The organism is Pirellulaceae bacterium (assembly GCA_029243025.1).
In the GTDB taxonomy this organism is placed as follows: Bacteria; Planctomycetota; Planctomycetia; order Pirellulales; family Pirellulaceae.
This window is the reverse complement of record JAQWSU010000034.1, coordinates 1-230,686: the sequence shown is the minus strand read 5'-3', so window position 1 is coordinate 230,686 and position 230,686 is coordinate 1. Positions and strand designations below refer to the sequence as shown.

The 230,686-nt window shown below is 52.3% G+C and carries 154 protein-coding genes and 1 pseudogene; 76 read left to right on the top strand and 79 right to left on the bottom strand.

Annotated elements, in window-relative coordinates:
* Positions 1-15 precede the first annotated feature (15 nt).
* On the bottom strand, positions 16-693 hold the full coding sequence (locus tag P8N76_17050; GenBank protein MDG2383381.1) for a hypothetical protein: 678 nt from the start codon (positions 691-693) through the stop codon (positions 16-18).
* A 23-nt stretch (positions 694-716) separates the two neighbouring features.
* The gene (locus P8N76_17045) at positions 717-1,244 is read right to left on the bottom strand and encodes an RNA polymerase sigma factor (GenBank protein ID MDG2383380.1); all 528 of its coding nucleotides are present in this window, start codon (positions 1,242-1,244) and stop codon (positions 717-719) included.
* Between the two features lie 463 nt (positions 1,245-1,707).
* On the opposite strand from P8N76_17045, the gene P8N76_17040 reads away from it, so the two are divergent.
* The 8 genes from P8N76_17040 to P8N76_17005 all read left to right on the top strand — a co-directional run bounded on the left by P8N76_17040 (position 1,708) and on the right by P8N76_17005 (position 9,542).
* Positions 1,708-3,492, top strand: coding sequence for a sugar porter family MFS transporter (locus P8N76_17040; protein ID MDG2383379.1), 1,785 nt, complete (start codon positions 1,708-1,710; stop codon positions 3,490-3,492).
* Between the two features lie 11 nt (positions 3,493-3,503).
* Positions 3,504-4,394 carry a hypothetical protein gene (locus P8N76_17035; protein MDG2383378.1) on the top strand — a complete coding sequence of 297 codons (891 nt, stop codon included), beginning with the start codon at positions 3,504-3,506 and terminating at the stop codon, positions 4,392-4,394.
* Positions 4,333-4,758 (top strand): glycoside hydrolase family 16 protein, encoded by a 426-nt coding sequence (locus tag P8N76_17030; protein MDG2383377.1) that lies wholly within the window; start codon positions 4,333-4,335, stop codon positions 4,756-4,758. The genes P8N76_17035 and P8N76_17030 overlap by 62 nt, the downstream gene beginning before the upstream one ends.
* A complete protein-coding gene (locus P8N76_17025; GenBank protein MDG2383376.1) occupies positions 4,745-5,644 on the top strand; it encodes a hypothetical protein in 900 nt (299 codons plus the stop codon). Before P8N76_17030 ends, P8N76_17025 begins: the two co-directional genes overlap by 14 nt.
* A 45-nt stretch (positions 5,645-5,689) precedes the next feature.
* Positions 5,690-6,100, top strand: a complete 411-nt coding sequence (locus tag P8N76_17020) for a hypothetical protein (protein MDG2383375.1) — start codon at positions 5,690-5,692, stop codon at positions 6,098-6,100.
* A gap of 51 nt (positions 6,101-6,151) precedes the next feature.
* Complete coding sequence (locus P8N76_17015) at positions 6,152-7,051, top strand: hypothetical protein (protein ID MDG2383374.1); 900 nt, start codon at positions 6,152-6,154, stop codon at positions 7,049-7,051.
* The gene (locus tag P8N76_17010; GenBank protein MDG2383373.1) at positions 7,029-8,177 is read left to right on the top strand and encodes a hypothetical protein; all 1,149 of its coding nucleotides are present in this window, start codon (positions 7,029-7,031) and stop codon (positions 8,175-8,177) included. The genes P8N76_17015 and P8N76_17010 overlap by 23 nt, the downstream gene beginning before the upstream one ends.
* A gap of 666 nt (positions 8,178-8,843) precedes the next feature.
* Positions 8,844-9,542 (top strand): endonuclease/exonuclease/phosphatase family protein, encoded by a 699-nt coding sequence (locus tag P8N76_17005; GenBank protein MDG2383372.1) that lies wholly within the window; start codon positions 8,844-8,846, stop codon positions 9,540-9,542.
* Positions 9,543-9,569: 27 nt separating this feature from the next.
* On the opposite strand, the gene P8N76_17000 is transcribed toward P8N76_17005, so the two are convergent.
* Positions 9,570-10,316, bottom strand: coding sequence for a thioesterase domain-containing protein (locus P8N76_17000; protein MDG2383371.1), 747 nt, complete (start codon positions 10,314-10,316; stop codon positions 9,570-9,572).
* Entirely contained in the window at positions 10,289-16,738 is a 6,450-nt protein-coding gene (locus P8N76_16995; protein MDG2383370.1) for an SDR family NAD(P)-dependent oxidoreductase, read from the bottom strand. The genes P8N76_17000 and P8N76_16995 overlap by 28 nt, the downstream gene beginning before the upstream one ends.
* 934 nt (positions 16,739-17,672) lie before the next feature.
* Here P8N76_16995 and P8N76_16990 point away from each other — a divergent pair.
* On the top strand, positions 17,673-18,077 hold the full coding sequence (locus P8N76_16990) for a hypothetical protein (protein ID MDG2383369.1): 405 nt from the start codon (positions 17,673-17,675) through the stop codon (positions 18,075-18,077).
* A gap of 342 nt (positions 18,078-18,419) precedes the next feature.
* On the opposite strand, the gene P8N76_16985 is transcribed toward P8N76_16990, so the two are convergent.
* The 6 genes from P8N76_16985 to P8N76_16960 form a co-directional block, all read right to left on the bottom strand.
* Positions 18,420-19,256, bottom strand: coding sequence for a hypothetical protein (locus tag P8N76_16985; GenBank protein ID MDG2383368.1), 837 nt, complete (start codon positions 19,254-19,256; stop codon positions 18,420-18,422).
* Positions 19,253-20,179: an ABC transporter ATP-binding protein gene (locus P8N76_16980; GenBank protein ID MDG2383367.1), complete on the bottom strand. Its 927-nt coding sequence runs from the start codon at positions 20,177-20,179 to the stop codon at positions 19,253-19,255. Before P8N76_16980 ends, P8N76_16985 begins: the two co-directional genes overlap by 4 nt.
* A gap of 2 nt (positions 20,180-20,181) precedes the next feature.
* Complete coding sequence (locus tag P8N76_16975) at positions 20,182-21,162, bottom strand: ABC transporter permease subunit (GenBank protein ID MDG2383366.1); 981 nt, start codon at positions 21,160-21,162, stop codon at positions 20,182-20,184.
* A complete protein-coding gene (locus P8N76_16970) occupies positions 21,152-22,081 on the bottom strand; it encodes an ABC transporter ATP-binding protein (GenBank protein MDG2383365.1) in 930 nt (309 codons plus the stop codon). The genes P8N76_16975 and P8N76_16970 overlap by 11 nt, the downstream gene beginning before the upstream one ends.
* Before the next feature lie 269 nt (positions 22,082-22,350).
* Positions 22,351-22,998 carry a CehA/McbA family metallohydrolase gene (locus P8N76_16965; GenBank protein MDG2383364.1) on the bottom strand — a complete coding sequence of 216 codons (648 nt, stop codon included), beginning with the start codon at positions 22,996-22,998 and terminating at the stop codon, positions 22,351-22,353.
* Between the two features lie 41 nt (positions 22,999-23,039).
* Positions 23,040-23,255, bottom strand: a complete 216-nt coding sequence (locus P8N76_16960) for a tyrosine-type recombinase/integrase (GenBank protein MDG2383363.1) — start codon at positions 23,253-23,255, stop codon at positions 23,040-23,042.
* An 83-nt stretch (positions 23,256-23,338) separates the two neighbouring features.
* Between P8N76_16960 and P8N76_16955 the strand changes: the two genes are divergently transcribed.
* Complete coding sequence (locus tag P8N76_16955; GenBank protein MDG2383362.1) at positions 23,339-23,734, top strand: hypothetical protein; 396 nt, start codon at positions 23,339-23,341, stop codon at positions 23,732-23,734.
* Here the strand turns inward: P8N76_16955 and P8N76_16950 are convergent.
* From P8N76_16950 to P8N76_16940, 3 genes are all read right to left on the bottom strand, one after another.
* The gene (locus P8N76_16950; protein MDG2383361.1) at positions 23,727-24,173 is read right to left on the bottom strand and encodes a PEP-CTERM sorting domain-containing protein; all 447 of its coding nucleotides are present in this window, start codon (positions 24,171-24,173) and stop codon (positions 23,727-23,729) included. The two genes, P8N76_16955 and P8N76_16950, sit on opposite strands and share 8 nt — an antisense overlap.
* A 191-nt stretch (positions 24,174-24,364) precedes the next feature.
* On the bottom strand, positions 24,365-25,267 hold the full coding sequence (locus P8N76_16945) for a hypothetical protein (protein MDG2383360.1): 903 nt from the start codon (positions 25,265-25,267) through the stop codon (positions 24,365-24,367).
* A gap of 286 nt (positions 25,268-25,553) precedes the next feature.
* Positions 25,554-28,892 (bottom strand): ankyrin repeat domain-containing protein, encoded by a 3,339-nt coding sequence (locus P8N76_16940; protein MDG2383359.1) that lies wholly within the window; start codon positions 28,890-28,892, stop codon positions 25,554-25,556.
* A 391-nt stretch (positions 28,893-29,283) separates the two neighbouring features.
* Between P8N76_16940 and P8N76_16935 the strand changes: the two genes are divergently transcribed.
* The gene (locus tag P8N76_16935) at positions 29,284-30,948 is read left to right on the top strand and encodes a hypothetical protein (GenBank protein ID MDG2383358.1); all 1,665 of its coding nucleotides are present in this window, start codon (positions 29,284-29,286) and stop codon (positions 30,946-30,948) included.
* Between the two features lie 17 nt (positions 30,949-30,965).
* Here the strand turns inward: P8N76_16935 and P8N76_16930 are convergent, their stop codons facing one another.
* A complete protein-coding gene (locus tag P8N76_16930) occupies positions 30,966-31,871 on the bottom strand; it encodes a hypothetical protein (GenBank protein ID MDG2383357.1) in 906 nt (301 codons plus the stop codon).
* Positions 31,872-32,574: 703 nt separating this feature from the next.
* Between P8N76_16930 and P8N76_16925 the strand changes: the two genes are divergently transcribed.
* Entirely contained in the window at positions 32,575-33,879 is a 1,305-nt protein-coding gene (locus P8N76_16925) for a DEAD/DEAH box helicase (GenBank protein ID MDG2383356.1), read from the top strand.
* 356 nt (positions 33,880-34,235) lie between these two features.
* On the top strand, positions 34,236-36,035 hold the full coding sequence (gene lepA / locus P8N76_16920) for a translation elongation factor 4 (protein ID MDG2383355.1): 1,800 nt from the start codon (positions 34,236-34,238) through the stop codon (positions 36,033-36,035).
* Between the two features lie 66 nt (positions 36,036-36,101).
* Here the strand turns inward: lepA and P8N76_16915 are convergent, their stop codons facing one another.
* The 5 genes from P8N76_16915 to P8N76_16895 form a co-directional block, all read right to left on the bottom strand.
* Positions 36,102-36,563: a TfoX/Sxy family DNA transformation protein gene (locus P8N76_16915; GenBank protein ID MDG2383354.1), complete on the bottom strand. Its 462-nt coding sequence runs from the start codon at positions 36,561-36,563 to the stop codon at positions 36,102-36,104.
* Positions 36,564-36,634: 71 nt separating this feature from the next.
* Positions 36,635-38,077, bottom strand: a complete 1,443-nt coding sequence (locus P8N76_16910) for a DUF1501 domain-containing protein (protein ID MDG2383353.1) — start codon at positions 38,075-38,077, stop codon at positions 36,635-36,637.
* A gap of 100 nt (positions 38,078-38,177) precedes the next feature.
* Positions 38,178-40,490: a PSD1 and planctomycete cytochrome C domain-containing protein gene (locus tag P8N76_16905; GenBank protein ID MDG2383352.1), complete on the bottom strand. Its 2,313-nt coding sequence runs from the start codon at positions 40,488-40,490 to the stop codon at positions 38,178-38,180.
* A 120-nt stretch (positions 40,491-40,610) separates the two neighbouring features.
* Positions 40,611-42,044 carry a DUF1501 domain-containing protein gene (locus P8N76_16900; protein ID MDG2383351.1) on the bottom strand — a complete coding sequence of 478 codons (1,434 nt, stop codon included), beginning with the start codon at positions 42,042-42,044 and terminating at the stop codon, positions 40,611-40,613.
* 12 nt (positions 42,045-42,056) lie between these two features.
* Positions 42,057-45,041: a DUF1549 and DUF1553 domain-containing protein gene (locus P8N76_16895; GenBank protein ID MDG2383350.1), complete on the bottom strand. Its 2,985-nt coding sequence runs from the start codon at positions 45,039-45,041 to the stop codon at positions 42,057-42,059.
* A 521-nt stretch (positions 45,042-45,562) separates the two neighbouring features.
* On the opposite strand from P8N76_16895, the gene P8N76_16890 reads away from it, so the two are divergent.
* From P8N76_16890 to P8N76_16865, 6 genes are all read left to right on the top strand, one after another.
* Positions 45,563-47,989 (top strand): DUF1549 and DUF1553 domain-containing protein, encoded by a 2,427-nt coding sequence (locus P8N76_16890; protein MDG2383349.1) that lies wholly within the window; start codon positions 45,563-45,565, stop codon positions 47,987-47,989.
* A 69-nt stretch (positions 47,990-48,058) separates the two neighbouring features.
* Positions 48,059-49,387 (top strand): DUF1501 domain-containing protein, encoded by a 1,329-nt coding sequence (locus P8N76_16885; GenBank protein ID MDG2383348.1) that lies wholly within the window; start codon positions 48,059-48,061, stop codon positions 49,385-49,387.
* A 12-nt stretch (positions 49,388-49,399) separates the two neighbouring features.
* Positions 49,400-51,811 (top strand): PPC domain-containing protein, encoded by a 2,412-nt coding sequence (locus P8N76_16880; protein MDG2383347.1) that lies wholly within the window; start codon positions 49,400-49,402, stop codon positions 51,809-51,811.
* Between the two features lie 20 nt (positions 51,812-51,831).
* Positions 51,832-55,167, top strand: coding sequence for a DUF1592 domain-containing protein (locus tag P8N76_16875; GenBank protein MDG2383346.1), 3,336 nt, complete (start codon positions 51,832-51,834; stop codon positions 55,165-55,167).
* A complete protein-coding gene (locus tag P8N76_16870) occupies positions 55,151-56,518 on the top strand; it encodes a DUF1552 domain-containing protein (protein ID MDG2383345.1) in 1,368 nt (455 codons plus the stop codon). The genes P8N76_16875 and P8N76_16870 overlap by 17 nt, the downstream gene beginning before the upstream one ends.
* Before the next feature lie 169 nt (positions 56,519-56,687).
* The gene (locus P8N76_16865; protein ID MDG2383344.1) at positions 56,688-57,965 is read left to right on the top strand and encodes a lactonase family protein; all 1,278 of its coding nucleotides are present in this window, start codon (positions 56,688-56,690) and stop codon (positions 57,963-57,965) included.
* 81 nt (positions 57,966-58,046) lie between these two features.
* Here P8N76_16865 and P8N76_16860 read toward each other — a convergent pair whose 3' ends face one another.
* Together P8N76_16860 and P8N76_16855 are read right to left on the bottom strand one after the other, a co-directional pair.
* Positions 58,047-59,660: a PQQ-binding-like beta-propeller repeat protein gene (locus P8N76_16860; GenBank protein MDG2383343.1), complete on the bottom strand. Its 1,614-nt coding sequence runs from the start codon at positions 59,658-59,660 to the stop codon at positions 58,047-58,049.
* Positions 59,661-60,409: 749 nt separating this feature from the next.
* The gene (locus P8N76_16855) at positions 60,410-61,030 is read right to left on the bottom strand and encodes a hypothetical protein (GenBank protein MDG2383342.1); all 621 of its coding nucleotides are present in this window, start codon (positions 61,028-61,030) and stop codon (positions 60,410-60,412) included.
* A 560-nt stretch (positions 61,031-61,590) separates the two neighbouring features.
* On the opposite strand from P8N76_16855, the gene P8N76_16850 reads away from it, so the two are divergent.
* The gene (locus P8N76_16850; protein ID MDG2383341.1) at positions 61,591-61,821 is read left to right on the top strand and encodes a hypothetical protein; all 231 of its coding nucleotides are present in this window, start codon (positions 61,591-61,593) and stop codon (positions 61,819-61,821) included.
* Positions 61,822-61,995: 174 nt separating this feature from the next.
* On the opposite strand, the gene P8N76_16845 is transcribed toward P8N76_16850, so the two are convergent.
* Together P8N76_16845 and P8N76_16840 are read right to left on the bottom strand one after the other, a co-directional pair.
* On the bottom strand, positions 61,996-63,012 hold the full coding sequence (locus P8N76_16845; protein MDG2383340.1) for a methyltransferase: 1,017 nt from the start codon (positions 63,010-63,012) through the stop codon (positions 61,996-61,998).
* A 214-nt stretch (positions 63,013-63,226) separates the two neighbouring features.
* The gene (locus P8N76_16840; GenBank protein MDG2383339.1) at positions 63,227-65,125 is read right to left on the bottom strand and encodes a sulfatase-like hydrolase/transferase; all 1,899 of its coding nucleotides are present in this window, start codon (positions 65,123-65,125) and stop codon (positions 63,227-63,229) included.
* Between the two features lie 702 nt (positions 65,126-65,827).
* Here P8N76_16840 and P8N76_16835 point away from each other — a divergent pair.
* The 3 genes from P8N76_16835 to P8N76_16825 all read left to right on the top strand — a co-directional run bounded on the left by P8N76_16835 (position 65,828) and on the right by P8N76_16825 (position 69,164).
* Complete coding sequence (locus P8N76_16835; protein MDG2383338.1) at positions 65,828-66,718, top strand: DUF1207 domain-containing protein; 891 nt, start codon at positions 65,828-65,830, stop codon at positions 66,716-66,718.
* A gap of 677 nt (positions 66,719-67,395) precedes the next feature.
* Positions 67,396-68,094 carry a hypothetical protein gene (locus P8N76_16830; GenBank protein ID MDG2383337.1) on the top strand — a complete coding sequence of 233 codons (699 nt, stop codon included), beginning with the start codon at positions 67,396-67,398 and terminating at the stop codon, positions 68,092-68,094.
* Between the two features lie 269 nt (positions 68,095-68,363).
* On the top strand, positions 68,364-69,164 hold the full coding sequence (locus P8N76_16825; GenBank protein ID MDG2383336.1) for a hypothetical protein: 801 nt from the start codon (positions 68,364-68,366) through the stop codon (positions 69,162-69,164).
* A 74-nt stretch (positions 69,165-69,238) separates the two neighbouring features.
* Here the strand turns inward: P8N76_16825 and P8N76_16820 are convergent, their stop codons facing one another.
* Entirely contained in the window at positions 69,239-71,008 is a 1,770-nt protein-coding gene (locus P8N76_16820; GenBank protein ID MDG2383335.1) for an arylsulfatase, read from the bottom strand.
* A gap of 180 nt (positions 71,009-71,188) precedes the next feature.
* Here P8N76_16820 and P8N76_16815 point away from each other — a divergent pair, with 180 nt between their 5' ends.
* On the top strand, positions 71,189-72,718 hold the full coding sequence (locus tag P8N76_16815) for a sulfatase-like hydrolase/transferase (GenBank protein MDG2383334.1): 1,530 nt from the start codon (positions 71,189-71,191) through the stop codon (positions 72,716-72,718).
* A gap of 24 nt (positions 72,719-72,742) precedes the next feature.
* On the opposite strand, the gene P8N76_16810 is transcribed toward P8N76_16815, so the two are convergent.
* The 6 genes from P8N76_16810 to P8N76_16785 all read right to left on the bottom strand — a co-directional run bounded on the left by P8N76_16810 (position 72,743) and on the right by P8N76_16785 (position 80,264).
* Positions 72,743-74,083, bottom strand: a complete 1,341-nt coding sequence (locus P8N76_16810; GenBank protein ID MDG2383333.1) for a PQQ-like beta-propeller repeat protein — start codon at positions 74,081-74,083, stop codon at positions 72,743-72,745.
* On the bottom strand, positions 74,076-74,519 hold the full coding sequence (locus tag P8N76_16805) for a hypothetical protein (GenBank protein ID MDG2383332.1): 444 nt from the start codon (positions 74,517-74,519) through the stop codon (positions 74,076-74,078). The genes P8N76_16810 and P8N76_16805 overlap by 8 nt, the downstream gene beginning before the upstream one ends.
* Positions 74,520-74,549: 30 nt before the next feature.
* A complete protein-coding gene (locus P8N76_16800; protein ID MDG2383331.1) occupies positions 74,550-75,662 on the bottom strand; it encodes a sulfatase-like hydrolase/transferase in 1,113 nt (370 codons plus the stop codon).
* A gap of 302 nt (positions 75,663-75,964) precedes the next feature.
* Positions 75,965-77,308 (bottom strand): DUF1552 domain-containing protein, encoded by a 1,344-nt coding sequence (locus P8N76_16795; GenBank protein MDG2383330.1) that lies wholly within the window; start codon positions 77,306-77,308, stop codon positions 75,965-75,967.
* Positions 77,305-79,704 (bottom strand): DUF1592 domain-containing protein, encoded by a 2,400-nt coding sequence (locus P8N76_16790; protein MDG2383329.1) that lies wholly within the window; start codon positions 79,702-79,704, stop codon positions 77,305-77,307. Before P8N76_16790 ends, P8N76_16795 begins: the two co-directional genes overlap by 4 nt.
* 293 nt (positions 79,705-79,997) lie before the next feature.
* Complete coding sequence (locus tag P8N76_16785) at positions 79,998-80,264, bottom strand: TIGR03643 family protein (GenBank protein MDG2383328.1); 267 nt, start codon at positions 80,262-80,264, stop codon at positions 79,998-80,000.
* 139 nt (positions 80,265-80,403) lie between these two features.
* On the opposite strand from P8N76_16785, the gene P8N76_16780 reads away from it, so the two are divergent.
* On the top strand, positions 80,404-80,814 hold the full coding sequence (locus P8N76_16780; protein ID MDG2383327.1) for a hypothetical protein: 411 nt from the start codon (positions 80,404-80,406) through the stop codon (positions 80,812-80,814).
* A 562-nt stretch (positions 80,815-81,376) separates the two neighbouring features.
* Here P8N76_16780 and P8N76_16775 read toward each other — a convergent pair.
* The 3 genes from P8N76_16775 to P8N76_16765 all read right to left on the bottom strand — a co-directional run bounded on the left by P8N76_16775 (position 81,377) and on the right by P8N76_16765 (position 83,545).
* Positions 81,377-81,727 (bottom strand): hypothetical protein, encoded by a 351-nt coding sequence (locus P8N76_16775; protein MDG2383326.1) that lies wholly within the window; start codon positions 81,725-81,727, stop codon positions 81,377-81,379.
* Between the two features lie 11 nt (positions 81,728-81,738).
* On the bottom strand, positions 81,739-81,945 hold the full coding sequence (locus P8N76_16770; protein ID MDG2383325.1) for a hypothetical protein: 207 nt from the start codon (positions 81,943-81,945) through the stop codon (positions 81,739-81,741).
* A gap of 109 nt (positions 81,946-82,054) precedes the next feature.
* Complete coding sequence (locus P8N76_16765) at positions 82,055-83,545, bottom strand: deoxyribodipyrimidine photo-lyase/cryptochrome family protein (GenBank protein ID MDG2383324.1); 1,491 nt, start codon at positions 83,543-83,545, stop codon at positions 82,055-82,057.
* 490 nt (positions 83,546-84,035) lie between these two features.
* Between P8N76_16765 and P8N76_16760 the strand changes: the two genes are divergently transcribed.
* The gene (locus P8N76_16760; GenBank protein MDG2383323.1) at positions 84,036-84,557 is read left to right on the top strand and encodes a heme-binding protein; all 522 of its coding nucleotides are present in this window, start codon (positions 84,036-84,038) and stop codon (positions 84,555-84,557) included.
* Between the two features lie 95 nt (positions 84,558-84,652).
* Positions 84,653-85,207 carry a DUF2878 domain-containing protein gene (locus tag P8N76_16755; GenBank protein MDG2383322.1) on the top strand — a complete coding sequence of 185 codons (555 nt, stop codon included), beginning with the start codon at positions 84,653-84,655 and terminating at the stop codon, positions 85,205-85,207.
* Between the two features lie 99 nt (positions 85,208-85,306).
* Here the strand turns inward: P8N76_16755 and P8N76_16750 are convergent, their stop codons facing one another.
* Positions 85,307-86,731 (bottom strand): Gfo/Idh/MocA family oxidoreductase, encoded by a 1,425-nt coding sequence (locus tag P8N76_16750; GenBank protein ID MDG2383321.1) that lies wholly within the window; start codon positions 86,729-86,731, stop codon positions 85,307-85,309.
* 245 nt (positions 86,732-86,976) lie between these two features.
* Between P8N76_16750 and P8N76_16745 the strand changes: the two genes are divergently transcribed.
* The 4 genes from P8N76_16745 (at position 86,977) to P8N76_16730 (ending at position 93,288) form a co-directional block, all read left to right on the top strand.
* Complete coding sequence (locus P8N76_16745) at positions 86,977-87,564, top strand: glutathione peroxidase (protein MDG2383320.1); 588 nt, start codon at positions 86,977-86,979, stop codon at positions 87,562-87,564.
* Positions 87,565-88,006: 442 nt separating this feature from the next.
* Complete coding sequence (locus P8N76_16740) at positions 88,007-90,865, top strand: DUF1553 domain-containing protein (protein ID MDG2383319.1); 2,859 nt, start codon at positions 88,007-88,009, stop codon at positions 90,863-90,865.
* 96 nt (positions 90,866-90,961) lie between these two features.
* Positions 90,962-92,245: a DUF1501 domain-containing protein gene (locus P8N76_16735; protein MDG2383318.1), complete on the top strand. Its 1,284-nt coding sequence runs from the start codon at positions 90,962-90,964 to the stop codon at positions 92,243-92,245.
* A complete protein-coding gene (locus tag P8N76_16730) occupies positions 92,242-93,288 on the top strand; it encodes a WD40 repeat domain-containing protein (GenBank protein MDG2383317.1) in 1,047 nt (348 codons plus the stop codon). Before P8N76_16735 ends, P8N76_16730 begins: the two co-directional genes overlap by 4 nt.
* Before the next feature lie 17 nt (positions 93,289-93,305).
* Here the strand turns inward: P8N76_16730 and P8N76_16725 are convergent, their stop codons facing one another.
* Both P8N76_16725 and P8N76_16720 read right to left on the bottom strand, forming a co-directional pair.
* Positions 93,306-95,243, bottom strand: coding sequence for a hypothetical protein (locus tag P8N76_16725; protein MDG2383316.1), 1,938 nt, complete (start codon positions 95,241-95,243; stop codon positions 93,306-93,308).
* A gap of 91 nt (positions 95,244-95,334) precedes the next feature.
* The gene (locus P8N76_16720; protein ID MDG2383315.1) at positions 95,335-96,441 is read right to left on the bottom strand and encodes a Gfo/Idh/MocA family oxidoreductase; all 1,107 of its coding nucleotides are present in this window, start codon (positions 96,439-96,441) and stop codon (positions 95,335-95,337) included.
* A 355-nt stretch (positions 96,442-96,796) separates the two neighbouring features.
* Between P8N76_16720 and P8N76_16715 the strand changes: the two genes are divergently transcribed.
* From P8N76_16715 to P8N76_16700, 4 genes and pseudogenes are all read left to right on the top strand, one after another.
* Entirely contained in the window at positions 96,797-99,541 is a 2,745-nt protein-coding gene (locus P8N76_16715; protein MDG2383314.1) for a DUF1592 domain-containing protein, read from the top strand.
* Positions 99,542-99,548: 7 nt separating this feature from the next.
* Positions 99,549-100,847, top strand: coding sequence for a DUF1552 domain-containing protein (locus tag P8N76_16710; protein ID MDG2383313.1), 1,299 nt, complete (start codon positions 99,549-99,551; stop codon positions 100,845-100,847).
* Between the two features lie 700 nt (positions 100,848-101,547).
* Positions 101,548-102,153: pseudogene (locus P8N76_16705) on the top strand (Dyp-type peroxidase).
* A gap of 178 nt (positions 102,154-102,331) precedes the next feature.
* Entirely contained in the window at positions 102,332-103,810 is a 1,479-nt protein-coding gene (locus P8N76_16700) for a PQQ-binding-like beta-propeller repeat protein (protein ID MDG2383312.1), read from the top strand.
* Between the two features lie 804 nt (positions 103,811-104,614).
* On the opposite strand, the gene P8N76_16695 is transcribed toward P8N76_16700, so the two are convergent.
* The 5 genes from P8N76_16695 to P8N76_16675 are packed head-to-tail and all read right to left on the bottom strand — an operon-like array spanning position 104,615 to position 108,810.
* Positions 104,615-105,832 carry a nucleotidyltransferase family protein gene (locus tag P8N76_16695; protein MDG2383311.1) on the bottom strand — a complete coding sequence of 406 codons (1,218 nt, stop codon included), beginning with the start codon at positions 105,830-105,832 and terminating at the stop codon, positions 104,615-104,617.
* Positions 105,829-106,533 carry a glycosyltransferase gene (locus tag P8N76_16690; GenBank protein MDG2383310.1) on the bottom strand — a complete coding sequence of 235 codons (705 nt, stop codon included), beginning with the start codon at positions 106,531-106,533 and terminating at the stop codon, positions 105,829-105,831. The genes P8N76_16695 and P8N76_16690 overlap by 4 nt, the downstream gene beginning before the upstream one ends.
* Positions 106,526-107,290: a glycosyltransferase family A protein gene (locus P8N76_16685; GenBank protein MDG2383309.1), complete on the bottom strand. Its 765-nt coding sequence runs from the start codon at positions 107,288-107,290 to the stop codon at positions 106,526-106,528. Before P8N76_16685 ends, P8N76_16690 begins: the two co-directional genes overlap by 8 nt.
* The gene (locus tag P8N76_16680) at positions 107,287-108,336 is read right to left on the bottom strand and encodes a hypothetical protein (protein MDG2383308.1); all 1,050 of its coding nucleotides are present in this window, start codon (positions 108,334-108,336) and stop codon (positions 107,287-107,289) included. Before P8N76_16680 ends, P8N76_16685 begins: the two co-directional genes overlap by 4 nt.
* A 30-nt stretch (positions 108,337-108,366) precedes the next feature.
* A complete protein-coding gene (locus P8N76_16675; protein MDG2383307.1) occupies positions 108,367-108,810 on the bottom strand; it encodes a hypothetical protein in 444 nt (147 codons plus the stop codon).
* A gap of 823 nt (positions 108,811-109,633) precedes the next feature.
* Here P8N76_16675 and P8N76_16670 point away from each other — a divergent pair.
* The 6 genes from P8N76_16670 to P8N76_16645 all read left to right on the top strand — a co-directional run bounded on the left by P8N76_16670 (position 109,634) and on the right by P8N76_16645 (position 116,686).
* Complete coding sequence (locus P8N76_16670) at positions 109,634-110,947, top strand: serine hydrolase (GenBank protein MDG2383306.1); 1,314 nt, start codon at positions 109,634-109,636, stop codon at positions 110,945-110,947.
* Positions 110,948-110,955: 8 nt separating this feature from the next.
* Positions 110,956-112,395 (top strand): sulfatase-like hydrolase/transferase, encoded by a 1,440-nt coding sequence (locus P8N76_16665; GenBank protein MDG2383305.1) that lies wholly within the window; start codon positions 110,956-110,958, stop codon positions 112,393-112,395.
* Positions 112,396-113,057: 662 nt separating this feature from the next.
* A complete protein-coding gene (locus tag P8N76_16660) occupies positions 113,058-113,459 on the top strand; it encodes a DUF3859 domain-containing protein (protein ID MDG2383304.1) in 402 nt (133 codons plus the stop codon).
* Positions 113,460-113,868: 409 nt separating this feature from the next.
* On the top strand, positions 113,869-114,606 hold the full coding sequence (locus P8N76_16655) for a prolyl oligopeptidase family serine peptidase (protein MDG2383303.1): 738 nt from the start codon (positions 113,869-113,871) through the stop codon (positions 114,604-114,606).
* A gap of 66 nt (positions 114,607-114,672) precedes the next feature.
* Positions 114,673-116,073 carry a Gfo/Idh/MocA family oxidoreductase gene (locus tag P8N76_16650; GenBank protein ID MDG2383302.1) on the top strand — a complete coding sequence of 467 codons (1,401 nt, stop codon included), beginning with the start codon at positions 114,673-114,675 and terminating at the stop codon, positions 116,071-116,073.
* A 109-nt stretch (positions 116,074-116,182) separates the two neighbouring features.
* Positions 116,183-116,686, top strand: coding sequence for a SprT-like domain-containing protein (locus P8N76_16645; GenBank protein ID MDG2383301.1), 504 nt, complete (start codon positions 116,183-116,185; stop codon positions 116,684-116,686).
* 16 nt (positions 116,687-116,702) lie between these two features.
* Here P8N76_16645 and P8N76_16640 read toward each other — a convergent pair whose 3' ends face one another.
* Together P8N76_16640 and P8N76_16635 are read right to left on the bottom strand one after the other, a co-directional pair.
* On the bottom strand, positions 116,703-117,623 hold the full coding sequence (locus P8N76_16640) for a hypothetical protein (protein MDG2383300.1): 921 nt from the start codon (positions 117,621-117,623) through the stop codon (positions 116,703-116,705).
* A gap of 208 nt (positions 117,624-117,831) precedes the next feature.
* Positions 117,832-119,133: a molybdopterin-dependent oxidoreductase gene (locus tag P8N76_16635; protein MDG2383299.1), complete on the bottom strand. Its 1,302-nt coding sequence runs from the start codon at positions 119,131-119,133 to the stop codon at positions 117,832-117,834.
* Positions 119,134-119,435: 302 nt separating this feature from the next.
* Here P8N76_16635 and P8N76_16630 point away from each other — a divergent pair, with 302 nt between their 5' ends.
* Complete coding sequence (locus P8N76_16630) at positions 119,436-121,016, top strand: hypothetical protein (protein ID MDG2383298.1); 1,581 nt, start codon at positions 119,436-119,438, stop codon at positions 121,014-121,016.
* Positions 121,017-121,108: 92 nt separating this feature from the next.
* Positions 121,109-122,476, top strand: coding sequence for a Gfo/Idh/MocA family oxidoreductase (locus P8N76_16625; GenBank protein ID MDG2383297.1), 1,368 nt, complete (start codon positions 121,109-121,111; stop codon positions 122,474-122,476).
* Between the two features lie 63 nt (positions 122,477-122,539).
* Here P8N76_16625 and P8N76_16620 read toward each other — a convergent pair whose 3' ends face one another.
* From P8N76_16620 to P8N76_16605, 4 genes are all read right to left on the bottom strand, one after another.
* Positions 122,540-123,403 (bottom strand): hypothetical protein, encoded by an 864-nt coding sequence (locus tag P8N76_16620; protein ID MDG2383296.1) that lies wholly within the window; start codon positions 123,401-123,403, stop codon positions 122,540-122,542.
* 80 nt (positions 123,404-123,483) lie between these two features.
* Positions 123,484-125,040 (bottom strand): mercuric reductase, encoded by a 1,557-nt coding sequence (locus tag P8N76_16615; protein ID MDG2383295.1) that lies wholly within the window; start codon positions 125,038-125,040, stop codon positions 123,484-123,486.
* Positions 125,041-125,474: 434 nt separating this feature from the next.
* A complete protein-coding gene (locus tag P8N76_16610; GenBank protein ID MDG2383294.1) occupies positions 125,475-126,257 on the bottom strand; it encodes a hypothetical protein in 783 nt (260 codons plus the stop codon).
* Positions 126,258-126,307: 50 nt separating this feature from the next.
* On the bottom strand, positions 126,308-129,787 hold the full coding sequence (locus tag P8N76_16605) for a hypothetical protein (protein ID MDG2383293.1): 3,480 nt from the start codon (positions 129,785-129,787) through the stop codon (positions 126,308-126,310).
* 747 nt (positions 129,788-130,534) lie between these two features.
* Between P8N76_16605 and P8N76_16600 the strand changes: the two genes are divergently transcribed.
* Positions 130,535-131,872 (top strand): Mur ligase family protein, encoded by a 1,338-nt coding sequence (locus P8N76_16600; GenBank protein ID MDG2383292.1) that lies wholly within the window; start codon positions 130,535-130,537, stop codon positions 131,870-131,872.
* Positions 131,873-132,013: 141 nt separating this feature from the next.
* Here P8N76_16600 and P8N76_16595 read toward each other — a convergent pair whose 3' ends face one another.
* The 8 genes from P8N76_16595 to P8N76_16560 all read right to left on the bottom strand — a co-directional run bounded on the left by P8N76_16595 (position 132,014) and on the right by P8N76_16560 (position 143,432).
* Positions 132,014-133,093, bottom strand: coding sequence for a fatty acid desaturase (locus P8N76_16595; protein MDG2383291.1), 1,080 nt, complete (start codon positions 133,091-133,093; stop codon positions 132,014-132,016).
* Between the two features lie 599 nt (positions 133,094-133,692).
* The gene (locus tag P8N76_16590) at positions 133,693-135,159 is read right to left on the bottom strand and encodes a DUF1501 domain-containing protein (protein ID MDG2383290.1); all 1,467 of its coding nucleotides are present in this window, start codon (positions 135,157-135,159) and stop codon (positions 133,693-133,695) included.
* A gap of 24 nt (positions 135,160-135,183) precedes the next feature.
* Positions 135,184-137,511, bottom strand: coding sequence for a PSD1 and planctomycete cytochrome C domain-containing protein (locus P8N76_16585; protein ID MDG2383289.1), 2,328 nt, complete (start codon positions 137,509-137,511; stop codon positions 135,184-135,186).
* Between the two features lie 189 nt (positions 137,512-137,700).
* Entirely contained in the window at positions 137,701-138,600 is a 900-nt protein-coding gene (locus P8N76_16580) for a carbohydrate kinase (protein MDG2383288.1), read from the bottom strand.
* 137 nt (positions 138,601-138,737) lie between these two features.
* A complete protein-coding gene (locus P8N76_16575; protein MDG2383287.1) occupies positions 138,738-139,559 on the bottom strand; it encodes a hypothetical protein in 822 nt (273 codons plus the stop codon).
* A 592-nt stretch (positions 139,560-140,151) separates the two neighbouring features.
* Positions 140,152-141,720 carry a cryptochrome/photolyase family protein gene (locus P8N76_16570; GenBank protein MDG2383286.1) on the bottom strand — a complete coding sequence of 523 codons (1,569 nt, stop codon included), beginning with the start codon at positions 141,718-141,720 and terminating at the stop codon, positions 140,152-140,154.
* 8 nt (positions 141,721-141,728) lie between these two features.
* Positions 141,729-142,985 (bottom strand): NAD(P)/FAD-dependent oxidoreductase, encoded by a 1,257-nt coding sequence (locus P8N76_16565; GenBank protein ID MDG2383285.1) that lies wholly within the window; start codon positions 142,983-142,985, stop codon positions 141,729-141,731.
* Between the two features lie 3 nt (positions 142,986-142,988).
* Positions 142,989-143,432, bottom strand: a complete 444-nt coding sequence (locus tag P8N76_16560) for a nucleoside deaminase (GenBank protein ID MDG2383284.1) — start codon at positions 143,430-143,432, stop codon at positions 142,989-142,991.
* 470 nt (positions 143,433-143,902) lie between these two features.
* Between P8N76_16560 and P8N76_16555 the strand changes: the two genes are divergently transcribed.
* Both P8N76_16555 and P8N76_16550 read left to right on the top strand, forming a co-directional pair.
* The gene (locus P8N76_16555; GenBank protein MDG2383283.1) at positions 143,903-146,251 is read left to right on the top strand and encodes an FAD-dependent oxidoreductase; all 2,349 of its coding nucleotides are present in this window, start codon (positions 143,903-143,905) and stop codon (positions 146,249-146,251) included.
* 74 nt (positions 146,252-146,325) lie between these two features.
* Positions 146,326-146,706 (top strand): hypothetical protein, encoded by a 381-nt coding sequence (locus P8N76_16550; protein MDG2383282.1) that lies wholly within the window; start codon positions 146,326-146,328, stop codon positions 146,704-146,706.
* Here the strand turns inward: P8N76_16550 and P8N76_16545 are convergent.
* Positions 146,703-147,467, bottom strand: a complete 765-nt coding sequence (locus tag P8N76_16545) for an SDR family oxidoreductase (GenBank protein ID MDG2383281.1) — start codon at positions 147,465-147,467, stop codon at positions 146,703-146,705. The genes P8N76_16550 and P8N76_16545 overlap by 4 nt on opposite strands.
* A 443-nt stretch (positions 147,468-147,910) precedes the next feature.
* Between P8N76_16545 and P8N76_16540 the strand changes: the two genes are divergently transcribed.
* Positions 147,911-148,702 carry a DNA-formamidopyrimidine glycosylase family protein gene (locus P8N76_16540; GenBank protein ID MDG2383280.1) on the top strand — a complete coding sequence of 264 codons (792 nt, stop codon included), beginning with the start codon at positions 147,911-147,913 and terminating at the stop codon, positions 148,700-148,702.
* A gap of 21 nt (positions 148,703-148,723) precedes the next feature.
* Here P8N76_16540 and P8N76_16535 read toward each other — a convergent pair whose 3' ends face one another.
* Positions 148,724-149,161 (bottom strand): DUF393 domain-containing protein, encoded by a 438-nt coding sequence (locus P8N76_16535; GenBank protein MDG2383279.1) that lies wholly within the window; start codon positions 149,159-149,161, stop codon positions 148,724-148,726.
* A 308-nt stretch (positions 149,162-149,469) separates the two neighbouring features.
* On the opposite strand from P8N76_16535, the gene P8N76_16530 reads away from it, so the two are divergent.
* From P8N76_16530 to P8N76_16515, 4 genes are all read left to right on the top strand, one after another.
* A complete protein-coding gene (locus P8N76_16530; protein MDG2383278.1) occupies positions 149,470-149,955 on the top strand; it encodes a hypothetical protein in 486 nt (161 codons plus the stop codon).
* Complete coding sequence (locus tag P8N76_16525) at positions 149,952-151,430, top strand: SDR family oxidoreductase (protein ID MDG2383277.1); 1,479 nt, start codon at positions 149,952-149,954, stop codon at positions 151,428-151,430. Before P8N76_16530 ends, P8N76_16525 begins: the two co-directional genes overlap by 4 nt.
* A gap of 240 nt (positions 151,431-151,670) precedes the next feature.
* The gene (locus P8N76_16520) at positions 151,671-153,002 is read left to right on the top strand and encodes a PQQ-binding-like beta-propeller repeat protein (GenBank protein MDG2383276.1); all 1,332 of its coding nucleotides are present in this window, start codon (positions 151,671-151,673) and stop codon (positions 153,000-153,002) included.
* Between the two features lie 522 nt (positions 153,003-153,524).
* Complete coding sequence (locus P8N76_16515; protein ID MDG2383275.1) at positions 153,525-154,436, top strand: hypothetical protein; 912 nt, start codon at positions 153,525-153,527, stop codon at positions 154,434-154,436.
* Positions 154,437-154,676: 240 nt separating this feature from the next.
* Here P8N76_16515 and P8N76_16510 read toward each other — a convergent pair whose 3' ends face one another.
* Positions 154,677-155,606 carry a hypothetical protein gene (locus tag P8N76_16510; protein MDG2383274.1) on the bottom strand — a complete coding sequence of 310 codons (930 nt, stop codon included), beginning with the start codon at positions 155,604-155,606 and terminating at the stop codon, positions 154,677-154,679.
* A 344-nt stretch (positions 155,607-155,950) separates the two neighbouring features.
* On the opposite strand from P8N76_16510, the gene pdxA reads away from it, so the two are divergent.
* Complete coding sequence (gene pdxA / locus P8N76_16505; GenBank protein MDG2383273.1) at positions 155,951-156,952, top strand: 4-hydroxythreonine-4-phosphate dehydrogenase PdxA; 1,002 nt, start codon at positions 155,951-155,953, stop codon at positions 156,950-156,952.
* 308 nt (positions 156,953-157,260) lie between these two features.
* On the top strand, positions 157,261-158,013 hold the full coding sequence (locus tag P8N76_16500) for a hypothetical protein (protein MDG2383272.1): 753 nt from the start codon (positions 157,261-157,263) through the stop codon (positions 158,011-158,013).
* A gap of 161 nt (positions 158,014-158,174) precedes the next feature.
* Here the strand turns inward: P8N76_16500 and P8N76_16495 are convergent, their stop codons facing one another.
* The gene (locus tag P8N76_16495; GenBank protein ID MDG2383271.1) at positions 158,175-159,080 is read right to left on the bottom strand and encodes a selenium metabolism-associated LysR family transcriptional regulator; all 906 of its coding nucleotides are present in this window, start codon (positions 159,078-159,080) and stop codon (positions 158,175-158,177) included.
* Between the two features lie 154 nt (positions 159,081-159,234).
* On the opposite strand from P8N76_16495, the gene P8N76_16490 reads away from it, so the two are divergent.
* The 12 genes from P8N76_16490 to P8N76_16435 all read left to right on the top strand — a co-directional run bounded on the left by P8N76_16490 (position 159,235) and on the right by P8N76_16435 (position 180,847).
* Positions 159,235-160,239: a transglutaminase domain-containing protein gene (locus P8N76_16490; protein ID MDG2383270.1), complete on the top strand. Its 1,005-nt coding sequence runs from the start codon at positions 159,235-159,237 to the stop codon at positions 160,237-160,239.
* A gap of 649 nt (positions 160,240-160,888) precedes the next feature.
* Positions 160,889-161,776 carry a PEP-CTERM sorting domain-containing protein gene (locus P8N76_16485; GenBank protein ID MDG2383269.1) on the top strand — a complete coding sequence of 296 codons (888 nt, stop codon included), beginning with the start codon at positions 160,889-160,891 and terminating at the stop codon, positions 161,774-161,776.
* Between the two features lie 553 nt (positions 161,777-162,329).
* A complete protein-coding gene (locus P8N76_16480; GenBank protein ID MDG2383268.1) occupies positions 162,330-164,309 on the top strand; it encodes a VCBS repeat-containing protein in 1,980 nt (659 codons plus the stop codon).
* Between the two features lie 21 nt (positions 164,310-164,330).
* Positions 164,331-166,364, top strand: a complete 2,034-nt coding sequence (locus P8N76_16475; protein ID MDG2383267.1) for a tetratricopeptide repeat protein — start codon at positions 164,331-164,333, stop codon at positions 166,362-166,364.
* A 38-nt stretch (positions 166,365-166,402) separates the two neighbouring features.
* Positions 166,403-168,355, top strand: a complete 1,953-nt coding sequence (locus P8N76_16470) for a VCBS repeat-containing protein (protein MDG2383266.1) — start codon at positions 166,403-166,405, stop codon at positions 168,353-168,355.
* A gap of 21 nt (positions 168,356-168,376) precedes the next feature.
* Positions 168,377-170,407, top strand: a complete 2,031-nt coding sequence (locus P8N76_16465) for an ASPIC/UnbV domain-containing protein (GenBank protein MDG2383265.1) — start codon at positions 168,377-168,379, stop codon at positions 170,405-170,407.
* A gap of 31 nt (positions 170,408-170,438) precedes the next feature.
* Positions 170,439-172,694, top strand: a complete 2,256-nt coding sequence (locus P8N76_16460; GenBank protein ID MDG2383264.1) for a CRTAC1 family protein — start codon at positions 170,439-170,441, stop codon at positions 172,692-172,694.
* 20 nt (positions 172,695-172,714) lie between these two features.
* A complete protein-coding gene (locus P8N76_16455; GenBank protein MDG2383263.1) occupies positions 172,715-176,506 on the top strand; it encodes an FG-GAP-like repeat-containing protein in 3,792 nt (1,263 codons plus the stop codon).
* Between the two features lie 297 nt (positions 176,507-176,803).
* Positions 176,804-179,200 carry a PDZ domain-containing protein gene (locus tag P8N76_16450; protein ID MDG2383262.1) on the top strand — a complete coding sequence of 799 codons (2,397 nt, stop codon included), beginning with the start codon at positions 176,804-176,806 and terminating at the stop codon, positions 179,198-179,200.
* A 133-nt stretch (positions 179,201-179,333) separates the two neighbouring features.
* A complete protein-coding gene (locus P8N76_16445) occupies positions 179,334-179,909 on the top strand; it encodes a DUF6159 family protein (GenBank protein ID MDG2383261.1) in 576 nt (191 codons plus the stop codon).
* 20 nt (positions 179,910-179,929) lie between these two features.
* Positions 179,930-180,205, top strand: a complete 276-nt coding sequence (locus P8N76_16440; protein ID MDG2383260.1) for a hypothetical protein — start codon at positions 179,930-179,932, stop codon at positions 180,203-180,205.
* A 255-nt stretch (positions 180,206-180,460) separates the two neighbouring features.
* Positions 180,461-180,847: an STAS domain-containing protein gene (locus tag P8N76_16435; GenBank protein ID MDG2383259.1), complete on the top strand. Its 387-nt coding sequence runs from the start codon at positions 180,461-180,463 to the stop codon at positions 180,845-180,847.
* A 68-nt stretch (positions 180,848-180,915) separates the two neighbouring features.
* Here P8N76_16435 and P8N76_16430 read toward each other — a convergent pair whose 3' ends face one another.
* Both P8N76_16430 and P8N76_16425 read right to left on the bottom strand, forming a co-directional pair.
* Entirely contained in the window at positions 180,916-182,220 is a 1,305-nt protein-coding gene (locus P8N76_16430; GenBank protein ID MDG2383258.1) for a DUF1552 domain-containing protein, read from the bottom strand.
* Between the two features lie 55 nt (positions 182,221-182,275).
* The gene (locus tag P8N76_16425; GenBank protein MDG2383257.1) at positions 182,276-186,379 is read right to left on the bottom strand and encodes a DUF1592 domain-containing protein; all 4,104 of its coding nucleotides are present in this window, start codon (positions 186,377-186,379) and stop codon (positions 182,276-182,278) included.
* A gap of 227 nt (positions 186,380-186,606) precedes the next feature.
* Here P8N76_16425 and P8N76_16420 point away from each other — a divergent pair, with 227 nt between their 5' ends.
* A complete protein-coding gene (locus P8N76_16420; GenBank protein ID MDG2383256.1) occupies positions 186,607-187,443 on the top strand; it encodes an enoyl-CoA hydratase in 837 nt (278 codons plus the stop codon).
* A gap of 850 nt (positions 187,444-188,293) precedes the next feature.
* Here the strand turns inward: P8N76_16420 and P8N76_16415 are convergent.
* From P8N76_16415 to P8N76_16405, 3 genes are all read right to left on the bottom strand, one after another.
* Complete coding sequence (locus P8N76_16415; GenBank protein ID MDG2383255.1) at positions 188,294-191,902, bottom strand: PQQ-binding-like beta-propeller repeat protein; 3,609 nt, start codon at positions 191,900-191,902, stop codon at positions 188,294-188,296.
* A gap of 203 nt (positions 191,903-192,105) precedes the next feature.
* A complete protein-coding gene (locus P8N76_16410) occupies positions 192,106-193,635 on the bottom strand; it encodes an arylsulfatase (GenBank protein ID MDG2383254.1) in 1,530 nt (509 codons plus the stop codon).
* A gap of 193 nt (positions 193,636-193,828) precedes the next feature.
* The gene (locus P8N76_16405) at positions 193,829-195,322 is read right to left on the bottom strand and encodes a sulfatase-like hydrolase/transferase (GenBank protein MDG2383253.1); all 1,494 of its coding nucleotides are present in this window, start codon (positions 195,320-195,322) and stop codon (positions 193,829-193,831) included.
* A 414-nt stretch (positions 195,323-195,736) separates the two neighbouring features.
* Between P8N76_16405 and P8N76_16400 the strand changes: the two genes are divergently transcribed.
* Positions 195,737-196,762, top strand: coding sequence for an aldo/keto reductase (locus tag P8N76_16400; protein MDG2383252.1), 1,026 nt, complete (start codon positions 195,737-195,739; stop codon positions 196,760-196,762).
* A 278-nt stretch (positions 196,763-197,040) separates the two neighbouring features.
* On the top strand, positions 197,041-197,727 hold the full coding sequence (locus P8N76_16395) for a DUF1080 domain-containing protein (protein MDG2383251.1): 687 nt from the start codon (positions 197,041-197,043) through the stop codon (positions 197,725-197,727).
* 246 nt (positions 197,728-197,973) lie between these two features.
* On the opposite strand, the gene P8N76_16390 is transcribed toward P8N76_16395, so the two are convergent.
* From P8N76_16390 to P8N76_16380, 3 genes are all read right to left on the bottom strand, one after another.
* Positions 197,974-198,843 carry an SPFH domain-containing protein gene (locus tag P8N76_16390; protein MDG2383250.1) on the bottom strand — a complete coding sequence of 290 codons (870 nt, stop codon included), beginning with the start codon at positions 198,841-198,843 and terminating at the stop codon, positions 197,974-197,976.
* A 12-nt stretch (positions 198,844-198,855) separates the two neighbouring features.
* Positions 198,856-199,854 carry an SPFH domain-containing protein gene (locus tag P8N76_16385; protein MDG2383249.1) on the bottom strand — a complete coding sequence of 333 codons (999 nt, stop codon included), beginning with the start codon at positions 199,852-199,854 and terminating at the stop codon, positions 198,856-198,858.
* 312 nt (positions 199,855-200,166) lie between these two features.
* Positions 200,167-201,498: a DUF5722 domain-containing protein gene (locus tag P8N76_16380; GenBank protein ID MDG2383248.1), complete on the bottom strand. Its 1,332-nt coding sequence runs from the start codon at positions 201,496-201,498 to the stop codon at positions 200,167-200,169.
* A gap of 110 nt (positions 201,499-201,608) precedes the next feature.
* Here P8N76_16380 and P8N76_16375 point away from each other — a divergent pair, with 110 nt between their 5' ends.
* Positions 201,609-202,508 (top strand): SMP-30/gluconolactonase/LRE family protein, encoded by a 900-nt coding sequence (locus tag P8N76_16375; protein MDG2383247.1) that lies wholly within the window; start codon positions 201,609-201,611, stop codon positions 202,506-202,508.
* Here P8N76_16375 and P8N76_16370 read toward each other — a convergent pair.
* From P8N76_16370 to P8N76_16340, 7 genes are all read right to left on the bottom strand, one after another.
* Entirely contained in the window at positions 202,505-203,644 is a 1,140-nt protein-coding gene (locus P8N76_16370; GenBank protein MDG2383246.1) for a mandelate racemase/muconate lactonizing enzyme family protein, read from the bottom strand. The two genes, P8N76_16375 and P8N76_16370, sit on opposite strands and share 4 nt — an antisense overlap.
* Positions 203,645-203,673: 29 nt before the next feature.
* Positions 203,674-205,134 carry a DUF1501 domain-containing protein gene (locus P8N76_16365; GenBank protein ID MDG2383245.1) on the bottom strand — a complete coding sequence of 487 codons (1,461 nt, stop codon included), beginning with the start codon at positions 205,132-205,134 and terminating at the stop codon, positions 203,674-203,676.
* 46 nt (positions 205,135-205,180) lie between these two features.
* Positions 205,181-208,090: a PSD1 and planctomycete cytochrome C domain-containing protein gene (locus P8N76_16360; GenBank protein MDG2383244.1), complete on the bottom strand. Its 2,910-nt coding sequence runs from the start codon at positions 208,088-208,090 to the stop codon at positions 205,181-205,183.
* Between the two features lie 618 nt (positions 208,091-208,708).
* On the bottom strand, positions 208,709-208,927 hold the full coding sequence (locus P8N76_16355) for a hypothetical protein (GenBank protein MDG2383243.1): 219 nt from the start codon (positions 208,925-208,927) through the stop codon (positions 208,709-208,711).
* Between the two features lie 173 nt (positions 208,928-209,100).
* Entirely contained in the window at positions 209,101-210,564 is a 1,464-nt protein-coding gene (locus tag P8N76_16350) for a DUF1501 domain-containing protein (GenBank protein MDG2383242.1), read from the bottom strand.
* 42 nt (positions 210,565-210,606) lie between these two features.
* Positions 210,607-213,210 carry a PSD1 and planctomycete cytochrome C domain-containing protein gene (locus P8N76_16345; protein MDG2383241.1) on the bottom strand — a complete coding sequence of 868 codons (2,604 nt, stop codon included), beginning with the start codon at positions 213,208-213,210 and terminating at the stop codon, positions 210,607-210,609.
* A gap of 214 nt (positions 213,211-213,424) precedes the next feature.
* Complete coding sequence (locus P8N76_16340; GenBank protein MDG2383240.1) at positions 213,425-214,984, bottom strand: class I adenylate-forming enzyme family protein; 1,560 nt, start codon at positions 214,982-214,984, stop codon at positions 213,425-213,427.
* Between the two features lie 533 nt (positions 214,985-215,517).
* Here P8N76_16340 and P8N76_16335 point away from each other — a divergent pair.
* The 5 genes from P8N76_16335 (at position 215,518) to P8N76_16315 (ending at position 221,570) form a co-directional block, all read left to right on the top strand.
* On the top strand, positions 215,518-215,982 hold the full coding sequence (locus tag P8N76_16335; protein MDG2383239.1) for a hypothetical protein: 465 nt from the start codon (positions 215,518-215,520) through the stop codon (positions 215,980-215,982).
* A 211-nt stretch (positions 215,983-216,193) separates the two neighbouring features.
* Positions 216,194-217,834: an adenine deaminase gene (ade, locus tag P8N76_16330; GenBank protein MDG2383238.1), complete on the top strand. Its 1,641-nt coding sequence runs from the start codon at positions 216,194-216,196 to the stop codon at positions 217,832-217,834.
* Positions 217,835-218,061: 227 nt separating this feature from the next.
* Positions 218,062-219,003 carry a fatty acid desaturase gene (locus P8N76_16325; protein ID MDG2383237.1) on the top strand — a complete coding sequence of 314 codons (942 nt, stop codon included), beginning with the start codon at positions 218,062-218,064 and terminating at the stop codon, positions 219,001-219,003.
* 114 nt (positions 219,004-219,117) lie between these two features.
* Positions 219,118-220,893 (top strand): carbamoyltransferase C-terminal domain-containing protein, encoded by a 1,776-nt coding sequence (locus P8N76_16320; GenBank protein ID MDG2383236.1) that lies wholly within the window; start codon positions 219,118-219,120, stop codon positions 220,891-220,893.
* Positions 220,890-221,570, top strand: a complete 681-nt coding sequence (locus P8N76_16315; GenBank protein MDG2383235.1) for a PIG-L family deacetylase — start codon at positions 220,890-220,892, stop codon at positions 221,568-221,570. The genes P8N76_16320 and P8N76_16315 overlap by 4 nt, the downstream gene beginning before the upstream one ends.
* Positions 221,571-221,636: 66 nt before the next feature.
* On the opposite strand, the gene P8N76_16310 is transcribed toward P8N76_16315, so the two are convergent.
* The 5 genes from P8N76_16310 to P8N76_16290 all read right to left on the bottom strand — a co-directional run bounded on the left by P8N76_16310 (position 221,637) and on the right by P8N76_16290 (position 228,993).
* Positions 221,637-222,884 (bottom strand): Glu/Leu/Phe/Val dehydrogenase dimerization domain-containing protein, encoded by a 1,248-nt coding sequence (locus P8N76_16310; protein ID MDG2383234.1) that lies wholly within the window; start codon positions 222,882-222,884, stop codon positions 221,637-221,639.
* 172 nt (positions 222,885-223,056) lie between these two features.
* The gene (locus P8N76_16305; GenBank protein ID MDG2383233.1) at positions 223,057-223,365 is read right to left on the bottom strand and encodes a hypothetical protein; all 309 of its coding nucleotides are present in this window, start codon (positions 223,363-223,365) and stop codon (positions 223,057-223,059) included.
* Between the two features lie 269 nt (positions 223,366-223,634).
* Entirely contained in the window at positions 223,635-224,711 is a 1,077-nt protein-coding gene (locus P8N76_16300; GenBank protein ID MDG2383232.1) for a hypothetical protein, read from the bottom strand.
* 233 nt (positions 224,712-224,944) lie between these two features.
* A complete protein-coding gene (locus P8N76_16295; GenBank protein MDG2383231.1) occupies positions 224,945-226,444 on the bottom strand; it encodes a DUF1501 domain-containing protein in 1,500 nt (499 codons plus the stop codon).
* Positions 226,445-226,500: 56 nt separating this feature from the next.
* Positions 226,501-228,993, bottom strand: a complete 2,493-nt coding sequence (locus P8N76_16290) for a PSD1 and planctomycete cytochrome C domain-containing protein (GenBank protein MDG2383230.1) — start codon at positions 228,991-228,993, stop codon at positions 226,501-226,503.
* A 1,131-nt stretch (positions 228,994-230,124) separates the two neighbouring features.
* Here P8N76_16290 and P8N76_16285 point away from each other — a divergent pair.
* Positions 230,125-230,271 (top strand): hypothetical protein, encoded by a 147-nt coding sequence (locus tag P8N76_16285; protein MDG2383229.1) that lies wholly within the window; start codon positions 230,125-230,127, stop codon positions 230,269-230,271.
* Between the two features lie 57 nt (positions 230,272-230,328).
* Positions 230,329-230,686 (top strand): SUMF1/EgtB/PvdO family nonheme iron enzyme (locus P8N76_16280; GenBank protein MDG2383228.1); only part of this gene is annotated, 358 nt, incomplete at its 3' end.

Here is a 230,686-nt window from a genome sequence, read left to right as displayed (position 1 = left end):
GGTCTCAAAAGCCGTCTAATTCGCCAAGTCTTGCCAAGCTTGCAATTCTTGTTGGGTCAGTTGAAGATGGATTCCCGACACGTTGTCCAGTAAACATCGGAACCAATCGCGCGATTGGTATCTCCGTGCGGCGAAGCGGCTTGCCAGATAACCCAAGGGAATAAATGCCAGGCCGAATGTGTAGTTGGTGACTACCCAGATCGGATCAAGTGCCTCGAAGGGAAGCAATGGATCGACCTGCCGATGGTTAACCCACTGGAGGCCGGCGAGGAATGCCGAAAAACCAACCAAAGGAGAGAGCAGAATGATCCATTTGAATTGTCGGATCTTCATCATTCGGAGTGAAGTCAACGAGCATTGAATTGTTTTCACGGTGTGAGACCAATTGATCGATGCAAGCTGCACCAGCTGCCAGATGCTGCTGATCAGCAGTAGGATCGCAGCCGCTAAGACGAGGAATGCGGGTCCAGCAATGGATGTTTCTTGCCAATGATCGCCAAGGATTCCGCCAAAGACAAGAGCAACCAAAAGGCAGAATACTAGATCAAGAGATGGCCAGATTGCTAAGCGAGCCACGCGGTTCTGAGCGGGCTTCTTCGCAACTTCTTCCAGAATTCGGCGCTCAATACGGAGCAGTTGGTCGAATTTGTTGTCGAGTTGTTTCCATTGTTGTTCTAGCTCTTCAAATTGCATGATAGATTTTCCCTGTTGATCGTTTAGCGTGATTCAGTCGACTCTTTGAGTGAACGTTTCAATCGATTGATCCGTGTGCCAACATTCGATTCTGTTATGCCTATGATGCCGCCAATCTCTCGGTAAGACTGCCCTTCGAGGTAAAGCAAAAGAATGGCGCGGTCCGATTCGTTTTGGCGATCTAAAAGTTCATGAAGGTGCAAGAGTTGTTCTTGGTGGGGTTCATCTTGAGGAGACGCAAATTCTGGCATCTCTTCGATCCCCGTCTGCTCTCGCCGGCGTGCCTTGCGACGCACTGAATCAATGGCGACGTTCAGCGCGACGCGATACATCCATGTTGAAAATGGACGTGCGCCATCGTAGTTCTCAAAACTAGCCCAAAGTTGACTCAAGATATCTTGGAGCAAATCATCGCGATCATCCGCTGTTGAGCTGTAGACCCAGCAAACTTTCATAATGAGGCGACGATGTGCGTCGATGAGCGTGATAAAGGTTGATTGATCCACCGTGTGGCACGCGGAACGCTCATCGTTTTGTTGTGGGCCGTTCATCGATGAATCTGACTCGTTGGGGGCGATTGTGTTGTGCTCTGGGTTGTGATTCGTTGGATAGGCCGTTTTGTCACAGCAAAACGAAAAGTTTTTTTGGAAGAGTGACTTATCACTCCCTGAATCCACCTTTCCATGAGGGGTTACGGGTTCCAGATGCTTTCGGGATCAAAAGAGCAGGCAAAATAGGGGATCAGCCGTTCGTTGTGCTTCGAATAGCTTAAACAGCTACCCGTCATGGAGCGGTTAATTGAAGCGGAGAAAGAGTCAGCGACGAAGGTTTGACCAGATTGACGATGGATCGGGGTGTCAGGGTTAATTTGCGTTGGGTTCACTGGTAATTCAACGCTCAGTATCAGTTCCTTGTGAAAGCCTGGCAAGTTGAATCTTGCTCGGGTCGCTTTACCAGTTGATCGGTCGTTGGTAAATTCAGCAATCCATGAAACAGAAACTCATCTAGACCGGTCTGGTCTCCCTCGTAGTCGCTCTCGGCGGGTTTTTAATGGGGTTTGATGCTGGGGTCGTGTCCGGCGCAAACCCTTTCTACAAGGATTTCTTTTTCCTTAGTGATTGGGCGCTTGGATGGTCCGTGGGCTGTTTGACGTTTGGTGCCATGCTTGGCAATGCTGTGGCGGGACCTCTAGCGGATCGGTTTGGTCGCAAACCTGTTTTGATGGTTGCCGCCCTATTCTATTCGCTCTCAGCGGTTAGCTCGGCTCTCGCCACTGATTTTAGTCTCTTTATTGTGGCCCGAATGTTGGGTGGCGTAGCCGTTGGATTAGCGTTACTGATTGCCCCGGTTTACATTGCCGAAATATCGGCCGCGAAATTGCGTGGGCGTTTTGTCTCATTTAACCAACTCAATATTGTCATCGGTTTTTCGGCAGTATTCTTTTCGAATTACTACATCTTGAAGGCCGCTGATTCAGGGGGGACCGATTGGATCGACAAACTGAATTGTTGGCGTTGGATGTTGGGCGCTGAGACGTTGCCAGCAGTTCTTTATTTTGTCTTTCTCTTTTTTGTGCCTCGCAGTCCTCGGTGGTTAGCCAAACGGGGCCGCTACGATGAAGCGTTAGTGGTACTGAAAAAGTTTGTCAGCTTGGAAGAGGCCACTGAGTCGCTGGAGGAAATTAAGCAGCATCTCGCAGCCGAAATCGACACAAAGCCATCGCTTGCTGAACTGTTTTCGAGACGCATGAGCTTCATTATGTTCATTGCGCTCGGATTAGGATTCTTTCAGCAAATTACGGGTATCAATGCAATCTTTTTCTACGCTCCAACAATCTTCGAAAAGACCGGCATTCGGCAAGAGAATGCTTTCTTGCAGACGATCATCATCGGTTTGGTGAATCTCGGTTTTACCGTTCTAGCGATTTATTTCATCGATCGATTTGGGCGTCGCCCTTTGTTACTGGTGGGCACTGCGGTAATGGCGATCTGCTTATTGACAACAGCCTGGGCTTTTCAAACGGCTACTTATCAGCTGACCAAGGAATCATTGAAAAAACTAAGCTCGGAGATGCCAGTCGAAGTGGTGGATGCGTTAGCTCCCATGGTTGGTAAATCGTTCGGATCGGAGGCAGCTTTTGTCTCGGAAGCGACGAAAATGGCGGGGCCGAAGGTCTTGGGGACGACTGACTTTGAGACCCAGATTCCAGCTAACCTGAATTCAGTGGTAAATGAATTGGATCCGGCTGCATTCGCGAATTCGGCCAGCTTCGAAGCCGAAATCACACGTAAGGTAGGTCAGCAGCCATTTGTGGAAACATTTCCAGTTTCGGGTAAGAATGCGCTGCGGGCGCTGAAGAAACAATCATTCGGGTCACGTGCCGAATTGATGCAGGCGGTAAATAATCATCTCGATCATGTTGCGTTGGACGGATATACGTCGACGCTGACAAGTAAGGGACTCATCATTCGAGCCGAACTCGTACTGGCTGCAATTATTGGCTACATCGCTGCGTTCGCAATCTCGCTGGGTCCGGTGATGTGGGCCATGTTCTCGGAGATTTTTCCCAATCGACTTCGTGGCCTTGCGATTTCAGTGGCCGGGTTTTTTAACTCGCTGGTCAGCTACGGAGTCCAACAGGTGTTTCCATGGGAACTTTCTTCGCTCGGCCCGGCAGGTACCTTCTTGATTTTTGGCCTGTTTGCCGCACTTGCCTTCTTCTTTACCGCGAAGTTTATTCCGGAAACAAAAGGTCGATCTTTGGAGCAGCTTGAGGAAGATTTTACCGTCAAAATATGAAAGTGATCGAGATGCCCATTGTACCGCTGTTGAAGCTGGTGATCGTCGCGACAACCTTCTTTTCGGTCAGTGAAGTTTTGGCCACAGACAGACCACAAGTCATCGTCAAGGCGACGGATTACATGGCAGCCTCGGACGGCGTGTCGAAGGCGAACGGATACGTGGCGATAGCTCCCGGCGAGAATTGGATCTCCCTTGATGTCAAAATTCCTGAGACGGGGCGCTATCGGGTGGATGTTGCCTCAAAAGCTGCGGCGGATGATTCCGTAACGCTGTACGTAGAGGACTACATTGAGAACACGGATGGCAGGAACTACAACATTACTGCCGCGATGGTGCCGCCGGCAGAGGAGGCGTTTCAAATCGTCGGGAAAGACGGTTCGCCACTGAAGGCAGGACAGCACCGGATGAAGCTTCATGCGGACGGAGGGGCGTCATCGATTCAATCGATTACTTTTACTTCGATCAAACCTCACGAGTTGACGCCGTACACTCTGAAGCAGAATCTCGTTGGAAAGGATTGGGTGTTAGTTTGGTCGGATGAGTTTGAGAGCGAAGGGCTGCCCGACCCGAAGATTTGGGCCTACGACATCGGAAATTGGGGATGGGGCAACCATGAGCCTCAGTATTACACAGCGGAACGACTTGAAAATGCCCGCTGCGAAGATGGTCGTTTGATCGTTGAGGCACGCAAAGACAGAAAAAACGGTGGCTGGAGCTCCGCCCGATTAACGACGCGCGGTCCAATGAGCCTTTTGTACGGTCGAATTGAACTCAGTGGCAGAGTGGCAGAGTGGCAGAGTGGCTGCACGGGATGGAGCTTGGGCCGCCGTCTGGTTGTTGGGAGACGATTTTCGAGACGAACTCTCATGGCCCTATTGTGGGGAAATCGATATTCTTGAAAACGTAGGGCGTGAGATCGATGATAAAACGGGTGACGGTCTCAATCACTTCTCCTGTCACACGGGGGCCTATTACTTTAAGAAGGGAAATCACATTTCAACCACCGTTCCCGTCAAAGATATGACCAATCAGTTTCACACCTACGCGATTGAATGGACACCCAAAGCGATCACAATGTTTCTTGATGGCGAGCATTACTACACCTACGATAAAACGAAAGACGATTTAGCATTTCCATTCAATCGTCCCCAAAACCTGATTGTTAACATGGCAATGGGCGGGGGTATGGGAGGAAAGATTGATCCAAAGTTGAGATCTCAAAAAATGGAACTCGAATACATTCGAGTTGATGGTCGCCAATAAGATGGGGCGAAAGAAAAACATACGAGTCGCCGATTGTTCGCTTCATACGCTCGATCGTACTGTCGAAGGTCGCTACGTTCTGCTGGACGGCGAACGGTTTTACCGCATCGCCCATTACGATCAACTTGCTCCCTTTTTTATGAGCGTTGTCAGCGATTCCGACCATTGGATGTTTATTTCGAGCAATGGTGCGCTGACCGCAGGCCGACGGAATCCCGAACATGCGTTGTTCCCATGCGAGACCGATGACAAAATTCACGACGCCTGGGATCGTACGGGTAGTAAGACGATTCTGCGATTAAACAAGACGGATGGTGATCGATTGTGGGAACCCTTTTCGGCACGTTATCAAAACTTGTACGAGACGGAACGACACCTCTATAAAAACATACCTGGCAACAAGTTGATCTTTGAAGAGATTAACCGGTCGCTTGGCTTGTCGTTTCAATATGCTTGGCTCGTGAGTGAGCGGTTTGGTTTTGTGAGGCATGCCAAACTAGCGAATCTGTCTACGGAGGTGATTCAGCTTAGCGTCGTTGATGGTTTGCAAAATCTGCTACCCGCGAATATTGATCGTGGTATGCAAAATGCTTTTAGCACCTTGCTCGATGCCTACAAAAAGTCTGGATTAATCGCTGGAAATGGAATCGGAATCTATGCGCTCAGCTCGATTCCCGTTGATCGAGCCGAGCCGAGTGAATCTTTAATGGCAAATACCGTGTGGTCGACTGGGATTTCTGAGCCAAAATATCTTCTTTCCGATCGGCAACTGGACGCGTTCCGCCACGGGCGTGCCGTTAGTTCGGAGCAACTGATACGGGGTCAGAGGGGAAGTTATTTTTTGCAGTCGGGTTGCGAGTTGGTTCCAAATCAACAAACGGCTTAGTTTTTCGTTGCGGAAGTTGATCAATCGCAAAACGATATCGTCGAGTTGCAACAGCATATGGAGGGGGATACGTCACTAGGCGCGCAGTTGTTGGCCGACGTTGATCGGGGCACTCAGCGCCTTCAGGAAATTGTTTCTGATGCGGACGGTCTTCAGGCCAGTGGAGATCGATTGCAAGCGAGCCGCCATTTTTCAAATACCCTTTGCAACGTGATGCGGGGAGGGATCTTCGAGAACGGTTACCAGATTTCAGGAGAAGATCTCCTGCGTTTTGTGCGAGCTGCAAATCGTCCGGTGGCCCAACGGCATGCCGAGTTTTTATCCTCGCTACCCACGGAGTTTGAGCATTTAGCGGGCCTCGCTTTATTTAAGAACTATGATGATGCGGATTTACTGCGTCTTTATTTTGAATACCTTCCACTTACCTTCAGTCGCCGCCATGGCGATCCCAGTTGACCCTGGAATCAGTTTTCGATCGATACGCAACGGCCAGATTGTTCGAGGATTTTGAATTATCAAGGGAATTGGCGCGATATTTTTCAGAACTGGGAGGCGTTGGGCCTTTCCTATCCGGAATTCTTAGAGAGTGTTGTTTTTAAGTTTGTGAATGCGTCGACGGTTGATGGATACAACCCCTACCGAATCACTCGTGACGGCATTGATTGGGAGGTGCACGATCCGAGTGACCCTTGGTCAAACATTGGTTATTGGGGGGATCATCAAATTGTCTATTTGCTCAAGTTGATTGAGCATTCGGAGGCGTATCATCCGGGTCGCCTCGGAGAATATTTGGACGACGATATCTTCGTCTATGCACACGTGCCCTATCAGATTAAGTCGCTCGATGACTTGTTCAAGAATCCACGAGACAGCATTGAATTTGATCATGTGGCCCACGATTTGTTGATGAAACGTACTCAACAAATCGGTTCGGATGGCAAGCTCTTGCATCATGACGATAGCCACCCGATTCGTGTGAATCTGGCCGAAAAACTATTAGTACCCGTTTTGGCGAAAATGGCGAATTTCATTCCGGATGCTGGTATCTGGATGAATACTCAACGCCCGGAATGGAACGACGCGAACAACGCATTGGTTGGCTACGGTGTTTCCATGGTGACGCTCTATTATCTGCGGCGTTATCTAGATTTCTGTGGAAGGCTGTTCGCTCAGTGCCAGGTTACCCAATACGAAGTTTCTGCTGAAATTTGCATGCTTCTTCGCTCCACCGAGGCCGTATTGATGGAGCATCACCAGAAGATGGCCGGGGGGTTTGACTCTCGGGAACGGCGACAATTTGTTAATGAGATTGGGGCTGCCGGGAGTTGTTATCGAGAATTAATCTACGACGACGGTCTGTCGGGTGAGAAGGTTTCCCTGTCGGTTGAAAGTATCACGCGTTCTTGACTTGGCAAAGCAATATCTAGAGCGAACCGTCGTTGCGAATCGCCGTGCCGACGGGCTTTATTACGCGTACTACCTGATGCAGGTAGATCCCGACGGTGGCATCTCAATCCGACAGCTGGCCGAGATGCTTGAGGGACAGGTCGCCGTTCTGTCTTCGGGTTGCCTTGATGCTCGAGAGAGCATCGATCTGTTGGAATCTTTGCGGGCAAGTTCGCTTTATCGGCCGGACCAGCACAGGTATTTACTCTATCCGGACCGAATTTTGACGGGCTTTATGGAGAAAAATGTTTTGCCGGAGCGCTTCGTCGACGAATCGCTGTTACTGAAAAAAATGTTGGAGATGAAAGACAAACGTCTCGTGTCCCGTGATGCTGCGGGACAGGTGCGTTTCCATCCGGAATTTCGCAACAGTGCTGATTTGTGCGCGGCAATGGATGGGGTCGAAGAATGCGATTCATTAGAACGCGATCGATTACTTGCAGCTTATGAAGCGGTATTTGACCACCAATCGTTTACGGGCCGATCGGGAACGTTTTTTAAGTATGAAGGGCTGGGCTGTATCTATTGGCACATGGTGTCCAAGCTGTTGCTTGCCGTCCAGGAAATTCTCATTGAGGCGCGATCGCAGAATGAAACCCCCGAAGTGGTGGCACGTCTGCTCGAACGATATGGTGAAATTCAGGCAGGGGTTGGCGCAAAGAAATCGGTGATTGAACAAGGAGCTTTTCCAACTGATCCGTATTCACATACTCCATCGATGCTCGGGGCTCAACAACCTGGTTTGACCGGACAGGTCAAAGAGGACTTTATCGTGCGACTGCGAGAGTTGGGAGTACGGATCGAAGAGGGTTGCTTGAAATTTGATCCCTTCCTGCTCGCCGACACGGAATTTTTAGAAGAGTCGGCGGAATTTGCGGGAATGACGCTGGCTGCTGGTAGTTTTGGATTTACCTTCTGCAAGGTTCCCATCGTGATCGGGCGAGCGAATCGTATGGCGATTTGTGTTCGGTATCATGATGGCAACAACGTGCGGAGCGACGAACTCTGTTTGGACGCCGCTACTAGCCGAGATATCTTCTGTCGTCGCGGTGTGGTTGAACTTATTGAAGTGTCAATGCTTTGCTAAGCTTCGGGCAACGGTGGCTCACCCAAACTTTGCGCTTCGTGAGGATCGCTTACACAGAACGGGAAATTAAAGAAAGGCTTGGATTGGCCTATTGGTGAATTTCAAACGCGATTAGATAGGAGCGGTCAAAATAGCAACATGCTAACAACAATCTTGAGGAAAAAACAATGGGTGTTGTGGAGCTGCTGGTTGACATGTTTGTTGGTCGCAGTGACGACCAGCGACGGTGCTGAGGATACGAATCGATGGACGTCGAAGCACCAAGCAAAGGTGCCACGGATCTGCAGGGAAATCCAGTGGAAGTCATTATCCCCAGAGAGCTCGGAAGCGATCCTCGCATCACGGATTGCGTTGCCGAAGGTGTCCCAACAGACCGCGGGGCCGAGCGAGTTCGGCGGAATAGATTCTGATCATCGATTGAAATGCGGCATGAATGGGAATCATCAGCCCTGCGTCGGATCCTTCTCGACGTCCCCCCAGAACCCGGCCGTTAGGATGCTTGGTGGATCACGTGCATTGGGTATGCGAGGGCCTAAAACGCTAAGTGGTTTTTACCGAGGGCAAATTCCGACGACCCACCTCGCCTGGCAAGAGAAGACGGGACTGTCAAGTACGTTCCCTCAAGAGGTGAATCAGAGGCCGAAAAAACTTCCTGCGACATCAACGATGATTCGGCTGCTCGCTTATAACATCAAACATGGGCGAGGTAACGACGGTCGAGTTGACTTGCAGCGAACCGCAGACGTGATTCGTCGCGTTCGAGCGGATGTGGTGGCCTTGCAGGAGGTTGATAAAAAGGTGGAAAGAAGTGGCCAGCTCAATGAGGCAAAACGTTTAGCAGAACTGACGGGTCTTCCTTATCATGCGTTTGGGAGCTTTTTCGATTACCAGGGAGGGGAATACGGGATGGCGATCATTTCTCGTTATCCGCTTCGGGACATCAAAAGGCTTCGTCTGCCTGATGGAGCTGAACCAAGGGCCTCTCTGATCGTTACCGTGGCTGCTCAAAAATCTTTTCGCCTCGCGAACGTGCATTTCTATCGGGACGAAAGGGAAAGGTTGGCACAAGCTCAGGCGTTACTGAAATATCTCCAGAATGAAAAATTGCCGAGCGTTATTGCAGGCGATTTTAATTCACGGCCGAAATCTGCTGTGCTGAAACTTTTTGCGGACTGGAATATTCCTGATAAGGGAGAGGATCATTTCACGTTCCCTTCCGATCGACCTCGTGTCGAAATTGATTTTCTCATGTTTCGACCTGAAAATGCCTTCGTCGTAAACGAGGTTGACGTCGTGAAGGAATCGCTTGCCTCCGATCATCGACCGGTTCTGATGGAAGTCAGTTTTGGCGAAACTAACAAATGAGACTTGAGTCTTAACGCACTCAAGGGATTAGGACGATTCGGCATTGATTTCTAGGATTTTCGATACCACATTGGCAACGGTTGCAACCTGGTCGCTATCCAAAACTGAAGATGCGTCGGCAGGTAATCTTATCTTTTCCAGGTTGTTTCTTGCCAGCGATTGCCAGTTCTGGAAAATAGCTTCGTCATACTGTTGGGTGATTAGCAGATAGATGTCGGTCTCGGTGGGGGTGCCTCGGTAGCTGTTTCCAAAATCTAATTGGCGAGAAAGGGTGCGCTCGAAGGGCTGTCTGATTTCATCAGGAAAGTGCGCAAAATGGGCCCGCGCTTGATCGCAGATGGCAGTTACGGCTTGTTGCGTCAAATGCCTGATATTTTGCTCTTCGTCGATGTCGATCGTCGATTCGATGTTCGATGCAAGGAGCGGCGGTATAGTGTCCAGCAGGATCAACCTGTCGACGGTGAATCCGCGATCGCTCAATTGCTTAGCCATTTCGAAAGCGACGGTACCACCGAAGCATTGCCCACCCAGGCAGATGCTCGTTTGGGGGGCCATTGCAGTGATTTGTTCTGCAAAGCCGGCGGCTGTTTCTTCGAGTGACCTATCGGGGCTTTCTATGCCGTCCAGGCCACGATACTCAAAAGAATAAAAGCCCCTCGTTGGATCCAGATTTCTCGCAAAAGTTACCAATGAAAGGGGGGTTTTTGCTGCTGAGGGGATGAATACGAAGGGGATTTTCCCTTCCTTCATCGTCTGTTTGTTGAGGCATCGCACTGTGGGGTTCCGATTAGCTCTGCTAGTTTCGCAACGGTAGGGTATTCGAAAAGTACGGTCATCGGAACATTGTATTGCAACGAATTTTTAATGGAGTGCTGCGTCTGAATGGCAGTGATCGAATCTCCACCTAATTCGAAAAAATCATCGTCGATTCCAACCGGTGAGATGTCCAAGCTCTTTTCGATGATCTTAACCAGTTGTTCTTCCGTTTGATTTCTTGGCGCCACATATTCTATTTCAAGGCTCGGACGACCGCGAGTCGATTCCGAAATTTTATCGATGCGGACCGACCTTTCATCTAGGGGGGTGTTCAACGCGAGGATACAATCCGTTTGTCGGTTTTTTCTGAGGGCGACGTCGAGTGTTCGAAGGCATGCGTCGATTGTGCTTAAATTCGTGTAACGTTCAGAGAAACGGTGTTGATTGCGTAACCAAAGATCTGACGCCGTTTGCAGCTTAAACACGTTCTTGCCGACATGTTCGGCTCTCGCCATACGCTGGAAACCTTCTGAAATGTCTTTGGCAGGGATCACTGTGGTGGGAGGCGGAGATAGTCGACCTTTTTCAAGTTGCCACATTAGGGAATCGAGCATCCTGGGGATTAATGGGTCACGTTCTTTCATCATGAGCCCTAGATCAAAAGCAAAATAGGAAAGGTTTTTGCTGAACGGCTGTAGGCCGATCATGGTGTTTGCTTGAATATCGCGTTTGCCAATTTCGATGAACCGTCCACCGTAACGTAATACCTCAAAATTTGCCGGGATGAATTCGGCGGCCAGTGAATTCAACACGACATCGATTCCTTCTCCCTCCGTCAGGTCACCGATTTCTTCCACAAAATCCAAGTCGCGTGAATTCATGATGTGAGTGATGTCGAGTTTTTCAAGGAACTTTCGTTTTGCCGCGCTGCCGACTGTGGCGAAAACCTCGGCACCAATGTTTTTCGCAATTTGAATGGCGGCAAGTCCTACACCACCCGCGGCTGCATGAATGAGTATCCGCTCACCGGCCTTTAGCTTGGCTAACTGATTCAAAGCGTATTCAGCAGTCAGGAAGACGATCGGAATTCCCGCGCCTTCTTCGAGGCTGATTGTGCTCGGTAATGGCGCCACAAACTCTGCGGAGGTTGTCATGGACGTTGAGAACGCATTGGATCCCATGGCAATCACTGGATCACCTGGTTGCAAATCGGTTTGCCCCGCACCTACGGCAGTGACAATGCCGGAACATTCGATGCCCATCCCCGAGGAATTGGTGGGCTGATTAATCGATACCATATTCAGTGTTTCCAGCAAATTTCGGAAATTTAGTCCGGCGGCAACGATATCAATCTGCACCTCACCCGGATTCGGTAATCGAGGTTCGAACGGCTCGGTATCAAAAGAATCCAAGTCGCCTTGTTCTCTGATAATAATTCGATGGTTGGGTGGCAGCAGGCCGTCGGCGGTAAAGGTTGAATCCTTCTCCTTGGCGATTGGTTCTGAGAAATCATCTGAAACCGGGCGCCTGATGAATCCATCCAATTCAAGTAATACGTTCCCCTGATCATCAACAAAACACATATTGGTTGAACCGCTGTTCGCCGTCGGTATGTGTTTCGTAAAGACAAAGAATTCCTGCGGCAGATCTCTGTAGATTCGTAACGAGGAAACGGAGAAGGGGATGGAATTCGGACCATCAATCCCAAATGGATCGGAAAACCCACGATCCAACATCGCGGGGTGCAGACGAAAGTCCGCAAGATCCCCTGCGAATTTCTGGGGAAGTCGAAACTTACGCCAGCAGGAATCCTCATTTTTTCGCGAGCCTTGTAGGCATTTCCAGTCCCAACGTTCACCGTAAGTGATGAAAGGTGAATCTTGGCTATTGTGGGATACGGGTGGCAGGTCAGTGGGAGGGGAGAGCCGTGCGGGAATGTCTTGTGAAGCCAAGCTATCCGAAATGACGCCTTGCACGTGGACGGTCCATTCAGCTTTTTCGTCCAACGATTTGGAACGAACTTCGAAAATTTGGTCATCGTTCACAGATTTGAATTCAATCTCAAGCTGAGAATCAGATCCTTTCACGAACAGAGGGCGTAAGAAGGCAATATCGGTTAGAACACGAGCCGCTGAATCGCCAACATGATCGATGAGGGCTGCCTGGACACATTCTATAAACGCTACCGCCGGAAGGAGGGCGGTGCCCTTGACGGAGTGCTCAAGCACCCAGCTCCCCTCCGCTTTTATGAGTCCCCTGTAAACACGAGTATTGTCATTGTAAGACTGTCCGGTTTTAATCAATGGGTGGTCCAAGGCGAAGGACTTGTCCAAGTCTCCGGTGGTGGTACCCGTCTTGGCGTTTGCGAGACTTTCCTGTTGATCCGCGTCCACGAAATTGGCGGCCATACCAACTTCTTCGACTGCGCCGAAGCCAATGGCGCAGCGGTTTATTCCGTCGTCCTGTTGGTTTTTGGGCGACGCCAGCATGTTCAGGACTTCATTGGAGCTGCTGTAGACGGATTGTCCTTTTGTGGCTCGAAGTGATGAATAGGACGACAGAAAAATCATGTTTTCGAGATTTCGCTCAGAAAAAACCTGTTCTAGGTTAAAGGCTCCGTGGACCTTTGCGCGGAAAATACGTTCGGCCGTGGCCTTATCCGTGGATACTAACATCTCACGAATGTTACTCGCTGCGCAGTGAATCACAGTGCTGATGGGGCCCATTTCGTTCTCGACGTTTTGGATTGCAGTTTCCAAACTTTCAAGATCGCTTACGTCGGTTGGAACGATGGATACCTTTGCCCCGCGGGACTCCAATGCCATGATCTGTTTGATCGCTTTGCCAATTTTGTCACCTATTGCCACGTGATGTTTCCATTGACTCCGTGGCGGCGGCGTCCATCGAGCTGTTAACGCAAGGTTGACTCGGTAGTGATCGAACAGATGTTTGGCAAACTCAAGCCCTAATGCGCCCGTTCCGCCGGTTATTAGGACGGTGGAATTAACTTGGAGACGCAAATTGCCAGTGGCAGGTTCGTCGATCTTGTACAATTCCTCCTGATAAGAACCGTGGGACCGTAAGGCGATGACACCTGAGTAAGGGACGGTTCGACATTCTCTTTCGATTGCGTCGACCAGCCATCCAGGAATCTGATTACTCTGGAATTCACCAATATCTGCTAGACGCAAGGCGATTCCCAAACCCTCATAGGGGACATTTATCACAGGTCCCTGTAAGTTTCCTTTTTCAGCGTAAATCGGCACTGATTCGGAGTCCGGTTGGCGTAATCCGTCAGCGGCGACAATGGTCTTCACAAGGTTGTATCCGCCCCTCGAAGTAATGGCCTGACACAGTGCTGTTAGGGTGTGAAAGCCGGTCTTGATCGAAGTCTGAAACGCATCGGTCGAATTGTGCGGTCCCGCTTTCCCCGTTACGGACCAAAGATGGAGGATACCGATGTTTGGGTTGTCAGTGCGACTCTGCAAGTCAGCGAGAATTTGCTCGAAGTCTTCTCGGCAGTCAGGCCGTACTTGATAGGAATTCTCGTTGACTTTGACGAACTCCGCACCAGGCGATACTTCAAGCACGTGATCGCTGTTCGATTTGATCCGGTGGCGAACCGCGTCGCCAAGTCCAAATTCATCTTTGAGGATGAGCCAAGACCGTTTGAGTGTCTCTTGTTCGGCAGCCTCGGCATCCAGGCGATAGGTGTTTCGTTCATAATAGACTGGCTGCTGAGACTCACTTGTTTCGGATTCACCGCGATTTAGCCAATGTCGACGACGATCGAATGAATAGGTTGGAAGTTCGACCATGGGAGGTGCGGGTTTGTCTTTGGGCCAGGTAATCGATGCACCGTGGCACCAGAGATTGGCGATCGCTCGGGTGACGGAATCGGTAGGGAGCGTCTTGACTTTGCGGTGGTTATCGAGCGAGGTGACAAGGCATTGGTCCGCATCATGTTGCCGAATTAGATCAGTCAAGGTTCTCCCGGGTCCGACTTCGAGATAAACGGCATCGCCCTGCGCCAGCAGATGGTTCGCGCTCGCGGAAAAAAGTACGGTGTGTCGCACGTGGTCCGACCAATACAAAGGGTCTCGCGCTTCCTCGTCTTTTAATGGCTTTCCGCTGCTATTCGAAATGAGCGGGATTTCAGGTGCATGAAGCTCGATGCTTGTCAGCAGTTCCCTGAAGTCGGGCAGTGCAGGGTCCATCATCCAGCTGTGAAAAGCGTGTGACGTATGGAGTGCGCGGGTTCCCACCCCCTTTTCTGAAATGCGATCGGCAAAGCTGGACGTGAGTTCAGTTGGGCCAGCTACGATGCTGACTCCGGGTGCGTTCAGGGCAGCAATATCAAGACCGTCTGGTAGTTCGGATTCAATCTTCTCAGGAGGCGACATCACGGCTAACATGCTTCCTGGTTTGCACGCTTGCATGAGTTTCGCGCGATGAGCGACCAGTTTCAGCGCGTCCGGTAGTGAGAACACATTCGCGATGCAGGCGGCGACAATCTCGCCAATGGAATGACCGAGTAGAACCGAGGGCTTAACCCCGGATTGCATGAACAGACTCGCCAAAGCGTATTCGACGACAAACAGCGCCGGTTGGGCGTTCGCCGTTTGTTGTAACTTATCCGCGCACCCATTCGCATCGTCGGTCAGATTCGGATGGAGGATGGTCCGAATGTCATATCCGAGTTCTGGCAACAAGAGTTCAGCGCATTGATCAATTGTCTCCCGATAACCGCTTTGCTGATGGTAGAGCTCCGCTCCCATGCCTGGATATTGTGATCCTTGGCCCGGGAACAGAAACACGACCGAGCGGTCTGAGTTTTTCGCGACGGCTTTTGCAATCGGCTCGTGTTGGTTGAAGGTCGATAAATCATCGAGGGATTTGTCGAGATTGTAGCAAACACGATGTTCCATGTTCTTGCGCCCATGGATCAGTGTACGTGCCACCGCATCACCACTTGTTTCAGGCGACCGTGCCAGGAAAGATGCCGTATCGGAAACACGTCTCTGTAGAGTTGCTGGTGTTTTTGCCGAAAACAGAAATAGTTTGTCGGTGCGTTCTGTTGGCTTTTGTGGTTCCTGCCGGTATTCCTCTAAGATAACATGCGCGTTGGTGCCTCCAAAACCGAACGATGACACGGCCGCGCGGCGCGGCGATTCCTGAGACTTCCATGACATCGCTTCTGTGTTAATGAAGAAAGGTGTTGCTGCGAGATCAATCTTGGGATTCGGTTGACGATAGTTTGCCAATGGGGGTAGCACTCGATGCTGCAATGCCATACATGCTTTGATCGTGCTAATTACGCCAGCAGCGGTCCGCAGATGACCGACGTTTGCTTTGACAGAACCTAGTGCACAAGAATTCGATCGGCTCGTGGTGCCTTGATAGACATCGGATATCGTACTGATTTCCACGGGGTCTCCAAGCAGCGTGGCAGTGCCGTGGGCTTCGAGATATCCAATGCTGCCGCCGTCGATACCTGAGTCAGTAAGTGCGCGTTCCACCGCGGAACGCTGTCCCGCCGGGCTTGGTGCAATGAAGCTTTCTTTTCCGGGAGGAGAGCCATCATTGCTAACGCCAGAACCCCGAATTACGGCGATAATCGGATTCCCTGCGGCCAATGCATCCTCGAGCGGGCGGAGGACGATCGTCCCCACACCCGAGCCAAATACCGTACCATCCGCATCAGCAGAGAAGGGGCGAACAACACCCGTTGGCGACAGCATGCCCTCGATCGATCCCATGTAGCCACAAACCTGTGGTGAAGTGATCGAAGCGCCACCCGCAATGGCGATGTCACACTCACCGTTTCGCAATGCTTTTACCGATAGATGAATGGCAATCAGAGAGGTGGCACAGGCTGCCATCACGGTGAAGGATGGTCCTTGTAGATTGAGTTTGTGTGACACTCGCACACAAGGAAAGTCCAAAGCGTTTCCAAGTCGAATCGGAATCAAAACGCTTGGATCGTCAACCGTGAGTTGGCCGTCTTCCGCTTCTACACTGTCGGGTTCGATGGTTCGAATATAACCTGATTCAACACCTCCAAATACGGAAGTTCGAACCCCATTGTCGCCCGGTACGATGCAGGCGCGTTCGAGCGCTTCCCAGGTGCACTCCAAAAAAAGTCGGTGGGTAGGATCGGTTCGTTCTGCCTCAAAACTCGGCATGTCAAAAAAAGATGCGTCGAAACGGTCGACATGATCCAACCAGGGAAATGAACGCACAAAATCTGGGTTGGCGATTTGGTGGCGCGATAGGCCCGAACGTCGTAATTCAGATCGAGTCGGTCGGGTTAAGCAATCGCGACGATTGATTAAATTTTTCCATAAATCAGCCGGTGTGCTCGCACCAGGCACTTTCAGAGCCATGCCAACAACGGCGATCGGTTGGGAGTCTGGAGACTTCTTCGGGCTTCGGGTCATAGCGTCGTTGTGTTTCGGTTTTACGAATGTTGCATGGAATAGCGTGCTGTGTTTCGAAATTCCAATGGACGGATTCCTGACAGGAAGTTCACTTCCGTTACCAACGGGCACGCTCTTGGAACTTAGCTTTTTTACGGTTAGCCGAAAAAATCGTGTGGGTTCGCGGCGGATCCGACCGGTTTTCCCGACTTGTTAGGCGGTTGAGACGATTAAGAGCGAAGTTCCAAAAGTGTCGGATGTTGTGGTAAGGCAATGCTCCAGCCGAAAGAAGGAAAGCTTGCATCAGCCCGTGTTGGAATCGGGTGGCTGGAACGTTCCATTTGCTTCGCCCGTTGGCAAAGGTCAAACCTGAACGCGGCACTTTTTTGCAGATTATTTCGCCCGTGACTGTCATGAGGATTGGATAGCCCTCCTACCGAGCGCTCTTAAGCCACGATGTACCGGCTGATGTGGCGCAGGCTCAAGCTACAGAGACGATTTGAGAGGACTCAAGGCGGAAGCGGAGCCTTGCCAAGATCTCGGAGATCAATCGTGGACTTTAGAGATTTCCCTTTGGCCCTCATGCGTTACTTGTGTCTGCGAATACTGTCCGTGGCTTCCGACGACTGTGATGAATCAGGTACGGTTTGTCTATCAATCTCGGTGATGCGCTGGCGTGCCCTAAAGCGATGAACTGTCTACGGGGCGCGAACTTGATTGTGTCGTGCACTGGGTGCGAGTCGTGGACGTCCGGCGTGGACCCTCAACGATATGACCCGACATGATTGCTTAAAGGTCGCAGGAAAGGTGAGCTCCCGGCCGTGGAACTCGAAATGTGAAAACGGGTTCACTCGAATGCACTTCTCTCGATACGGCCATCTTTATTCAAGGAGGAAATTTAGATAGCCTTGAGGTTTGATTGTCAAAGAAAATCTGGATCTAGGAGGTTGGTGGCATGCTTGGTGAAAAAATTGGAGAGATTAAATCGACAGCTGTGACAAAGGTATTGCCTGCGAATGGTTCGAAACCTCGGTTTGAAACCACGACGGAAGGCCAGGGTACGGTCTTGGGTGTCGAAGTTAGCGCGATGACGACATATTGGTCTGAAATGGATGCAGACGGCACGCTCTATGGAGAATGTCCTAATCAGGGTGTGCTGATGAGCAAAGATGGGCCCGTCACGGTCGTTGCAAATGGCGCTGGACGAATGCATGAGGACGGCGGCGCAAGTTTCAGAGGTTCGGCGTTCTTTAAGACCACAGTGGAATCCTTGTCTCGCTTGAATGGGATGTGTCTGGTGCATGAGTGGGATGTTGATGCCGACGGGAACGGAGTATGGAAGCTGTGGGAGTGGAAGTAGTCTGATTCCCATCGATTGGAACCCGTTGGTGATAGGCGTGTAATACCGGTGATTGAAATGGGCGATTTACTTGGCCGCCCTTTTTGTTCCGAACGGGAAGCGGTTGAAGCTGGGCGCGACCACTGCCTAAGGTGGTTGTGCTTCGTTGACCTGCGAGTGCTGTACTCGCCCCTGCTGATGGTGTGGGTGTTGCTTCCAACCGGTTAGCGCTGATGATTCGTAAGCGGTTCGGTTTCGTACAAATAGGAATTGATTTGATCGCGGATTACGCTTTGACGATCACGTCGTGCGCTGGCCAGGATCTGACGTGATGGTTTGCGGTCGAAACGCAGCGGAGTCGATTTAAGAGATATCAGCGGACGAGGTGACGAGATACTCTCGTTTTCGAACTAAGCAGCAGGCGAAGAGGACTAAAACCGCCACGTACGAAATCAAGGCCATCAGGTGAATCCAGGCGGGTTCTTCGCCCACGATATCCATCCAGCCAAATTCGTTGTTGGTCGCCGAGAGTTCGATGCCTGTCCACTGAATAAATAATGCCCGTAAACGATATTGAATCGTGAATTTATTGATTAATGCGGGGACGAAGCTGACAAGGACCTCAAAGATAAGCGTGTAGGCAACAACAATCACCATTGATCTCTTTGTGAAAATTGTACCGAGTGTGAGGTAGAGGGCAGCATAGGCGGGAACTGATAAGCAACAGAGTCTTGCGATCGCGAACCAGGTGCGCCAGATTTCGCCTGAATTCGAAAGGGTTGTATTCGCGATCCAGGTCACGAAGACAGCGAGCGTGATACCGATCAGTGTGGCTGTCAGTGTCCAACTTACGGCGGCCAAATATTTGCCCAGTGAAACGGCGACTCGCCCGTTGGGCCGAACTGCAAGGTATACCCAGCTTTGCCCTTCCAGTTCGGTTGAGATAGCGGATGCAGTCCATTTGAAGGTGCCGAGCATACTAATTAGAAATGGCACCAGAACGAAGAAAAATACTTGCCATGCGGTTGTGGGGACGTTGCGTCTTGCGTTAGGGCTCAGGAGCACCAACGATACGATTGCGACTGGGAAGAATGTTAGGATGCACCACCAGGCGATTCCTGCTGCCGTCAAGGCTTGTCGTATTTCAAACTCAAAGACAGCAGACACTCCCGTCCACCATCGCGATCGGCCCTGATTCATATCTCGCCTCGGTGAATTTTTAGCAGGGAATTGAACAGTTCTTGCAATGATTCGTCGGCAGATCGAATCTCGTAGATTTCGATCTGGTTGTGGGTGACCCAAGTTGGCAATTCTGCCAAGATACGGCTGGGGTGACGAGTGGAAGCGATTAACTGATCCGCCTCTATCTTCAGGGATTCAGCCATGTCGCGAGCTACAATGGCTTCCGCCAAACGTTTGGGCGCGCTGCAACGTATCGTTAGGTCGTTCGGTAAATCGACGAGCAATTGATTGACCTCATGAGCATGTCCCGAGGCGAGCAGGCGCCCGCCGCAAATCAATAGGAAAGATTGGGTGACCGACTCAACCTCATGTAACACATGGCTGGCGAGCAGCAGACTTTTTCCACTTTCAATCCAGTTCTGTAAGGCGATCGTCATTTCATGGCGGCCAATCGGATCGAGACCGTTAAACGGTTCGTCCAGGATAAGCAGTTTCGGATCGTGTGAAATCGCCTGAGCCATCTTTGTGCGTTGACGCATGCCGCGAGAATATCCAGAAATAAGGCGATCCATCGCGTTGGTCATGCCAACCAACTCGAGGGCCTGTTTGGCTGCGTCTGTCGCATGGCGGCGTTTCATGCCTTGGAGACGTAATAGATAGCGCACCCATTCGAACCCCGTTACACTAGCATACATTCCCTCGCTGCTTGGGCAGTATCCCATTTGCTGGTAGAGATCGTCATTACTTGTTGGGCATTCTCCAAACACATGGACCGAACCAATGGTCGGCTTGAGTTGGCCCATAATGAGATTGATTAAGGTTGATTTGCCTGATCCATTTGGCCCCAGGAGACCATAAGCCCCAGGTTGCAACGAAAGCGTGACGTCGTTCACGCCGATTACCTTGCCATAAAGTTTCGTTACATTTTGAAAGTCGATCACGGTTATTCTCGCATGGGGGCCATGACGCGCCGAAACAAAATGGTCAACGAGACAACGGTCAGCATCACAAGGGCGATCGTCGAGGGCATGACTTCTTTGTACGTGGCAAAACCGAAAACCCAGCTCTGCACACGCCCAACCGTGTGGTAAAGCGACAGTAGCGACCACATGCTGTCCGTGCGAAATGGCCGAAAACTTTCTGGCGACTGTTGATTTAGGGTTTCGACTGTTGACAAGATTCCGAAGGTGACCCAGCCCAAAATGAAGATTGCGAACCATGCAAATGCCGCGGTGCGACTTTCACGGGTGAGCGATGAGATGCACAACGCGAGTGATGCGGTTGGCAGAGACAGCACCACCGTCGCCGCGATCGTGCGCAGTGGTAGATCCCAGGTGGAAGAGACAACACCCACTTCGGGCGACAGCAAAACAGCCGCGATGTAGAGCACGAGAGCCGGGCACATGGAAATTAACGCGAGGTAGCAGCCAACAATCGATAATTTGCCCACCACGTACTCGCTGCGTCCGATCGGACGGGAAAAGTATAGCAAGAATGCACGGGAGCGGATGTCTTGTGAGATCAACGGGGGGGCGATTAAACCGATGACCAGCACCATCACAATTCCTTGAGGTCTGCGAAAAAATGATTGTAATAGCCAAGCCCAAATTTCATGACGTGCTTCTTGTAAGTCGCCGGATGCCATGAGTTGGACGGCGTCCTGCATTTGGGGATTGTCCCGTACGCTGTTCATGATGAACGGTACGAGTACCCGCATCAATTCCGGGTACTCAACCGATTTTTCATAGAGGAAAAATCCAGCAGCGAACCAAATCGCCGGCGTCCATGACAATAGGAACAGGCGACGCATCCAAGGATTCTGCCAAGCACGTCGGATTCCCGCCCAGGCAATCACGATCACACGATTCCAACTGGCCGCTCGTTTGCCTGTCCAATTGCGGTACCCTAAAGAATTAATCGCCATGCGGGTGCTCCTGGACTGCTTGCAGGAAAATGTCTTCCAGAGAATTGCGGGATGGTGCCATCGATCGGATGGTTGAACCCGTTGCTGCCGCAATCTGCCACAAGCGAGTTGAGACCTCTTTGACCGGACCGTGAATTACAAACGTCCCATCACTGGTGCGCTCGTGTTTGAGTCCTTGCTGAGGCAACGAAGCAGCGAAAGCCGTGGTGTCGCCCAGAAGGCGGACGGATACCGCGGGCACATTAGGGCGACTTAAATTTTGTAGTTGATCTGCGACGCGAACCGTCCCGTTTGCCAGAATCACGACTGCGTCACTGACCGCTCGTACGTCAGGGAGTATATGCGTGCAGAGTAAAACGGTTTTGCCGTGATCGGTAGCGAGCCGTTTGATGCGGCGAAGCAAAATTTCTCGTTCCTCCGGATCCAGCCCGGAGGTGGGTTCGTCGAATATCAGTAAAGGCGGATCGTGAACAATGGCCTGAGCGAAACGTAGTTTTTGTCGCATACCTGTCGAGTAGGTGTCGACGGGTCGGTAACGCTCTTGAGTCAATCCGCAGTAATCGAGAATCTCATGGGCACGTCGAAGCGCTTCCGTCGAATGCATCCCGGAAAGCTGCGCCGAAAATTGAACCGCTTCCACACCCGAAAGACCGAAGAGAAAACAATCATCCTCTGGCATGAATCCAACGTTCGCGCGGATTTCGCGATTTTGGCGACCAATTTCAAAATCTAGCAGCTTGCCGGTGCCACTGGACGGCCGAAGAAGACCTAAAAGAATTTTGATGAGAGTGCTTTTGCCAGCGCCGTTTGGGCCCAATAGACCTGTTACTCCGGGGTGGATTGACAAGGTCACATCTTGTAACGCCGTGAAGGAGCCGAAACGTTTGCAGATCTGGTCGAGCTCAATGAGTGAAGGCACAGCATCTCCATGAAATTGTTAGCGTCACTATCTTAACAAACTGCATGGAATTCGTCAGTGTCCACCGACGCAGCTCCAGATCTTTCGGGAAGAAGGGCGTGACTTTCTTCCAATCCTGGAAGCGGCAGTCGGGCAAGGGGGCGCAGTTTAAGAGTTGAGCAATCGTTTAAAGTTTAGTTGGCAGTCGTACCAATGACCGAACGATCGTAGAAATGTTCTGCTGGCATAACACGTATTCCTTGTGCTGTTGACAATGCATCCTGTTGGGATCAATGGCCAGGCGAACTTTGGCTTACACGTTGCTGCCAAAATCGTCTCGCCTCACGATGAGGCGCCAGTATTGATTGGCGTTGTTGGGGATTTCTGACGTTTTTTTCGATCCGCGAGATTCGTTCGTCCACCCAATTCAGGAAGAATTTGGCTGACGCTTCGTTAATGACAGGCTGTTGAGATTCGGCATCGATGTACCAGGGAGCGGTGGATGCAAAACGGAATGTGTCCTGCCTGTTGGTAATGGCACGCACCAAGATCCAGCCCGGTTTCGCGAGGGGAAGGGTGAGCGAGTGCTTCTGAGTTAGTTGCGTCGTGCCCGAAATGGATTCGAGCAACTGGCCGTTGTGAATGATTTCGATTTGATCAATGGGATCGCGTGAGGTAAGGTCGATCGAAAGATTCATCGACTGATTTCTATGGTTTGTGTACTGGAACGTCGTCCCGGGCAATTGACCGTTGACTGTCGCGATGAGAAGGGGGCCATTTGTTACAAAGCAACGGCCGTCGGCCAGCCCTTCAAACCACCTATCACGCGTGAAGGGGAGATCGAGATGCACGTAAACGCGGTTGTAACCGACTGGGTTTGGAAGCACTCCCGAAGCGCTTCCAGCCGATGGCGGTAGGCGGATTCCGCAGTTCAGCATGTGATAATAGATTACACGGTTGGGACTGTATACGTAGTGTTTTAGCTACCACTGTACCCAGACTGTACCTGACGTACTCGGTCACCGATGATGGTGGCATTGTTTGAGATATAGTATTTCTGCGTGGTTGCGATGTTCTCGTGGCGAGCTAAGAATTGGAGATCCGCCAAGCTCACACCCGCGTTAGCCCACTCCTGTAATGCCGTGCGGCGGAGATCGTGGCCATCAGTGAAGAGACAGCGGCAATCAGAGGGCAAGGCACTCCGACAGATACGAGCCGTATGGCCGTTCGGATGCCGAAACAGATTGAAGATCAAGATCGGAAGGACGGTCGAATTCAATGAAAGCGGAGCTAGAATATTACATCCGCCTGGATGAGTATGCTGAACCGATCATCGTCGAAGACAAAGCATTCCAACTGCTCGCCCTCCTGCTTACATCTGCTGGATTTGGCCCACTCCGGATCCAGTACGACCAATCGACCCACCGGAGAGATATGGTTTTGATTCAGACGGAAACCGCGGAACAGGGAACCGAGCTTTTGGAGATGATCGTCAGCGCGGGATATGACGGCCCGACATTGCAAACTAAAGGGAAGCAGAATTCAGTAGCCATCAATAATCTAGAGCTACTCAAGGAACTCGCTTACGAACGCCACCAGAATCGCATCACGTGCTATTACAGGTTCGACGTCGCCGAAATCCAGCTCCCACGCCGACCTCGGTACGTCAAATAACCCGCCTGAGTCCGAGCAAGAACATCCCCGCTAATGCCATCAACGTCATGCTGGCGGGCTCCGGGACTGAGAACGTAACGCTCTGCCAATCAATGGTGGTTGTGCCGATATTCCCCTCGCTGTCCATGTGTATTTGAATATCTGGGTTAGCTGGGTCTGTCCGCGAGCACATCTTGTAAGGATCGTGGAATCCTATCTCCAGGTAGAACTTACCAGTAAGTGGATTTACCCAACCGTTTGCGTCATCAAACTTGCACGTTCGGAAATAGTGATCGTAGAACATCCGAGCCCCGACTACTTCTCCGGTGTCCGGCTCGTAGATGACTTTGCCGCCGACCCAGTCGCTCAAATGGATTTTACCACCCAACGACATTATGTCAGCGTTGGCAGTGGCTGTGACAGCGAAGAGCATGGCAGTCGTTAGCAGTAGCGTTTTCATCGTTCACCTGTCGTTTGGAGTTGTGTAGCACACCCACCAGTACAGCAGGATTCCGTAACGCTGTCCAGCAGAATCGCCTCCAGGTACACCGTCTGAAATGTGTACCTGAAACGTCCATTTCAGCCCTATCGCGTTAGGTGGCCGATTTGAGCCTTCTATACTAGTATAGAAGTATCCTGCGAGGTATGTTGCTAGCTGTTCCAGTGCATATGATAATAGATTTCTTGCGTCCAGAATCCGTTCCCCCTTGGCGCAGGCAGCCGGTTGGAATCACGAGGCCGACCCCAGGCTTCGCTTTCATACATTTGGTTGCGACACATGTGATTGTTGGCAATGCCAATGGAGTTCATTTGTTCGCTGGCGAGCCAAGTTGGTACATCCCACCAAAATGGCTTTTCGATGTCGATCCAGACGTCAGGGGTTTCAGTCCGAGCTTGGTTCACGAAATGCATTGGGGACGGGAATTCGCGTGACTCTACGCTCAAGTCGAGTGGTCGCTGAAGTCCGAAATAGAGCAGCGCGCCACCCTCTCGCTCATCTTCCCCGGCAAGCACTTCCATGATTCGATGGCCATCGAAGCGTGATTGTGTCCGCGGAACGAACTCTCGGGTTGAGGCCGGTGAATTCCACCAGGTGATGACGGGTGCGAAATCGAGATCTTCCGCCTTGATAAGTGCTGGAACGTCCTTGATTGCGCGATGAATGTGCAAGTCGCCGCTGTACCATCCCCCTTGCCTGAGGTGAGCGATTCGTTTGAGCGTCACATTGACCGTTGACACTTGATTGGCTTTTATTTGGAGTTCGCCCGTCACTTGCTCGTATTCCGGACCTTTCTCAATGGTCCAACGATAAACTCCTGGCGGCACCTCGACCGTGACTCGTCCTGGACAGGTGAAATGGTCTTTCCAAAAAGGTTGGCCATTGGCCTTGATTGGTTGGTTGTTTTCATTGGCCAAGTGAATCCGGCAGGCAATCGATTCGGCTATGGGGGACTGAATGCTAAAGTCGATTCGAGCCGTTTCACGAGCCGCGGAGACTGCATGAATGGTTGACATAAGAATTGTGATCAACAAGAGTCGGCTGAGCATTTTCATTCTTTCACCTGCTTTCGAGCAACACGAAGAATACCTGATCAGTTCAAGTCATGGAACGGTTTGAGGTCGGGAATGGTACCGCGTCCGGATGTCGAATGGGAACGCGAGTTCACTTCTGACGTTTAGGCGGCCCATCTTGCAAACGCCAGCTGAAGCAAAGCAGCCGCCCGAGAATTGTCCTTGGAATCCGGTAGTTTAGCAAACGCGAATTCATGATGCATGAGAGCCGTCCTGGTTGTGGTACGGACATGCTCGATTCGGGCGACTTAAGGCAGATCTTGTGTCCTTAGGGTTCGCGGTCGGAGTCGCTATCGGAAGCCGTGTGGGCCGCATGTTGCCGCAGGGTTTTGGCAATGAGCGGTCGAATTTTCTCGATTCGTGTTAAATCGATCTCGATGCGTACAGCTCCTGCGATTGCCCGATAGAATCCCGCTAGCTCGTCGCTCCAGCGTGTCGAAACGGTATCGACAGCCGTTTCTCCACGATTGTTTTTTTGCTCGATTGACGCGCCCCGGTCAAGCAATAACTCAACGATGTCAGCATGGCAGAGGAAGGCGGCTACATGCAAAGGCGCATTGCCGTCGTTGTTTGTCGCGTTAGGGTCAGCTCCCCGCTCAAGTAAGAGGTTGGCTATTTCAAGCTGTCCATGCAAGGCGGCAGTGCTGAGTGCCGTGGACCCTTCATCAGGATGGCGTGCGTTCAGATCGACACCCGCGTTGAGTAGTTGACGTACTTGGCGATCATCGCCCCGTGAGACCGCAGTATTGATCGCTGTCTGGACTTGATTCAGTTTGCGATTTGCCTGCGCCGCGTCTTTTTGATTGTCCGCCACATGAAAAATAAAGTCGTTGCTGAACATTCCATTCGGGTTTTGGACTTGGAGTAGATGCATTCCGCTTGTCGGCAACTGGGCAGTTTCTATTTTGAGAGTTTCTGCTTCGACTTCCAACTTGGCGGGAACGCGTCTTCCATCAACGATCAAATGGGCTCCCTCACGCACGTGACGGGCGCTGACGATCATTTGACGATGCCCTGGATAGAGAATTGGAAATTGCTGCCTCCCGCTTTGTTGTTCAATTGGGCCCAGGGTCCAGATAGCGGGCTGGGGATGATCGAGATCCGCATTGGCTCCGTGACGCGCTGTAAAGGTACCGACGAATTGTCCCGTGGAGGCGAGCTGCAACAAATCCTCACGAGTTAAAGGTTCGCCCTGCTCATTGCTTTCTACGTAACCCGGTTTGAGTGAGCTGGGGTCAAAACGTAGGTTAGCCTGCCGAGGTTCGATTTCGTTTAGGAACATCCCCTCAACGGTAAGCACGACGGCTCCTTCGACAGCGGACCGTTCCAATGCTTTCAGGAGATCCGTTGTTAGTTCTTGGTGATGGCTGTTACGATCGACGGTGACTTGACGAGCGAAGGCACCCGAGAATCCCGTACTCCCTTCCAACACCATGTCCCAAACGGGGTCGAAACGACGGCGACCTGCCCAAGAGAATTGCCACATGTTTCGTTCCGGAATACCCCGTTCGGCGATATTGCGGTAGAAGTCGAAGTCAATGATGTTTAGACGACCTTGGGGAAGAATTAGAAAGCGATCATAAGCGCCTCTCCAAGTGGGCGCATCCATTCCAGTTCCCGGCGTGTTGGTGCTCACCCAAAATGGCATGCGGTGGCAATCGCCACATACGTTGGCTTCCGGTTGACCTTGGTGATCGCCTTCGATGTGAAATAGTCGAAATCCCTGTTTTGCTCGGGGAGATAAGACGTTCGTGTAGGCACGGCGTTGGGCAGGTGGGTAGGGTACGTTCAATAGGAAGATTGCCATGGCATCACGTTCGGACGCTGTCAATGCGCCGGGTTTTCCTTCGTCATTGACGGTGGCGTCGCCAACGAGGCTCATGGTTGCAGCGATTCCCCCATCGATCAAATGACGGGTGCTGCTTTCCGGGATATCTAAGTTGCTATTGGGTTCGACCGAAGTGTGAATGTTGGCACTATTGTTGCCACCGTATGGATCGCCTGGTATTCCATCCCAATGAAAGGGAGCTGTGTCTCTCAATCCGCGAACCGGCATCGTTGATCGTGGCATAATCTGATTTCCACCGCTCACGACGGGCGTTTTCAATACCCACAGAAGCTGATCCGTATGCCCGTCGGGATGGCAGCTGGCGCAAGAAAAAGTGCCCGTGGTCGATGCGGAAGCGGTGTTGAATGCGATGCGACCTTGCTTCACTGTTGGATGGGTCGGGTCTTGGAGGGAAATGGTATCGAGCACTTTGGGTTGGGTTCGATTCGACAAGTCAACCAGCGAGACTGTGTTGGCTACCGCGTTGAGTACCCAGGCCTTCACGGGTTTTCCTTGGGGCGAATTTTCTAAGGCGATGCCACGTGGGACAGCGCCCACGTCAGTACGACCGAGTAGCTGTCCGGTGGCTGTATCGACCGTGAAAAGTTTGTCAGAGCCCGCTGCAGATACGATCAAGGTAGAATCATCCGCACTGACTTCGATTGCGAAGGGGGTTGCCAATGCCTCGCCCGGGGCCGGCTGATTGGGGGGTAACGGTTCAAGGTTGATGAACTTCGCAGGTTTGGCAACACCCTCCTTGAATGCAACGCTGGTAATCTGGTTGAGGAAAGCCCTGTTTTCGAGTTCGGATAAGCCGTGTCCTTGGGTGCCAGAACGGCCGTTCACTTCATTACGAGCATCGGTCTGTGCGATGTAAACATTTCCCGTCGAATCGACTGCCAGTCCGTACAGTAAGGTGCCGAGCGTATCGACCACTTCGACAAGTTCGTCGGTCTCGGTATCGAATATATAGAGATCGCGATCAGGTACTTCTGGATGTTTAACGATGTCAACAACGTGGCCAAGAGAAAGAACATTGTTGACCGCGATCGAGTGTTGATGCGCGTTGAATGTTACGAGATCACCGTCCAAGTCTCCAGTGCCACCCGAGAGTTGGGTTTGGTTGTTCGATTCGAATGGGGTGACATAGAGCCGATTACCCTGGACCCGGATAGCACGCGGGTCTTGAGCAGTGATGTTAAGTCGTTTTTTTATCCTTCGTGTTTCGGTGTCAATAACGGCAATTACATTTTCCGAGGAGAGCGCAACGTAGGCTTTTGAATTGTTCGCAAACGCTATTCCCACGGGCTCGTCAAACCGTGTTGCTTTTGTTTTGGAATCCAGTTTTTGGACCGTGGCAACCACTTGGAGATAGGTTGGATTTCCCGGATCGTTGTCGATTACGCTGATGGAATCCGATACATGGTTGGATACCCAAACTTCTTTTCCGTCCGGGCGAATTGCGATACTGACGGGATCAATCCCAACCTTTACGCGAGCCACGATGGCACGCGTTGATGCGTTGATCACATCGACCGTGTCGGCGGGTGTATTCACCACAAATACATGATCGTCACGTTGTGCGATTGGCGACGCGTGTGGGCTTACAAACGTGGGATGACCGACCAAGGTCCCAAGCGGCGCGGTTGGTTTCACCTTGTCCGTGCCGCCTGCCTGCGCGGTTGATTGTCCTTCGGTTGCGGTGGGGATCACATTTGCGCCGATCAAAACGCAAAAAGCGGAGTTGACTGCAACGAAGGCAATGGCCGTTTTGAACATAGTGACTGTTCTCGTGATTTCATGAGGCAGTGTTGACATGAGTGTCGGTAGCCGAACCATTATTGTCGCCAACGGGCTGAGGATCGCAACCTGATTATTTAAATCGATACGGATGGTTACACATGAGAGGAACTGGATTAAATGAAGCACCATTATCGCAGCGGTTGCAGATGGACTCTGCGGAAATGAAATGCGAGGCGATACCCTAGAACGGACGTGCAAGTCGATTGCCGTGCTCGCTTGTTAGAATTTCTTTGCTGACTGGCCTGTGCGACGTGATCCCGATCGGTTGTGTTGTTACCCGCAGCAAGCGTTTATAATCGCTTTCCTGTCAAGCAACTCAAGATCGTTGCTTAACGCATCCTCATGACAGCCTGGAGAAGACGGAGCAATGTATACGAGTATCAGAGCGTTGACTGTAGGGCTGTTTAGCATTGGATGCTTGGCTGCTGTTGCGGAGGAAACTCCACCGATTGACGTGATGAAGGTGAGGAACGGGGCGTTATCGGTGACGTTGCGGGGGAATTCTCAATCGCCACGAATACTCAGCGGTTTGGACTCATTGTTCCACCTCGACAAAACCCCAGACTTTGACGCATTTGATCCGGATACACCGGGTGCTTCAGCTGGGCTGAATTTCGAACACATCATCTCAGGATGCAAGAATTCGAACAATAAATTTACTCCTAGGTCTGGAAACTACCGGTTGGTTCGCGATTCGGATGGCAAATCGGGGACGCTGGTTCGGCGGTCCAAGGACAGCCCGTGGAAAATGGATAGCACCCTTACTTATCACGTTGTCGATCCACATTACATCGACTTTGAATTTTCTTGCACACCTCGCGATGCGTCTCTGTTTGGAAAGCATGGATACGCCTTATTGTTTTTTGCCAATTACATGAATGATGTTTCTAATGTGGCGCTCCATTTTCGTGGGCGAACTGCGAAAGATACGACGGATCGTTGGGTGGAAGCGGCGGCACCACCAGGGCATGTCGATTGGAATCAGGGCGGCACGTATCGAAGTTTCTTGGCAGATGAACTTGCGATTGATGATAATGTGGAATTCAGACTTAATACCTGGAGCTATGATTGGCCTCGAATCTCGAAACCGTTCTATTTCGGCCGCAGTGAGCGAGGGATGGCATTTGTCTTGATGTTCGACCGACTTTATTCAGCTCGTGATCAAATTCGATTTAGTTTGTTCAAATTTAAGGTGCCAAAACATCCGCGGCCCGCCTGGGATTTTCAGTATGTAATTAATCAGGTGCAAACCGATCAAACGTATGGATTTCGTGGTCGAATGGTATGGAAGCCTTTTGTCAGTGCTGAAGACTGCGAAGATGAATACAAGCAATGGCGGCAAGTGACTCGAGAGGAACGAATTCGGGAACTGCGGAAGCGAGGCGCCAGCGTTTTTTCGCGTGGGAAGAAGGTCGTCGAAGTCAACGCAAATGGTACGAATCTGACCGACTATGAATTGGGGTGGCTCGCCGATTATGAGGAAATGACCGATCTATCGTTGGAAGGCGTGGCGATCAGCGATGTGGGGATCGCGCAACTGGTCAGTTTAAAGAAGCTCGAATGGCTCAACCTCTATCAGTGCCCGGTTGGCAATGCGACCTTGCGACATTTGAAGTCGCTGCCTCAGCTTCAGCATTTGCCGATTGGAAATAGTCGAGTCACGGATGCTGGACTCGTGCATGTGGCGGCGATGCCGCAGCTTGTTTATCTGGGACTGCGGGGCAATCGGATTTCAGATGACGGGCTTCATCAGATTGCCAATCTAAAAGAACTGAAAGGACTCCATCTAGGAGAAACGGACGTGACTGATTCAGGGCTTCGGAATCTGGTTGGGCTTCAGAAGCTGGAAAGCTTATGGCTCGATCATACCGAAGTCTCAGATAAGGGACTCGATACTTTGGTGGAGTTAAAAGGCTTGCGAGAATTGCATCTGAAGAACACTGAAGTGAGCAAGCAAGGCATCCAGCGGCTCAAGAAAAAGATTCCTCGCTGCGTGATCAATCAGGACAATGCATCGTCGCTTAGAAACTGATCCCGAGTCGAGCGTGTTTATGACCAAACCATCACGTCGGGCTCGTCATCGCTGTAGCCGATGAAAGTTGCTAATACAACGCGCGGCAGGGATCCATCTACGCCCGGCACTTCGTGAATCATGCCCGTGTTAAAGAAGTAAAGGTCACCGGGTTCCAATTCGACCAAACAACGCGGAATGTCGTTCTGTTTGACAAAGTCGTGGAAGCGATTGTTTTTTAAGTAGGGATCGAGGCGGGGTTCCCATGCTTGCTGGTAAACCACGCCTTGTGCGACCTGGCCGTCACGGACGGTATTTTGTAGGCAGAGCACTCCGGCAAGCTGATGGTCAAATCGATAAATCGAGTAATCGGTTCTTGCTTCGCGATTTCGAACGCTGTCGAAATGTGGTGGGTAGGTGTATCCGCCATAATGCACGCGGAAAATGGCTGGACCATATTGGCGGCCATCGGATTCAATCGCCGTGATTACGCGTTTATTGGGAGTCAGACGTTGTAGCCATTGGTAAACGAGTTGAATCGGGTTAGGTGGAGCCGAGAACAATTCGTCGAAAAGTTGGTGTGTCTCTGCGGCGCGACGAAAAAATTCCTCCCGATCATCGCCGTGGTTGCCCAGGCTCGTGCCAATATCAATTCGGCGGTGAGAACTCGCTGTGGGATTGGAGCCAGTCCGAGTCCATCGATCAGACTGCGAGGAGGAAAGTGCCGTTTGCTGGATTCGCTCGTCTTGCGATTCGAACATCAGTTGATGGGCGATCAAACGCTGGATCAGATGCTGGCAATCGGACTGGGGAAAAGCATGTCGAACCACAATGGCTGGAATGTCGCCTGAGATGAGTGCCGCGAGGGGGGCGATGGCAGCGTCACGGGTTTCGCTCGCGTTGCGGTCGGCGTCGAGCTCGATGGCTTGCCATGGACGGGGCACAATGCGATCCTCGCTTGATGGGTTGAGGTGTTTATTGTTGATCACTGGCTTTTGTTTCACAAGTTGGTGGCAGCCGCTGCGGTCGGATTGGCGAAAGTGTCCGAGGTCGACTAGCGCCCCGAATTGCCCCCATGTCGGGAAAATTGGCAGAAAAAGCGATTTGCCCTTTGCGATCAACAAGGGCGCGTGTAGGCTTTGCCTAGACGAATAAGTCAGTGGAAGATTGACCTATTCGAGTGGACTTGGTCAGGATAAAGCAAGAAACGTGGCGTTCGACTGCAAGATTTCGATCGCTGGCGTAGTCCTGACCTTCGAGATAAATGCCGAGTTCCTCTCGGCGACTCGCCAGGTGAAAAGAGGTTTTTCACCGTCTACTGCTGCTGACTAACGGTCGCTGAGACCGCTCTGGAAGGTTGCTCGCGTCGTTAAGACGCATCGAATTTCGGGACTTTCTTGTTAGCCCGGATTCTGGAACAGCTGCGTTCGAGGCTCTCTGTCCCATAAACGGTCCAGACGCTGAGCATTTCAACGCCTTCCAAATTACAGATGAAATCGCACGGGTCAGGTTGTCCTTGATCTGGTTCGCGATTGAACGCCAAGCCCGGCTGCCGTTCCAGCGGATGTTGAATGGTGAAGAGACCAGGATATTTGCCGAGGCCAGACAAACAGAAGATGAGAGAAACAATTGAAGAATTTTCAATCGATGGATTTGTTCGCTCCAATTAAGCGTGCCTTGGCCGAACAAAAGTACGAGACGCCGACACCCATCCAAGCGAAAACCATTCCGCCAGCAATTGAAGGGCAGGATATTTTGGGTTGTGCACAGACGGGGACTGGCAAAACGGCAGCCTTTGCGCTGCCAATTCTCGATTACTTGGGTCATAACGAGCCCAAGACCGTAGCCCATCGCCCCATCGCGCTGATCATGGCACCAACTCGTGAGTTGGCGATCCAGATTGACGAAAGTTTTCGTGTTTACGGCAAGTACATGCGGGTGCGAAGAGCACTTGTGTACGGCGGCGTGGGGCAAGGTTCGCAAGTCGAGTCACTCAAAAGACGGGCCGATGTGTTGGTCGCTACGCCGGGGCGCCTTTTGGATTTGATGGAGCAGGGCCACGTTGATTTACGCGATGTCGAAATCTTTGTGCTCGATGAAGCCGACAGAATGCTCGATATGGGCTTCTTGCCGGCGCTCAAAAAAATTATTGCAAAACTGCCTAAAGAGCGCCAATCTCTCTTCTTTTCTGCCACGATGCCACCGAATATTCGTGATCTGTCGGAACGACTCCTGTTTAATCCCGTCTCCGTTAATGTCACTCCGAAAAAATCTGTGAGTGTCGCACAAATCAAGCAATCAGTGAGAATGGTTGATCGCGGTAATAAACTTGCTTTACTCCGAAACTTGCTTGCGGACGCGGCGGTCGAGCGGGCAATCGTTTTTACACGGACCAAACGCGGTGCGAATAATTTGGCCAGGAAACTTGAAAAAGCCGGCATGTTTTCAGCAGCAATTCATGGCAATAAATCCCAGTCCGCAAGACAGAAAGCGCTTGAGGCATTTCGACGTAAACAGGTCTCCGTGCTTGTGGCGACTGACGTTGCCGCTCGAGGTATCGATATTGATGGCGTGACCCACGTGATTAATTTCGATATGCCCGTTGAGGCGGAAAGCTATGTCCATCGAATCGGTCGTACGGGCCGCGCTGGAGCCGAGGGAGTTGCAATTTCATTTTGTACAGATGATGAACGAGGCGAGTTGCATTCGATCGAACGCCTGATTGGCCAGAAAATTGTGCGAACGGAAAAAAAACAATCCGAAGTAGGTTCCCAATCGGCTCGGAGTGGTTCCCAGGAAAGCCGAGGTTTGCCCACGGTGGAGAAGCAAGGTCGGCAGGGAAATTCAAAATCCCCCGCACGGGCGAAGCGACGTTTTGTCCCAGGAAAGAAACGCAAACGGAAGACAGGCGACACGGCACAACGATCTGTATCGAGTTGCGCAGTCAGTTGAAATATGCGAGAGGGGGTAAGTCATCAACCGCTGAGCCCTTTGGTCCTGTTGGGGCCCCGGTCGGTCCAAGCAGGATCCGTTCCAAAAGGACGCCACTGTTGTGATGGGCAGAAACGTTGGGAGACGTATCCTGTCGTCATCCAACTGTCGAAGCCGTGCTGAGAGCAGGTATCATTGAAACGGCGCGGTAGGCTGCCGAATAGGGAGCGACGTCGATCGAGTCAGCCCGATTGGGTGGAAAGGTCCGTCCTGAAATTCTTGTCAGTCCGGCGGCAAGCCCCTCACAGTTTCCAGCCTCTTTGACTAAAATCGATGGAAAAGTCGAAGTATGTCACTTTTGCAAAAGAATCGGTCGAATGAAGCACATCAGGAATTTTTGCATCATTGCTCACATTGATCATGGGAAGTCCACCTTGGCGGATCGTCTGATTCAGGCCTGTGGTGCCGTCACCCAGCGGGAATTCCGAGATCAGTTACTCGATGCCATGGATATCGAGCGAGAGCGCGGAATCACGATCAAAAGTAACACGATCACGCTTTCTTATCGTGCTCCGGATGGCAAAGATTATCTGCTGAACCTGATCGACACGCCGGGGCACGTCGATTTTTCCCACGAGGTAAGACGCTCCTTGATGGCGTGCGAGGGAGCTTTGATCATTGTCGATGCTTCGCAAGGTGTTGAGGCTCAGACAGTGGCGAATCTCTATTTAGCGATGGATCATGATTTGGAGTTGTTGCCGGTCATCAATAAAATTGATCTGCCGGCAGCAGATGTGGATCGAGTCCGCGAAGAAATTGACGCGGATTTGGGGCTGGATCCGTTTGAGGCGATTCCGGTGTCCGCGAAGACGGGTGAAGGGATCGAGGATATTCTTGCGGGTGTGGTGGAAAAGTTGCCGGCTCCGACGGGCGATCCGGAAGCACCGTTGAAGGCGCTGGTCTTCGACGCTCATTTCGATTCTTATCGAGGCGTGATCTTGCAATGTCGCGTGATGGATGGCTGCTTAAAGCCTCGTGATACGATTCACTTTATGCACTCCGATCGCGATTTTAACGTCGAAGAACTAGGCTTCAATCAGTTAAAGCTCAATAAGAAAGAGCAATTGACTGCCGGGGAGGTGGGTTACATCGTCGCCGGAATCAAGAGCGTTCAGGAGATTGAGATTGGTGACACCATCACGTTGTTGGAGCGACCGGCGGCGGAGCCGATTCCCGGTTATCAGGAAGCCAAGCAGGTTGTCTTTTCCTCGATCTATCCGATGAATTCAGACGAATACAAGGATTTGACAAAAGCCTTAGACAAGCTGGCGATTAACGATGCAGCGCTCACCTATGAGAAAGATAGCTCGGCAGCACTGGGCTTTGGTTTTCGCTGTGGTTTTCTCGGCTTGTTACATCTGGATGTGATTCAAGAACGCTTGCAGAGAGAATTTGACATCGGTCTGGTGATTTCGGCGCCGTCCGTGCAGTACGAATTAACATTGAAGGATGGTCGGACGATCGAGGTGGATAACCCCAGTAATTGGCCAGATCCTATGCAGATCGAATCGGCGACGGAGCCCTATATCAAGGCTTCCATCCTGACGCCGGAAGAATATGTAGGACCCGTGATGGAGCTATGCCGAGAACACCGCTCGGAAAGCCAAACGATGAATTATTTGTTTGCGGGACGAGTGGAGGTGGTGAGTGAGATGCCGCTTGGAGAAGTGTTGTTCGACTTTTACGGAAAGCTTAAAACGATTACGCGTGGTTACGGTTCGTTTGATTACACGCCGACTGATTACCGTAAAACCGATGTGGTCAAGGTTGATATCCTCGTCAATAAGGAGCCTGTCGATACACTCTCGTATCTCGTGCACCGTGAAAAGGCTCGAACTCGCGCTCTTCATTACTGCGAGCAATTGGCCGAGGCGATTCCACGCCACCAATTCAAAATTCCGATTCAGGGAGTTATTGGCGGTAAAGTGATTGCCCGATCGACAATTCAGCCCTATCGAAAAGATGTGACTGCCAAGTTGTATGGTGGCGATGTGACCCGGAAAAATAAGCTGCTCGATAAACAGAAGAAGGGCAAGGCAAAGATGAAGCAGTTCGGTCAGGTTAACATACCGCAAAAAGCTTTTGTGTCGGTACTCGGCGCTAAAAACAAAGACTGATCGGCGCTCACCCATTCGGGCTAATACGGCTGCGCAAAAATGAGAGTGGAAGACACTCTTGTAAATTCAGGGAGTGGTCTGAAGTTCCGCCTGAAGGGCTGCTTTCTCGGACTCAGATAGATCACGCCAGTCTCGATCCGTCAACGCGGCGGCGAGCGCCCAAAGTAACGCGATGTTTGTTTCAGGATCTTGCCGCTTCCAACGTCGAAAGGCGCCGATGACGCCAAGGCTTTCAAGGTCCGATTGGGTGTGGACGTTTATCTCGCCCAGGCGTGCGGCCGTTGTGGCACCGACGTTTCTTAAGTTCATCACAGGGGTGTCAGTGTCTCTCTTGGACGTGGAAGATAGGACGTCTGGAAATAGTGCTTTGAGCTCTTCCAGATGCTGGCCCGTTGCCGTATGGACGACGACGGATTGATTGCGTCCTGTCGCCTGGACCTTTCGCACACCGAACCCATATCCCTTGATGCGTTTACGAGTTTGAGATGCACTGAGATTCACGTATAGCTTGTCTGCGGCGGGCTTCATGATCGACTTTGTCAGGCTGGGATCAACGAAAAGGAATCTGCCGACGGAGGGTGCTACATCAGAGAATTTCCCTAGGTCAAGATGTTCTGGATGATCTCGCCGTGCACGTCGGTCAATCGGTATTGTCGCCCCTGATACTTGTAGGTCAATTTTTCGTGGTCGATCCCGAGTAAATGCAGGATGGTGGCGTTTAGGTCGTGGACGTGAACTGGATCACGAATAATGTTGTAGCCAAAGTCATCGGTAGCGCCATGGATGTGGCCCGGCTTCACACCGGCACCTGACAAAAGAGTCGTAAAACAATAGGGATGGTGGTCCCGCCCGGCATTTGCACCTTGGTCTTGCGCATAGATCGTCCGCCCAAATTCGCCTCCCCAAACAATCAGCGTGTCTTGTAGTAGGCCTCGTTGTTTCAAGTCAATCATTAAGCCGGCGGTGGCCTGGTCGACTGTTTTGCAAGAGTGAGGAAGTTTTTGCGCTAGTTTGGTATGGTGATCCCATCCCATGTGGAATAGCTGGATGAAACGAACGTCTCGTTCAGCAAGTCGCCGTGCCAAGAGGCAGTTTTTAGCGAAGCTACCCGGTTTGCTTACTTCTGGTCCATAAAGTGCCAGAGTCGCCTCTGTTTCTCCTGAGATGTCTGTCAGTTCGGGCACGCTCGTTTGCATGCGAGCTGCCATTTCGTATTGCCCTATGCGGGACTTGATCTCCGGATCGCCAATCCGCTTGTGTCGAGAGTCGTTTAACGTGGCGAGGTCATCGAGCATATCACGTCGAATGGCTTGATCAATTCCGGGAGGATTTTCTAAATAAAAAACAGGGGATCCCGTGTTGCGGAATTTTACGCCCGCGTGGACCGTTGGCAAAAAACCTGATCCCCAGAGTCGACTGTAAAGGGGTTGGGAGCCAGATCCTCCTTGTGAAGTGAGCGCGACGTAACATGGGAGGTTGTTGTTAATGGCGCCTAAACCGTAAGAAATCCATGAACCGATACTGGGGCGACCGGCGAGTTGAAATCCGGTTTGAAAGAAGGTAATGGCAGGATCGTGATTAATGGCCTCGGTTTTCATCGAGCGAATCATGCAGAGATCGTCAGCCTGCGCGGCAAGGTGCGGCAGTAACTGGCTGATTTCCATTCCACTTTGACCTCGCCGCTCGAATCGGTATTGCGTGGGCGAAACCAGCAGGGAAGACTGTTTGGAAGTCATCGTCGTGATTCGTTTGTTGCCTCGGATGCTGTCGGGCAGCGGTTTGCCGCGGTGCGGTTCCAGTTCGGGTTTTGGGTCAAAGAGATCGCTTTGACTCGGGCCGCCGGATTGGAAGAGATAGATGACTCGTTTAGCGCGAGGTGGGTGGTGATAACCGGTCGACGAAATATCTTCTCCAAGACTCGAGTTTGAGAGAATCGCTGCAGCGAAGGCCGTGCCCAGGCCCGCGGCGGATTGATGAAGGAAAGTGCGGCGATTCGATCGATCGTGATGCCTTAAAGGATGAATGGATTGAGAGCGTATCATGATGATTGGCTGCTTGGTTTCTTGAGTGAATCGAGGGAAATCCTCAGCGGCAAATGCGCGGGAATGGTGTTAGCGTCGCTTCGTTACTGATTGATCAGAGTTATTTATTGATCAACTCATCAAGGTTCAGGATGATACTTGCAACGGTTGTCATGGCTGCCAGATCGATGGGATCAAGGTGCGTCATGAGTGGCGACTCGCCTTGAGCCAACACAGCCTTAGCTTGTTGAGGTGTTTGTTGATAAGCGTCGTGGCGACGCTGGTAGCCCCGAGCAAGTACCTGCTGTTCCTGGAGAGTGGGTTCACGACTGCTTGCCAAGCGGAACCCCCAACGAATGCTTTCTGAGGGCGACGTTCCGTGGTCCAACATTCTCTCGGCAAACTTTCGGGCTGCTTCGACGAAAGTGACATTGTTCATCAGATTCAAGGCTTGCAAGGGAGTATTTGACGGTAGTCGTTTCACCGTGCACAGTTCACGACTTGGTAAGTCGAACAAGACCATTTCGGGTGGGGCAACCGTCTTGCGAATTGCCGTATAGACACTTCGGCGATAAAGACTTTGACCGTGATCTTGCTGATAGGTGCCTCGTTTTTCCACTTCTTCCCAGAGCCCTGCAGGTTGGTAAGGACGGACGCTGGCACCGCCGATTTCTTCGTGTAGGAGTCCTGCCAGGACTAAAGCCTGATCGCGGATCATCTCGGCCGGTAGGCGTACACGAGGTCCGCGGCTGATTAGCCGATTGCGTGGATCCCGTTGCAGGCGTTCGGAGTCAACCGCATGGCTTTGCCGATAAGTCTCGCTGAGCATGATCATCCTCAGCATTTCTTTTACATCCCAGTCGCTGGCTACCAATTCTACCGCGAGCCAGTCGAGTAGATCGGGGTGGCTGGGCCAGTCCGCCTGAACACCAAGGTTCTCCGAACTTTCAACAATGGCGGTACCAAATAGTTGTTCCCAGAGTCGGTTAAGGATGACTCGTGCGGTCAACGGGTGCCGACCCTCCACGAGCCAACGAGCGAAGGTGAGTCGAGTGACTGGATAGCCTGTTGCGGGCGCGGGAAGTGCCTGAGGGAAATCCGCGAAGACCCGTTCACCCATAGCGTCGTAGTGGCCTCGCTTCAGAATATAAGCCGGTCTCGGTTCGGACATCTCACGCATTATCATCACCCAAGGGTAGCGAGCCTCGAGTGTATGGATTGCTGTATGACGGTCGGTTGGTTCCGCAGTTTGCCTCTGCAACTCGGTAAGCTCTCGCTGGAATCGTTCGCTCTGATAACGAATTCGTGGCTCGGCACTTCCGCGCAGATTGTTGACGAACCCCTTTTCGTCCAAGTTGTTGAAGAGCGCAAAGAGTTGGTAGAATTCTCGCTGTGTAATCGGGTCAAACTTGTGATCATGGCAGCGGCAGCAGCCTAAAGAGAGTCCCATCCAGACTGTCCCCATCGTTTCCACGCGATCGATGACGTATTCAGTTCTCCATTCCTCGTCGATGGCTCCGTCTTCTGTTTGAATTCGATGATTGCGATTGAAAGCAGTCGCTAATATCTGTTGTTCGCTCGCATTTGGAAGCAGGTCGCCCGCAAGCTGTTCGATCGTGAACTCATCGAAGGGTTGGTTTCGATTAAACGATGCAATGACCCAGTTTCGCCACGGCCACTGACTGTTTTCTAAGTCATTGTCATATCCATGACTGTCCCCATAGTGGGCACCGTCAAGCCACCACATGGCCATCCGTTCGCCGTATCGGGGAGAGCTGAGCAGTCGGTCGATCACGCGTTCCCACGCATTGGGGGAACGGTCCGCCAGAAAATCGCCTAATTCGTCGAGAGTTGGTGGCAGGCCGGTCAAGTCGAACGAGCCACGTCGCAGCAGTTGTTCTTTGGTAGCAGGATTCTGCGGGGTAAGATTGGCCACTTTTAATCTTCGGTAAACAAAGCGATCAATCGGATTGCGGCCCCAGACGCCACGGGGCACCGACGTTTTACGAGCTGCTTGGAACGCCCAGTGAGTCTCGTAAGCCGCACCCTCATTGATCCAATGTTTGAGCGTGTTCTTTTCTTGGAGACTGAGTTGTTCCACCAGGTGGGGAGGAGGCATCGACAGGTCATCATCGTTGGAAAAAATCCGATGAATCAACTCGCTTTGATCGGCCTTGCCGGGCACAATGGCGCGCCTTCCTTGGCGATCGCGAGTGACCGAATCGTGTTGGTCGAGTCTTAAATCGGCCTGGCGTTTCGCGCTGTCTGCACCGTGACAGGCAAAGCATTTTGCAGACAAAATGGGTAGCACGTCCCGGTTATAGCTCAGCTTCTTTTGCACGGTGGCGGCTTGACAAAATGACAAGGCCAGCAGGGTGAGGATGGCAGCCATGGTCGTCGCCCGAGAAATTGCTGCTAGGAAATAATGAATCATCGGTTTTCTCTCAAATTCATATTTCCGCAACCCGCTACTGGAGACGCTGTTTTATTCCGATCAACGACGCGGAATCCGCCAAGGGTATTCCGAGTCGTTGCGCATGCAAATCGAGGGCGGCTAGACGATAATTTGATCGAGCACTTGACCGCCGATGTCGGTAAGCTGTCGAAAGCGGCCAGCATGGAGGTAACGCAATTGTTCATCGTCCAATCCCATCAGGTCGAGAATCGTGGCATGGACGTCACGAATGGGAATGGGTTCGTCGAGAGCTCGAAGGCTGAATTCATCGGTTTCGCCTGCCGTCGCACCGCCTTTGACATCCCCGCCAGCCATCCACATGGTGAGGGCGTGGGAATTATGTTCACGACCGGGCGTTTTTCCGAGGCTGCCGTTCTTGAAGGGGGTTCTGCCCATCTCCGATGCCCAGACGACCAACGTTTCTTCCAAAAGACCTCGATTTTTGAGATCCGTCAATAGACCGGCGATTGGTTTGTCGACCTCTCGACAGTGTTTCTTCATGCCGCCCTCGACGTTTCCATGATCGTCCCAACTGTCCCTGCCGATTTGGACACCATGAACCAAGAGGCTGTAGCGGACACCTGCTTCGACAAAACGCCGAGCCAACAAACATTGGCGTCCAAAACCTGCCGTGCCGGAATCGTTCAATCCATAGAGCTCTCGGATGTGCTCAGGCTCATTGCGTAGGTCAACTAAGTCAGGGGCCGCCGTCTGCATGCGGAAGGCAAGTTCATACGCCTTGATGCGGGCCTCGAGTTCGTTGGCGCCAGGGCGACCGTCGAGGTGTTGTTGGTTTAACCGTTTTAGCACGTCAAACTCCCTGCGTTGCTCTGCAGAGCTGATGTGAGCCGGTCGATTCAAGTTCAGAATCGGGCTGCCGCTGGGACGCAATAACGTGCCCTGGTGGGCTGCCGGTAGATAGCCGTTGGCCCAGACGGCAGCGCCATTGACGGGGGCTCCGCGTGGATCCTGAATGACGATGTATCCAGGCATGTCCTGGCTCTCCGTGCCGAGACCGTAATGGACCCATGAACCGACGGACGGGCTTCCCGGAAACTGACTTCCTGTTGTTACATGCAACGTTGAGGGACCGTGGTTTTGGTTGTCGGTTTCGATTCCGTGAATAAACGCCATTTTGTCGACGTGTTGGGACAAGTGGGGTAGCAGGTCCGAAACGTATCTTCCTGACTGTCCGTGTTGGGCAAATTTGAACGGACTGCCGACGCACGCATGCGGAAATGAGAGCCGTCCTTGTAACTCGCCCGATATACTGGGGATGCGCGACAGTGGTTTGCCGTGCAGCTTGTTCAATACCGGTTTGTATTCGAAAGAATCGACTTGGCTAACGCCTCCCTGCATGAAGAGGAAAATGCAGTGTTTTGCCTTCCGATTGAGATGAGGAAGCTGCTGATCTGCCGCTCCCGTGTCTGACCGAACCTGATTCGCCATCAGGCCGCCAAGGGCCAAGGCCCCGACTCCGTTAAAGGTTGTCGAAAGTAGTGACCGCCGCGATACTTGGGTGGAATCGTTCATGCGTAATCGTTTTCAGTCGATAAAGACGAATTCATTCATGTTGTACAGGACGCGACAAACGGCCTGCAGGCCAAGCTGAGGGGATTCGGTGGTTGTGAATAATTGTTGCAGCTGCGCAAACTCGGTTGGCGTCGGTGCGCGCCCCAACGCCGTTTCGAACGCGAACTTGATTTGATCATTGATGTCACTGCCTGCGGATTCCATCACCCGTTGTGCAAAGTATTCTGTTTCTTCATTGACCAGATCGCCGTTGTACATGGCGAGGGCTTGAAGGGGGGTGACAGAGGTGCGACGGCGCGGAAGTGACTCGCTGCAGACCAAGGCGTCAAACGTCTGCAGAAATGGCATCGAGAGTGTACGTTGTTGGTAGATGTAGAGGCTGCGCTTGCGCCCCTCAGGACCATGTTGTGTGTCCCATTTACTCTCGCTGTACTTGACGGCATCGGCGACATCGCCGGGCAAGGGCGGAAAGATCGGCAGGCCGAATTGCTCCGGGTTAAGTCGTCCGCTCACGAACAAGACGTTGTCCCGGATCTCTTCCGCACGTAGCCGCCGTCGGTTGAAACGCCATAAGAGCCGATTGTCAGGATCGATCAGTTCCGCCTGCTTGTTCCGTTGGGTCGATTCTTGTCGATAGGTACTCGAATTGACGATCAAACGATGGATGGCCTTGATGCTCCATTTATTCTCTACGAAACGCAGGGCGAGCCAGTCGAGCAGTTCTTCATGGGACGCACCGTCACTCAAGTAGCCGAAGTCACTTGGCGTTCGCACAATGCCTTGTCCAAAATGGGAATGCCACAGTCGATTGACCATCACACGGTGAGTCATCGGGTTTTGGGGATTCGCAATCCAAGCTGCAAGTGCCATGCGCCGACTTCGAGTTGGCCAACGTTTGAAGGGATCCAAGCGAATGGGCGCTGAATCCTGATTTTCGGTGATCACGCTTAGAAAGCCCGCTTCGACAACTTCGCCCGGATTGTCGTATTCACCTCGGACCATCACTCGCGAAGTGGGAACTCCCGGTTCATAGGGGGGGCCGTAGGAATGTCGCAGCGACATCGCGACAGGTTGCAGACGCTTCAGGTGGTGCTTGACGAAGCGATCCCGCGATTTCCAAAATTCATATTGGCGACGCTCGTCTTTGCTGACGCGTGGGTCATCGCTCTGGATCAGAGCGTCGACCGGATCACCATCGGTGGAGGCGGCTGGATTGATGAAAGTGGTGAGGAATTGGTCGTTTCCCCCGACTTCAAAGCCATAGCCTTCCTTTGTGTGGCTGGCTGAATAAACGATGACAATAGCACCCTGTTGATCTCGCAAAAACGTCGCCTTCTCAACGTTGCCGACCAAAAAGCCGTTGTCGAATTGGACGGCGGCTGCTCCGTGCGGTCCCAGTTCGGTAAGCGTCGGTTGGAGGTTCGCTTGGGCCTGCTTGATTTGAATTCCAGACACGCGATCGACCCAGGCGGATACAACGCTTTCCGCAGGCGGGTTCATCGTGTCCGCTTTTCCATCAAGGTCGCTGGCGTCGAGCCAAAAACGTAGACCTGATTGGGGAGGTTGGTCGGTCGCCGCCGCGTCGGCTGACGTTTCGGAGCTTATTCCATATTTGCGGTTGGCATAAGCACTGAGCTGTTGGACGGCTGCTTGATCCAAAGGGTGGTCGTAGATCAAGATCTCAGCGAAACTGCCCTGATGGCCGCTGCCTTGAGGCTCTCCCTTTCCCTGTGCATGCTGGCCCAAACTGATGTGCTGGGGTGCTGCGATGGATTCAAACCACTTGCCGCGGTTCATGCCCGACATGCTGCCTAGTGTTGCCTGTTGACCATCCGTGTAGATTGACCAGTTGCTGCCGTCAGAATTGACGATGCTCAGATGGGGCTCGCCCTCATGGACGGCCTGCTCAGCAAAGTTGTAGTCGTTGCCAGCGCTCGAGATCGTTTGGATTCCGAAGCCGCTGCTGCCTTCGAAGTCGAGTTTCACTCGATCCCTAATTGCGGCTTGTAGCTTTTTAACCTCTGCGCCTGCATCGCTGGCTTGCTTCTTCAATTTTTGCCGAAGGGAAGCCGCCCAGTCTTTTTCGCCGTCGCGATAAAATGAGGCGTTGATGGATCCGCCGATCTGATAGATGTCACCCGGTTCGGGGCGCGGAATTTGCACCGTTGAAAAAAATGCTTTCATGCGGTAAAAGTCGACGGTTGATATCTCGTCATGTTTGTGATCGTGGCATTTGGCGCAACCGACGGTCAGGCCAAGGAACACGGAGCCTACTGTCGAGGTTATTTCGCTCAGCATCTCGTGACGAGTTTCATCGCCACGGGGTTCTGTAAAAGGTGCCAACCGCAAGAAGGTCATGGCGACCACCCGTTCGGCAGGAGTCCCAGGTAAATCACCAGCCCCCATGATCTCGTCAAATTCGTCACCCGCAAGCTGTTCGCGAATGAAGAGATCGTAAGGTTTGTCGTTGTTGAAGGCGTCAATCACGTAGTCGCGATAACGCCAAGCATGGGGCAGATCGGGATCGCCTTCATAGCCGGCTGTGTCGGCGTAGCGTGCAAGGTCAAGCCAAAGACGCGCCCAGTGTTCGCCATATCGTTTGTCGTTCAGCAGTTGATCAACTAGTTTTTCGTAAGCCTGTTTGTCGGGGTCATTAACGAAGGAAGTAACCGCCTTCGAACTCGGCGGAAGGCCGATCAAATCGAAATACAGACGGCGAATTAGCGTCTGCCGATTGGCGGCTTTTGACGGTCGAAGCTGCTTTTGCTCTAACTTGTGGAGTACGAATCGATCAATCTCATTACGCGGCCAACTCTCATTCTCAACCGAGGGTACGGAAACTTCGGTCGGGGCGTAAAAGGGCCATTCTCGCGTTTCATCCGTTTCGGCGATGAGTTGAGTTGCGGCACCGATCTGCAAGATGAGAGCAACACCGCAGTTGACGAGAATCCATCGGGGTGCGGAAACCGTTCTTTTTCGATCCCGAAAAAACAGCATGGCCTACCTCTGCAACAAAAGGGTTATTTCCGTCCGATGATATCGGATGTGTCGGCACGAAGACTTAAATTATCACGGCAGACGTGGCAATGTTCAACCATTCTCGCCCCGATCTTGACCACTGGTTTAACGCTTTTCCTTGATTTAACAGCGAAAGTTCAGAAAGCTTAGCCTGATACGGGTGACGCAAAAATATCCTGAGGTGTCGCGAAGGGTTATGGGAGTGACGCTCTTTTTTGCCTGGTGTACCCATTTTGGTGCAATTTGAGGTTTAATCAGGGGTGCGTCGTCGCCTTTTCTTTCCGTGAACCTCGCTGTGACGATTGAGTGCGGGGAGCCCCATTCGCCCTTCCGGTCGCTTTCGATGAAGTATGCGGCTTTCAAGGATCAGCGCGTTGATTTTGAAGGAAACGGAATTAGAGCAAAAATGATTGCCGATCCCGAGCAGGTTGCTTTTGATTGCGCCAGCAAAAACTGTAAAATGATTCGGTCCCCCCCCATCGTTGCCTGCCAGGATTCGCATGATGCAAACCTTGCCCCGGATCACCTTACTGTGGTTGACCTTTCAGAGCCCGCTGCTTGCTGCCGGCGAAAGTCTCGAGGTGTTTCCCAAGACAGTGGTCCTTGAAGGCAAGGCTGCGACCCAAGGACTTTTGGTGTGGGAATTGAATCAAAGTGGGCCGGGTAAGGATCTGACTCATCAAGCAAGATACCGGACGTGCAATGACGCGGTGTGTGTCGTGGACAGCAAAGGCCGTGTCGTCGCTCGTGGCGATGGTGAGACCGAAGTGGAGATTACCTTCGATGGAATGTCGGAGCGAGTGCCAGTTGAGGTTGTCAATTCCGCGCAGCTACCGAGGCGATATTTTCAGACGGATGTGGTGCCTATTCTGAGTCGACATGGGTGTAATTCGTCCGGTTGCCACGGCAAAGCCGAGGGGCAGAATGGCTTCAAGCTGTCGGTGTTTGGTTTTGATTCGTTCGCTGATTTTCATGCGATTGTGCGAGAGGGGCGGGGACGTCGCATCTTCGCAGCTTCACCGTCGCGAAGTTTGCTGCTCACCAAGGCGTCTGGCGCGGTGCCGCATGGTGGTGGAGTACGGCTTAGCCCGGGCACGGCCGAATATGAAGTAATCCATGATTGGATTTCCGCCGGGGCTCAAATGGATGAAGAATTTCCGCAACTCGACAGGCTCGAATTGCATCCCAACGAGCGGGTTGTTGATTTTGAAGCAACTCAACAGCTGCGTGTAATTGCGTTTTTCGATAATGGAGCTTCGCGTGATGTCACGGGGCTGACAAGATTTCGAAGTAACCATGAGGGCTTGGCCCAAGTCGACGAGCAGGGTCTGATTCGCGTTGGAAGTGCACCGGGGCAGGTGACCGTGATGGCCACCTTCCTGAAAAAAATGGCTACCGTGCAGTTGTTAATTGCAAACCCCGTGTCAGTGGCAGCTGACTCGCCGGTCGAGAAATCTTTGAAGGAGCCGAAGACCCACGTGGTTGATCGCTGGGTTAACCATCGTCTCAGCCAGTTGAATCTCACCGCTTCGAGGCGAGCCGATGATTCGACGTTTTTGCGGCGTGTCTATCTTGACGTGATTGGAACATTGCCGACAAAGTCCGAAACCGTTGCATTTCTTAAGGATCAATCCAAACAGAAACGCATGAAGCTTGTTGAGCAACTTTTGGTGCGTGATGAGTATACGAGTTATTGGTCCTTAAAGTGGTCGGACACGTTGAGAGTTGATCGACAAAAACTGGGTTACAAAGATGCGTTTGCGTACTACAAATGGATACGTGATTGTTTTGCGGAGAACATGCCTTTGGATGAATTTGCCAGCGCAATTGTGGCCGCGCAGGGGAAACTGGTTGAACAGCCACAGGGCACGTTTTACAAGGCCGTCACGGAGAGTGGCGAGCGGTCAAGTGTGCTGGCGCAGGTCTTTCTCGGAGTGCGACTTGAATGTGCTCAGTGCCACCATCATCCATTTGATCGGATTAGTCAGACCGACTACCACGGGATGCGAGCCTTTTTTGAGCCGGTCAAATTAGTCGCCTCCTCACGGGGTGAGTTGATTCAGTCAGCTGGCAAAGCGGTTGTGCAGCATCCTCGCACGGGTGTTGATGTTCCGGCGCGTGCGCTCTACGAAGCTCCTGTTTCTGAAAGTGAATCGGTAAGAAGTCAGTTTGCCGAATGGATGACTTCGCCGCAGAATCCCTGGTTCGCGAGGAATATTGCAAATCGGGTTTGGGCCCATTTTATGGCACGTGGCCTGGTAGAACCGGTCGATGACCTGCGACCGACCAATCCACCCAGCAATCCTGAATTGCTGGATGCACTCGCTGAACACCTAATCGAGTGCGACTTTGACGTGAAGGAGCTGATTCGGCTGATTGTGTCATCGGACGCCTATCAACGCGGAACGTCACCGAATCAAAGTAATGAGCGGGACGAGCAAAATTATTCGCGAGCTGTGTTCAAACGATTGGATGCAGAGGTGCTCTTGGATGCGATTTGCCAGGTGACCGATCGACCGGAAAAGTTTGCCGGTAATCCGATGGGGATTCGGGCGATTGAACTTTGGGATAGTGGTTCAAAACACTACTTCCTTAATCTGTTCGGGCGTCCACTCCGAAAAAGCGCCTGTCAATGTGAGCGTAATGTGGAAGCGAATGTGTCGCAAATCTTGCACGTGCTGAACTCGAAGGAAATGCAGAAAAAAATTACGCATCCCAGCGGGGCCGTTTCACGTTGGGCGACTGCTGTCGCTCAAAATGGTGCGGTGATTGAAGAAATGTATCTCGCTTTTTATAGTCGTTATCCGACCGACGAAGAGCTCGACAAGGCTGTCGTTTACTGTCGCAAGGCGGAATCGCGAAAAGAGGCATTGGAAGATCTCGCTTGGAGCTTGATGAACTCGTACGAGTTCTTGTTTAACCACTAAACGGATAGGAGGGGCGAAGTGGACTGGTACTCGGTCGACGGTTGCCCCCCCCAGGGAAAGTGAAACTTCATGATGAAGCATCGGACCTTTTGCGACGGAATCAGCCGCCGATCGTTTTTGCGCGTGGGTAGTGCGGGTTTTCTGGGTGCTCATTGGTCGTTAGCCCAAATGCAGCAGGCTTCTGCCGACGCGCCGGACGAGAAAGATCGTCGGTCGATGATTATCATCTTCCTGCAGGGCGGCCTGAGCACGATTGACACTTTCGACATGAAACCCAATGCGCCGGCTGAGATTCGTGGTGAGTTTGATCCGATTTCAACAAACATTCCCGGTCTGGTTGTCTGCGAACATTTGCCCCAAGTATCTCAGCAAATGGATAAGTTTTCCCTGTTGCGGTCGATGACGAATACTTCATCCGATCATCAGAAGGCGGATCACCATTTGTTGACCGGTTATAAACCCTCGGCTGCCTTTCAGGGAGGTTTGCGACCCAACAATGAATATCCATCCATCGGATCGATCGTGTCGAGGAAACTCGGTCCGCGAGGATCGGTGCCGGCCTACGTCGCGCTGCCTGAGATGCACAATGCGGGCGGATCTGCTTATCTAGGTCCGGCAGCTGCTCCTCTGAGTATCAACGCTGATCCGAATGATCCGAGTTTTGCCGTGCGGGATATTGTGCCACCCCTTGATCTGGATGCTCGTCGGCTTGGTAATCGAAGCCAGTTGCTGGCGTCTGTCGATCGCTATCAGCGATCAACTGAGGTGCGGGCCAATAGTTCGTTGCAAGCGGTGAACGCGTTCCGTGAACAAGCCTTTTCTTTGATGACTTCACCCAAGGCAAAGAAGGCTTTCGACATTCACGCGGAATCGGCCGCAGTTCGTGATGCGTACGGTCGAAATACACTCGGTCAATCGTGTTTGATGGCCCGGCGACTCGTGGAGTCCGGTGTGCGCTGTGTGCTGGCGACCCATGTTGATTGGGACACGCATTCGGGGAATTTTCGCATTCTTAAGGATCCGTTGTTGCCTCAGCTCGACCGGGCGATGTCAACTCTGTATCGGGATCTGGACGATCGAGGTCTGTTGGAGTCAACCATTGTGATGGTTACAGGTGAATTTGGCCGAACCCCACGCATCAATAATGAGGCAGGACGAGATCATTGGGGACCGGCCTTCACCGTCATGTTGGGCGGGGGAGGCATTCAGGGTGGGCGCGTCATCGGAAGTACGGACGCTCATGCTGTCAAGCCTGTCGACGATCCACTGCGCCCCGAAGATCTGGCCGCTACGATCCATCATCAACTGGGAATCAATCCACAAGATGAATTTCATACGCCCGAGGGTCGGCCGATCAAAATAGTTAATGAGGGACGCGTCATCCAAAACTTACTTTAGCGGTGCTCATCGATGCAAATGTACAAGCAAATCAGCGACCGACTCGCTCCGATAGTATCGGCGTTTCTGCTGCTTGGCGCTGTTGGTAACGCTTCAGACCTCCCGTCCTCTTCCTACATCTTTCCTGCGGGAGGCCAGCGAGGAACTAACGTTTCTGTCCGAATCGGAGCCCATTACTTGCACGGCGGGAGTCCATTGCGAGTCGTGGGAAGTGGGGTCACCGCGAGTCCAGCGATTGAGCAAATTGAAAAAATCTGGTTTGAAGGTCCGATGGTCGTCAAGCCCTTGTCCAAACGGGCGGAGGATTATCCCAAAGACCATGCGGCTGAATTTTTTATTGATTCGAATGCGCCGTTGGGAAACGCCTATTGGCAATTGTGGACCTCGCAGGGCGCTACCCAAGGGCGTCGCTTTGTGGTCGGCGATCTGCCGGAGATCATTGAAGAGGAGATCGATGGGGCGCCCGTTCCTATTCAGGTTAAATTACCAATTACCATCAATGGACGGATTTTTCCCAGAGAAGATGTCGACGTCTGGCGATTCGCTGTGGTGGCTGGGCAATGCATCACCTGTGAGGTTAACGCAGCTCGATTGGGCTCCGAACTTGACGCTCGCCTGGAAGTCTTGGATCCCGATGGCAATCGCATCGCGGAAAACGATGATTTTCTGGGCCCCGATCCACGCGTGCGGTTTGTTGCTCCAGTCGACGGAGTCTACGGCCTGCGAATTCACGACATCTCGTTTCGCGGGTTCCAGAACTATGTCTATCGGCTCACGGTTACAAGCGGTCCTGTTGTGGATCATGTATTTCCCTTGGGTGGAAAACTCGGAGCGAAGACCGAATTTCGACTTTTTGGTGTGGGAGTAGATGGCCCGTCGTGCTGGCTCGATTTGAACGGCTCGCCTGAAACTCAGCTTCAGAAATTTGCTCTGCCTGAGGGGCGTTCGAATTCGATCCCGATTGCCGTGGGGAATTTCCGCGAAATTGTCGAGGCGACGTCAGCCAAGAAACAGCCGATTGTCGTCAGTGAGTCGGTTGTCGTGAATGGCTGGATCGACGCTGCTGGTGAGATTGACAGCTGGCCACTCAAAGGAGTCGCCGGTTCAAGGATCCTGATTCGCCTGGATGCGGCATCCTTAGGTTCGAAGTTGGACGCCGTCGTTCGCGCCACTTCGATGAACGGCGAAACCCTGATCGAATTCGGGAGTACCCCTGCCAATTTTGTCGAACCGCGCGGCGAGGTTCAAATGCCAGAAGAGGGGCAGTGCATGATTCAGGTGCGTCACGTCGACAGCCAAGCGAGCGGTACCGATTTCGCTTATCGAATGACGGTTCTTCCCCAACCTGCACCTGATTTTTCGCTTAAACTTCCAACCGACGCTTTAACCTTGTTTCGTGGTGATACGGCAAAACTGAAGGTGGCGGTCGCTCGAGTTGGTGGCTTTCAGGACGCGGTGCAATTAGAGGTCGAGGGATTGCCTGATGGAGTATCACTGGAGGAATCGACTATCGCCAAAGACAAGAGCGAGGGCGAATTAAGCCTGAAGGCTGCAATGGACGCTCGAATCGATGGAAAAGCAATTCGAATTTTTGGTCGCCCAGTCAGAGAAACGTCAGGGGGAAAAGGTCAGCTCGGACAAGGTGATCTGGCAGCGGCCGACGACGGTTCCATGGTAAGACTTGCTATGCTTCCGCAGTTGCCGGGAGATCCATCGCGAGATTCCGTTTTTCTCGCCGTCTCAATCCAAACGCCGTTTAAGATTTTTGGTGATCAATACCGCAGCGACTATGCTGCATGCGGTACGGTTCATTATCGACCGTACCGACTTGAACGAAATGGCTTTGAGGGGCCGGTGACAATCTCCTTGACCGATCGTCAGGCTCGCCACCTGCAGGGAGTAAAAGGTGACGCGTTAATTGTACCCCCAGGCGAAACCGTTTTCCGGTATCCGATTCACATACCAATGCGATTAGAAAGGAATCGCATTGGGCGGGTGGTTGTGATGGGGGTCGGCGAGGTCATCGACGAAGAAGGCCAAGTGCACAAGGTCAGTTACAGTTCCAGCAATGTCAATGATCAGATTATTATTCTCTCGTCGCCCTCTCCAACCGCGGTGCAAGTCTCCCCTTCATACATCCACGCCTTGTCGGGCCATGAGACCGTGCTGAACGTGTCTGTGAAGCGCGGGCAACTTGCAGCGAAGCCGGTGACCGTGGAACTCCTCGTGCCCCGACACTTTCAAGGGATTTCAGCCCGCCCGATCACGATTGACGCTAATCGTGATACGGGATCGCTCAAGGTGCGTATTTCTTCACCGAGAGGGCCCTTCAATATGCCCGTCACCATTCGTGCAACAACGATCGATGAGCGAGGGAATCCCGTGGTAGCCGAATGTGCTGTTGAAGTGGTCGCAAGCAAATGATCTGTCGGGAGGCGCAAGGTGTGGCGATTCGAAAAACCGGGCAAAGAACGATCGCAGCGATTTGTTCACTCCTTGTTTGCTTGACGGCCTCCTCGTTGTTGGGAGCAGACAGTCCGTTTGTCGCTACCATGACGCCCTTCTTGCGTGACTACTGTTTTGATTGTCATTCGGATTCGCATGCGGAAGCAAACGTCAATCTCAAGAAACTTGTGTCTTCGAATCGGTTTCTGACGCAATTTCGCACTTGGGAAAGGGTGGTTGAACTTGTCGAAAATCGACAAATGCCGCCCGCAGTGATATCTCAACCAAACGACTCCCAGCGGCGCCTTGTCCTGAAGGCTATCCGTTCAAAACTCGAGGAGGTTGCCGAGCAAAAGGCAGGTGATCCCGGGCCTGTTGCGATCCGAAGGCTAACCAGTGCCGAGTACGCCTATGTGATGACTGATCTGACTGGAATGGAGCTGAATTTAAACTCTGTCTTGAGCGGTGATGCGGTCGGTGGCGAAGGGTTTTCGAATGTTGGTGATGTCCAGTTTGTACAAGATTCAACACTGGAACGCTATCTGGAAGCAGCCAAGTTGGTCGCAGGGCGAGCGGTGATTGGCGCCGGTCCATTGGGCTTCTTTGATGCGCCGGGTAAGACGGGGCTTGAGTTATCAGCGATCACTCGTATTCAGGCCATTTATCGTCAATACGGATTCCGCTCAGCGGCAGGAGAAGGGGGCGAACCGTTTGGGCTTGAACTCTATCCGCGTGCCTTTTTTGTCGCCTGGCAGTTTCAGCATCGAAATCAGCTTGGAAATGCTCAACAGACACTGCATGATTTGGCTCAACAAGAGGACGTGAGTGCTCGTTTTGTGGATCACATCTGGCAACTGCTCAATCGGTCGGATGTGGCGTTTCCCCTCTCGGAGATTAGTGCCGCTTATCGTTCGTTGCCAGTTCCAAATCACTTTTCTGATGCGGCCGCCAAAATCGAAATTCGAAATCAAGCTCGACGTGATTGCCAGAAAATGGCCGAGCTTTTGAGAAGCTGGCAAACAAGATTGGCGAGCAGGGTGTCGGATAACGAAGATGCCCTCTTGTTGAGTGTTGATTCCATTCAGCTCGATTCCGAAGCCCTTTTTGACATTCGTCTGATGTGGCAGGAAGATGCAGAGCGAGCGTCCGTCCAGTTTATTACGCGGCCAGCGACCGAGCAGCCAATTGAAAATAGTTTAATTGTATGGAGTTCGCCTACCGTCCAATTTCGTGATCAGCAAGGTGAAATGATGCCGGCGGTGCCGTTGAATTCCTTGTTGCCAAATGGGGATGAAACAAAAGCCTTGTTCGGCAGCGAACGTGTTGCCAATCAGCAGCCGATTGGCAACCAAGAGGCGCGAGTCAATCTGGCAGAACATGATTTGTTAATGACCGGAAATTCAGATCTTGAGATCGAATTGGTGATTCCGCCAGGGGCTGTCAGCGCAAATTTGTCTGTGAAGGCGATGTTGAAAACCGAGATATCCCCGCAGGCGGTCGTGCGTTGCACTGTTCGAGATGGCTCAGCGCTGGGAGTGACTGCGGCGGATCAAGGACAGCTGTCGGCAATTTTGGGTCGTTCTGAGGGAGCAGGCTTTACGATGTGGAAGGCCGGCCTTCGTGAATTTGCGACGACACTTCCCGACATCTCGCACCGAGAACCCGCTCCCTCCGATCGTGACCCCATTCCGGCACCCTACGAGAACGATTACAACCACCCTGAACGCAATGATTTTCATTACTCGATTAAATATCATCGTGATGATCAATTTCTTGTCGATAAGATGCTTGATGACGCAATTAAAGAGCGGTTGGATCAGGCTTGGTGCGATCTGTTGTTGTCCTTCGATTACCATGACCGATATTTCGCTTTTCTCATTCGGAAAAATGGGTTAGGAGAAAACCTGGATTCCGTCGACGAAAAGAAGATCGGTGAGATCACACCCGAATGGATTTCGAAGCTCCCCGTAGCGTCACGCTCCATTGCGCGGCGACTGGTCGATAGTTATCAGGAAGCATCTCGTGTGACGCAAGATGCTTCTCCAAGCCATGTTGATCAGGCCGTCTTGTTTGCGCAGTTAGCTTGGCGACGACAATTGGATGAAACCGACAGGAAGTTGCTGCATGAATTTTATCGCGAAATGCGACAGTCTGAGATGATGAGCCATTCAGAAGCCGTACGTTCCCTGCTCGTGCGGATTTTAATGGCACCCGAATTCTTGTATCGAATTGAACGCGCTTCGGCCGATCCTGATTTGATTACGCTCGACGCGTGGGAATTGGCGAGCCGGCTTAGTTTCTTCCTTTGGTCCTCGTCACCGGATGAAGAATTGCGGCGTCTGGCGAAACAAGATCGGTTGGATCAACAGGAATTGACGCGGCAGGTGAGACGTATGTTGGGTGATCCGAAAGCAAGGCGTTTTGCGACTGAGTTTTTTGGCCAATGGTTTGGCTTTTATCGATTCGATGATTTTAGAGGCATCGATCTCAAACGGTTTCCGGAATTTGATGAACGGCTGAAGAGATCGTTGTACGAAGAAGCCGTCGCGTTTTTCGAGTATTTGGTGCGGGAAGAACGTCCATGTGATGAGATTCTATTTGCGGATTACGCTCATTGGAATCAGTCTTTGGCTCTGCATTATGGGGCAGCCTCGAAACGAACGAGTCAACTTGGCGACGAGCTAGAGCGAATTTCTGATCTGGGAATGCTTCGTCGGGGAGGACTGTTAGGGCTTGGCGCGATTCATGCCACGACCTCCGCTCCGTTGCGAACGAGCGCTGTCAAGCGGGGAGACTGGATTCTGAGGCGAGTGCTAGGTACCCCGGTGCCGCCACCACCTGATGATGTGGGGTCCATTCCTGCTGATGATGTGTTGGGCGATGGGCGAACAGTTCGTGAGCGATTAGAAATGCATCGGCAAGAGGCATCGTGTATGAGTTGTCACGCGCGAATTGATCCACTTGGGTTCGCGTTGGAAAACTTTGATCCCATCGGCCGATGGCGCGATCAATATCGGGACGGACAACCAATTGATGAGGTGGGACGAATGGGCGATGGAAGCAGAATTGACGGTTTGATTGGTCTGAAGAGCTATTTGCGGTCAGAGTTGCCAAAGTTTCATCGAACACTTGCTTCAAAATTGGTAGGCTATGGCTTGGGGCGAGCCGAAATTCTTTCCGATCGGCGATTGATTCAGCGGCTCATGGAGGATCTTGCGGCCGAAGCAACCGTGGCCGATTTGGCGACGCGCATTGTGACCAGCAAGCAGTTTCGTACGAAACGTGCTGCGGTAGTGCCAGTAGCGGTGGGAGCAAAGCATGGGATTAGTAAATAGCCAACATTCAGGGAAGCCTTGCCGCCGCGCCTTCTTGCGAAGCGCTGGCCTGACGCTGGCCTTGCCCTGGTTTGAATCACTCCCGGTGCGGGGCGAAGAATCAGGCAAACGTGCTCCCTCGGAAGCAGCTTATCAGCCTCCCGTTCGATTCGCCTGTGTCTTTTTTTCTAACGGAGTGGAGCCGGCTCATTGGTGGGCGAAAGGTCAGGGTGCTGAAATGCAGCTTGGGCCCGGTCTACAATCGCTGCAACCGCACACCGAGGAGCTGATTTTTTTACGCGGCCTGTTCAACGAACAGGCGAGGAATCATAAGAGCGCCCATCTAGGTCGTATTCCCAATCTGCTCTCAGGCGGATGGGTCAGTACCGAACAAAACGATATTCGTTGTGGTCGCACAATGGACCAGGTAATGGCGGACGAAATCGGACGCCAGACACCCGTAAAGAGCCTCGTGTTGGGTGTTGAACCCACGGAATTGCGGCTTGAGGACGGTTTGTCAATGCTTTATGGATCGTCGATCTCATGGACGTCGGAAACCAAACCGACGACAAAGGAAATCTATCCAGCTCGCGTGTTTGATTTGCTCGTCGGTGATGTGGAAGGAAGACGAACGGACAGAAGCGTGCTTGACCACGTCTTGGCAGATGCAAAGGCGCTAAATAACGAGCTGACTTCTACAGATCGACATAAATTTGGGGAATTTCTCGAATCGATTCGTGATATCGAAATGCGTCTCGGACGCGCTCAGCAGGATCGGCGACTGGAAGGCTGGCGACCCTCTTTGGCGGAACCGAATATGAAGCGGCCAGCCGATACGCTCCCGCAGGATGTACCCACTCATATGAAGCTGATGCTCGATTTAATCGTGCTCGCCTTTCAGATGGATAAGACGCGGATCGCAACGTGCATGCTGAACAACGATCTGTCGCAAATGAATTTTGGCTTTTTGGACGGAGTGGAAGGAAGCTTGCATTTGGATCTGACTCATAATGGTCAGGATCCAAAAAAGGAAGCGATGTACTTAAAAACCAACCAATTTCATGTCCAGCAATTTGCTTATTTATTGGAGCGTCTTCAAGGGGTGGAGGAAGGTGGAAGATCGATGTTAGATAATAGCCTCTTATTATGTTGCTCCAACTTGTTTGATGGCGACAAGCATGAAGCAGACCAAATGCCAATGTTGCTTGCTGGTAAGGGCGGGGGCAGTTTGAAAACAGGACGCGTGTTGGACTTTCTGGAGTCCGGTGATGAACATCGTCGCGCTTGCAGTCTCTATCTTTCGTTGATGAAAAAAATGGGAGTCCGTCGTGAACAGTTTGGGGATGCCCGAAAACCATTAGCTGAGATTTAGCTTGTGGGCGATTCTGTCCGACCCTGATTGATTACGGGCGAATGCCCGAAATTAAGAAATGGATAAACAAAAAGTCGCATCTCGGATCGCTACCTACTAAGCTATAGCTCGCGATCTCTGATGAGACTTCACCCTTTTGATCCCATTCCCGAATTGATATTTTCTGACTATGACTTTTCATGACCTTACCCGGCGGACCTTTCTTCAGGTCTCCGCCGCCTCGGTAGCGACGGCTTTATTTGCCAATGCGCTTTTTGCACAGGATCAGACCAAAGATCGACCGCTGTTGGCCTATGTGGGGACCTTTAGTTCACCGTTGGGAGATGTCTTGCCCACCCAGGTGGATTTGCCGCCTGGAAATGGACGCGGAATTCATCTTTTTGAGGTGAATCGAAAGACGGGCGCTATGAAAGCCGTGGGTACTTTTGATTTAGGGACGAGCCCGAGTAGTCTGGTTGTGAATGCGGCTGGCACCCGTTTGTATTCGGCGAACGAGACAGACCGGGTGGGCAAGGGCAAGGAAGGAACCGTCAGCGCTTTTGCAATCAATCCTGCCAATGGACAGTTGAGGCAGCTTAATACGGTGCCTTCGGGCGGAGCTGGCCCAACTTATGTGAGTATTCATCCATCGGGCCGGTACTTATTGGTTGCCAATTATTTTGGCGGTTCTGTTGCGGTGTTGCCAATTCGTTCTGATGGTCGATTGGGTGATGCGACGGATGTCAAAACCGATGCCGGGGAAATCGGTCCTACCCGCGCTACCCACGCCCCTCAGGGAAGCTTTGCGTTTAGTGGACATGATCGGACTCACGCCCATATGATCGAATCTGATCCGGCTGGGCGTTTCGTTCTGCACGTTGACTTGGGGCTGGATCGCATCTTTGTCTGGAAGTTTGATGACAAACAGGGAACGCTAGTCCCGAATGATCCATCGTCCGTTTCGTTGCCACCGGGGGATGGGCCGAGACATTTTTATTTCCATCCGAACCGCCGCTGGTTTTATTCGATTCAAGAGGAAGGGTCGACCGTGGTCTTGTTTGACTATGATGCCGCGAAGGGGAAACTGACGCCACGGCAGACAATTTCGACTCTTCCACCCGAATTTGTTGGAAGCAATTTTTGCTCTGAAATCCTCGTGTCAGCAGATGGACGTTTCGTCTATGTCGGGAATCGACTTCACGACAGTATTGGTATTTTTTCCATTGGAGAGAATGGCGAATTGAGTTATGTCGGAGAAGAGTGGACCCGAGGGGATTATCCTCGTAGCTTCAATTTTGACCCGACAGGAAGGTTTCTCTACAGTTGCAACCAGCGGGCCGATAACGTTGCTGTATTTCGGGTGAACCGTGAAACGGGAAAGCTAAGGTTCACTGGCCAATATGGCGCTGTGGGCAATCCATCTTGCATTGTTTTTCTGGATCTGGCCAAGTTGGGAACAGCTCGCTAGACGGTTCGTGCCAGTATTTCCGTGTTTGAAGCCCAGCTCGACTTGGTCTGGCTAGATTTTGGGGCGTCTCTGGCCGACTGCTCATTCGTTGCCACTGCCCATTTGTGAAATCTCATCATCCCCCGGTAAGCCAAAGCTGTAAAGTGTGCCTTTTAATTCGGTGCCGAGAAAAAGAATGCTGCCGGTGCCGACGTAGACTCGCCCACGCGATATGGAGGGGCCGCTCCACACCGTTCCGATGGAGATTTGTTTGAGCACCTTTCCCGTTCCTGCGTTGAGGAACACGAGCGATTTCGAGATCGTCGTCGTGAAGCAAGCAACTCCCCCACCGAGAGCGACTCCTGATCCGACGGGGTCACCGCCCTTGTAAAAGAATGAACGGATTTTAGGGCGATTGTGACGCCAGTTTTCCTCGGCAAGATCCGCTGTGAGGCTCACGACACGGCCTCCCTCAGGCGAATCGGGCCGATTGGTATTCATCATTAGCCAGTCGATACCATTGGTTACCACCATTTGGCCGTCGGTAGCGCAGCCCGTTTGGATGCCACCGATTGGGCTTGGCAAGGCAATCATGCGTGGATCAGGTTTTGGATCAAGTGGATACTTCGGCTTACCTTGAAACACTGGCGTGTTTGCGAGTCGTTTGCCGTCGCTTGCTCGCAAAGTGTAAAAGCCGCCATTTTTGCAACCCACCCCAACAACCTTGACGTTTTTTCCTTGCGACTTAATCGAATAGATTTTGGGGGTGTCACCGATCGAACAATCTTTGTAACGGCCCGTTTCCGGATCGTAGCCGGACATGGCGGAGTTGTAGATATCGCCTTTGTTGATTTGGGTTACCCATTTTTCTTTGCCTGTCTTTGCGTCGACTGCGATTACCGCTGCGGAATACTTGGTATACAAGCGCGGATTGTCCTTGGTCGGCCGCCGCGGTGAATTATGGACGTCCGTTCCAAAGAAAATGGTTTCGGTTGCTTGGTCGTAAGATGGGGTGGACCAGACAGAACTGGTCGAGGGACCGTACTGATAAATGTGCTTTCCCTTCGAATCCACAATCGCAATCGGTTCTGGGAATTTCTCGGGCTGTTCGCCTACCTCATATTTCCAAACGACGTCGCCCGTATCAGGATCAAAAGCCACAACAAAGCCGCGCCCGGTGCAGCACGGGTAGTTGGGGTCAAGCGGATACGGGTGCTCATATCCCCCCCCTCCGACAATCACTTTTCCATCCGCGAGGATGGCTGACGCATTGAAGATGTTGATCTTGTGATGATTGGGGAAGCCCGGTTTGCGTGTGTCGACTTTCCAACGCTCTTTGCCTGTCTTTCGATCGAGGGCATAAAAGACACCCGCCGAATTGCCGAAAAAGACAGTTGTGTCGGTCACCAACGGGGAGGTAAGAATCCCATTCTCTGCATCAATCGTATTTCGTCCGCCCTTGGGCAATGAACTAGAGCTGGATGCGGTTTTCAGGTGGTAGACCCATTCAAGCGAACCATTTGGTTTCAATTTATAAAATGCTGGATAGGTTGCTGTGCCAAAATAGACATATCCGTTCACCACGCTGGGAGTCCCGTGAATGGCACCCACGATCCCCCCGGCATTTTTGGGAGGAAAACGCCATTTCTCAATGAGTTGTGACGCGTTTTTAGCATTCAACGACTTCTCTGCGGAATTGAAACGCCATCCCTTCACACCATGATTGTAAGAAGCCCAGTCCGCCGTCGTGATATCGACGAAAGTTGGAGCGGATTGATCGGCAGAATCTTGGCTTTTCTTGTCGTCAGTCGGTGACGTTTGAGCGCAGCCGATGTTGCCAAAAAGTAGGCCGAAAATGAGTGAAATGATAAGTTTTTGCGTTTGCTAGAAGTGGTCGCCAGAAAAATCGATGATGAAATTTAAATCTCGATAAACGTGGTTCGACGCATTAATTGCTACGTAAAAGTGCCAAGATGCGATTGTGTTGTGCTCTGGATTGTGTTTCGTTGAAGAAGCCCTTTTATCACAGCAAAACCAAAATGTTTTTGGAAGGGTGACTTATTCGTCTCCGAATCGACCTTTCGATAAGGCGGTTTTGGTTTCGTAAGACTTCGGGATCAAAAGATCGGCCGAGTAGGTGATCAGCCGGTGGTGGTGCTGCGAATGGCTTAATCAGCCACCAATCATGGAGCGGTTAATTCGAGCGGTTAATTCGAGCGGAGACAGAAGTTTGACGTGATTGACGGTGGTTAGATCGTGTCGGGGTCAAATGGCTACCTTGCCGGTAGAGTATCGAGGTCCCTTTCGATTATACCGTTCTAAATTCGTCTTCTTGCTGCCAATGGTGTAACGAGTTGTATCAATTTTTGACGTCTGTTGCCGGATAGCAATCGTTGGTTGAGTTGTTAAAGACGAGATATTGATGTCGCCGGTCTGCCTTTCGCGAGGTGTGCCGATCCGATGAGTTACGCTTTGCGATGCAGGTCGATCAAATCGGTTTCGTAATAGATTAAGAGCAACGCACCCTGTGCGGCACGACGCTCGAACAGATTGTGAATAAGTGCGACGTCGTTTGGCCATGGGTAGGCAAAAATAAGATCGAAATCTTCGATCTCGTAACCAATTTCGTCATACGCACTGTCGGGTTCTGTGTGAAGTGCCAGTTCACCTTCCTGTTCGGAAAATGCTTTGTCGATTAGATCGTCAACACCTTCAGGAATAAAACTTCCATTGACGATGTTTACGGGGACCTGCAAGCCTTGGTGAATCTGTGCTGCCACGTCGCACAGAGTTGTGTCGTATTCGATTCCGTAAGATTCAAAACCGATCATGGCAGCAAGCGAAGTTACCACGCTGATTCCGCTTCCCCATTCGCAGAAGCGATTGCCGCAGGTTAGGTCCGAAGCGTGGATGGCTTTAAGGCATTGGTAAAGATCCGGATAATCGCTGGGAACAAAACCGCGAAAACGTTTGGCGGTGTTCACTCGATGGGATTCGACAAGATCGTCGACGGAATTCAAAAACTGAGTGATCTCAGGTGGAATTGCGATCGATTTATAATCAAATGGAATAGTGTTCAAGGGCATTGGGGGGCAAGCGTAGCGATCTGAAACAATTGATCAGCAGGGGAGGTTGAGTGGACGACGCCGGCATGATGATTGCAACGCTGGGCTGTTGAGTTTGAGGGTGTTGGGGGCTGGTCAGTATGGGTTTTAGCAGGATACGACTGTGTGATCTACGGGATGACAGATGCGCAGGCTGCTCGTCGCGAATGAAAACTTGCTGACGAAAGATAGGTCGAGTCGAGGTTTCCCCGTCATGAACTCCTTACGTGGACGGATTCTTAAACAAACGGCGGTCAGCGATTGACGATCTTTCTCAAGAAATAATCCGCTGGGTGAGACGAGTTCGGCGGGCCTATTGGGAGCCGCTGTCATCATTTTATGAAAAGATGACAAGAAGTGGCGTGGGCCGTTGATTCAAAAAATGGCTACGGGAGACTGAGTGGCTGCTGGTGATCGATGCGGTTGGCCAGGGGCAGATAGGATGGAATCTGATGAGGGGGGGCTTTTTGGGTAGACTGAATCTGCTTCCGCACAGCAAAATTAACTTTTGCGATGAAGCGAAAGCGGGGCGGAAATATTGATTGAGACGATATTCTGTTTTTGCGTTGGGGAGCCAAGGGATGGAAGAGGAACGACAGGTTATTGATCGGATTGATATTGGTTGCGATTCTATTTTGGTTTACCGGCTTGAAAGCCAATCTTCGCTGGTGGTGACGTTAGAGAAGGGGGGCGACGTAGAAATCTTACTCGATTCGGAAGAGTCGTTGCGCTTGGCCGAAGCCCTGCGGTTGGCAGCGATCGAACGGGACTGACGGTGTCCGAGGAGTTCGATCGTCGCCTGGCTGGAATGCGGGTGGCATTGATGTCACTTCAGGTGATTTCTGCATGCTAACGTTTCCTGGGGGCAATGAGGAAGACGACCGTGCCGACGCCCGAAGCGGAGGTTGTTTCTTAACCCCAGGTACGCCAATGACCTGAGAATGAGCCTACGGTTTAGTTGCTGTTATCAAAGAATAGTAGCCGAAGGATGGTGTGACTTGGACGTCGGTGAAGCCAGTAATCGTTAACAGGTCCACGAGTTCGTTGGCGGTAAACTGTTTCCCCTTCTCGTGCAAAAGCATGGCGATGGAAAATAGGGCGACAGTCAGTGGCCCATCTTTTTGCGAATTGAGCAGCATTTCGTGTAAGCAAATCGCCCCGCCTGGTTTCAATGAGTCGAAGGAACGACGAGCAAGCAGCCGACACGAATCCAAGTCCCAGTCGTGGAAGATGTTGCCGAACAGAATGGTGTCAGCACCCGTGGGCCATTGGTCATTAAACATATTGAATGGTGTGGCTTTAATGCGAGCAGAAAGCTCAGCAGCTGCAATGTGCTCTCTCGCTATCTGACAAATGGGTTCAAGTTCGAGGATCTCACATTGGATCTGAGCATGGTATTTGGCAATGGCCATGGATAGTGAGCCAGTGCCTCCCGCCACATCAAGTAAATTTCGACTTTGTTTAAAAATCGGATGTTGGGCAACCGCAGTCGCAGCGGGAAGTGTCATTGCATGCATTGTTTGCATGAACGATTGCTGCCAGTCGGTCGGGAGTTCTTGGAGGTTAACTGCGAACGGTTGAGGTGGTTCTTCTTGGGAGCTTAAAGCCGCACGTAATTGGTTGGTGGCCGGTAGCTGCGAGTTAGTGAGATCGTTGCGGTAAAAAGGGCTCGTTGGCAAAAGATAGGTGCGAGAAACATCGGTAAGCGTGAAGCAGTCATCTTCGTCAGCGCGTAGAAATCCCATGGCGGCTACCACTGCGACGATTGCCTCAGTGGCTCGAGGAGAAATTCTCAAGCGTTCGGAAATGGTCGAGATAGGCAGGGGCTGTTGATTCAGTTCCTCGTAGAGTCCAAGCTCGACGGAGATCGCCAGGCAAGGAAACGCGTGTTTCGATGCGATGGCGTCATAAACGAGCCGATCATCGGGGTTAGGGATGTTCGTTCGGTCGTGAGCCTCAAGCATCCGAATAGCCTTTTCAGGGTGTGAAGTTGCAACAGGGGTTAAGAAGCAATACGGCGATCGCATTACCCGTGGGCTGTCGTTGTTGAAAAAATGCCCAGCTGCATGTATCGAAAGTCGACTGGGAATTAGTGTGCGACTCGATCAGGCCCGCTGAACTGGCCGCCGGATCGGGAATTCGATTGCTGATGAAAGCGAGTTTCATTGCCCCGCCGGTTTACCAGCCGTGTTGTTGTGCGATGCGGCCAAGAATACCGATGCCGTATCGGCCTTGCCGATCACCCTTGTTGTCCACGTATTGTTTGACAAGAGGTAACGCAGGTTCTCCCATCCAATCAAGCACGTTGTGCAGCATTATGGAGTTGGATGTGCCTTCGAAGAGTAGTTGCTGAAGGCAGGCCATTGCGTCCTCCGTCTGTCCTAAATTGATCAGAGTCCAAGCTGCCATCATTCGGACTTCGTGGGAGTCATCCGTCAGTGCGCTCGCCATGATCGGCTTCGCAGGCTCCGAGTCTTGGGCAAGCAAGTGCAATCCGACGATCCCCCACCATCGCATCCCTTCGTCATCGTTGGACATCCATTCGACAAACGTTGGTAGATTTTGTTTGTTCCGCGTCAAGGCGAGATCGGCTGCGTCCAGGTACGTTTCTAGCGGATACAGATCCGGGTTTCGAACCATTTCATAGAGGGTGATTTCGTTTTCAGCGGCTCGGCGATTCCGCATTTGTTCGGGAAGGAGTCCTGAATCAAAGAGTTCGAGTTGACGCTGGCGTAGCGCCTGTTTGAGTTTGGCGATTCGTGTCTGATGCTCGGGCTGGTCAATTAGGTTATGGACGTTGTCAAAGTCATTCTGATTGTCGTAGAACTCTTCCGATACACGTGGTCGAAAGAAGCGACCTGTGATGGCGTTGGTTTTCCCTTCGCGATGGTGTCGTTCCCAAGCTGGAGTCGCGGGGGCCTTCCAGAGATAGGCCAGGTGTTGGCCTGCCGGCGCATAGGGTAGGTAATTCTTGTGGTAGGCGAACCGTCCGTCTCGAATCATCCGGACGTTGTCCAATCGTTCATCGGCTCTCTCACGAAAACCGACGTGATAGTTGGGTGCCTGCTCGGTGTCATCACCAAGAAAAATCGTTCCTTGAAACGTATTCGGGATCTCGGCGTTGGCGAGGCTTAGCCAGGTTTTAGGCATGTCGACAAAACTGACAATGCGGTCAACGGTCATTCCGGGATTTTCGGCCGGATACCAATGCTTGAATTTTTCCGGGATGCGAATGATCAGTGGGCAATGGACTCCGCTTGAATAGAGGAATCGTTTACTGCGCGCCATCACACCGCCGTGGTCGGAGTTGTAGATCACGATAGTGTCTTCGGATAAACCGTCCTCTTTTAATGCATCGAGGGTGTCCTGGACTTTGCGATCCATGTTTTCCACCGCAGCGGCATACTTGGCGTAGTTTTTTCGGATCACCGGGAGGTCGGGGTGATAGGCGAAAAGCCTCATCGTAGCGGGATCTTTTTTGACCCGACTGACGTCCCCGTGTGCACGACTCTCGTGACTGTCGCCGATGTTAACGACGGCAAAGAAAGGCTGGCCGGGCGATCGCATGCGCCAACCGTATCGCTCCTTGCCCCGTTTGTAGTCCCAGCAGGCCTTGTCGTTCCGACCCCCAATGTTGTAGTCGGTTTTGCCTGGATTTGAGGTGTGATATCCCGCTTTTCGGAGCATGTCGGGATAATATTTGATCACGTCGTGGGGGATTAAATTGCGACTCCGCATGGGTTGTGTTCCGTTGGAGATGGCGTACATGCCTGTGATCCAACAGGATCGCGTTGGCGCGCAGACCGCTGCGTTGTCAAAACAATGCGTATAACGAAAGCCTTCGCGAGCCAGTTGGTCGATGGCTGGAGTATCCGCGTTCGTGCCACCGTAGCAGCCTACCCAAGAGACTCCGTTGTCTTCACTGGTGATCCAGAGGACGTTAGGACGATCGGAAGGGGCGGCGGAGAATGCGGGGCTGGCCCACACTGGGAAAATGGATGCCAACAGGGCCATGACGATGACGGGTCTCTGTTGCCATGTGGGAAAAGCTGTCAGCGTGGGAAGCCTGTAATTCAACGTTCGTCTCCGAGGGTTGGGTCTTGTGCGATGGCGAAATACGGTTGTTTGTTGGTGACGCTTCTCTTTCAATTATTGTGTCGCGGCGGGGGATGCGGCGTCAAGCAAGAAAAGCTGGACTTCGCTCGAGTGCGGAGCCCAAGCGTCAGCTCTTTTAATGTTTGACAATTCGAATTGCCTGTCCGCCACGTGGCCCGAGTTTGGCCTCGAGGAGGGTTTGGGAACTGACGGGCTGACGTATGATTCCCCACCTTTTTCTATGTGGTGACACTTGGGGCGTCTCGATAAATATCTGCCTCGTATTCACTGCCGGCCGAAAGAAAGCTAACCAGAATGTTCAAGGTTCTCGCTTGACCCGCGTTGAGGCAAGCAACAAACCAGTCGATACCTTTGCGGCGTGCAATGACCGCATGCGGGCCGACTTTCCGTCTAATACGCGAATTTCATCCCAGGTTGTTGGCAGATGCCGGAAAAATTCAAGGTTTAGTTCGTCTGTTGAAGACGCATTGAATTGTTTCCGGAGGGGGTGCTGGAGAAGGTCGACGCAGTTGGCTGGGCGGTTTTCGCCCGTTTTGCGCCGTTCGGTCGTTCTCGTCGTGCCGGTTTGCCCTTTTCTGTGCGGGCTATCTTAGGTACATTTCTCACCCATTTGGACAGGAAAAAATCGACCTGCTGGTGAACTAGCGGGGTGTGTGTAAGCTGATGAGAAGTACGACTGTCGGCCAAGCGATTGTAGGGTTTATCGTTTTGGGTTGCAGCTGCGCGCAAGCCGACGGGCAGGATTTGTCTTTTGATTCCGGATTCGATCCCTACACGGAGGCAACGGCCAAATCGGAAGGCTGGTCATTGCAAATTCTGCCAGATGGACTTATTTATCCTCCCTACCTCGCTGGCCAGAAAGAGCCTCGCTCCAGCATTCAATATTATTATGAAAAAGACAACGGTTGGTCGTGGTTTTCTACGGTGGGCGGCCAGCTAGGCATTCTGCGTTGCGGAACAAAGGATCCGTATTTTCCGACTGGGGTGCAACTTGGGATCGAAGGCGCGGCTCAATTCTCTGGAGCTAATTCCGATCTCTTTCATCTGTTCTCGACCGATGCCCGGTTCGGGGTGCCGTTGTCGATTGGTTGGGGTAATCAAGAAACAAAGCTGGCTGTCTATTTTCTTCACACCCATCCGAATCTTGGCTATTTTAGTGATGAGCTGTCATTGAAGGATAAGTTTTTCCAGCGTCGAGCGATTGTGTTGGGGCATGCGATTCATCCAACTGAGACAGTTCGCTTGTACGGTGAAGTCGGCTATGCACTTGCCTCGAGCATGAACGGAAAATGGGAGTTTCAGCTCGGGGCTGAGTTTGCGCCACAACTGCCAACGCGAATTTGGGGGGCGCCCTTCGCAGCGGCCAATCTGCATCTGCTTGAGACCGACAATTTTGGAGGAACACTTGCACTACAGGCTGGTTGGTCCTGGCGCAGCGATGACGCTCGTCTCTTGCGACTCGGCGTGTTCTACTTAAATGGGCGAGGAAATAACTATGCAAACCTCGATCTAAGTGAGCAGCAGATTGGTTTTGGTGTTTGGCATGATTACTAATCATGGTTGCTCGCATTGCTGGAAAGCATACAACTTGAGTTCCCCAAAACTTGTACACAAGGCTCAAGCCAAAGAGCGCAGGACATGCAGCCAAAATACCATGCTAGGTACACTTTTGAGACGGTTTACTTGGAGGCTCACAGCCGCTTTCGCGGGACAGCGTTGATCAAGGCTGTTGTCTGTCGGCGGTGAATCGTTCAATAGCTAAGTCCAGGGTGGCATTATTAAGCGGGCTGTGCGATACGGCAGGAAATCGAAGCGATTCATTTCCATTCCGATAGCCTTGCACGCTCGAACGTGATCTACATTATCTGAAACTCCTTGACAGGATCCCAATGTTGCATCGACCAACCCAGCGGCGTTTCCGTGAGCTTCTTGCTACTTAAATCGTCTGCATGCCCGGCCCAATCCGGCCGTCGATCCTCACACGCTAGTCGGCTGGGCCCTGGGCCAGTCGCACTGATTGCTCTTTGTGGCGTCGAAGATGACCACCGCCGAGTCGGTTAGTATTTGATGACTACAACAACTTTGGCGACGAAAGTGCAGTAGATCGTGATGAATGCTCGAGCCAGCTTTTCACATCAATGCCAGACTTTGAAGCTTGACGGCATCTTCGCTGAGGTACATGGTAGTTGGTTGCTGTATTTGACCTGCATTTTTGTTTTCGCGAGGGCACGATGAAAACACATTCGCTATTGGATAACGGGCGTTGTTTAGCGGCGTGTTTTGCGCTGATGCTATTGTCTGCGACCTGGGTGACCGTAGCTGACGCACAGTCGCCAGGCAGTCGGCTTCAACCGAAGAACCAGCTAACGGTTGGTTTGTTGGGCAACACGGCGGTGCAGGAAGAATTGAGCCTCACCGATGCACAGATTGCCGCGACCGTTGTTCCTGCAAAAAAAATAAACGGAGAAATCCTGTCATTAGCCTTCAATCCGGAGCTCGTCAAACATCCGGAAAAGATGAAGGTCATGGTCGATAAGATCAAAGAAAAAGAAAAAGTGCTGCTCACCCATTTGAGCAGTCAGCAACAGCAGCGTTTGAGCCAACTTTTCTATCAAAGGGCCGGCCCCATGTTCTTTCAAGACTTGGAGGTACAGAAAGCACTCAAGCTCACGGAGGGTCAGCAACAACAAATTGGAAAAGTCTCCGATGCTTGGAAGATGAAAATGCAGGCACAAATAAATGACATGCTACGTCAACGCGCCGAGCAACGACGTAAGGGGCTGGCTCCCCAAGCCGTTCGAGAGGCGAACCGGAAAAAATCGGATCGCTTACTGGAAGCCACGAATGAGGCGTTTAGCCAGATCTTGACCGAAAAACAGCGTGATCAGGTGGCAGAAATGAAAGGGAGGCCGTTTGCATTTCCGCAATGATGCCAAGCGGCGCTGGTCCTGGAAACGACAGGCCGGTAATGCGATCTTGGTGGCGTTGCCAGGCACCTATCTAAGCCGTTCTATGTGATTGATCGCACCTGGCTTCTGTGCCCGGCCATTTTGCAATATCCGATCCAGTATTTGAAATGATCTGGAGCAGTTCGGTTACAGTAGGCATTCGTGGATTACTATTGCAACAGACTTAAGGTTAAAGCCAGAACGCTCGCGAATTGGATGGAGCAGCCTTATCGTCAATATAGGAATTCGTAATGAATCGATCCTCCCGAATCGGTATCGTCCTCACCTGCCTGCTCTCGAGCTGGGGCGCCGGTCATGGAAACGCGATGGATTCGATTACGGTGCGTGTTGTGGGGACATTGGAGACTGGAATAGTGGCGATTGGTGGAGAGTCCACCGGGACGACGATCACGGCAAACGGAATCTGTTGGGAACTCGCCGTCGATGAGCCCAAGGTACGGAAGTTGTGCGATCGCTTAAACGGTAAAAAGGTTGTCGTGGAAGGAACGCTCGGGTCTCGGGCGGGCATTGAGACTGGCAAACGATGGATCGTGACCGTCACCCATTTACACGCTCTCGCCAGTCAGGGCGTTCAGGTTAAACAGAACGCCAAGTTGCAAGCGGTCACCGGTCGACAGGATACAAAGGTCGTTTTCAATGCGACTCCCCGGGAAACGATCATCGACATTCGCAGTGGCTTTGGTATCGATCATGCCACGATTGCTCGGGTGGGATCGACTTGGCCTGAGAGTTTGCTAGTCAGGTTGCAATTAAAGGGACTCGAGTTGTTTCGCGTCGAGAACAATCGCGTGGCCGTCGAATGGTCTGTTTCCAGTTCAACGCCGCGTAGAAGGCGGGTGACGTTGTGTGTTGACGGGAAGGAAACAGCGATCGATAAGCAGAGCCCATTCTTTTCGGAGCTGCAAATCGTGGCCGAACGCGGGAGCCATCCGGTGAAGGACGACTATTTTGAAGTTCGCCTTCCCGTCAAGTTGTACGCCGATAACCCGCAGGAACTCGAGTTGCGATGGATTGACTTTTATCGAAACTGATATCGGCGGCCATGGCCCGTTAGATTCTGACTGGCTGTGTGCTTGGTTCGCGAGATGTTTCACGTAGGGGGGCTCTACCGTGGAGAGATCCAGACGTGATAGATGCAGACAGGAGGTTTGCCTTCCGTTTCGATCCATGGCTTAAGTTTCGTTTTTCCAGCCGGAACTTGTAGCCCGCGGAAAATCGCCAGACGCTCGTCTGGATTGAAATCAGATTGGTAGATCTGTTCGCCAATCTGGAGTTTGGCCGTCCAAGGTTTGGATTTGTCGATGGCGTGTCGCGGGTGTGATTCAAAACGGATATCGAATCGACCGTCGTCAGAGAATTCTAATTTGTAGTACCCAAGCTTATCCGTCCGCCAATTTCCATCGATCATGTCTTGCCAGGTGAGAATGCTGGGCGATTCGTGTTCTGGCGCAATGACAATGTAGGGAGGTCCTGGTTGGTCGGCACGTTCGGTGCTAACGTCGTCGAACCAGGCTTCATAGGTTTTTATGAGATCGTTCAAAATAACGCCCTTTTCTGTGGCAAGATTTTTTGTTTCGCCGGGGTCGTCGGCCAGGTTGTAAAGCTCCCAGTTAGGTGTGCCCTTGAATTGCTCAGTTTGTGTTCCGGATGGATGGACTAGTTTCCAGTCACCTTTTCGAACCATGCAGCTGTGGTAGCGGCTGGGCACGTCACCTCGGTGATATTGAATCACCAAGGGGCGTTCGGTGAGCGGCGCGGATGGATCCTTCAGCTTGGCCAATAAGCTTCTGCCGTCCAGATTGTCGGGCAGCTCGACGTGGCAGGCATCGAGCAGGGTTGGCATGAGATCGATGTGGGCTGCAACCGTTTTCGGTATCGATTCCCCGGCCTTAAATTCACCTGGCCACTGAATCCACAAGGGGGTGCGAATTCCGCCTTCGTACAATTCTGATTTCTTGCCACGGAATGGGCCAGCGTAGCGTCGTGTGTTAGGGCCGTTGTCGGTCAGGAAAATGACGATCGTATTTTGGGTGAGCGAGGCATTATCCAGTCGTTCAAAAAGTCGCCCGAGATTGTCATCGACGTTGGTAATCATCGTTGCGATCCTGGCAAGCGCATCTTGCTGAGCTGCTGCACGGCGGCCTCCGGCGCCGACCATGATCGGCGAAAAATCGGTCTTTTGGTACTCTTTCAACAGGGCATCGGGTACGTCGTGAAAAGGACCGTGTGGCGCATTGAGCGGGATGTAGCAAAAAAAAGGGGTTTCGTTCGCCGCTTGGCTTTGAATGAACTTCCAGGCAGCGTCAAAGAAAACATCGGTGCAATAGCCCTCGCTGGCCACTTCTCGATTATTGTGGAACAGCAGTGAGTTCGTGTACCGTCGGTCATTCTCGATTGGCTCGGATGGCTGCGCGAGTCCTCCGCCTTTGTGTACCAGAGATTCTGCGAATCCTTGGTCACTGGGGCGCATGGGATAGTTGTCTCCCAGATGCCACTTGCCAAAAATTCCCGTTGCGTAACCAGCCGTTTGCAAAAGCTCGGCAATCGTCACTTCATCGGTTGCCATCATCGATCTTCCCTTGAAGGTGTCGATGCATTTGGTGCGATGGTTGTAGCGTCCTGTCATGAGACAAGCACGTGTCGGCGAGCAGACCGGGCTCACGTAAAATTGTTCCCAATGAACACTGCGTTTCGCCATGGCATCGATGTGCGGCGTTCGTATCAACTGGTTTCCCGTCTCGCCAAAATCGCCGTAGCCCTGGTCGTCCGTCATGACGAGGATGATGTTTGGCTGCTTCGCTTCGGCGAAGGTCGAAAAGCTGGTGAAGCACAAAAGCAACGCCATTAGAGTTGAAAAGCGGTGGACGAGAGGCATGGTAGCTCGATTAGGTTCGGGGCTGTGTCAAGGGAAATACCGAGATGGCGTCGCTCGCGCAGCGTGCGTGCGTCGAGCGACCTAACGAATTATACTGTACGCAGAATCATTCCGTAGTTGTCCAGGAAGTGCTGAATCGCGATTTTTCGCGGTCTCAAACCAAAGGTGCAAAGTCAGATCATGATGAAGCAGACTCGCCTAATGTTTATTGTTTGCCTCTGCTTTACGGCAACCAATAGCTTCGCCGACACGACAGCCGATCGTCCGAATGTAATTTTCCTGTTTGCCGATGATCAACGTGCCGATACGATCGGCGCGCACGGTAATTCATTCATCGATACACCTCATTTGGATCAACTGGCCTCTGATGGGTTTAGCTTTCGCCGGAATTATTGTGCGGGTTCATTTAGCGGTGCAGTTTGTGTTGCGAGTCGCGCGATGTTGATGACGGGCCGTCATTGGATGCGCATTCCCTCGAAGCGAGTTGCGACGGATTGGAAGCAGCTGCCTTTGCTGCCAGCCTTGTTGGAGTCCGAGGCGGGCTATCGCACTTTTATTGTGGGGAAGTGGCACAATGGAAAGGCGACGTTACAACGAGCGTTTTCTTCGGGCCGTTCCGTCTATATGGGAGGCATGGCGAACCACGCAGATTTTGTGGTGCAGGATCTGAATGCCGGGGAACTTACTGGCAAACGTGACGCCGGGGGGTTCTCGAGTGAAGTGTTTGCCGATGCGGCAGTGGACTATATTCAAAATGCCGACCCGGAACAGCCGTTCTTCCTTTACGTTGCCTTCATGGCACCGCATGACCCAAGAAACCCTCCGGAAGAATTTAGAAGACGTTACTATCAGAAACGTCCGCCACTTCCAAAGAATTTTCTGCCTCAGCATCCCTTTCGAAATGCTCCGCAGGCGACTAGCGGTCGAGATGAAGGACTTGCTCCCTGGCCTCGTACTCGAGAAGTGATCAGTGATCAACTTTGTGAGTACTACGGACTGGTTAGTCATCTCGATCAGCAAGTGGGGCGAGTGCTTGACGCCTTAAAGAATAGCCCTCATGCGAATAACACTTACGTGGTCTACACGGCTGATCACGGACTTGCGATGGGGAGCCATGGGTTGCTCGGCAAGCAAAATGTGTATGAACAAAGCATGCGTTGCCCGCTGATTATTCGCGGGCCAGCGATCCCCGCAGGGAAGTCGTCGAATTCCTTTAGTTATGTGCACGATATGTATGCCACCATTTGTGGATGGACTGGGATAGACTCACCCAATGGCGTGGATGCACGCGATTTGACACCGGTGATGTTAGGAGATGTCGCCGAAGTTCGTGATTCGGTCTTTTTGCCATTTCAGGACAATCAACGGGCCGTTTCCGACGGCAGGTGGAAGCTTCATATCTATCCTCGCATTAACCATCGACTGCTGTTTGATTTATCCGCCGATCCGGATGAGCTGAGCGACTTGGCTGGTAATGAAGACTTTCTTGCAGAGGAAGAACGTATGATGGCTTTGATGGAATCCTGGCGTCAGCGGTTGGGCGACGAGTTTCCATTGCACGTGGCTAATCCCTTGCCAAAAGAAGTGATTTACGACAATCAAAAACGGAGTCTGGATGTTTGGCAGCCAAAATGGATACGCGACAAATACTTTGATGGGCGTGACGATCCTGACCATGGCCCCAACCGTCGCGCCAAATCTCGTCCGTGAGCCAACCGATTGCTGCTGTCGTGTTTATTCTTGGAGGCAATAAAGGTATTTATTGCCGCGTAGAAGCAGCTGAGGGCCAGCCAGTGCCGGGGACGAAACGAATTGATCTTCGAGTCGGTTAGTGGCTAACACTTTGAAGGTTTCCGATCGCTCGATCACGACCGTTGTACCGTTACGACCCGTGAAATAGATGCGATTATTCGCGCCGACCGGTGATGCGTAAATCGTGGACGGCCCGGATAGTCGCGTTCGGTCAAGGATGGGGTTTCCCGTTGTTGAGTCCAGGCATGTGATGATGGCTTGGTTGGATTGGTTGTAATAAAGCATGCCGTCGTAGAGTAGGGGAGAGGGAATGTAAGGCGTTCCTTTGTCGACTCTCCAGTGGATGGTGTCTGTGTCGCTGATATCTCCTGTTGCTGAAAGCTTTATGGCGAGTAGTGAAAAACCTTCGTACCCACTCATGCAATAGACCACATTGTTTTCCGTGACGGAGCAGGGGATGACATTTCCGGTGAGTCCCTTGCATTGCCAAATAAGTTCGCCATCATTCAGATCGTAGCTGCGGACCCGATTCGAAGCAGCGGTGATCAATTGCGGGGATCCCTGGTAATTGACGGCCAAGGGTGTTGACCAGGCATTTGGCTCTGCTCGGTTTTTTTTCCAGAGTGTCGTCCCTGTGCGACCGTCGAGGACGTGAATGGTAGATTGACCAGAATGGTCTCTTACGATCGCCAGTCGATTGTCATGAAGGACAGGCGAACAGCCTTCACCGAGGATCGCGCCGACCGAGGCTTTTCCTAGGTCGCGTTCCCAAAGTTTGGTGCCATTCAAGTCGTAACAGAACAAACCCGCAGAACCAAACCAGCAATACAGCCGTTTGCCATCGGTCGTCGGTGAAGCGGAAGCGTAGTTGTTGTCGTGGTGATGTCCTTCGTGTGGCACGCGTTCGGTGGCCGTCCTTCGCCAAATCTCTTCGCCAGTCTTTCGGTTCAGGCACATGACCACAAAACGATAAACTGTGTTCGGATGGGTGATGCCGAATACTCGCTTGGGTTGATCTTCAGGTTTCGGCAAGGTGGGATCCACCGTTCCCGTGTTGATGGCAGTCAGCAGGAAAGTTTTGTCGCCCCAAACGATCGGTGATGATGAGCCGCTACCTTCGATCGGTACCCTCCATTTGACATTTTCTTGCTCGCTCCATTTCAGAGGTGGATCAGCGGTGCGTGAAACGCCGGTCGCCTCAGGACCCCGCCACTGGTGCCAATAGTTCTCCGCTGCCCGAGGTAAGTCAGCATGCAGAAGAGTGGGGAGAATCGCCGTCAGGATAAACGCGGACAGCTGAATGCGATTGAGTTGTCTAATCATTGGGGGGGATCTCGGGTTGCTGAATCGGTTGCCAGTTGGGCCCGTCTGCCATGATGCTGGCGTTGATGGTCGTCAATTGTTTTCGGAGCTTCTCAAATACGCGTGGTCGCTTTGAGGCGATGTTGACTTGTTGGGCCTCGTCGGTCTGAAGATCGTAGAGTTCAAAGCGACCATAACCACCTGATTTGATTGTAGGTATCCAACTTTCATGGAACATGTTGAGCAGTATATATTGGCCTCGCAGTTTTTCCGCCGCCTGATCATGGAAGCCTTCAAATATCTGTTTTTGGAGCGTACTGCCGCGGGTTTCCTCTTCATATGTCCCGTTGGCGCGAAGTGTCTCTTCAATGCTCCGTCGCAGTGACTCCATCGCAACGAGATCCTTGGGAAACTTGTAGTCACGATAGCCCACTAACGAATATCTGTCTTCACGCAAGGCGATGGCCGGTGCTGACCCCGGCAAAATCTAGCAAAGTGGTTGATTCCGAATGAGGTTGTGGGAGTTGTCTTTCAGTAAAGGGCTAAGATCCGTTCCATCCAAATGAACCCCTTGCGGTGTGGCGATGCCTAGTAGCCCGCAGACGGTGGGCAGAATGTCGACTAACCCGGCCGGTGTTTCCTCAAGCTGTCCGGCAGGGAGGGTGCCGGGCCAAGATATGATTCCCGGTACGCGAATTCCACCTTCGTAATTCGACCCCTTGGTGCCGCGTAAATTGCCGACCCGGTCAGCACGGTAGCTGCCGTTATCGGAAGAGTAAATAATTAGCGTGTTGTTTTCTTCATCCAGACGTTTCAGCTGCTTGAGGAGTCGACCGATCGCTCGATCCATGTTTTCGATGGTGGCTGAATAAATTGCGGCAGGGTCCTTGGTGTCGCCGTACTTGGTGACGATCTCTTCGGGTGCCGCAAGCGGGGCATGCGGTTCGTGAAACCAAATATTTAAGAAAAACGGTTGGTTAGGTAGGTGGGGTATTTTCAACCAGCGGATCGCCTCGTCAACGACAATTTGGCTTGAATAACCGTTGATTCGACCGATGCGTTGGCCGTTGCGTACGTAGTTCGTTGGATTGTGATGACTTGGATTTGCATTGTTGGCTGTTGCAAACCAATCATCGAAACCGTGTTGATCGGGTGTTGGTTTTGCGAATTGCGAAGTCGGCATGCCGAGATGCCATTTTCCAAAATGTGCCGTCGCATAACCATTTTTTTTCAACCGTTCTGCCAGGGTCACCTCACGGCTAAGCAAATGAGACGATTGTCGGTGGTCATGAACCCAACTGTATATCCCAGCTCGAATGTGCTGGCGACCTGTCAGCAAGGTTGCACGTGAAGGTGAGCAGACAGCGGCGCCAGAATAGAAATCGGTAAAACGAATTCCGGTTGTCGCCAATTCATCGAGTGCCGGAGTGCTGACCGGTCCGCCGTAGCAGCCGATGTCTTGATAGCCCAGATCATCCGAGAGCAGAATTACGATATTGGGGTGATTCGTCTTTCCCCCAATCACCGTGCCGATTGTTATCGCGAAAAATAAGCAACACAGTGATGCTTGTCTCGCAAATCGGGTTTGCCGGAGAATCATGCGGGTTTCGCTTGTTTGCAGGACGGTGCGTTCAAAGTGAACAAAAGGGGGCTTCGGTGTCTTGCGTTATTCTAATGTCGAAGTCATCTCTGTTCCCAGCGTTTTGCGTATCAAATGGTAACGACGAGTCGGCTTCGTGAACAACGATCAAGGGAAAGAGGCGTGTGATGAGTCATCTCAAGGCGAGTCGTCGCGCCTTGGATAAACGGTTGAGGCAGCGAGGTTGGGTTCTTTGGCCCGTTGGGTGCGAGGTTTATTTTCCGCCCCACTCTCGCTCGCCGCATTGACTTTGATCGAAGCCGTCAGGAGAGCTTGAGAGGACCATCGGCACAATGACGCTCATCACCAAAGGTCGTCAGTTGTTGGTGGCCGAGTCCGTGTGCTAAAGAGAGCCACAGTTGGTTGTGGGCGCTTTTCCCACAATCGATCGCTCGATTGGTTTTGAATCCTGCGCCCCCGCCGATTAGTAGGAAGGGGATGTTGGAAAGCGTATGTGAGTTTCCCTTGCCAAGTTCGTTGACCCAGACGATTTGTGTGTTCTCCAACATCGTTTCGTTGGGACGCCCTGGCTCGGGAATCGCTGCGAGTTTTCCGGCCAAGTAGGCCAGCTCGGTGGCGAACCAATGATTGATTCGTTTCAGTTTTTGTTGGGCATCCTGATTACCGTCCGGTTCGTGCGACAACGAATGGTGTCCTTCAGAAACGTCCAGCCATCGCATTCTTGCCTGGCCAACGGAACGCATAAATTGAAGGGTGGCGACTCGGGTCATGTCATTGGCTAACGCGTTGACTAGCAAGTCAATTTGCATTCGGCTGATTTCAGGGGTGTTGTCATTCACGACCTCAATTTCCGGATTGATTTCCGGCTCTGGATGGATAAGCTCACGTTGGTCTTGAGCAGCGTCGATGTCGCGTTCTAATTGGCTTACGTGTTGTAAATGTTGTTCGAGCAGCGTGCGGTCCTCGGATGCCAAGCGATTTTGGGTGCGCCGTAGATCGTCACGCACCAGGTCCAGCACGCTGGCCACCGTCTTCAGCTCTTGGCTGCTGCCGTAGAGCTTTTGGAACATCTGGCTTGGGTTGTTGATTGGCGCGATGGGTTGATCGCTGCCCGCGTAGCTCATTCTCGTCCACGGATCGGCTCGGTTGGGGACCGCGACTCCAAATTCGAGGGAGCCGAAACGGGTCCGTGTTTCCGGTTGTGACTGGAAATGGTTGCTTACCTCTTGATCGATGGAGATACCGCTCGCCCAACCAGCCGGATTATTAGATCCGCCTTGGATATTGCCGGGATTAAGTTCGGCCGCGGTCAATAGGCAGGACATCCCACGCATGTGATTGTCGCCGTCGCCGCGAATTCGATTGTTGACGCCTTTCAGGACCAATGTCTGATCTTGGTAGGGCGCGAGTGCTTCCAACATGGGCTTCAATTGCAGTGGACGTTCGGCTCCGAATTCATGAGGCCAAAAGTCGTCCGGCAGGGTTCCGTTTGGCGAAAACATGATCACCAATCGTTTTGCGGGAAGACGTTGTTGGTTATCGGCGGCGAAAAGGCTGGGGAGTCCTGAGAGAAAAGGAAGAGCTGCTGTGCTGACGCCGAGCTGTCGGAGGAAATCGCGGCGGTGGTTTTGGCTGATGGAATTCATGATGATGAGGGGGCCTCCGAAGCTAATGGCAAACCGTGGCTGGCCGACAGCACGGCGATACGAGCGACAAGCTTTTGTATATTAAAGTCATCGCTTACAAACGCCAAACGCAATTTTGAAATTGTTTCCGGACCGAATGCGGCGGGTTCCTGTTTTAGGATGTGGCGGAAAACCTGGATTATAAATGCTCGGTGAGCATTCTCATTCTCGATTGCATAAGTTGCGATATCGGCGGCATTTTGCACGACTAATGTTTCACCTGTCGCCGTCACGTAAAGACTCTGTGTCGAGACCGGTTTGTTGTTGTCCAGTGTTCTCCATCGGCCAACAGCGTCGTAATTTTCGAGAGCAAATCCCAATGGATTGATGACGGAATGACATGACATGCAAGCGGTGTCTTCTGTCAGTTGTGTGACCTTTTCTCGCATTGTCAGCTCTGCATCAAACTCGTCGTCCTTGAATGCCACTGCCTCGGGTGGCGGTTTGAGTGGACGCCCCACGATGTTTCGCGTAAGGAACACGCCTCGATGGATAGGTGATGTGTTGTTGTGATAAGCCAGGGCACTCAGCAGGTAGGGATGCGTTAGCACGCCCGCCCTTCGGCCTGAAGGAAATGTCACTCGCTCAAACTGGTCGCCGCTCGTGGCTGCGGTGGCTGGCGGTGGAGTGTCTGGGGATACGGGGCTGTATAAGATTCGGAGTTTTTCGTTAAGCAGCAAATAGTCCGCTCGAAGTAGATCGCGGTAGTCTGAGGAGTCACTCCAGACAATTTCTTCGAGGAATGTTGAAAGGGAGTGGCGAAGGTCTCGAATCACAAGTTCGTCAAAGTCTGGAAACAGCTCCTTGTCTTTTGCCAAATCGCGTTCTTCTAATTCAAGCCAGTGTTCGAAAAAATGCCGAAGCTTTGCTTTGGCTCGAGAGTCAGCAAGCATTCTCGCAGCCTGGTCACGCAATTGGTCTGCCGTCTGCAACTTTCCCTGATCAGCGGCCGCCAGCAATGTGGCGTCCGGAATCGAATCCCACAACGCAAATGAGAGACGACCGGCAATGGTATGTTGATGGGTCGAAGCGTTTGCCGGGGTGAGATCAGTATAAAGGAAATGTGGCGAGTTCAGAATGAACAGGATCGATCGACGGACTGCCAGTTCGACGTCGTTTGACGCGGCAGCAAAAAGATTGGCAAACCGTTGATTTTCGTCCTCGGTGAGCGGGCGCCGAAAGGCGACGTAAGCGAAACGTCTGACGAAATTCAGAAGGGCATCCTCGCGATCCGGTGTGTTGTCTTTCACGCCAGACAAGATGGGAAGGCGATAAATGACTTCGGCGGCTGCAGCGATCGACGCATTGCTCGTCGACCGATGCCATTGGGGCGAAATTGAATTCCCTCGTTCGTAACCTTGGCTTTGGTCGTCCGCAGAAAAGTCGGTTTCCACCACATAATTGCGCGGTGTTTGGGCAGATGTCAGGGCGTGATGGTCAAGCACTCGCCAAACGTCGCGCGGAGCTTTCCATTCGAGAGAAACTGATGAAACTTCTTCCTTGTACTTGAAGAACTCGAGTCGGATTGGATAGTGGCGACCGCCGAGCAAAAAAATACGGGCCTTATGGGTTTGTTTTGTGCCCGAGCTCACCCAGGCGTCAATGAGAGCGGCTTTCCCGGCGACAGAACTGTCGTCTCGTAGACGGCGCCGCCGTTCCTGGAATTCGGTGTTGATATACAGGCGTGATCCATTGGGCGTTGTGATGCGAAAATCGTAGTTGCCTGTGTCTTTTGCCAAAAGTGAACCTTGCCAAACAATTGCGAATTGATCCGCGGTGATATCTTCCGCAGGACTACCTTCTCCAAAGTCGAATTGAATCTTTGGGTCGACGCGACTTAGTTTTCGCTTATGCGCTTTGCTCATGCCTCTTGACTGATAATATTCGCCCGACAAGCCGGGTTCAGATGACGAATCGCCATGATCTGGACTCGGAGTGAAATGTCCAATCAGATCAGCAACAACATTGCGATATTGGGAAACCGTTAGACGCGTCAGCTCGAGCCGTGCTGCTGGAGTCAGCCCTTTTCGTTCGCGGGCGGCCCGTGAGTAGAACTCGTGGTATACGTATTCGGCCACCTGCTTTGATTCGGGCCCAATACAAAGTTCTGGTTTTTCCTCTGGCATTGTCTGCTCGATAATGCGAGCTAAGCTGGTGACCGATTCTTCTCCAAGCAAAGGTTTTTCGTAGCGATCCTCTACGCCCTGACCATCCATCCCGTGACAACTCGCACACCTTTGATGGTAGATGAGCTCTCCGGGAGAAGCTTGCAATACGTCGGCTGGGTAGCAAGCCGCGATTACAGCAAGCAACGCACAGCGATAGGGCCAACGGCGTGAAAAACGGAGGGATGGCAATCGACGATCCTCTTCGGCAGTGGGTGATTGAATCCGGAAGATAGACCTGATGTGCCCCTTATTCTACCGAAATGCCCACGCCCTCACAGGAGTCATTTGTTTTTGGCCATTGCATTTTACAGGTGGCCATGGGAAACGAATATAGCGATTCGAATCTCTGCGTTTGTGAGACCCAGGTGATTGCTGGGCCAAACGGTGGCAAAGGAGGGGGCCTGTGGTCGCAAATGTTCAGGCAAAGCAATGGTAATGGCGTCAAGATCGGTGAATCGCTGTCCACAGGATATCCAACAGGCCTAGCCTTTTTGATTGGGACAACGAAAGCGAGTGGCACTGTGTCCGTGCCTTGTAGCATGTTTTGTTTTCCGGCCGGAAGTCCGAGCACGCCAGAGCTTAAATGATGAACGCTTTAGTTGGGAACGCATCAGTTTGATCACCTCACCTGGCGAGAGGCCAAACTGCCCCTTGATGGCATCGAATGGTGTGCGGTCCTCCCAAGCCATCTGGATAACCCGGTCGATATCTTCCCGGGTAAGCAGGCGACACTTGCGTGATGGTTTCATCGGTCGAATCGCGATGCAGTTGATGAAAGTTTAAGGAACGGTGACAAGGTCTGCGTGCTTGCGGTTCGTCTGTAGGAGCGAGAGTGGGTCAATTAAAGTTAAACATGGTAAGAAGGCCAAGCGGAGTGTTAGAACGATCATGAGTTGGATTCGAAAGCTGATTCGAAACAAGTCTTCCGAAATAGACGTTCGGAAGTTCTTGGACACCGAAGGCTTCATTGGCAGTTCGGCGAAATTTGATTATTTGGAACTGCATGCAATTGAACGGCCCGGTTGGGTTCAGATTTACAGATTTTCCGTTCGGGTCTTGGATGAATCGGAGCGGTGGAGAACTCTTTTCGGAGTTATTCGAGATGACCAGCGGAACCGGCGACGTGTTTGGCTAACGGAGTCCGAGTCGGAGCAGCTCGAAAAGGCGAAAGTCTGGAGCGAGGGATTGATTACGTTGCAACGGAAGCCATTGACCCAATGGCAACGCCTATTTTTGACTGTTTTCTCAGTCATATTGGGATTGGCCGTCTGGGGTGCAATCATTTCCAGTCTGAACTAACGTTGATCCTTGCTTCAAGCTGTTTGATGACGTTTCGATCTGTTGGAAACTTAAGTTGAGGTAGATCAGAAAAACAAAAAAATTTCGCTTCCCGCAGATCTCCTTGGGCGATGAGCTCGCCACCCTTCCGATGAGCGAGAAACCATACGCCCACGGTTTGAAGGTCAGGATCGTGGAAATTAGACTGAACGCAAAATAGGTGGTCAATCTCGATCGATAAACCTGTCTCCTCTGCGACTTCCCTCACAGTCGCCTCTTCTACCGACTCGTCCCATTCCACGTGTCCACATGGAATACACCAACCACCGTCGCAGCGCAGTCCAAGCAGAAGAGAATTTTGCTCCACCACAACTGCTGCAACGCCAACCGTAGGATTTCGGTAATGTACCCAATGGCAGTTCGGGCACGCTCGTCGAATCGCAGTTGCGAATTTGACTGACGCGAGTAGAGTCCGGCAGTGCGGGCAGTATGAAAAATCTGAGCTTCGCAACCGATGGTCGCCTTCGGGTAATTGGCAGCGAAACGCCGCTGGCCAAGTCGGAGGATGTGACCTACAACCAATTCAGCGCCTAGCCGAGTCTCCCTGAAGGAGACTGGCAAGCACGGATGGCGCCATGAATGGTAGGAGCATCATTTGAAGGATTAAACTCTGTTCGTCCTTACCAAGGCTCAACATTTTCTTGGAACCAACGACTAATTCGACCTGCATGGCAGATCCCACGATCGCCCGATTGAACTTTCGGAGCTTTTTGAGGTGGGAGCCCCGTGGCGAACTGAGCCGATACAATCGGACCGCAGTCGCCACATCGGGGACTTCTACACTCAACGTGTGCCCCTTGGTGCGTAGTCGAATCTTCTTGCCTTCGATTTCGCAATCAAGATTAGCGTCGATTGTGAGGTTTTTGAAAGTCATGCCTGAGTATCTCACTCGCTACCGTTACGAGTCGAAATTCTCAAGGTTCCGTTCATCTTCCAGTTGGCGTGCTTCGCTGCGTCGGAAGTTGAGCTTGGGATCTGTAGCTGGAAGTCATCGAATGCATAACTGATCTCAGCGTCACGACCGGTCAGCTTGTCGTAGAGGCCAATGGCAAGTTCGGTCCAATCATGGGTGTCAGTTTGGCTTGCAGACATTGTAGAAGTCTCCGTTTAAAGGGGTGTAATGCTCGGTCAAAAACGAGCCAAAACAGCATAGAAGGCCGAATCTGATTGGCAATGCTGAAAAAAATGCGATCCCGCTGGACTACCGTCGGGAAGGCCGTTTTCTGCTGCCATGCCGTTGAAAAACACGTCGTGCGTCGTCTTGTGCTTCCGGTTCACGTTTGACTGCGTAAATCTTTTCCCGAGCAGCTCTGAAAGCGGTCGTGTGTGTCACGATGGGATACGGGTACTGTTTGCCGAGGAGGCATCCAACTCGCGACTGAGTCGAGAGGGTCATCTTATGTGGTTCTGCGATGTGTTTGTCTGGTACATCCCGTAACTCCGGCACGTACTCACGAATGAAAACTCCTGTCGGATCCTGATCGATTACTTGCTTGATAGGGGAATAAATGCGCACCGTGTTTATCCCGGTTGTGCCCGATTGCATCTGTATTTGCGAGAAATGAATCCCAGGTTCAAAATCGAGAAAGTGTTTCGCCAAATAAACGGCGGTTGGCCTCCAGTGCAACCAAAGATGGTAGGACGCAAAGGAAACGAGCATGGCTCGCATACGGAAATTAATCCAGCTTCGCTGGTGGAGGGCTCGCATGCATGCGTCGACGAGAGGGTAGCCGGTGCGGCCCGCACACCATGCGTCAAAATAATCTTGATTGAACGAATCTTCACGGATTCCATCGTAGGCACGACTCATGTTTTCGAACTCGATGGCAGGTTCGTCTTCGAGCTTTTGAATGAAATGGCAGTGCCAGCTGAGGCGGGACTCGAATGCTTTTAATGACGTTAACCAACGGCCAGTGTCTTCACCGCGGGCGCGAAGTTCTCGAAGTGCGGTTCGCCGCTGATGCAATGTCTGCGTGACTTGCCGAATGGAGAGACACCCCCACGTCAAATACGGACTGAGTCGACTGCAACTGTTCCAAGCGGTGACAGGACTTGAAAGCTCGGCGTTGTAATTCTCGCCGCGATCGTGAAGAAATGACTGAAGCAACTCTTTTCCAACCCGTTCACCGCCGAGTTGTAATCTGGTTTTGTTGACTTGGACGAGTTGAAACTTGCCGGGCTCTTGGATTCCCTCTGATTCAACATTCGGCGGCAGCTCAATAAGGTTTGGAGCAGAGATTGTGGATGATTTGAGGAACGAGGTTCGTTGTCGCGACCAGGCGTCGCGTGACGCCAGACGACGCACGACTCCATTTTGCCGCAACTGTCTCCAAGGGATCGAATGCGTTTCGGCCCAGCGGGCGACACGTCGGTCACGGTCGTAGGTGATTTTATTGCCTGTCTCTTCGTGGCTCCAAAGGCCTGAAATGCCAAGCTTACGGTGCAGTTGATCCAAAACGTCGGGCATCCGACCGACGCGAAGTGTCAGTGCTCCGCCGATTTGTTTCAATTGTTGATCGATCTCGGTGAGCGACTGATTGATAAAGTTGAGATGAGAGGCATCGAATTCTGGCGAATTGATCAGCTCAGGTTCGTAGACGTAGAGACACAGACAGCGACCCAGTTTGGCTGCCTTTGCTAAGGGTGCATGATCGTCGAGACGAAGGTCTCTCTTGAACCAAACGACGTTCATGGAACAGTTCCTTTCGAACCTTTGCGATTTTCTGTGCTCCGGTCGAATCGTTGGAGGCGTGGCAGGTTTGAAGGGCGATCAGCGGTTGGACCGCAAAACCTTCAGTGGCTATCTCGCTTTAGACGCAGAGGTCAGCTTGACAACACGACGCTGCGGATAACGGCCGAAATTTTTGCGGGCGGAAGCTGCTATCGGAGAGCCGCATGAGCGAGAAGGGTATGATTTCAAGCTTTTTCGACAGAAGAATTGAGTTTCGGCCACTTGACGTTTTGGACTTGCCAGCTTTAGTAAGATGGACATCTGCGACCTAGCACATCCTGTGCCGGTCTTTAATCTGGGTGTTTAACTACTTTTTTTGAAAGAGCAACTGATGTCAGGCGGCACCTCAATCATTTCCACCGCGGCGGTAGGAAAAAGTCGGAAGTCAAAAATTCGCCGCCTATTGATTTTCAGCTTGGTTCTCGTCCTCGGAAGTCTAGGAGTGCCCGCGATGTTTGGATCTCCGTTCTATATTCCGGAAGCGAAGCAACCGGAGGGCTTTCCACCCCCTGGCAAGGTGAATGAGATCGTCATCAAGGAATATCCGGTGTACCGATCGGCCACCGTCAAAAGTTCGGCCGCGGGACAAAATCGACTTTTTGGTACACTGTTCAATCACATCAAAAACAACAAAATCGCAATGACCGCTCCTGTGGAAATGTCATTCGATGACGAGAAATCTCAATCAATGGCGTTTTTGTACGCCAGCACGGACATCGGCGATACCGGAGTGGAGGGGAAAGTTCTTGTTGCCGACCAAGAGCCGACGACAGTGATCAGCATTGCGGTGCGAGGATCTTATAACGAGCAGCGTCTCCGCAAATACGAGGAGAAATTGCGGGACTGGGTTGACAAAAAACCGGAGTGGAAGACGACGGGTGTGGCCCGATATCTTGGCTTCAATAGCCCTTTCGTTCCCAGTTTTATGCGTTACGGCGAAGTTCAAATTCCGATCACGAAAAGGTCCGAGTGAACTGATCGAGGCAGCATCCATGTGAGTCTGTGATACTCTGGGTGAGGTAGTTGCTGAAGCGATGTTTTTCAAAAGAGCGTGAGCCTGCAGTCGCGATGGTCCAGATCGTCAACTATCTGCTTTATCAAATCGGTTGGCTCGCTTGCATTGGTGGGGTCGCCTTGGGTGATCGCAAAATCGGGATGTTAGTCGCTTTCGGGCTGATTGGTGCCCATCTTTGGTTAGCGACCGATAGGCGAACACAACTAACGCTCATGCTCATCACAGCGTTTGTTGGTTTGATCGTCGATTCAACACTCATCAGTTCCGGCGCGGTCTGGTTTCCATTCGGCTCACTGATCAGTTGGATGCCGCCCTTTTTTATGACTGTCCTCTGGATGCAGTTCGCGACCACGTTCCAGTATTGTATGCGCTGGTTAAGTGGGCGCTACTGGATGAGTAGCCTCTTGGCTGGGTTTGGAGCACCGCTGGCGTTTGCAGCGGGGGAGAGACTCGGGGTGATTGGATTCTACCAGCCTCGTGCGCTACATTTTGCCTTCCTGGGCGGACTTTGGGCGGTAGCCATACCAGCCTTGATCTATGCTTCAGATCGTCTGTCAAGGTTCTCAAAAGTCGAGGCGACTTATCGATGGCCGTGCACTGGGTCATAACTGCACGATGCATCTGACGGCGAAAGACCGTGGTCTTTTGCTTATCAGGCAAAATTGTCCGGCGCGTTTTGGTATCGAGAAATTTATCAATGATTGGAATCAGGCAGTGCTCAGATAGGTAGTTCGTGGCTGCGGGGAGATCAGTCTATCTGCAGCGGGCATACCCACGACTTTCCGGCCTTCGGCGTCCCATTCGATTGGTTTTTGCAGGCGTAGTGCCAGAACGCCAAGCATTCCGATTTCCGTGATTTGAGCGCCGATTTCAAATGGCGAATAGGATTTCGCATCGCCGCGACAAGCAAGTGCCCATTCGAACATGTGCGAATTGTTGACGCGACTCCAGCGTGGTCGCTGTCCTTTCGCCAAACGGCGTGGGTCCCATTTGAGAACTTCCGTGTCGATGCGAGGTTCGGTTTTGGCTATTCGCGAGACCTCCGGCTGATCGGCACCTCCAAAACCCTTCGCGCCTTTAAGTCGGACGTTGCAGTCGGTATTCCACAGTCCAGCTGAGAGTGTGCCATCTGTGCCGACAACAAGGCAGCCGGTTGATCCTACCGGACCTTGGGTGACCTCCATCGGTGGAAAATATTGATCCCCGGAGTAGAAAAATAGTTTGACGGGACCCCGGTTCTCATTCGCCGGGAAGTCGAAAGTGACTTTGCATTTTGTGGGGAAAGTTTCGTGTCCCATGTCGTCGCCCGTGGCTTCCACGTGAGTGGGGGCACCCAACTCCAATGCGCGGTAGGCGAGTTGGAAGCCGTGGCAGCAAAAGTCAGCCATGGAACCACCTCCAAAGTCGTACCATCCTCGCCACTTGGCGGGGTGATAAATGTCATTGTTGTAAGGTCGACTGGCCGCCGGGCCAAGCCAGAAATCCCAGTCGAAACCGGCAGGAACGGCATCCGGTGTGGTGGGGCGATCGACGCCGTTTGGCCAGCTATGAGCTGGGTGCCAAACGTGAACTTCCTTGATGGCACCCAGCAGCCCTGAGCGGATTACCTCAAAGCTGCGACGAAATCCCTCGGTTGAGCATCCTTGATTTCCCGTTTGCGTTGCCAGGTCGGGGTGTTGTAAAGCGAGCTTCTCCAGTTGTCGGCATTCGGCAATGGAATGCGCGAGAGGCTTTTCGCAATAGACATGTTTTCCGTTTGCCAGGGCAGCTTGGCAAATGGGCACGTGCCAGTGGTCTGGAGTGCCAATCACGACAGCGTCGACTCCCGTCTCTTTGTCCAATAACTCTCGATAGTCATGGTAAGCTCGTGCCTTTTCCAGACCCTGGATCTGTTGCGCTGCATCCCGCTGTCGTTTGTCAACATCGCAAATTGCGACAATCTGTTGATCGATCTTGCCAAGTTCTGGCATCAAATAGCCTTTCATTTGGCCCCCCATGCCGATGCAGGCAAATCTCAATCGTTCGTTAGGTGACGTGCCTGCGAGGACGTGATTCGGTACGATCGTGGGTAAGCTGATCCCAGCAGCAGCAGCCGATTGCAGGAAACGACGACGATTAAACGAGGTCTTCATGATGAAAATCTTTCGATTTAGGTGGGCCGCAGAGGTTCGATTTTGATTCATCTTACCGGTAAAATACGTAACGGTGTTAATTGTTCCAGCGTTAGTACGGTCCTTTGCATGCTCGGAGGTTAGTCAAACTGTCATCTTGATGATCGGTGGGACATCGGGACCACCGTTCGAGTGAGAAAAAAGGTATCATCAGTTCGACGCACTCGGACATTTCGCAACGCAACGTTCACCAGGAGTGACGAAAGATGGGTAAAAGTATCTGCGGCTTGTTGATCTTTTTCGGATTTGGAATTTTGGCATCAGGGCAAATCGTGGTTGCTGCGGACGTGAGCAAGACGCCGACGGCACTCGGTTTCAAAGTCAAGTCACTCGCGGGAGATGAAGTTCAGCTGAATAAAAAGTACCAAGGACGTGTCTTATTGGTCGTTAATGTTGCTAGTCAGTGCGGCTTGACTCCTCAATATGAACAATTGCAGGCACTTCACGAAAAGTATGGTCAACAGGGACTTGCCGTCTTAGGTTTTCCGTGCAATCAATTCGGTCGGCAAGAGCCTGGAACGCCCAGCGATATCGATAGCTTCTGCAAAAAGAACTATGGCGTGACTTTTGACATGTTTGAGAAGATCGACGTTAACGGTGGAAACGCGAGTCCGCTGTACAAGCACCTGACGAAGGTCTCCACCAAACCGAAGGGAGCCGGAAAGGTGAGTTGGAATTTTGAGAAATTTCTCATCGATCGTGATGGGAAGGTGGTCGCCCGATTTCAGCCGGGATTGAAGCCTGACGATCCCAAAGTGATTGCTGAGATTGAGAAGTCTCTGAAGGGCAGTTAATGTTATCTCGTGGGCGAAGAGTTTCCCAGTTGCGCTCCGTACGTCAACCTTGGGGAGTCGTGAGGTTGATCGTTCCGTCCTCCCTTCTGAACGAAGCAAGAGCGGTGCAGCTTTGTTCCGGGAGAATCGCGGTCTGATCAGCCAGGTTCGCTGATAAAAGCTGGGCCTGTCGCGTCGCGCCAAATCAACCGCGGCGGACCGCCCAAAGTGCCCAAATTGCTTCGCGAGACAAGATAACGAAGCCTCGCTTGGAGCCCTGGGCCTTCGGATGCGGCGCGGTTGTATATGTGATTGTCTAATTTTCATATCGTCGACGAACCGTTTTTTTAACCGAGAGCGTTTATCCTTCGCCGTAGAAATGGTTTAAAGCTTGCTGCGTACGAGGCAGTCGGTTACGTTAGAGGGGCCTCTAAATTCCCTCCTTTAGCGTTTGAGTTGGTCGATGATTTCTATTCGACGAGCCCCGTTTTGCGTCACATTTGTCTTTTTGGTGAGTGTGGCCCTTCTGCGAGCAGAGACCGCGCCGCCCTCCCTCAGTCAGCGCATCGATAACGCGATCGTATCGGCTCATGTCGGTCCGTTGGCGGAACGCTCGACGGATGCGGAATTCGTACGTCGAATCTACTTAGACCTGATTGGTCGCGGCCCAACTCGCGCGGAATGTGAAAAGTATTTCGCTGACCAGGATTCCAACAAGCGGGCGGTGATCATCGATCGGTTGCTTGAGTCCCAGGAGTTTGACGAATACTTTAGTCGAGTTCTGGACGTCGTTTTAATGGAACGCAGGAGCGGCACTCGAATTCCTCAAGCGGATTGGCTTGCTTTTTTGAAGCGAGCGGTCTCTGAAAAATGGGCCTACGATCGAATTGTCCAGGAGGTGATTACTGCGGATGGGCGAGGTGATTTGCGGGCGGCAGCGAAATTCTTGATGGAACGTGATGTTGAGTCGAATGCGTTGACTCGCGATCTCGGACGTATCTTTCTTGGGCGAGATCTGCAATGTGCTCAATGCCATGATCATCCCAATATTGTGGACTACGAACAGTCTGAGTATTACGGCATTCTGTCATTTGTTAATAGAAGTTACTTGTTCGAAGATGAGGCAGACAACAAAAAGTCCTATGTGGGTGAAAAGGCGGAGGGCGAATCAGAATACAAATCAGTGTTCTTGCCTGATGATGATCCTGCACGTTCTCGTCCCCACTTGTTGAGTGGATTAACCTTGGACGTGGAACCTCGGTTCGATGGTGGAACAGCCTATCTTGTGGCCCCTAGTAAGCAAGCAGCAGCGCTGCCGAAATTCAGCCGCCGTGCGGAACTTGCCCGATTGATGACCCATCCGGCCAACGAGTTTTTCGCGAAAAATGCGGTCAATCGATTTTGGAAGCATTTGATGGGGATCGGAATTGTTGATCCAGTCGATTTTCACCATAGTGACAATCCTCCGTCCCATCCGGCTCTACTTGAAATGCTGGCGGGAGAATTTGTTGCAAGTGATTTCGATCTGCGCGGATTTCTCCGGCAAGTTGCCAATACCGACGCCTATCAGCGTGCAGTTGATTATCCCACCGAGGTCGAATGGTCGCTTGATGATCTGACGTGGCGGATCGAAAAATGCGATCAGGAAATTGAAAGTCTTGCCGGCAAAACAACGCAATCGCAGGCAGGTAAATATCGAGCCAGACTAGCGAAATCTCGACAGCGGGTAGAGGTACTGGACGAACGGATCGATGGAACCGCGAAACGTTTGACGTTGCTCGATAAACAACGCTCCGAAGCAGACGAGGCAACGAAGAAGCTGGAAACCCAATTGTCGACGCATCAGGCTCAGCTGGCTTCGCTCAATCAGGCGGTGGTGGCTGCCAAGAAAGTCACAGCAACCATTCCTAAAGATTCGCAACTGACGAAGACTGTGAAACAGTACGAGGAACGGGTCACGAAAAGCGAGCAGGAGCTAAAGGCGACCCAGCAGAAGCTTTCAGAATCTGAAAAACAGCTGAGCCAACTTTCGACTGAATCGGTGGAAGCGAGGCAATCGCTCGGGCGAATGCATGGCAAGCGAATTGGAATCGTCGATATGGTGGCTGAGGCGCGAGGCGCGTTGGGGGTTGCTGAAGAGATGGAACGTCAGCGATTAGCAGCGCTGAATGGCCGGAAGCAATACCGAGTTATTTTGGCTCAGCAGCAAGATGGGGTCGAACTGTCCGCATCGCTGCGAAAGACGACCCAACAGATTTCTAAGCTTGAAAGTGAGAAACGAACGCTGCTGGAAAAAAAACAAGTCGCCGTGACTCAGAGTCTGGGCCAGCTCGAACAGCAAGTTACTCAACAGCAGACTGAGATTGCACGATTACAGGATGTTCGGGAGAAAAAACGGGCAGCGTTTGGCAAAACAGAGAGTGCGCTGAGGGACTTGATGGAAGCGATTTCGAAAGCATCATTGGTCGACGCATCAATCAGCGACGTTGGAGTTGACGAGGCGATTGCTGCACTGAATGTTAGTCAGCAATCGCTACGAACGCGTCGGGTTGAAGAAATACAAGCCTATGCCGAATCGACACAACTGGTGGGCGCGGCCTTAAAGCGACTTGAAGCACATTCGCAAACACGTGAACAACTGTTAAACCGGCAGACGCGGATTGGTCAGGATCTGGCGAATCTTGAAAGTCGGTTGAAGCTTGCTCGAGCCGAAATGGATCAAATCGGTGAGAAGGCGGAACAAGCAAGGGGGCGTGTCCGTCGTGCCTGGGAGCGACGATTCGCTGTGCGAGCCCTCGTGCCGTTGTCGCCTGAACAACTGGCCGGCACTACCATTTCGGCGCTCGAGTTGATGCCACGATTTGAGCGAGAGGCGCAAGGGGAATTAGAAAAGACAAAAGAAAATGCGAAAGATAAGAAGCTGAGTCAAGACGAAGAACGAGAGCAACTTGCCAGTCTGACCCGGAAACGGATCGATACGGTAAGAAGTACCTATGTGTCGATGTTCGCGGCTCCAGGAGGCGCACCTCAAGATGTGTTCAGTGCGACGGCCGACCAGGCTTTGTTTTTTGCGAATGACGGTCGTGTGCAGGGCTGGTTGTCAGCCTCAAAAGGTACTCTCATTTCAGCTTTAGAGACGATTTCAGACGATGCTGATTTAGCCCGCCAACTTTATTTAGCGGTTTTGGTGAGGAGTCCCACGGCGGAGGAAGTCGCGGAAGTGGGGGCCTACCTGCAGCAACGGAGTGGTGATCGAAATAAAGCAATTCGCGATCTTGCTTGGGGTTTGTTGACTTCGTTGGAGTTTCGGTTCAATCATTAGCTGGCTGGTTGCCCCTTCGTCCGAAGTGGGGGTCTGCTGTACCGGTGAAAATGGATTGGATCCTGATGAAAGATTAGATATTGAGAGGGTGACGTTATGAAATGCAGTTACGCGTGTTCGTCTCCTGAGCATGTTACCGGGCGACGCAGGTTTATGGGGACGGTTGCTGCAGGTGCGGGCGGGATGTTCGGGTTGAATCACCTCGTACAGCCTGCGGCAGCGGCAAAAATTGCAGCGAAGAAGAAACGAGTACTTTCGATCTTCCTGTCAGGAGGGGTGAGCCAATTTGAATCGTTTGATCCCAAGCCGGGTACCCTCAACGGAGGACCATTTCGAGCGATCCCCACATCCGTACCGGGAATTCAACTTTGCGAGTTGTTGCCGAAGACAGCAGAGCAAATGCATCGTATTTCGTTAATCCGGTCGGTAAATACGGAGCAGAACGATCACGGATTGAGTCGATATCAGATTGAACGGGGCCATAAAAAGACGCCCACAGCCGATTTTCCGCACATTGGGGCTGTGGTGGCCAAAGGGTTGGATGAAGGCCTCTCGCCGATGCCGGGACATATTCACGTATCCTCAGGAGCAGGCTCTCGGAGTAGTAATTCAGCCTTTCTCGGGCCAAAGTACGGAAGTATCTCGGTCGGGACAAAAGGTGGATTGCGAAATAGCAAGCTACCCGGCGGCATGACGGCGACGGTGGATGATCAACGGCAGGCTTTTCGGCGACAAGCCAATGAACGATTTTTGCAACGACGCCGAACAGCCGAAACAGATGCCTATGTCCAAAGCCATGAGCAGGCACTGCAATTGATGGCGAACCGAGAAATCTTTGATGTGACCAAGGAGCCTGCGAAGTTGGCGGAAAAGTACGGCGACTTTGATCTCGGAAAGCAATGTCTTTTGGCACGCCGACTCCTGGAGAATGAGATTTCGTTCGTGCAGGTCTCCCATTCGAATTACGATACCCATGCTGAGAATTTCAACTTTCACATCGAACAATTGGGCGAATTTGATCAGGCTTATTCGACATTGATCGATGATCTGGCTGAACGAGGAATGCTCGATAGCACGCTCGTTGTCGTGCTCACCGAGTTCGGTCGTACTCCCAAGATCAATCGGAAATTTGGACGTGATCATTGGGGGAGAGGTTTTTCGATCGCCTTGGCCGGCTGTGGGATCCAACCGGGAGCAGTCATCGGCGCTATGAGCAAAGATGGAACCGAAATTGCCGACTATGAAGTGAAACCGGCAGATCTTTTTCACACTTACCTGCGGGCAATTGGTTTAGATCCGACCAGCGAATTTGATGTGGGCGGCCGAGCCGTTCCGATGGCAGATCCCACCGGTGTGGCGATTGAGGAGTTATTAGCGTGAGCGATGCGGCTGACCAATCAACGATATCAAATGCGGCGAAGCACGCGAAGGTCGATGTGAAGGCTTCGCATGTCGCGCGTGAGTGGAAGTATTCGGCGCCTTTGTTGGGAGCAAGATTTGATCCCACGGGCCGGTACGTGTTTGCCGCGTCGATGGATCATTCCATTCAACGTTGGGATCTGAAAGAAGACAAACATGTTAGTTTTGCTGGCCACCAGAGTTGGGCTCGTGGTGTCGGGTTTTCGGCCGATGGATCTAAAATGTTCTCTGCCGGATACGATGGGAAACTGATCTTTTGGGACGCGGTGGCAGTTGGTGACGGGGATTCGTTGCGGCCTATTCGAGAAATCGATGCCCATGCAGGTTGGATTCGCTGGGTAGCAGTAGATCCCACCGACCGCATCGTCGCCACCGCAGGAAATGATTTGACCGTTAAATTGTGGTCGGTCGAAACGGGAGAACTGTTACGAACTCTCAAAGGGCATCAAAAGCATGTTTTCAGTCTGCTTTTCCATCCCGATGGTGAATTGTTGTTGAGCGGTGATCTGCAAGGTGTTGTGCATCAATGGGAGATTGCCTCCGGTAAGCTCGATCGTTCTCTCGAGGCGAAGCCGTTGTACACTTATCACGGTGGGCAGCAGGTTGACTACGGGGGAGTTCGATGCATGGATCTCAATTCAGATGGACGGTACCTCGCTTGTGGAGGACTTCATAAGGCAACCAATCCGTTTGCGGGTGTTCAGGAACCGCTCGTATTGATCCTTGATTGGGAAACTGGAAAGCAAATCCGAACCCACGAAACGACCGGGATTCCCCGCGGCATTGTCTGGCGGCTGATTTTTGAGCCGGATGGCACTCTGATTGGTGGAATTGGTGGACAGGAAGGGTACGTCGCCTTCTGGAGTGACGAGAAAACCGAGGTTCACAAAATCAAGCTGCCTAGTCCGGTCCTTGACCTGGATCGACATCCCCTGTTACCCGAACTGGCGGCAGTCCACTACGATGGCCATGTGCGGCTAATTCGGATGGGACCGAAAGCCTAACTGCAGTTCAACCGATGTTACTTGGGCGCGAGAATTGGCTTCAGTAAATCAGACTTCTCCTCATTTCTGGTTAGATTCCAGTAGCGGGGTCCGTCATGATAATGAATTTGGATCGTTCGTAGTTCGTCTCGGTTGGCCACTATCAATTCGATCGGGCGTTTATCTTGCCCCAAGCGAATCGCTTCCGCAAACCGTCCACCGCTCCATTTCCGTCCATTAATGCCAACAACGGTCATGCCGGGGCCCAATCCGACCTGATCGGCGGTGCTGCCGAGTAGCACGTTTTTTACGGTGCCATCCTGGGCCAGTAGGATGCCCAGCGAATCAAACGCATCCACCCCCTTGCTGTGACGGAAGGTTTTGGCGGGAATTTCAGGTTCACTGGCGGTTAGTTCAAAATTATAGCCGAGCAATTCAGCGACTGCCGGATCGTAATCATTTTGAATTGCCTCAACCCGCCGTCGAATCAGTCCATCCCAATCGTCAGTAACGATTGTGTTGAGCGCTTTCACAATCTGCTTGCGAGAAAAAGGTTTTGGATTATGGTCGTTAGGTGTGGAGCCCAGAAAGGAGGCGCAGAAATCGTCCAGAGATTGGCTGCCGTCGCTGGCCTGTCTGATTCGTGCGTCAATTTCAAGCCAAAGCAACATTCCTTCCATGTAATAGTCTTGGCTGCGTCGTAAACCGCTCCAACTCGGGCTGCGGTCACGAAGAATGTGGGACGTTGCGGCCGTGTCAGCCAACGTTCGCCATTGTCGACCCTGTAGGTGCTTTGCGTTCCTCAGTTCCACGTTGAGTCGATGCCGAAACTCGTCAGCGGACATGAGTCCCGATCGAGCTTCGATGAGTTCTCCTAAGTACTGGGTTAAACCCTCATAAACCCAAAGCAGTTCGGTGTCCTTGGCAGTGTGGAAGTTGTTCGTGAGCATGCCCGCGGGGCGACGGTATTTACCGCACCAAGCATGCAGGTATTCGTGCGGAATGAGTAATCGATTCCATCCCTTCAGCTCCTCGATCGACTGCAGTCCTTTGGGAGGAAGCACGTTGAAGGTGGAACGGGCGTGCTCGAGTCCGTTCGCGGGCAATTCGTCGCTGACACCGAGGAGGATATCAAACTGGTCGTATGGGTGAGAGCCGATCAGAAAGGCTGTCTGCGTTACCATCGAGCCGAGCCTTGCGACAATTTCTGCATCCAAGTCAGTATGCGAAGACTCGTCACCAAATACGTGAAGGATATGCGGCGGGATCGTGTCCTTGTGTTGAGCGTCAACTAAATTGTAGGCGCGATAGTGCTTTCCAAACATGATCGGACTATCAACCAAGGTTCGCAATGAGACGGGACCGAAGGAATGATCGTTGGAATCGCCCTCTGATGTTTCCGTGTTTGGCAAGGCTGTCGCGATACTCCAGGTTGGCGGAAGCACCACATCGGTGATGATCTCTTGGCGATCAATGTCAGCCGCTTCAAGGCAGAGTAGTACTGAACTCGGATTAATGACACCAAGCTGACTGCCGCCAAAACAATCGTGTCCAAATGAGGTTGTTGTGGGTTGGTCTGCAATGTAGTGCAAGGAACTGTGGAGCACATCCACGCCCGCGGGCACATCGACCTCAAACCGATAAACTTCACCGGGAGTTCGCTTCCAGGATAAACTCTTACCGGAAGCGGTTTCAAAGGAAATGCCGGCAAGATTAGCGATGGGGCCGCCTGGTCCGTGAGAGCCGGGAACCCATTTTGGGTACCAAAGCGCTACTCGTCCGTTTTGTTGGTCGTCATCGGTCAACGGAATTTGTAGCTTCGCGTGCAATAGCTTCCGTGGCAGGTCTCGTGCGTCGATCGAGAGCCGCATTGGTCGCATTGACCGAGCTTGCCCCAGTACCGGGTGACCCGTGTGGATGGTTAGCCAAGCGGTAACGACGGCCAGGAGGGGGGCTCGAAAGAAGGATCGCGACATGTTGGCTCCGTTATCGGGTAGATTTCTCCTCTATTGTAGCTTGTAAGAGCCTTGTCTGGTTTGATTTTGGCTGCGGCGGACGAAAACATGATCAGGCTTGCGATACTTTGATGCGTTTCCCTGTTCGTACGGATTGGTAGATCGCCTCGATAACAACTAGGTCCCGTAGTCCTTCTTCACCGGAGACCTTGGAGCTACCATCGGTTTGGATCACGTGCGAAAAGTCATCGATCTCAACTGCGAATTGGTCAACTGTTGGTTTGTTGAGCGGTTGGTTGCCGGAAAACCCTCGGATTCCACCGTAACCAAATGCGGGGGAAAGGCCAAATTTGCCTCGGTCTGCGTAGGCCGTGGCATGATTTATTCCGCCAAAACCGTAGGTGGTGGAGCAATTTGCGGTTACCCCGTTGGGAAACTCCATGCTCCATAAAATGGTTTCATCCACTTCCGAAAACTTAATTGGATCGGTTTTTGTTTCTCTTGCCATTACAGAGTTGGGTTCTTGGCCGGTTAAGTATCTGCAGGCTTGCAGCGCGTAAATGCCAACATCCATTAAAGCACCACCACCCGCTAATTCCCGTTCCAATCGCCATCGTCTAAGATCTCCCCAGGGGTAATCTCCGAAGCGAAAACCGAAACCGGCATCGATGTGTCGAAGGGTGCCGTGTTGTTGATCTCGCGCGGTTTGCATGCATGCGATGTGGTGCGGATCGAATTGGCAACGATATCCGACGGCCAATTTAACGTCGGACTCACGGCAGGCGCGAATCATCGTGCGACCTTCTTCTGCGCTGACCGACATCGGTTTTTCGCACAGGACATGCTTTCCTGCGCGGGCAGCCCGAATCGTATACTCTTGATGCATTGAGTTCGGGAGCACGACGTAAATTACATCGATTTCTGGGTTGTCTGCGACCTGGTCGAAATTCCGGTAATTGTAGCTGTTCTTTTCACTAATTCCGTATTTCTTTTGCCACTGAGCCGCCTTTTCCGGTGACCCTGTCACGACTCCTACTAGTTCGCTGTCGCGAGTTTTTTGTAAGGCCGGCGCGAGTTGGTTGGTGCTGAGTCGGCCGAGACCCACCAATGCGTATCCCAATTTTCGTCTGGGCTTTTCACTGCCGGATACGTGTGGCGCGAGGGATGAGGCCGCGGCGACGGCAGCTGCAGACGACAGGAATTGGCGACGATTTGGCATGATCAAAAATCCAGTAATTAAAAACCGTGGGGCGGGCAACATAGACCGCGAGCATTGTAGCTGCTGGCGGGTTAAGATCACAGATTTTCGAACTCGATCCAGGCCGTAGACCTTGCTGCCGTTAAGGCCAAGCCATACGATTCTCCAAAACGATCGTAGCGGATGCGGCGTGGAAGGCTCTTCACTTGTGTACAACGGAGTCGGCGAGCAACCGCACGTGGCTCCTTCTGGCCCGCCAAGGATAATCGCACAGTCAAACGGGTCGGCGTCCTATCAAAGATTTTGTGCCACGACGGAAATCATCAGAAAGCCAACCGATGTAGGTAGAAGCAATGGGAAAACGTGTTTTAACTGCATGCTGAAATACCCTATAATGGATAATTCACTCCTAACCCCAAGCGTTCCTGCCATGGTTCGACCTGTTTGTACCTTGTTACTCTTTGTCGCCCTGGGCGTGCCTGCGTTCGCGCAGAGTTCGGCGGGGGAACAAAAAGACGAGGTCAACGGTGAGGCACGTCAGAGATTTTACGCCGTACGGGGCCGAGTTATTCAGACGGACGAACTTGATCGCCTGGAAGGTGAGCTGGATCTAGGGATTGAATCCGAGCGAGCCCGTCTGCAAGATATGCAGAATTATGGGCCTCAATGGAGCAGTGGGGCGCATCTGTTATGGGATGGTCCGCTTGGTGCGACGCTGCGAACCAATTTCGACGTCGAGATTGCTGGTGATTACGATCTGTCACTTCAATTCACGAGAGCCGTTGATTACGGGAAAATTGAACTGTTCCTGAACGGCAAGAAACTGGGAACGACGATTGACTTGTTTTCCGAACAAGTTGATCTTGCCCCTTTAGCAACGTTTCGCGTCGAACAGCTTAAGTTAGGCCGTCAAACACTTGAGCTCAAGCTTGCGGGACATAACCCACGAGCGAAGCAATATCGTAAAACCCATTTCTTGCTGGGATTGGACTATCTGAAGCTGTCCCGAGTTGATCGATCTGACGTAGACGAGAATCCGGAGACGTCGGGCGAGCTAATGCCGGAAACTTCTGTTCGCAGAACCACGCCATTAAAGATGCCGGCAATGAGGTCGCTGATGGAACGTTATTGTTGGGAGTGTCATGACGGAAATGAAGCGGAAGGTGAGATCAATTTAGCGAAGTGGTCAACTCGCGATGAATGGCTATTAAACGTTGAATCGGTTCGTCGTATTCGCGATGTGCTTGTCCGACATCAGATGCCCCCGGAAGATCATGAGCAGCTGTCGTTGCAACAACGCGGACAACTGGTGGCCACATTTCAATCGATTGTAGACGACTATCTGATCAATAACCCGCCTTCAACTCAAGTTGTAATGCGCAGGCTCAATCGCTTTGAATACAATAATGCGGTTCGTGATTTGTTTGATTTAAAGGGCGATATCTATCCGCTGCCGGAGAAGACGATTCGAGCGGACCAACCATACTTTTTGCCCGCGACCGGTCGATTTCCCAGAAGAGTCCGAGTGGGAAATCGGACGCTTGGGAAGAATCAGGTTGAACGGCAAATTCTCACAGGAGTCTCGCCGTTTGCCATCGATCTACAGGCTGAGGGTGGTTTTAATAACGTTGGGAGCGAACTGAGTGTGTCTCCGATTCTCGTGGAAAGCTTCCTCAAATTGGGAAACGCAGTTTTACATAGTCCAGAATTTGACACCTATAGTCGCGTGACGAAAGAAATATTTGCTGAGCAAACGGGCGCATCCCAACAGGCAATGCGGGAACTTGGACGGAAACGGATTGCGCGACTGTTAGAGCGAGCGTTTCGTTCGCGAGTCGACGAGGCGACGGTGGAGCGATACCACCAGATGTTTTGTGATCGACTGCGTGATACGGGATCGTTCGGGCATAGCATGAAGGATGTCTTGTCTGTCGTACTCGCCTCCCCTCGATTTATTTATCTGGTTGAATCCGCAGGTGCTGGCGAGGATCAACAGCTGTTGGGTCCGTATGAGCTTGCCACACGACTTTCGTTTTTCCTCTGGAGCAGCATTCCTGACGAGAATTTGCTCGAATCCGCACGTGACGGTTCGTTGCTGGACCGACAGGTGCTCGATGCGCAAATCACTCGCATGTTGGCGGATCCTCGTTGTCAGGCGTTGTCACAGAACTTTGCCCGACAGTGGCTGCGTTTGGATCAATTGGTGACGGCGGTGCCCGATTTTGATCGCTTTCCGCAGTATTATTCGCGGATTGGATGTGAGCAGTGGAAGTTCGGTTTGCAAACGATGATTGAACCGTTGTTGCTCTTTGAGAGCATCATGGTGGAAGATCGTTCCATTATGCTGCTCGTGGATAGCAAGTATGCCTATCGTTCGGACGAGTTGCAGTCGTGGTATGACGATGCGGTTCCGTTTGGATCGCGAGAAAATCGTAATCGCTTCAATACGAATTCACAGACCTACCATCGGCGGCAGCTTGATGACCGAAGAGAAGGCGGTGTGATAACTTCGGCTGCCACATTGACGATGACGTCGGCTCCCCTGCGGACCAGTCCCATTGTGCGAGGGGCTTGGGTGGCGACGGTGGTTTTCAATCAACCGCCTCCTCCACCTCCCGATTCGGTTCCGCCGATCGAAGCTGATGATGAGTTAATCGAGGCAAAGGGGCTCACGCTACGACAACGGTTGGTTGAACACCAGGTAAATCAATCATGCGCCTCGTGTCACGCGAAAATCGATCCTTTGGGCTTTGCCCTGGAAAACTATGACGCTGTGGGTCGCTGGCGGGAGAATTATGCCTCCGGATTGGCGATCGATGCCAGTGGGAAATTGTTTGGGCAAACAAGTTTTCAAGATGCCGTCGGACTAAAAAACGCAATTCTTGATCACCCCGAATGGTTTATGCGAGCTTTTAGTGAGCATCTGTTGTCCTATTCGCTGGGGCGAGAACTCCAGATCTCGGATGCGAAGGCCGTGAATGAGATTGTGGAACGGGTGCGGCAAGCCGATGGACAGTTCAGTGTTGTGGTCCGTTCCGTCGTGCATAGCGCATCATTTCGATTGCGAGGCCGTGAAGGCGAATCCAAGCAGGCAGAACATTCTCTCCCAGACGACCAGTGAGTTGAGTATGAAAAGCAAAACGGTGAGTCGACGAGTCGTGTTGCGAGGCGCGGGCGCCGCGATTGCTTTGCCTTGGCTGGAAAGTCTCCAGTTGAGTACCAGCCGAGCCGCCGGGCCAACACGCCCTCGCCGCGTGGCGTTTTTCTATATCCCCAATGGTGTCGTTCAGAACGCTTGGAATCCGGTCGATCAAGGCGCGGATTTCACGCTCACACCAACATTGGAGCCGCTGAGTCCGATCCGTGACAAGACACTGGTCTTGAGTAACCTTGATCGAATCAAGGTTGCTGGAACGGATGGGCATGCTCAGGCCAGCACCTGTTGGCTTAGTAGTGCAGCGCCCGATGAACTTTCGCCAGCCGGATATCCGCTCAAACGGACTGTGGATCAACTGATCGCCGATGTCGCAGGAAAGGAAACGGCGTTTCGGTCGTTGGAATTGAGTTGCAATCCTTATGAGGATAATCGCGAATCAATCTATTTTGATAACATCTCATGGTATGGGCATGGGCATGTGGCGAGGTCGTTGCGTGATCCGAAAGAGGTCTTCGATCGACTTTTCCGCGTGCAAGATCAGGGACGCGGCGGCAGCGTGTTGGATCTGGTCCTGGAGGATGCTCGATCGCTGAAAGGAACGCTAGGGAGAACTGATCAGCGGAAACTTGATGAGTACACCAATTCGATTCGTACTGTGGAACAGCAAATCACACGAGTGCGTCGTCGGCAGGCTGAAATCAACCGATTGAATTTATCGGCGCCTGTGAAACCTTGGCAGGCCATGCATCGTGATGAGTTTATACAAGTCATGGGAGACTTGATGATTCTGGCGCTCCAGACGGATTTGACTCGCGTTGCCTCATTGATGACAGCACCGGAGCGTTGGAGTTCACCCTTGAAAGTCGAAGGCTGGTTTGAGAAGCCGATTCAACACCACTCCTGGACACACGGTCAAGGGAATGAATCGGTGCGCAAGCAACTGGAAAAACTCGATCGATTCCACGTGGAGCAATTTGTTCAACTTGTCCAGAAGATGGATGCGACTCCTGATGGAGAGGGAACCTTACTCGATAATATGTTATTTATGATGGGGTCAGGTCTTAGTAGTGGAGAATTGCACGTTTGTTCGAACTTGCCGACGGTGATCGCGGGCGAAGCCGGCGGAAGGATCAAGACGGGTCAGCATGTCCGTTATGCGGAGGGTACGCCGATTGCTAACCTGTGGCTCTCCATGTTGCGCTTAATGGGCGTTCAAACGGCGGCAATTGGCGATAGTACGGGTGCACTTAACGATGTGATTCAATTGTAACGCCCGCTGGCCTGAATCGCTTCGCAGAGAGTTTCATCGGGGACTCGTCGAGTAGACATGATCGGGCCGAGCAGTGGCTGCTCGATGCCTCAGACCCGTTGTTTGGTCTTGTTTGACGCGACCTTAAAATACTCAAGACGGCTTGTCCCGCGGCAGGGGGCCGCCTGGTCGAGGTGGGATCCTCGACTCGTGATCGACAGGTGTCTTGCTTCGTTGCCTTTTAACGGGAAAAAAACGCGCATGCGCGGTTGTTTTCCCCGTCAGGGGAACTGCCGCTCTCTCTTTCGTTAAGACGAAGCCGGAAAAAATAGCGTGCTGGTTGGGATGGGCATTTGTTTGCGACGACGTTTCACGCATCCTAGCCCGCTTGCAGCAGTTGGAATGGGGGGCAAGGGTACGAACCATCCCGTTAGATCGAAAGGACAGGAGAAGGAGTTTGGCAATGGAATCCCAAGCTGCAATTCTGTAGCCGCAGCGATCCTTCGCGCGCTATCTAGCAGCTTTCAAACGTCTCGGTGCCAACAGACAAGCGGTACGAGATGTGATTTCTGGATTGAGCGTAAGTCGATCGATGACCCTCGGGTTGGCTCCGTCCATGACGCGCCGTTTGGGCTGTGATCGACCTGAGCTGAGAGCGTTTCCAGCACTCTCAGGGGCCGGTGTAGAAGTTCCTTCCACCCAACGTGATCTCTAGGTCTGGATCAATGGTGACGAGCCAGGGATGGTTGTGAATCTTGCGCGCGCGTTGAGTGAACAATTGGAGCCGTTCTTTGAATTCGATGCAGGGGTCGATGGTTTTAAGAATCAACCCACGCAGAATGGCTTGGGACGTGATCTGACTGGCTACGAGGATGGAACGGAAAACCCGGTCGGAGACGCGATGGCGTCCGTTGCGTTGGCTGCGGATGGGATTAGTTTTGTTGCAGTCCAAACATGGAAGCATGATCTGAAACAGTTTGCGAAGTTCAGTGCAAAAGAACAAGACGATCTCATTGGACGACGGAAAGTCGATAACGAAGAATTGGCGGACGCGCCTGAATTCGCACACGTAAAACGGACCGCGCAGGAAAGTTTTTCGCCTGAGGCTTTCATTGTTCGGCGTTCGTTGCCTTGAGCAGGACCGACAGGGGAAGGGTTGATGTTTGTTGCGTTTGGCACTTCATTTGATCCATTTGAAGCTCAATTGCGACGCATGGTGGGATTAGACGATGGAATCGTCGATGGATGTTTCCAGTTTTTTCGCCCTGTGACAGGAGGCTATTATTGGTGTCCTTCCGTCGCCGATGGTTTGTTGGAACTTGGTTGATTAGGCGGTGCCTTTGGCCGCGGTAGGGCCGGGAATCCCTTTAGTAAAAACGCGTTGCCCTTGTACAATGAGTCCGACGGGAGTGATCAGGAGCAGTGAAAAGCGTCGGAATGCGTGTCGGTACCCGGAATCTGAAATAAAAATGACTGAGCTTTGTTCGCTGGACAGGCGAAAGAAAATGATGATTCGTTTTTTAATGCTGGCTTTGACAATCGCTGGAGTGGTTGTTCGTGACTCGTTTGCCGATTGGCCCCAATTTCGTGGTGAGAATAGTGCTGGGATCGTAGCGGGTCCGAGTCTTCCTACTGAGTTTAAACCCGGACAAAATGAACTGTGGTCGGTTGCCGTGGGGGTGGGCCATTCGTCGCCGTGTATCGTTGGGGATTTGTTGTTTCTTACCACCTACGATGAGCAGCAGCGACGGCTCGAAGTCGTCTGCTTTTCTTGCCTCGATGGATCGGTTCGTTGGCGGCGTACAGTGCCGACAGAGAGGATCGAATCGGGACATCCTTCCTTCAATCCGGCAAGTAGTACACCCACTTCGGATGGAAATCTTGTGGTGGCCTATTTTGGATCTTTTGGCTTAATTTGTTTCGATCGAGATGGGGGAAAACTGTGGGAGCGAAAAATGCCGCTGACCAAGTCCTATGCGGGCAACGCGACGTCACCGGCAATTATTGGGGATCGCGTTATCCTTTACCGAGGCAATCATGTGGATCACTTTCTCTTAGCTCTGGATAAAAAGAGCGGAAAGCAGATTTGGAAGATTGATCAAGCGGAGCCCTTTGCTTCGGAACTTGCTTGCACATCCTGTCCGATTGTTGTTGGCGAAAAGTTGATTGTCCACAGTGCCCGGTCAGTACAGGCTTTCAGAATCGACACGGGAGAGCGATTGTGGGTGGCCAAGTGTGCGACAACTGCCACGAGTACGCCGGTGGTTGCCGGTGGGGAAGTGATTGTGGCAGCCTGGAACAAGATGGGGGAACCGGCATTGCGTCCAGCCTTTCCTTCGTTCGGGCGATTGCTCGCTCAGCATGATCGCGATCAAAATCAACAAATTGGACGCGATGAACTGCCACGGATCATGATCTTTCATCGACCGGATGGAGCGGAAGCACCCCAAAATGGTGCTGCGATTCGTTTCCAACATGTTGACCGTGACAAGGACGGTGCGATCTCACAACAAGAGTGGGAAACCAGTTTGTTGGAACTGGAAAAATTTCGTGCGGGATATGATCGACACGGAATCCTCGCCATACCGTTAGACAGTGAAGGTGTGGTCGATCCATCCCGAATTCGAATGCTGGCGGAGCAAGGGATTCCGGAAGTGCCTTCCCCGTTATGCAAAGACGGCTTGGTCTATTTTGTCAAGAATGGTGGGGTGCTCACCTGTTTAGATCAGCAGACGGGCGAGCGCCTTGCAAGGATTCGAACGGGAGGTCGAGGAACGCATTATGCATCGCCAGTCATTGCGGATGGCAAGCTTTTTAGTACGGCTGGAGACGGTCGAATCTCTGTTTTGACACTGGGTCCCAAGCCGAAAGTCCTCGCCGTGAATGATCTGGGGGACGATACGTATGCGACGCCGGCAATTGTGGACGGTGTAGTTTACGTCAGGACGCATTCAAGGTTGTACGCGTTTGGGAAAGCCGAATAGCTGTTGCCCAAAGGACTTAGGCTCTAGCCGGTCCGACGGGGCCGCGATTCATTTGCAACGTGTCATCTAGCCTCTGCCGCCCTCACAGCAGGTTTCACAGATCGAGTGGCAGTTTGAGCATTGCAACTTGTGGCGAATCTCAAAGAGTCGTCCGCCGCAAACAGGGCATGCCGATCGCGACACGCAAGTTTGTTCGTTGGTTGGTGCTGCGGGTTTTGCACGCGATGATCCTTGCTCCGGCATTTGACGAATCCTTTTTTTAGCGGTTTCTAAGGCCTCAATTGTGCCAGATTCGGTCGACGCGTCAATAACGATTAAAAGTCGCTGAATCTGGCGAACGATCGTCAGCCGTTTCTCGATCGCAGCCATGGTCGCGCGACGACGATTTCGGATCCTGGTGACTTGTTTCGGTTCACTTTGAGGCTGCGATTTCGTTCGTACGATAATGATTCCAGATGGTAGGACTCAAAATCCGTCACTCCCAGGGGGTGGGGTCACCATTTGCAACAAAGACGCTGTCTTCGTTGTTCGGTTTTAGCTTGAGATGAAGATATATTCCCACTGCTGGTTCGTGTTTGCTTTTGCAGGTCTATGTTCGATGGTGAACGGAGTGGGGAGGTTGGAATATTGTGGCTATGAAGGAGTGGATCGGCTGGGGTACGATTTGCGGAACGTCAGTTGCCGGTAATTGTTACCAAGCTGGGATGGAAGTGATGCGTTAGTGACGACAGTAGGTCAGCAGCAAGGATGTCATGGAATTCTTGGGCGGTAGGCTAGGAATGGAACACCGTCGCAAATCAGGGCCTAAAGTGGTCCCGGATGATGGGGGAGCGTACGTCGGACGATTTCCTTAGTGGCGAATTTAGCGAAACTAGTCAGGGAAGGAGCGCCAATGCAATGCTGGATGAATGAAAGAAATGTTCTCGGTTTGGCTGTTCTTTTTTGTGCATGACGATACTGTCGATAACGGCCTCTTAGCAGAGAAAGTTCTAAGAGAGCCGCATGCATGCCTGGCGCATGTTGAAGGGTGTCCCAGCGTCGCTGTGTCTTGGAAGGAGTCGGATGGCTCGCGATGAATTTCAGGCAGTCATTGGGCACATCGACACCCATCTCATTCTTCAAATAATAAAGCATTCTGGATAATACGCCGCAGACGTTTCCCCTTGCCGACAATTCTTGAAAACGCTTCCAATCCAAGCGATTGCCGTGGCTGCGGATCAAATAGGTCGAATCAGCAATCCAGCGAATTGCCGGGGTTGTATTCCAGCGGCAACCGTGTAGCAGCAGAAAAAGTAGATGACAGGCTGGTTCGGGCACCAAGACATCGGTGTCTCGCCAGACACAAGGTTCGGCTGTTTTCCAACTGTGTTCATCGAGAAACGAATCATCGAATTCCTGGATTAATCTCCAATGTAAATCAATTTCGCATTCGTTTGATTTGGAAAAGGCGTGGCCATGGCGGGCGATGAAGTAAGCTGGGTCAAAATTATTGAGGGGACGGGGTGATATGACCCATTCCGGTAAGGTCTTGGGGTTTGATGTTCGCGAAACGGTGAGGGGGGTTGGTTGCGGTACCCAGCCGGCATCCACGAGGGTTTCGATCGTCTGGTATGTGTCATCGGGTTTTACCAGAATATCCACGTCACTTATGGGGCGGACTCCAATATCGTGATAACAGTTAACGATTAAGGCGGCGCCTTTTAGCCATAACACTTCACAATTTTCTGCCCGGAGCGCCTGAGTGACCGTGAGCAATTGGGTTAGATGTAATTGGTTAGCGTACCACGTGCGTCGATAAATTCCTTTAATCATATTCAGGTCAGGTAAGTCCCAATCAAGGGCTACGGCTCGTTTCCATAACAGAGGCAACAGTCGATAGGATCCGAAATCTAGCCGTTTGATATTCACCGTTTGCAGCCATTGATTGATAGCGATCCCGGCTTGATCGAGATCTGTATGCAACAAGGCTCGTAGTAAAAGCTGCTGCGAACTAGTTGGAATCCAGGGCAATGACTCTTTCACTCGGATACTCCATCCGTTTTCTTTTTTCGCTCCAAGGATCGCTTGAGGAACTTCAGTCGATTCGACACCGAGTCGGGATCTGGTTGCAAGCTGTGATTGCGACCGTGTATTCGCCGCCGCATCAGGATATTGTCGATAAACTGAATCGCAATTCCTTGTTCCTTGCATCGCATGAACCATTCGAGATCACAACCGCTTGTGAGCGATTCATCAAATCGTCCGATCTTGTCGAATAACGATCTTTGAATCAGAGACGTACCAGCCACATGGCCTCTTTGCGGGCCCTGAGGAACAACGTATTGTCCCGGTGAATTGCTGGGGGAATCGAAATCGCCAAAGCTTGTGAAGCAACCGACCAGCAATTCACAGTTGGCGTATTGTTGGATCTGTTGCATGCGGATCTGTATGGAATCTGCCGTCAACAGATCATCCGAATCGAGCGGCAGTAGGTAGGAATGCGTGGATTCGGCAATCGCAACGTTCCGAGCAGCTCCGATGCCTGCATGGGATCTGCGAATACAACGTACGGATGAACCATAACCTTCCGCAATCTCTGCCGAGTCGTCGCTTGAACCATCATCGACAACAAGGATCTCCAGTGCTTGCCATTTTTGCGCCAATACACTGTCGATCGTTTGTCCAAGGAATCGGGAACCGTTGAATACGGGAATCATCACGCTTACACCTGGCGACTCAATCATTGGATATTTCCTGTTTGACTAAAAAGTTGCTTTCGTGGAAGGTCGCCAAAGCTGGAAGCGTCGAGGGAATGTCCGGGTTCGTGCGTCGGCGATCTAGCGATTTCTTGAATGCAAGCAACTGGAAGCGATTAGCAAGTTGACGGTGTTGGGTGAGATTTGTCGTATGTACGCGTTGGTCAAGTACGATGTCGTCGTGTAGCAGTAATGGTAGCGAAATCTCTCGAGCGCGATTAAACCAGTCGTAGTCATCACAGTATTTTAAACTTGTGTCAAACGGGCCTACTTTTTGGAATGCGGACCGTCGAAAAAGACCACAGCCCAGTTGGAGCGGAACGTGTTCATCTATTTTCAAACGCTCAAAGCGAGGTTCTTCTCCTTCAGCGGAACAGAGCATGTGATGTTCGCGGGAGCCCATGACGACATCCACTGAGGGATGTGTCCGAAATCGTCGGAGTTGAATCTCCAGTTTATGCGGTCGATAGAGGTCATCGGCGTCTAGAAAACCAACCCACTCGCACGACGCCTCCGTGATTCCTCGATTCCGCGCCGCGGGAGCGCCGTGGTTGTCTTGCCGAAGGTATCGAACGACTCCTTCGAACTTAGACACAATAGCTCCGGTTGAATCGGTTGAGCCATCGTCAATCACGATGATTTCATGTGCGGTGTGCGACTGAGCAAGGATGCTTTCAATCGCATCTCGCACGTAATCGGCACCGTTGTAGACAGGCACAATGATGGAGACATCAGTAGAATTCATAGTTCTGTGTTCTGGGATAGACGTGTGAGAAGAGTGTCAATGGCGTCATGGCAGTCTGCCGGGTTATCGGTCAACTGCAGTTCAAAGCAGGGAAGAGCCTTCACTAAATCCGTCAGACGGACCATTGCTTTGGAACGTTCTCCCGGCATTTGTAGCAGTGTGCTGGGGGCAAGAGATCGTAGTGCTGCGATTTTTCCAATCGGCGACAGTTGAGCTTGTGTGCGAAGGGAAATTACGGGTGTAACGACGGCCCGAAGTGGCATCTTCACGATCATCGACTCCGGGCAAATCAATGCGGGATAGACCACCGATTTTCCATCCACACGTAAGTCACTTTGGTGAAATGATCGCTGGAGATGAGGGATACGAGAGGCGCTGTCAGCATCGCCTTTTCCCGTGCCATAAAGAGATGTGACCTCTGGGTTTTGGGAAACAGATACTAGGCAATAATCGTCTCCTGCGAAGCCCAGTTGGCTGCTTCCCAGAACGCTTAATGCGGTGGTCGACTTGCCTGATCCTCCTCGCCCTACTAGCAAAATTCCGCCGTCATTTCGCCCAATCGCTGCAGCGTGTACTAGTTGCATATCAAGATCCGATGACCACCAATGGAAGATCGTTCGAAAGGGAGCCGCGAATTCATGTGCTGCAATCGTGGAAAGCGATGGAGTTCGCCAATAGCCCTGGCGATTGGCACCATCGTAGATCATCCAGCTTCGAGACGTGCAGTCCCAGGCGAAGCGTGTGTCGCCATCATGGAATACGACTCGACCAGGTTTTTGGTCCGAACTGTTCAGTTCGGGTGTCGACCAGGCCGTTGTTTCGTCATCCCAGAAAGATATGGTCAGATCGGCTTTGTTGCGATTATCTGGAAATGGCGATGTGAGTATTGGCAGGTGACAAAAGGCCGTCAGCACGCGCTGGTGGAAATTTGCGGTGAATGATCGCAGTTCGATGGTGTAATGGCCGAGCAAAAATCGAGTCTGGTAGTTGGCTTCACGCTCTCTTGCAAAATCGAGAACTTGATCAAATTGGCTTTGAACGGGCATGTTCGGTAGCGGTTGATGTCAGGAATGGGTTTAACGGTCTCGGGAGTCGCTTTTCGTTTTCTGTGGCCATCCTTCGGCGGTCACTTCGTGGATTGGATCCACCAGTAACATTTCCTGCATGTCTGTATATCGATTTAATTCGGGGGCTTTCCATGCGTTGGGTGCATGGGGGGGTAGCAGATTTTCGTTTTCCATCGTGTTCCCATTGGGAGCTGTCGAGACAATTAACTGTTCGGACTCGAGTGCGGCAACGAACGAAGCAAGATCGGCGATGATCGATTTTTCACAGTCGGGGAAATGGCGGACATAATAGGTTGTCAAAGAGGGGAGTGACACGCCGTTGATGATGGATTGCCAAATATCAGCCGCAGGGGAAACCATGTTGTAATAGACACCAGAAACCAAGTGGATAACCATAACCTCGTCATCGATCTTTTCTTCGACGACATGCGGAGAATTGAGTTGGAATCTCATGGTTCGTGTCCCTTTGTCAAGGTTCTTCGCGAATTGTTCTTGCTCGAAGGTCAGCCGACGTCTGGTTTCGTACAGGGACGTGAATGACAGTTGTTATGCCTTGTCGGACACCTGTGTTTTCTGTTTTCTCAAGATGAAACTCGTAGTGCGTATTTTTTTCGGCCACCAAGCGGTTGTTGGATGGAGCTGTAGAGGATGTGCCGGCGGGCCCTGATTCGCTGATCATTGGGAACGCTGTATCGTACTCTGGGAAACCGATTGCGTCACGTATTTTGTTCGCGAGCAGTTGACGGGTCGTGAAAACGTTAGCATTCAATCGGTAGATCGGAGTCGGAATTGTCAATCTGAACTTGGAGGAGTCGGGTTTCCGCTTTGGCCAGGATGCGACGCCGATCTTGTCTGCTTCTACGGTTTAGCGGGTCGGTTGTCGTTGAAACCGGGAAGCTATCGCGTGTTGGTGGTGTTGGGAAGGTGTCACATCACACTTCGTGGGAATGGAAAAAAAGATTTGTGACGTCGAGTCATCTGGGATGCCTTGCTCGGATTTAAGCTGCCACCGATGGTGGGTTGCTAGTTGAAGATCAGGGGCGTCTTTCATCCGACATTGCGCACCTTTTTTTCGTCCGTCTCTTTAAAACTTGGCACTTGTCGGGTAAACGTGCTTTCGCAAGAGTCGACCTTTCAAAAAAATTTAAAGGGAATAGTGGGTAATTGGCAGCTTGCGAGTCAACTTAATTCTTGTCATCGACGCGCCCCGACGTTAGCATCCTTGTAAACACTTTTGGATCCGTTGGGCGTGCACTAACTGGAGGAGCTTAAACCTGTGAGTCAAAGATTCGATCGCTACCTGATGCTTTTGGGACTGGCCCTGTTGCTAGGGAATCTTGTTGACACTTCAGTATCTGCTCAGTTAGCGCCAGCCACTTGGCCGTTGAGTTCTGCTGAACCTGGCGAAGTTGGAATGTCGGCGGAACGATTGGGCCGAATCGAACGCATGTGCCGGGAAGCGGTTTCCAATAGAGAGGTACCTGGGGTCGTAGCGCTTGTCGCCCGACATGGAAAAATTGTCTTTCACGGTGCTTTTGGGATGGCTGATAGTCAGGCAAAACGCGCTCTGAATAAAGATGACATCTTTCGTATTGCTTCCCAGTCAAAAGCGATTACCGCCACTGCGGTGATGATGTTGTGGGAAGAAGGTAGGTTTCGACTTGACGATCCGATTTCGAAATTCATCCCGGAGTTCGAGTCGGCGGGTGTAATCAAGAGCTACGATGATCAAGATAAAAGTTGGACGACCGAACCAGCGAAGACACCCATTACGATTCGACATTTGCTCACACATACCTCGGGGATCGGTTACGGGGTGATTGATGCTGATGATCGTTTTAAAAAGATTTACGCCAGGGCCGGCATCACTGATCTGTTTACGACCCAACCGATTAGAATTGCCGATAGCGTCAAGAAATTGGCCGCATTGCCGCTACATCATCATCCGGGAGAAAAATATACCTACAGCGAAGGCTTGGATGTGTTGGGCTACTTTGTGGAAATTGTTTCTGGCCAGCCGTTTGATCAATTTTTGCAAAAGCGATTGTTCACGCCCTTGGGAATGAATGATACGGCCTTCTACTTGCCCGATGATAAGGCGAAACGCTTGGTGGCCATACAAAAACCAGAAAATGGCGAATGGGTACGATATCCGGTGACGTTCTACGATCCAGATTATCCTGTGAAGGGCGCGAAGACCTTCTTTTCCGGAGGTGCTGGGCTTTCAAGTACTGCGAGAGATTATGCCACGTTCTTACAGATGTATCTGAATGGGGGGCGACTCAATGGGGCGCGGATTTTGAGTCGAACCACGGTGGAGACGATTATGAGCAATCAAACCGGAAAAAAATTCGGGGGACAAGATAAGTACTACGGACTCGCCTTCGGGATCGTCACGAAGCAAGGCGTGGCATTCGGCGGTTTGGGGAGCGCGGGTACATTTGATTGGGGTGGATACTTTAACACGCAGTATTTTGCGGACCCGAAAGAGGGCACGATTGGCATCTTAATGAAGCAGACCCGCGATACGAATCGAGACGAGACGGGCTGGAAATTCCGACAATTGGTGGGACAGGCCATCGACGACTAGGGGGAGTAATGGTGATCGGTCGCAGGGAAATTTCCAGTCAAGCAGCGACGCAACTCATCGTCGGGATCCTGATTGCCCTCTCGCTTAATTCGATCAGCGACGCCAAAAAACCAAACGTGGTCGTTGTGTTTATTGATGACATGGGATGGGGGGATTTTTCCTGTTTTGGGAACACGCACGCCCAAACACCTCACATTGATCGCATGGCAGCTGAGGGGATTCGATTCGAACAGTTTTATGTCAACTCACCGATTTGCTCGCCGTCACGAACGGCGATCTCCACGGGACAATATCCGCAACGGTGGCGGATCACCTCCTATTTGGCTCATCGCGCGATGAATACAAAACGTGGCATGGCACAGTGGCTCGATCCGAACGCACCGATGCTGGCCAGGTCGCTCCAGTCCAACGGTTATGCAACGGGCCATTTCGGTAAATGGCATATGGGAGGGCAGCGTGATGTTGTCGATGCGCCCCCTATTAGCGATTACGGTTTTGACGTGTCACTGACGAATTTTGAAGGCATGGGGCCCAAGTTGTTGCCGTTGACGTTGAAGCCGGGAGACCGGCAGCCGTCGCGGATTTGGGGGAAGGCGGAACGGTTGGGTGATGGTTATCGCTGGATGCTTCGTTCGAAGATTACTAGCGGTTTTGTTGATGAGGCGGCTGCGTTTATCGAGGAAGCTGTGGCTGCGAAAAAGCCGTTTTATATCAATCTTTGGCCGGATGATGTTCACAGTCCCTTCTGGCCTCCAGTCGACCGCTGGGGAAATGGTAAACGCGAATTGTATTTGTCAGTTCTCGAGGAAATGGACCGGCAGTTGAGCCGGCTTTTCGATCTGATCCGGGCAGAGCCTTCGCTGCGTGACAATACCCTGGTGATTATCTGTTCGGATAATGGGCCCGAAAAAGGAGCTGGTGAAGCCGGACCGTTTCGTGGTTACAAGACGCATTTGTACGAGGGGGGCATACGTTCATCGTTGGTGGTTTGGGGGCCCGGTATTTTAACGAAACGGAATTACGTTAATCGCTCGTCCGTGTTTTCTGCAATCGATTTGGTTCCAACGCTATTAATGCTGACGGAATCATCCGCTCCGGAGAACACGAATTACGATGGGGAAGTATTGCTCGATGTACTACTGGGGAAGTCAGAAGCTTCACGGAACTCAGCGTTGTACTTTCGGCGTCCACCTGATCGTGATGCGTTTTATGGCGATTTCGACTTACCCGATCTTGCCGTACGCAGTGGACGCTGGAAACTGTTGTGCGAATATGATGGGACGGAACAAGAGCTTTACGACCTCGACGTAGATCGGGCTGAAACCAATAATCTCTTGGATGAACATGCCAAGATTGCGTCGAATTTGACTGATCAGGTTGTCGCTTGGCACCAGTTGATGCCGCCCGACAAGGGCGCTGATTTTGCGAAGAGTAAGAAAGCTAAATAATCCGACAACGGCTGCGTTTGGGCTTTCCGAGCGGGGAGAACCATCGTCAGACGATCTTGAGCGAATTTCGTTGCTGACGATCCAATCAAAAAAATAGAACTCAGCATTTGTCCGCGCCTCTCGCCTTCGAGTGATTGGAGGATTTCGGCGCCGCAACCTCGATGGCGGGCCAATTGGAGCGGTGTGGTATGGTGGATCGAGTCGCGCACACTGGTGTTAGTGCCCAGCTGAATTAGGTATTTGATCATATCCCCAATTCGGCGACACACACCGCTTCGAATAACGGTCAGCCATTCAAGTGCATGTGGTCGCTCAATCGAGCTGCTCGTTAAATCGCATCCTAACGGACCGTCGCCGCAACAAGCTTGTCGTGATTTGCGAACTTGCGAAATGCAATTTGAGCAGGCTGTTTTCTTTGGGAATCTGAATCTTGGTTCGATCGGGATTTGGCAAAGCGATGGCGTTGGCGTAACGCGACTAGGCGTCTCAAAATTCACTCAACTAATGATGATTGGAAATTCTGAACCGCCGTCATCTGAGTCGCGAAATAACGTGTCCGCTATTCGGGCGTATTTGCCGAGTGACAAGGACCGAATGACCTACTCCTGAACGACGAAGCGAGCCAACTGGACAAATGGAGCCGCCGACGTCAAGCTAGTGAAATGGCGAAACGCAAACCTCAAATCATGATGCGCAGTTACGGTATCTACACCAAGTGGGATAAAGATTCGAAGGACCTGCCGCGACTTGCCCAGATGACCACTCGGGTGCGCGCGGACATTGACGTCGAATTTGGTTTTTTGGTCAACATCAAAGGGGCCAAAAATCAAGAGCTGATTTATTGCATTGATCATCCTGGCATTCTTGATCAAGAAGGTGCGCCGAGACCAGCATTTGACGGCCTTGTTTACGTGAAACAGAACGAGTGGAATTTTTACCTAGGTGATACGATTTGGGAGCCTGTTGAGGACAAGCTCGGGCCTTGGCACATGACGCTTGAGTTGGGCGGAAAAATAGTTGCCGAGAAAACGTTTGAGCTATATCGAGACAATGCTCCCGCCTGAGTTCCAGCGCCAACTCAAATTCAGGCGATGGCAATGATTGTCTCGGTCGATAGCGCGAAGTGTAGCGCGTTCTGATTTGAAACCTGCCGCTGTGTCTGGTCGATGATTCGAAGCGTCTTATCAAAGTAACCTAATACGAATCCCGAATGAATGAAATCTTGAGATCGTTTGGGCTCGAAGGACGGTGCGAGACAAGGAGATTGCTAAAAGAGAGGGTACACTCAATTCTTGGTAGATGGTCTTTCAGGGTAGTAGGGATGCTCCCGTTCATTCAGCGGCTATAATGGGGGAGACGGGGCAGGTATTGGCTGTGTTCAGCTGTTGTTGGTCAGGCAGAATGTTTTGAAATAAATATGAGTGAGTGTCGCCTGAGCTCGAAAATCGAAACCGTGTGGAGCATGAAAAAGTAATGAAATCCTTTCTGCAAATTTTGGGTCTCGTATTTATGTTGATGGTTAGTGACTCGGCCGCTGATCCGGTACCGTCTGCGGGCAAGCAGGTTGAGCAATCGCTAGAGGTACCTGGCCAAAGTCGGCTCAATTATTTGCTCTATTTACCGAAAGATTACGACGAAAAAGAATCGTCCCCGCTGTTGCTTTTTTTGCATGGGGCAGGTGAGCGCGGCAATGATATGTTGGGACGCGTTAAAGTTCATGGTCCGCCAAAACTGATTGATGCGGGAGAAGACTTTCCGTTCATTGTTGCGTCTCCACAATGTAAGGAAGGTGGCTGGTGGCAGTCGGCTGACCTGAGCGCGCTGATTGATCATTTGGAATCGACGTTCCATGTAGACCGGCAACGTATTTACGTTACCGGATTGAGTATGGGCGGATTTGGGACGTGGGCGTTGGCCTTGGATGAGCCGGAGCGTTTTGCGGCGATTGCCCCGATCTGCGGGGGAGGAAACACCATCGCTGTTTCCTACGTCAAGCCGATTCAGGCAGCGGTTTGGGCCTTTCATGGCGCAAAAGATACCGTGGTGCCTCTGAGTGAATCCCAAGAGATGGCTGCAGCCTTAAGAGGTCACGGAGTCGATGTAACGCTTACGGTCTACCCAGAAGCGAATCACGATTCATGGACGGAGACCTACAATAACAAAGAGCTTTACAAGTGGTTGCTGTCGCATTCAAGGAAGAAGGGTGAATAGCGACACGTTCTTTTTTAGTATCAAGGATCTGCAGGGATACTTACCACCTTTATTGGGGAACAAATAATGCCATTTTCCAATCGTCGAAAATTTTTGAAGTCAGCATCGGTTGCTGCGACTGCGGCGTCATTGGGTGTCTTCACGAGTGGATCGACTCGTGCCAAGCCGCAATCTCCCAATGATCGTGCGAAAATCGCTGTGATTGGATGTGGTGGGCAAGGGACAGGGGATGGTCGGCGCGCGCTGGCATTTGCTGACGTGGTTGCAGTGTGTGATGTGGATTCGGCTCATGCCATGCGAGCGAAAAATGCCTATAGCGGCCGAATCGCAAGACAGGGACGCAAGAACTCCATTGATGTCTTTGAGGACTATCGAGCGATTATTGACCGAAGCGACATTGATGCGATTGTTTGTGGGACCGTGGATCATTGGCACGTCAAGATTTCAGCCGAGGCGCTGAAGTCTGGCAAGCATGCTTACTGCGAAAAGCCACTGACGTTGACGATTGAAGAGGGGCGAATTATCTCTGATGTCGTAAAGGAGACGGGACGTATCTTGCAGGTTGGTACGCAGCAGAGATCCGATCAGCGATTTTTACAAGCGGTGGCAATTGCCCATTCAGGGCGACTAGGAGATATCAAAAAAGTTACGGTCGGCATCAATCACAATCCATTCAGCAAGCCATTGCCAGCGATCGCTCCGCCCAAAACGTTGAATTGGGATCGATGGAAGGGGCCCACAAAAGACGTGCCCTATCGATTCCGTAAAAATGGAAAAGAGGGCCAACGACTTGTCAGGAATTTAGGAGATGGAGGGATTGACGCCTCCAACTGTCATCAGGAGTTTCGCTGGTGGTTAGAATACAGCGGCGGAAAAATGACAGATTGGGGGGCTCATCACGTTGACATCGCCCAATGGATCCTGGACCAAACGGGAACTGGGCAAGGGCCGACCACGATTAAACCCGTGATGGTGGAAACAACGGTGCCGTTCGACGAGCAAGGAAACCCGACACTCAGCGACCGCTACAATGCGCCTCATCGCTTTACGGTCCAGGCGCGATTTCCCAATGGTGCGTTGATGGAAATAACGAGTGAAGGTCGCAATGGGATTCTCGTGGAGGGAACCGAAGGACGCATTTTCGTTAATCGAGGCACGATTTCGGGAGCACCCATTGAGGAACTCGCAAAGAATCCGTTACCTGCGGATTGGCTGCAACAAATTTATCGGGGTGAGTTGGTGGGGCACATGCAGAACTTCTTTGAGTGCATTCAAAACGAAGCTCAACCTGCCTCCGATGTTTGGTCGCACGTTGCTGCTATCAATACCTGCCACCTTGGGAACATTGCCATACGACTCAATCGTGAAATCAACTGGGATGCGGAAAAGCAAGTCATCAAAAACGATGCTGTTGCAAACGGGATGCAGTCGCGACCGAGTCGGAAGGGCTACGAAATCGAGATTTGAGCCACGTGGTTGGGGTTTACCCCCAAGGGCTTGAAATCCCCTAACGCACGACGCCGAGAAATTGCTGCAATCTCAGCGGCGCAGACCGCTTTTGTCAGTAGGGAGAGCGATGAGACGGACGGATGCCGAGCAACTGGCGCGAGACCTGATGCGACGCTGGCGATGTGATGGTTGGGATTTTAAATGGTCGCATGGAAAGCGACAGCTGGGCTGTGCCGTTATTCGCAAGCATCGTCTGAGTGGTAAGGTCCTCAGGCGGCAGCTGCGATTGTCGTGTTACTTGGTGGATCTCAATGATGAGCCCGAAGTTCGCGAGACGATTCTGCACGAAATTGCTCACATCAAAGCGGGTATTCACAACGGGCATAACCAGGTTTGGAAACGTTGGTGTCACAGGGTGGGTGCAAAACCCCAAAGATGTTACCGGGAATCTGAGGTGAAACTGGTCGAGGCAAACTATCTCATCGATTGCGCAAATTGTAAGAAGGTGGTTGGGAAACGAATGCGAAAAGTGAAGGATGTCAAGAAATTGTACTGCAAGAAGTGCGGGCCGTCTTCACTTGGCAAATTGAGACTCCGAGTCAATCCAAAAGGAAGTCGTCCCAAGGCGTGACCGCTTTCCCGGAAATTTACTCCGGATGGTTCGATACTTCCGCTCTTTTTTGTCCCGAGAGAAAACGTCGCTCGTTCTTTCGTTGCTGCACGCTGTCGACGAAGTGACGGGCGATTTGCACGACGGGCACGGACAAAAAGACAAATGAGGCGATCAGGGATAATCCGGAAAGCCACCAGATGTCGAAGCGTGCTCGTCCCGTGAAGGTCTGTAGTAGGCTGAAGAGGGTGAAGGCGATGACCGACGCGAGAGTCCACCCAACAGCCTGATGACGTTGTCGTTCGTTTGCTCCGAGTCGCTTTAAGCTCCAAGCGATCATCGGTAGATACTGGATCGCATGAATTGGCATGCCGTGAGGGAACTTCATCACACCCGCATCACCGTAAATGCCAGGAGGCTGGCCGAGCGTCTGTTGCCGATTTCCGTAGCCGACCAGTACGAATCCCAGTAGGCAGGCAAATGCCATCAACGCCATCCCGCCGCGAATGGCAAGTCGGTTGTCGGCGTGCGCGTCGATCCTTCCGAAACAGCGTATCGTCAGGTCGAGGATTACAAGGGTCACGAGAATGATGAGGATTTCTATTCCGAGTAAAACGGTCGCATCAAAAGATGTTGATCGATTGAAATGCGATGCGACGCCTCGCCATTGCTGAATTGTGATCAGTCCGACCTCGACCAGCATCGCCAGTCCCAACGCACCTAGCGAGATTGGGTCTCGACGGCGACGTGGCAGTTTGTTTGCGACCCAGCTCAGTGACAACAAGGTCACACCGGCGGAAACCCCAAACAAGATGGGTTTTCTCCAGGAAATGTCGCCGCTCAGCGAACCTCCGACTACTAACCAAACGAAGATGTGGAAGATGCCGCTCGCAATCAACACTCCTCCTGCCACGTTTAGGAGTATTCGCTCAACTCGAGGTGAGGCGTGGGGGAGCAATCAAAAGTCTCCGGATAAAAACCGTTCGCCAACAAGATTTGTCTGGAGAAGAACCGTTGCGAATCAGATGGAGTTAACAGCTAAGCTGGAAATTAGAATCAACCAGGGCGATAGCAGACGGAAAAGTGAGCGATCGAGCAAGCAGACGCGAGAATGTTTCTCTCGCGAATCCGCTTCCATTGCAGTCGATTTGCCCGTTGTTGGTGCCCTAGGCTTCTACCATGAATCGCACTTTTTGAATGGCGGCGCGGCCTGATTTTCGAAACGGTCGAGGCATAGGTTGGGCGTGGTCATTTCCGTCGATCGTGCGACATCGAAGTGTGTAACGACCCGTCGCCAGGCCTGGTAAGAGCGTCGCCCAGTGAACCTTCGTCAGCGGCAATGGCCATTGTTGGGGTCGACCGGTGGTATCATCAAACCCTCGTGTGTCCGTGGGAATGCGACCATCGGGTAACTCGCCACCCCATGTTTGGGGTGCCGGTAATAGTTCGGTGTCCATCCAAGGTGCTGACGTGAAATGAGGATCATTGTCAGGCAGCGGTTCGTCGTTGTTTTGAATCCAAACTTGCACCTTTTTGAGGCCCGAAATTCCAACCTGCGCGTAGCCCGTAACGGCGAATGGCTCATTGGGCTGAGCACGTTCCGGTACGGTTAAAGTTTCGCAGAATGTCTTCATGGGGCTATCGACATCATTGTTTTGTTCCCCGTAAGTGTCATTGGAAGTCCAGCGATTTGACAGCACAATATGACTTAACCATTTAATGCTCTTGAACCCGTAGGCTTCAGGGACGACTATTCTGACAGGTCCGCCCCGTTCCGGTGTTAGCCAATCCTCATTCAGCTTGTAACAGACGATGACGGGAGGTAGGCCATGGGGGTCCTCGAGGACGCGCCCTACTGGTAGCGAACTGCGGAATACTTGTTTGGGATCATCGTTGTGATAACCGTAATAAAAAATTCGCCGCAGATTTTCTGTGGGCTGGGTTAACCAAATGAGCTCCCGGAGTGGGATGCCCTCCCAAATTCCATTTCCGAGCGGACAGCCCATGTTTAAGCAGGTCATTATTTTTGGGAAACGAACGACGTGTTCACGGGATAATTGCAACAGATCATTGAAGTTGAATGCGTTGTTTGCTTCTTTGGTGAACGGTTTTTTGATACGGGCTTTGTGCTCAGGGTCGGAACTGATTTCCAACTGCCAATTGTCACGAGTGAGGCCAACTTCGGCTCGTTGCTCTGCCGAGAGCGTGTGAGGGATCGGATCACCACGTGAGACATCGCCAAAGTCATCCTGCTTTGTCAGCCAAGGTTCGATCGCATCAATTGCTTTTTGAAGCGTGGTATTTCGAGCGGATCCATCTGCTGAAAGTTCCAAGGCGCTGAAGGCCGCCGCTCCAGTCGCGCCAAGTTTCAGGAAGTAACGCCGTGTGAGCTGGAAATGAGTTGCGAGGAACTGGCTCGACCGAGGTCGAGCCTCCTCGGCAGCGCGGTGTTTACGAGTGGGTTCCATGATTGCCTCAAGCAAATGATGGGAATAAGCCTGGCCTGCGCGAAAAAACAGTAAGGATCTGCTAGGATCTGGGATTATAGTGCATTGAGGTCCGCGCTGCATCGAAACGTTTTTGCACGCGTTGCGACCGATTAGCCGGGTCGATTGGGGACAAGGAGATGTCTGGATGCGTGTCGCCACGGTGGGGGAGTTGAAGATTGTGGCGAGTCGAGTTGTTAAGCCGTTAGGATTTATCAGGACTGGGGGAAATGCAGACTATTTGTCCTATGTTCACACCTAACAAAGAGAGATGAGGCGAAAGTATGATCTCGACTGTAATGGCATCGTTCTGCGTGGTGATGGTGCTTGGTGGCGAAGTTGACGCGACGCTGGACCCAACTGATGAACGGATTGATTACGCGGGGCGTTGGGATCATTCAAATGTTAATCACCCTTGGTGTGCTTGGCAAGGTTCAGGCGTAAAGCTCTGTTTTAAGGGCACGGGAGTTCGAGCTGAAATCACCTGTGGTGAAACAGCCGAATACGTTCGCGTCGTGGTCGATGGAAATGGCGGAGCATCAAAGAAGATGGAATTGCGGCCCGGCAGCCACCGTTACACCTTGGTGACCGGATTGTGTAAGGGGGAGCATCAGCTTGAACTGATTAAGGAGACCTACACGGGACGAGGGCGGATGACCCTTGATGCTTTGGTCGTGGTGGAGGGAGACGCGACGGGCGCGCGTACTCCGGAGCCGTCGCTTCGGATCGAATTCTATGGCGACTCAAATTTGGCGGCCGTTTCGTTGGAGAATGAAAAAAATAAGGGTGATCCGAAGCTGCGTGGCAGTTTTTACAGCTTTGCAGGTATCGCGTCGCGGATGCTCAACGCCGAATATCATAATATTTCGTCAGGTGGTGCAAAGCTTGCGACTGGTTTGAATTCAGGACTTTCTTTTTTCGATCGCATCGATTTTTTCGAACCCGAGCCGAAGTGGCAGTTTGATAAGTTCGCGGCTGAGATTTGTGTTGTCAATCTTGGGGCCAATGATATTTCTTCGAAAGCAAAGTCGGAAATAAAACAGGATTTCAAAAGGTTGATAACTGCCCTTCGTGATGTTCGCCCGGATGCTCATATCGTCTTGATGAATGGCTACGGTTGGGCGCGAAGTGAGCCTGCGAATTACACCCAGGAGGTTGTCGCGGAGTTGGGCGACGAGAATCTTTCCGTTCTGAAATTTCCCTGGTTGTTTAATGAATGGCACGGTTGCGAGTACGATCACGCCGGGATGGCCAAGACGCTGGTAAAACACCTGACCCGCGTGAATGGAAAATGGAAGCAACATTGGCCGATGGACGTGATGGATGGATTCGGGCGAAATGGCGATGTGGCAAACGGAAGTTTTGAAGAGAGTTCGCCGTTTGGCGGATATGGGTGGCGTTATTTGACGGATGGGGCGGAACGTGTGCATGATCCGCGGGAAAGTGCCGATGGAGAGTGGTTTTTGCGTTTGAAGCCGGGGACTCAAGTGCACCAACCTAACCCCGCAAAACTTGGTGGTACCTACCGGGTTCGCCTGAAAATGCGTGGGAAAAAGAACGATGACCAAGTGAAGATTCGCTTTGAGTTCCGAGATCAAGAATGGAGAAATGAAATTCCTCAGAGCGCTGAGCAATGGATAGTGGACCTGAGAACTGGCTGGAATGAATACATGTTTAATGTCCGGGCGCCCTCTGAGCCTTCCAGTCAGGGGCCTTCTTACGATCCTTGGCAAATAATCTTGCGAATCGAAGCCGTCGCAGGAACGGTCGATCTGGATGATATCCGATTGGAATCCCTGTCCCAACCTCAGTCGGTTCACCTAAATCGAGGTTCTTATCAGCGCGCTGGTATCTTAACGCGGTGAGTCGTAAAATAGAGGGTGTCATTTTTACGCAACGTAGTCGCTGGAAAGTGTTGCGAGTTCGTTTTGAGAAGATGTTCCGAGGAGATAATCGGATGAAGAATAGTTCTCGCTCATCGATGACTCAGAGAGAAAGCCGCCGGCAGTTTGTGAAGTCCACGCTTGGTGCCGCGGCGATTGGTTGGACCGCGCCAGCGATCGTGCAGGGGCGATCGTTGAATGACAAGTTGAGGGTCGCTGTTATCGGTTGCGGAGGACGCGGAGGCGGGAATCTCAATCAGGTGGCCAAGTCCGAAGATATCGTTGCCTTGTGCGATGTGAATGAGCAAAATCTGAATCGCGCTGGCAAACAGCACCCGAAGGCTCGTCGGGAAATCGATTTCAGGAAACTGTTTGAACATGCTAATGAGTTTGATGCGGTAGTTGTAAGTACTTGTGAACACACTCACGCTTTTGCCACATTGCCAGCGCTGCAACTAGGAAAGCACGTCTATTGTGAGAAGCCTCTGACCTACAACGTGTGGGAGGCAAGAGTGATTCGGGAAGCAGCCAATGATGCGGGGGTTGCCACTCAGATGGGAACTCAAATTCATGCCGGGGAAAATTATCGCCGTGTTGTTGAATTAATTCAAACGGGAGCCATCGGCCCTGTTCGTGAGGTGCATGTTTGGGTAGGGCGAGCTTGGGGTTGGCAAACAAGTGCAGAAGAGGCCAAAAAGAACGGCGATATCGTCCACGTTCAGGATCGACCCGTCGGGTCGGATCCGATCCCAGCGGGATTGAATTGGGACCTGTGGCTCGGTCCGGCGCCGGCACGGCCGTATCATAATGTCTATTTTCCCGGACCCAAGTGGTATCGGTGGTGGGATTTTGGAAATGGAACGATGTCGGATCTGGGTAGCCATTTTGTCGATTTGCCATTCTGGGCGTTGGAGTTGGATTACCCGCGAACTGTCGAAGCTTCTGGACCGCCCCCACACCCCGAACTGGCACCGGCATCAATGCAAGTTAAGTACGAGTATGGTGCGCGAGGTGATCGGCCACCGGTCGAAGTAAACTGGTATCAAGGCGTCAACAAGCCCGCAATCTTGAAGGCAGGGGGCATTCCCCAGTGGGGTAGCGGCCATCTATTTATCGGTGACGATGGGATGTTACTTTCCGATTACGGCAAGCATCTTCTGTTACCCGAAGACAAATTTAGTGATTTTGTCCGGCCCGAACCCTTTATCCCAAAATCGCGCGGCCACCACCAAGAGTGGATTCATGCTTGCAAGACGGGGGAGCCGACGACTTGCAATTTTGAGTATGCTGGCTGGTTGACCGAGGCAAATCATTTGGGCAACGTTGCCTATCGGGCCGGGCAAAAACTGGAATGGGATCCGAAAAAGATGGAGGCGGTAAATTGTCCGGAAGCCGCGCCTTTTATTCGTCGCGATTATCGTGACGGCTGGAGCCTGGGCTAGCGCCCCCGTTGGAATGATCAACTACGATGGTAGACGCTGACGTGGTCGGTCAGCGGGACGCTGTCAGTTCTGCTGATGAAGGTCGTAAAAACGTGCCCGAATGACGTTAAGTTTCCCAATTGTAATTGATGCTTGATACGACAAGTGAAAGCCAGGGCCTATTGCCAACTGCTCAATCGGTGCCAGATAAGAGGTGGCTGCCGCCATTGAACCCGTCTTTTGATCACCACGATATCGGTAGCAGGTCAGCTTAGACATGCGCTCGCTGTAGATGCCAAGTCCCCAGTCGTGTTCGTCGACGTACGCCGCCCAAGGCTCGTTGATCGAGTGGTACTCGTTAGGCCAGTTGGGAACGAGGCGGGTCAATAACGCGTTCTGCCAGGGTCGATCACCACGATAAAAGACAAGGTTTGGGAGTGCGTAGTCGACAAATACGGCAGGTAATTCCTGCGCTCTGCGAGCATGTGCCTGGTGACCCTTGTAGTGGAAGCTGTACTTGATGTGAGCGACAGGACCCTCCAGCGTTACATGCATACGCATGACGGTGTCCGTGAGTAATTTACCGCTGGCCCAATGACGTGGCTGTGTGACTATCGTGAGTTGGTCGGCTTGGAAAGAAGACGCCAGGATCTTCGCCGAATTACCTTGCCAATCGCCTCCTTGGACCGGATTCCAACACCAGGGCTTGTCGCGCCAGACCGAGCCATCTTGGTCACCGTAATAGGACTGTTGAATGAATCTTCCACGGTCGTATCGATTTAAAAGATTGCGGTCTTTTGCACGTAAGGAAAAATAGCCAATGGCGCCCCCAGATTCGAGATTGATACCAAGCTTGATCGCATCGTTTTGGATGTATCGAAGCGGACTATCGGAACAAGCGAATTGGCAAGGCAGGATGACAAGTAGAAGGACAATGATTCCTGCCATTGCCTGATGAAATCGATGGAGGTGGCAGGCGAGTCTGGACATAATCAGCAAAGGTATTAGGGGAGATTTTGTTTTGGCGGCTATCGGCCCACGTTAAGTTGGCGGAGTAGGTTTAAGACGCGTTTTCCGAAGGGCGTTAGCTTTGTGCGGTTGAATTGGTCGCCCAGCTTTCGAATCGCTTCTGCCTGAGTGGGGTAGGGGTGAATAGTGGATGCAATTTTAGACAACCCGATTCGATTTGTCATGGCGATACCGATTTCGGAAATCATGTCGCCGGCATTTTCCGCCACAATCGTCGCACCGATGATTTGATCCGTCCCACGTTTGGTGTGTACTTTGACAAAGCCCGCATCTTGCCCGTCAAGAATTGCACGGTCAGTCTCACTTAAGGGTTGAATGTAGGTGTCTATCAGGATGCCTTTTCGTTTTGCGTCATCTTCGTAAAGACCGATGTGGGCAATCTCAGGCGCCGTATAGGTCGCCCAAGGGATGATCAATTCACGCGAACTCTTTCGGCCTAAACGCCCGATTGCGAAGAGCGCATTTTGGATTACGATGCGTGCTTGGAAATCGGCGGCATGAGTAAATTTATATTGAGAAGCGATATCACCGGCGGCGTAGATCCGGGGATTTGTTGTCTCGAGGTAGTCGTTTACCTGGACGCCGTGTCGATCGTATTTAACGTTGACGGTTTCAAGATTCAGCCCTTCGGTATTGGGCGCTCGGCCAACCGCGACCAGTAATTGGTCAACTTCGATCCGACAAGGCGTGTCCTGTTGCATGATTTGGACAAGAATCGCTCCGTCGCTGTTTTGGGAAATTTGCATGTCTTGAGTGTTCAGTCGCAGGTCAACGCCGTCCCGCGCGAGTTGTTCTTGGATGATTGCCGCCGCCTGCGGATCCTCTCGAGTCAGAATACGGTCTGATTGTTCGAAAAGAGTGACTCGGCTGCCGAGCCGTGCGAATGTTTGTGCCATTTCGCTGCCAATGGGACCGCTTCCAATGATTCCGAACCGTGTTGGTAGTTCGGTGATTGAGAATAGATTTTCATTCGTCAAGAAATTTACGTCGTCGAGGCCGGGGATCGGCGGGGCGGCAGCTCGGGCGCCTGTTGCAAGCACGGCCTTTTTGAATTTCAAGGTGCTGGATGAACTGTCTTGTTGGGTGACACGGACCGTATTGTTGTCGACAAAGGAACCTCGGCCGAAAAAGATATCAACACCCAGCTCGGAAAATCGCTTGGCAGCATCATTGGGGCTAATGGTTGATCGCAGGCGTCGCATGCGCTCCATGACTTTACCAAAATTAATCTGGGCCTCGTCGCCATGAATGATCCCATACGCTTCCGCCTGACGCACGGTGGCTGCCACGCGTGCGGATCGAATCAATGCCTTGGAGGGAACACAGCCCACATTTAGGCAATCACCTCCCATCAGTTCAGTTTCGATCAAGGCCACGCGGGCGCCAAGCGTTGCCGCGCCGGCAGCTGTCACCAATCCGGCAGTACCACCGCCAATTACGACCAGATGATAGGGATTACGAGCTGCAGGCTGTTCCCAGTTGACGGGATGAACGTTCGATTCCAAATTCCGATTGTATTTGTCGAAGGGTTGCAGCTGAACCAAATCGTGTTCCATGTCGCTGACTTCCTGCAATTGGAGGATTGAAAAGCCGAAAACGGTTTGTCGTCGACTCGATTGTTGGTTGCTGCAGATCTCCCTCGCGCCGAGATTAGCCCGCTAAAATCTTGGTCAGTGCGTCGCGGCCGGAGCAAAAAGCCCGATCGTATTTTCGCTTTGAACAGCACAGCGGGCTGATAGAGCGCTGCCGCATTCTAACTCACCGCTGTAGTTGCGGGCAGATCGGTTGGCTCCTTTGGATTGCAAAAGTTTCGCCAACAAGTCAAACGGTTGCGTGGGGACGATTGGCTCGGAATCGTTGGGAAGATTGAACGGAAGGCGAAAACCGCAACGTTCTTTGCAACGCGAATTTCGTGAGGCGGCGCAGCTTCGCCATTTGTGAAAAAAACAGAATCGTTCGCGTTTGGAAAATGACCATCGACCTTTCTCGCTTAAAGAATGCCGAGGATCCAGCCTTCCAAGTCGGCGAAACGCCGTTCCTGTGGCGTCAGCGGTGGAGCAAAATAGCGATCGAGAACCGACCGAGCATCTGCTTCAGCAAGCCAGCGTGCGACGGAGTAAGCATCTTGCTGGTCCGGCGTTCGCTCCTCCTTGTCGTACCGTTTGCTGAAAATCGAAGGATAGATTTCCGCAACAACCGATTTACCCTCGGGTATGGTCCAGCCGTCAAAAGGCCAGAAATGAATTATCGCTGCGGCCTCTCGCCTCAACTGTCGCAGCCAGGGGAGTCCGGCGTGGGTCGATTTGGCGACACTGCCCTGGACGTCAAATTGGAAGACCGACTTGGCCGAACTGCTCCATTTTTCCGTAAGCCGTAGATCCCGACTTGAACCGGTACGCGCGAGCTGATCAGGTGTTGCCGCTCGTATCGAATCAATTTTGGTGTGATCATCATCGGTAGGCCAGTGGTGAGAAAAATCGTCGAGGAATGCGGGCCAGGAGTTCAGTTGATATCGCTCAAAGTAACTCAAGGGAAACGAGAATCCATGATCAATTCCCACGATGAATGTTGGGGTGTTACGAGTTTGTTCGAGGAGCCAGCTTGCGATCCCTTTCCGGCACCAGTTCTTCCGCGCCTTGCCTCGAGGTTCGGGCGGTGATATTCGTTGTGGCGCGTTTCCCGGAAAGTCTGCATAGACTTGGAGTGCCGAGGTGCGGCTCACAGGCGTTTCGCGCCCCGAATAGTCGATACCAATATGGTGATCAAATCTCATGAGACCAAGGTTGCCTGCCGCAGGTCACAGCTGGGAATAGTTTTAAGCCATTAAGCGATGGGGCGAAGCGCTGGTTCGGTTCCAATGGCACCAATCAATGCCTGCGTATAATCCGCTGCGGTGACCGTTGCTAATTGCTGTTGAGTGTGAGTCAGGCGAGCGTCCAAACGCAGACGCTCAGTGACCGCTGAGTTGTGGGGATTGGCGATAAACTCTTCGAGATAGTGAAGGTGGCGACTCCATAGATGAACGTCACGTTCCTGACGCGTTGTAAGCCGCTGTTGATACCAATCGCTCCCGAGTAACGATTCCCGCGTAAACAGTTTTCGGATTTCCGGGTCGCGTTCCGTTTTTCCTTCGTACTGCCCTTGGGCCATGATGTGTAAGAGGGCACGTAAGGGCGGGCAAGCATCTTCCACGGATTCGTCGTCAAAGTAACGTTGTGCAACTTGTTGCTGTGCCTCGGAGATGTAGAGGATGCCATCGGCGAACGCATCGAGGTCCTGTTGCTCGGGACGCAGAATCGATTCGTCAAAGAGTTTGTCTGGATTGTCGAAAATACGGCCGAAAAACCAACGTACAAATCGATAGGTGATACGAAATCCGAGTCGACCAGCGGGAATTGTAACGCCGTTATGTTCGAAATCGTTAATGGATTCGAGCAAACCTTGTTCGATCATCCAGTCTGGGTCGCGTTCTTCCGGTGACATTCGACACCAGACTTCCGGTATTAGGAGACTGATGTCATGTCCAACGCGAACGTTGGGGCCGATATGGCCTGCCGCGGTGGAAAAACCTCCCAGGCCAGTCAGGATAAAGCTGACCAACGCGGCATTGAGATCGGCGGTCGGACGTAAGGCGTTGAACGGACCTTTGGTGAGAGCCCCTTCGCTGCCGAATCCTGTCGTGGAGGGGCTTCTGCCCGTCAAGGACGTGATTAGGTCCATGAATAGTTCGGGCAATTGTTGATAGTGGATGGGATTGTAGACGGCGAGGCCGCGAATTCCTTGGGCTCGATCTGGTGGGTTGTTTCGACGCCCGATAAGCACTGCGCCCACTGGCATGTGTACTGGTTTGTGGGCGGGAATGCTTCGCGATAGTCGAGTTCCCATTTCCGCCACATGTCGGTGCATCGGTTGAACGACGTCAGGTCGATTTTGAAGGTAACGCGGGTTTCGTGTGGGTTTGCCATCGATCTGGCGCGGATTGGCTGAGCAGACCACGTAGCCATCTCCCAGGTCGTGGACATCATTCAGCATCTGCTGCATGGGCTGGCTGAAGGCGTCGAAATCAACGATGTATTTCGTCATTTCGGCGACTTGTTCGTGGGTAAGAGGTTCAAAGTTCGAGATGAAGTTGTCGGGCTGGGACAGATCTCGTTCGGTCTGTTTGTCCAGTCCGCGATGGATCGCATCATCTGGCCGTTGGAAGAAACGATATTCGCAATTGGTGAGGAATTTGTAACTGAGTTCGGGATTTCCCTTCGGTAAATCGGCGAGCTGCTGCGACGGAACAACCACGGATGCCGTAATGTCATCTTCGACTTGTAGTTTTTCTGAGGCAATGAAATCCTGTCGAACTTTAAACGTTCTCCAAGCTTGGGGTTCCAGTAAGCCAACACGTAGGTAGGTTCCCACGAGTTGGCGATCTCGGTATTTGAGTTCATGTCCCGAGTCGCCGTTAATCACATCGACGCCGAAGTGATCACGCCATTTCGTCCCCCACTCAGGGCGATAGAATCGCTTGATGATGTAGGCAATCGCATAGATGTGACTCGGTATCGAACGTAACCATTCATTGTAAACGTCGGTGTATTCTGGTGATGGAGTCAGCAGTTTGATGACGCTGCCCAGCGATCGCGCTGGACTGAGCACGCTGCGGGTAGGAAATTCGGAGTAATCTGGCGGGACTTTCCAGCGATCTTGATAGTGACGGTCAAAGATCTCCTGGACTTGTGTCATGTCCTGGTCGATATCCGCGACAAAGATCGGACCATAGTGCATGTAGTCCCGAATTGATTTGCTGATTTCACTCTTCCCACCACCGCTGACGGTGCATGGCTTGTGACAGAGTACCCCTTCGCCCACGGTGCCGACGAGGCGCCAAGTGGGGGCGGCCGGGTGGCGCTCCATCCGTAAACGGTAACCCGATGGGCCCATGTACACTTTGCCCGGTAGCAATGCGATCGAGTGCTCTTCTCCGTGATGCTTCCAAAATACCTGCTGTCGGCGCACATCTGCCCGAGCATCTTCCTTGACGTAGACTAAATCGGGATAGAGCAGGTCCTCTGCATAACCCTCCGGATAGACTTTAATGCACGGCTCATAATCTCGAATGACATCTGCAAACGTGCGGCCCGTGTAACGCACGCTGTCGAACTGGAATTCGTCGCCAAGACCATAGCTGGAAAAAGCAATCGCACCGCCAGCATGTTCTTCTTCGTAGTTACCCGACAGATTGGCAGCGTAGCCGATCTGTGTTTTTACCTCTTTCTTGCAATAGCCAAAGTAATTGTCCGAAATCAAAGTGACGATGACACCCGACTGGTCGCGACAAGTAAGCTTAAAGGCACGACCGTCGTTGTAGAGTTCCCTCTCGTCTTTCCAGCACATTTCATCCCGGCGTTGACGCGGCGTAGCGTCGGCAAAATGGGGTAGACCAAGCTCCTTTTTGGTAACCGTTTCAAGTTGCGGTGCCAGAATCACAACACCCGTGTGCCCCGTCCAATGGTGAATATCCAATCCCGCGTCATTCTCGGGAATGTACGGATCACCAGCATTTCCAAAGATTGATTCGACGAAGTCTAAATTGCTTACCAAGGTGCCCGGCGCGAAAAATCGAATCTCCATCGATTTTTGGGCTGTGACGTTCTCGACATTGGGGCAAACGATCGGTCGCAATAATAAAGATACAATACAACGCGCTTGCTGCTCTTGATTCGAAGTAAAGGGCAGTTGAAGTAATTCATCCGGCGGATTCATCGCTCGCCGGAGTAACTCCGCAAAGACTCGCTTGGGCACGCTGCGCTTGTCATCCGGGATCGGCAGGCCGCCCTCGGCAATGTGAAAGGTGCCTTGGGTGGTGCGTCGGTCATGGCGGGGATTGTGTAGTACCCCATTGCGCACCCGATAGGATTGGATGATGTCGTTCTCAAAGGTGTCACAATCCGGTGGCATGGCCAGTTCACGCGCCATCCCGTGTCGATCGACGATTAATGTTTCGCTGGGTAACCGAATCGGTTCCGGGAGATCCAGATCGGCAAAGTAACGGTTTAGAAACGATTCGATTCGAGCGTCCACTGGACATCGATAATCGGAAAGTAATCGTGCCTGGCTCTGGTGTTGGTCGAGTAGGCCACGCGCCACGTCAGCGAATTGGCCGTCGTCCAATGATTCGCATTGAGGCAATCCGTGCGCGATTAATTGAAGATTAATGTATTGCAGAAGGCGTTCACGATAGGCCGTGTGTTCCGACCGATCGACAGGTCGGATGGTGCCTAAAGATCGGCGAAGTTCGGTTAGGTTTTGCATTTTTTTTCGTTGAAAAGTGCGTTGGTCGAAAAGTCGAGAGTTCAGCCAAGTTGGAAACAACTTGCCAGCCTTGCTGTCTCAGACCGTGTGATAAAAGTCCGAATCGTCAGATCGTCCATGATCCTTGAGTATGCCGGCTCGCGGCAACACACGACTTTGAGACATTTTGCACGATGGGGCTGATTTGTTCGAGAGGTGTTGGGAATACCAAACCGGTGGACTCGGCTTTTTGGAAGGGCAATTTGTGGGTTGGAGGAAATTCCCGATTGAGGCGGCCCGTGGTGCGAAAAATAGGATCGAATACGGCCCGATCGCGCATGAAGCCGCTCTTTTCGGCTCCCACGCAACAATTCGCAGGCTAAGAAGCGTGCCGACTGCAAAGCCGCTGCTGACGACGACAAAATTCTGCCAAGCTTTCTGCAACGGCAGGCAAAATAAGAGGCCGATTTTCCTTAAAACGCTCCAGTTGTCGAAAAACTTGCGAATCGGCCTCGCGAATTATCTTTTTGAAGATTACTTTGGTGGGGTGCGCTGGCTGGGCCGTTCATGGGTGAAGTGGTGCGCTGCTGGGAAATGTCAGTCGAGGCAATCATTCGGTTCGCCTCATCAATTTGCCCTTTTTTTTCGAAAGGCGGTCAACTCGTTCGTCGCTTGGGGGTGCTTGTTTCTTGGTTACGAAGTTGGCTTGATCAAAAGAAATTCGCGTTATTCGCATTCAAAAAGAGCGTTTCAACAAGGTGGTGAAACGTGAGGCCTAAGGTCCGTGATTTGCTGACTTACCTGCAAACGCCGATGGGGCGACTGTATCTTTTTGAATGGGTAAGTGCTGTCACCTATCCGTTGCTCTTGAAGATTGCACAGTTTTATCGACTTCTTTTCTTGCGTCGAACCACGATTATTGTGGTGGTTGGAAGTCTAGGCAAAACTACCACGATGCGGTGCATCGCAGCCGCATTGGGGCTCTCGCAGCCGTCGACATATAAGCAATTAGGAAATGCTTTCTCATCAGTGGCGTTTCACATTTTGATGACGCCACCCTGGCGCCGCTTCGTGGTTTTGGAGGTTGGGATCGGTGCCGGTGGACAAATGAGGCGGTACGCGAAGGCGATCAAACCAAATCTGGTCGTCTTTACGTCGGTGCACAGTGAACACATGTTGATGTTTCCAGATAAAGCAGCCATTTGCCGAGAGAAAAGCGAAATGCTTAAGGTGCAGGGGGTGAATGACATTCTTGTATTCAACGCAGACAACCCCTGGGTAGCGAAATCGGCCGCCGATAGCCTGGCGCAGAAGTGGTCATATGGTCGTTCTGATTCAGCGATGATCAAGGCTTCTGATCTGGAGCTCGATGGGCTGAAAGGTTGTTCATTCAAGCTACGGATCAAGGACGCCGATTACCCTGTTCGAACTTCCCTCGTTGGGCTCCATCAAATTCATTGCGTGCTTGCCAGCTGTGCGGTTGCGTCGGCGTTGTCGATGGACATGGAAGAGGTTATTTCTCGAATCTCGAGGTTGTCTCCCAGTCCCCTCAGGCTCAATCCGATTCCGCTGGCTTCGGGTGCGGTTGTGGTGTCGGATGAATTTAAATCCACACTTGAGACGATCGATGTCGCATTTGACTTTTTCGAGGGGCAGCACTTTTCACGAAAGATACTGATCTTGGGAAGTATTTCCGACTTGCGATCGAATGTGAAAGCCGAGTACAGACGAATCGGCAATCGAATCGCCGAAATTTTTGATTTAGCGATCATTGTCGGAATGCATCACCGGGATTATCGAGCGGGGTTCAAGTTGGTGGGCAAGTCGTCCGACTGTCTCCTTCGGGCAGGCGATGATCTGCCGAATGTCTTAAAGCTTCTTCCGCAAGATCTTGGAGACGGTGATTGTATTCTTATCAAAGGGCGAGCTTCACAAAAGCTGGAACGAATTACCTTTATGCTGCAAGAACAGCGTGTGAAGTGTTTTGCGACGCAATGCCAATCAGAATTACGTCGATGTGAAAGCTGCTCGATGCTCCAGAAAGGATGGAAGGGAAAAAGATTGCCGCCGCAAGTGAAGGATCCAACCGGGATTTCACAGCTTTAGACGAGCTCATCGGTAATCGTCGCTTCGATTTACAGGACGATTGTGGGTAATTGAGATACCAAGGAGCGTTGGTAGCCAAAGAGGAACCATGTCCAGCGCAACCCACTCTGAGAAGAAGTCGACCACTCGGAAAAGCGTAGGTTAGCTGGCCTTGCGCATGGTGGGCGGTTGAGAGGATTGAGAGGTGTTGTCTGTGTGAATCAGCGTGCTGGACGTTACCAATCGTTTTGTCTCCCTGAATGTGACCATCTGTTGTTGGTCTTCATCCCACAGTTTGAGTGCGGCACAGTGCAGGCTTTCACGAAGTCCAAACGTTGGGGCCTGTCTTAGCGAGAGTTCTTCGTCGTAACAGGCAGGTAGATTGTAATTAGGGATGCGACTGTTTAAGTGGTGAATGTGATGATAGCCGATGTTGCCACTGAACCAACGTAACACGCTTGGAAGTCGATAGTAAGAACTTCCCTTCAATGCCGAGGTCGTGAAATCCCAGCTCTTGTTATGTTCCCAGTAAGCTTCTTCATATTGGTGTTGGACGAAAAAGAGCCAGCTTCCGGCCGCAGCGCCGAGAACGACGATCGGTAATTCGATCATCAAGAACGTCTGCAAGCCAATGGTGAACCAAGCGATGGTCAATGTGGCGGCAATGGCGAGGTTAGTTGTGTAAACACTCATGCGTTCACGTCGCCAGCTGCGGGGAGCGCCGGTTGTAAAACGCTGCTGGACGATAAAAAGAAAACTCGCACCGAGAAAGAACATAAAAAGCGGATTGCGATAAATCCTATATCGCCATTGGCCCCAAAGTGAACGTTGTTGGTATTCTCGCACTGTCAGCACACCGACATCTCCGTGGCCCCGGTGGTCAAGATTGCCGCTGGTGACATGATGACGCGCATGGGTTCGACGCCAGAAGTGGTATGGGGTCAATGTGAGAAATCCACAAAAAGAGCCCAACAAATCGTTCGAGCGATGATTCTTGAAAAATGAATGATGGCCGCAGTCGTGTTGGATAATGAACACACGTACCAGAAGGCCGGCGGTGGGGATGGCCAGGAACAAGGTTAGCAGGTAGGAGTAAGAATAGCTGAGATACATCACGTACCAGAGACCGAAGAACGGAATCAGCGTATTCGAGATTTGCCACCAACTTTTGAGTAAATCAGGCTGCTTGTATTTGGAGGTCGTTGCGTTCCATGGCATTGGAACTCGTTCTGCGTCGGTCATTCAGTTTAGCCTTCCTGGGCACGCAATCGGCTGTCCATGCGACTCGGTGTTGAGGAAGGTAGCACGGGGATGCTAGTGGGGAAATGCCAACACGGCAGGGACGAACGCTGAATTGCCTGGGATCTGATCGTTTTGTTGAGTTTAAGCCGTGTATTACGCGTTTTCGCCGATTTTCGAGTTTTCCTGAAATTGATTCAAATCTCGTTTTCCGTCGATTGAGATGCGGATGGTTCGAGTTGAAAACCGGATTCCCCTGCGAGTAACGCTGGGCGAATAAGAAAGTTATTGGTGGGGGACAGTATTGTGAGTTGTGATAGGATTCCAAGCCGTCGACCGGGGGCGGCTTGTTCGCAGGTGTCCTTGGGGAGACGCCCGGTTTTGGGGTAACTGGGATGATGTGGCGGGGGCCACGCGTTCGGGGCAGAATCTAGGCCAGGCTTTGAGTATCGTTTCCACTGGCACCGCAGGGGGCAGTCGTCGGCATCGCCGTTCGATCTCGGATTTCCTGGTGAAGAAATGCGGAAACAACGATGGATGCACCGCAAAGCTGATTAGCTGTGTGGAAGTCGACGCGACCTTTGGGGGCGCGACGATCGGTGTTAAGCGATGATCGGGGCGAGAACCTTACCCGCCACATCAGTCAAACGATAGTCCCGTCCGTTATGTCGATAGGTGAGGCGAGTGTGGTCCATGCCCAGTAAATGCAAAATCGTGGCATGCAGGTCGTTGACATTGACTGGATCGATTGCTGCCTTGTAGCCGACATCGTCAGAGGATCCGTAGCTCACGCCGCCACGAATTCCTCCGCCCGCGAGCCACGCCGAAAAACAGTGCGGATTGTGGTCGCGTCCAGGCTTGTTCGCTTTTTGTGCAACCGGTAGTCGACCGAATTCGCCGCACCAGATAACCAGAGTGTCGTCGAGCATGCCTCGTTGTTGTAAATCAGAAAGCAGGCCAGCGACGGGTTGGTCCGTTTCCCCGGCAAACTGCCGATGGTTTCCTTGAATGTCGATATGGCCGTCCCAGGATCGTTGGTTTTCATTTCCTCCCGAATAGATCTGCACGAAACGCACTCCGCGTTCAACGAGGCGACGGGCCATCAGGCATTGCTGGCCAAACGGCCTGCTGTGTTCGTACTGCATTCCATACATTTCTTGGACGTGGTTCGGTTCCGAAGCAATATCGAGTGCCTCGGGCGCCGCGGACTGCATGCGATACGCGAGCTCAAAACTCTCGATTCGCGCGTCCAGCTCCGGTGAAGCGAGATGGGAGCGAAGGTGGGCCAGGTTCGTTTGCTTCAGGAAATCTAATTGGCTTTGTTGTGCCTCAGTGGTCAGTCCGTCGGGTAGCTGCAGATTGTCAATTGGCTGTCCTTGGGGTTTGAGATGAGTTCCTTGATAGACGCCTGGTAGAAAACCGGCCGTCCAATTAGCCGCATGGGCCTTGGGGAGCCCACGGCCCTGCGGGTCGCTCATCACGACAAAACCAGGTAGGTCACGACTCAGGCTGCCCAGACCGTAAGTCACCCAAGCGCCCAGGCAGGGGAAGCCCATCCGTGGCATGCCACAGTTCATTTTAAACAGCGCGGTTGAATGGTTATTGGATTCACTGTAGCCCGAGTGGATAAAGGCCATCTTGTCGACATGTTGACCAAGGTATGGAAAGATCGTCGAGACCATTTTGCCGGATTCACCCCGAGCCGTGAATTGAAACGGCGACTTCATCAAATGGCCAACTGCATTTTTGAAAAATCCTGTGGTGTTTTTAAACCCGGAATCAAATTGATGGATCGATTTTCCATGCCAACCTTCGAGCTTGGGTTTGTAGTCCCATGTGTCAATGTGGCTGGGGCCTCCATTCACAAAGATCCAGATCACGCGTTTGGCGGCAGCCGGGAAATGTGACGGTCGCCTGTTCATGGGGGACTGAGAATTCAAGGCGGGCTGCGCGAGCAGTCCTTCGTCTTGCAGGAGAGTTGCTAAACCGAGTAGGCCAGCGCCGCAGCCCGCTTGCCGTAAAATCTGGCGACGGGATGGCATGGCAGGGTTTGTGGGGGAAATGGTCATGACAGTTTGGTTTTTTGTCCTGCATCAACGAATGTAGAGAAACTCACTGCTGCTAAAGATCATTTGAGAAAAATCAGTTAACGCCAGTCGCACACCGGTGGTCGCTTCTGCTTGATCGTAAAGTGCCAATTGACGATTGAGGAAGGCTGTCGCTTGCGTGGCTTCGGCGGAGCTTACGGGACGTGCGTAGGCGATGCGATAGGTTTGTTCGATAGCCTGTTGCCAATTGACCGGTTGCCCTGCTTTGATTGGGAGGTATTTACTTTGCAGGTAGTCGGCAAAGCTTTCTGCCTGCGATCGGGTGTTGTTATTGTTCATGAAGGACAGTGCTTGCGGAGCTGTGGTGGTGACAGGACGTTGCCCAATGCTTACCAAGTGCTCAGGCCAGTCGAATAACATCATGGTTGGTATCAGTTTGCTCCGCTTGATGGTGAAATAAATGCTGCGACGGCGCATCCGTTCGTCCAAGCTGCCAGGCCCGTACATCGTGGTATCGAGTTGGCCAGAAACAAATAGCATCGCGTCGCGAATTGCCTCTGCCTCAAGGCGCCGTGGAGATCGTCGCCAGTGAAGCAGATTGCCAGGGTCCAGTTTGCCTCGTACTTCGTCGAAGGAGTCGTTCTGGCAATAGACCGCGCTGTTCATGATCAGTCGATGAATATGTTTTAGACTCCACTGGTGATCGATCAATTCACACGCGAGCCAATCGAGTAGTGCGGGATGTGTCGGACGTTCCCCTTGCAAGCCAAAGTCATTCGGTGTGGCAACCAAGCCTTGCCCGAAGTGGTGCTGCCAAAGTCGATTGACGATCACCCTCGCGGCGAGATGTCCCGCACCGTGATTCGGGTCCGTGATCCATCCTGCCAACGTCGCGCGATGAAAGTCGGATCGTTTCCAGCCTGCAGGAATTTGGACCTGCCAGCCTTTGTGCAGTGGATTGCCGCGTTGAAGAACTTGCACGAAGCCGGGCTGACACACCTGCTCTTTTTGGTCAACATCGCCACGACGAAGAAAATGCACGTGCTCGTAGAAGTAGGGGTATCCGCGATCGTGAGCGTGATTGCGGATAGGGGTAAATCCGTCGGCGGTGATTTGAACGGGAACCGCTGGCGACGCCGGTTCGACCGGCATCTCGACTTCGCTTCGTACTGTTTTGGCAAACGTCGCGGCCACTGCGTAGTAGTCCGCAGCTGGAATCGGGTCGTACTTGTGATCATGGCATCGCGCGCAGCCGATGGATAGACCGAGGAATGCGATACCCGTGTTGGTTACCATATCATCGATTTCATCGTACCTCGCTGATTCGAATTCAGCTTCTGTTAATTGAGACACCGAGGGACCCGCGCCAAGAAAACCGGTTGCCATCATGGCCAATGGATTGTCCGGAGCCAATTCATCGCCTGCTAATTGCCAGCGAATGAACTGATCGAACGGCAAATCCTGGTTGAATGCCTTGATGACAAAATCCCGATAGTGGTACGCATGGGGGCGGTCATCGTCATGTTCGAAACCCGTGCTTTCGGCAAAGCGAGCAATGTCCAACCAATGTCGTGCCCAACGTTCGCCGTAATGACGTGAGTTCAATAATCGTACGATCAGGCGATCGTACGCAGCAGGACTGCTGTCCCGAGTGAATTGGTCGATCTCCTGCGTCGTGGGTGGAAGACCCAGGAGGCCGTAATAGGCGCGACGGATGAGAAGCTGCGGTTGCGTGCAAGGGTTCGGTGCAATTTCCTCGTCACGCAAACGGGACAGGATGAAATGGTCGATCGCCGTGCGGCACCAATCAGAATCCACGACGTGCGGCACGGCTGGACGCTCGAGCGGTGCAAAGGACCAAAAGTTACGATCGTCCTCCGTGATCCTTGTGGTCGCTGGCTCGGTGCGCCCAGCGATCAACGGTTGGGCATACGGTGCACCCAGGTCGATCCATCTCGCGATGGCGTCAATCTCCTCCGCGGCAAGTTTGGGTGCCTTCAGAGGCATATGGGGTTCTTCCCGATGTTGGACCAGTTTCAGTAGCGGGCTGTTTTCGGCAGAATCTCCAAGGTGACCTGATGCAACTAAGGCTGTGCGAGAAGACAGGTCGAAGTCCGCTTTCGCGGATTTTGCGTTGTGACACTTTACACAGTGTTCGGTCAGAATCGCACGAACATCCTCTTTGAATATTCTTGTCCCCTGCTTCATATTTTCCGCATGGTTCGCCTTCAAGTTGGTTTCTTGAGCGAAGACCCCATGCAGCCAGAATGCGACGCAAATGAAAACGCTCGGCAACAGTGCAAGTCGGGGACGAAACATACGCGTGACTCGTGTGTAAGTGATCAGGCGGTGATATTCATGGGTGATATTCATGGGTGATATTGTACATGAAATTGTTTTGTTAATGGTCTGTTTTCAACGACAGGACGGTGAGAACCTTTGGAGGAGCTGATAGCGCTTCTCAGAGGAGTCATCACGAAAAGAGTAGGGCGCTGAAGGGGCCGGATTGTTGCGAAATATCGCTCGCCGGATCAGGTGCGGACTGTTGATCGCCGACTGCCGTTAATTTGGGCGAATTTTCGTGATTGCGGCGGGGAGGTGTGGAGTTGCGCCCGCCTGGGTGCAGACGAATTCGGCAACCGTACACGCCTTTTCGTTGATAATGGAGAGAGGATCGTTGCGAAGAAGTCCCATCACAAGAGCGGCTGTGTACGCGTCACCAGCGCCCACCGTATCGACAATTCTAGTGATCGCTGCTGGACGGTCGTCCCATTCGGATCCCCGTAGTAGAAAGGCGCCCTCTGCACCGCGTGTTAATGCAATCGCCCGAAACTGAAAGCGATCCGCGAGCTGCTCGAGTATTCGGCGGTCGGAACCGGTGATCCTGCAGAGTTGAGCAAGGATAGGTAGCTCCTCGTCATTTAGCTTGAGGACATTGGCAGCTTCAATCGAGGCTAGGATATGACCGTCATTGATGAAGGGCGGCCGCAGATTGAGGTCGAAAATTCGAAAGGTTTGTTCCTGGGTAGCGTTGAGGAAACGCAGGATCGTGTCGCGAGACACGTTGTCCCGTTGGCCTAGCGTGCCAAAATATACAGCATCTAAGCTTTCGGCGAACGTGAGCAGATCCTCGGACCAGGGTAGGTTGTCCCAGGCAGTGTCTGACGCAAACTCGTAGGTCGCCCGACCGTCCTGATCCAATTCGATCAGCACTTTGCCTGTGGGTTGGGGCAGGACCTTGACACGTTCCGTGTCAACGCCATGAAGCTGGAGCGACGAAATGGCCTCCCTTCCCAACGGGTCGTTGCCGGCAGCACTTATCAACGACACATGCGTTTGGGGGCCGCTGAGGTTGGCGAGGCTGCAAGCGAAATTGGCGGGGGCGCCACCGAATCGCGGTCCGCTCGGAAAAATATCCCAAAGCATTTCGCCGATTGCTGCCACCTGATACGTGCTTGACATGGTGGCTTGCTCCGATTGTGATTGGCGACGAGCGATGATCTGATGTTCGCAGCACGGTTGGCTCGAAAGGCAGTCGAGCCGAGGCAGACTCGTAGTTTTCGCCGTCTGTTGATTTCGAGTGGGTGGATGGCAATAGCCTACCGTCGTAGGCCGATCCGATGCAACCAGGTTTGATGGTTTGCCTTACGGGTCCACTCGGATCGGCGGGAGGCTTCGAAATCCGCAACTGCGTATCCGTGTGGACTCTCGAGGGGGATCCGCTTATCGGGATAGTTGCATGCGAGATTGTATTTGGCGAAAGTTTCCTCGAGCCAGCCTAAGTCGGCTTCGGCGATCGCACCTTTCAATTGCCCCGAATGTTTTAAATCAATTGTCTCCAATAAACCTTTTGTTCGTGACGCAAGGAAATTTACATTGCCGTAACGTGCGTCTGCAATTTCGTCTCGGTGCTTTGGCCAATCAATCATCCCCTGGTCCCAAAGCAGTTCCAGGGAATCGCAGGTGGAAGTAAGTGTTTGCTGCGGGTTGGAGAGGAGGGATTCGTATCGAATGGTGGTCCAGCCTTCTTCAACGGCAATTTGCCAGTCGGAAAGAAATCGCAACATGCGCAAGCGTAGCGGCGGATCCTCTGCGGTTGTGGCATTTCGACCGTACTGCTTGTTCTGCAAGGACGACCAAACTTCTCGAACGTCACGCGTGACCAGAATCGGCCTGACGGTCCAACCAAGACTCGCATAGTAATCCTTCAGTTCGGAGATGCGAAAACAACAGGTCGTGATCTTACACCAAGTGTGAATCGAACCCGGAAGATCTGGAAGCTTCGGGACCATGTCGTGTGCGGTGTCAAAAATGCCATTCAGATCATGGCGTTGCAGGAAACACCATGACACAAGGCTCGAACCGCTGCCTTGCAGGCCACCGCAAAGATAGAGGTTTCGTTTTTGAATTGATTTGGCCATACACCAATTTTAGGTTGTCTTTCGGATAAGCTGGCAGCAATCTTCCTGGGCCGCCGCCCATGATTGCCCGAACGAAGGCGGATTCCATTTTGTGCGGACGAAAAACGACGTTCGTACGGATTTTCGCTAGGAACGTTATGATCGTGCCTGCTGTCGGCCCTTTCCGTTGGAGGCATCAGCAGCTTGCCAAGTCCTGAGACTTGGGCCGAATGCATTTGACTGCAGGTTCAATGAGTGGCCCCGAGCGAATGCCCGAGCGAATGCCCGAACGAATGTTGGTGCGAATGTTGGTGCGAATCCGCCTGCCGTGAACAATGGTTCGTTGGGCTCGACTATTTGCATTTCGTTCTGGTGGAATGATGCGGCGAGTCCTTAGGCACGTCGATGGCAACCGCAGGGCAAGATGGCCTCGGACGCGCGATCTGAAAATGGGCGGCTCAGATGTTCGGACCAGTCAATTATCGCGCCAACGAAAATCGCGGGTTGGTCGTTCGATAGGCTTTTGTCGCGTCGGCTGTCTTTTACTCGCTCATCCGGATGTTCGCATCATTTGTTGGCGGGACCCCGTTCCGGCGATTCAACCTGTCTGGAACTACGCCGTTGCTTCCGGTTTGAGTGAACTGCGAAACTCGGTTGCCTGCAACTGCATCTCGTTTAACTCGCTCGTTTTCTTGCGTGTTAGGTTTTTTAATTGCATGGCCATTCGATTGTTACCGGTCAATTCTTCTTTGTGGCGGACCAAAAAGTCCCAGTACAGTGTTGTGAATGGGCAAGCATCCTCACCGGTGGCTTTCGCCGGATCGAAGCGGCAGTTGCTGCAATAGTTACTCATTCGTTGTATGTACTTGCCGGTGGCCACGTAGGGTTTGCTGGCCATCACGCCGCCATCGGCAAACTGTGACATGCCAAGTGAGTTCGGTAGTTCAACCCACTCAACTGCGTCGACGTAAACCGCCAGATACCATTGGTGGACCGCTTTTGGATCCACGCCCAGTAGGAGAGCAAATAATCCGGTGACCATCAATCTTTGGATGTGGTGCGCGTATCCGTATTCCAATGTTTGGTGGATGGTTTGCTGGAGACAGGTCATCTCGGTGTTCCCGGTCCAGTAGAAGTCGGGCAATGGCTCACTTGCTTGGAGTTCGTTTCGTTCCAGATATTCGGGCATGTACAGCCAGTAAATGCCCCGAACGTATTCACGCCAGCCAAGGATCTGTCGAACGAAGCCCTCGACGCTGTTGAGTGGAGCTTGTCGGGTACGATAGGCCACTACCGCCTGTTCGATGACTTCACGGGGATCGAGTAATTTCAGGTTCAACGCAGCCGAAATTTTGGCGTGGTACAAATAGGGCTCGTTGGTCCACATCGCATCCTGATAGTCGCCAAAGTTTGGTAGACGATTCTTCACAAAGTCAGACAAGGTCGCTTTTGCCTGCTTCGGAGTCACGGGCCAGTCGAAGTTATCCAACGTGCCAGGATGTTTTGAGAACTTTCGGTTTACTAGGGCGATGACGTCCTGCGTGATCTCAGCCGGATTCGATCGCTTCGGCATTTTGAGTTTGCCAGGTCCTTCTTTTCCGAATGAGCCCCGATTGTCGGCATCGTAGTTCCATTTGCCACCCTCCGGCTGCTTACCTTCCATCAAGACATCGTGTTTCCTTCTCAGTTCTCGATAGAAGTATTCGAGTCGCAATTGCTTGCGGCCTTCTGCGTGCTCAGCAAACTCCTCCGGTGTGCTGAAAAAATGTCGGTCGGTTCGGATCTCCAATTCGAGCTGAAGGCTCTCAGCTAACTCAATTAAGTCTTGTTGAACCCGCCATTCTCCCGGCTTGACGACAATCAAACGCTGAGGTTTTGTCTTCTTGACGATTCGGGTAAGTTCGGCTGTCAAGGTTCCCTTGTTTCCGCGGTCGTCCATTTGGCGGTAGTGGACGACGAAGCTTTTTTTTCGCAGCGCGTCGCGAAAATGGCGCATCGCAGCAAGGAAAACAGCAATCCGTGCTTTGTGGCTCCAGACGTGTGTCGACTCTTCGGCGACCTCCGCCATCCAGACGGCATCCTGCGCGGAATCGAAATTTCCGAATGCCAACGAGTTTTGGTTTAGCTGGTCTCCGAGGATGATAACGAGGTTGCGGCAGGCGGAGTTGTTGGTGGTCGACATGATACGACTCAATTTGATTCGAAGTGAGAATGGGCTGCGATCGCTGCGCGCCGCCCGGCTGCGATTGCACCGTTGATGGAGGCGGTGTCACAATGATCGCCGCAGATATAAAGACCATCTCGGATGAAAGCCGGTTTTTCCACCGGCTCGAGCGCTGGTGGGACTTGGGATGGTAACGCATGTCGGACGTGGTACGTGTGTAAGTGGGTCCATTCGTCTGTTGACGGTCCGAACCAATCTTTCAGCTGAGATCGCAGCCTCTTAATCAGCGATTCTGACGCTTCATCTGTTTCTTCGGTCACCGTGACGGAGACGAGTGACTTGCCTGCCGGGGCGTAATCTGCTGAGACCATGCTCGGAACACAGAGATTGTTGATGGGGCCGATTCCATCACCGTTCAGTACGAGAATTGGCTCCCGAATTGGAGGTCGGTTAGCCGCAAAATAGATGCAGCGGACACTTCTTGCCGGAGCGGGTGCGACGGTTCCCAATAACTTCGCGGCAGTCGGGGCTTCGGTGGCAATGACTACAGCGCGACTCTGAAGGCGTTCGCCTGTAGACGTGACCACTCCCGTTTCGCTTGCCGAGGTGATCGGACAATTCAACTGGACGACAGAATCTCCCAAGCGTTTTGCGAGTTGGAGAGGCAGTTGCTCCATTCCCTTGGATGGTAGCGCTGCATCACCTCGCGAAAACATTTGGAAGACGAATTCGCACATCCGGCTGGAAGTCGCAAGATGATTGTCTAGAAAGACGCCGCCGAAAAAAGGTCGGAAAAAACGCTGGATGATGGTTTCAGAGAATCCTCGCTGTCGTAACATCTCTAGGGTGGTAGTCTCCGGCCGATGATAAATTTGCTCGATCGACAGTCCAACCGCTTCGCGTCTAAATTTCGCCAACCGAAGTTTGTCTTTGAGCGTCGCAACTGGAGAGATTGCGGTGGCGATAGCCTGTTGGGGGCATCGCCAAGGGTCGCTGAAACGTCGGAAAGCTCCTGCGTAACGGATCAATGCACCAGGGGCGAATCGCTTTAAATTTAATTGGTCGTAGTCAAACTCTCGGCGGGCTTCCGGGTACGCTGTCAAGAATACTTGAAAGCCTCGATCGAGTCGGAAGCCATCCTTGAAGTCAGTGGAAATCCGTCCACCCACGCGGTCGTTCGCCTCGAAAAGACGACAACGGAGACCCTGGTTGGTGAGATGATGGGCGCAGGTCAGGCCGGCTAGGCCGCCACCCACAATGATGACATCGATATCAGATTGCATGGTTTACGTTCTTGCCTGTCGGAAGAGCTCATCGCATTCAGTTGCTAGGATTCCACTCTCAATCTGACATCGGGCGAACGGAGCGCTCAAGACCACTTCTTTCGCTGAAATGTCGAGTTGCCTCCAACCGTAGGAACGTAGCTTTTGGATCGACGTCCCAAAACAAACGATGGGGATGCCGAGCCAAACCACCGCTCCTTGGCACATGCAGCAGGGCTCGGCGGTGGAATAAAGTCGCAGATCGGACCAGTCATGTTTTCCAAGATCCGAGTAGCGATGAATTGCATCCATTTCGCCATGCAACAGCCGATTGACGCTTGTTTGATTAATGCCCTCGGCGACCACCCGCTCGGTTTTTGAATCGACCAACACGCAACCAAATGGAGCCGTTGGGTTTTGTTTTGCAACCTTTATCGCCCGACGCATAAAATTTTGGTGGGCACGCATCTGGTCTGCTTTCTTTCCGGATATAAAAACAGCCGGCCCCGGCGTGGACATTGGAAGGTGGGACCGGCTGAGGCGACAGCCACAAGGGGTGAGTTATTAAATGCAGCTTTGCGCTTTTGCCAAGTGGGGCTGGTAGTAGTGTGCGAGAATTTCGAAAAATCCGGGAAACTAGCTCGGGAATCGTTGAGTCAGAGTCGAATCAATAAATCTAAAGCGGATTGCCTGCGTTTGTCGTTGTTCTGTCGATGGCTATGGTGCTGTTAAACCCGGATGCCTGCAGCTGATGTTCGAGGATGTCTGGTTGGTGTTAATTATCTGTTTGCGGTGGAAGGGATGTACTTCTCGTCATGATCGAACCGATTCCCACCTTGGAAAATTGCCTTGCTAGCCTGCCCCGTGAATTACGGGAGCGCAGCCGATGCCTGCGCTCTCAATCGTTTCCGGGAAGTGGGGAGTTCGTGCTGTATTGGATGCGTACAGCCATACGCGCTGCGGAAAACCCAGCATTAGAGGCTGCCATCGGTTTGGCGAATCAGCTGGAATTACCCGTATTCGTCTATCACGGGTTGTCCGAGCGTTATCGTTTCGCATCGGACCGGCATCATACGTTTGTCATACAGGCCGCTGGCGACGTGCAAGCTTCGCTCACAAAACTTGGCGTGGCGTATTCCTTTTTTCTTGAGCGCCCAGGCCATCGAGGAGAGCATTTGAAAACGCTGGCACGGCGATCCGCCACGGTTGTCACGGAAGATATGCCAGTTGACCCGTTACGTCGGTGGACCACTGTTCTATCACGAGCCGTTCCTGTGCCGGTTCTGGCTGTTGACACGTCATGTGTTGTGCCCATGCAGTTGGTACCTAAATCCTACGAGCGTGCCTTTGCTTATCGCGATGCAACCCGCCGCCTTCGTGAGGAACGATTGGGTCTCTTGGCGAAGCCATTGACTCCCAAAGTTGTGGCAAGCATTCCCGCTAATTTGCCTTTTGAACCGTTCGATTTTAGTAATGGCCGGATCGATGAGGCGGTGGCGAGTTGCGAAATCGATCATTCGATTGGCCCTGTGCCACACACGCAGGGTGGATCAACCGCAGGTTATCAGCGGTGGGACGCGTTTAAAAAAGACAAACTGGTTGATTACGCTCGGCTGCGGAATAATCCGCTTGTTGATGGCGTAAGCCGCATGTCGGCCTATCTGCACTACGGCATGGTGTCGCCGATGCGACTTGCCCGCGAGGCCTCGGAAATGGACCACGCCGGCGCGGAAAAGTTTCTTGATGAATTGTTGATTTGGCGTGAAATGGCGTACGTTTTTTGCTTTCATCGAGCTGAGCATGCGCGTGTGTCGGCCTTGCCCGCGTGGGCTGTCGCGACCCTCGATGATCACGTCAGCGATCGCCGATCTGATCTGCTCTGCTGGGAGCAATTGGCCCGCGGAAAAACGGCCGATCAGTTATGGGATGCAGCACAGCGATCTCTGTTGATGCAGGGCGAACTTCACAACAATGTTCGGATGACTTGGGGCAAAACGTTGCTGAATTGGACGGTTGATGCCAAGCGGGCATTGTCCATGATGACCGACCTAAATCATCGGTACGCACTCGACGGCCGAGATCCTGCTTCGTTGGGGGGCATTCTTTGGTGTTTGGGACAATTTGATCGCCCGTTTTCCCCCGAACGGCCAATTTTTGGTTCTGTTCGTGATCGGTCGACTGAACACCACGCGAAACGACTCGATCCGAAGATTTTTCTGCAGAAAGCAACGCGACCCTTATTTGATCCGATTCCGAGAGTGGCTGTGGTCGGGGCCGGGTTATCCGGATTGACCTGTGCACGAACGTTGGCGGATCATGGTTGCCAAGTGACCGTTTTTGAAAAAAGCCGAGGAGTCGGTGGCCGCATGTCGACGCGGCGGGCCGATCAGGAACTGCGGTTTGACCATGGTGCCCAATATTTTACGGTGCGTGATTCGCGTTTTCGTCGGTACGTGGAATCATGGACCCAGATTGGCGTCGTTGCACCTTGGTCGGGACAGATTGTTGTCTTGAGAGATGGCGAAGTCATCGAAGAAAAAAAAGGGTTAACTCGGCATGTGGGGGTCCCCGGAATGAATGCCATTTGCAAGCATCTCGCCCATGAACTGGATGTGCGATTTGGAACGCAAGTCGCACCGCTTGAACGAATGGAAGATGAGTGGCGATTGACGGATGATGAAAACAGGGATCTGGGACGATTCGACCTTGCGATTGTCTCGGCGCCTGCGGCACAGACATCGGCTCTCTTGCAAGCCGCACCAACTCTGGCAAATGCTGCCTCGAGAGTTACGATTAATGGATGCTGGGCTCTGATGATCGCGTTTCCAAAAACGTTAGAACTTGAGCTTGATGCGGCCTTCGTTCACGATTCGCCGATTAGCTGGATTGCTCGAAACAGCAGCAAACCGCAACGAGATGATGCCTCAGAGACGTGGGTGGTTCATGCGACGTCCGACTGGTCGCAAGAAAACTTAGGGCTTGAGCAGCGGGAAGCCGGCCGGCGGTTGTTTGATGAATTTTGGAAAGCGACTGGACTTGCGCCTCGAGAGCCGTCTTTCCAGGTAGCACACCGTTGGCGATATGCGCTTCCAGGCAACCCGCTACCGAAAAAATGTCTTGCGGACGATCATGTTCGGGCTTTCGCATGTGGAGATTGGTGCGGAGGACCGCGTGTGGAAGGCGCGTTTCTGAGCGGTATGGCGGTTGCAGGACGGGTCTTGGGACTACTCAACGAACTCCAGACGCCTATAAAGAACGATCATCAGGTACAAAAATCTCTTTTCTAATGGTAATGCGAACTGAAAGTTGAATTCAGACAAGTCGCCCGCCAGAGAGACGAAAAACGAGAACGGGTCTGGGAATGTTATTCACTGACGAAGAAATTGAGATCGCGAAGCGGCTGCATCTCAAAAAAATGGAGTGGCTGCCGGCTGCTGGTCACTACATTTACGACCAAACAGGATTTTGCCAAACCGAATCCCCTTTTCAGGAGATGGTTTTTTACATCCTCAATTATAAATATTTCATGAAGAGAGTGGGTGGAGTTGATCGTTTTCGCGAGATCATGGTTTGGTTGCCAACCTGGTTTGATCTGCGAGGACGTCTTAAAGCAATGGGCGTCAAGGACGAAACCATTGCCGATTATCTTTCGGATAATCGGGCAATTGAGCGAGGAATTGAGCGGCTCTTACTTTATCGCTATTTGGGAAAATTGCACGATGTTTCCGTCGAAACGGCTTAACGATTTCCACTACGCGGCACAGCTCGGACGGAGCTAAGTCCACCGTCGATGGAGAAAACTTCTCCCGTTACCCAAGAGTTTTCAGCCTGCAACAGCCAGTCGATCATCGAAGCGATATCGGTGGGAGTTCCGAGTCGAGCTACGGGATGCATCGCAACGGAGGCAGCAGACGATCGCTCTGATTGCCAGATTTTTGCGGTTAGCGGTGTCTTCACAAGGCCGGGTGCCACCACGTTAAATCGCAAGCCGCGACCCGCATAGGAGGCAGCGGCGGATTTTGCGAGACCAATCACTCCTGCCTTCGCGGCGGCGATCGCCTCATGACTTGGCAAGCCGATCTGGGCCGCGGCCGAAGACATCAGTACGACTGAACCACCTTTCTTTAGCATCGTTTTTGCCGCACCACGCACGGTGGCAAAGGCAGATGTTAAGTTAATACGAAGCGTGTCCTGCCACTCCTCTTCACTCGTTAGATGTGCCGGTTTTAATAAGACCGAACCCACGCAATTGACGACTCCGTCGAGGCTACCAAATTCTTCGATGCCCTGTTCGAAACAGGATTGAACGTCGCTGAGGCAGGTCGCGTCCACGCTTCGCGCCGGCGCATTCAGATCGTTCGCGAGCGTTTGCAGACGCTCACTCTCTCGGCTGGCTAGGAAAACGCGATGCCCTGCGCTGCGAAGACGTTGAGACAGGGCTGACCCGATGCCCCCAGAGGCTCCGATGATCAGATACGACGCAGATGGCTTAGATTCCGACATTTTCGCGGGTTCCCAGGAGCTTTGTTGAGATGATTTTCGATTAGCACGACGGTTTAGTAGCAGACCGCCCCTGAACGGCAAGTGCGAGAGTACTGAGAACCTCCGTTCAGGTCCCTTGTCGGCTCAAATCGTGCCACTAAGCTGAGACAGTTACAAAGTGCCGAAAAAGATAATCGAAGTGCCCGCAAGCGAAGGCTGACTGCTGCCGAGGTGGCGATGACCGGACAACCAAAAGGAAAACGTTTGCCGGAGAAGATTTGCGTCGTCTGTAATCGGCCTTTCGTTTGGCGAAGAAAATGGGCAAAAAATTGGCCCTTCGTTCGCTATTGCAGCGACAAATGCCGCAGCGTCCGACCGCGTGAGGGAATACATCATTCGTAGGCTCGCAACGGGACGGCGATCTCCGACAGGCAAAAAGCTTTGGCTTCAACGAAAGGTGTAAGATGCCCGAAGGCCACACGATCCATCGCATTGCACGAGATCACCGGCGTGATTTCGTTGGCCAAAGGATCAAGCTGTCGTCACCCCAAGGTCGCTTCGAGGAAGGGGCGGAGATTCTGAACGGTCGCACTCTCCAAGAGGTGGAAGCGCATGGGAAACACCTGTGTTACGGTTGGTCGGGAGGACGACGTCTGCACATTCATTTGGGTCTGTATGGTAAATTTCGGCGGCACAAAACTCCACCGCCGGAACCCCGAGGGCAAGTGCGATTGCGGGCGGTTGGTGACAATAAAGCGTTTGACTTGAATGGGCCAACTGCTTGTGAAGTGATAACAAAAAATGATTGGGCGGCGATTCAAACCCGCCTTGGCCCCGATCCGTTGCGAGACGACGCGGATATAGAGCGTGTTTGGGAACGAATTCACAAGAGTCGTGCTGCCATTGGCACATTATTGTTGAATCAAGCGGTGATTGCGGGAGTCGGTAACGTCTACCGAAGCGAAGTTTTGCATCTCTTGCGAATGAATCCCGACACTCCTGGGAATGCGATCTCACGCGAGCAGTTCGATTTGTTGTGGCAACAGATTAGCTCGCTACTGAAAATCGGTGTGAAGTACAATCGGATAATCGTGGCCGATCCGAAAGACGTGGGCAAGCCAAGAAGTCGAATGAATCGCAGTGAGCGATTGCTCGTGTACAAGCGTGATCGATGTATTCAATGCGACGCACCGATTGATTCGTGGATTCTGGGAGCGAGAAGAGTTTTCGCGTGCACGAAATGCCAACCCCGGTGAAGGAAGCAAACCCGTTGTTGTTCACGCGGAGCACGATCCCGAGTTCGCTGAGCATCGCCCGGTCAGCTTGAGTCGGTGTTGGGCGAACAGTCGATAGCCTACCTCCAAACCATGACAAATGATCGGCAATCGGGTCAAACGAACCAGATTTCCAAATCCCACCGCACTATACAATTGTCGAAAAACTTCGACACCAACGATCCAGCGACCGTCGGGAAAACGCCCATGGATTTCATTCATTAATTCCGTCGTGGTTTTGCCTAGCGATGCGGGATCAAAGGTCGAAGATGCGAGATTGGTGAATCGAATTCGTTGGTCTCGATCCAAACGTCGGAGCATTCTGATTTCACGTAGGCAGAGGGGGCAGTCGCCGTCGTAAAACACTTCCACACGCCAAACGGCTTGCGAATCTTTCGTGGATTTAAGTGAGCGGTGTTTGGGATCGCGACTTTGGAGCATTGGGCTCTCCGATTTGTTTCGGGGGGCGAAAGCAGTTGCTGAGGGATCGTGCGGTAGTTTACCCAGCGGGCGGTCGATGACAATCGCTTGGCCACGACACTTGCGATGACGGTCATTTAGTCTGCATCAACGCGGTTTTTCATTTCTCGTTATTTTTTCGTTTGTAATGCGGTTCTTCCCTATCCGGCGAGGGCAATCGCTCTGCAGGCTCAAAAAACAACTGGAAATCAAGCTGAGGAGCCTGTGCGAAGATTCGTTGGGAGATCGAGGCTTCTCCCACTTTTTCAGTTTTTACCGAGTAGAACGAGATGAACTCAATGACTCAATGGACCTTCCTGCTACAACTGGCTGCCACCTTGTCCATGGTCGGGCTGATTTGGTTTGTGCAGGTGGTTCATTATCCGCTGCTTGCCCAGGTGGGTCGCGAAGGTTTTCGTCGATATGAAATGGATCATCAGCGTCTCACGATGTGGGTGGTTGGCCCGCTCATGTTGACTGAACTTGCGACAGCACTTTTAATGATTTGGTATCCACCCATCGGTGTGGGCGAAAGCGCAATTTGGCTCGGTTTGGCTTTACTCGTATCGATTTGGCTTGTCACCTACACCGTGCAGGTTCCGCAGCACGCTTCGCTCACCGTTTCTTACGATCTGGACGTGCAGCGCAGGCTCGTTTTGGGAAATTGGTTTCGAACGTTCGCTTGGACCGCTCGGGGAGCGTTGGTTCTGTGGATGGTCGGCCAAGCTTTCAACACTTTGACCATTACGGAAGCAGTACAGACGGTATCGCGATGATGAAAACAAACCAACTCGTTTTATTGACCGGCGCATCTGGATATGTTGGCGGACGTCTCTTGCCGCTGCTCGAGGCCCGCGGTGTATCCGTCCGCTGTCTTGCTCGAACACCCGTGAACCTCGAAGGTCGCGTGGGTGAAGGTACAGAGGTCGTAGCGGGAGACGTGCTAGACGGCGAGTCGTTGGTTCCCGCGATGTCGGGAATCGAAACGGCCTACTATTTGGTACATTCAATGGGGTCGAGGGGCTCGTTTGAGCACGAGGATCGTATCGCAGCCCAAAATTTTGCTGATGCGGCCCGGGAAGCAGGTGTCAAACGCATCGTTTATTTGGGTGGCTTGGGCGACGATGACGACGAACTGTCGCCGCATCTGCGGAGCCGACACGAAGTGGGTGAAGTGCTTCAGTCCTCTGGCTGCGTGGTGATCGAATTTCGAGCTTCTATTGTGATTGGCTCTGGAAGTCTGTCCTTCGAACTGGTGCGGGCCCTCGTGCAGCGTTTGCCCGTAATGATCTGTCCAAAGTGGGTGGGTGTAAGGGCCCAACCCATTGCCGTGGAAGATTTGTTGGACTACCTGATCGAAGCTCTCGACTGGCCAGGGATGGAAAGTAGGATGTTCGAAATTGGCGGTCCGAGAGCGGTGAGCTACGGCGATATCATGCGAGAGTATTCGCGATTGCGAGGGCTGAAAAGATGGTTCGTGTCCGTCCCAGTCCTCACGCCAAGGCTCTCAAGCTTGTGGCTCGGTTTAGTAACACCGATCTACGCGCGTGTGGGTCGCAAACTGATCGACAGCATGCGGAATCCAACGATTGTAAAAGACTCTTCGGCGCTAACCGAATTTAGCGTTAGGCCACGAGGTCTAACGGAATCCATCGAGCGGGCGCTAGTCAAGGAGGATCACGCCATCACTGAGACACGCTGGTCCGATGCCTTGTCATCCGCCCGTGGCGTCCGACGTTGGGGTGGAGTGCGGTTTGGTAACCGAATAGTCGACTCGCGAGACGTCACGGTGAAGGTCTCTCCACACCAAGCCTTCGCGCCCGTGCGGCGAATCGGTGGGAAGCAGGGTTGGTACTTCGCAGATCTGCTCTGGAGCATTCGAGGCGGAATCGATTTGGTGTGTGGAGGTGTCGGTAAACGGCGGGCCCGGAGAGACCCCGAGTTGCTGCGAGTCGGTGACGTTCTCGACTGGTGGCGTGTGGAGGAATTTATCCCGGATCGCCGGTTGCGGCTATCTGCAGAGATGAAAGTCCCCGGCCGGGCGTGGCTCGAATTCGAAGTAACGCCGACAGAAAACGGTTCCAATATCCGACAGACAGCAATTTTTGATCCGGTTGGACTCGCGGGTTTAGCCTACTGGTACAGTCTCTACCCATTGCACGCCGTTATTTTTCGGGGAATGTTGGGTGAGATTGCAAATCGTGCCGAACGTCCAGCGAAGGGGACCCGATCGCTCGCCGTTTCTTCCTAGACGGCAGCGAGCTTTCCGCAGGAACGAAGGTCGAAGAGTTTGCGGGTAGCTTTTCGTGTCAATCGAGAAATCCAGCGAGTCGCTCTGATAAATCGCATTTTCTAAGCTTGATGAACGCACGAAGCCCGATCATGACCCGTTCGGCTTGATTCTGGGTGAAATTGTTGCATCATGGGGTTTTACCCTGCGGGGGGCCCAATCGTTGATTCATGCTAAACTTGCGGCTCAATGGAACGAGACATGAAAAATCCACATCTTCTTTTTGTTTTTATCTTACTTTCGACTTCTACCGCCGGGCATGCAGAACATTGGGCTCATTGGCGGGGTCCGCAGGGTAACGGCAATGAGACGACGGCGTCGCCGCCCATTCGGTGGAGCGATAGCGAGAATGTGAAATGGAAAGTGCAAATCCCCGGACGGGGTTCCGGATCTCCCATTGTTTGGGGCGATCAGGTGTTCGTCGTCACCGCGGTACCCACGAAGAGTGAAAATGCGAAGTTGGTGGAGACGACCGACAGCGCGGAGACTCCACGTGGTAATCGACGCGGCCGGCGTGGTCGTCGCGGGGCAGCGACTTCGGAACTCGAATTCAAGCTTTTCTGCTTCGATCGATCTACTGGTGAACGACGCTGGGAGCGAACCGCGTGCATTGCCACGCCTCATGAAGGAACGCATGCGACAAACAGTTTTGCATCTGCATCGCCGTGTACCGATGGCGAACACGTTTTTGCCCATTTTGGCTCACGAGGTCTTTTCTGTTATTCGATGAATGGAGATCTTGTTTGGAAACGAGATGACCTTGGTGAAATGCGCTGTCGAGCCGGTTTTGGTGAAGGGAGTTCACCGACACTCGTCGGCGAGAAAATTCTCGTTCCATGGGACCATGAAGGCCAGTCTTATCTGTTTGCGCTCAATAAAGCAAACGGAGAGACCATTTGGAAGACAGCTCGTGATGAGCCGACATGTTGGGCGACTCCTTTGGTTGTGGAACATGATGGCCGGCAACAGGTCATCATGAATGGCCAAAATTTTGCTCGTGCTTACGACCTGTTTACCGGTGAAGAACTGTGGCGGTGCGCTGGCCAAACTCAACGACCTGTCGCCTCACCGGTTGCTGGCGATGGTCTTGTATTTGTTGGTAGTGGCTTTCGAGGAGCGTTCCTTGGCGCCTTTCGTATGGACGGGCGAGGGGACATCGAAGGTACCGATCAGGTGGTTTGGACGATTGAGCGAGATACACCCGATATCGCTTCCTTGCTCTTATCGGAAGGTCGCATTTATTTCTATAAAGGCAAGTCAGGCGTATTGTCGTGTGTCAACTCGCAGACTGGTGAGCCGCTTTACAAGTCAAGACGAGTGCCCGGGTTGCGGAGCATCTACGCATCGCCGATTGCGGCGGGGGGGCGAGTCTATTTGACCGGGAGAAGCGGGACGACCGTCGTGATCGAAGACGCGGATGAGTTTGCGGTGTTGGCGACGAACTCAGTCGGAGAAACGGTCGATGCGACACCTGCGGCTGTCGATAATCAATTATTCATCCGCGGTGAAAATCATCTGTTCTGTATCGAATGAATAAGGATGATTTCAACAAGAAGTGGGAAACAGGGAAGACCACTCAACTTTCATTCGTCGATCGCTATCAGGTTAGGTTGCGGTGGTATCGTCGCAGGCAATACCTTCGACTGATAGAAGAATACGGCACATTGGCGGTCCGTTCATCCGATTCCTCTTGTAATTCGAGAAACGGCTGCTGAACTAGCAATTACTCGGATCATGTCGCGTACTTGGGTTTCGAAACAGGTATCTTGGCGGCCCAAGTCATGCGCTGCGCTCACCGCGAGATGAAAGACGAATGTTCACGCGATCTGGGCGTTGATTTCTTCGTCATTCCGTCCGAAACGGCGCGCCAGATCGGTGTGACGGGAACTCAGTTGCGGTTGCGAATGATCTGAAGCGATCCCGTCGATGCCGATCGGAAATTAACACAATACGGACATTTTTTGATGAACCTTATCTGACTACCGAAGTCTTTAGCCGGAATGTCGTAGGGGCAATGTCCAAAGCTGAACGGGGTTCAGAAAACGTGAGGGCGTCATGCAACAAGCCGTATTGGATCGAATCATCGAGCGATCTCCTTCTGGTCGTTTGCTCTTTTATTATTTTAAAGACCGATATGCGCTCATGTTGCTCGAGGATGTGGTGGCTTCCGGTCGCAGCATTGCAGAACTGAAAAAGTCGCAATTTCAACCGTTGTTGTGTAGGCCATTGGTGCGACAAGTGTTGTCGCGAGTGAGCGACCGGCAGCTCCGCGTTCAAGATCTGCAATCGCGATGGGTTTACCCATATCAGGTGTTTCGTTTGACTTTTGGTCAGTGGCCATTGCCGGGCGAACGATGGAGACGGTCCTGGCACCAAATGGCGAGATCGGGTGTGAACTTAGTTCTGCAGTTGAACCTACCGATGCGTCATATTTGCGAGATGGAACGGTTGTTGCGGGAGGCTCGGGGAGAATTGCAGTGTGATCTGCATCCCATTGCGGCCAAGCCCGATTTTACTCTCGCCTGGTCCAGGATTGATTTTGATCCCGATTCGAAAGAGGTGCTGATTGAGGAAGTGCAAAGTGATTGGGTGCGCGACGCGGTTGCAAACTCGATGGCTGCCGTTGTAGATCGGTCGAGATGGAAACAATATGTGCAGCGATGGTTGCAACCCTATCGGAGAATATGGAGTGAAGCCATGCTGGCTGCGACGATCGCAATGGTGCGATCGATGTTGGCTCCGAAACGAATCTTCTATTACACGTTTTCCACTGGGAACAAAATTAAACGGTTGGCATGCTATCCGCCACCGCGTTCCCTGTACGTTGATCTGCCGCGTCGCTTTTGTTTTCGTGAGACACACCATGGACCCTCGTTTTTGCGAGAACACGGTGCACGACAAATCAAACGTACGCTTCGGGATCCAAGTTCAAAATGGTTTGTGATGGATTTGGACCTCGACCGATAGACGACTCAAACTCGATAGCTGCCGGCCTTGAGAAGGGTGTCATCGAATCGAGTTTTGTTCGAGCCAAAAATCTAGCCTGGTGTTTTCAACCGTGGGATTGTTCTCACGATGATGTTCTGCAGGGTGAAGCAATCCCATTGCTCGATGGGGAGCAACTTCAAGCCCCTATCTGTAGCTTTCGCAGTTTGTTCATTCCGTCGTGACGAACGCACACGTTTTCTGACAATCTGCTACTGCTCTCTATTTCCACGTGTTGTCACGGATCGGTTGTCCATTGGTCGTGAGGATCTGGAAATGATGGAAGCCGGCATTCATGCCCGAGTATCGCCAGACAACCTGCTTGGCAGCCGTGATTTCAAATAATTTCACCTGATCGCCTTTGGCGTGATAGCTGGTCACGACCGTGTTGCCGTTGGGGAGGCGTTGGACGCCGCACGCGTCATCCAGCAGCGTTTCGCCCAGGTCTTCGTTGGTGACACTCCACACGATCCTTCCTGAGGGGTGAACTTCGATCACCCGATTGCCATTCGTGCAACCGATCACTGTGTTGCCGTTGGCGAGGCGAATTGCGGTGAACGGCCAGTCTCGCTTTTCTCGACCTCGCTCATCCGTGCTGATCGTGTGGATGACTTTGCCGCTCACGGGAGAGTATTCCTTCACGGCGAAATCGAGCAGGTGCGGGGCGAGGTAGTTTCCGTTTGGGAGTCTTCGGAGCATGCGGGTTTGCATGTGGAAATTGTCGGTTTGACAGGATAGGGGTGTTTGCTGAGTGATTTTGCCTTGACGGTCAACGACAATGGCCCGTGGATTGGGGCCTAATTCCGAAATGAGAAAACGGTTGTCGGGGAGCGGTTGGACGGTGCTTATCTCTTTCTGCTGCCCTTGGTATTGGAACACAATTTTTTTCGTGGCGTGTTCAACTTCGACGACGCCTCCGTGAGGGAATTCTTTTGTTGGATAGATTGCGAGCAGGACGTTGCCATTAGGCAATAACCAGCCATCGCTGGCTGGCATTGGGAACTGCCAGCCAATGGTTCCATCTTCTTCGACAATAACAACCTGGTTGGCCTTGCCGACTCCCAGGAAAGAATGCCGGACCTCTTCGGCGGAGAGGTGTGTGGTGGGGCAAGTGGCCAGGATGAAGGTGACGGTTAGTAGGAGCTTTAGCATTGCATGCTTTTCCTAGAGGCGTTTGCGTTGTGATTGAGTTTTGTTACGAGTAAGCATTTTTCGGGCGAAGCCTGAATGGTAACAGGATCGATCAGTTTAGCGGAAAAGGTTGATTGTTTGGTCGCCACCGCCGAAATTCTCTGAGATGGCGAGCGTTTGGCCGATGGCTTAGGCTGAGCGGTCGGGACAATTGATGTTTCCTTCACTACAATGAGATCGAACTCATCTGATCGCTCGAACTGGTGCTGATTCTAAAGCAGAATCGCTGATCGACGAAAGTAAAAGTAAGTAGTGAAAGACGAATTGATTTGATAGGCGAGGCTACGCAAGGCGGCCCGGTGACAATGAACAGCCAGCCCAAGATTGCATTGACGATGGGCGACCCTGCGGGGGTCGGTCCGGAACTGTGTGTGTTTGCTTTAAACGATGCCGAGTTGCAAAAGGTTTGTACGCCTATCGTGTTTGGTGATGCAAATGTGCTGTCGCAGGTCGCAAAAACGTTGCAGCAACCATTTGACCCGGTCGTGATTTCGCTTGATCAATGGTCGCGTGAACATGCGGCAGTCACTCTCCCAACAGTCGTGGATCTGGATTGTATTGCGGCGGATGAATTTCAGCCGGGGGTGATCAATTCCAACACAGGGGCTGCGAGTTTTGTCTGTATTGAGGCGGCGATCGAAGCAGCACTGGCTGCGCAAGTGGCGGCAGTGACGACAGCGCCCATTAACAAGAAGGCATTGAATCTGGCCGGTGTCGATTATCCCGGCCACACAGAGATTTTTGCCGAACGGGCAAAATCAGACCGTTGGTGCATGATGCAATATTCAGAGCCGATCACCTGTACGTTTGTGACCGTGCATTGTGGTTACGCCGAGGTACCCGCCTTGCTGACCACGAAACGAGTGTTGGATGTTATTGAATTATCGGCGGACGCTTTATTACGCATTCGAGGACGATCGCCTCAGATCGTTGTCTGTGGTTTGAATCCCCATGCAGGCGAGCAGTCGTTATTTGGCAATGGGGAAGAAGAGCGGATTATCTTACCAGCCATCGAGTCAGCTCGAGCGAGAGGGTTGCAGGTGGAGGGTCCGTTGCCGCCCGATACGGCCTTTTTGCCTTGGAAACGGGAAGCTGCCGATGTGTTTGTCTGCATGTATCACGACCAGGGGCATATTCCTGTAAAGGCGCTTGCTTTTGATGAAGCGGTAAACACGACTCTCGGTCTTCCGATGATTCGCACCAGCGTGGATCATGGGACAGCCCTCGACATCGCTTGGCAAGGAAAGGTGAATCCTGGCAGTTTAACGGCAGCGCTCAAATTGGCTGCGTCGTTGGCCAGCGGATGAAAGGGGGCGCCGCGTCATCCGCCACCAGCCGATTAACAGACGATGAGATTGGCCCCAGGTCGAGTAAAGTGGCCCGGTCAAGGCAAGGGCTCCGTGGTCAGAGGATCGGCGGAGATTGCCTGAAAAGCAGCTTCTTTTTGCCGGGAAGGCGTACGTGAGCTTGGGTTGCCGTGAGCTTGGGTTGCCGTGAGCTGTTCTGGTATGATCTGGGTCAGTCGCGAGACGGGCCGGCCGCGCGGCTTACGCCGATTTAGGTACGCCGATTTAGGTACGCCGATTTAACGTTTTGTCTTTGTGGGAGGTTAACCATGGTTCCAGTGGATCGCCGAAGTTTCTCGAAATCGACCATCGGGTCATTGCTTGCGTATTCTGTGCTTGAGACCATTTGCGTGTCGGATGTGTTGGGTGCCGAACTGAAGCCGATTGCCGCACGATGGTTGGCGGAGTTAAACAATCGGTCGAATGATCTGCGGGGTCGTGAGCTGACGCAAATTGAATGGCAATCGGAAATTGAAAAACTATTTGCGCAGGTCGATTTGAATGAGTTTCTTTCTTATGTCGATTTTGAACGACTGATAAAGAATATGCAATTTCGTGACAAGGGTGAGCGAGCTTTTCGGGCGAAGTTTCCAGCGGTGGAGGGTTTACCTACCAAGTTAGCGTTCGGCCATCAGATGTTTGCACTCAAGAAATCGCAATCGGTCGTTCCCCATGGCCACAATAATATGGCGACGGCCTTCCTCATCTTGCGTGGAGATTTTCACGGTCGACACTACGATCGACTCGAGGATGAAGAACAGCATTTGATCGTCAAACCTACGATCGATCGGCGATTTGCGGTCGGAGAGTATTCGACGGTGTCCGACCAGAAAGATAATGTGCATTGGTTTAAGGCGATGTCGGATACCGCTTACATTTTCAATATTCACCTACTAAATGTTGACCCTGAAATAAAACGAGGCGGCCGCGTCTACATCGATCCCAAGGGGGAGCAGTTGTCAGGAGGCAAGATTCGAGCTCGCAAGATTAAGGCCAAAGAAGCTTTTCAATTATACGGCTGATCCATCGCTCCTGATCTGATAAGTTAACTCGTCAGAGGTCCGATCTCGGTAGCTACTGCATCGTTTCGATCGGCGTTATACGGTGGACGGTTACCCCGATTCAAGTCGAAGGGCCACCAGGCAACGCGAATACCGAAATGCTCAGTTTTCCTCGGGGCGACTTACCCTCGCTGTGTTGAGTGGCCACGACGCCACTCTTTGAGAAAAGCGAAAAACTGGTCAGCGGGAGGCCGATGTTTCTTGTTCAGGCGGGAAATGAGATACAGGTCGCGGATCGGCCGAAAGCCGCGAACTTTGATCAGGGTCAAGCCGTCCACATTGAGATGGGTTCTTTTTGACAGGAAAGCGACGCCGACCCCTCGCTTCACTGCAGCTCGGATGGCGTCGTTACTATTGAATTCCATGGCAATGGTCAATTCGCCGGGCGACACATCGTGGTCGATGAGTGCCTGTTCGACGCAACGGCGAGTGCCCGAACCGGCTTCACGTGTAATCAGAGGTTCCGAGCAAAGTTGTTTGATGGTCGTGGTGCCCTTGCTGGCCAGCGGGTGGCGTGATGAGACAAACAACGTTAATTCATCTTCAATGATGGGAGTTGCCTCGAGTTTTGCGGAGCTCGGCAGTTCCCCCACAAAGCCTAAATCGGCGTCACCCGCTTCGACCGCATTGGTGGCAACTTGACTGTCGGAAACTACCACCGATTCACGCACCTGAGGCCAACGCGCACGAAATTCGGCCAATAAATCCGGTATCAACCACTCAGCGGGGACGGTGCTGCTGGCAATTTGGAGCTCACCGAACAATTGCGGCTGCTGCTCGTTAACTTCGGCTCGGGCTTGTTGAGTCAGTGCAAGGATCTGTTCCGCGTAGGGATACAATCGTTTGCCCGCCTCTGAGAGTTGTACTCCTCGACCCTCGCGATGAAACAAGGCCACCCCCAGCTCCTTCTCGAGTGCCGCAATGTGTTGGCTAACGGCAGCTTGAGTCAGCTGGAGTTGTTGGGCAGCGCGAGTGAAGCTTTCGCGTTCAGCGGCTGCGCGGAAAGTGTGGAGCAGGCGAAGTTCCATAAGCGTGGCTTATACTGGTTCTTGCTCACTTGTCGGCTCCTGGGGAGGCCGTTACGATGGCCGTCAAGATCCAATCGATGGTTGGTATAACAATTTATTATGAGTTGTGTCCGGGAGGATTCAACCGGGCTAGTGCGTTTTAGAGGAAATGGCAATGAGGGACGAATCGATCAATCGTTTGCTGGTCGGGGTTCTGTTTATTCTGAGCTTCGCGCCCGCGGTTGCTGCAGTCGAGAAGGATGGTCAGCGGTCAGATGGCAACCCGATGCGAAAATTTCAGTTTGAGTACCAAGCGGCACTCGCCGACGTGCCGGCCGGTGCAAAGGTGCGGGTCTGGCTGCCTGTGCCTCCGACGAACGAGCATCAGACGGTTGAGCTTATCAAGCAGGAATTACCGACGAAGGCCCAGACTGGTACCGATCCGGTTTATCGAAACAAGATCTTGTATTTCGAAACGGAAGCTCCTGCTTCCGGAAAAATACCCTTTGGCGTTACTTATTTAGTTGAGCGGCAGGAAGTTCGCGGCTTAGATGGAAAAGCGGGTGGACGTTTGTCGGCGACCGATCGCCGTGTCTTTTTGTCTCCCAATAAAAAGGTGCCGCTGTCGGGCAAGCAATTAGATTTGTTGCAAGGAATTGATTTGCCTCGTACAACCGTGGATCTCGCCCGGGTGCTCTACGATCGAGTGGATGCCCACGTTAAGTACGATAAATCCCGGCCCGGATACGGAAATGGCGATGTTAACTGGGTCTGCGATAGTCGATTCGGCAATTGCACCGATTTCCACAGTCTGTTTATTTCCTGGGCCCGAGCCAAGGGCGTGCCGACGCGTTTCGAAATCGGTTTTCCACTTCCGCCGGAAAAAACCGAGGGCAAAATAGCCGGCTACCACTGTTGGGCCTTATTCTACGACAAGATGAATGGTTGGGTGCCGGTTGACATTTCAGAGGCGGATAAGCACCCAACGTTAAAAGAATATTACTTCGGCAATCTGACCAAGGATCGGGTCGCTTTCACAACCGGTCGAGACCTTGAACTGGTGCCCCCTCAAAACGGTCCTCCATTGAACTATTTTGTTTATCCGTATGTTGAGGTCGACGGAAAGCCGTGGCCCAAGCGAAACACCGAACTAATGTTTTCTTTTAGTGATATGCGCTAGAGCAAGCGAGCTGTAGCGACCACAAATCGATGGCGGAAAGCTGCTGGATTTTCGCTCGATCTGTCAAAAATACACCGATTTCTCGTCTCCTAGCGTGGTGGTATCGGTGTTTCTGAACTCATTCGATCGCTGCTTCGGGCTGTGGTAGATTGCTTTTTGCACCGATTGGAGCGCGTAGTGTTCACATTCATGAACAAAATGTCAGTGAGATCAACTGACGAGATTTGCGAATAGGTAATTTTGGGGAAAGAGGTTGTTTCTTGGGCCTGGGATTGTTACACTAACTACCGATTCAGGCGAGGGTACGAAGTAGTGAGGCTCGGATCCGCGTCACGAAGTGGTTGTGATACGAAAACCATCAGGCAACGCTAACGAGTTCAAAAAAATCGAAATACCAAATCGGATTGTCCCAATAGGCAAATGCCTGGGGGTCATCCGACTTGGTATTTTTTTTTGAATCAATGTTTAGTCGTTAAAGATTTAGCAACTCATAAGGCAACGCTACTGCTGAAAAAAAAGTGTAGACGCTAGTTCCATACGATCCGATTGATTCGGTCTCTGGGAAGTTGCGTGTGCACTTTTTTTTTTGATGCGTAATCTATGACAATCCGATTGAATTCAAAGTTACTAGATTAATGGTGGAGAAATTATGTTCCGTAGAATTATGATGCCTGCAGTTGCAGTTGCAGTGGCGGTCGCACTTTCGGTCGCGTCGTCTGCAATCGCCGGTTTGAACACTGCTACTTATGTGGACAGTTCAAGCGGCGCACCTAACAATGCTGGATTCATTCCAACCGGCTACGCGACGGCTGTCGGTGACGGGGCTGGTGTAGGTGCGAGCCAAGTGACCCTCATGGACATCGACGGTGGTGACATGTGGAATGGTGGTGACCAATTCATCTACTTGCACGACAGTGCTCAAGAAGCTGGTGATTTCACCGCTACCGTTCGCGTTGTAGCTCAAACCGAAGCTACCGCTGGCCGTTGGGGAAAAGCAGGTATCCACGCTCGCTCGACTCTTGATGGTAACAGTGCCAATGCCATGGCTCAGTTGGCTAACGGCAACGGTTCCCAGCTTGCTGGCGAAAGTCCCGTTCCTGTTCGTCTTGCTGGTCGTACTCAAAACGATGGCCAAGGTGGATTTGAGAATGGCATCATCGCTGCCGCTGGTTCCGAGCAAGATCTTCTCGGTGCCGAAGTTGCCAACAACACGTTTACAGCAGACGGTACGGTTGCAACTTGGTTGAGCCTCCAATACACCAAGGCAACGAACTCGTTTGTTGCTGGAACGGCCAAAGACCTTGATGGCACTCCCGGTGTATGGTCCTACTCCGCTGCAGTTGATAACGTTCCTAGCGATGGTGACTGGTATGTTGGTCTTGCTTACAGCATGCACAATGACCAGGTTGGAGTTGATAACATGCTGGGCGTGACGTACGACAATTGGTCGATCAATCAGATTCCCGAGCCGTCGACTCTGACCCTGCTTGGGCTGGCGTTAGCGGGCTTTGTTGGACTGGCGCGTCGCCGTCGCTAAGGCCCCGCGGGCAAACGCAAATTCGAAAAAGAGCCGCTTCGTCAAGCGGCTCTTTTTTTGTGCCGTCCTGGCAGCGACTGATGGGTGATGCACGCCAGATTTTACCTCCGCTCGGGCGGCGCTGCGTGGCCCGGTGGTGTCCATCCGTTGATTCCCCATGGTGGCGGGCGTTTTTTGTTGCTGCCTGTTCGATCCACTTCCCTCGAAGGGTGAAAAAAGCTTCCTGGGAGAGCCGGCGGATATGACCAAGTGGCTCTCTCGCCTTGACGATGCCGACTTCGTGAGGTTTGCCGTGCGGTTTGTCAGGCTTAAAACGGTCGTTTTCGCCATTTGAGCCGATTGTTGGCCCAAATGGGAGGTTGCAACAAAGGGGGCAAAAACGGGCGTCAGATTTTTCATTTCTAACGGTTATTGTCATAATAACAGCAGACTTGACGCACGATCGCAGCGGCGTCAATTTTCAATTGCTCCGGATTTATGGCGGCATTTCTGGATCAGTGCCTGCGACGGCATATGATTGTGGGTGGTTTGTCCCATCGGCTACGAGGTCTCGATGAGTAAGCGTAAGCGTCGTGTAAGCAGTTCCCAGTCAAAAAAGACGGAGTCGAGACGAGAGCGGATCGGAAAGCCTCGTTGGTGGCGGGGGGGGCTCTTGGGTCTGATCGCCATCACGGTAGCCGTTTTTTGCGTTCGGCAGCTCCGCATCGAAGGGCCGCGTCCCGATCCGGTTTCGGCAACGCCCGAAGCCGATGAGAACGGAACGGCATCGGTTTCCGTGCCGAAAGCCGTTGATCTGCCAGTTTTGCCCGGCTTGGAGAAAGTTCGATTTGATACCGTGGTCCGGGCTGTGGCGGAACGTGAGGACCCGACGGTCGACGGTTGGGACTCAGAGCGTTTCAGTGAACTTGCTTCGGCCCAATTGAAGCTTTTTGGCAAGATGCTGATCGATCCTGCTTTACGAGATGACGCACATGCCGCTGCGGTGGCTGCGGAGGATTTCAGCAGCGGTAATCTGCGCCCTGCTGTCCTGGAGCCGATTTTTCGCGATAAGACACTCGTTGTAATGCGATCCGATTCCGCAGTGAACACGGCTGAGTCCGAGGCATTTCGGGGGCGAGCGGGGCTGGTGGCTTTGATCAATCAGCAGGCGGCTCCTTTGGAAGGCCTCGCCGATCTGCGTTTTAAATTCAAAATTGTCCGCGTCGAACTGGAAGGCGACCTGGCGAAAACACGCGCCTATTTTCAAGTTAGCGGTCGTCAATCAAAACAGGCGGTACAAGTCAATTCCACATGGACCTGTGATTGGCAACGCGGGGTCGGACCCGACGGTCCTCCCTTCCTTAAATCGATTGCAATCGACGACTACGAAGAAGTGGTGTACCGCGGTTCAGTTGATTCAATGTTTGCTGATTGTACAGAATCCGTCTTTCGCAATACGGATCGATTTCAGCGTCAGTTGATTTATGGAATTGATCATTGGACCGACCGTTTTGATGGCTCCATCGCGCGTCCGGCAGCCGGGCATGGTATTGCTGTGGGTGACGTTAACGGAGACGGTTTGGACGACGTCTATCTCTGTCAATCGCCAGCTTTACCAAATCTGCTTCTGATTCAAAACGAGGATGGGTCCGTTACGGACATTGCACCGGAGGCGGGAGTCAACTGGTTGGAGGGGACTCGCGCGGCTCTGTTGGTGGATTTGGACAATGATGCGGATCAAGATTTGGTGGCGGTCCTGGGTGGCAAAGTGGTTATTCAAGCAAATGACGGATCAGGCCGATTTGTTACCAAGTCAATTGTCGATTCCGTCAGTAGTTTGTTTGCGATCAACGCGGTTGATTATGACGGTGACAAGGATCTAGATCTGTTTATTTGTGGTTACACGCTCAGTTCTGGTGCGGACGTGAACGATGTGTTCGCGAATCCAATGCCCTTTCATGATGCGAATAACGGTGCACCGAACATCATGTTACGGAATGAAGGGGATTGGGCATTTACCGATGTGACGGAACAAATCGGCTTAGGAGAAAACAATCGGCGTTTCAGCTACGCGTCGGCCTGGGAAGATTTCGACAGCGATGGCGATCTGGATGTTTATGTTTCGAACGACTTTGGTCGCAATAACCTTTACCGGAATGATGATGGGCAATTTAAGGACGTCGCAGCGGACCTTGATGTCGAAGATATCGGTCCTGGGATGTCAAGCGCCTGGGGTGATTTTAATAACGACGCGCGCCCGGATTTGTATGTGAGTAATATGTTTTCGTCGGCCGGTAATCGCATCACTCATCAACAGCAGTTTAAATCAGGTTTGGACGCCGAGCAGAAAAAGCTATTTCGACGACATGCCCGTGGGAATTCGCTGTTTGAAAACGTGGGGGAAAATGGTTTTGCCGATCGAAGTGTGGACTTGGGTGTGACGTTGGGGCGGTGGGCTTGGGGCTCACTCTTTGTCGATCTCAATAATGATGGGTGGGAAGACCTGTATGTAGCGAATGGGTTCATTACTGCCGACAACAATAATGATTTGTGAAGCTTTATGTGGCGCCAGGTCGTGGCGCAATCACCGGGTGAGAACGCACCTGCCGGCGAAGTGGTCCGCTATGACGTTGGCTGGAAAGCTCTGAATACGATGCTCAAATCCGGTCGCTCGTTAAGTGGGCATGAACGTAATTGTTGTTTTCTCAATACGCGGGGCGGGCGTTTTGCCAATATCGCTGCCGTTGCCAACCTCGATTTTGATGATGATGGACGCGTGGTGGCGCTGGCGGATTGGGATGTTGACGGCGACCTGGACATGTGGATTGCAAATCGAACCGGACCTCAATGCCGGTTTTTGCGGAACGACCAAGAGAATGATTATGGTTTTGTTGCTTTTCGATTGCAGGGTGTTCATTGTAATCGGGACGCCATCGGCGCTCGTGTCGAAATTTATTTAGCCGACGATCCTGAGCATCCACGCCGGATGCGAACACTTCGCGCAGGCGAGGGTTATTTAGCCCAGTCCAGCAAATGGGTGCACTTTGGTTTAGGGGATCGAAGGCAAATTGAAAGAGTGGTAGTCGCGTGGCCTCATGGCGATCGTGAAACGTTCATCGGAGTTGAGGCCAATCAACGGTACAAGTTAGTCGAAGGTCGAGGTGAATCTGAGTTATTGGAGCAGTCCGATCGATCGATTGTGTTGGAACCATCGAAAGTCAAGGTTCCACCTTCAACTGACCAATCTCGCATCGTGCTGATTTCGCCGATACCTGTTCCGGTGTTGCGGTACACCAATTCGAAAGGACAGCCAGAGACGATCGCTAGCAAGCAGGGTAAGACTCGGTTGATCAATTTGTGGGCGACTTGGTGCAAGCCGTGTCTTCACGAGTTGGACGCGTGGAAGAAGCACGCTGAAGAATTGCGGTCGTGTGGGCTTGAAATTGTGGCGGTGAATGTCGACGAACCCGACGCAAATCGAGAGGCCCAGCTAGAAGAAGTAAACGCAATGCTCGATCAGTTGCAATTTCCGTTCGAGCGAGGTTTTGCGATGCCTGATTTGTCGCAGCAGTTTGACGTGTTGCAACGCAGTATTGTTCGGCGGCAGAAGCCAATGCCGGTTCCAACAAGTTTCCTGATTGACGGCAGAGGGAATTTACGCGTCATTTACAAGGGGCCAGTATCCGCGCAGCAGTTGATTGCCGACTCGCGGTTGATGGATGCGTCGCCCGAAGAGGTGGTCGCAGCGAGCGTCCCCTATCCGGGCATTTGGCTGGGGACGCCCGCGGGTGCGTCGCCCAATCAAATCGCCGTCAAGCTCGTGGAAGGTGGCTTTATCCGCGAGACAGAAGAATATCTTAAATATCTGCAGTCAACCCAAGTTAAGAATCCGAGATTTAATCGGGCTGACGCCAATATCCTGTTGGGAGCAATCTATTTTGATCAAAACCGTTTGGAAGAATCGGCGGACGCGTTTCAGCAAGCGCTAATTAGCGACCCCAGCCATCGTCAGTCACACATTGAACTTGGCCGAGTTCTAAACCGACTTGAGAAATTTGATCTGGCTGCTGATCATTTTGAAAAAGCTTTGGAGCGGAGGCAAAATGATCCCGAGTTGCGTTTCAAATTGGGAATGGCGCGTTTGAAAAGCGGTGCGCCGGACGAAGCGATTCGGCAACTAATTCAGGCGGTGGAATTACGTCCCAGCGCGGCAACCTATCACCAAATTGGTAATATCTATCACGCTCAAGGCCAACTCAAAGATGCGTTGGAGCATTATTCGAAAGCGGTGGAGATCAATCGGGATTTTTATCCCGCAGTTAATAATCTTGCTTGGACGCTGGCAACCAGTTCGGATGCTTCCCTGCGGGATGGGCAGCGGGCGGTGGAGCTCGCAGAACGTGTCTGTAGCCGACCCGCTTCACGCGATCCGAGCAATCTGGATACGCTGGCCGCCGCCTTGGCTGAAGCGGGGCAGTACGAAGACGCCGTTGCGACAATCAAGGAAGCAATTCGAAAGGCAAAAACGGCCGGCGACTTGAACGCCTCACGTAGCATGGAAAGACGGCTGTTGTTGTACCAAGAGGACAAGCCGTTTCACGCGCCGTAAGTGATCGTTGATTCATTTCATTTTCCTTAAGACTTGCCATGCATTCATTCATCTTCGTATTCCGGATTGATCGAACGCTGCGGCGAATCATTTGGGGAGGCACGGTCACTTGCAGCTTTATCGCTGCCGGATGTGGGGGGACTGCTCCTGTCTCTTCGACCGATCCGCCCGCCGGTGTAGTTGCTGGAACGCCTCAGGCCGATTCACGCTCCGTCAATGAAAGCGACGCGTCTGCCGGTGAAGTTCCCGCCAGCCGCAATTCTCCGCAGCTGCATCCGTCACTCGAAGGGCGTGATTATGATGCGGTCATTCGTGATGTGGTTGCTCGGGAAGATCCCCTGGTCGATGGTTGGGATTCCGAACGGTTTAGTGATTTGGCGATGCGGCAATTGAAGAAGATTGGTGGCGTCGTGAGTCATCCTCCCTTAGCCAATTCGAGCGAACTTAAGGAACTTTGTACGGAAGCGTACCAAGGAGGGCAGCTCAGACCGGCTTTGGAAACGACGGTCGACGAACCGCCGTTTCTGGTGCGGCGGCCCGATGAAGCGGAAAAGGAAAATGCAGGACGAAAGGGTGCACAAGGTTTTGCAGACGACTTGCGGAGCCTGCGGAAACTGTTCAAGGAAGATGCGGAACTTCGTTACAAATTTAAGATTGTCAAAGTTGATTTGCAAGCAGACGCCGCCAGGACCACGGTGCTTTGCGAGTTTGTTGGAGCAGCCGAAACAGGGCAGGCTCAGGTCAATGCTCGCTGGGATTGCAGCTGGGCGATTTTTGGCCAAGCGACACCACCTCGTTTGAAATCGATACGGGTTGACGATTACGAGGAGGTTGTCGTTAGCACGAACAGTCCCATGTTGTTTTCCGATTGCACACGTTCGGCCCTTGAGGGACTAGCCGCGTTAGACAGCCAATTAATCCATGGTCGAGACTATTGGTATGGAAACCTGGAGGGGTCGATTGGTGTCGAAGGACGCGGGAATGGTATGGCGATCGGGGATGCAAACGGTGACGGACTGGATGATATCTATCTTTGTCAACCTTCCGCTTTACCGAATCGTTTGCTTGTTCGGCAAGCGGATGGATCACTTGTCGATGAATCGAAAGCGGCGGGGGTCGATTGGCTTGACAGTACCCGCGCCGCATTGTGGGTGGATCTTGATAACGATGGTGACCAAGACTTATTGCTTACCCAAAGTACCGAAGTGCTTTTGCATGAGAATGATGGGACGGGACGATTTCCGTTGAGGAATAGGATATCGACGGATAGCCGGCTGTTTTCGTTTAACGCGATTGATTACGACTCCGATGGCAACCTTGACCTGTATGTGTGTGGATACAGTGCAGCGGCCCAAACTCGGCCCACCGATATTTTTGTTAGCCCCATGCCGTACCACGACGCAAATAATGGTGGCTCGAATTTTATGTTTCGGAATGAGGGCGATTGGGTCTTCCGAGACGTGACTCAGGAAATTGGCTTAGATGAAAATAATCTGCGATTCAGTTTGGCGTCAGTGTGGGACGATTTCGATAACGATGGTGATTTTGATCTTTATGTTGCCAATGATTTCGGGCGAAATAATCTCTATCGCAATGAAGAAGGCTTTTTTGTGGACGTCGCTCCGGTGGCGGAAGTGGAAGACATTGGTCCAGGGATGTCGGCAGCTTGGGGGGACCACAATAATGATGGGAAAATGGATTTGTACGTCAGTAATATGTTCTCGTCTGCGGGCAGTCGGATTACGCGACAGCAACAGTTTAAACCCCAAGCGGAAAGGGAAGACCTGGTCGGATTTCAGCGCCATGCACGCGGTAATTCGTTGTTTGAGAATCTTGGTGATGGGCGGTTTTCGGATCGCAGCGTTGATTTGGGTGTCACCATGGGCCGCTGGGCCTGGGGCTCACTTTTTGTCGACTTGAACAATGATGGTTGGCGGGATTTGTATGTGACGAATGGCTTTGTGACTGCGGATAATAATAACGATTTGTGAAGTTTCTGGTGGCGCCAGGTCGTGGCGCAGTCTCCAGAAGAGCATGCTTCCACGTCCGAGATTATTCGTTACGACTTGGGGTGGAATGCGATCAATGCGTTGCTCCGATCAGGACGTTCGCTAAGTGGGCATGAAAGAAACTGTTGCTTTCTAAACACGGGTGGAGTCAGGTTCGCGAATGTATCAGCGGCAACCGGACTCGATTTCATGGATGATGGTCGCGTGTTATCCCTGGCTGACTGGGACTATGACGGGGATGTTGATCTGTGGATCGCAAATCGTTCCGGCCCCCAGGTGCGTTATGTGCGGAACGAATTGGAAGGTGAACAGCATTATGTCGCCGTTAAGTTGGAGGGAGTCAATTGTAATCGCGATGCCATTGGCGCGCGGGTGGTTGTCATTGATGACTTGGGCAATAAACAATTGCAAACTCTGCGGGCTGGAGAGGGTTACTTGTCGCAATCCACAAAATGGATGCATTTTGGGTTGGGTGTCGCTCGTCAAATTGAAAAGCTAATCGTCTTTTGGCCTAATGGTCAGCGACAGGCTTTCGTCAACCTGGAACCGGATCGATTTTATCAAGTGGTGGAAGGACAGGAGTCCGTCGATGTCTGGCAGGTTCCGCAGGAGTTTCGTGAGTTAAAGCCCGCCGAATTCTCTGCGCCGCCGATCAGCGATAAGGCGCGTATCGTACTGCTGAATCCGATTCCGTTGCCAAGTTGGGAGGCGAAATCTTTGCAAGGTGAACCAGTCCCACTGACATCTCCCGGGGAGCGACCGCGACTTGTCAATTTGTGGGCCAGTTGGTGCCAACCTTGTTTGTCCGAACTAACCGAATGGAAGCGGCAAGCTGATCGTTTGAGTGACGCGGGCGTGGAGGTGATTACAATCAATGTGGATCAGGAAAACCACGCGGTAAACGGACCTCAGTCAAAAGTTGTTTCCTTGTTGACCGAAATGGATCTGCCGTTTCGAAACGGATGGGGTACGGAGCGGTTGGCAACGCAATTTGATGTTGTGCAGAGATCGTTGTTGAGTCGGCAGCGGCCTTTGCCAATGCCAAGTAGCTTTCTGATCGATCAACAAGGTCGTTTACGAGTGGTGTACAAGGGGCCGGTATCCGTCGATACGATCTTGTCCGATTCCGAGTTGCTTGACTCAACCAGGCAGCAGGTGCTCGCTGCAGCGATCCCCTTTCCTGGCCGTTGGTTACTGAGGCCATCTGGTTCTACACCGCTTAATATTGCGTTGAAACTGGTGGACGGCGATCGATCGGATGAGGCGCAGAAATACATCCAGGAATTAGTCCGTCATCGGCAGGAACAGCCCGAATATTTGTCTGCTGGATTACTCAACCTCCTCGGTGCAATTTCTCTGGATAAACGGGAGTTTCGTCAAGCGGCTGAGGCGTTTACGCTGGCCCTGGAACTTGAACCGGAAAATCGGCAAGCCCACATCGAATTAGGGGGAGTCCTGCTTGGTTTCAATAAGGGACAAGCTGCCGCACCCCATTTTGAGGTTGCTTTGGGAACGAATCCCAAAGATCCTGAATTGCGGTATAAGCTTGGCCTGGCACGCTTGCAAATGGGTGACTTGAGTAAAGCCGAGCAGGACATGCGACAAGTCCTTACATTGCGTGAGGATGCCCTCGCCCATTGGCAGTTGGGCGCGATTAATCTGGCCTTGGGTAAGATTGAAAATTCCATCAGGGCTTATGAAGAAGCGATCGCAATCCGACCCGAGCTAATGCGATCGGCCAACGATCTCGCATGGCTGCTCGCAACGATGGACGACGATGAATTGCGAAATGGTCAACGAGCCGTGCAAATCGCGGAACATGTATGTCAGCAATCGGATGATCCGACTGCGAATGAATTGGATACTCTGGCAGCAGCTTACGCGGAGGTCGGTCAGTTTATTAAGGCGGTTGAATTTGCGAGCCAAGCCGTACAATTGGCCGGGCAAAGCGGCGGCCCCGCACTTGTGAAACCCATTGAAGACCGCCTGCGGTTATATCGACAGAAAAAGGCGTATCGAAACTCGTTTAACTGAAAACACCCCGATGCGGCTCTGGCGCCGCCTGATGATGATTTGTGCTCACTGCAAACTTTGGTTGAGAGGTGAATTGATCCGCCTGTGCCTGATCATGATTGTGTTATGCGCCGGTTGCAAACCGGGCGATGACGGGCGAGAAACAGATAACAATCAAATCAATCCCGTCGAGGCAAGCGTCGAGGAAATACATCTAGAAGAGTTCAAGTTGATCGCAGAGCAGATAGCGGACTCAGAAAATGCCTATCTTGGAACTGGCCAGGTTCCTCGTCTTCAAGCTGCGTTGCAACAATCTGAGGTGCCGCATCAGGATCGGGTCAATTTATTGCTTCAGCTTTGCTGGAATCAATTGCGACTTGGATCGATCGACGACGCGGCGGACAGCATTCGCACCGCCTTCGAGCAGGTCAAAAAACACCAAGGCAAGTTGTCACCTTCCATGATTAAGTTACAAGCCTTGGTGTATTTGCGTGAGGCGGAATATCGAAATTGTGTCGAAAAACATAATCGAGAATGCTGTCTGTTTCCGTTGGCAGAGGGTGGAATTCACTCGGAACCCTCACCGATGCTCCATGCAAGAGAAACACTGCTTAAACTCTTGGCGATGACGCCTCGTGACTTGGAGGCAGCCTGGCTGTTGAATGTCTCCGCGATGGCGACGAACGAATACCCGAATGCGATTCCTGAACAGTACCGCCTACCCGCTGAGAGAATGCAATCCGAATATCAGATTGGACGCTTTGTCGACGTCGCCGGGAAGTTGGGGGTCGACACCTTTAATCTTTGCGGTGGAGCAATTACCGAAGATTTTAATGGCGATGGTGTGTTAGATGTCATGACATCGACTTATGACCCGGCTGGCAGTTTGACCTATTACGAAAGCGACGGTCGATCCGGCTATCGTGACGTGAGTCAACGATCGCAGGTGAACAAGCAGTTGGGGGGATTGAATTGTCTTGCCGCGGACTTCGACAACGATGGTGACATGGATGTGTTAGTGCTTCGCGGTGCATGGCTTGGTGATCAAGGGCAGATGAGGAACTCGTTGCTCGCGAATGACGGCAAAGGAAACTTTCGGGATGTTACGGCAATCGCCGGTCTGTCGGAAGTGGCTTATCCGACTCAGGCGGCGACTTGGCTCGATATGGACAACGACGGTGATTTGGATCTGTATGTGGGCAACGAATCACGTGTCGAAATCGAAAATGGTGCAGGTGATTTTCCATCTCAGCTATTTCGAAACAACGGCGATGGGACGTTTCTCGATATTGCATCCCAAGCAGGGGTCTGCAATGACCGTTATTGCAAAGGTGTTGCCTCGGCGGATTACGACAATGATGGTGACGTCGACCTGTATGTTTCGAATCGCGGCGTGAATCGACTTTATCGCAATAATGCTGACGGAACATTTACGGACGTCGCGGAACAAGCTTTGGTCAGTGATCCGCGCCAACAGAGTTTTGCTTGCTGGTTCTTTGACTATGACAATGATCAGTGGCTCGATCTGTTTGTCGCTGCTTACCAATCGACCAATGCGGATGTTGCCGCCGACTACTGGGGATTGCCTCATCGGGGCGTATCGCCTTGCTTGTATCGAAATTTACGAGATGGAACCTTTGAGGATGTGACCAAGGCGGTTGGTTTGGATCATGCCTATTTGCCAATGGGGGCGAATTTCGGTGACCTCGACAATGACGGGTTTCTTGATATTTATTTGACCACCGGGCGACCTGATTTCGCCGCATTGATGCCGAATGTCATGTTGCGAAATGACGGCGGGAAACGTTTTCAAGACGTCTCAATTGCTGGCGGTTTCGGCCATTTACAGAAGGGCCATGGCGTTGCCTTTGCCGATCTCGACAATGATGGAGATCAAGATATCTATCATCAATTAGGCGGCTTCTATCCAGGGGATCGTTTTCATAATGCACTGTTTCTCAATCCAGGAAACGAACACCACTTTTTGACGGTTTATCTGCGCGGTCGAAAAAGCAATTCTCGTGGCGTGGGAGCTCGTATCAGCGTTTATACGGATGGCCCGGGTGGCAAGCATTGTTTTCACCGTGCGGTTGGGGCGGTGAGTAGCTTCGGCGGATCGCCGATTCGGCAAGAAATTGGGTTGGGACACGCAGATCGAGTGGCTCAAGTGCGAATTCAATGGCCGGGTAGTCCCGGGGAGCAGATAATCGAAGGTCTACCAATCGATTCAACAGTAGAAATTACCGAAGGTCTCGAGGGCTTTCGCTTGAGACCGTTACCTGAGTTGAAGTTTCCCGCAACAAATTAGGTTAGACGAACGGGCTTTTCATGGTTAGTTGTAAGCTCCACGGCGTTCTTCCTCAAGTTTCTTGTTTGATGTTGGTCTGTTGTGCGCTGACCGGCTGTGACTCAACGAGCACCAGTCACAGTGAACCGTCGAGTCACAGGGAACAGCCGAGTCACAGGGAACAGCCGGGCAAGCCTCTTCCAATTCTGCCTGATTTTGAATGGAACGAATTGGAGGATGGCCTACGAGCGGCTCGGTTGCCGGTTCGGCTGTCCCGCGATCAGGAGAAACGGTTTGCTGCGTTGCCCGTCAGCGAGACGGGGTTAGATTTCGCGCACAATTGGAAGCCCGGTCCAGATTATCAGTTGAAAATCTATAATTCGCTGCCCGGTGGTGGGATAGGTCTTGGCGACTGCGACGGAGACCTGTTGCCGGATGTGTATTTGACCCAGCCGAATGTGGGCAGCCGACTCTATCGTAATCTTGGGTCATTTCGGTTTGAGGATATCACGGAACAGGCCGGTTTGTCAGGCCTTCCGCAAGCGCAGGGTGCCACCTTTATAGACATTGACAGCGATGGGGATTTGGATCTCTACGTCTGCAATAGTGAGCAACCCAATGCGTTATTCATCAATGATGGGGCCGGTCATTTCGAGGATCGGGCGAGAGAAGCCGGTCTCGACTTTCAAGGTGCCAGCGTGATGGCAGCTTTTGCGGATTACGATCGCGATGGTGATTTAGATGTTTATTTGGTGACCAATCGCGTTGAACCGACCGAACCGCCGGCGGCTCCTCAAATACGTCCGGACGGAAGTTATTTCATTCCTGAGGGGGATCGTGAGTTTGTTGACGTGATTGTCGATTCCGAAGGTGGGCGGCGAATCGTCAAGGCAGCGCAATACGATCACCTCTATCGAAACGAAGGGGATGGAACGTTTACCGATGTGAGTCGCGATGCGGGACTCGTGGGCCCCTATTGGGGATTGTCCGCTAATTGGTGGGATTTCAACCAGGACGGTCACCTGGATCTTTATGTGTCGAATGATTTTTACAGTCCGGACCAACTCTATCAAAACAATGGTGATGGCACGTTCACCGATGTGGCTCCAAAGGCTTTACCACACACGCCCTGGTATTCAATGGGGTCGGATGTGGCCGATATCAACAATGATGGATGGTTTGATCTGATGGGATCTGATATGTCGGGGACCAGTCATTACAAGCAGAAGGCCTCGATGGGGGACATGTCAACCACAAGTTGGTTTTTGACTCATCCAACTCCCCGACAGTACATGCGAAACGCGCTCTATTTAAACACAGGTACTGATCGTTTCATGGAAATCGCCCAATTGGCTGGTGTCGCAAATACGGATTGGACCTGGTCTCTTAAGTTCGCCGACCTGGACGAAGACGGCTGGGTCGATCTATTTGTCACGAATGGAATGAACAGGGATTGGACCAACAGTGATTTGCGTAATCTTTCTAATCAAGCCAAAACCGAGGCGGAAAAAATTCAAGTCTGGCTTGATTCGCCCCAAAGACGAGATCCGAATTTGGCCTTTCGGAATACGGGGGATCTGCGGTTCGAAGATATGAAAGGGCAGTGGGGTCTGGGCGAGGCACGAGTCAGCTACGGCGCCGCCTTAGGCGATCTGGATTGCGACGGCGATCTCGATGTGATTGTTAACAATGCCGAGGAAGCTCCGGCGGTCTATCGAAATCAAACATCCGATAGCCACCGAATTACCTTGCGGTTACAGGGCGAAACGGATAACCGATTTGGATTGGGTGCCACCGTAGGTATTAAGACGTCCGATGGGATGCAATGGCGCCAGCTCTCCAATTGCCAGGGCTTTATGGCTTCCAATCAACCGCTGGTCCATTTTGGTGTTGGCGAATGCGAACGCGTGGAAGAACTCGAAGTGATTTGGCCAAACGGGCACCGTCAAATCTACGGTGATTTGCCGGTCGACCAATTTTACATCGTCACGGAAACCTCAACAAAATCTTTGGGTAGAAAGCCTTCGGTGTCCAAGCAGGAGGCACTGTTTCAATCGGTTCCGTTACTTGCCCACGTCCAGCACGAAGAGACGCCATTCAATGATTATGCTCGACAGCCGCTGCTGCCGAATCAACTCTCTCAGTTGGGCCCGGGGATGGCGTGGGCGGATGTCGATGCGGACGGAGATGATGATCTTTTCGTCGCAGGAGCGTCGGGGCAAGCCGGTCGACTCTTGATCAATGATGGGCAGGGAGGTTTCCTGGAAAAATCGGCGGGGCCCTGGAGTAAAGAAGCATCGGTCGAGGATATGGCCCCCCTCTTTTTCGATTCTGATGGTGACAACGATTTGGACCTCTACATCGTCAGCGGCGGAGTTGAATGCGAGCCCGGTGACGAAATCTTGCATGACCGACTCTATCTAAATGATGGTCAAGGAGGATTTGAACGAGCGCCCCGAGAGACGCTGCCTGCTATGAAGACCAGCGGTAGCGTTGTAGCTGCTGCGGATTTCGATCGTGATGGAGATCTGGATTTGTTTGTGGGTGGGCGCGTGGTCCCAGGAAAGTATCCGCTTTCGCCTCGAAGCTATTTGCTGCAAAACAATGGGGGGAAATTTCTTGATGTGACTGCCGATTTAGCACCGGGTTTGGTGCGCCCTGGCCTCGTTACGAGTGCCCTGTGGTCAGACAGTGACGGCGATCAATGGATCGATTTGATTGTCACCACCGAGTGGGGGCCCGTTATGCGATTTGGCAATCAGAAAGGACGACTCGAGCAAACGCAGCGTGCGTTCCAGGGCACGTCTGGCTGGTTCAATAGTGTGATCCCCCATGACTTCGACAATGATGGGGATCTCGATTACGCGGTGGGGAATCAAGGCTGGAATACAAAATATCATGCCAGTGCCGAACAGCCTGCCTTGTTGTATTACGGTGATTTTGAACAATCGGGACAATTTCATTTGGTCGAAGCTGAATTCGAAGATGAAACGCTCTTTCCGGTCCGAGGGAAGAGTTGCTCAACCAATGCAATGCCGTTTTTAGGTGATAAATTTACTCGATTTCATGACTTTGCCATCGCTTCACTTGACGAAATCTATACGGAATCGAAACTGACGTCGGCACATCGATACGAAGCCACGTTACTGAGCAGTGGGGTGTGGTTGAATCAAGGAAATGACAATTTTGAATTTGTTCCGCTGCCCGTCATGGCCCAGGTAGCGCCAATTTTTGGACTTTCTGTTTGTGACGCGAATGGCGACGCCTTCGCAGATCTTGTTGTGGCACAAAACTTTTTTGGACCACAGGCTGAGACGGGACGTGCGGATGGAGGAGTGAGCTTGCTTCTGATCGGTCAAGGTAATGGACGGTTTGTCCCACTGCCTGCCCATCAAAGTGGTATTGTAGTGCCTGGAGATGCGACTTCGTTATGTCGCGTGGATATGAATGGTGATGCTTGCCCAGAATTATGTATTGCGACCAATGATGGACCCGTTTATGTCTTTCATCGCGTTGCACCAGAACAACAGAAGTGGACTGCTGTGCGGCTGCTTGGTTCGGCAGGTAATCCGAGGGCGATTGGGGCCAAGGTGATCGCACACTATAGCCAAGGCCCAGTTGTTACCAATGAACTTTCCGCTGGTGGTGGCTACCTTTCTCAATCACCGCCCACGCTGTTTTTTACCTCTGACTCCCAACGTCGTTTGGAGCAGATTGTGGTACGTTGGCCAGATGGAACGACGACCACCACACCGATGACCGAATCGGACCGTTCGATCAAAATCGAACAAAATCAAAGTTCACAGACGAATTCTGATGCCGCCAGCGAATAAGTTAAAGCTGGTTTCGGTAGAACATTTACGGGTCTGATTCTCCTCAGCGGTAACCGCTGTTTGTAAATGGTGCGAGGGGTGCTCTCCGCCGGTTCAGTGGTCGGTTGTGTCCTGGGCGGAATCTTTCCGCTTTACCCCTTCGGTGATCTGGAGCAATGTGAGGGTGAGGATAGATGGACCGATCGTTGATTTGATTGTTGTGCTCCCTGTAGCTAATTGCAGATAAGACTGCATCACGTGGACATTCTTGTTAGAATTCGCCGAATTGAAGATGTCATGATCAATGGGATGAATGCCATGAAAAGCTGTCGGCTGTTGTTTTTGTTAATGTTCGTCGCCCAGGGTGGCACGGCTGCCGAGTTGTATGTTGATCCTGCGGGAGCGGATGGGAATCCCGGCACGCTCGGTCAACCGTTAGCGACTCTGCATCGGGCTCGGGACGTCGCACGTACGATTCGAGATCAGTCGGTTGATATTTATCTGCGCGGCGGTACGCATTATTTGGGTGACACGCTGAAGTTGGAATCCATCGACTCTGGGACGGAGCAGCGACCCGTCAAGTGGCAGCCGTATCCCGGAGAAAGCCCGGTGCTCAGTGGTGGAAGTCAGTTGCAGCTGAGTTGGAAGCCGTTCGATGGTCAGATTCTGCAAGTGGCCGTTCCACCCGACTTCAACACCGATCAACTCTTTGTTAATGGACAGCGCTTGCCGATGGCACGCTATCCGAACTTTGACTCTACGGCCCAGTATTTCAATGGAGTAGCAGCGGATTGCATTAGCCCAACACGTGCGGGTCGTTGGGGGGACCCGACCGGTGGGTTTTTTCATGCGATGCACAATAGCCATTGGGGTGACATGCATTATCGGATCACGGGATCTGATTCAGAAGGTGGGATTCGCTATGAGGGAGGGTGGCAGAACAACCGCAAGTCGATGCCTCATGCTGAGCATCGGTTCGTTGAGAATATTTTCGAAGAACTCGATGCACCTGGGGAATGGTTTCACGATAGTAAGTTGCATCGACTGTATTTATTTCCTCCCTTGGGAGTCGACATGCGGAAAGCGCACGTCGAGGCGGTGCAGCTTGAACAGTTAATTGTGTTTCGTGGTGATCAAAAAACACCCGTACACCACATCACACTACATGGACTGACATTGACTCACACAGCTCGCACGTTTATGAAAAACCGCGAACCCTTGCTTCGCAGCGATTGGACCACATGGCGAGGTGGAGCCGTGATGTTTGATGGCGCCGAGGATTGTGACGTGGTTGGATGCACGATCCAGCAAGTGGGAAGTAACGGTATTTTTGTGAATGGATACAATCGCCGCATTAAAATTTCGCAAACCCAAGTACGGGAAGCAGGCGCGAGTTCGATTTCCTTTGTTGGGAATCCGCAGGCGCTGCGCTCGCCTCTTTATAATTATCATCAGAAAAATAAACTTCACCAAATGGATCGGAAAGCCGGTCCGAAAACAGATGATTATCCCCGCGACTGCACGGTTGTCGACTGCCTGCTGACGCGAAATGGTCGCTTTGAAAAACAAACAGCAGGCGTTAATCTCTGCATGGCCGCTGGAATCACGGTGCAGCATTGCAGTATTTATGATGTTCCCAGAGCTGGGATCAATATTTGTGATGGGGCGTTCGGCGGACATCTTATCGAGTATTGTGACGTGTTTGATACCGTGAAGGAGACAGGTGATCATGGCTCGTTCAACTCTTGGGGACGCGATCGGTTCTGGCACCCGCAACGAGAAGAAACTGAAAAGTGGTTGGCGCAGTTTCCGGAAATGTATCGATGGGATGCAGTGGAAACAACCGTGTTGCGAAACAATCGATGGCGCTGTGATCGAGGCTGGGACATCGATCTGGATGATGGGTCGAGTAATTATCACATTTACAATAATCTTTGTTTAAGTGGCGGTATAAAACTGCGGGAAGGTTATGAGCGCATTGTGGAAAACAATGTGTTGGTGAACAACACGTTCCATCCACACGTCTGGTACCGATCGAACGGCACAAGCTTCCGAAACAACATTGTGTTTGCTCCCTATGCACCCGCGGGTATGAAAGTCGGCAACTACGGGTCTCAGATCGACGGGAACTTTTTTCACCAAGATGAAGCTGAGTTGCGACCAGCGGAAGAATTACAACGGTTGACGCAGGCCGACCTGCGGTCCAAGGTAGGTGACGCGCTTTTTGTGAAGCCGGCGGTGGCCGATTATCGCGTCAAAAAAGAATCACCGGCGCGGCAGGGGGGCTTTGCGAATTTTGAGATGAGTGGGTTTGGGGTGCAGTCCGAACGGTTACGGGCAATCGTCAGAACTCCTGTCTTGCCTGGATCACCCGAGGAGCTAGAGATCATCAACGAGGGCTGGGGACAATCGAAGGTGCTTTCGCCCCATAAACGCAGTATGAAAACTCGATGGCAGGGTGCGCTCGTCAAGAATGTACAAACGGAAGGCGAAAAATCTGCTGCGGGTCTCGCTGAGGTACGAGGCGTAATGGTTTTAGAAGTTGCGGCCGGTAGTTTTGCCCAACAGATAGGATTGGAACCAGGCGACGTTGTGTTGAAGGTTGGTCAACCTGTCGCGGATGTCAGGCTGTTCTTGGCGGCAGTCGAGAGGGGTCTTGACGGAAGTGTGACGGTTTGGCGGAATCAGCGAGTGCAAACGTTAGAGATTAAGTAGCTGCGACCCGTGTGTTATCGGTAACAAATTGGCGGTCGAGCCAATGGCAACTCTGCTGGCAGACATACGCCCTTTCTCGCTATAATCACCGGTCCGTTCGTGGATTTGATTGGCGTGGCTCGGAGAGATTGGCATGTTTCAACGTATTCAATATGGCTGGGCGCTAGCGATGGAAAGTTGGCGCGTCTTAAAACAGGACAAGGAATTGGTTCTTTTCCCGGTCTTAAGTGGAATTGCGTGCCTCTGTGTGATGGGAAGTTTTGCAGTTCCGCTTTGGGCGACGGGGATACTCGGCGAATTGAAGGCTGACGATCCGAACAAAATGTCAACCGCCCAGCAAATGCTTGGTGGCATCGTGTTGTTTGCCTATTACTTCATTAATTATTTTGTGATCATCTTTTTCAATACAGCGCTTATTTCGAGTGCAATTACGCGGTTTCGTGGTGGAGATCCCACAATTCGCCAAGGGATTTCGGCCGCAGTGGCCCGCCTGCCGCAGATCGTTGGTTGGGCCCTGGTCTCAGCAACCGTCGGTTTGATTCTCAAAGTGATTGAATCTCAATCAGAACGACTCGGTACCATCATTGCCAGTCTCGTTGGCATGGCCTGGTCGGCGATGACCTATTTTGTCGTTCCGATTATCGTTGTCGAGCGAGCGGGGCCTATTGCGGCTGCCCAACGGTCCTTACGACTTGGGGGGAATCGTTAGTCGCGAACGTCGGGATCGGCTTGTTTGTCTTGCTGGCGTCTCTGGTGGGTGTCATTCCAATGGTCTTGGGTGTGGTGGCGTTCGGAGCACAACAATTCATCGTTGGTGGGATTGCGATTGGCTTGGGAGTTTTGTGGATTCTTGCTGTTTCGCTGGTTTCCTCTGCCATGAACGCGGTTGTAATCGGTGCTCTGTATTTGTATGCATCGGAAGGAACGGTGCCTGAACAATTTGACGCTAACTTGTTGGAAAATGCTTTTCGCCATCGTAAGGTGCGGAAAGGGTTTTGGTTTTGAAAACTTCGTTGATTTGCAGATCGCCTCCTGCGGCAAATCAAGGATCTGCGAAGAGTGACGGCATCGGAACGACGTGACTGTTTCCAGACGAGCTGTGCTCTCGATCGCAAAAGTCAGGGCAGGATGCAAATTCAGGGATCGGGAAAGCCTACAGGCGATAGGAATACGAATTAGGTGAGATGAAAGATCGTAGAATTGCCGGTAATGCTTTCAGCATTGACCAGCCTGACAGGTAAACCTCAGAATGGAAGAGATATGGCTGACGCTTTTGAACATATCCGAGTAGACGAGCAGGCTGGTGTGTTGCTGCTGACCGTCCTGTTGGAACGAGTGACGGAATACGATCTGGCTCGTTCAATGGAACAAGAATTGATGGATGCCGTCAAGCAGAGAGCGGCCATCAAGGTGATTGTCGATTTAGGCAAGGTTGAAATGATGTCCAGCGTCGGCTACCTACCTTATGTTGGTTTGCGGGCTCATGTGAAGGATGCTGGCGGAAGACTTGTCCTCTGTAATCTTTCTCAGGTGATACGAGAGATGTTTGATATGGCCCGATTGCTGATCAATCGAAACTCCCCGAAGGCGCCATTCGAATATGCCGATTCGGTCGACGAGGCTTTGCAGATGCTAACCCAAGACTGACATTCGTTAGGAGCAATCGCCTAGGAATTGTGGTGCGGTTGAGCGTTGGTTTTCGATGGGGTTTTACCCTAGACTTCGTCCAGCGGTTTGGTGGCATCGCCGAACGAGTCGAGGTGAACTTCCATCTTGTCCATCATGCTGAGATAGAGTCGGCACATCTGCCGGTCTGATTTACCGGTGTAATCCAGATTGCGGCCTCCCTGGATACGGCCTCCGCCACCTCCTAACATCACAACGGGTAACTGCGTCGCGTCGTGGTGGCCATTGAGCATGCTTGAGCAAAGCATCAGCATCGAATTGTCGAGTGCGGTCCGCTCACCTTCCTGGATCTCGTCGAGGCGTCTCGCGATGTACGCGAGTTGCTCCAGGAAGAATTGGTTGACCTTCAGCCAGTCATCCGTATCGTTGTGAGAAAGCAGGTGGTGGATCATGTAGTCAACGCCCAGATGGGGAAAGCGAAGAGTTCCATGATCGTTATTCAGTTTGAGTGTGCAAACCCGAGTGGTGTCCGTTTGGAAGGCGAGGACCAGGATGTCACTCATGAGCCGCATGTGTTCGACGATATTCTGGGGATAACCGTCTTGGGGCCGATCCATATTGGGTTCCGTCATGGTGGGTCGCCAGCCTTGAAGTTCGCCTCGCGTCCCGGCCCGTTCAATTCGTTGTTCGACTTCGCGAACCGATTGCAGGTATTCATCCAGTTTTCGCTGGTCGGGACGGCTAATGTCACGGCGGAAATCACGTGCGTCGTTGAGGACTGCATCGAGCACACTTTGGTCACCCCGTTGTGTGCTGTCTTTGAACATTTGGTCAAAAGCGAGTGCGGGGAACACTTCGAGTGGAGTTGGGGTTGTTGGACTGCTCCAGGAAATGTGGGAGCTGTACAGCATGGAATAGTTTTTGTGGACAGACGGATTGGCTTTTTCGCAGCCAAGTACCAGACTGGGAAGTTTGGTCTGGCCGGCAAGGCTCCTGGCGACGACCTGATCGACACTCGTGCCGGAATGAATGGTTCCGCCACTTGCCAGGGGCGCGCCTGATAACAGGTTTCCGGTTTGAGAGCTGTGGATGTTCCCCTTCAATGCCTCCGCATTGTACAGTCCGCGAATGAAAGTCATGCGATCTCGAAATTCGTCGAGTGGCTTCAACACCTTCCCCAATTCCATTGAGGCGCCCTCTCCTTTCGCCCACCACTCGCGATTGTGAAAGCCACAGCCGGAAAATAAAATGGCCATCCGTGTCGGGGCCTGATCGGAATCGCGGCGCCCCGTGGTGCTGTCTCCCCAGGCACGGATCGATTCGAGCCACGGTAACGCAATGCTGACACCCAATCCACGTAATACGGTGCGGCGTGATAAATGAAGAGCAGCCATCGTTTGTCTCCCAAAGCGGAGGGCGAGTTATTACGGTACAGATTAGATGGTCGAGCTAGGGTGCGACGAATTCACGCCCCCGAATTTTTCGGAATTGGGGGGAAGTTACGATCAGTTCGACTGCCGTTGAAAAACGGCAGTCATTGGTTTCTAGTTGACGGTTGATTGTTGCGAGTAACGGCTCATCCGAAAGACGAACCGAACGGCCTAACGCGTATCCAAGTAGTTTCCGACAGAATTGGTCGACTACCGCTCCTCGTCGTTGCTTGAGTAGGTATTGTCTGAGGGCATCAACGTTTTCAATAGAAGTTTCATCGGCCAATTTCGTGGTGGTGTTAACTCGTTGAGGACGCAAACGTCCAATCGTATCGAATTGTTCGAGGGCGAAGCCATAGGGATCGATTTTCTGGTGGCATTTTGCACAGGCGGCTTCGGAACTGTGTCGCTCGATCATTTGTCGGGCGGTCAGATTTGGCGGTAGTTTCTCTGGGATTTGGGGCACATTTGGTGGAGGACGCGGTAAACGTTCACCGAGAAGCGTTTCGAAAATCCAATTGCCACGCAGAATGGGGCTGGTTCGAGAGACGCTCGATTGGCTCGCCAGGAAAGTTCCCATTCCCAGGATTCCACCGCGTTCGAATTGACGCAGTCCGTCGACCCGTTGCCATTCCTCTCCGTCTACGTTGGGGATGCCGTAATGTTGTGCTAATTCCGCATTTAAAAACGTATGGTCCGCATCGAGCAGGTCAAGGATTGAGCCATTGTTACGAAACATGTCTTCAAAGAATCGAACAGTTTCCTCGTACATCGCTGATTTTAGTTTCGAAAACTGCGGATAGAGTATTTCATTTTTTTCGATGTTGAGGTCAAAGTCTCGCACGTGAAGCCATTGGCAGGCAAAGTGGATCGCCAGTCGACGAGTACGTGGGTCCTGCAACATGCGGCGAGTTTCCCCTACTAAGACCGTATCCTCTGTTAACCGATTTGCGGAAGCTGTTTGCAGCAGCGCTGAATCGGGAAGGGACGACCAGAGGAAATAACTCAGTCGGTTGGCAAGCTGTTCGTTTGAAACGGGACTGGGCTCGTGTCCAGCGTTTGGTGACTCTTGATGATAGAGAAAAGCCGGAGACGTCAGAATGCGAACCAACGTGAGACGTATGGCCTCAGGATGATTGAATTGTTCGTTACGTAGCGTTCGGTAGAAGTCGCGAAGCTGCTGTCGTTCTTTTTGCGAGAGGGGGCGCCGCCAAGCTTGGTTCGCCAATTCAATGACGGATTCGAGATGAACGGGCTCGGTCGCTACAAGTTGTTGTTCGAAAGCTTCAACACGTTCGCGGATTTTCTGCGCGGTGGGGCGAAATGCTTTCACTAAATCTGGCCGATCTTGCGTGGCGAATTCCGAAATCTGTTCGAACGCCACGGCCAACTGGAAGGGTTCTTGACTGACGAATAATAATTGGTTCCAAAGTCGGTCGAGAGTTGCCGCTTCCTGGTCCTTCAGTATCAAGGTTTTCAACGGGGTATCTTCCCGGTGGAATAAGGCAAGTGTAACGACCTCGTCCACAGGAACAATTCTTGCATAGCACAAGGCAGCCGGGAAGAGTTCGCGGAAATGTGCGTATCCCTTTTGAATTCGTTTGTGGGTGTCGCTTCCTTCGGTCAAGATCAAGGAAACATCAGGCCATGCGTCGATACTGCCGGGCTTTTCCTGCGTTACTTTGACTTGAACGCTGCCCTCCCGGCCGTGTGTTGGATCAAGTACAACTTCGGTCACCAAGTTTCGGTTCTTGGCAAGCTGGGCCGGAACGCGGAATTCGGTGATGCTTGGGGCTTTCACGACCAAGTCGGAGGGACTCATGGATTCACTGGCAGGCGGATGGCCAAAACGTGCATCGGTTGAGCCTGAGCTGGCAACTTTGGGATGGTCCATCGGAATAGGAAAGCTTTGCAATTGTCGATACAGCCTGGCGTTGGGGCTGTCGGCTTCAACCGGGGGAGCACCGAGGGCCAACTTGCGAATCTTACTTGCCAGCTGGGTTTGTTGTGTAGGCGTCAATGCGTTTTGCCACTGGCTTAGTAATGATTTGTCTGGAACTACCGCGGTGGTGGGAATTGCGCTGAAGTGTTCTTCGACGGGACCTTGGAAAAAATGCCAGACGGCTTCGTGTCCATAGTTGTCGTTGCGAGGATTGCTTTCTGTGAGATTGGCTGACACGTCTGCGGCTAGGTTCCAAACTCGTTTTTGGCCGGTCGGTTCTCGGATAATCAGATTGAACTGTGTTAGGTCGTAGCCGTGGTTCCCTTCGTGGGGGCCGACGAGGAATGAAATTAGTTCCCCCTTTCGAATTCGCAAGGTGTGTGGGACCATTTTGCCCGATCCGCCTTCCGGTAAAATGGCTTTCCAGAGCAAACCGGAGAAGGCACTGGTGCGATGTTGCACCGCTACTTCGATACCGTTACCGGCAGCGTTGTGAGCGTCATTTGCGATGGCCTCGATTGTTAGATGGGCGTCGATAGGGCTCTGCCAGCCAACGGCGGCAAAATTGGTTGGTGATGGATGGGCCAGCATGGCATGCGGCTTGGCGTCACCTGGGATTTTCACCGCTTGATCCGAGGAATTCGCGACGATCGAGGGCGTCGCGTTCGAACCCCATCCATTGATGAAGTCGTAGTTTGCTACAGAGAGCGTTTGCTCGGTAAAGTGACCTTGTACGGTGACAGGTCCACCTCCCGCGCGCAGGTAATCGAGCCAGTTGTTGAGCAAGAGTGGGTCAATTCGGAAAGCTTGTGCAGCTGTGTTCGCGGTACTTTTCTCTAAAATAATCTGGGTGACTGCGGCGAGATAGAAGTCTATCTTTCCCAGCATGGCTTGCCGAGTATCATGAATTCTTTGCTCGGCACCCTGGAGATCGGAAAGCGCTAGGGTCGGTTGACCTTCGGCGACCAAGCGTGGTTTCTTCCAAACGACGACGTCTTCCGCGACTCCATCACCCGCATGTCCGGTAATCAAATAAAAGGTAACGTGGTCGCGATCCCCCACGTCAGGTAATTGCCAGTTGACGATCTGTTTGAATGTTATGGGGGTGCGGGGCTCCATCCATGAGGATGGACCATCTTCGCGGCCGAAATGCCCGATGGCGTTGAAAGACCAAAGTGCTTGTTGCCAAGCCGTAATCCGGGCGAGCAGTAGTTCGGGGCTTTGGGTAGCTTTCCACTGTTGTTGTAAGTTGTACATGAGTGGATCTTCTCGCTGGTCGATCTCACTCTGCAGTTTGTCCCAAAGCAGGCCTAGATATTTATCGCTTAGATCACGCTCTGACGCGATTTGTTTGATCGAAGTGGATCCACTTGTCAGAGCATCCCGTTCCTCCAGGGTGGCCGACAGATAGCGACTTAACGGAAGTCGCCCGCCCTGGTTTGTCGCAAATTTAATGCCATGGAGGTCGACCTGTGAGCCTCCTTCGTGATCCGTATACTTGCGATAAAACGATTGAATCTGTCCGATCAAATGATCGGTGCGGTCTCGCCTGGATTGGTGCGGTGAAAAGGCAATTCCATCTGGTAACAGTACGAGGTGATTGGTAATTTCTTTGGCGCTCGCTAAATACTTTTGTAGCATCGAGGGTGACATCGACAACGAAATTCCCGTGTTTGTAAAGCCTTCCCCAGCGGCGCCATCGACCGGGAACTCGCGAGTGGGAGACAGAGCGTTCAAGCCCGTGATATCGCGAATCGTGTAGGTGTATTCGGCATTGTTAAGGCGCCGAAGGACTACTGGGCCCGGGTCTCCGGCGTTCGCAAAAGCCTCTGCCTGAAGATAAGTGTTGACCCAAAGCTGCAGTTGTTTGCGTTGCTCGGGTGGTAAGGGTTCGCTGTCAGCGGGCGGCATCTCACCGTTGGAAAGCATGGTGCGGACCCGTTGCCAAACGGAAGCATCTTCGCGAATCGCGTCTAACGTTGTGAATCGTTGGAGATCGAGTTCGCCTTCCTTGGCCTCGGTGGAGTGGCAGTCGTTGCAGTAGGTCGAGAGCAATGGCCGAATGGTAGCCTGGTAGCTTTGCTGCAACGCTTGAAATTCGGCGCTCGGATCGGCTTGTGCAGTTGATGCGAGCAGAATTGCGCTGATTACGATCGGCAGGGCAAACCTAATGAATTTCATTGTGTCACCGAGCGAGAAATCATTGTGTCACCGAGCGAGAAAAAAGAGGGATGAATTGGCGCATATTCTAGCAGAAATGTTGGGGCGACGCCAAAATTTGTCGATCCAGTTGGCAAGTTGGCTCCTGCAATGGCAAGACCGGCGGTGCATCGCTAGGATGACGTTTTCGCGATCATGCGGAGTTGCCCGCATGGCGACGGGTGAGCATCCATAAAGGGGAGAGTCTGATGGAATTCGAGTCGCTACTATACGACGTTGACGAGCGAGTCGCCACGATTACGCTGAATCGGCCTGATCGACTCAATGCCTTGACGCGTGAGCTAGAAGATGAACTTTTTCACGCGATGAAACAGGCTGAAGGGGATGATGAGGTAAGGGTGATTGTCCTTACCGGAGCGGGGCGCGGGTTTTGTGCGGGAGCCGATTTGGAGGCCCTTTCCTGGATTGCGGGAATCGACTGGGCCACCGCAAGTCTGGTCGAAGTTCGGGAAAAGCTGTTGCCGGCTCGGCGAAGTTCGCAGGCGTCAGTCGATTTTCAACGCACTTACAGTTACTTTCCGGCTATCTCGAAACCGGTGATTGCCGCGATTAATGGACCATCGGTGGGATTAGGTTTCATTTTGCCGCTGTATTGCGATGTGCGTTTTGCCTCCGATCAAGCGAGTTTCGGAACGGCTTTCGCCCAGCGGGGGTTAATTGCTGAGCACGGAGTCAGTTGGATATTGCCTCGCTTGATCGGAATCAGTAACGCACTTGATCTGCTTTATTCGACAAGGATGATCGATGCAGATGAAGCGCTTCGGATAGGTCTGGTGAATCGCGTGATCTCGGCGGAATCTCTCATGGATGAAGTGCGGCAGTATGCGATTCATCTTGCGACAAAGGTTTCCCCACGGTCGCTGCGGATGATGAAGCAACAGGTTTACGAAGCTCTTTTTCAGTCGCTGGATGAGGCCATTGATAGTGCGAATGATTTGATGGTGAGAAGCTTTAGCTGTCATGACTTCAAAGAAGGTGTCGCTCATTTTTTGGAAAAGCGAGAGCCCCGATTTACTGGTAAATGATTTCAACGTTGGTGGCGGAATAGAAAAATCGAGAGTTTCACCACGATGGTTGCGTGCTGAAATTCGCCAACCAATAGATTAGTTTAGGTGTCCTGGCTGATGGATGGCAATCAAGATCGCCGGATGAAAAAAGGTAACACAGATGACGGATGATGGCATGCCAGGTAAGTCTGAGCTCCAACCTGCTGCTCCAAATGGAAGACGCTGAGTCGATGACGTAATGAGGCTTGGCTTGGTGACGGCATTCGTGGGCAATGTGATGCGCTCGTCAGGAAATATCAGGCTTGTCGGTGTGGGACGGATCATCAATGAGGGGGGGATGTTGGTCGCTGCGATTGTGTTGCTCGTCGCTTATCAAAAGCGACGTTTTTTACAAGTTCGCGAGGAGCAAAGGGGGATCCCGAAACGGGGCGAGAGATTCCGCTTTATCTTGGTGTATCGATCGCTGTTCTCGTGTTTCTGGTCGCTGCGTTGATTTTATTGATGGTGCCAAATGATCGGCTCAAGATTTGCATCGTCAATTTTCAGATTGTGATGGTGTCCAGCTTTACCGTTGTGATTGTCTACAACCGGGCCAATCTTCGCGCATTTTGTATCGCAGCGATGGTGCCGGCGACCCTGCAACTGTTTTCTTTGGGTGTCCTTCCGAGGAGGGTTTCGCTGACTCGGGTTTGATCTCAACAGATCCTCGATAATTTTCGGTTGTCTGTTGGTGGTTTTTGGCTGTTGCTGCTAGTGATTGGATGATGCGGAGTCGTTGCACGAAAGCTCACGGAAACGGCCGTGGCTCCGTTGGATCAGCTGCGTCACGAGTGAGAGAATTGTTCGTCGTGCGGGCGGCATGGTCGCCTCATTCGTTGGGCTCAAGTTTGATGAGTTTGGTCGGAACGTAGGCGATGGACGTTTGAAGCGAGTGGCCGCAAGAACAGCCCGCGCTGGTTTCGGGTGCCAGGAGTAGACCCCCGCTCGGGATGAGGCTTAGCCAGCAACCGCTGCGAATGCCCAGGAATTCAGTTCGTTCGTTCGTCTTCAGGTCCAACATGCCATGATATTCGTAGCGGCTGAAGACGGAATGATTGGAAGCGGACATCACGCCACATCCGTGCCAGTTGAATTTGTGTACGCCCAGGACTTTGCCGGTGCGCAGTTCGTAGGTGTGTTTGTTGAAGTACACGAGGTCTCCAACGATGGTTGGATGCGCCAAGTGCCCGGTGTGATGGCCCTTGAGTTCTTTCGTTTCGTGTTGCCACAGTTCTTGGCCGTCTTCGGAGTTGAAGGCGTAAGTGTGGAAGATGTTCTTTTTGTCGGTTCCGGTAACGAGGAGGGTCCCGTTACCGTGTGTCATATAGGTTACTGAGCGACACTTGCTGAAGTCGTAGGGAATTTCCCAAACAAGCTTTCCTGTGGAGGCATTCAAAGCCACGAGATATTGGTCCTTGGAAAGTTCATCAACCAGTCTGCCCGAATCCGCGTCGCGTGCATCAGCGCTGCGGCTTTCAATGAAGTAAATGCGACCGTCAGCAATGGTGATGGTGGAGTTGATGACAACACCCTGGCTATATGTCCATTGTTGGTCACCCGTATAGGTGTCGATTGAGAAGATGTTCGCACTGGTTACTCGGGCGACGTCTTTTTGCTCGCCGCTGTCGTACCATTCCCCCTTGTCGCCAAGGTAGTGGGCGCCTCGCTGAACGGCTGAACCTACTAATTGGTTCCCTTGTCGAGCAACGTAGCCCCAGTGGTAGTCTTGATCCGTTTCTGATTCAGGAACAGAGAAATCTTTCAAACGATCGCCGGATTGTCCATCAAAAGCAACACAGCGATCACCCATCGCCACGTACAGATGGTCATCGGTGGCGACCATGTTGGAGCCGTCACGTGGCATGTTGGCACGTCGCATGTTGGGGATTTGTTTTGCCCATAAAATGGCGCCGTTGTAAGCGTCTACTCCAAACAAGGTGCGATTGCCTTGGATATAAAGTCTTCCGTTGGCCGAAACGGGAGGTGGGTTACGATTTCCCCGGTCGGGCATGGGGCGGGCGCCAGGGCGACCCCACCAAAGCACGCCCATTTCACCCTGAACGACGTCATCCTGACTGCAGGCGGAGTTGTCCGTTCCGCCGTACTGGTGGGTCCATTCTCCCGTGCCGGGAAGCTTGTCACGGCGGTGCGTCCACAAGGGTCCGCCCGCGAGTTGGCTGGGTTCCCAGGCCACGGTTTCAAAGCCGGGCGCTTGGGGAGTGGTGTTAGGTGACGAGCTGTTTGTGTAAAGCGCGAAGGTCCCTCCGGCCGGTCGGAGGCAATCATAGCTTGTTTGGAAACTCGTCGGCCAGTTGCCGTCGTCAAGCATACGCTCGGATACGATCAGATTGGCCAGGAAGGGACCGTAAGGTAGGTGATTGAGATCTCGTTGGTGCACGGCAACTCGCGAACCGTAAAGACCGGCCGCAGCCATTTGTTTTCGGATTTGACTCACACGCGTCGAATCTGGCTCAATGATGGTGATTTTCAAATCACTTAGTTTGGCCAACTGGTAAGCTAATCGTCCATCGGTCGCTCCCAATACGAGTGCGTGGCCCCGTCGTGCTCCGCATCGATCGAGAAGTTGTTGCACCAAGGTCCGATATTGAGACGAAAGTTGATCTTCGGGGTAGGGGGATGGCCGGTCTGGGCAGGTGACTGGCAGGTAATTCAGGAAGGCATCGAAGCGGTATTCGGGGGAGACAATTTCGCGACCCGCTGCGGTGGTTCCGCCGATCTTGAAGCGATAAACCACGTTAGGTTCAATATCTTCCACCACCAGTTCGTGATACCGAGTGGGCTCCGTTTTGCTGTGTGTCGATGGGCCACTCGTATCGACGCCAAAGGTTACCGCCGATGTCATCGGTTCAGTTGAGTCCCAGGAGATTCGAGCGGCTGTCGGAGAAATGAATTCGGTAAATGGTCCGTGGAATTCGACCGGGCCTTGTGCGGCATCGGTGACTCGAGGACCTGGGTAGGATTGCAGGGTGACCCGAGTCGGCAATTGTGGATCAGGTTCGTTATCATCGATATCGGCAAAGCAATGGATGGCGCCTTCGTCGGTGCTGACAAACAAGTTTCCATCACTCACAGCGAGACCGTACGCTTTGCCAGGAATCGCTCGGCGCCAAAGTTCGTCGCCAGATTCCGCGTCGACTGCCATGACTTTGCCATCTCCGCCAGCAATTACGGCTCCATCGGTTAGGATTAAGGCATGAGGGCAGTCACAGCTTGCCTCCCATTTGAGGCAGTCCTTGAGCTCTTGGGCAATCTGTTTTTGTCTCGATTTGACGTTGTCCAGTTTTACTTCAAGTGCGTCGGCTTCGCTGGTTTTATCAGCCTTCTTGGCAGCCTGCATTTTCTTGGTAACGGCCTGTATCTCTTTGGCCACGTTGCCTCGTTCGGCATACAGTTTCACGTAGGTAGCGCGGTCCAAAAGCGTTAATTTATCGTTATTTTGGAGGTAGGACCAAGGTCTCGCGACAATCATGTGATTGCCTCGGAAGGATGCCAGCACGTCTTGGTTTTGGCCGACCATGCTGACGTCACCCGTTTTATTCGGGCCATACAGTAATGTGTCGCCCGCCAGTAACGCATAAGTTCCTCCGGTTCCCCCTTTTACCTTGAAGAGGCGTTTGCCGGTTTTTGCATCCAGCACCAAAGGGGTATCCCGGGCAGTTACGACATACAAACGGCTACTCGATGCGAGCATATAACCCTGGGCTGGGAGGTCGGACATCTGCGTTTTCCATCGCTCGCTGCCGTCGGCCGTATTCAACGCCGCAACGTAAACACCTTCGGAGGGGATCACGCCCGCTCCGCAATAGACCGTGTCGTCTACGACGACGACGCCCGTGCGGATCGCCCATGGAGAAATGACTCGTCCGTTGCCTACCACGCGCCGGTCATTGGGCCCGGGTCGACTCTTCCAGTTTAGTTTTCCGTTTTCCGCATCGAGGCAGTAGACGAATCCGTCGTCGCTACCCACAAACAATTGGCCCCCCACAACCGTCGGCGCCAATCGGACCGGACCCTCGGTGAAAAAGGTCCAAAGCTGTTGCCCCGTGGAAGCGTCGACGCAGTGGATTTGATCGTCGATCGATGAACCGAAGTAGACACGTCCCTCCGCAACGGCAACGTGAAACGCCTTGTCAAAAGGTTGCCGATTCTTCAGGTCATGTACCTTGGACCAGCCATCCCATAATGCTGGCTCGTCCCATGCAGGAACGGGGCGAGACGGAGATTGGTAGACCCAGCGTTCGCTTGGCGATTTGGGCGGCTGTTGCGAGGTCGATCCGCTACGTGAATGGTCGTGTTGATACGTGGGCCAACTTGCGGAGGCAGTAGTTGCCATTAATAACAAGTTGGTTGTCAGCAGATAACTCAGCAGCTTCAATGCCCGTGAATGAGTTGGCAGAGACGTAATCATCGCAAACATAATTGCAGCTTCCCTTCGATTTCCTGGCGAACGGATCTCACTACCGCCAATTCTAACGGATAGTGGTCGCTCGAATCCAGCTTGACCAACAGAAAGATCAAGTCGGTTGGAGGAAAGTCGCTTGGGTGCAGCTTGCCATTCGCTGCGAGCTCGGGCAATCGGCGCAGGTCGACGGAGAAAAAGTTGGCTTTTGCCGGCCTCCTCTATTTACGGGGGGCTTGCGGCCAAGGGGTCTTACCCGCAGGCCATTCTTTCGGTTGTGTACTTCTGACCTGTTTAACCTGCTTGATCAACCATTCGGGTGGTGTGTCGTTTTCGTCCCGCCCGTAAACGTAAGGGAGGGATGGACTCATCAAGAGTGGTTTGTCTCCCAAAGGGGGCCGCTCTTGGCCGACCTTTTTTAACCGTAACTTCATGCGTTGAACCATCTCAGGGTGCTGGTCAGCGACGTCAGTCTGTTCCGAGGGATCAGCAACGATGTTAAAGAGCATATCACCCATTAATTTGAAATCACCTTGCCGTAAGGTCGGCATACGGACGCTCCCGCTCACCTCGTAGATGATTTCGGTTCGCGGGCTCGGCGTCTGGTGCGCGAGCATCTCAGTCATATCGATACCATCGATTGGATTGGGTTGCTGCAAGCTGCCGTCCGCTAAATTGACCAAGGTTGGGAAAAAGTCAGTGATGTGCATCATTCCATTATGTTTTTTCCCCGCTACGAACTTGCCGGGCCAACGCATCACGCAGGGAACTCGCACGCCCCCTTCATAGGTTGTATTCTTGGTTCCTCGGAATGGGCGGTTGCTTTCTTCGGTCAAGCCACCATTATCGTTAGTGAAAATAACGAGAGTGTTTTCCGTGAATCCATGGCGATCAACAGCGGCAACGATTCGTCCGACGGCTTCGTCCAAACACTTTAAGGCGGCCTCACGGGCAGTGAAACGCTTCGTGTGTCGAGGGACAACATCGATCGGTCCATGGACGGCGTTAAAGGGGACGTAGATGAAAAACGGTTGTTGAGTCGTTTGTTGGGCGATTACACGTTCTGTTTCCGCTGCGATTAAATCGGTTGAATAGCCGGTTTCCTGCAGCGGTTGTTCGTTTCGGTGCCAATCGTAGACGACAAAAGGCACCGGCGCATTGTGGGGGATCATGAATTTGTTGTAATCGATACCCCAGGCATAATGACCGTATTGATGATTGAACCCTTGTTGCATCGGAAGGTGTTCCTTCAACCACTCGCCGCAATGCCATTTTCCGATGAGTGCAGTGAAATAACCGGCTTCTTGTAATGCTTCCGCGACTGTCCGCTCGTTCGTATCAAGTGCATGAATACGACGGGTCGTTTCTCCCGCCTGATTGACGGCCAGCGACAGACCTAGCCGATTCAGATAGGTAGGCTTGCCGAAATCTTCTGAACGCCAATCCATCCAGTTGCGAAAGGCATAACGGCCTGTCAGCAAAGCTCCGCGAGTGGGTGCGCATACGGAATGCGTGTAGAATTGTGTGAGTTGCAGACCTTGGGATGCAAGCCGGTCAATGTTGGGGGTGAGTTCCGGATTGCCACCTGTGAAGCCCGGTTGGCCATAACCCATGTCGTCCGACAACATCAGGATGATATTCGGACGATTACCCGCCAGTTCGGCAGCTTGTAACCCGCTGACGACAAGGGTGAGTAAGGGCAATGTCAATACGATCGAGAGAAGGTTGGCAGGTGGCTTATTTGAATGCATGGTAAGCAGGATTTCGTGCCGAAGGTGAATTGTAGTTGGGTCCAAGTTGTAATGGAAGATTCGGTGTGCGAGTTGCAATCATCGCAAAGGAAGGGTTTGGGAAGTTGACCGCTACTTAGTCGCCTAAGAGCGGTGTCGAATCGGATTGGTATTTCTATTCTGGGGATTGAAATGGACGTCTGAGCGAAAGCCGTTAGGGGGCCGGTTGATCCCAAAGTCGGTAGGGATCGTGAAGCCGACGCTGCTCAGCGAACAATCGATTCTCTAAGTCTTGCCGCACTTCCGCATATCGTGGATCATCGGCCAGGTTTCGCTGATCCGAATTCGGATGATTTCCCGTCAGAGCGGTGACATTTGGACTGGCGTGTTCCAGTAACAATTCGTTGGGATTGGACTTGAGGTTGAACAATTGCGTTTGGCGTATCTCGCCACCGAGTAGGTCATACTTGATCAACTTCCAATCACCGTGACGTAAAGAACGAATGCCTGGCTTGGTGCCGCCGCAATAGACGCCATAAAGCACCTCGCGGATGGTATTCTGCTCGCCTAGCAGGACCGTTTGGAAGCTTGCCCCCTCAACCGTTTTCGGGATTGCTACCGCGGTAAGATCGCAAAGGGTCGGCAAGATATCAAGGAGGTAAACGTTTCCTTGGGATCGAGTCGACGGCTCGATTTGTGGGCCCTGCACGATGAGCGGCACGCGCCACGTGTGCTCATAGAGATTCTGTTTGCCGGTCAGCCCGTGTCTTCCAACGGCGATACCGTGGTCAGCGGTAAAAACCACATAAGTGTTTTTGAGTTCCCCCATGTCTTCGAGTTGCTTGAGCACCCGGCCAATCTGGATGTCGATGTGTTCGATGCATGCGTATTCACGTCCAAGTTCATTGCGGATTGTGGATTCCGTTCGAGATTTCAGGACGCCGGAAACTTTTTCTTCGTCGCGTAATCCTGGATGCCCGTGAGGAAAAGGATGGGCCGGCAGATAGTTGATTTGCAAGGTCGGAGCGAGAGGGTTAAGGGTTGTCGGTGGTTCTTTGACATTCTCTGCACCATACTTCTGTAAGAGTTCCGCTGTTCCGTTACGCGTGTCATGGGGATGTGAAAAGCCCAGAAATATAAGAAACGGATCCTGGTCATTTCTCTGCACGCGTTCCTGTAAGTATTGAATGGTTTGATCCGCATGCCATTGGCTGCTGTTTGCAGGTTCGCTGCCTCGTTTGGTTGCGTCGCGGCGGACCGTGAACTGTTGATTGGCTCCTTCGTAGCTGTTTCCTTTTTTGCAGGTGCGAAACGTGTCATATCCAGCCCGGTTGAAAATGGCTGGCAACGATTGTTCGGCTAGATTGGGGGGCACCGATTTCGAGTTGCCCTCGTTTGGATTACGCCCGGTTGCCTTTCGGTTCCGTCGGGAACGCGCTCGGTCAGGAATGTGCCAGACCGTACGGCCAGTCATGATCATATGACGCGAAGGAGTGCAAACAGCGCCAGCCCAAGAGCCCATGTGATAGGCACCGTCTAAGGTCATGCCCTGAGCAGCTAAGCGGTCGATGTTGGGGGTTTCGCAAACGGTGTTGCCATAGGCTCGAAGGGTTTGAGGGGCCTGATCGTCGGTGACAATCAAGAGGATATTCGGACGGCTGTCGGGATTCGTCCCGGCTTCTAACGCGATGGGTGCCGTTGTGAGCAGGAGGGCAAGGACGATTTGCGAACAAAACTGCGTGTGAGGGGAGTGGGTCACGGTAAGTTCTCCGAGGGATAGGCCGGCGCCGCGTTGTATTGTATTCGATGGTGACGCGTCGTGTGATACGGAAACCGAACGAAAACGATTCGACTCGTAATTCATCGGTGGGGATCTCTAAAGCCCAATGCAAGGGGGATGGCGGGCCGGATTCCGCTTAGCCATCTTGTGTTTTCGTTAGGCGGAGGGCATCATCGTGGACTTGACCAGGCCTTTGAGTGATGACCCGGTCAAAAAAGGGCGGCCGCGCGAGACCGATTTATAACGGGAACGCTAATGGTGGTTCGCGAGATTCGGTTTGGAGTTGCTGGTGCATGTTCACAGAGGCCTGTACCGTTTTGGGAAATAAAGACGGAGTAAATAATGCAGTATCGCTATCTCGGTAATTCTGGGCTGCTGGTTTCGCGGATTTGTCTTGGGACGATGACGTTTGGTATGAGTGGATGGGGTTGTGAGCAGGAAGAAGCTACCGCGATTACGAATCAATTTCTCGATGCGGGTGGCAACTTTATCGACACCGCCGATATGTACAGCTCAGGGGTTTCTGAGGAAATGCTCGGAACCGCCATTGCGGGGCGTAAGCGAGATGATCTTGTACTGGCGACGAAATGTTGGTTTCGTATGGGAAACTCTGCAAACGCCAAAGGATTGTCCAGGAAACATATTGTCGAAGCGGTCGATGCGAGTCTTCGTCGCTTAAAAACGGATTACATCGACTTGTTCCAGGTCCACGGTCCCGATCCACATACGCCCTTGGAGGAAACGCTCCGTGCCCTGGATGATCAGGTTCGTTCCGGAAAAGTGCGTTACCTCGGCTGTAGTAACTATTTTGCCTGGCAGATTGCCAAGGCGAACGGTATCAGCGATCGAAACAATTGGGAACGTTTCGTCAGTGCCCAACATATGTACAATTTGTTGCGTCGTGATGTAGAGCGTGAAATCCTGCCAGCGTGCGTTGACCAAGGTATGGGCATGTTGTGTTGGAGTCCTCTCGCCGGTGGAATGTTGTGCGGAAAGTACGACAAGTCTCAAGGCCCCTCAAAGGATTCTCGCGTGGGTTTGAGGGCAGAAATCGACCTGCCAAGATACTGGAACGATGAAAGTTTTGAGGTCATCGGCGAACTCGTCCAAATTGCTCGTGACGTCGAGCGGACGCCAGCTCAAGTTGCACTGGCTTGGCTGCTCAAAAATAAGGGGGTGACAGCTGTGATCGCTGGGGCACGGAACAAGCAGCAAATTGAGGCCAGTTTGCTCGCAGGTGATTGGAGTCTCTCGGATGAGCTTTATCGGCGATTGTCAGCCAAAGTGCCGTTCACCTTGGGCTATCCTCAAGATTGGATTGATATCACCCGGTCAAATGTCGAGTCCGACCACGTAGACGAAGCATAGGAGCCGTGGGGAGCTTCTGGTTGATCGACCGTGCGACCGGCGGAACTGGGGCCACCTCTGCTTGGCGTCCAAGCCACGGGCTTAGGGAAAAGCGGCTGTGCTGCCGGGTTCAACGGCGGCCGCTGACATGCCGTGCAGAATTGTAGAGTTGGAAATAAAAACGCAGCGGAATAACTTGTAAGCGCAAGCCTTCATCGATCATAATTAGCAGCTGCCGGATCACTCGTAAACTGGAGTCGAAAATGAATCGTGTTATGCTGGGTTTCTTTTTGTTGTTAATGGTAAACGTGGTCACTGCTGCTGAAGTGATCGTGGCACCGCCCGAATCGGGGGAAATGCGGAGTCTGTTTAACGGCAAAGATTTGGCCGGCTGGGAGGGTGATCCGCGATTGTGGACGGTCAAGGACGGGGCCATTCGCGGAGAGACAACGCCCGACAAAAAAGCGAATGGGAACACCTTCTTGATCTGGCAGGATGGCAAGCCGAAGGATTTTGAGTTGCGCCTATCCTTTCGATGCAACGCCACTAACAATTCCGGCATTCAGTATCGATCACAGAAAAAGAACGCACGGAATGATTGGGCGGTCCGCGGTTACCAACACGAAATTCGAAATCAAGAAAAGCTGCCAAGTGTTGCCGGATTTATCTATGACGAAGGTGGGAAACGCGGTCGAATTTGTCTTGTTGGTGAAAAAGCTACCTGGGGAGATCAGGGCAAAGAGATCCAAGGTGAACTGATCACTGCTGATGAATACAAAAATCTGTTCAAGCTGAATGACTGGAATGATGTGGTGATTATTGCCGAAGGGAATCACATTCGGCACTTTTTGAATGGTAGGCAGATTTTAGATTTCACGGATTCTGACCAGTTGGCCTTGTTGGAAGGGTTGATTGCTTTGCAATTGCATGGTGGCAGTCCGATGTGGGTTGAATTCAAAGATTTGCGCCTCAAGACAATCGATTGAGCGACCAATGACTGTCGAGGGGCAGGCATTGGGAGAAGCTTGCCCCATGGGAACGTAACGAACGGGTGCGCAAAACGCAGTGCGAACGGGTGCGCAAAACGCAGTGCGACGGGGGTAACGCTGCTCTTTGTTCACTTTTGAAGTGGCGTTGGATTTGCCCGTTGTTTCTTCACAGCAGTTAACGTCGGCAGCGAAGATACATCACTCTGTGGGAGACATGTCAATCGTGTCGCTGTGACGAACGTGTTAGCTGGAAAGCAACACGGTAGCGTTTTCGGGGATGACGTTAATCTCGGCATTCGATTCGAGATACTGATTTGTTTCCATCACCTCGAGAACTGCGTTCATGATCTCTGGGTCTTGGCGCGAGATTTCATTCATGGCGCCACCCACCACGTCGGGTCTCGTTGCCGCAGCTTCAGCCATCTTCTGCGAAACCTTGTTGGCTGTTTCACTGCGAATTAAGCCCACACGGTTCTCGCCATCCTGTTTCATGGCGCTGGTCACCTGGACGAGTCGCTTGACAACCTTGTCGGTGATGTTGGTTACCATTTGCGTGTCGGTGAAGAAAACTTTGCGAATGTAAACCGAGCCCAGGCGATATCCCCATTTCTCGGATAACGGTGATACGGATTGCCGCACATTACGACTCAAGCTGTGGCGATCTTCCAGCATTTTATCCATTTCTAGATTACTGAGTGTCGAAATGGTGGAACTCGCAACGTTTGCTTGTAAAGAGCCTTCGGGATTGGCGTTGGCGAATAGATAGGACTCGGGATTATTCACCTGCATTTCATACCAGATGCCCACTCCCATGGGAGTTCCTTCCTCGGAGTTGACCATTTGCCCTCGCAAGTAATGTTGTCGAAGGGCCGTACTCACAATATGTCGTTTACCGAACATGGGAATCAGCAAGGCACGTGGCCCGAACTGCACGATGGGGAAATGGAGGCCCGGTTCGTCCCACGTTCCGATCACCTTGCCGAACAGGGTAAAGACTTGAGATTGGCATTCCCGAACGGTCGTAAACAGACCGAGTCCCTGGGCCATGGCGAGTACCAACGGAATGCTGACGATGCCAATTGCAAATGGAATTACGATTTCAAACGGGTTCATATTTACATCGCCTCATTTCACGGGGTTGGTTGTTGTCGTCACGATTCGCTTTGTTTGTTTTAAGAGTGGGATGCGCATGTTTCGCAGGTAAGCCTGAACGGCGTTGGCTCCTCCCTCCTGCTTGATTGAGAGCAGTGTGGTGGCAAGTTCCTTGAGGGGGGCCACCTCGGCATGGGCGTTGTTGGCGGCTATTTCCACCGCTCGCTTGCTCATCGTGATTTGCTGCTCTGAGTCCGCCTTGGCCGTGCTGATGTCCGCCGCCACTTGATTTCTGGTGCTGTTGATGGCGGATAACGCTCGATCGACTTCCTGAGGAGGGTCAATGGATGTAATTAAAGCTGCGTCGAGTTCAACGCCGTATCGACCAGGAGTTGATTCACACTGTTGTTCCATGTAGGTGTTGAGAGTTGGCAAGTTTTTTCTCAGATCGTTAATGGAAACCCCTTCTGAAAGTTCTGGTAAACTTGCCTCGTCAGAATCGCTGAGGTTCTCCTGTTTATTCACCAATGGTGGACCCTTGGGGTCGACGAAGACGGCAATGCGTTCTCGTAAGATCGAAATGAAATAACCCATCACATGTTCTAACGGACTCGCGACGCCAAACAGATAAGCGTAAAGATTGCTCTCGCTGACGCGAAATCGGATTTGGCCATTAACACCGGTTGTAAGGTTGTCTTTGGTGACGGCTTCGATGGTCGTTTGGGATTTGGAAGGGTCCCAAACTAAATCTACGGCCTGCGTCGATACGTTGACTTTGTGGGCCTTCTGCCAAGGCCATTTGAAGTAGGGACCACCGGGGCGAATGACGTGGACAGCCGGATAGTTGTATCGTTCGTGTTCATCGTCTGATAAATGGGGTGTTGCCGGAGGGTTGTTGGGAAGCCGTGTGGCGCGACCAAAAGATGTGAGTACGGCACGTTCGTTCGGGCGCACAATGTAAAAACCGGTGAGGATCACTCGAATGAAAACGTAGACGATAATGCCAGCCAAGAAAGCTGAAAGGATGGTCATTTTACATCGCTCCTTGTTGGATTTTGGAAGCCAATACCGTGGAAGCAGAACACGCCAGGAAAGGCTACGGCGCGTTGCAAGAGAGTCAAAGTTCCCTGCCGCGTGCGTTATCGTAACAGAAGAGAAGGGGGCGATGAAACGTTGTTTTTTACGAAGGGCTGATGCCATTTCGTAGGTGGCATTTCAGCAAGTGGTTCGGTCGACGACAGTCATCCAAACGTTTGTGATGGTATTTCTAATGAAAGGGGCGAGGAAAAGTGTTGGGAGGGATATTAGTCAGAATGATGGTCCGCTGCTCCACGAATTATATTTTTACCAATCATCGCGCCCAACGATTGGCAGTGCGAATTCGAACGCAGCCTCCCAGTCCGGCGTATCGGCGACTCGGAAGCAGTTGTAGATCAGCTTGGGAGGCCGAGGATCTTTTTCGCTAGGTTGGAAACGTCGCAATCCTAACCGTAGTCCGCCTTCATGGGGATGGTCGACATGTCGATGCAGGATGAAAGCATCGATGCCGGGTAGTGCCTCAACCTTCTTGTAGGCATAGCAATAAGCGGCAGCTTGGACACGTTCGCCATCGTCTCCATCGGGGGTATGAAATCCCTGTTCGCTCAAGATTACTCTTCGTGGCTGCTGCGCGTAACGCAACTCCGCTCGGCGAAGGTAGGAAGTTAGCACTTCGAGATTTTTAAAGGTGATTCGCGGAGTGTCGGCCTTAGGGAGGGCTGTTTTGTCATTCCAGAAACGTGGCTCAAAAAGATTTTCAGGGTAAGGATGGAAGGCGACATGCCAGTCAAAGTCACCCCCAGCACGAGCCTGCTGCGCAAAATAATCGAGAAACGGTTTGCCGGCAAACGCTTGCGATGCGGCTCCACTAGGGAAATAAATGTTCCAGTGATGCTCCAGAGAAATATAGACTCGCGCCCAAGCGTTGTGGCGTCGAATGGCCGCATGAGCCAGTCGCGTGGCGGCCAGGTAGTTGTTGGCAAACTCCTGCATTGTCACATGACCCATATTGCTCCACCACCAATGGGAATTCACCTCGTTGCCAAGGATGTAGCCGGCGACACGGCCGAACTGTTGATCGGGGCGCGACCATCGATTAGCCAAAAATTCCATCGTGGCTGATAGCCATTGCTGACCTTCCACCGTTTCCGCATTGAAAGCGCCGAGCCGATTGGGTGCTTTCGGATCATATTGTGGGTGGATCATTAGTCGGTCAACCGAGGCATCGCCGGTATGAGAGACGAGGATGATTAAGTTGACAATCACATCCTGGTCAGAGAGGGCCTTGATGTTGCGGTCGAGTGAGTTGAGGTAGGCACGCTTGAAATAATAGATGCGATCGGGTGTTTGCCAGGACGGTCTGTCATCAGCGCGATCGATGTTGGGGTCAATTAGCTGAGAGAGATTAACGTTTAACGCCGCATGCTTGACGCCAAGCGCTAAGGCATCGTCAATGATTTCTACTTGGAGTCCCTTTTTCGATGCCGCTTGTGGATATTTTTCGGTGGAGGCAGATGGTTCTGCTGCAGCCAAACTACTGGTGAAAAAGAAACAAGCCAAACAGGTGTAACAAAGATGACTGCAGAAGGAATGGATTGTTTTCCAGAACGCGACGTAAAAGTTGAGATCGCTGGCCATTTCACACATTGGTTCGTCGGTTACTATTGGCTAAATTGATGGGGAATCCTGCATTTCGATCCTAGGAAGCAAGTTCCTGGGTGAGCATTACTATAAGCGAGGAAAGAGTCATGATCCACTTGAATCGGATTTTCACGGTGAGCCTAATCGTTGTGTGTATGTGGGGGGATGCGATGTGCGCCGATACACAGGAACTCACAGCAGAAGGAGCGAAAGTAGCTCAGTTGGCGGACGGATTTCTGTTTACAGAAGGTCCTGCAGTTGACGAGAAAGGAAATGTCTATTTTACCGATATTCCAAATTCACGCATTCATCGTTGGTCCACCGATGGGCAGTTGTCGACCTTCCGTGAAGGAACCGGACGCGCGAATGGATTGTACTTTGATCGCGATGGAAATTTACTTTGTTGCGAGGGCGGTGCCCGACGGCTCACATCGGTTACGCCTTCCGGTAAAGCCACCGTGCTGGTCGATCAATTCAATGGAAAGAAACTTAATAGCCCCAATGATCTCTGGATTGACCCTCGTGGCGGAATCTATTTCACTGATCCGCGATATGGTGATATGAGCGGACTCGAACAGGGTGGGTTCTTTGTTTATTATCGCTCTCCAAATGGGAAATCCGTAACTCGCGTGATCGATGACCTTGTCAAGCCGAATGGCGTTGTTGGGACAGCGGATGGGAAGACACTTTATGTAGCTGATGCGGGCGACGACAAAACCTACGCTTATGAAATCGGAGAGGATGGAGCCCTGGAGAATCGACAACTTGCGGCGCCGGAAGGATCGGATGGCCTCACGTTGGACGAGTTGGGGAATCTTTATTTGACACATGGCGGTGTAAAGGTCTACAGCGCTCAAGGCGAGCTGGTCTTGACGATCCCAACTCCGGAAAGCCCCGCAAATGTTGTCTTCGGAGGAAAGGATCGAAAGACGTTGTTTATCACCGCCCGCAAAGGTTTCTATGCGATTCCCATGAAGGTTCGTGGGCAATCAACAAAATCGGATTAGCTTTGGCTCTGAAGTCGGCGGCCGCTAAACTTTTCGACCGCGTCATGATTCCAATTGATACCGAGTCCCGGTTTGCTGGGGATTTGGATGGAGCCATCCCCGGCAAAGGTAATCGGTTCAGCCATCAGTTCTTCAATGTAGGGAGCTGGAGTGATGTATTCCACCCATCGTGCATTGCCAGCGGCCGCGACCAGCTGAAGGTCGGCGGCGAGGCCAATCGCTGTGTTCCATCCGTGAGGTATCATGAGAATCGAATGGTCATCAGCAGCCTGTCCGATGCGGTGCTGTTCGCTGATACCGCCCACCTTAGTTACATCCGGTTGAATGTAGTCCACCGCGTGCCTCTCAATCCAGGGGAGAAATGCCTGGCGGCGGGTGAGTACCTCACAGGAGGCAATCGGCACGGGGGAATGTTGAGTGAGTGTGACGTAGCCATCGATGTCGTCTGGCCGAAGTGGTTCTTCGAACCATGTGATGTCGTAGTCGGCCAGCATGCGCGCTGTATTGATCGCCCATTTGTAGCCATGTGGCCAGAAACCATCGCTGCCCCCCGCATCGACCATCAACTCGATTTCCGAGCCAACCGTATCGCGCGCTACTTTAACGATGGCCTCATCGGTTTGGCGACTTTCGCGTCCGAACGGCCCCCAGCCGATCTTAAATGCTCGAAAGCCTCGCTCGAGTGCGGTCTCCAATCTTGCACGCATCAGGTCCGGATCAGCCATCAGTAAGGATCCGTAGGGCTTGATTGTTTCACGGTATCTTCCGCCGAGGAGACGACTAATGGGTTGGTTGGTTGCCTTTCCCAGAATATCCCAGAGGGCGATATCAATCCCAGAGATCGCATGGGTTACGGCGCCACCTCGTCCTTGCCAGAAGCTATGCTGATGGAGCGTTTCACAGGTCGCTGCTGGGTCGAGTGCGGAGGCGCCGAGGAGGAATGGGCGAAAGACGTCGATGGCTCCTTCGACGAGTTTCGCTGAGGTAAAGACGCTGCCAACGCCGCTGATCCCCTCGTCAGTGATGACTTCCACCAGCGTGTGTAGATTTTGTTCTTCGTTGAGCAGCTTTTCGTCCCATCCGCCGTCGGGAGTTGCGCCACGGAGTGGGAATAGGTTGACCGCAGAGATTTTCATAACGGTGTTTCGGGGACGTATTGGGGAGCTCAGATCAATTCGTGGATCGGATCCACTTCCTCGACACCGACCAGCTTTTGGTTGAGTCCGCCGTAAAAATAGGAAAGTTGATTTGGGTTGAATCCAAGTTGGTTCAAGATGGTGGCGTGTAAGTGTTTTACATGAAGCGGACGTTCGACGGCGGCTGCTCCGAGTTCGTCGGTTGTTCCGATACTCATGCCGCCCTTGATGCCACCACCGGCGAGCCACATCGTGAATCCGTAGGAGTTGTGATCGCGACCGGTTCCTTCGTTATATTCGGCGGTCGGTTGTCGACCGAATTCACCACCCCAAACGACAAGCGTTTCGTCGAGCAGATTTCGCTGTTTGAGATCTTTGAGCAGTCCAGCGATGGGGAGATCGGTGTTGCCCGCATGATGGTTGTGATTGTGTTCTAAATTACCATGAGCATCCCAGTTGTCATCATTGTGGGCACCACCCGAGTAGATTTGGATGAAACGTACGCCACGTTCAACCAGACGACGAGCAAGGATGCATTTTCGGGCAAAGTCCTCGGTACGGGGTCGATCGAGGCCGTAAAGTTTTTGGGTCGCCTCCGTTTCTTGGGAGATATCGACTGCCTCGGGGGCATGTTGCTGCATTTTGTAGGCCAACTCATAGCTGGCGATTCGGGCGGCAAGGTCCGAGTTGTCGATCCGCTCTGCTTGATGTTCGCGATTTTTTGCGAGCAATCGATCAAGCACTTTTCGTTGAGTGGATTGGCTCATTCCCTTTGCGACTTTGAGATTCAAGATGGGGGTGCCAGCGGAACGCATCACGACCCCTTGATAAGATGCGGGCATGTAGCCACTCGACCAATTCTTTGCGCCGCTAATCGGTCCTCCTTTTTTGTCGAGCATCACCACGAATCCGGGTAGGTTTTCGTTTTCGGTGCCGAGACCGTAGTTGACCCACGACCCCAGAGCTGGACTGCCGCTGAGCACTTTCCCGGAATTCATCATGAGCATTGCCGAGCCGTGGATTGGAGAGTCAGCAGTCATCGAATGTAAAAAGGCAATGTCATCGACACAGGTTGCTACGTTGGGGAAAAGATCACTCACCCACTTGCCGCATTCACCATATTGTTTGAATTTCCATTTGGGTTCGACGATCCGACCCTTGTTGCGATGTCCCCCTCGACCAAACGTTTTCACGTCGATGGTTTTTCCGTCCATGCCGTACATGTTCGGCTTGTAGTCGAACGTATCGATGTGGCTGGGACCACCGTACATGAACAAAAAGATGACGCTCTTCGCCTTGGGGGCAAAGTGCGGAGGTTTCGGTGCAAGTGGATTGTCAAACTTCGTCGCGCCATCAGCCGCATGGGACTGATTTGCCAAGAAGCCGTCCTGGGACAGCATCGAGATGAGGGGCAGGGCAGTGAAACCGCCACCGGCTTGCCAGAGGAATTCGCGTCGAGTGCGTCGGCAGAATTGTCCACGTGTCTTCATCGGTATTGATTCCTCTTAACGTCTCGTAATCGAGGACGGTATTATGTCAATCCAGGTATACGAACTCGTTTGCATTCAACAGGACCAAACAGTAGTTACGTAACGCATCGGCTTCGGAAAGTTTTTCCGTTTGTTGCAAGTCTTTGATGAAATCGAGATCTGTTTGGATCTCTGCGTTCGTGGCAGAGCGTCCGGTTGTGAGGTGGATGCCAGACACGATTTGCTGTTCGACATCGTTGGGAAAGCTTTTTTGCAGCCGATTTGCGAATTTTGTAGCCTGCTGATTAATGAATTGACCGTTCAGCATGCCGAGAGCCTGAGTTGGAACCGTTGTGGAAATACGTACCGCACAGCTGGTGTCTGTGTCCGGCGAGTCAAAACTGGCGAGCATCGGGTGCCGCAATGATCGTTTGACGTGAATGTAAATACTCCGTCGAGACGCATTTTCGACCGACGATTTGCCCCAGGCAGCGCCCGGTCTGGATGCAGTGGCCAATACCTCCTGGGGCAACGGGGGATACACACTTGGTCCAAACATATTCGGGTTGAGTGTATCCGTCATGGCAAGGATCGCGTCACGAATCTCCTCAGCGGTAAGTCGTCGCATGTTGAATCGCCAAAAGAGATCATTGGTGGGTGAAATTGCGAGTGCTTCGGGATTCGGGGCGGATGACATTTGATAGGTTTCTGTCATCATCATTTGCTTGTGCAGTGCCTTTAGCTGCCAGCCGTTCTCGACGAATTCTGCCGTCAACCAATCGAGCAACTCTGGATGGGTTGGAGCTGACCCTTGAAAACCGAAGTCGCTTGCGGTGCGCACGATGCCGACACCAAAATGATGCTGCCAAATACGATTTACAAACGCCCGTGCAGTCATCGGATTGTCCGGACTTGTTATCCATTCGGCCAGTAGCCGACGTTTTCCCGAGGTGGGTGAGGAATCGGCTGAATGCGCGCTCGGATCGACCTCCGGAGGATTTAAGATCTGCGGAAAAGCAGCTGCAACTTCATCGCCTTTGGCGGAAGGATTGCCGCGAGCGAGGACCCAGGTCTGATTGCGTCCTCGTTCACTGACTGCCATTGCAAAGGCCGGGTTTAACTCGAGAGTGGTCTCCTTACTGGCCAATAATTTGGATTTCCATTGTTGCCACTCGCCGATCGAATCGGTTCCCAATAGCTGCTTGCCGTATCGATCAACAAGCGTTTGCAAGGACGGCGATTTGTCTTCGCTGATCAAGCCGACGTCGATGTACTGCCCGCCTCCTGTCTGATGGCAATGGACCGCGAGAGTGTTGCGGCCCGTCTGTAAGACATCGCTGGCCGCATCGCTTATGTCAAGAGTGATGTATTCGGTGACGTGACCGGTCAGCATCGCCACCCGTTTTCCGTTTAAATAGATTTCGGTAGTTTCGTCGTGATGAAGCTTCAGGCTTAATTGGGACGGTATTTGGGTGAGACGAAAATCTTTTCGCAGCCAGATATCGGCGTTTTTCCACGGGGTGCGAACTTTGCTACCCGGGGTGCCTTGCGTTCCGAATCCGCCATCGCCCTTGCGCCATTGACTGTCGTCAAAGGCGATTTCGAACCAATTGTCAGATGGCTGTGTGAAGCTGTATTCCCACGGTTGTCCTGTCGTCATCGAAGTCGGCAAGATGATCTCGGAAACCTGCGAATCGGCTTCCGGGGTCGGTAGGGCTACCTCGGGATGCTGCTTTTGCATCGCTTGGCGGAATTCGTGCTCGCGACCAGCGATCTTCTCCGTGAGGGTGCGTTCCCGTTCTTGTTTCTGTGCGACACGTTGCTCGAAGTCAGACTGTTGCTGCGGGTTGGTGAGAGCGATGTGATTGGTGTTGCCTTTTCCGTGAGGAGATATGTCGGAAAAGAAGGCCAGCATCGAATAATAATCTTTTTGGGTAACGGGATCGATCTTATGGTCATGGCAACGGGCACACCCGATCGTCATGGCGAGAAAAGTTTCACCTGTTGTGCGGAGGATATCATCCAGATAGTCGTATCTGGCGAGGGGGCGATCTGCCGGTTCATCATCCCAAATGCCCAAACGATAAAAACCTGTTGCCGTGATACTGTCCGCATCGCGGTCGGCTATTTCGTCGCCGGCAATTTGTTCTGTAATAAAACGATCGATCGGTTTGTCAGCGTTGAAGGCTTTGATGACATAGTCGCGATATTTCCAAATCAAATCTTTTCGGGAGTCCCGTTCGTAGCCATTGGTCTCTGCATAGCGAACCAAGTCCAGCCAATGGCGGGCCCATTTCTCACCGTAATGGTTCGATGCCAGCAATTTATCGATAACCTTCTCAAAAGCTTCCGGTGAATTGTCTGCCAGAAAGTCGTTCACGGCCGCTGGCGTAGGCGGTAAACCGGTCAGGTCAAAATAGGCACGTCGCAGGAGGGTGGCCTTAGATGCCGGCGGTGAAGGGCGAAGTTGTGCCTCTTCTAATCCGGATAAAATAAAGGCGTCGATCGGATCTTGCGACCATGAGTTATTCCGCGGCGTCGGCACATTCGGTCGAACAACTGGTTCGAACGCCCAGTGCCCAGACCAATGCGCGCCTTGTGAAATCCACTTTTCAATCAAGGTGATTTCGATCTCAGATAATCGTTTGCCTTCTGGCGGCATTTGTTCTGATTCGTCGGTTGATCGAATTCGATCGAGAATCACACTTTGAGCCACATTACTGGCTACAATTGCCACATTTCCAGAATCGAGTTTTGCCGATATTCCTGATTGTGTATCGAGCTGCAGACCGCCTTCCGATTCGTTGGGGCCGTGACATTGGTAACAATGCTTCGCCAAAATTGGCTGGATCTCTCGACCAAAATTGACCTCGGAATTGTCCGCAGCAATGACTGGGCTAACAGACAAAAGTAGGAGGCCAGCAAGGTAGCTGCAACGGATTGCGTTGTTTTTCGACATGAATCGTACAGTTGGCATAGGAGGAATACCAAAGGGAAAGAGGGACGCATCGATATCCTCCTAGCCTAACAAAATCCGTGGTTCAACGCTACGAAAACTGGTCGGAAGATTTAGCCGCACGACGGTAGCAAGGTCGTGCTCATCGCAGCTTAGCAAGTATGTCGAGCGGGGATGTTTGCGTAAGTTGTGAATCAAGCCAGTTAGGAAATTCGCATTAAGTTTGAGGCTAAATCTGGGGAAAATGATGTCCAGAAAAATGGATGGCTTCAAGATTAGAGCATCCTACAAGCGGATCTGTTAGGCAAGATCAGGCCGTTGTCTGCCTGCAAGCGAGCGTTGTCCCGTTTCCTGGAAATTTGGAGGTCGAGAGGCTCAATCTGGAGTGAGAATTAGAAAGTTGGCCTTCCCGAAGGCAACAGGGGAGCCAGCCAATCAATCACTTGTGCCGCTTAAAAGGAGTTTTTCAAGATGCCCCTGAAAGACTCAACCGATTTTGCTCTATCTCGACCAGGTTAAGGGATTCCAACGAGTTCGGGAACGCTTGTTCTCGGTGAACGGCTTCTGGAAGGGCCGCCCGCCTAGTCATGAGAAATAGTAGCCTAAAAAACCTGTCACTGTCGATTTCCCAACGACTTTTTATAGCCGATTGATCCCCGTCGATCCGATTACCGAATGGTCGGCATGGAGGCTGACTGTCAGTGCGTGATCGGTTGGCCCAATCGGGGTGTGATTGACTTGCCAAGTTCCGGTAAGTCGTTTGGTGACGTCGCCGTTTTCTTTCTTGTCAGCTGATTTCATCTCGGCAGCTTCAGCCTGTAGTGGGAGTGTTCGAGAGCACAGGATCACCCATGACATCTGATTTGCGCCTTTTGGGGTGGGGAGCCGAACGGTGGAGACTCTTGGTGTTCGCTAGAGGTGATACATGTTTCTCGCCTGAATGACGAGGATTGTCTGAATCTGAATCTGAGTCTGAGTCTGAGTCTGAGTTCGTGGCGAAATGAGCCGGGCGGGATCGCTGATTTTCTTGTTTAGCCGAGTAGTTCGTTGACGACTTGTGCGTCGGCTTGTTCAACGAGCTTATGTTCGCGCGGACCGGATCGAAAGCTGAGGCGACGGTGATCGAGACCGAATTGATGTAAGACCGTAGCAAGCCAATCGTAATGATGAACCACTCCTTCGATTGCTTGGTGTGAGAAATCATCTGTCATTCCATGGACATGTCCGCGTCGGAGCCCTCCGCCAGCTGCCCACATGCTAAAGCCATAGGTGTTATGGTCGCGTCCGACCTTATTGCGACGCGTCAATCCTTCACGAAATTGGATGACCGGCAAACGACCCATCTCACCTCCCCAGTGGACGAGAGTCGTGTCGAGTAAGCCGCGTTGACGAAGATCCTTTACTAAGGCGGCTGCCGGTTGATCGATTTCTTGGCAGCGTTCGGGTAATGCGGTGAGGATTGATCCGTGATGATCCCAGACTTGACCTTGGCAAAGGATTTGAACGAAACGTACGCCACGTTCCACTAATCGGCGCGCGATCAGGCATCGAGTGCCGTAATCTCGCGTCACCTTCTGGTGAATGCCGTACATTTGGAGCGTTGCGGAAGATTCTGAGGAAATATCGAAGGCTTCTCGTGCCGCCAGTTGCATGCGCGCGGCGAGCTGGTAACTGGCGAGGCGTGCCGCCAGGTCGTCTTCATAGGGGTGTTGGTCAAGATGTTGTTGATTGATTTGACGCAGCAGTTCCAGCTGAGCCACTTGGGCGGAACCTTTGAGGTGGGTGGGTGCTTGCAGATTGAAGATTCGTGGCTCGGTAGGTCTGACCATCGTACCCTGGTAAATCGAGGGTAGCGGACCATTGTTCCAATTTTCGCCGCCAATCAGGGGAAGACCTCGCGGGTCAGTTAACGCGATGTAGGCAGGCAAGTCATCGGTCTCGCTACCGAGAGCGTTGAGCAACCAACTCCCAAGGACAGCGCGACCCCCGACGCTGCGGCCTGTGTTCAATGCGTAATTCGATGGCAGGTGGTTGTTCGATCCAGTGTGCATCGACCGGATCAAGCAGATGTCGTCTGCGATTGTACCGAGGTGCGGAAGCAACTCGGAGAGTTCCATGCCGCATTCACCATGTTGACGAAACTTCCAAGCGGGCGCCATGATTTCGCGACTTGCTTGTGCCGGATTGTCAAACTTTACATCACCTGGGAAAAGTTGTCCGTGCCGTTTGATTAGCTCTGGCTTCGGGTCAAAGAGGTCGATTTGACTCGGTCCGCCCAGCATGAACATGGAGATCATGGCTTTAGCTTGGGGCGGATGGTGTGGCCGCTTTACCGACAAATCGAACGTTTGTGGCTCCAATTCCGGCTTGACTGGAATTGCCGAGTCGTCAGCCAGGACTCCGTCACGTTGCAGGAGATATGCGGCTGCAAGCGAGCTTAATCCGAAAGCGGATGTCTTCAGGAGATGGCGTCGTGAGCAGAGGCGAGTCGGCATGATTTGTCTCGGCCAATCAGGCGGGAGCGAACGGTGGGGTGATTAATCGATGTAAAGGAAACGGTTCGAGGCCATTAGGGTTTGGCAAAGGGTGGCAACAGCTCGGACTCGAGCGGAACGGCCTTGGGAAGACTCGGTGTCGCTTGTTTGTTGGAATAGTTGTTCAAGCCGATCAGTGAAACTCAGCAAGGAATCTCGTTCCGACGATGTGGGGCGAACGGCGAATAAGCGAAGGAAAATAGCATCGAGCTGTTGGTCGAAAGTCATCTGCTGATCTTGCATAATCTGTTTTGCGAGGTCAGTTGAGAATTGCACGATTGCGCTATCGTTCAAAAACCAAAGTGACTGACTTGCGACGGTCGTGGATGTTCGCTGGGAACAATTTGGCGACATCACGGGCTGGTCAAACGTGGCTAACATGTTGAGTGGGAGGTTGCGTTGGAGCTCGATAAACAGACTGCGTCGCGAAGCAGTGACGTGGCCGTTGTCCACTCCCACTGCAATTCCGTCTCGTAAAGATTTTCTGCCAATTACCACTTTTCCTTCCGTGTCCTCAGTCACCGGTACGCTGGGACCTCCCAGACGCTTTGTCAAATTGTGGCTGACTGACAAAATGGCATCGCGAATTTCTTCTGAGGCAAGTCGGCGTAGATTGGCTCGGGCGAGCAGGCGATTATCGGGGTCAATGGAATCCTGTTTCCGAGTTCGTGTTGACTGCTGTTGAAAAGTGGTCGATAGCAAAATTAGGCGGTGCAGTCTTTTCAGATCCCAGCCATGGCGTTGGAAGTCATCGGCGATCCAGTCCAGTAATTCGGGATGCGACGGGCGAATGCCTGAAAGGCCAAAATCACTTGGGGTATCCACTAAACCGCGGCCGAAATGGTGAAGCCACACACGGTTGACAAAGACACGAGCAGCCAGCGGGTGGCTGCCGTCGGTCAGTTGTTTAGCATAGGCCGAACGACGCCCCGTTGTGGACAAGCTAGGGTCGTTGATCGGTAGCCTGCTCGGACGTTTTTCATCGACTAAGACAGCCAGTTCGTTGGGGCGTACCTCTTCTCGGGGAGCTTCCGGATTTCCTCGAAAGAACACAACGCTCTGAGGGACGACGTCGGGCCGTTCCTGGCTTGCCATGACCAGTCGTTTCGGCGGCTTAGTCGCCCTAAGAGCCGCGATCTGCTGCTGTTCTTTTTCGAATTTTCGATAGGACGGCATATCGTACTCGATTAAGATGCCGACAATGCGGCTGACCGGCTTCACCATCGGGTAGAGGTCGAGAAGGCGTCGGTGCTCCTTCGTTCGTTGTGCGGCTTCTGTATTCACGGCTACCCGTGTTGCTTGGCGGTCTGGTTCGGGGACATCGGCTAACTTGCGTGCTAGGATCTGTTCTCCTAAATTGGTCCGTCGCGCGTTGAGATCGGACTCCCTCGCCTGTGCCTCTCTTTCAATACGATCGGCGTCCGCTTGTTCTTTCGCCGGAGTGAAGTCGACAAGTCTTGTGCTGGGAAGTTGCCACTGTTCAAGCGGAAACAGGGGATCGAAAATGGCGCGAAATCGATAGTAATCGTCAACGCCAATTGGATCGTATTTGTGATCGTGACATTGAGCACATCCGACGGTGAGTCCTAGCATGGTGGAGCTGATTACTTTGACGGCGTCAGTAGCAGCGAGATTGCGATTCGCCAAGCTGTTGCTGGTTTGGGTTGCGTCGGGCGCCATGCGAAGAAATCCGCTGGCGGTTAGTAACGCTTGTTGCCGTGCGTCATCGGGGTGCAACGGGTCGGTGATCATTTCATCACCGGCAAGTTGTTCTTGATAGAATTGATTAATCGGAAGATTGTCGTTGAACGCTCGGATAACGTAATCGCGATAGCGCCAGGCGTGGGGCCGTTTGACGTTGTTTTGATCGCTTTGGGTTTCTGCGTAGCCCGCCACGTCCAGCCAATGTCGTGCCCAGCGAACTCCATATTGGGGCGATGCCAAGAGTCGATCGACGAGTCGCTCGTAGGCATCGGGGTTCGGGTTCGTGACAAAACGGTGTATTTCATTAGGCGTCGGTGGAAGTCCTGTGAGATTGAACGTGATGCGACGGATGAGAGTTGATCGGTCGGCTTGAGGTGAAAATGGTAAATGATTTTCGGCAAGTACCTTAGCGATAAAGGCGTCGATAGGCGTGCGGACAACGTAGTCAGAAACTCGAGGAATGGAAGGAGTGCCGATCGGCTGAAACGCCCAGTGGCGAAGTTCTTCCAAGGTGAAACGCGCATCGTTTACATCATCCGGCTCGGGGCGGGCTGTCAAAGCACCCTGATTGATCCAGTCATGAAGGGTCTGTTTTTGTTCCGAAGTTAGCTTTTTTTTGCCCTCGGGCATCTCGTCGGCGTTCACACGTTGCCAGAGCAAACTATCGGCCGCATTGCCTGGGCTGATAGCGCTGCCGGAATCTCCTCCGGATTTCATCAGTCGTACAAGCCGCGCGTCGAATTCGCCTTGTCGATCCTCCTCTTCTTTTCCGTGGCAATGAAAGCACATTGCCTTGAGGATCGGACGTACATCACGTTCGAAAGTGAGGTCGGAAGCCGAGCTCTGTTGGGATGCAGGTGGTTCAATGGCCGATGTTGCCGTACTCGAGGAGAGGCCGAGCATGACCGTTAACGCCGCAACGCATGGTTGAGATGAAAATCGTTTCATGGCAGGCAGGGGGGAAAGACGAATGGAAGATTGAATGGATTTACTTTGCCAATCCGCCCTCCCAGGATAACATGTTGCCGCGGACCGTGGGGAGCCGATTTTGAGCTTCTTGCTGGGAGGACGCCGCGTGGAATAGGCGGCGTCTCAGCGGTCCGGGCAGCTGAAGGGATTACTGCGACGACTGGCTGGGATTATTTGTCGCCATTCGCTTCAGTATCTTGCGGTCCAGCTTGCCTGTGGTATTCAAAGGCATGCTTTCCAGGAATCGAATCTGTTCCGGCGCTTTGTAGCCGACTTGATTTCGAGAGTGTTTGATGAGTTCCGCGACGGTGGGTTGTTTCTTTCCGTCTTTGAGGGTGACGTAAGCGCATACCGTTTCACCGTGGATCATATCCTGTATACCCACGACGCACGCACTGTCGATTGATGGATGGTCGGTGAGAGAGGCTTCGATTTCTTGAGGGCAAATGTTCGATCCGTCATGAACGGTAATCCGTTTTTTTCGCCCGAGGAACCAGATATAATCGTCGCTGTCTGCTCGTGCCAAGTCACCGGTATCCAACCAGCCGTCCTGGATTGTTTTCTGCATGGCTTCTGGGTGGCCCCAATATCCGATCGTATTGGCGGGAGACTTCATCCACAGTTGGCCGTCGTCGCCTGTGGGAACCTCCTCCTGATCCGAATTGCGTATCGATGCTTGGTATCCATCGGCCAGTTGTCCGATAGATCCCAGTTTGTTAGTGCCAGAGGGTCGATTTGTGGTGGCGAGCCCGATTTCGGACATGCCGTAGACTTCATCAATCGTCATGCCTGTCAGCTTTGAAAACGCGTGCTCGAGCGCTGGAGACACGGAGTCGCCGCCGGAGAAACAGGCGCGTAAGGAGCTGAAATGGTTCTTGGTGGCCGCATGTTCGTTGACAAGACAAGTCAATGCGGCAGGCAACATGATCAGAATTGTGGGGCGCGTTTGCTCGAGCAGTTGTAATACCTCATCGCCATCTGTCAGATGAGCCACATCTACCCGGCCGCCACAAGCCAAACAGGATAATGACGATAAACATGCACCGATATGAGACAACGAAGAACTGGGGAGGAGCACATCCTCAGAAGTAAACTCAAGGGCGGCGATGTGGCTGGCAATCATCCAGCCGATCGTGGCTTGCGTATGGGTCACCCCCTTGGGTTTTCCAGTGCTGCCTGACGTGAAATAAATAAAGGCCGGGGTGTCCCGTTGAATTTCTGGAAAGTCATCGATGGGGGAGTCGTTAGAGAGAAACCATTCCAAATTTGGCTTGCGTGACTTCGGGCCAGAATAACGAATCTGGCCGAGAGGTAATTGATTTGCCAGCTTGCTTTTTGAGATCTCTTGTTCACGCTCCGCATGGAACAACAGAAGCGACGCGTCACTGATCTTCAAAGCGTGATCAATTTCTGGCGGCTGATAACGGTAGTTCAAGGGGGTGGCGACCAATCCAGCCTTCATGCAAGCTAGGTAATGAATGATTAATTCACCCCGATTGGGCATCAACGACGCAACTCGATCCCCAGCTTGAAGTCCCTGGCTCAATAGATGCCCAGCAAGCCGAGTCGACTGTTCTGCTAATTCCTTCCAGTTCCAACAAGCGTCAAGTGATCGAAGTGCGATTTCATCAGGCTTGGTCGATAGACCGGTTTCAAGCAGCCGTTGGATATCAAAGGGAGCAGCGAGGGGTGGTCCTGCTAGCGGCATGGTGGATTCCTTGTTGTCAACAAACACGTCGGGTCAGTGATATCATGATGAAAAACGTTGCCATTCTTCAACCCTGCTCGGCGCTCTTTTGGGCAGAATCTGTAAAACTTGTCGTCGGCGATCGGAGTCGATTCGGACGGCAGATTTGCCGAAAAGATTCCATGTAGCTCGGAATTATCGGCCATTGCCTCGCAGTTTTCTAACGAAATGGTTCGGTTCGGCCTTTGGTAAGCGGAGCGCTTCAACGAGAATGTCCTTCCCGTGATTGGGGAGATGGCCGTTCAATTGGAGGAAACTATCCCCATTTTTGCCGTCATGCCTACAGTCTAAGTAGGATTTGGCCGAAAAAGCCTGCCAATACGGTGACGAGAATCCGCGTGTGAGTTGTCTTGCGTTTTTAGCACATCGTTGACAAAAGGCTTGTCGCTCGGGCTGGATTTGGTCGAGTGAAACATTTTGCACCCCGTGGCGGCCGGTCTGGATTCTTCTGACGGTCGAATCGTTCGGATTGGTTTATCGAAAGTGAGTCAGTAATGCCGGTTTTCGATTTTGTGTTTAAGGTGCATGCAAGCCAAGCCGCGGTTCGAGACTTTCATCGTGATACGAGTGCGCTGAAGAAACTGACACCTCCGCCCGTCATTGTGCAGTTGCACGAGATTGAGCCACTTGCCGAAGGGTCCAAGTCGCGATTCACGCTCTGGCTCGGACCTCTGCCAATAAAGTGGACGGCAGTACATCGCAACGTGACCGACCATGGTTTTACCGACGTCCAATTGCAGGGACCGGCGCGTAAATGGGAGCACACTCACTCCTTCGACGCAACAGGCACGGACGTCACTGAGATACGCGAACACATCGAATATTCGCACAAGTCGGGCTTGTGGGGGCTGATCACTCGGTTTCTGTTCGCGCGGCTCAACCTGCAAGTGATGTTCACCTACCGAAAGTTGGTGACCTGTCGAGCCTTGCAACGAAAGCGAAGCAGAGCAGCCAATTAGCTGCTCAAGAACCGAGTGGACTGACCGTTTACTTGGATGTCGAGCATCCTTGTCGGGCAGAGATCCAGGAGGGTTGTTGGAACCCTATTCGAAGATCCCTAGACCGGTCGTTGCAAAGCTGATGCCCGTCGCGCCGGAATACCCTTTTAGACTGTTATTTTTCTTAAATCAAGACTTGATCATCTCCCAACCCCTCGAGTGAATTAGACGTATGGCTGGTGACCAAATTGAGTTGTCCGGAAGGCTTGTCGACATCTCAAACCGCAAAATCTTTTCGGCCGAAATTGTCGTTGAGCGCGGCGTAGTCGCTTCGATCCGTGAAACGAATGCCCAAGATGGCAACTTTCTATTGCCTGGCTTTGTCGATTCTCATGTGCACATTGAAAGCTCAATGCTGGTGCCGTCACAGTTCGCTCGTGTCGCTGTTTTGCACGGTACGGTAGCAACTGTCTCTGACCCACATGAGATTGCCAATGTGCTGGGCTTGGAGGGGGTCCGATACATGATGGATGAGGCGAGCACGGTGCTGATGAAGTTTTTCTTCGGAGCTCCTTCCTGCGTGCCGGCGACCAAATTTGAGACGGCTGGCGCTGAAATTTCGGTAGCACAAGTGGCGGAATTGTTGGACGACCCCCGGATTTGCTATCTCAGCGAAATGATGGATTACCCGGGAGTGCTATCCGGGAATACGGACGTAATGGCCAAACTCAAGGCCGCAGTCGATCGTAATAAACCCATCGACGGGCATGCGCCAGGGCTCCGGGGCGAACAATCGAAGAACTATTTCGCGGCAGGGATCAGCACCGACCACGAATGCTTCACGAAAGCGGAGGCGCTAGAAAAAATTGGTTATGGAACGCGAATTTTGATTCGCGAAGGTTCGGCAGCACGAAATTTCGATGAACTATCTTCGCTGATCGATCAGTTTCCAGCACTTTGCATGCTTTGCAGTGACGATAAACATCCAGATGACTTGATGGCAGGTCATATCGATCAATTAGTACGGCGTTCAGTTGCAGCAGGTATCGATGTGATGAACGTTTTGCAAGCGGCCTGTTTGAATCCGATTGAACATTACCAATTGAATGTTGGCCAACTGCGAGTAGGGGATCCGGCCGACTTGATTGAGGTCGATAATCTTCAACAGTTTCGCATACTTCGGACGTTTATCGAGGGGCAACTTGTCGCGACCGAGGGCCGCTGCCTGATCGATGCGCCCGATGCCTCAGTCGTGAACCAGTTTCATGCGGTCCCGATTGTTCGCAACGCCCTCTCGCTCGATGCCAGCAAACCGCAGATGAGGGTGATTGAGGCTGTCGATGGGCAATTGATCACGACGCACCAAGTGGTCGAACCTACGCTGCGGGATGGAAGAGTGGTCTCGGATACAAGCCGTGACATTCTTAAAATGGTCGTGGTGAATCGCTACACAAGGGCAGAGCCGGCCATCGCGTTCGTGCGAAATTTTGGCTTGAAGGAAGGAGCGATTGCGTCCTCCGTTGCGCATGATTCCCATAATGTGATTGCGGTCGGTGTGTCAGATGACGACTTAACGGATGCCATCAATTTGATCATCGCTGCCAAGGGGGGGCTGGCGGTAGCTCGAAGCGGTCAACAAAAAGTCTTACCTTTACCGGTGGCAGGATTGATGTCGACCGCATCATGTGAAAAAGTGGCCGCTGGCTACGTCGATTTGGATGGTTTGGCGAAAACATGGGGCTGCAAACTTCGTGCTCCTTTTACGACTCTCTCATTCATGGCCCTGTTGGTGATTCCAGAATACAAACTGAGCGATCGTGGCTTGTTCGATGGGCGACGGTTCGAATTTGTGCCTCTCTTTGTGCCCTCATAAAAAAATCGACTTGTCTGCGATAGGTCCGCCGCCAAGATTGGCTGGTGGAATGGTGTGGTTGCGTTGACTTTGCGAGTCTGGGGCCATCTGTGCCGTTTTGTTTGTTGGATGGTGGGAGCCATTTGGCCGCGAGAAAAATGCTTGTCGACCGTTGTGGATCGTTGCATGCTTCCCCTGTTCGATGATTCATGAGAGGATGCAGCAAAGATCATCGATGGGAGGTCGGTATGAAGAAAGTTGGGGGGATGGACGAAAATCGCTTGACGCGTCCAGTGGCGACAGATCCGATGCGACTGTACTGGCCTTATGCGATAAATTTAGTGTTGATTCACTTGGCGGCTTTGTTGGTGCTGTTGCCGTGGTGTTTTAGTTGGTTGGGCGTGGGGCTGTGTGTGGTCGGCCTCTATATCTTTGGGACGCTTGGCATCAATCTTGCCTACCACCGCATGTTGACGCACCGATCGTTGACGTTGCCAAAGTGGTTGGAGTACGTTGTCGTCACCTTGGCGATCTGCTGTTTGGAAGATTCGCCTGCGAGGTGGGTTGCGATCCATCGCTTGCATCATCAGCACTCCGACCGGGAACCGGACCCCCATAGTCCGTTGGTTAATCTGTTTTGGGGACACGTCGGGTGGGTTTTGGTCAAGAATCGAAGTCACGACTCTACCGTGCATTACGAACGCTATTGCCGAGATGTCTTGCGGGATCCCTTCTACTTCTGGTGTGAACGGAAACTTCATTGGTTTTGGCTTTATATTTTGCATGCGCTTTTGATCTTTGGCGTGGGTTTTGGAATCGGGTGGGGCACGACCCGTGAATGGATGGGGGCAATTCAGCTAGGGGTCAGTTTACTCGTTTGGGGTGTTTTCCTGCGTACGGTGCTGGTTTGGCACATTACTTGGGCCGTCAACTCATTCGGTCACGTTTACGGCTATCAAAATTACGATACGAAGGACTCAAGTCGAAACAACATTCTCTTCGCTTTGATCAGTAATGGTGATGGTTGGCACAACAATCATCACGCGCATCAGCGTTGCGCAGCTCACGGACACAAGTGGTGGGAATTTGATGTGACTTATTCGACGATCCGATTACTTGAGTCGGTTGGCTTGGCGACAAATGTTGTCAAGCATCCACTTGAGGATACTGCTCCGGTAGAAAAAAAGTGATTCTGCCGATGGGCAGCGGAATTTGCGGCGCCGATTACTGTGGTCTATTATCCAAAGACTGCCGCAATGTATGCGCACGGCGTGGATCGCACAAAGGGATCGAACAGTATAATCATGGCAATGAATATTCTCGGCTTCTTTCATGGCGTCGATTCGGCGGCGTGTCTGCTTCAGGACGGAATTCTCACCGCATACGTGGAAGAAGAACGCTTGATTCGCTTTAAACACGCGGAGAATATCTTCCCGATTCGATCTATCGAGGCCTGCCTTCAGCTCGGTAATATCGAACTGACGGACGTTGACTTTATCTCCTACGGATGGGATTTAGACGGTTACTCCGACGGGACGATTGCCCGTTTTTACGATTCGATCAATCAGAAATATCCTCCGGATGCAGGTACTCTTGGTTGGCAGAAATCTAACTTGTCAATTTTCAACCAGGCATCGGTTGCCAGAAGAGTGCAGAGTCAGCTCGGTCGGTATTTTGGTGTACCGGCAGATCGCCTGCCCGAGTTGCGATCGTATCCGCATCACAAGTGTCATGCTGCGAAAGCCTTCTGGTTGAGTCCACTGGAAGAAGCTTTGGTGTTAGTTGTTGACGGTTCAGGCGACTGTGAATGTACAACGTTATGGCAAGGTAAAGGTGACCAATTAACGTTATTGCATGAGACAACGATTCCACACTCCTTGGGCTGGTTTTACGCGGCCATGACCGAAATGCTGGGCTTTCGGGCCTATGACGGCGAGTACAAGGTAATGGGATTGGCCGCCTACGGGCGAGAGAATCTTGAGCTACGAGAAAAACTGCAACGAGTTTTGACGCCCGGGCCACAAGGCTGGGATTACGAGCTGCCTCCAAAATACATTCACCATGGACGGCATACCTATTCCGACCGTTTCACTGACGAATTGGCAGAGCAGCTGGGGTTGCAGCCACGTCAGGGACCGGTCCCGATCGAACCGATTCATGAAGATCTGGCTTTTGAGACACAACGTTTATTAGAAGAGACGGTCGTTCGACTGGTTACGCATTGGCAACAGGAAACGGGGCAAACGAATTTGTGCGTTGCCGGCGGTGTGGGGCTAAATGTCAAGTTGAATAGTCGAATTCACAAGAGTGGTCTGTTTCAGCGCGTGTGGCCGTTTCCAATTCCAAATGATTCCGGAACTTCGATCGGCGCTGCGGTTGGTGTTTATCATGAGGAAACGGGAAATCGTCCTCAAGCTTTGCAGCATGTCTACCTTGGTCCCGGCTACACCGACGATCAGATCGAGACGCAGATCAAGGCTTGTGGCTACACTTATCGCGCATGTGACAATATCGCAGAAGATGCTGCCGAGTTGCTGGCGGAGGGGAAGGTCGTCGGTTGGTTTCAAGGGCGGCTTGAAGGCGGGCCTCGTGCACTTGGCGGCCGCTCCATTCTGGCTGATCCCAGGTCGGTTGAAGCACGAGATCGTGTCAACAGTGCGATCAAGTTTCGTGAGTATTGGCGACCGTTTTGCCCAAGTATGACCGAAGAGTCGGCGGGTCGATTTCTGGAGCGGGCGGAATCGGCTCCCTACATGATCTTAGCGTTCGATGCGACGGAGGATGCAAAGGAAAATGTTCCCGGAGTCGTGCATGTTGACCAAACCGCGCGCGTGCAAACCGTGTCCCAAGCGACGAACCCTCGCTACTATCAACTTCTTAAAGCCTTTGAGGAACGCACCGGCGTGCCGGTTATTCTGAATACATCCTTCAATATTAAGGGCGAGGCAATCGTTTGTTCTCCGCGCGATGCGTTTCGTACCTTTTGGAGTACCGGGATCGATGCGTTGGCTGTTGGCCGTTTTCTTATCGAGAAACCTGAATCACCCCAGCAAACCTCACCCGAGGAGGTGATTCGATGAACGTGTTAGTGGTGGCACCCCACGCGGATGATGAAACGCTCGGCGTGGGAGGAACGATTGCAAAACACAGTCGGGCTGGGGACAACGTGACCGTGGCCGTGTTGACGGGCCATGGTCGTGAACGGCCGCATCCGGTCTGGCCGGCCGATGCTTGGGATCAAGTTCGGGCGGAATGTCGCCAGGCCGCGGAGGTCATGGGCGTTCAAGAATTGATTTTCGAAGAAGTACCTGCCTTGTTGGCTGCCGAGGAACCCATCTACGCGGTCAATTCTCTCGTCGGGAAAATCGTTCAAGAGGTGGAGCCAGAGATTCTTTACGTCCCGTTTCCGTTTGATGTGCATCGAGATCATCGGACTTTCTTTCACTCGTTGTCGGTTGCATGGCGCCCGACTTCGAGCGTGGGACGTTCGATTCACTCGATTTACTGTTATGAAACCCAGTCGGAAACTCACTGGAATATTCCCTACGTAGAAGCGGGCTTTTTGCCTACGCATTTTGTCGATATCAGTGAAACTCTGCAGATCAAACAAGAAGCGATGGCTTGTTATCAAAGCCAAATGCATGAGTTTCCAGCAACTCGCTCGATCGAGGCTCTGGATGCCTTGGCTCGCTGGCGAGGTTCTTTAGTTGGCGTGATTGCAGCCGAGGCATTTGTAACGGTTCGGTCGATCGCTTGAGTGCGATAATTATTGTCGCACATGGATGATTGAGGATGAAACGAAGCTTCGGTATGAAGTCAAACGTTAACTCAGGTTGATTTCTTCTCGGATGCTTCTTCGAGAGAACGCAGCACGGCCAACACGCTGGATTGCCAGGATAAATGCGGCCGTGCGAAGGTCACAGGATTTCTGTTGCGAAATGGCCTTCACACTCGTGTAAGCCCGCCGCATGAACTTCTCGAGTTCGCTATTGACGCTCTCTAAATCCCAACGATAACGTTGGATGTTTTGCGTCCATTCAAAATAGCTGACCGTGACTCCTCCCGCGTTGGCAAGGATATCAGGAACGACCACAACGTCGTTGTTTTTGAGAAGGGTGTCGGCTTCGGGGGTCGTGGGCGAATTGGCTGCTTCGATCACGATCTTCGCACGAACGTCAGCGGCGTTGTCCACTGTGATTGCGTCCTCCAGCGCAGCTGGGATCAGCACGTCTGCGGGCCAGGTGATGATCTCCGGGCCCTCAAAAGCGCTCCCACCTGGGAAACCGGCGATGGTGCGATGTTGGGTGGCCCATTTGAGAAGTTCGTCAATATCAAGGCCGTCGCTCCTGGCCACTCCGCCCAGATGATCCGCTACAGCAACAATCTTTCCGCCTTGTTCGTCGATCAGGCGCGCCGCGTTACTGCCGACGTTGCCGAATCCTTGCAAGGCGATGGTGGTTCCCTTGAGTGTGCGACCCTGATCACGCAGTGCTTCGTCCAAAACGTACATCACGCCTCGGCCGGTCGCTTCCTCTCGTCCATCAGAGCCAAACAAATGGACAGGCTTGCCCGTTACCACACCCGGCGAAAACCCGCAGTGTTTGCTGTACTCGTCCATAATCCAAGCCATGACCTCCCCGTTGGTGTTCACGTCGGGTGCAGGAATATCGATGGTGGGCCCGATGATTTCTTTGGTGCGACCTACAAAGCTTCGAGTGACGCGTTCCACTTCGAAACGACTCATCTCGCGCGGATCGCAGTCAATTCCTCCTTTGCCGCCGCCAAAGGGGACATCCACGACCGCCGTTTTCCAGCTCATGAGACTTGCCAAGGCGGCTGCATGATCTTCGTCCATGGAAGGATGATAACGCAGGCCGCCTTTGAACGGGCCGCGAGCGTCATTGTGTTGCACCCTGTAAGCGGTGTAGTGCATCAGCTTACCTTCATCGTCCTCTTCGACGATTGCCACTTTGACAACGCGACTCGGTCGCAAGAGGATTTCGCGAACTTTTGCATCGAGTTGTAAAACATCTGCTGCCCGGTGAAAAAATTGGTGGCTGCTCTCTAACAAGGGGGAGGCTCCCACAAAAAAAGTACGGTTGGTTGGGTCAGCCCAAGATCGGCCAGCCAGCTGCGTCTGCGGTTTCTCGAAGCCCAGGTTACCGATTGCGATCTGATCTAGCTACGCTGCTTGATTCTTCGCTGAGTGGCTCTAATTATTGGGCCAAGAGCGCAGGAAGTCACTAGAGATGAACCGGAATCAAACGAGTTTGTTCGCTCGGTCCGGCTGCTGGCGGCGGATCGATCCAACCTATCTTCTCCTGCTTCTCTAGCGAGTCCATCACGTGTTGTTTGAAGATCGGAACAATTTGGCTAAGGGCAGCACGTTCGTTCGGTGCAGTAACCTCGATGCCCGGAAGATTGGCGACACGAGCCTGGACGGCACCGGACTCCGTAATCGCGATATGAACGATACAATTGAAGACAGGGACGTTGAGTGGACTGCTGTTCTCACTCAAAGGAATCTCGGGCTGCTCGGAGTCGTGTGACATGTCTGAGGTCTTGGAATCTACTTGAAGGTGTGATGAGTTGGGAGACGGGGGCGGACCCGACTTTCAAAGCTAACACCAATTGCTGGTAGCGACTAGCGGAGAGGGCGCAGGAAATACGAGAGCTCGCAGGTTTCTCGGTTGCAGGAAGCGTGAATCGCACTGCCAATTTGCATTTTCTGATGTTCAGCGGCGTTTGGCATGGCACGCGCAACTGAGGAATTGACGTCATTCCGGAACGTTGTTCCGGGCGACAGCAGTCGTTGAAGATCTCAGCGTCTGTTTTGTCGTTGGCCCAGCAACACCAGAAATCCAAGGCAGGCGAGCACAATACTTGAGGGTTCTGGAACGGCGAACGCTTGCGGGCGAGCTCCTTGGTCGTAGCCACCTTCCTGAAAAGCGAAAGTGAAATCGCTGGTCGTGAAGTCACCGTCACCATCCCAGTCACCCGTCGCCCAGGTCGCGTTCCCTGGAATCGCATCCTCGTAGACGCCTCCCTGAAATACAAACACAAAATCTGACGAGTCAAAGATCCCGTCCAAATTCGCGTCTCCGATGTAGGAATTCAGAATCTCTGGGGAGTTGAGCATCTTCTGAATGTCCGCGCGGTTCACGAGGTTGTCCGCGTTCAGGTCGTACGACGGTTCGTTTCTCCCCCGTTGAACCTCTTGAAGCAGTAGATCGACATCCTGAACATCCACCACACCGCTGCCGTCGAAGTCTCCGAGCAGGGAGACGAGTCCCACCAGTTCAATGTTGTCAAAGCCGAGCGTTGCCGCGATCGCTGTGCCGCGTGAACTCGCTCGCCCCTCGTCGTGTCGGAGCATGGCGAACTGCACGTCGTTGAGCATCTCTTCGTAGTCGGCGTTTCCCAAGACTCTCACGATCGATTCTTCGTCGACGGGAAAGGAGTAGTGTCGCCAAAGGCCGTCGTTCGGAACGATTAAGGCGAGATCAGAAGTCCATCGCTGAGTCTTCACAGAGGGACCGAATAGAACCAGTCGCATTTCAAGTTCCGGAGAGTCCGTTGGATTCATCAGATCAACTTCTACCGCCGTAACGCCACTGTAGTCACCTTCCCAGGCTGTTGATTCGTTGCGGGTTGCCATGCGAGAACCGGCGCCACTTGTACCTGTTGACTCGACGAACAAAAACTTGTCGTCAGCGCCGTTTGGTCCGCCATTTTTGATTTGAATCGCTTCTAAGGCCCGTTCGTTTGTCCATCCTTCGGCGGATCCGCTTTGGAAGTCGCTGATCACGCCGATCTCTGCCCCGCTGGCTAGGTTCAGAAAGGAGATGAAAGCAACAATCAAAAATGAAGTGGAGGATTTCGGCGTATTTTGAAACATTCGATTTTTGCCTTAACTTTGCTGTTTCCCTTGGCACGTGCATCTGATCCTTCCCCTATCCTAGGCGGTGTCATACGGTTCGCCCAGCGTTTCGACTCCAAAAATGGATAAAATCGTCTTGCGAGATGGGTGGCGGGCCCGGAACGTGGAATGGGATTCGATGATCGATCAGGCGTGGCGCGCCAACGGGAAACGCATTGCCGGACAAAAAGGGTACGAAGTTTAAGGGATGTTCACGCGAGTAAATCTTGAATCACGTGACCATGAACGTCCGTTAATCGGAAGTCGCGACCTTGATAGCGGTAGGTAAGCTTTTCATGATCGATGCCAAGTAGGTGCAGAATGGTGGCGTTCAAATCATGAATATGCATCGTCCCCGGCGTCCATTTTTCCTTCGACGGTTGAGGGGTGAGCGTCTGGCCGTCGGCATCGGTGATGTTATATCCGTAGTCGTCCGTTCGCCCGTAAGTAATTCCGGGTTTCACGCCGCCACCGGCCATCCAAACCGTGAAGCAACGAGGGTGGTGATCCCGCCCGTAATTTTCACGCGTCAAATTGCCTTGGCAGTAAGACGTTCGGCCAAATTCACCTCCCCATACGACCAACGTGTCATCGAGCATGCCACGTTGTTTGAGATCGGTGATCAGGGCAGCGCTTCCCTGGTCAATGTCTTTACACTGCGACTCGTGTTCTTTTGGCAGATTGCCGTGTGCGTCCCATCCTCGGTGGAATATTTGGATATTTCTGACGCCTCTTTCTGCCAAGCGTCGAGCGTTCAGGCAGCAAGCTGCGAAGCTGCCGGGTTGACGCGCGGCTTCTCCATAAAGTTGAAAGGTGTCATCGCTTTCGCTCGAAAGGTCCATCAGTTCCGGGATGGAGGTTTGCATACGATAGGCCAATTCATGTTGACGAATTCGCGAGAGCATATCGGGGTCAGCGAAACGGTCGTGTTGTGCTTGGTTGATTGCAGCCAAGGCGTCGAGCTGGGCGCGACGGTCTGCTGGGGTGACGCCGGCAGGATTACTCAAGTAGAGAACGGGGTCTCCTTGGCTGCGGAGCAGCATGCCTTGGTGGTCCGATGGCAAAAATCCGGTTCCCCAGAGTCGGTTGAACAGGCTTTGTTCAGGGAAACTGGTTTTGGCGTGCATGACAACGTAGTGAGGCAAGTTTTCATTCATGGTCCCCAGGCCGTAGCTGAGCCAAGCTCCCAGGCTAGGGCGGCCAGGTATTTGGCTTCCCGTCTGGATGTAAGTGATAGCCGGGTCATGATTGATTGCTTCGGTGAATGTGCTGTGGACAACGCACAGTTCTTTTGCGACACGGGCCGTGTGGGGCAATAGTTCGCTGACCCAAACGCCTTGGTCGTTATTGTCTTGTTTGGTGAATTTATATTTGGTTGGTGCGAGGGGGAGTCCGTTTTTCTGATTGGCTGTCATGCCCGTGACACGTTGACCGTCTCGGATTTCGCTCGGTAGTTGCTCACCAAACATGTCTTGCATTTTGGGTTTGTAATCCCAGAGATCATGATGGCTGGGGCCGCCACTCATGAACAGGTAGATGACACGTTTGGCTTTGGCCGGATGGTGAATCCCATCCAGTGTGTTGTTGTCGGCACTGAACAGTTGCTTGCCCATCAGGCTCGTCATCGCAGCTGTGCCAAGGCCCAATGCGGAACGACCGAACAATTGTCGGCGTGTCATCATGAGTTCTGATTCGCGAATTGGGTTTGTCATCTTTGCTTCCTCAGGTATCGCTCTGTCGTGTCGTGCAACTCGAAACAACATCTTGTTTAATAGAGCAAGATCGCGGCATCACTCGCAAGGACGGTCACTGCGAGTTGGGTCCAAGCCGCCAGTTCGGCGGGCTTCAAGGATTCGTCACGATTTGCATCGCCAATGGTTAACAGTTCCAGAGCATCTGCTTCGGAATCTTGATATCGTTTTCGCATCTGACCGAGCAGATTTTGACAAGCTGTTTGTTCGGTCGAGTCTGGAGAGCGACTTGCCAATAAAAGGAAAAGTAGGTTGATGCGAGAATCATCGTCATCGGCTTCTTTCATGAGGCGTTCGGCTAGTTTTCTACCCATTTCGATTCGCTGGGTTTCGTTGAGCAAGCCGAGGGACTGGAGCGAGGTGCTGGTTCGGGAGCGACGCACGCAGCTTGATTCGCGGTCAGGTGCGTCGAAAAGTGTCATCATTGGATGTGGGCTGGTGCGTTTCCAGTAAACATAGAGACTGCGGCGATATAAACGTTGACCTTTGTCTCGCTGGTACTTTTTGGTGTTACTGGCGGGGTGAGCCATCGCCAGCCACATGCCGCCGGGTTGGTAAGGTTTGACGCCCTCGCCGCCCCGATGTGGGTCAAGCAATTGACTGGCCCAGAGTGCCAAATCTCGCAAGACTTCTGCATCAAGCCGGTAGCTCGGGCCGCGTGCAAACATTCGGTTTTCCGGGTCATCCAGATCGGTGCGCCAATTCGATTGTTGTCGGAAGGTCCGACTGTTGACCATTAAACGCAGCATGTGTTTTAAATCCCAGCCACTGTCCTGCAATTCGACGGCCAGCCAATCGAGCAATTCTGGGTGAGTCGGCTGTTGCCCCTGGAGACCAAAGTCTTCGGGGGATCGAACTAAACCGTCGCCGAAGGTGCGTTGCCAAATTCGATTGATCAGAACTCTTGCGACCAGCGGGTGATCTCGCGAAGTGAGCCATTGGGCGAATCCCAAACGGTTGCGTGAAGCATCTTTGGGGAGTGCCCCCATGATGGCGGGCACATCGGGGACGAGCGGATCCCCTGTCGCCAGATTGTACTCGCCACGTTTCAGAAGTTTCGTCGCTCGACCTTCGGGAAGGTCCTGTGCCACCAAGCTCGTGGTGAACTCTGATTCAGCCGCCGCGATCGCCTTCGCTAATTCTGTCGCCTGGGCCCTGAGCGGGTGGTCGGAGCGGGGGCCATCTTCGGCGGTGATCGACTGGAGTCGTTGGGTTGGAGTGGCGTTTTCCCACTTTTGGGTTTCTTCTGTCGATCGATCTGTCTTGGATGTGGTTTCAAAGTTGGCAAGTAACTCATCACGCTGCTTGTTTAATTGATGCCATTGTTGCCAAGCTGTTTGATCTTTGGGCGCTTTCACCGTGGGGCCATAGATGTAGGCATTGCCGTCCATCGATGACTCGGCTGTGTTGTTGAAAAACGCGAAAAGTTGATAGTATTCGGTTTGGGTGATTGGGTCGTATTTGTGCGTGTGACATCGGGCACAAGTTAGGGTCATACCCAGCAACACGGTACCAACTGTTTCCGTACGGTCGAAATTGTTTTTGGCCTGGAACTCTTCCGGTAGCGCGCCACCCTCGGAGGTGCTTGGGTTCATCCGGACAAAGCCCGTTGCCAATTTTTGTGCCAATGTTGCATTGGGCAGCAAGTCGCCCGCCAATTGCCAAGTGATGAACTCGTCCAAGGGGAGATTTTCGTTGAGTGAACGAACCACCCAATCTCGATATGGGAAAATGCCTCGTCGATTGTCTAAGTGCAAGCCGTGGGTGTCGCCATAGCGGACGGCATCCAGCCAATACCTGGCCTGGTGTTCTCCGTAGCTGGGTTTTTCGAGCAGATGGTCGACGAACGTTTCGTAAGCGCTATCGCTGGAGTCATTCAGGTAAGCTTCTAATGCATCGGGAGTGGGGGGTAACCCGGTCAAGACAAGGGACGCGCGTCGCGCTAAGGTGGCGCGATCTGCTTCCGGGGCCAAGTCAATGTTTATGGGTGCCAATTGCTGAGAAATGTAGGCATCAATGATCGTGCTGCCATCATCGTTCTGCTGCGCCTCTGGCAGTTGCTTGGTGGGCGGAACAAACGCCCAGTGTTTTGCGTACTGTCCACCCTGTTTAATCCAGCGGGTCAGTAGGCTGCGCTCTTCCTCTGTTAACCGCTTTTCGGCATCTTCGGGTGGCATCGGGTCATCCGAAGAATGGATTCGGGTTAGCAGTTCACTTTCATCCGGATGCTTGGGATTGATCGCTTGGTACCCACCCCGATCGGCGGTGGCTGCTTCCATGGAATCCAAACGTAAACTGTCTTCTTCCTGGGCATCAGGGCCGTGACAGACAAAGCACTTGTCAGACAGAATTGGCAGGATCTGACGAGAAAAATCGATCTCATTTTGATCTTGTGACTCTGCGGCGGTGAGTCGGATTGAGGGTAGCAGCAAGCAAATGAAAAACGGCAGAAGCAGTCGGAACGCGTGATGGGGCATCATCACGTTCAGACTGTATACGTAGGCTTTCATGGAATTGTGTACCTATTCTGTACCTGAAAAACGCGATCCCGAAGAACGCTATTGTTTTTCTTTATGTAGTATTTCTGAGTTACGTCCAGGCTGGCGTGCCGTGCCAAGTGCTGGAGATCCGCAGGAGCTACGCCATCATCGGCCCAGTTCTGCAAGCATGTGCGTCGTAGATCATGCGCACTGGCTGACTTTCCTGATCCGCTCACAACAATTCCAGCCCGTCTTCCAGCTCGTGCGAGCACCCTGCCAGCATAAGGCGTCGTAGGTCGTTGGCCTTTCTGTCCTACCAGATCTACTACAAATCCTATTCTCTGCGATGATATTAGGTCAAGGAATTCCGGGCTGACAATTGGAATAGACTGTTTCTGCCCGTTTTTCTGTACTCTGCCGCTGAAAGTAATCTCGTCGTGAAAGATGCGAATGTCTGTATTCTTATCGTGCGAGAGTACCATAGCTTCGTTGAGCCTCAAACCCATCCACAACTGCACCTGGGCAAGCTGAGTCCATCCAACGGGATCATGCGGACATTCCTCGGCGACAGCCGCCAGGAATCGCCTAACCTCATTAGCATCCAAAGGACTGGATACCCTCTGGCCTAACCAGCCCTTTTCATTTGCCCAGTTCAGGCAGGAGACCATCGTCAACAAATACGATTGGACGGAGCGTGGCGATAAAGAACGGCCCGTGGCAGGGGAGCCGCGACTCAGGAGCGTATCGCGTACTTTTGCCAGTGATTCTTTCGTTGCCATTTGTTGGAGAGTTCTGGGCTTTACGATTTGCGAGCATATTTGAATCCTGGAATCGTCAGTGACCTGAGTCTTCGGACGTATCAGAGGTTGCTTTTCAATTCGGTAGCTTCCAGGGAATGCCGGGGCTCGCATGCTGGCGGGGCCTGATCGTTCTTGACCCGTTGATTGAACGGATCATCGAATCAACTTTTGCACCCTGAAAAGCTGTCAGCTCTACAAAATGCTTGACGCAAACACAGATCTTTTGAAAACTCAAAGGGACGCTTAAATCCTTCGGAGTTCGAAATGGCCGCGATTGACGACATTTATTTTTAGTTCATCTTTCTCCCCGGCCCCAACCCCCTGATTGGCGTTTGTTTTCTCGCCTACGAAAGGTTTTCCGATGCTGTTTTCTCGATTTGTCCTTTTGACCTCTGCCGGCTTCTTGACGCTTCTCATCAGTCAGCAAGCCGATGCGAGCCTGATGGTGACGGTAGGCAATATCAATAACGCCGACGATGACACCGGTTATGGTGCGGTCGATTATTAATACCGGATCAGTGCCACCGAGGTCACCAACAGCGAGTACGCGGCGTTTCTGACTGCTGTGGCGGCCACCGATACCTACAGCCTTTACAACTCAGAAATGTCGGGGACTAATGGTGGCATCAGCCAAAACGGATCGTCCGGTAGCTTTGGCTATACGGTCAATTCAAACCGTGGCGAGAACCCGGTGGTGTACGTTAGTTTCTATGACGCGTTGCGTTACACGAACTGGCTTCACAATGGGCAGGGGACGGGCAACACGGAAACCGGTGCTTACACGATCACGGACGAGGGAATTACGAACAACAGCATCAGTCGTAACCCCGGTGCGACTTGGTTTCTTCCCAGCGAAGATGAGTGGTACAAGGCGGCGTACTACGACCCCACGTTAAATTCTAATGCAGGCGGCTACTTTGACT

Excerpts from the sequence above, each read along its gene's own strand:
- P8N76_17050 (MDG2383381.1), bottom strand. The coding sequence starts at position 693 with ATGCAATTTGAAGAGCTAGAACAACAATGGAAACAACTCGACAACAAA.
- P8N76_17045 (MDG2383380.1), bottom strand. The coding sequence starts at position 1,244 with ATGAACGGCCCACAACAAAACGATGAGCGTTCCGCGTGCCACACGGTG.
- P8N76_17035 (MDG2383378.1), top strand. The coding sequence starts at position 3,504 with ATGCCCATTGTACCGCTGTTGAAGCTGGTGATCGTCGCGACAACCTTC.
- P8N76_17025 (MDG2383376.1), top strand. The coding sequence starts at position 4,745 with ATGGTCGCCAATAAGATGGGGCGAAAGAAAAACATACGAGTCGCCGAT.
- P8N76_17005 (MDG2383372.1), top strand. The coding sequence starts at position 8,844 with ATGATTCGGCTGCTCGCTTATAACATCAAACATGGGCGAGGTAACGAC.
- P8N76_16995 (MDG2383370.1), bottom strand. The coding sequence starts at position 16,738 with ATGACCCGAAGCCCGAAGAAGTCTCCAGACTCCCAACCGATCGCCGTT.
- P8N76_16990 (MDG2383369.1), top strand. The coding sequence starts at position 17,673 with ATGCTTGGTGAAAAAATTGGAGAGATTAAATCGACAGCTGTGACAAAG.
- P8N76_16985 (MDG2383368.1), bottom strand. The coding sequence starts at position 19,256 with ATGAATCAGGGCCGATCGCGATGGTGGACGGGAGTGTCTGCTGTCTTT.
- P8N76_16975 (MDG2383366.1), bottom strand. The coding sequence starts at position 21,162 with ATGGCGATTAATTCTTTAGGGTACCGCAATTGGACAGGCAAACGAGCG.
- P8N76_16965 (MDG2383364.1), bottom strand. The coding sequence starts at position 22,998 with ATGCTGAACTGCGGAATCCGCCTACCGCCATCGGCTGGAAGCGCTTCG.
- P8N76_16955 (MDG2383362.1), top strand. The coding sequence starts at position 23,339 with ATGAAAGCGGAGCTAGAATATTACATCCGCCTGGATGAGTATGCTGAA.
- P8N76_16950 (MDG2383361.1), bottom strand. The coding sequence starts at position 24,173 with ATGAAAACGCTACTGCTAACGACTGCCATGCTCTTCGCTGTCACAGCC.
- P8N76_16945 (MDG2383360.1), bottom strand. The coding sequence starts at position 25,267 with ATGAAAATGCTCAGCCGACTCTTGTTGATCACAATTCTTATGTCAACC.
- P8N76_16940 (MDG2383359.1), bottom strand. The coding sequence starts at position 28,892 with ATGTTCAAAACGGCCATTGCCTTCGTTGCAGTCAACTCCGCTTTTTGC.
- P8N76_16935 (MDG2383358.1), top strand. The coding sequence starts at position 29,284 with ATGTATACGAGTATCAGAGCGTTGACTGTAGGGCTGTTTAGCATTGGA.
- P8N76_16925 (MDG2383356.1), top strand. The coding sequence starts at position 32,575 with ATGGATTTGTTCGCTCCAATTAAGCGTGCCTTGGCCGAACAAAAGTAC.
- lepA (MDG2383355.1), top strand. The coding sequence starts at position 34,236 with ATGAAGCACATCAGGAATTTTTGCATCATTGCTCACATTGATCATGGG.
- P8N76_16915 (MDG2383354.1), bottom strand. The coding sequence starts at position 36,563 with ATGAAGCCCGCCGCAGACAAGCTATACGTGAATCTCAGTGCATCTCAA.
- P8N76_16910 (MDG2383353.1), bottom strand. The coding sequence starts at position 38,077 with ATGATACGCTCTCAATCCATTCATCCTTTAAGGCATCACGATCGATCG.
- P8N76_16905 (MDG2383352.1), bottom strand. The coding sequence starts at position 40,490 with ATGATTCATTATTTCCTAGCAGCAATTTCTCGGGCGACGACCATGGCT.
- P8N76_16900 (MDG2383351.1), bottom strand. The coding sequence starts at position 42,044 with ATGAACGATTCCACCCAAGTATCGCGGCGGTCACTACTTTCGACAACC.
- P8N76_16895 (MDG2383350.1), bottom strand. The coding sequence starts at position 45,041 with ATGCTGTTTTTTCGGGATCGAAAAAGAACGGTTTCCGCACCCCGATGG.
- P8N76_16890 (MDG2383349.1), top strand. The coding sequence starts at position 45,563 with ATGATGCAAACCTTGCCCCGGATCACCTTACTGTGGTTGACCTTTCAG.
- P8N76_16885 (MDG2383348.1), top strand. The coding sequence starts at position 48,059 with ATGATGAAGCATCGGACCTTTTGCGACGGAATCAGCCGCCGATCGTTT.
- P8N76_16880 (MDG2383347.1), top strand. The coding sequence starts at position 49,400 with ATGCAAATGTACAAGCAAATCAGCGACCGACTCGCTCCGATAGTATCG.
- P8N76_16870 (MDG2383345.1), top strand. The coding sequence starts at position 55,151 with ATGGGATTAGTAAATAGCCAACATTCAGGGAAGCCTTGCCGCCGCGCC.
- P8N76_16865 (MDG2383344.1), top strand. The coding sequence starts at position 56,688 with ATGACTTTTCATGACCTTACCCGGCGGACCTTTCTTCAGGTCTCCGCC.
- P8N76_16855 (MDG2383342.1), bottom strand. The coding sequence starts at position 61,030 with ATGCCCTTGAACACTATTCCATTTGATTATAAATCGATCGCAATTCCA.
- P8N76_16845 (MDG2383340.1), bottom strand. The coding sequence starts at position 63,012 with ATGCTTGAGGCTCACGACCGAACGAACATCCCTAACCCCGATGATCGG.
- P8N76_16835 (MDG2383338.1), top strand. The coding sequence starts at position 65,828 with ATGAGAAGTACGACTGTCGGCCAAGCGATTGTAGGGTTTATCGTTTTG.
- P8N76_16830 (MDG2383337.1), top strand. The coding sequence starts at position 67,396 with ATGAAAACACATTCGCTATTGGATAACGGGCGTTGTTTAGCGGCGTGT.
- P8N76_16825 (MDG2383336.1), top strand. The coding sequence starts at position 68,364 with ATGAATCGATCCTCCCGAATCGGTATCGTCCTCACCTGCCTGCTCTCG.
- P8N76_16820 (MDG2383335.1), bottom strand. The coding sequence starts at position 71,008 with ATGCCTCTCGTCCACCGCTTTTCAACTCTAATGGCGTTGCTTTTGTGC.
- P8N76_16815 (MDG2383334.1), top strand. The coding sequence starts at position 71,189 with ATGATGAAGCAGACTCGCCTAATGTTTATTGTTTGCCTCTGCTTTACG.
- P8N76_16810 (MDG2383333.1), bottom strand. The coding sequence starts at position 74,083 with ATGATTAGACAACTCAATCGCATTCAGCTGTCCGCGTTTATCCTGACG.
- P8N76_16800 (MDG2383331.1), bottom strand. The coding sequence starts at position 75,662 with ATGATTCTCCGGCAAACCCGATTTGCGAGACAAGCATCACTGTGTTGC.
- P8N76_16795 (MDG2383330.1), bottom strand. The coding sequence starts at position 77,308 with ATGAATTCCATCAGCCAAAACCACCGCCGCGATTTCCTCCGACAGCTC.
- P8N76_16785 (MDG2383328.1), bottom strand. The coding sequence starts at position 80,264 with ATGAAACCATCACGCAAGTGTCGCCTGCTTACCCGGGAAGATATCGAC.
- P8N76_16780 (MDG2383327.1), top strand. The coding sequence starts at position 80,404 with ATGAGTTGGATTCGAAAGCTGATTCGAAACAAGTCTTCCGAAATAGAC.
- P8N76_16775 (MDG2383326.1), bottom strand. The coding sequence starts at position 81,727 with ATGACTTTCAAAAACCTCACAATCGACGCTAATCTTGATTGCGAAATC.
- P8N76_16770 (MDG2383325.1), bottom strand. The coding sequence starts at position 81,945 with ATGTCTGCAAGCCAAACTGACACCCATGATTGGACCGAACTTGCCATT.
- P8N76_16765 (MDG2383324.1), bottom strand. The coding sequence starts at position 83,545 with ATGAACGTCGTTTGGTTCAAGAGAGACCTTCGTCTCGACGATCATGCA.
- P8N76_16760 (MDG2383323.1), top strand. The coding sequence starts at position 84,036 with ATGTTTGGATCTCCGTTCTATATTCCGGAAGCGAAGCAACCGGAGGGC.
- P8N76_16755 (MDG2383322.1), top strand. The coding sequence starts at position 84,653 with ATGGTCCAGATCGTCAACTATCTGCTTTATCAAATCGGTTGGCTCGCT.
- P8N76_16750 (MDG2383321.1), bottom strand. The coding sequence starts at position 86,731 with ATGAAGACCTCGTTTAATCGTCGTCGTTTCCTGCAATCGGCTGCTGCT.
- P8N76_16745 (MDG2383320.1), top strand. The coding sequence starts at position 86,977 with ATGGGTAAAAGTATCTGCGGCTTGTTGATCTTTTTCGGATTTGGAATT.
- P8N76_16740 (MDG2383319.1), top strand. The coding sequence starts at position 88,007 with ATGATTTCTATTCGACGAGCCCCGTTTTGCGTCACATTTGTCTTTTTG.
- P8N76_16735 (MDG2383318.1), top strand. The coding sequence starts at position 90,962 with ATGAAATGCAGTTACGCGTGTTCGTCTCCTGAGCATGTTACCGGGCGA.
- P8N76_16725 (MDG2383316.1), bottom strand. The coding sequence starts at position 95,243 with ATGTCGCGATCCTTCTTTCGAGCCCCCCTCCTGGCCGTCGTTACCGCT.
- P8N76_16720 (MDG2383315.1), bottom strand. The coding sequence starts at position 96,441 with ATGCCAAATCGTCGCCAATTCCTGTCGTCTGCAGCTGCCGTCGCCGCG.
- P8N76_16715 (MDG2383314.1), top strand. The coding sequence starts at position 96,797 with ATGCTGAAATACCCTATAATGGATAATTCACTCCTAACCCCAAGCGTT.
- P8N76_16710 (MDG2383313.1), top strand. The coding sequence starts at position 99,549 with ATGAAAAGCAAAACGGTGAGTCGACGAGTCGTGTTGCGAGGCGCGGGC.
- P8N76_16700 (MDG2383312.1), top strand. The coding sequence starts at position 102,332 with ATGATGATTCGTTTTTTAATGCTGGCTTTGACAATCGCTGGAGTGGTT.
- P8N76_16690 (MDG2383310.1), bottom strand. The coding sequence starts at position 106,533 with ATGATTGAGTCGCCAGGTGTAAGCGTGATGATTCCCGTATTCAACGGT.
- P8N76_16685 (MDG2383309.1), bottom strand. The coding sequence starts at position 107,290 with ATGAATTCTACTGATGTCTCCATCATTGTGCCTGTCTACAACGGTGCC.
- P8N76_16680 (MDG2383308.1), bottom strand. The coding sequence starts at position 108,336 with ATGCCCGTTCAAAGCCAATTTGATCAAGTTCTCGATTTTGCAAGAGAG.
- P8N76_16675 (MDG2383307.1), bottom strand. The coding sequence starts at position 108,810 with ATGAGATTCCAACTCAATTCTCCGCATGTCGTCGAAGAAAAGATCGAT.
- P8N76_16665 (MDG2383305.1), top strand. The coding sequence starts at position 110,956 with ATGGTGATCGGTCGCAGGGAAATTTCCAGTCAAGCAGCGACGCAACTC.
- P8N76_16660 (MDG2383304.1), top strand. The coding sequence starts at position 113,058 with ATGGCGAAACGCAAACCTCAAATCATGATGCGCAGTTACGGTATCTAC.
- P8N76_16655 (MDG2383303.1), top strand. The coding sequence starts at position 113,869 with ATGAAATCCTTTCTGCAAATTTTGGGTCTCGTATTTATGTTGATGGTT.
- P8N76_16650 (MDG2383302.1), top strand. The coding sequence starts at position 114,673 with ATGCCATTTTCCAATCGTCGAAAATTTTTGAAGTCAGCATCGGTTGCT.
- P8N76_16645 (MDG2383301.1), top strand. The coding sequence starts at position 116,183 with ATGAGACGGACGGATGCCGAGCAACTGGCGCGAGACCTGATGCGACGC.
- P8N76_16635 (MDG2383299.1), bottom strand. The coding sequence starts at position 119,133 with ATGGAACCCACTCGTAAACACCGCGCTGCCGAGGAGGCTCGACCTCGG.
- P8N76_16630 (MDG2383298.1), top strand. The coding sequence starts at position 119,436 with ATGATCTCGACTGTAATGGCATCGTTCTGCGTGGTGATGGTGCTTGGT.
- P8N76_16625 (MDG2383297.1), top strand. The coding sequence starts at position 121,109 with ATGAAGAATAGTTCTCGCTCATCGATGACTCAGAGAGAAAGCCGCCGG.
- P8N76_16620 (MDG2383296.1), bottom strand. The coding sequence starts at position 123,403 with ATGGCAGGAATCATTGTCCTTCTACTTGTCATCCTGCCTTGCCAATTC.
- P8N76_16615 (MDG2383295.1), bottom strand. The coding sequence starts at position 125,040 with ATGGAACACGATTTGGTTCAGCTGCAACCCTTCGACAAATACAATCGG.
- P8N76_16610 (MDG2383294.1), bottom strand. The coding sequence starts at position 126,257 with ATGAGATTTGATCACCATATTGGTATCGACTATTCGGGGCGCGAAACG.
- P8N76_16605 (MDG2383293.1), bottom strand. The coding sequence starts at position 129,787 with ATGCAAAACCTAACCGAACTTCGCCGATCTTTAGGCACCATCCGACCT.
- P8N76_16595 (MDG2383291.1), bottom strand. The coding sequence starts at position 133,093 with ATGACCGACGCAGAACGAGTTCCAATGCCATGGAACGCAACGACCTCC.
- P8N76_16590 (MDG2383290.1), bottom strand. The coding sequence starts at position 135,159 with ATGACCATTTCCCCCACAAACCCTGCCATGCCATCCCGTCGCCAGATT.
- P8N76_16585 (MDG2383289.1), bottom strand. The coding sequence starts at position 137,511 with ATGAATATCACCCATGAATATCACCGCCTGATCACTTACACACGAGTC.
- P8N76_16580 (MDG2383288.1), bottom strand. The coding sequence starts at position 138,600 with ATGTCAAGCACGTATCAGGTGGCAGCAATCGGCGAAATGCTTTGGGAT.
- P8N76_16575 (MDG2383287.1), bottom strand. The coding sequence starts at position 139,559 with ATGGCCAAATCAATTCAAAAACGAAACCTCTATCTTTGCGGTGGCCTG.
- P8N76_16570 (MDG2383286.1), bottom strand. The coding sequence starts at position 141,720 with ATGTCGACCACCAACAACTCCGCCTGCCGCAACCTCGTTATCATCCTC.
- P8N76_16565 (MDG2383285.1), bottom strand. The coding sequence starts at position 142,985 with ATGCAATCTGATATCGATGTCATCATTGTGGGTGGCGGCCTAGCCGGC.
- P8N76_16560 (MDG2383284.1), bottom strand. The coding sequence starts at position 143,432 with ATGCGTGCCCACCAAAATTTTATGCGTCGGGCGATAAAGGTTGCAAAA.
- P8N76_16555 (MDG2383283.1), top strand. The coding sequence starts at position 143,903 with ATGCGTACAGCCATACGCGCTGCGGAAAACCCAGCATTAGAGGCTGCC.
- P8N76_16550 (MDG2383282.1), top strand. The coding sequence starts at position 146,326 with ATGTTATTCACTGACGAAGAAATTGAGATCGCGAAGCGGCTGCATCTC.
- P8N76_16545 (MDG2383281.1), bottom strand. The coding sequence starts at position 147,467 with ATGTCGGAATCTAAGCCATCTGCGTCGTATCTGATCATCGGAGCCTCT.
- P8N76_16540 (MDG2383280.1), top strand. The coding sequence starts at position 147,911 with ATGCCCGAAGGCCACACGATCCATCGCATTGCACGAGATCACCGGCGT.
- P8N76_16535 (MDG2383279.1), bottom strand. The coding sequence starts at position 149,161 with ATGCTCCAAAGTCGCGATCCCAAACACCGCTCACTTAAATCCACGAAA.
- P8N76_16530 (MDG2383278.1), top strand. The coding sequence starts at position 149,470 with ATGAACTCAATGACTCAATGGACCTTCCTGCTACAACTGGCTGCCACC.
- P8N76_16525 (MDG2383277.1), top strand. The coding sequence starts at position 149,952 with ATGATGAAAACAAACCAACTCGTTTTATTGACCGGCGCATCTGGATAT.
- P8N76_16520 (MDG2383276.1), top strand. The coding sequence starts at position 151,671 with ATGAAAAATCCACATCTTCTTTTTGTTTTTATCTTACTTTCGACTTCT.
- P8N76_16515 (MDG2383275.1), top strand. The coding sequence starts at position 153,525 with ATGCAACAAGCCGTATTGGATCGAATCATCGAGCGATCTCCTTCTGGT.
- P8N76_16510 (MDG2383274.1), bottom strand. The coding sequence starts at position 155,606 with ATGCTAAAGCTCCTACTAACCGTCACCTTCATCCTGGCCACTTGCCCC.
- pdxA (MDG2383273.1), top strand. The coding sequence starts at position 155,951 with ATGAACAGCCAGCCCAAGATTGCATTGACGATGGGCGACCCTGCGGGG.
- P8N76_16500 (MDG2383272.1), top strand. The coding sequence starts at position 157,261 with ATGGTTCCAGTGGATCGCCGAAGTTTCTCGAAATCGACCATCGGGTCA.
- P8N76_16495 (MDG2383271.1), bottom strand. The coding sequence starts at position 159,080 with ATGGAACTTCGCCTGCTCCACACTTTCCGCGCAGCCGCTGAACGCGAA.
- P8N76_16490 (MDG2383270.1), top strand. The coding sequence starts at position 159,235 with ATGAGGGACGAATCGATCAATCGTTTGCTGGTCGGGGTTCTGTTTATT.
- P8N76_16485 (MDG2383269.1), top strand. The coding sequence starts at position 160,889 with ATGTTCCGTAGAATTATGATGCCTGCAGTTGCAGTTGCAGTGGCGGTC.
- P8N76_16480 (MDG2383268.1), top strand. The coding sequence starts at position 162,330 with ATGAGTAAGCGTAAGCGTCGTGTAAGCAGTTCCCAGTCAAAAAAGACG.
- P8N76_16470 (MDG2383266.1), top strand. The coding sequence starts at position 166,403 with ATGCATTCATTCATCTTCGTATTCCGGATTGATCGAACGCTGCGGCGA.
- P8N76_16460 (MDG2383264.1), top strand. The coding sequence starts at position 170,439 with ATGATGATTTGTGCTCACTGCAAACTTTGGTTGAGAGGTGAATTGATC.
- P8N76_16455 (MDG2383263.1), top strand. The coding sequence starts at position 172,715 with ATGGTTAGTTGTAAGCTCCACGGCGTTCTTCCTCAAGTTTCTTGTTTG.
- P8N76_16450 (MDG2383262.1), top strand. The coding sequence starts at position 176,804 with ATGAAAAGCTGTCGGCTGTTGTTTTTGTTAATGTTCGTCGCCCAGGGT.
- P8N76_16445 (MDG2383261.1), top strand. The coding sequence starts at position 179,334 with ATGTTTCAACGTATTCAATATGGCTGGGCGCTAGCGATGGAAAGTTGG.
- P8N76_16435 (MDG2383259.1), top strand. The coding sequence starts at position 180,461 with ATGGCTGACGCTTTTGAACATATCCGAGTAGACGAGCAGGCTGGTGTG.
- P8N76_16430 (MDG2383258.1), bottom strand. The coding sequence starts at position 182,220 with ATGGCTGCTCTTCATTTATCACGCCGCACCGTATTACGTGGATTGGGT.
- P8N76_16425 (MDG2383257.1), bottom strand. The coding sequence starts at position 186,379 with ATGAAATTCATTAGGTTTGCCCTGCCGATCGTAATCAGCGCAATTCTG.
- P8N76_16420 (MDG2383256.1), top strand. The coding sequence starts at position 186,607 with ATGGAATTCGAGTCGCTACTATACGACGTTGACGAGCGAGTCGCCACG.
- P8N76_16415 (MDG2383255.1), bottom strand. The coding sequence starts at position 191,902 with ATGTTTGCGATGATTACGTCTCTGCCAACTCATTCACGGGCATTGAAG.
- P8N76_16410 (MDG2383254.1), bottom strand. The coding sequence starts at position 193,635 with ATGCATTCAAATAAGCCACCTGCCAACCTTCTCTCGATCGTATTGACA.
- P8N76_16400 (MDG2383252.1), top strand. The coding sequence starts at position 195,737 with ATGCAGTATCGCTATCTCGGTAATTCTGGGCTGCTGGTTTCGCGGATT.
- P8N76_16395 (MDG2383251.1), top strand. The coding sequence starts at position 197,041 with ATGGTAAACGTGGTCACTGCTGCTGAAGTGATCGTGGCACCGCCCGAA.
- P8N76_16390 (MDG2383250.1), bottom strand. The coding sequence starts at position 198,843 with ATGAACCCGTTTGAAATCGTAATTCCATTTGCAATTGGCATCGTCAGC.
- P8N76_16385 (MDG2383249.1), bottom strand. The coding sequence starts at position 199,854 with ATGACCATCCTTTCAGCTTTCTTGGCTGGCATTATCGTCTACGTTTTC.
- P8N76_16380 (MDG2383248.1), bottom strand. The coding sequence starts at position 201,498 with ATGGCCAGCGATCTCAACTTTTACGTCGCGTTCTGGAAAACAATCCAT.
- P8N76_16375 (MDG2383247.1), top strand. The coding sequence starts at position 201,609 with ATGATCCACTTGAATCGGATTTTCACGGTGAGCCTAATCGTTGTGTGT.
- P8N76_16370 (MDG2383246.1), bottom strand. The coding sequence starts at position 203,644 with ATGAAAATCTCTGCGGTCAACCTATTCCCACTCCGTGGCGCAACTCCC.
- P8N76_16365 (MDG2383245.1), bottom strand. The coding sequence starts at position 205,134 with ATGAAGACACGTGGACAATTCTGCCGACGCACTCGACGCGAATTCCTC.
- P8N76_16360 (MDG2383244.1), bottom strand. The coding sequence starts at position 208,090 with ATGCCAACTGTACGATTCATGTCGAAAAACAACGCAATCCGTTGCAGC.
- P8N76_16355 (MDG2383243.1), bottom strand. The coding sequence starts at position 208,927 with ATGTCATGGGTGATCCTGTGCTCTCGAACACTCCCACTACAGGCTGAA.
- P8N76_16350 (MDG2383242.1), bottom strand. The coding sequence starts at position 210,564 with ATGCCGACTCGCCTCTGCTCACGACGCCATCTCCTGAAGACATCCGCT.
- P8N76_16345 (MDG2383241.1), bottom strand. The coding sequence starts at position 213,210 with ATGCTCGGCCTCTCCTCGAGTACGGCAACATCGGCCATTGAACCACCT.
- P8N76_16340 (MDG2383240.1), bottom strand. The coding sequence starts at position 214,984 with ATGCCGCTAGCAGGACCACCCCTCGCTGCTCCCTTTGATATCCAACGG.
- P8N76_16335 (MDG2383239.1), top strand. The coding sequence starts at position 215,518 with ATGCCGGTTTTCGATTTTGTGTTTAAGGTGCATGCAAGCCAAGCCGCG.
- ade (MDG2383238.1), top strand. The coding sequence starts at position 216,194 with ATGGCTGGTGACCAAATTGAGTTGTCCGGAAGGCTTGTCGACATCTCA.
- P8N76_16325 (MDG2383237.1), top strand. The coding sequence starts at position 218,062 with ATGAAGAAAGTTGGGGGGATGGACGAAAATCGCTTGACGCGTCCAGTG.
- P8N76_16320 (MDG2383236.1), top strand. The coding sequence starts at position 219,118 with ATGGCAATGAATATTCTCGGCTTCTTTCATGGCGTCGATTCGGCGGCG.
- P8N76_16315 (MDG2383235.1), top strand. The coding sequence starts at position 220,890 with ATGAACGTGTTAGTGGTGGCACCCCACGCGGATGATGAAACGCTCGGC.
- P8N76_16305 (MDG2383233.1), bottom strand. The coding sequence starts at position 223,365 with ATGTCACACGACTCCGAGCAGCCCGAGATTCCTTTGAGTGAGAACAGC.
- P8N76_16300 (MDG2383232.1), bottom strand. The coding sequence starts at position 224,711 with ATGTTTCAAAATACGCCGAAATCCTCCACTTCATTTTTGATTGTTGCT.
- P8N76_16295 (MDG2383231.1), bottom strand. The coding sequence starts at position 226,444 with ATGACAAACCCAATTCGCGAATCAGAACTCATGATGACACGCCGACAA.
- P8N76_16290 (MDG2383230.1), bottom strand. The coding sequence starts at position 228,993 with ATGAAAGCCTACGTATACAGTCTGAACGTGATGATGCCCCATCACGCG.
- P8N76_16285 (MDG2383229.1), top strand. The coding sequence starts at position 230,125 with ATGCTGTTTTCTCGATTTGTCCTTTTGACCTCTGCCGGCTTCTTGACG.